This window comes from Nocardia sp. CA-084685, assembly GCF_050955785.1.
In the GTDB taxonomy this organism is placed as follows: domain Bacteria; phylum Actinomycetota; class Actinomycetes; order Mycobacteriales; family Mycobacteriaceae; genus Nocardia.
Genome location: NZ_CP192094.1, coordinates 3,667,333 through 3,898,018, shown reverse-complemented (window position 1 = coordinate 3,898,018; position 230,686 = coordinate 3,667,333). Strand labels below are relative to the sequence as shown.

Genomic DNA, 230,686 nt, shown 5'->3' with positions numbered 1-230,686 from the left:
CCCGTGCGTGATCAGCAGCGGCACCGCATCCGGCTCGGGCGACCGGACATGGAAGAAATGGATGATCTGCCCATCGATCTCGGTCGTGAACTGGTCATACGCATTGAGCTTCGCCTCCTGCGCCCGCCAATCGAACCCGTCACGCCAATACTCGGCCAGCTCCCGCAGGTAATCGGGCGCAATGCCACGCCCCCAATCGGATTCCGTGCCGGGCACCGAATGGGGCAACCGCGCGCTCGCGAGCCGCGCGCGCAACTCGTCGAGCTCGGCCTGCGGAATGTCGATCCGGAAGGGGCGGATAGTCGTTGTGTTCGTCATGAGAACCACTCTCGACCCCATTGCGGAAGACTTACTTCCGCATTACAGAGTTTCTAGCAAGATTCGTTGAGATTCGTTTCTACCGCTCTACCAGTAGCAGTAGCTCGTCCATACAACTCAGCATTCGGCCGGATTCTGCTGAAGATATGGAGTAAATATGGACCTCTAACAGACGAGAAGCGTCTTCACACCCCTTTGGCTGTTGAGGGCAAGTTGATCACGCACCCCTCACGCGTCATCTCGCGTTCCTCAGCAAGTTCTAGACTCGCCGCGGGCGCATAGCACCTTGACCTAGGTGATGGACTCATATAATTTAATGCGCATATATAAATATCCATCTAGCTACTCACGACGCATCCGCGCGACCGGCTCCGGCGAGAGCCAGCCGGGCGGTGCGCGGTGCACCGCGACCGGTCACACGAAAATCGAGATGCACCGCCTGCAGGTCACCCCGCCCCGCACCGAGCCCCACGCCTCGAGCTGACGTGCAAGAGCAGGATCTGCTTGGTGTGCCGGGGGCCTCAATGCCCGTTCGTCGCGCCGAGGACGGCGAGTCGAACCCTGTTGGTGGCACCGGTTTTCGTCATCAGATTGCCGATGTGGGTTTTGACGGTGGTGACCCCGAGGTGCAGACGGTCGGCGATCTCCGAATTCGACAGGCCCGCCGCGACCAGCGCAAGTACTTCGGCTTCACCCGCAGCCACTGGCCGTGACTCCTCCTCCTGGAGGAGAGCATCCTCCCTCAGGCCAGGTCTACCGCTGCCTTACGAACTGCATCCTGGCTTCGATTCTCGGTTGGCAACCGGTAGGTGACCTCGGAGGTCGGGATGGCCCCCACGCTGAGCACCGGAACGATCACCAAAATCCAGGTCGACGGCAAAGGTCGCACAGGCCACCCGAACGGCGGTACCGCGGAACCCTGGCGATCATTTGTCCACGCATGGTTCGAGGTGCCCGCGTGCGACGCAACTCCCCGACCGGCTCCATCCCGTGGTGGATGGCCATCCTCCCGGCGGCCGCATTGTGGGCCTCCGGGCGGATTCGGCTGAGTCCGGTAACAGCGACGGTAGAGCCATGACACACGATGAGATCGAACCTGGGCCGACAAACCGGCCCCCAGCCGACGCCGAACCCTTGGGATCGCGGCCGCCTCCGGGCTGGCGATCCGCGCGACCGCCGGATTGGCCGGAGGCATTGCACTGGGGGCGGATTCGAATCCGCCGCGGTTTCAGCCCATCGGATTGCGGCGGTTCGAGAACAAGGTGGTGTTGATCACCGGGGCGACTTCCGGGATCGGGCGGCTGCGGCGCGATTATTCGCGGCCGAGGGTGGACGAGTCGCGCGTTCTGCGGCCGGCGAGTTGATCGCGGGCAGGCTGTGGAACAGGAGATTCGGGCGGCCGGTGGCGAGGCGACCTACTTTCGAGCTGATGCGCTGATCGAGGATGAGGTGCGCGGGTTCGTCGATGCCGCGGTGCGGACCTACGGTGGATTGAATGTCGCGTTCAACAATGCCGGGATCACCTGACCGCATGCCTCGTCTGCCCTGCATTCAGCCAAGATCGCACCTCGCGCAGGTACTGCCACTCTGCGGGGAGTTCTGACCCTTCAACTGCCAGCCGAAAACAGCGCCAGCGCGTTCATAGTGCGGTCACGCATCGGCCGCTTAGCCGATCGTGACAGCCACCTGGATAGCGTCGATCTCGACAAGGTCATGCGTAACTCCGCACCGGTCGAATTCACAGATGTGGGCGCGGCCGGAGGCCGTGGCGCCGCCGAATCAGAACGGCTTGACAGCTGTCAGATATCGCGTGTTGTCGAACATTTCCGCCAGTGGCTCCGCGACCGGTGCCACGGGACGGTTGTAGCGTTCGGCCAGTTCCTGCAGGCGCAGGGATGAGGTGGTCCAGCCGTGGGCGGCGAGCGATTCAGCCGGATCGGCGCGTTCGTCGGTGTAGAACAGTGACGCGAGGTCGACCTTGCCGAACGGAGTGTCTTTCAAGTGTTCCGACTCCTGCTCGGCGATGCGGGCGATATCGACACCCTTGCCGACGGTCTCCGCCGCCACCGTGCTACCGGGCACCGAAAGCTGACCGATCCGTGCGAACAAGGCATCCTGTGCGGCGCCTGGCAGGTATGGCAGCAGCCCCTCCGCCGACCATGCGGTGGGCGAGGTCGGATCGAACCCCGCCTCGACAAGCGCCGCGGGCCAGTCGCCTCGCAGATCGACGGCCACCTCGCGCCGGTCCGATCGCGGCACGGCGCCGGATTCGGTGAGCACCTGACGTTTGAACTCCAGCACCTTGGGCTGGTCGATCTCGAATACAACCGCGCCCGTCGGCCAATCCAGCCGGTAGGCCCTGGCATCCAGCCCAGCAGCCAGAATCACCGCCTGGGTCACTGCGTCCGCCGCCATGGACAGGAAGAATTCGTCGAAGAACCTACTTCGATATCCGATGAATCCAGAGGTGAACGGGATCTGCGCCCACAGCGTCGGATCGTTGATCAGTCGGTTCATATCCGAATCGCCGGATGCCACCACGAACTGTGCGGCGTACTCGTCATGGACGAGGGCATCGGGCCGTTTCGTCTCGATAGCCCGTGCGGCCGCGACGCCGAGCGCGGTCATGCCGACGCTGCTCACAATGTCCCAGGTATCGCCTTCGCTACGCATAATGCTGTCCCCTCGAAGTGTCCTGATTGCCATGGCTGACAAGTCGGAATCCGGGATTACGCTCGAGCGAGGAAGCAGGAGCCCTCTTGTTCGGCGTGGCAAATATGCTGCTGTCGATGGGTGGAGCTGGTTACGAACTTGATCATACGACCCCGTCTCAGGAGCACGGCCACCGCCTGCTACGGGGTGGTCGGCAGGGATAGCGAAATCAGCCGGTCGGATGCACGGCCAGCCTCATCCCGGCGATGCCGCGAGGCCTGTCGGTCAATGCGGTCGCGATGGCGCGGAACGCTGCCGAAGTGGTCGATTCCGGATCGGTGATCACCATCGGTATGCCCTGATCTCCCGTGGCGCATACGTTGGGGTCGAACGGGATCTGGCCGAGTAGCGGGCAATTCACACCGAGGATCGCGGTGAGCTGCTCGCTGACCAGCGCGCCGCCCCCAGAGCCGAAGAGCGCCTGCCGAGAACCGTCGGGCCCATCGAACCAGGACATGTTCTCGACCACCCCGGCAACCCGCTGTTTCGTTTGGGCCGCGACGGCACCAGCCCGTTCCGCGATACGGGCGGCTGTCTGCTGGGGTGTCGTGACGACGAGCAACTCTGCCGTCGGCAGCATCTGGGCCAGCGAGATCGCGATATCGCCGGTGCCAGGCGGCAGGTCGACCAGCAGGACGTCGAGATCACCCCAATAGACATCGACGAGGAACTGCCGCAACGCGCGGTGCAGCATCGGACCGCGCCAGACAACCGGCTCGTTGTCCTCGACGAACATGCCGATCGAAATGACCTTGATGCCGTGCACGGCGGGTGGCATCAACATTCGGTCCACCGCCGTGGGGCGCGCATCGACACCCATCATGGCGGGAATCGAATGGCCGTGGATATCGGCGTCGAGAATACCGACGCGCAACCCACCTGCCGCCATGGCAGCGGCGAGATTCACAGTGACACTGGATTTTCCGACACCGCCCTTACCCGATACGACGCAGTAGACACGCGTGAACGAGCCAGGCTGCGCAAAGGGGATCACCGGCTCGTCACCACCGCGAATCCGCCGGCGCAGCGCGGTGCGTTGCTCGTCGGTCATGACACCGAATTCGACTGTCACGGAACTGGTTCCAGGAATCTCGAGCACCGCCTCCCGGATATCTCGGACGATACGCTCGCGCAGTGGACAGGCCGCCACGGTGAGCAGAATTCCGACACTGACATGATTCGCGGCGTCGACAGCGATCGATGCGACCATATCCAGTTCGGTAATCGGGCGGTGGATTTCGGGATCCTCGACGAGGCTCAATGCCTGCCGAATCCGCTCTTCTGTCAACGGTTGTGTGGCAGTCATCGACATGGATGATCCGGCTTTCTCGAGAAGGGGAGATCAGGCGAAGCTGGCGCGCAGCATGTCCGCGCGTTCGACGACCTTGACGCGCTCGCGGCCCTCCGGCTCGCCGAGGGCGCGCTCATGCGCGTCGAGGCGGTACCAGCCCTGCCAGGTGGTGAAGGGGATGCCCTTGCCCGTCAAGAAATCGATGACCGCCTCCGGCGCGGAATCCTTTGCGCCCGAGAGCCTCTCGCGGTCGTCGAGCAGGCAGGCCACGGTCTCGTTGGCGTCGCCCTTGGTGTGACCGATCAATCCGACCGGACCGCGCTTGATCCATCCGGTGACGTAAACACCGGGCATGAAACGCGCGGCGCCGTCTGCGCCTTCGTCGACCAGCACCCGGCCCGCCTCGTTCGGGACCACACCCGCGTGATCGTCGAACGGCAGCTTCGCGACGCTTTGCGACAGATAGCCGACTGCCCGATACACCGCGCCCACTGGCCAGTCCCGAAAACTACCGGTGCCCTTGACATTGCCGGTGCCGTCGAGCTGGGTGCGCTCGGTGCGCAGGCCGACGACCTTGCCGTCCTCGCCGAGGATCTCGGCGGGCGATTCGAAGAAGTGCAGGAACAGCCTGTGCGGGCGGTTGCCGACATCGCGGATAGCCCACTGCTCCAGGGTGTTGGCGATCATGTCGACCTGCTTGGAGTGCCGCCGCGCGGCCTCGGAGCCCTCGTCATAGTCGATGTCCTCGGGATCGACGATGACCTCGATGGTCGGGGAATGGTCGAGTTCGCGCAGCTCGAGCGGGGTGAACTTGGCCTGCGCCGGGCCGCGGCGGCCGAAGACGTGCACCTCGACGGCCTTATTGGCCTGCAGGCCGTTGTAAACGTTCGGCGGGATCTCGGTGGGCAGCAGTTCGTCACCGGTCTTGGCCAGCACGCGCGCCACGTCGAGTGCGACATTACCGACGCCGAGGACCGCGACCTTCTCCGCCTCCAGCGGCCAGGTGCGCGGCACGTCCGGGTGGCCGTCATACCAGGAGACGAAGTCCGCGGCGCCGTAGCTGCCCTCCAGGTCGATGCCGGGGATAGGCAGTGCGCGGTCGGCGTTGGCGCCGGTGGAGAAGATGACCGCGTCATAGAACGTGCGCAGATCATCGAGGGTGATGTCGGTACCGTAGTCGATATTGCCGAGCAAGCGGACCTGCGGCTTGTCCAGCACCTTGTGCAGGGCGGTGATGATGCCCTTGATGCGCGGATGGTCCGGCGCGACGCCGTAGCGGATCAATCCGAACGGCGCGGGCATGCGCTCGTACAGGTCGATGCTCACCTCGGCATCGGACTTCATCAACGCGTCGGCGGCGTAGATACCGGCCGGGCCCGCGCCTACGATCGCCACGCGCAGTGGGTATTTCGGCACACTCATGGCTGATATGCCTCCACGAATGCCGTATCCGCCCCGACCGCACCCAATTTCGCCGCACTGCCAGGCGATCCGAGCGCGATATCGCGCCCCGGCAGCGGTTCGGTGAAAAATCGCTCGTTCTCGGCCACGAACTGCTGTTGCCCGGCAGGGATATCGTCATCGAGGTAGATGGCCTCGACCGGACATACCGGTTCGCAGGCACCGCAATCCACACATTCGGTCGGATGGATATAGGCCATCCGACCGCCGGTGTAGATGCAGTCGACCGGGCACTCCTCCACACAGGCCCGATCCATGACGTCCACGCAGGCGGCGCCGACTACGAAGGTCATGACGCCTCCTCAGCCGATGCGGCCGCGAGCTCGGTGTCTTCGCCGAGTGCGGCCAGGATTTCGTAGCGGCGCCGCGCGAATTCGGGTTCGAATCGAGCGCCCGGCGCGCGGGGATTGTCGATCGTGATGATGCGCTGGATCCGGGCGGGGCGAGTGGTCAGCAGGACGATCCGATCCGCGAGCAGCAAAGCCTCGTCGACGTCGTGGGTGACGAACAGGACAGTCGTCTTGTGCCGCTGCCACACCGAGATCAGTAACCGTTGCATATCGGCGCGGGTCTGCGCATCCAACGCACCGAAGGGTTCGTCCATGAGCAGTACGCGCGGTTGTGCGGCCAGGGTGCGGGCCAGCTGCACACGCTGGCGCATACCACCGGACAGGGCGCCGGGCAGGTGGTCACCGAAGTCGTTGAGCCCCACCTGATTCAACAATTCCAATGCCTCCGGTCGACGCCGACCGCGCGGCACCCCACGCAGCCGCAACGCGAATTCGACATTCTTACGAGCGGTGCGCCATGGCAACAGTGCGTCTTCCTGAAAGACCATCGCGCATTGCGCGCCGGTACCCACTGCACCGCCGTCCACTTCGGCGGTGCCACCGATCGGTGTCAGCAATCCGGCCATGGCACGCAGGATGGTTGATTTACCGCATCCCGACGGACCGAGCAGTACCACGATCTCGCCTGGGTCGACATCGAGATCCACTTCGGCAGCGAGACTCTCGCCGTATGCTATGCGCAGCTGGCGCATCCGGACGGCCGCTCCCGCGCTCATCGCACTGCCCTCGGCAACCAACGGTTGACCCGCCGACCGACTACTTCGACGAGCCAGGCCGTGGCCCAGCCCAGCACTCCGATCGACAGCATTCCGACCACGACCCCCGGATAGTCGAGCAGGCCGTAGGACTGCCAGGTGAAATAGCCGATACCGAACTGTCCGGAAATCATTTCGGCACTGATCACGCAGATCCACGCGACGCCCATCGCCACCGAAAGCCCCGAGAAGATGCCGGGTAGCGCGCCGGGCAAGGCGATCTGGAACAGGATCTCCCAACGTCGCGCGCCGAGCGTGCGAGCGGCTTCTTCCCACACCTTCGGCAGGGCGTGCATGGCATGGATGGTGCTGACCGCTACCGGGAAGAATGCCGCGAAGAAGGTGATGAAGACGATGCCCTGCTCCCCCGTCGGGAACAGCAGAATAGCCAAGGGCACCAACGCGATTGCCGGTATCGGCCGGAATACCTCCAGTATCGGTCGCACCAGTGCGCTGACCATGTATGAGCGACCGATCGCCATACCGACGAGCACACCGCCTACCGTCGCCAGCCCGAAGCCGATCAGAATTCGGCGGATGCTGGAGACGATATTGCTGTAGTAGGAATGGGTGCCCAGCTGAGTTCGGAACGAGTCCAGAACCTCCGCGGGCGTGGGTATCTTGTCGAAGCGCAGCCAGAACACCACCTGGTTCGCCGTGAGCAGATACCACAGCAAAACCAGCGCGCCCAGCGGTACCGCAGTGAGCAGTGCCGTGCGCAGTCGGCCCGGCAGCACTACCCGGACGGGCCGTCCGGTCGATCGGTGGGTGGTCGCCCCCGTTTCGGTAGACGTTGCCGGGATCGCGGCAACCGGTTCGGCGGATACCGTCATATCGAACCTCCTGATCTCGTGTCGGATGTCTAGCGGGCCAGCAATGCCGCTGCGTAGTCGATTACGGCTGCGCCAGGATGGCCGCCCGCATAGGCCTGGGCGTCGGCCTTGACCGCGAACGGTTTCAGCCGCTCGTCGGGTGCGGCCGCGGGATCACTCACCCAGGTGGCGGTGGCCGCGAAGATCCGCATCCCAGACGAGGTATCCGTGACATAGCCGACCCGGGCCGAGCCGCCGTGCTGGGCGATCAGGCGAAGCAAGCAGGTCGGGGTCTTGGCCACCGAGGTGGTGTCGGCACCTTCGAACCACACCTCAGCAGCGGTTGCCGCATTGTCGACGGCGCCCCCACAGACCGAGTCGGTACCGGTCAATCTGCTCGGGGCGCTAGTCGAGGCACGCTGGGTCTGGTAGTCGGATCCATACAGCGCCCGAACGTATTTGTCGTTGACGAACTCGCCGAGATCCAGATCAGCCAGCGCACCGAGCCCCTTCAAGAAGGGCAGCAATTTGCCGAGCGCATCGACCTGCTGGGGCTTGATGGTCGGATCGAAACTCACCAGGCCATTGGGGCCGTTGTACAAGTACACGACTTCCGCCGGTATTCCGGTGATCTCGGCGACCCGCTTCGCGGCGGCCAGCGGATTCTGATTCAGATAATCGGTGGTCTCGCGTTGCGCGGCGAGGAATGCCGCGACGATATCCGGGTTCGCCTCGTCGAATCGCTTATTCGCCACAACCGCGTGGAAGGTCGGAATGTTGGCGCTACCACCGTCATAGAGCAATCTGGCCTTACCGTCGAAGACGAGCTTCTGCGGCCACGGCACGAACTGCGCCAGCGCCGACACCTGATCGCCCTGCAGTGCCGAAGCCCCGACGGCCGGGTCCTGGCCGAGCAGTTTCACATCGTCCAGGGTGAGCCCGATACCGGATAGGCCGGTGGCGAGCATGCCGTGTGCGGCGGAGCCGACGCTGGTTGAAACGACCTTGCCGCGCAGATCCGCCAGGGTCGCCGCGGGTGAATCCAACGGAACCACTACCTGATTCAGTGATCCACGCAGGTTGTAGCCGGTGACCGCGATCAATTCGGACTTCACATCGGCGTGATCGCGCGTCTTCGACCCGTTGACCAGGATCGGGGCATCGCCCATCGACCCGATATCGACCTGGCCCGCCAGCATCTGCGCGGTCAGCGGGGGCCCGGCGGCGAAGTCCTTCCATTCGACCTTGTACGTCACACCTTTCGACTTGCCGAGTTCGGCCAGCTTGGCCTCGAACGTGCCGCGATCACGCAACAGCGTGCCCGCGGTGACGGTATTGATGGTCTTGGATTGATAGCCGATATTCACAGTGATCGTTTTGCCGTCGCCGCCAGCGCCGCATCCGGCAACGACGGTGGCCGCGGTCGCGGCGCCGAGCAGCAGCGCGAGCCGGCCTCGAAAGGTCGTGCGTGGTGTCCTCATCGTGGTGCTCCTTCGCCCGCGATCAGCGCAGCAAGTAGGGGATGTTGACGGTCACGGCGCCGACCGGACAGCGGGCCGCGCACGGGCCGCAGTACCAGCACTCGTCGACGTGCATATACGCCTTGCCGGAATCCGGGTGGATCGCGAGCGAATCCAGTGGGCACATATCGACACACAGGGTGCAGCCGTCGATGCATTTCTGTTCATCGACGGTGACCGGAACGTCGATTCGGGAGTTGACCAGGGCCATCAGATTTCCTTCCGAGAGTTGGCGATGCCGATGCGAGCGAAGGCGCGGACATCGGCGTCCGGGTCCTCCAATGCGGATTGCAGGGCGGCGGTGACCTCGGGACGTTCGGCGATCCGTTCGGCGAGTGCGCGCACAGCCGCCTTGCGGACGTCGAGGTTGTCGTCGGCGACCGCCGAAATCAGGTGAGGTGCGGCGTAATCGGCGTCGACAACCGCCAGTGCGTTCGCCGCGCCCTGGCGGACCTGCCAGGCCGGATCGGTGATCGCGGTCGCGGCGACCGCTGCCGCCTCCGCACTGCATCCGGTTTCGGCCAGTCCGGACAGCCCGGCGGCCCGCACGAGCGGATCGTCGTCAGTGGCCAGTCCGACGAGCGTCGCCGATCCCCGTGGATCGCCCACCGCGGCAACGCCTTTGGCGACCGCGATGCGCACGAGCGGATCGGGGTCGGCGGCCGCTGCGTCGAGTTCGGCCAGTGCATCCACCGAGGTGAGCCCGCTGACCACTGTGCGGCGCACCTCGGCATTCGGATCGGCGAGCAAGCCGAACAGTTCGGCGGCGTCGACCCGACGGTGTCGCCACAGTGCGCCGATCGCCGCGGAGCGTACGGCGGGTTCGGCCGCCGATACACAGCGTCGCAGTGTCGCATCGAATTCCACGCCGGGAACCAGCACCTCGAGCAGTTCGGTGAGCAGACCGATGGCGGCGTGCCGCACGGTGACATCGACATCGGCCAGACCCGCCGCGATCATCGGCGTGGCCGCCGCCCACTCCTCGGTGGTCTCGCTGAGCACCGACAGCGCCGTGCGGCGGACCTCCGGATCCGGGTCGACCAGAAATGGTCGAAGTTCGGTGAGCTCGGGACACTCATCGGCCAGATCCATCAACTGGAGCAGGCGGGCACTCATCGGGCACCCCATGCGCCGACCAACTCCGGTGCTGCCGCATCGGGCACGCCGTCGGGCCGGACGAATCCGGGTACCGGCACGATGTACGGGGCGACCGGCCGCGTAGTGAACTCCATCGCCCCTGATTCACCGCGAAACAGGTTGAGGTGACAGAACCATTCGGCATCGTCGCGCTCCGGCCGATCGGAGCGCAGATGGTAGAGCCCCCAGCGGCTCTCGGTGCGCCGCAGTGACGCACGCGCGGCCATCTCGGCGCAATCCCGGATGAACGTCACCTCCGCACAACGCATCAGCTCATGCGGGGTGTGCGCGCCCATCCGCTCGATATCGGCGTGCATCCGCTCGAATGCCTCCAGCCCGAGCGTCAGGTAGCGCTGCGTTTTCGGTGGTTGCAGATAATCGTTCACGAAGCGGCGCAGTTTGTATTCCACCTGCTGCTGCGGCGGACCGTCCGGGTTGGTCAGCGGCCGATAGATCAGTGCGTGCGCGGCCGAGATCTGATCCTCGGGCAGTTCGGGATGTGCCGCGCCGCTGGCGTAGTCACTCGCACTGCGACCGGCGATATCGCCGTAGACGAACGCGCCGATCATGTAGTTGTGCGGGACCAGCGCCATATCGCCTGCCGCGTAGAGTCCGGGCACGGTGGTCGCGGCATATTCGTCGACCCAGACCCCGGATGCGGAATGCCCACTGCACAAGCCGATTTCGGAGATGTGCATTTCGATATCCCGCGTCCGGTAGTCGGTACCGCGTCCGGCGTGGAAGGTGCCGCGGGTCGGCCGCTCGGTGGTGTGCAGGATCCCCTCGATCTGCTCGATCGTCGCATCCGGCAGATGGCTGAGCTTCAGATAGATCGGCCCCCGAGCGCTGTCGAGTTCCCGCTTGACCTCCGCCATCATCTGCCCGGACCAGTAGTCGCAGTCGACGAACCGGTTGCCATCGGCGTTGACCTGGTAGCCGCCGAACGGATTGGCGACATAGGCGCAGGCCGGACCGTTGTAATCCTTGATCAGCGGGTTGATCTGGAAACATTCGATACCCGACAGTTCCGCGCCCGCGTGGTAGGCCATCGCATAGCCGTCACCGGCGTTCGTCGGATTCTCGTAGGTACCGTAGAGATAACCGCTGGCGGGCAGACCGAGCCGACCGCACGCCCCGGTCGCCAGGATGACCGCGCCGGCCGAGATCGTCACGAATTCACCGGTGCGCGTATCGAATCCGACCGCGCCGACCGCCCGTCCACCGACGGTCAACACCCGCACCGGCATGACCCGGTTGTTGATCGTCACTTTCGCTCGAACATCGCGGGCGCGCAGCGTGCGATAGAGCACCTTCTTCACATCGCGCCCCTCCGGCATAGGCAGCACATAACTGCCGGACCGGTGCACCTTGCGCACCGCGTACTCGCCGTGCTCATCCTTCTCGAACTTGACCCCATAGCTCTCCAGCCGCCGCACCATGTCGAAGCCGCGCGTCGCGGTCTGATAGACGGTGCGCTGGTTGACAATTCCGTCATTGGCCACCGTGATATCGGCGACGTAATCCTCGGGGCTCGCCTTGCCGGGAACGACGGCGTTGTTCACCCCGTCCATTCCCATGGCGAGCGCGCCGGAATGCCGCACATGCGCTTTCTCCAGCAACAGGACATTCGCGCCGTGCTCGGCCGCGGTGAGTGCGGCCATCGTTCCCGCGGTGCCGCCGCCGACGATGAGTACATCGCAGCTCAGTTCCCTGCGCTGCGCAACCGGTGGGATATCCATTGGCATCGGAGATCAGCCCCTTTCGTTCGGTTCGGCCACACCGCGATTCGGTGTGACCGGAATGCGATGCAGTCGGCCCGACAGCGAGAACCGGTCCCCGCGATAGCGGACGTACTCCAGGTCGATGGGCCTGCCGGAGTCGGTGTAGGTGAGCCGTTCCAGGAACAGCAGCGGCGAACCCGCGCGGACCTCCAGGAGACCGGCGACCGTCGGATCCGCGGCTACCGCCTCGATCGAAACCGCCGCCGAACCCAGCGGTAGGCCGAGTTCGGCCTCCACCAGACCGAATACATCGGAGCCGGTCAGATCCATCGTCAGCAGCGGCGCGCCGACATCGGCGGTGAGGTAGCTGGCGTCCAACGACAGCGGGGTGCCGTCGAGGTACCGGACTCGCTCCAGCGCGACCACCGGTGTCGCCGGTTCGAGCTCGAGCCGCTCGGCCACTATGGGTGTCGCGGGGACGACCTCCGCCAACAGCACCCGGTTGACGACCCGATCCGTGCCGGTCTCGAAGGTCTCGGCAAGACCACGCAGCCGGTCCAGCCCCTGAACCGCCTTATCGGATACGACGAAGGTGCCCGCCCCGGGAACCCGGTCGACCAGACCCTCATCGCGCAGCAATGCCAGCGCATCACGCACAATATTGCGGCTGGCATCGAAGTCGGCGGCCAATTGCGCCTCCGACGGCAGTGGCCGATTGCCGTAGATACCACTGCGGATACGTGCCCGCAGGATGTCCCGGATCCGGCGAGCCGGCGCCGAGCGCCTACCGGTGCTCGGATCCGGGGCGCCCGCCCTTGCCGGATTTCCCGAATGCGTTCTGCCTGTCATGCGGCAAATGCTGCGAACCGTTCGTTACGTGCGACGTTTCCCGCAATTACCGAATGGTTACGCCAGTTATCGGCACCGGCGCAGGGCCGCTACCTGGGCAAATTCCTGCGACGGCCGGAGTATCACCAGTTGGATGCGCGATGGGCTTCCAACTCCGCTGCATATTTCACCAAAATCTCGGCGGGGCCCGACGGTGGCAGTTGATGCCGCCAGATGGCCCGAAACTTTCTGGTCAAGGCCACCGGGGTCGACAAGCGCACCTCGATGAGGGCGCCCGCCGCCAGGGCCGATGCGGCGATCAGCTTGCTCACCACCGCGGGCGCCACACCGCTGCATGCGGCCGAGATGATCGCCACCGCGGAACCGAGTTCGGCGGCGGGCAGCGCCGGCTGGCATTCGGCGCTCAGGATTTCCCAGACGGCTTCCCTGGTGCCCGATCCCGATTCACGCCACAGCAAGGCAGTTGTCGCAAGCTCCCGTAGGGCGACCGGTTTGCGACGGGTCGCCCACGCATGCGTCGGCCCGACGACCACCACCAATTCATCCGCGCCGAGCACCCGGCTGCCGAGGTCACGCGGTTGATGCGGACCCTCGACGAACCCCAGATCGGCCTCGGCGCTACGGACCATAGCCTCCACCTGGCGGGTGTTGTCCACCGCAAGGGAAACTGCCACATCCGGGCAGGTAGCTCGTAAGGCATCGAGCCACTGCGGCATCCGATGGTCGGCGATGGTTTTCGAGGCGGCGACTCGCAGCCGGGACACGTCAGCGGCATGTAATGCGGTCACCCCATCGACAAATGAACGTGCGGCCTCGAGCACCGGCAGCGCGTGGCCGACCACGACCCGCCCCGCGTCGGTCAGTTCCGAGCCGGTCGGGCCGCGCTCCAGCAGACACAATCGCAGCCTGCGCTCGAGCGCGCTGATCCGCATACTCGCGGCGGGTTGGGTAATGCCGTGCCGACGTGCGGCCGCGCCGAGGCTGCCGAGCTCCGCGACGGAGACCAGCAAATCGAGTACGTCCAGATCGGGCGTTCCGGGCGGCAGGGTCATGAGGTCCGATTATGGGCGGGCGCGCCGCATGCGGCACTCGGAGCGATTCGCTGCCGCCAGCGCACCCGGTCGCTCATCAGCGCTGCTGATGAGGTCCACCCACCCCGATGGCTACCGGCGAAGCAACTCGCTCACGATCGTGAAGGCGTGACGTCGCTACGCCGAAATCTTCCGGGGATCCTGCTCGCGGCCGTTGTCGCCACTGCGGCAACCATCCTCGGCAACGCGCTGCCGATGGTGGGCGTACCTGTCATCGCACTACTCGGCGGCGCGGCGATCGGCGCGCTGGCCCGCCGATCGGTCGAGGAGGCAGGGATATTCGCGCCCGGCCTGGCACTCACCCGCAAACGCCTGCTCGGCGCCGCAATCGTGCTGCTCGGCCTCGGGCTGCCCTTCGGCTCGGTACTGACAGTTGGACGGCAGACAGCGGTGGTGCTGATCGGAACGATCGTCGTCGGCGCGGTGGCCGCGGTCATCATCGGCAGAATGCTTGCGCTGGAACAGGAATCGGCGATTCTGGTGGCGGTCGGGACTACGATCTGCGGTGCCTCCGCCATCGCCGCCGCCACCGCGGTCATCAAGCCGGATAAGGACCGGGTCGCCTACGCCCTCGGCACGATCTTCGTGTTCAATGTCGTTGCAGTACTGGTGTATCCACCGCTGGGGCACCTGTTCGGTCTATCCCAGGAGGCATTCGGACTCTGGGCCGGTACCGCCATCAACGACACCTCCTCGGTGCTCGCGGCGGGCGTGATATTCGGCCCTGCGGCAGCGCATTTCGCGGTGATCGTCAAACTCGTCCGCAGCCTGATGATCGTTCCGATGTGTCTCGGCCTACAGCTGGCTCGCCGAAAGGCCGGCGAAACTATGAAAACCCCACTGTGGCGGACCTTCCCGCTGTTCGTCGCCCTCTTCCTGATCGCATCCCTGATCGCCGGGCTCGGTGCGGTGCCCGCGTCCTGGTCGGCACCGCTCGGACACCTCAGCGCGTGGCTCATCGCCGCCGTACTCGCCGCCATCGGGACTGCCCTTACCTGGCAACATGTCCGCATCGCCGGACCACGCCCGCTCCTTTTCGGCGGAGCAATCGCCCTCATCTTGGCCGTGACCAGCCTGGCACTTCAGACCACTACCGGCTGGCGCTGATATTCGCCGCATTCGTCGTGACGTATGCCCGGTACCAGTGGCCGACGCACTTTGTTGCGACATTGGCGAATGCGGAAGGTTTTGTTCCGCGATTGCTGGGATCATCGACGGATGTTGGAGACTTCGGCGCGGTTGTTGCGGTTGTTGTCGTTGCTACAGATGCATCGGGATTGGACTGGGCCCGCGTTGGCCGAGCGGCTCGGGGTTTCGACGCGGACTATTCGTACGGATGTCGAGCGGTTGCGCAGGCTGGGGTATCCGGTGGATGCGACGTCGGGGGTGGCGGGTGGGTATCGGCTGGGGGCCGGGTCTTCGCTGCCGCCATTGCTTTTGGATGATGAGGAGGCCGTGGCGGTGGCGGTGGGGTTGGCGACCGCGGCGAACGGGGCGGTGACCGGGATCGAAGAGACTTCGGTGCGGGCGCTGGCGAAGCTGGAGCAGGTGCTGCCGTCGCGGTTACGGCATCGGGTGCGGGCGCTGACCGCCGCCACCGTGCATGTGCCGGATGCGGGACAGTCGAATGTGGACGCGGGAGTGCTCACCACCGTCGCTGGGGCGATCCGGGCGAGCGAGCGGCTGCGGTTCGATTACGAAACCCATTCGGACGCAATCGAACAACGACCGCCCTCGCGGCGTGAGGTGGAGCCGCATCGGCTCGCGCATTGGAATGGCCGCTGGTATCTGGTGGCGTGGGATGTCGGGCGCGCGGACTGGCGCACCTTCCGTGTCGACCGGATGACGCCACGGACACCGAACGGTGCACGCTTCACCCCGCGCAGCGTCCCCGAAACCGAAGTGGCCGAGCGGATACAGCGCGGCGTCGGTGCGGCGACGTGGCGCTACCGCGCCAAGGTGCGGGTGGCGGCTCCGGCTACCGCTGTGCGTACCCGGCTACCGGCCGCCGTGACAGTCGAACCCGATGGTCCGAATCACTGTGTGATCCAGGTCGGTTCGGACACGCCACATACGCTGACGTTGTATCTCGGACTACTCGATGTCGATTTCGAAGTCCTGGACGCACCCGAACTCGCCTCGCACCTGCGCACAACTGCCGAGCGGTTTCGCAAAGCGGCGGGTGGAAATTGACATGCGATGTGTCCCGAATTTCGGTGAGCGGCAACCCCGGCCGGACAAATTCTCCGGATTGCCCGGCCGGGAGTACCCGCTCGAGGCTTAATCAAACAGCTCGATTTACCTCACTATTGATTGGCACCTGCGATACCGCCGATGATTCCGCCGATGACACATCCGGGCAGGAATCCGACGATAAAGAAGAGCAATCCGATCAGCGCGCCGACGGCGCATCCGATCAACACACCCGCGACCGTGGTGCCCGCATCACCGATGAACTGCAGCGGGGCCGATTGCGGCGCCGGAGCATTGACCGGCGTCAGCGTCAATGTCGTTGCCGCGGCATCGACTTCGGGAGTGACCTGCACCTGCTGACCCGCCACTGTCTGCAGTGTGGTCGGCACGGTGGCGACCACGGACCCGTCGGGCGCGAGTACCGTGATGCCCGCATCGGGCGTCAGGACGAACTTGCCCGAGGCCAGTGTGATGGTCGCATCGGAGCGGTCCGTCGCCACCGCCGCGGTGTATTGGATGCCGTGGTCCACGCCGTTGAGGACTGTTTCCGACGATACTTCGGGTGAGCCGTAGGCGGTGGCCGCGGTGATGCCTGTCGCGGCAACGGTCAAAACCGTTGTCGCTACCAACTTTTTGATCTTCATTGTGTTTCCAATCATCCAGCCGATTCGATCGATGTTTCCGAGAAACGGACATCGGACATCAATCATCATGCGCTCTCGACACACTCGGCGTCGCGGAAATCATGAAATCGAAATATGTTGCAAGATCAAATAATTGGAAATACCCAAGGAACTGGGGTATTGCTTTTTCAGCTATTCCAGTTCACCCTCGGTCTCCAGGTAGATCTGCCGCAATCGGTCCAGTGTTGCCTGCTCCGGATGCTCCCACAACTCCCGTTGCGCCGCCTCCAGCAGCCGCTCGGCAATGCCGTGCAGCGCCCACGGGTTGGACTGTTCCATGAACTTGCGGTTCACGTCATCGAAAACGTAACTCTCCGACAGCTTCTCGTACATCCAGTCGGCCACTACATTGGTGGTGGCGTCGTAGCCGAACAGATAGTCGACGGTGGCCGCCATTTCGAAGGCGCCCTTGTAGCCGTGGCGGCGCATCGCCTCTAGCCAGCGCGGATTCACCACTCGGGCACGGAAGACGCGCGAGGTCTCCTCCGAGAGCGTGCGGGTGCGTACGGCATCGGGACGAGTGCTGTCGCCGATGTAGGCCTGCGGATTCTTACCGGTCAGCGCGCGCACGGTGGCGACCATGCCGCCGTGGTACTGGAAGTAATCGTCGGAGTCGGCGATATCGTGTTCGCGGGTGTCGGTGTTCTTGGCGGCCACCGTGATCCGTCGATATGCGGTGCGCATATCGTCGGCGGCGGGTACGCCGTCGAGGTCGCGACCGTAGGCGAAGCCGCCCCACGCCGTGTACACCTGCGCGAGGTCGTCGTCGGTTCGCCAACTCTTGGAGTCGATCAGTTGCAGTAGGCCCGCGCCGTAGGTGCCGGGTTTGGAGCCGAAGATGCGGGTGGTGGCGCGGCGCTCGTCGCCGTGTTCGGCGAGGTCGTTCTGGGCATGGGCGCGAACGTAATTCGACTCGGCGGGCTCATCGAGGTCGGCGACCAGGCGGACCGCGTCGTCGAGCAGTGCGAGCACATGCGGGAACGCGTCGCGGAAGAAACCGCTGATGCGGACCGTGACGTCGATGCGCGGGCGGCCGAGTTCGGCCAACGATATCACCTCGAGAGTGCTGACGCGGCGGCTCGCCTCATCCCAGACCGGGCGGACACCCAGCAGCGCAAGAACTTCGGCGATGTCATCGCCGGAGGTGCGCATAGCGGAGGTGCCCCACACCGACAGCCCGACCGAGCGCGGATATTCACCGTGATCGGCCTTGTACCGATCGAGCAGGGAATCCGCCATGGCCTGCCCGGTCTCCCAGGCCAGTCGTGACGGGACCGCCTTCGGATCGACCGAGTAGAAATTCCGACCGGTCGGCAGCACATTGATCAGCCCGCGCAATGGCGATCCACTCGGCCCGGCAGGAATGAAACCGCCATTGAGCGCGTGCAGGATTCGGTCGATCTCGATACCGGTCTGGCGCAGTCGGGGTACGACTTCGGTCGCAGCGAAGCGCAGCACGGTTCGCACCGCGAGGAACGTCGGGTCGGTCGCAGGTGCGGTCAATGAGTCGACAATTCCGTCGACGGCGTCCGCGGACCAGTCGGCGGCTTGCAGTGCGGCGAGCAGCCCACGTGCCTGGGTTTCCACCGCATCGACCCGTTCGCGCACCTCGGTTCCGGATTCATTCAGCCCCAAGGCTTCCCGCAGACCTGGCACATTCCGCTCACCACCCCACAATTGCCGCGCGCGCAGCATGGCGAGGACCAAGTCGAGTTCGGTCTCCCCCGCTGGCGCCTGCCCGAGGATGTGCAGACCGTCGCGGATCTGCACATCCTTGATCTCGCACAGCCAGCCATCGACGTGCAGCAGCATATCGTCGAAGACATCCTCGTCCGGCCGTTCGGCCAGGCCCAGGTCGTGGTCCATTTCGGCCGCACGCATGAGTGTCCAGATCTGCTGGCGGATGGCGGGCAGTTTGGCCGGGTCGAGGGTGGAAATATTGGCGTGTTCGTCGAGCAACTGCTCCAAACGCGAGATATCGCCATAGCTTTCGGCACGGGCCATGGGCGGGATGAGATGGTCGACAAGGGTGGCGTGCGCGCGGCGCTTGGCCTGGGTGCCCTCGCCCGGATCGTTGACCAGGAACGGGTAGATCAGCGGCAACTCACCGAGCGCGGCGTCGGTGCCGCAGGAGGCGGACATGCCGAGGGTTTTGCCGGGTAACCATTCCAGGTTGCCGTGCTTGCCGAGGTGCACCATGGCGTCGGCGGCGAATCCCTCGGGCGCGGAGATCCATCGGTAGGCCGCGAGGTAGTGGTGACTGGGCGGCAGATCCGGGTCGTGGTAGATGGCAACCGGGTTCTCGCCGAAGCCGCGCGGCGGCTGTACCATCAGCACGATATTGCCGAAACGCAATGCGGCGATGACGATTTCGCCCCTCGGGTCGGCGGAGCGGTCCACGTAGAGTTCACCGGGCGGCGGTCCCCACGCCTCGATGACCGCTTCACGCAGATCCTCGGGGAGGGTGCCGAACCAGCTGCTGTATTGGTCGGCACTGATGCGGATCGGATTGCCTTCGAGCTGTTCGGCGGTGAGCCAGTCCGGATCCTGACCGCCCGCGGCGATCAGGGCGTGGATCAGCGCGTCTCCGTCGCGTTCGGCGAGGCCAGGGACCTCGTTCTCGTCGCCGAGATCGTAGCCGGCCGCGGACATCTCGGTGAGGAGCCGGATCGCGCTGGCGGGAGTGTCCAGGCCGACGGCGTTGCCGATGCGCGCATGCTTGGTCGGATAGGCCGACATCATGATGGCGATGCGGCGCCGTTCGGCCGGGATGTGGCGCAGCCGTGCGTGCCGGACCGCGATGCCGGCGACCCGGGCCGCGCGCTCGGGATCGGGCACGTAGGTGGACAGGCCGTCGGCGTCGAATTCCTTGAAGGAGAACGGAACCGTGATGATACGGCCGTCGAACTCCGGGACGGCGACCTGGGTGGCGACGTCGAGCGGGGAGAGCCCGTCGTCGTTGGCCTCCCATTGGGCGCGGCCGCTGGTGAGGCACAGGCCCTGCAGGATCGGCACATCCAATTCGGCGAGGGCCGCGACATCCCAAGCCTCGTCATCACCGCCGGCCGATGCATTGGCGGGCTTCGTGCCGCCCGCGGCGAGCACGGTTACCACGAGTGCGTCTGCGGTGCGCAATGTGTCGAGGAGTTCCGGCTCGGCTGTGCGCAGGGACGCGCAGTACAGCGGCAAGGCTTTCGCACCCGCGTTTTCGATTGCCATGCAGAGGGCTTCGATGTAGGCGGTGTTTCCGGCGAGATGCTGTGCGCGGTAATAGATTACAGCCACAGTCGGGGAATGCTCGGCCGTTGCGCTCGGTGTGCGCTCCAACTCGCCCCAACTCGGCAGTTGTACGGGCGGTTCGAAACCGTGTCCGGTGAGCAGCACTGTATCCGAGAGGAAATTGTGCAGCTGACGGAGGTTTTCCGCACCACCGGCCGCGAGGTAGTTGTGCGCGTCGGCGGCCACACCGCCGGGCACCGTCGAGCATTCCATCAGCTCTGCGTCGGGTGCGATCTCACCGCCGAGCGCCACCATCGGCACTGCGCTGGCGCGCACGGCCGCGAGCCCGTCCTCCCAGGCGCGCTTGCCACCCAGGATCCGCACGAGCACCAGATCGACGCCGTCGAGCAGCGCGGGCAGGTCCTCGAGCAACAGTCGAGCCGGATTTCCCCACCGATATCCCGCACCGCTCGCACGCGCGCTCAACAGATCGGTGTCGGACGTCGACAGCAGCAAAATCACAGGTGGCAGCCTTCCTCGGGTGACGCGCCCATCGGTTACGGTGCTCGCCGGAGAGGGTCTGGCTTTCGACAGTGGCGCGACCGCACCGGAGTTCCACCGGTTTCCTCATCACCCGCCGAGCAACCAGATGCTAGCCCGCCGCTGCGCGCTGCTCGTCGACGGTCAGCTACTCGGCGTTCAGGTCAGGTCGGCGTTTCCGTCGATCACCTTCAGGCGGTAGTGGAATTTGTCGACCCGCCAGCCCGCGGCGCTGCGCTCGGCACCGATGCTGTAGCTGCCGACGAAGGTGCGCGTCTTGCCATGGGACGCATCGTTTTTCACGTGTACCGCGATGGCGTCGGCGTGGATTTCGGCGTGGTCGCCCTGCAGGTCGACCAGGTAGTTGCCCGCCTGATGATGGACACCGTCGAGGTCGGCCAGGCCCGTGCGCCAATCGCCGACGATATCGGTCGCAGGTCGCACCGCCACCCCGCCGCCGAAGCCACCATCGAAGTCGACCTTCGGGGTGAACACCTCCGCGAGCAGGTCATCCCAGCGCTTCTGATCTGTGTAGACGAACATCCTCGTGACAACATCGATGATCGCGAGTCGGTCGGCAACGGTGGAGATTTCACTCATTCCGCCAACCTTAATGGTGGGGCGAGGGCGACGCCGACTGGTCGGTCGCTATCGTCCGGATGCGCCCGAGCGTCAGTGCAAGGCATCGGAGATCGGTACTGTCTTGGCGGTGAGCTGCCAGGCTCGGATGTCTTCTCGTGCGGCCAGCGCCTCTCCCACTGATCAAAGCGCGCTCGGGCGGTGACGCCTCCCCAGGACGATGCGACGGTCACAGCCGAGCGGACATAGCGCCGATTGCGCGGCATTCGCGATTCGACGGTCTCGGTGGACTCGACAGTCTCGGTGGACTCGGTGGACTCGGTGGACTCGGTGGACAAGCGTCACTGCCGTCGCTGGATTTCACGACTGACCCCGCCGGCGGGCACGCGCCACAGCCGTCGCCGGACTTCGCGACTGACCCCGTCGGCGAGCACGCGCCACAGCCGTCACTGGTTACGCGGCCGCAGGGTCGTAGGCTGGATGGGTCATGACGCGTACAAATCCCGATTCCTGTCCCGGTGTGCTGCGGCTGCATCAGGCGGCCGATGGGCCGTTGGCTCGGATTCGGCTGCCTGGTGGGCGGCTGGAACCGGGGCAGTTGCAGGTTTTGGCCGAGGCCGCCGTCGAGCTCGGCGATGGGAATATCGAGCTGACCTCGCGGGGCAATGTGCAATTGCGACAGGTGCGTGATGCGGCTGCGTTGAGCGAGCGGTTGGCCGGCGCTGGGCTGTTGCCGAGCGAGACGCATGAGCGGGTGCGCAATATCGTCGCGTCGCCGCTGTCGGGACGGGTCGGTGGCTGGGCGGATGTACATGCGCTCGTTCCGGCGCTGGACACGGGATTGCGCGCCGCGCCGCGGCTGGCCGAACTGCCCGGCCGCGTGTTGTTCACCCTCGACGACGGTCGCGGCGACATCAGCGGCCTCGGCGGTGATATCGGCGTACACGCCACGGACGCCGACGAATTCGCACTCGTGCTGGCCGGTGGTGATTCCGGCATCCGAGTATCCGCGGCCGACGCGGTCCAGCTGATGCTGGCCGCGGCGCTCGCCTTCCTCGACCTCGGTTCGGGTCAATGGCGGCTGCACGAAGTCGATGACGGTGTGCGGCGAGTGATCGAAATCCTCGGCTTGTCCCCCGGCACCGAACGTCTGGAATTCGATGCCTCCCATGATATTCCGATCGGATGGCTCGACCAGGACAACGGTCTGGTCAGCCTCGGCGCGGCCGTTCGCCTCGGCTCCCTACCCGCCCGCATCGCCGAATTCATCGCCGCCATCGAACGCCCGATCTTCATCACCCCCTGGCGCAGCCTGGTGGTCACCGATCTAGCGGAATGGCCCGCCGAACAGGTCGTCCGCGTACTGGCCCCCATGGGCCTGATCTTCGACGCCAACTCCCCTTGGCTCCAGGTCAGCGCCTGCGCAGGCCGACCCGGCTGCGCAAAAGCGCTCACCGATGTCCGCGCGGACGCCACTGCCGCGGTCGAATCCGGCCGGGTACTGGCCCCTGACGACCGGCCCGCCGCGGAGAGCGATTCCAGCGGGGCAGCAGATCTCGGTGCGACCATCGAAGTTCACAGCGCTGACGACGTCACGGTCTCGGGCCGCCAACATTGGTCCGGCTGTGAACGTCGCTGCGGCCGCCCCCGCGGCCCGGTCACCGATATCGTCGCCACCGAAAACGGTTACCGCATCGGCTGACATCGGCCCAGCGAGCGACCGCAGGAAGTTCGGGCCCACCATATCGGGCCGCCGTCCGCAGGCCGACCATCCGGCGCCGCCTTGGTTCGGTACCGGCTGAAATCCATGCCGCAAGCGGACCGATCAAGGACACCGCGCGAACGATGCCAGCACACCGTGTCGCGTATCGCGCATGGCAAGTGGACCGAGCGTTTGCCGCAAATAGCCCAGGCGATCTGGCTCTCGGGCACGGCCCGTGGCACGGTGAGGGCAGCGGTTGACTCGTGGGAGGAGTGTTCCGATGACGGTCGGGCGGCTGGGTGACGCGGAGATCGACGCGATGTCGGCGCAGGAGCGGCGAGAGTTGATTCGGCGATTGCAGTTGCCGCCGGAGCGGGTATTGCCGCGGCCGGAGGTGGTGCGGATTCATCGGCGGGTGCGGTTGACGCTGATGGTGGGTGGGTCCATCGCGTTGATTCCGTGGATCGTGTATCTCGCGGTGTCGCTGCCGCCCGATTATCAGGCGCGTAATTGGACGCTGACCTGGGTCGGGTTCGACATCCTGCTGGTCATCATGATGGCGACGACCGCCTATCTCGGCTGGCAACGCAAGCAGCAGCTGATGCTGCCCGCATTCGGTACCGGCCTGTTGTTGCTCGTGGATGCCTGGTTCGACATCACGACCGCCAACTCACGCGATGTCTGGTTCTCCATCGTGATCGCCTGCGTCGGGGAAATCCCCCTCGCCCTGCTACAGATCAGCGGCGCACTCCTGCTGTTCGAATTCGTCGCCGAAGTCCATCCGTTGGCCGAACCGGGCGTCAGCGGTTGGCGCACCGAACTGCCGTTCTAACAGCGATGCTCGCGATTATGAAGCGACCGCGGTCGGCGCACTCCGTGGATCCTCGTGAATCTCCAACGTGCAGCACTTCACCCCACCACCGGCCTTCAACAACTCCGACAGATCGACGCCCACCGGGTTGTACCCCTGCGCACGCAACTCCGAAGCCAGGTTGTCGGCGCGGCTGCTGATGAAGACATTCAGCCCATCGGAGACGCCGTTCAGTCCGAGAACCACCGCATCATCAACGGTGGCGAGGATGGCATCCGGATAGAGCTCGGCCAGTATCGCCTGACTCGCAGCACTGAAGGCGGGCGCGAAGTACGCGACATTCATGTCATCGAGGACCATCAGCGCTGTATCCAGGTGATAGAAGCGCGGATCGACCAGTTCGAGCGAAACCACCGGCAGATCGAAGTACCGCTGGACCTCACGGTGTGCCGCAATCGAACTCCGGAATCCGGTCGCGGCCAGCATGCGCTCACCAACCAGCAGGAAGTCACCTTCGCCCTCATTGATTTCCTGCGCCCCGATCAACTCCACCAGCCCCAGCTGCGCGAACCAGCGGTGATACGCGGGACCTTCCGCGGCCCGCTCGGCATGGGTGAACCGCGCCGACATCGCCCGATCACCCACGATCAACCCGCTATTCGCGGCGAAAACCATATCGGGCAGACCGGGCTCCCCGGGTACCACATCGATGCGATGGCCGTAATGCTCGAATGTCGCGCGCAGTGTCTCCCACTGTGACAGCGCCAGCGCACGATCGACGGGTTGCTGCGGATTCATCCACGGATTAATCGAGTAGCAGACATCGAAATGATCCGGACGGCACATCACGAACTCCCGTGGCGATGGCTGCCGCACGGGCTCGAAACGGAGGGTGGCTACAGAGGTCAACGTGTCTCCCGGAGGTAGGCGCGGAGCATTCCACTGACACGAAGGTAATTCGCCTAGTATTGCGCCAGAAACAACGATTCATTGCGCATGACCGGGACAATCCAGCGAATCATTGCGCCGATCGGGAGTGGGTGTGGCGTGGATAACATCGACCGGCAGATCCTGGCGCATCTGCTCAAGTCGGCGCGCGCCTCCTTCCAGGAGATCGGCGCGAAGGTCGGATTGTCCGCGCCCGCGGTGAAGCGGCGCGTCGACAAGATGGTCGCCAGCCGCCAGATCACCGGCTTTACCGCACTGGTCAACCCGGCCGCACTCGGTTGGACCACCGAGGCCTACGTCGAGGTCTACTACCGCGACAACATCACACCCGCCGAACTGCGCCGCAGCCTCGAACCGATCCCCCAGGTAGTCGGCGTCTGGACCATCGCAGGCGAAGCCGACGCCCTGGTCCACGTCATGGCGACCGACATGGCCGAAATCGAATCCACCGTAGAACGCATCCGCGAAAACACCCGAGTAGGCCGCACTCGCAGCTCCATAGTCATGTCCCGAATCCTCGAACGTCCCCGCACCTGATCCGCCGAGAACGCATCCACGCAGACCCTCTCGACGTTTCCGCCACCATCGCATTCTCGACCCGCAGCGGGGGTGGGGAGGAAGGGCTCATATGGTGGGGGGCATGTCCGCTGTTTACGTCACTGATGGGGCCGAGATCTATCGGCGGTCGTTTGCGATGATTCGGGCGGAGGCGGATCTGAGTGGGTTTCCGCCGGATGTGGCGCAGGTTGTGGTGCGGATGATTCATGGCTGCGGGCAGGTGGATCTGGCGGGGGACGTGGCGTTTTCGCCTGGTGTGGTGGCGGCGGCGCGAAGCGGGCTGCGCGCGGGGGCTCCTATTCTTTGTGATGCGCAGATGGTCGCGTCCGGTGTGACGCGCAAGCGGTTGCCTGCCGACAATGATGTGATCTGCACCCTCGGCGATTCGCGGGTGCCGGAACTGGCTGCGGCAATGGGCAATACGCGGTCGGCCGCGGCGCTGGAGTTGTGGCGTGATCGCCTCGAGGGCGCGGTAGTCGCCATCGGGAACGCACCGACGGCGCTGTTCCATCTGCTCGACATGATCGAAGCGGGTGCGCCGCGACCCGCTGCCATCCTGGGCATCCCGGTCGGCTTCGTCGGGGCTGCCGAATCCAAGGACGCGCTGATCGAATTCGGCGGGATCGAATATCTGACGGTGCGTGGGCGGCGCGGTGGCAGCGCCATTACCGCGTCGGCACTGAATGCGATTGCGAGCGAACAGGAATGAGCAGCGGCAAGTTGTGGGGTGTCGGACTCGGCCCCGGAGATCCGGAGCTGGTGACGGTGAAGGCGGCGCGGGTGATCGCCGAAGCCGATGTCATCGCCTTCCACAGCGCACGCCATGGCCGCAGCATCTCGCGCGGCATCGCCGCGCCGTACATGCGCGCTGGCCAACTCGAAGAACACCTGATCTACCCGGTGACCACCGAGACGACCGACCACCCCGGCGGCTATCAGGGCGCCATCGACGAGTTCTATGAGCAGGCCGCCGAACGCCTGGCCACGCACCTGGTGGCAGGCCGGTCCGTCGCGCTGCTCGCCGCGGGCGATCCGCTGTTCTACAGCTCGTACATGCACATGCACCGTCGATTGGCCGACCGGTTCGAAGCCGAGATCATCCCCGGCATCACCTCGGTGAGCGCGGCCGCGGCTGCCCTCGGCACCCCGCTCGTCGAAGGAGAGCAGGTGCTGACCGTCCTGCCGGGCACCATGCCCACCGACGAACTCACCCGCCGCCTCCGCGACACCGACGCCGCCGCCATCATGAAACTCGGCCGCACCTATCCTGGTGTGCGCCGAGCACTCTCGGATTCCGGCCGCCTCGCCGACGCCTACTACATCGAACGCGCGAGCAGCGCCCGCGAGCGTGTGCTCGCCGCCGATGAGGTCGATGACGCGGACGTGCCGTACTTCTCGATCACCCTCGTTCCCGGCCCCCAACCGACAACCACACTGCCCCTTGCGAATTCGGTGCAAGTTCGACAGTCTGCCGTCGGCACGACGGCCACCCCGATCGCGAACGCCTGGTCGAACGGAACCATCGACGCCAGCAACGAATCGGCGGCGGACCGCACCGTCGTCCCCGTACCGCAGCAGACGTCTCCACTGTCCCTTCCGAACCCGGTGCGAAATCAGCATTCCTCCGTCGATCCGGCGACCACCCCGGTCACGAACGCCGGATCAATCGGAATCAGCGCGGAATCCGCGGCAGACGTGCGCCTCGCGAATCCAGAACCGGATCCGCACCGCTCGGTACAACAGGCCGACGCCGAACTAGCCCGCGTGGATACCAGAGACGCCGTCGGCCCCGGCGAAGTCGTAGTCGTCGGGCTCGGCCCCGGCTCACCCGACTGGACCACGCCCGAAGTCGAACGAGCACTCGCCGAGGCCACCGATCTGGTCGGCTACACGACCTACATCAATCGGGTGCCGTCACGGCCCGGGCAGCGCAGGCACGCCAGCGACAACCGGGTGGAATCCGAACGTGCCGCCATGGCATTGGATCTCGCGAAGCACGGGGCCAAGGTCGTTGTCGTCTCCTCGGGTGACCCCGGGGTTTTCGCGATGGCGGCCGCGGTACTCGAGGAATCCGCCGATCCGCACTGGCAAGGGGTGCCGGTGCGAGTACTGCCCGGGCTCACCGCGGCCAATGCCGTGGCCAGCCGGGTCGGCGCGCCGCTCGGCCATGATTACGCGATGATCTCGCTCTCGGATCGGCTCAAGCCGTGGGAGGTTGTCGCGCAACGACTTTCGGCGGTAGCCGCGGCCGATATGGCGATCGCGATCTACAACCCGGCCTCCAGTCAACGCACCTGGCAGGTCGCCGCGATGCGTGAGGTGCTGCTCGAACATCGCAAGCCCGATACGCCGGTGGTGCTCGCTCGCGATGTCGGCGGACCCACCGAATCCGTCCGTGTGGTCACTCTCGCCGAATTGGATCCGGCCGAGGTCGATATGCGCACACTGCTGATCATCGGCGCCTCCACCACCGCCGTCATCGAGTCCGACCATGGCATCAGGGTCTACACCTCGCGCCGCTACCAACGCTGATTCCGATTCTGCAGGAACCGTGCATATTTCGACACAGGTTCGGCCACGCTGAAGGCATGAACAACAGCGGGCCGGACGGACCGCGACAACCGGAAAGGCAATTCCAATGCGCACACTGAAGCTCCAGGTCCAGACCACCATCGACGGCTACATGTCCGGGCCGCACGGCGAGATGGACTGGATGACTTTCCAGTGGTCCGATGACCTCGCCGCGCGCATCACCGCCATCACCGCCGAATTCGACACCATCGTGCTCGGCCGGAAACTCGCCGAGGGGTTCATCCCGCATTGGGCCTCGAAGCCAGAACACGAGCCCCAGGCGGCCATCGACAAGATGAACAACACGCCCAAGGTCGTGATCTCCGACAGCCTCACCGAATCGCCCTGGGAGAACACCGTCGTCGCGGGCGGTGATCTCGCCGAGACCATCAACAATCTCAAGTCCCAGCCGGGTGGCGACATCATCGTCTACGGCGGTGCCACCCTCGTCGCGAATCTGATCGCCGAGGGCCTCATCGATGACCTGCACCTGTTCGTCAGCCCGACCGCGATCGGCGCGGGCCTGCCGGTCTTCCGCGGCACCACCCGACTCGACCTGGTCTCCGCCGCTGGATTCGAGTGCGGCGTGACCGAGCTGCACTACCGGCCGAAGAGCGCCTGACCGCAGCATCGTCGGGGATGTCGATCGGCATCCCCGCCGAGACCAGCGCCACCACAGCCGCACGGGCCGTGCCGTGAATTCGTTTCCGCCCCAGGCAATCGCGAACATCGCGACCGCGACACCCCACCAATGCCGCACACTCTGCCGAAGTCCCGGCAACCCGGTGTCGATCGCGAGCAGCGTGGCCGCTATAGGCCTCGCATTTCCCACTGGTGCACGCCGGACATATGCGCGACGAGCGCGATGGCGAATCCGCCCGCATCGCCGATTTCGATCAGATCGGCTAGTCGCATGTGCTGTTCGATAATGCGGGCGGTATCGGTCGAACCACGGTGCAGTGCGGCGCTGTTCATGCGACGCTGCCGCTCCCGCAGCGAGTCGTAGAACCCGGTGAATAACGGATTGTCCGCAGCGACGACGTAGGTGCGGTGAAAATCCCTGTCCGCCACCGCGCAGCGCTCGAATTCCGCGGCAGCGGCGAGCTCGCGCTGGCGGTCCAACGAGGCGTGCAGTTCGGTGATCAGCGCGGAACGCTGCCGCGCTACCACCGCATGGACCGCCCCGGTCTCCACGACATAGCGAGCATGGACGACGTGTTCGGCCTCGGTGGCCGGAATCGGCACCACCAGCGCGCCCCGCTTGGGATACAGCCGCATCCAGCCCTCCACCTCGAGTCGCAAGAATGCCTTCCGCACCGGGGTCCGCGACATACCGAGATCGGCTGCGATCTCGCCCTCACTGATCAGCTCACCGCCCGGCAATGCGCCGGTCAGGAGGCGTTCCTTGGCCTCGCGATAGGCGAGTTCAGCAGATGAATACGTCTTATATACAAGTTGCATCTAAGCGACACCCCGCGGCAGCCCTCCACCGATCGCCAGTGAAGTCGTATAACATTCCACTATGGAACGTTGAGATCGAAGGGAGCAGTCCGTTGGCGAACACCTCGACGCAACGCAAAACACTGAATTCCACGGCGGCCTCGCTGCTCGGATTTCTGCACGACGGTCCCATGTCGGGTTGGGATCTGGTGGCGCAGGCCCAGGACCGGATCGGCGACTTCTGGACCATTACCCAAAGCCAGGTCTATCGGGAACTGGCCGCCATGGACGCGGCCGGACTCGTCGATAAGGGTGAGACCGGGGCGCGCGACCGCACCCCCTATCAGATCACCGACGCCGGTCGGGAAGCATTCCTCGAATGGATCGCCCGCGACCCGGGCGCGGAAACCATTCGGGTGCCACTGCTACTGACCCTATCCTTCGGCAAGCACGTCGATCCCGATCACCTCGATCGAATCATCGCCACCAACAAGGACATTCACCAGCAACGCCTCGACCGCTATCTCAACGACGACCACACCGACATGTCTCCCTATCAACGCGCCACTCTCGAATTCGGCATCGGCTACGAGCGCACAGTTCTCGCCTGGTTCGACCGTCTGCCCGACATACTCGGCCGCTGAATCAGCGAGATGCGATATCCCGCAACCACCTCCACGCCGCGTCCACGGATTCCACGACCACCGCACCGGGCGGCAGCGCGGGACGGTCGACGACGACCACGGGAAGGCCCGCGGTGCGAGCGGCATCGAGCTTGGCGGCGGTCTGATCGCCGCCACTGTCCTTGGTGACCAGCACATCGATCCGGTGTTTCCTCAGCAAACGCTGCTCATCCGCCGGTGCGAAAGGCCCACGCGCGAGCAGCAATTCGTGGTGCGGCGGCAGCGCCCCGGTGGGTGGATCAATGGCGCGGATCAGAAACCACTGCTTTGTCAGGCCTGCGAAGGCCGCGACACCTTGGCGGCCGATCGTGAGGAAGACGCGCTCGCCCAGCTCGGCGACCTCCCGCACCGCCGCGTCGAGGTCGGGCACCCGGATCCACCGATCACCGGGCTGTTCGGACCATCCCGGCCGCCGCACATGCAGTATCGGCAGACCGAGATCCGTTGCGGCACTATGCGCGTTCGCACTGATCGTGCCCGCGAACGGATGTGTGGCATTGATGACGACAGCGATCTCATTATTCGCCAACCACTTCCGCAGCCCCACGACACCACCGAAGCCGCCGATCCGAACCGGCCCCTCCGGCAGCAATGGGTCGCGAACACGACCGGCGAGCGAGGAGACGATATCGAATCCTCGTTCGCCGGAAGCGATGTGGGCGATTTCCCTGGCTTCCCGGGTGCCGCCCAGAATCAGAGTGCTCAGGGCTGCCCGCTGAAGTAGGCGATGCCCGCATTGATCAGGTTCGGACCGCCCGCGATGAGCAGGCCGATCAGCGCACCCACCGGCAGACCGATACCGAAGAAGAAGAATCCGATGATGGCGCCGATCAGCGCACCGAGCGAGGCGCGCTGCAGTTCGCTGAAGAACCACTCCTGCGAGGAGATGGCCTCGGCACTGATCGCCGCGATCGGCTCGACCTGCGGTGTCAGCGTCAGCTTCTGCCCTGCGGGGTCGATGGTGGCCGCGATCGGGATCAACTGCGCGCCAACCTGCGCCTTCAGCGGAATCGAGGTGACGACGGCACCTTCGGTGTTCTTCACAGTGACGTAGTTCTGATCGGCATCGAGACTGAAAGCGCCGCCGGTGACGGCCGCGACAATCGACTTGTCGACCAGCTGCACCGCGTAGTTCACACCATGGTCCTCGCCCTGCACGGCTGGCGCGGCCTGGTTCTGCACGGCCGGCGCGGGTGCGGCGGGAGCGGCGCCGGAGGTACCCGCCGCGATACCGGTGGCGGCCACGGTCATCAACGCGGTGGCAGCGAACTTCTTGTACTTCATAAATCTCCCCAACAGGACAGGGATCCGGCGATAGCGTCCGGATCTCGGGCACCGACCCTACCGCCGGCCTCACCCGCGAAGCGATATTTTCAGACCGATCCGCGTTTCACAACGGCCCACTGGGTGACGGGCAGTTGCGGCCGCCAGGTGGTGAACTTGCCGAGGGCTTCGGCCCGGTAAATCTGAAACTTCCGCAGTTCACCGCCGTGCGCGGCGGCCCAAGTCAATAGCAGTGCTTCGGATTCCGCCGTCACGGCATTCGCCACCAATCGACCACCCTGGCGTAGACGCGACCAGCATGTCTCGAGTACGCCATCTTGAGTGAGCCCGCCACCGATAAATATTGCGTCCGGAGGCAAAGATTCGGTAGATTTTCCGATGTCGGTGCGTATATCTCCAAACACATCGATGCAGGGAACACCAAGGGCGGCGGCGTTGTCGGCGATCTGCCGCCGCCGGTGTTCGAGTCGCTCGAAGCTCACCGCTCGACAGCCAGGATGGGTGCGGCACCATTCGATCGCGATACTGCCCGAACCCCCGCCGACATCCCACAGCAATTCCCCGGGCGCGGGCGCCAGCGCGGCCAGTGTCAACGCTCTGACCTCGGATTTGGTGAGTTGACCGTCACCGCCGAAGAGCTCGTCCGGCAGGCCGGGTACACGCGTCGCACGCAGGTGTTTCGGATCGGCGACGCAGTCGATGGCGACGATATTGAGCGGATCACCGCAAGCAAGCTCCCACCCTGCCGCGCGATCGCGCACTACCCGTTCGTGCGGGCCGCCCAACTGCTCGAGCACGGTCAACGTCGACTCCCCGAAACCATTGTTCCGTAACAGCTCCGCGACCTGTCCCGGTGTGCGCTCGTCCGCGCTCAGCACCAACACCCGACGCCCGTCCGCCAACTCGGGCAATACGGTCTCCACCGGCCTTCCCACCGCGCTCACCACCGGAGTTTCCGCCAACGCCCAGCCCAGCCGCGCACATGCCAGCGATGCCGATGATGCCTGCGGATATACCCGCAGGTGGTCCGCCCCGAACAGCCGCGCCAATGTCACCCCGATGCCGTAGAACATCGGATCCCCGCTGGCCAGCACACATATCTGCCGATCGGTGTGATCGGCGAACAGACCGCGCAGTGCGGGGACCAATGGTGAAGGCCACGCCCGCCGCGTCACCATGACGTCCCGTGGAATCAGTTCGAGTTGCCGCACCGAACCGAATACCACCTCGGCATCCGAGACCGCTTTGCGCGCAGCCTCGCCGAGCCCGCTCCACCCGTCGGCGCCGATACCGACCACTGTGATCGGCGATCCGCTCCACTCTGCCGTCACCGCGGCATCCGACGCCAGATGGGTTGGGGCAGTAGACGGATAGCGAAGATGACCGGACGCAGGATGCCGGGAACCCAGACCCGACCGGCACGGCGGCGCAGACCGCGCACGACCGCATCGGCCACCTGGTCGGGGGTGCTGGACATCGGCGCCGGGTCCATGCCGTCGGTCATCCGGCCGATCACGAACCCACAGCGCAGCAGCAGCAGGTGAACACCGCTGCCGTGCAACGCATCCGCGAGCCCGCTGGCGAATCCGTCCAGACCTGCCTTCGCCGAACCGTAGACGTAATTGGCCCGACGCACGCGCGCACCCGCGAACGAGCTGAATACGACGAGCTGTCCGCTGCCCTGTGCGCGAAGCTGATTCGCCAGAATGGTGAGCACGCTGATCTGCGCGACGTAGTCGGTATGCACCACCGCGATCGCATGTGCGGGATCGCGTTCGGCCCGCGCCTGATCCCCGAGTACGCCGAATGCGACCACCGCGACCCCGATGCGCCCGTATTCGGCCGCGATCTTCTCCAGCAGCGCGGGATGACTCGCCGTATCGTCCGCATCGAACTCGACGGTATGCACTGCCGTCGCCCCGGCCGCCGCAACCGCCGCACCCTCCTGCGTCAACTCTGCACTGCGCCGCGCCGCCAGTATCACCACTCGCCCTGGAGCCAGCCGCCGCGCCACCGCGAGCCCGATTTCACTGCGGCCCCCGAGTACCAGCACCGACCCCTCGGCAATTCCACGCGATCCCATGCCGCCAGTCTCGCACCCCGCCCCGATATCCCGATCGGCCAGGTCAGACGATCTCGAGCTGATAGGAGGCCTCGACCCAGAAGCCGCCCGGCTCGTATTCTCCACCGAAGGTGAGGATGTAGTCACCGCGGAGCAAGTCGTCCAGCCTGCACCACAGTCCCCAGGCCGTCGCCTTGAAACGGCCGGTCACCGGGAACGGGCCGCCAGCTGCCGCGTTGACCCGGAATGCGGCGCGGTTGGTCACTTCCAGCAGCGGCAATTCGACGCCATTGAGCTCAGCGTGACCGCTCGCCGTCGGAGCCACCGGCGGCCGACTGCCGAATGGGAAGAACGACCTTTCGACCTTCTGGAACATATTGAAGACGGGAAAGAAGATCGGCCGACCGAATGGCACAGAGCAGCTTCGGCTGACCTTGCCACCGAAAGTTCCGGCGAGGAACCAGACATCGCCGGGCTGACTTTCAGCCGCGCACGCTCCAGTCTCGTCGCAGACCGGATTCTTGGCGATCGGAATCGACATGGCCCACTGCCACCATCGAGCGGCCAACTGGACATTCGTGCTCTGCATCCTGAACCCCTCGATCGTCGATCTCGGCGTCAGAATATCCGAGCGCGCACCGAACATCGAACTGACCAGTTCGTACCGAAGGTGTCCACTCGGTATGTGCCGGTGCCGCGTGGCCCCCATACCGCTACGGTCAGGGGATGCCGACCAGCACCACACAGCTGTCCACTGCCGCACTCGAATTCGTCACCGAGCGCCACCTCGCGACCTTGACAACCCTGCGCGCCGACGGCACACCGCATGTGGTCGCCGTGGGTTTCACCTGGGATGCGGAACCCGGGATCGCACGAGTGATCACCAACGACGGCTCGGTGAAGGTGCGCAATGTGCGGCGCTCCGGTTACGCGGCAGTGAGCCAGGTGGACGGTATCCGTTGGATCACCTTGGAAGGCCCGGCCACAGTGCTCGACGATCCGGTCGACGTCGCGGAAGCCGTCGACCGTTATGCGGGCCGCTACCGAGTCCCCCGCGAGAACCCGACCCGCGTCGTGATCGCCATCCAAGTCCAGCGCGTACTCTCCAGCAGCACCCTCGCGGACACTTCGGCCTGAACCCACCGGCAACCACCTCTGGGACCCGAAGTCATTGCGCCCCAGGCTACTTCGCCGACTCTCGGCGCCGTCGCCGAGCAGGCGCGAACTCATCGAGTCGGCGAAGCTTCTACACGCTCGCCACAAGCAACACGCTGTACTTCGCCCGGACCCCACCCACTTCAGAGCACCGTCAACCCATGCGGCCGCTGGTTCATCGACTCGCAGCCGTCCTCGGTCACCACGACGATGTCCTCGATGCGTGCGCCCCAATCGCCGCGGAAATAGATCCCGGGTTCGATGCTGAAGGCCATGCCGGGTTCCAGCACCAGGCTGTTGCCTTCGACGATATAGGGCTCCTCATGGACCGAGAGGCCGATGCCGTGGCCGGTGCGGTGGACGAAGGCGGGGCCTAAACCAGCTTCGGCCAACAGGTTTCGGGCCGCGGCGTCGACCGATTCGGCGGTGACACCTGGACGGACGGCGGAGACAGCGGCAGCTTGGGCGCGCTCCAGTTCCCCGAATTGCGTGGCCACTGTCGGGTTGGGTGCTCCGAGGACGTAGGTGCGGGTCGAGTCCGAGTAGTAGCCGGGGTCGACCGGACCGCCGATATCGATCACCACCACATCTCCGGCTTCGATGCGGCGATCGGAGACGCCGTGGTGCGGGTCGGCACCGTGTGCTCCGCTACCGACGATGACGAACGCAGCCTCGGTATGTCCCTCCTCGACAATGGCCGCCGCGATATCCGCGCCGACCTCGGCCTCGGTGCGCCCGACCTGTAGGAATTCCCCCATCCGCGCATGCACCCGATCGATGGCCGCACCCGCGCGACGCAGCGCCTCGATTTCGGCCTGGTCCTTGATCATGCGCAGTTCCCGCAGCACCGGCGTGGCCGAAGTGGGCAGTCCACTGACGGATTCGGCCAACGGCAGCAGATGCAATGCGGGCATGACATCGGTGACCGCGACCCGGGAGCCGACATGCAGAGACGACTTCACGAGCTGATACGGATCGACGCCGTCGACCCAGTCCAGTACCTGCAGACCGAGTTCCCCCGCCGCCGAACCTTCCAGTGACGCCAACTCGAGCTTCGGAATAACAACCGACGGGGTGGCACCATCCGATGTGATCACCAGACAGGTCAGTCGCTCGAAGGACTCTGCCGCCGAGCCGATGAGATACCGCAGGTCCGGACCCGGCGTGATCAATAGTGCGTCCAGATGAGCGGCGCGCATCAATTGCACCGCCCGTTCGAGTCGATCACCGTAGACATCCGCCGCGAATCGGGACTCCGTGTGCGAGCTCATACCGCCCGACGTTACCCGTCCCCGACATTCACCCGAATACGAATACCGATCACCCGAGGTTGTCATTGCGGACAGGTAGCCTCAGCGGCGTGAACACTGCGACTTCCGGTGAGCCCCTGCTGTTGCTCGATGGCGCGAGCCTGTGGTTCCGCGCGTTCCACGCGATTCCGGAGAAGATCACCGCGTCCGACGGCCGACCGGTGAACGCGCTGCGCGGCTTCACCGATATGGTCGCCTCACTCATCACCAAGCACACGCCGAGCCGGTTGGTCGTCTGCCTGGACCTGGAATGGCGCCCCGCATTCCGGGTGGCGCTGGTGCCGACCTACAAGACCCACCGCCTCGACACCGCCGCCGATGCCGCACTCGGCGCCGAGGACGTGCCCGATACCCTGACCCCGCAGGTCGAGATGATCCTCGATGTGCTCGCCGCGGCGGGCCTCGCTACCGGCGGCGCGGTCGGACTCGAGGCCGACGACGTGCTCGGCACGCTGGCCACCCGCGAGCGCTCCGATCCGGTGGTGGTCGTCAGCGGCGACCGTGACCTGCTCCAACTCGTCCGCGACGATCCGGCGCCGCCGGTGCGCGTGCTCTATGCCGGGCGCGGCCTCGCCAAGGCCGAATTGTTCGGCCCGGCGGAGGTGTCCGCCAAATACGGTGTGCCACTGGAGAATGCGGGCCTGGCTTATGCGGATATGGCGACCCTGCGCGGCGACTCTTCCGATGGACTGCCCGGCGTCGCCGGTATCGGTGAGAAGTCCGCTGCGATGCTCATCTCCCGCTTCGGATCCCTCGACGCGCTCACCGCGGCGGTCGACGACCCCGCCGCCGATCTGGCGCAGGGCATTCGCGCCAAACTCCGCGCCGCCGAGACATACCTGAAGGCCGCCGCCCCGGTCACCCGCGTGGTCTGCGACGCCGATGTGGAACTGTCCTGCCCCGATACTCTCCCCAGGACCCCCGTCGACCCGGACCGCCTCCGCGAACTGGCCGCCGCCTACAACGCGGAGAGCCCCATCACCCGCCTCATCACGGCACTGGCCGCGGCGCGTACGGCGTAACCGCGGGCCACGCACAGGAACGGGGACCTCACATACCCGGTAGTGGCCTCGCAGAGGTTGTGCAGCGTGGGCGAGGTACTCACAACCTGTGCGCCAGTACTGCCTGTCCGTTTCGAGCCCTCCGGCCGCGCAATCGGCGTGAGCCGGGACGAGGTACTCGGCATTGTCTGCTCCACTCGGCAGTCTGGCCCACCCTCGAGCACAAGCCGGGCCTACCCGGACGCAAACTTGGCCAACCCGAGCGCATCTCGGCCTACCGAGCGCAGCTTGTACCCCGAGTGCGTCTTGGCCTACGCAGGGCAGAAAACGGGCGCGTGGCCACATCTATGTACTCGCCACCTACGACGAGCAGCGGGGCCGCCCCACCGACACCCGCTCGCCAACCTCGACCGATGAACCCTCAGTTCGGGCGGCCGACCTCGTAGGTGCCGTCGTCCTTGGTGATCTTGACTGTGACCTTCTTCTGCTCACCGCTGACCTTCAGGTCACAGGTGAAGGTCGCGTCGACCTTGACCTGCTGGCCGGAGGGGCAGGAGACATCGGCGACGTCCTGGATCCCGTAGGAATCCGAGAGCACCTTCTTGACGCCGTCCTGCACGGCGGCCTGGTCGAGCTCGTCCTTGCCGGTCAGCACGAGTACCAGCACGACAATGGCGCCGATGACGGCAACCGCGAGCACACCGAGGCCGATGAACAGGCCCTTGCTCTTGCCGCCGCTGCTCGGCTGCGGGGTCTGCTGCTGCCACGGTTGCTGCTGGCCCTGCTGCCAGGGCTGTTGTCCCTGCTGTGCCGACCAGTCCTGCTGGGTCGGCTGCTGCTGCCCCCACTGCGGCTGATTCGGCTGACTGGGCTGGGGCTGGCCCCACTGCGGCTGGCTCGGCTGACTGGGCTGGGGCTGGCCCCACTGCGGCTGACTGGGCTGGCTCTGCGGATTCGGCTGACCCCACGGCTGCTGCGCGTTCGGATCGCCCCACTGCTGGGTCGGCTGCGACTGTGGGGTACCACCCCACTGCTGGGTCGGTCCGGCTGCACCGGGTGCCTGCTGTCCGCGCCACTGCTGGGTGGGCTCGTTGCGTCCCTCCCCGGGACCAGGGGCGTCGTTCGGTCCGTACGGGCCGCTCATCTGGTTGCCTCCACTCGCATCGTTATACACACGGTAGCCCCCCGCGTGAGACTCGTCGCACAACAGGACCGACCCGGTATGAGGTGCGATCCTGTCCGACTCCTCCGCCACGGTCGGTACGCGAAGAAATCAAATCACAATCGAATCGGCTACGCGGCGTCCACGGCTACGACACCCCGTCGGATCGCGCGCACGGCCTTGGCTGCGGTCCCCGCGACCTCGACATCGTCGGCGGTTCCCTGGATCTGATCGAGCAGATCGATCACCTGTCGGCACCACCGCACGAAATCGCCAGCCGACAGCGGCGCGTTCTGATCACCGCTGGCCAGCAACGACTCGGCCAACCCATCGCCGCGCGCCCATTTGTAAACACCTGTCACGAAACCGAGATCCGGTTCGCGGGTGGGCGGCAGCTTGTGCCGTGCCTCATCCGAGCGCAACTCGCTCCACACGCCGACGGTCGCGCCGACCGCACGGCGCACCGGCTCGGTTGGGCCGCTGGCACCGAGATAGCCGCCCTCCTGGCGGGATTCGTACACCAGAATGGACACCACCGCCGCCAATTCGGCCGGGCCCAGCCCGCGCCACAGCCCCTGTCGCAGACATTCGGCGACCAGCAGATCGCTTTCGGCGTAGATCCTGGCCAGCCGACGACCGTCGGCAGTCACCTCGCCCGCGTCCACGAACCCACGCTCCTGGAGCAGGCCGAGGATCCGATCGAAGGTGCGCGCCAACGAATTGGTAGTCGCGGCAACCTTCTGGCGCATCGTCTCGGTCTCGCGCAGCAGCCGGTTGTAGCGCTCGCCGACCCGGCTCATCTGTTCGCGATCGGGCCGGGTGTGCGCCGGATGCGAACGCAGACTACGCCGCAAAGTCGATAGCTCGCGGTCCTCGCCCGCCTTCGAACGATCGCCTCGCCGCGACCGACCCGGCGCGGAGATACCGGTGCTGCGCAATGCCGAGGCCAGATCGCGCCGAGTCCGTGCCGTGCGGTGATCGATCTTGCGCGGCAGCCGCATATGGCCGAGGGTCTTGGCGGGTACCGGGAAATCGGCGACCGACACCCGTCCCGCCCATTTGTCCTCGGTCAGCACCAGCGGACGCGGATCCCCCGGCGTGGCATCCGGCTCCAAAATCACCGCGAGCCCCGCCCGACGCCCCGACGGAATGGCCACCACATCGCCGCGCCGCAGGGATACCAGCGCGTCGACCGCGGCCCCGCGCCGATCGGCCCGACCTTGCTGTTCGATCTGCCGTTCGCGCTGCTTGATCCGCTCGCGCAGGGAAATGTATTCCAGGAAGCCGCCGTCCTCGCCGCCGAGTTGATCGCGCAACTTGCGCAGCTGCCCCTCGTTGCGCTCGATCCCGCGCACCAATCCCACTACCGATCGGTCGGCCTGGAACTGCGCGAAGGACCGCTCCAGCAGCGCCCGCGACTCGTCCGCGCCCATCCGATCGATCAGATTGATCGACATGTTGTAGCCCGGCCGGAACGAACTGCGCAGCGGATAGGTTCGGGTGGATGCCAGACCGGCGACCGCACTGGTGTCGACCTCGGGCTGCCACAGCACCACCGCATGGCCCTCGACATCGATTCCGCGCCGTCCGGCCCGACCAGTGAGCTGTGTGTACTCCCCCGGCGTCAGCTCCGCGTGCGACTCACCGTTGTATTTGACCAGCCGTTCGAGCACTACCGTCCGCGCGGGCATATTGATGCCCAATGCCAGTGTCTCCGTGGCGAATACGGCCCGCACCAAGCCGCGCACGAACAGTTCCTCGACGGTATGCCGGAAGGCGGGCAACATGCCCGCGTGATGCGCGGCCAGGCCCCGGCGCAGCGCCTCGCGCCACTCCCAGTAGCCGAGCACCTCGAGATCACCTTTGGGCAGATCCCCGGTGTGCTTCTCGATGATCGCATCGATCTCTTCGGCCTCGTCCGCACGGCTGAGATCCAGTCGAGAACGCAGGCATTGGACAAGTGCGCCATCGCATCCGGCCCGGCTGAAGATGAAGGTGATCGCGGGCAGCAGCCCTTCCTCATCGAGTTTGGCCAGCACCTCCGGCCGGGGCAACGGCCGGAAGTTGCGGTTCCCACCGCGACCGCGCGGTCCGCCACCCCACCCGTTCATCCGGTCCGCTGCCTCGCGGTGGCGGATATAGCGCACCAGATCCTCGTCGACGAGTACCTTCTGCTCGCTGGAATTGGTATCGAACAGATCGAACATCCGCCGCCCGACCATAACGTGCTGCCACAGTGGCACCGGGCGCGTCTCGTCGACGACCACCGCCGTATCGCCGCGCACGGTCTCCATCCACGCGCCGAATTCCTCGGCATTGCTGACCGTCGCGGACAGGCTGACCAGCCGCACATCCGGTGACAGATGCAGGATGACCTCCTCCCAGACCGCGCCGCGGAAGCGGTCGGCGAGGTAGTGCACCTCGTCCATCACCACATACGACAGTCCGCGCAGCGCGTCCGAGGAGGCGTAGAGCATATTGCGCAGCACCTCGGTGGTCATCACGACCACCGGCGCGTCCGGGTTGATCGACTGGTCACCGGTGAGCAGGCCGACCTGGTCGCGTCCGTGCCGCTCGGTCAGATCGGCGAACTTCTGGTTCGACAGCGCCTTGATCGGCGTGGTGTAGAAACACTTTCCGCCCGCCGCCAATGCGAGGTGCACCGCGAATTCGCCGACGACGGTCTTACCCGCGCCGGTGGGAGCACAGACCAGCACGCTGTGCCCGCCCTCGAGGGCTTTGCAGGCATTGCGCTGGAAGGGATCCAACCCGAAAGTCAGCTCGGCGGAGAACTTTGCCAGCTCGCCCGCCTGCGACTGGTGATACGTCACGCTCAGAGGGTATCGGAGTAGTCCGACACTGGGGGATGGTCGCCGGCGGAGCCGGCGGGGTGGGTAGGCATAGCTCGCGCCGATTTCTCCGGGGGGTCCATGATCGAATCGGCCGGGTTGATCGGATCGGGGCCGGAGATCGTGGAGGCGTCCTCATCCGAGAGTGCCGCCAATTCCTCGGCCTCCCGACGCGCGCGCCGCTTGTCGTTGATCCGGGAGAACTGGATGGCGACCTCGAACAGCACCGTCAGGGCCAGCGCCAATGCCAGCATGGAGAAAGGATCCTGCGGGGTCACGATCGCGGCGAAGACGAAGAGCCCGAAGACAATTCCGCGCCGCCACTTGGCGAGCTTGTCGTAGTGCAGCACCCCGACCAGATTCAATCCGACTACCAGCAGCGGAATTTCGAAGCTGACACCGAAGATAACGAGCAGCTGGATGATGAAGCTGAAGTATTGCGAACCGCTCAGCGCGGTGATCTGCGCGTTGTTGCCGATGTTCAGCAGGAAGCTCAACGCATGCGCGACAACCCAATACGCGAGTACGGCGCCGGTCACGAACAGCGCGCTGCCGGAGGTGACGAATCCGACCGCGTACTTGCGTTCCTTCGCGTACAGACCGGGTGTGATGAAGGCCCAGATCTGAGACAGCCACACCGGGGCGGCCAATACCACGCCGGCGGTCATGCCGACCTTCAGTCGCAGCATGAACTGTTCGAAGGGCGCGGTCGCGAGCAGGCGGCAAGCGCCATCGGTGGTGAGCACGGCCCGCGACGAGGCGGGTAGCGAACAGTACGGTCCCGTGAGCAGTGAACCCAGGCTTTCGATGCCGAAGACCGTGTGCGCGTACCAGAAGAAGCCGAACAGCGTGGTGACGACGACCGCGGCGATCGAGACCAGCAGCCGACGGCGCAGCTCCTGCAGATGCTCGACCAACGACATGGTGCCGTCGGGATTCGTCCTGCGCTTACTGCGCCGGGGATCGAACGGGATTCGCATGGTGGTGTGTTGGCCCCTGAGGTCGACGGTGCCCGCGGCGGTCGGCGGGCAACAGCACTGCGCTCGGAGCGAGTTCGCTACTCACCCCGGCGGCAAAAGCTGGGCTCAGAGCGACTTCGGCTGGGCCTGGGGCTCGGCCTGCGGCTGCGCGACCGTCGGCTGGACAGCCGAAGCCTGCGGAAGTTCGGCGGCCGGTTGCTGGGCCGGTGCCGTACTTGCCTGCGCGTTGCTCTCGCTCTGCATCTGGCTGACTTCGCTCTTGAAGATGCGCAGCGAGCGGCCCAGGCTGCGGGCGGCATCGGGCATACGCTTCGCGCCGAAGAACATCACGAAGACCGCGGCGATGATCAGCCAGTGCCAGATGCTCAGACTGCCCATGATTAAACCTCCAAAGAATGTGGTAGCTCCGATGCTACCGGACTATGACATGCGAGAACGCCCGCCTCCATCTGCGTTCAACCGCACCTATACGACACGAAGTTCGCGGGCCGAGGCGTTCAAGATCGCCGCGCGGCCGTTCGCAGTTGCTCCAACAGTTCCGGTCCGGTCCAGTCGCGGCCATCGCCGTTTTCGGCGGCCACGATCAGCTCGATGAGTCGCTGATTGACCGGTGTCGGCAGTCCCACCATCGCACCGAGACCGACGATCTCCCCGCACAACCAGGAGATTTCGGTCTTTCGACCGAGTGCGAGGTCATCGGCCATGGACGAGCGCGCCTGCGGATCGATCGCCAGCACCGTCGCGGCGACCCGGCGGAAGATTCCGTCCGGAACGGTCAGCAACCGGGCCATCCATTCCGGCGGCAGCGGCGTCAGCCGGGCGGGGCGAATTCGCGCTCTGTTCATCGCGGCCAGCGCCTCGCGCTGGGTGAGTGCCAGGCAACGCCGGAAGTCGCGGTCGGACAGTTCCTCGCGCAATGGCAGACCGGATAGCGCATTGATCGGATTGTTGAGGTTGAGCAGCAGCTTCGCCCATTGCACCGGCAGCAGGTCCGGATACCGCCGCAGTGCCAGACCGGCCAGCGCGAAGACCTCGGTGAACTGCGCCAGGGCCGGATCGTCCTGCACCGCGAGTCCGCCCTCGGTGCCGCGGTGAAAGCGCCCGTCGGGATGATGCACGACGTTGAACATCACCATGCCCGCCAGCACCACGCAGGTGGGCAGGATTTCGCGGATCACCTTGTCGTTGCCGATCCCGTTCTGCAGGCTCAGCACCACGGTGCCGGGACGTATCTTGCCGTCGAGATCGCGCACGGCCGTCGCGGTCGCTGCCGACTTCACCGTCACCAGCACCAGATCGGCGGATCCGACATCCTCCGGCGTGGTCGACACCCGCACCGCATCCCCCGCTACCTCGACGTCACCGCCGTCGAGGTCGGTGAGCCGCAGCCCGGACGCGCTGATCTCGTCCAGCACCCGCTGGCGACCGACGAAAGTGACGTCGGCGCCGGCGGCCGCCAGCTTTCCGCCGACAAAGGAGCCGATGCTCCCGGCCCCCAGGACCAGCACCCGGGCGGGTGCCATCACCTCACTCACGCCGTTCCAGCCTCCGTGCGATTCATCTGGTCTCCAGCAAACCGGCCGCTTCGTAGGCGGCCAGTGCGGCGTTCGAGCGTGCACGCACCGCGGTGATCAATTCGGGTGGTCCGAGCACCGTGACACCGGAGCCGAAGCCGAGCAGCAGCCGCGCCATCCAGTCCATCGTCGCGAACCGCATGGTCGCCTCGATGCTGCCGTCCGGGTGCACGGCCATCCGATGCATCGGGTATTGATCGAGCACCCAACCGTAATCGCCACGAATACGCAAGCGCGCCAACGGAACCGCGGGATCGTCCTGGAACAGGTCGAGTGCGGCGGCCTCCTCGGTCGCGTGGCTCGGCGGTCGAGCGGGCTCGTCGAGTTCGGTGGCCACCTCGATCCGATCGAAGCGGAACAGGCGCACACCTTCGGCCTGGCGGCACCAGCCCTGCAGGTAACTGTTGTTGTCCACCAGGACAATACGAATGGGATCGACGACACGCTCGGACACGACATCGCGACTCGCCGAGTAGTAGACCAACCGCAGCACGCGCTGGCGGGCCAGCGCGGAACGCACCGTCGAAACCGCCGGTGCCTCGGTGGGCAGATGCTCGCGGGCGTCGTCGACGGCCTTGCCGCCGACGATGGCCGATTCCAGTTTGGCGATCGCCGCGTATGCCGCGGTCGGATCGACCATGCCCGGCATATCCACGATCGAGCGCAGCGCCACCAGCAAGGCCGTCGCCTCGGTGGAGGTCAGCCGCAGCGGCCGGTCGATGCCCGCCGAGAAGGTGACCTCGATGCTCTCCTCGGAGAACGACAGATCGATCAGATCGCCCGGCCCGTAACCGGGTAAGCCACACATCCACAACTGGTTGAGATCGCTCATCAGCTGCTTGGTGGTCACGCCGAGATCGGCGGCGGCCTCGGCGGCACTGATTCCTGGGTTCGCGATGAAGTACGGAATCATATTGAGCAGCCGAGAGAGCCGAACCGAAAGCCGACTGCGCTCGGATGTGCCTATTGGTCGCTCGCTGCGCTCGCTCATGCCGTGACCTCCGTGTGGTCGAAGACCGAACGCAACCGCGCCACCACATCCGCGCGCAGTTCCTCCGGTGCGAGCACCACGGCATCGGGACCGAGTCCGGTGATCAAGCGCGCCAACCAATCTCGGGATCGGATAGGCAATTCGACGACCACGCCACGGCGTTCACCTATCGTGCGTTCCTCCAGCACGGGTCCGAGGCGGCGGATCTCGCGGCCGTGGCCTTCGGCCACCCACACCGTAGCGGTGCCGGTCACCGGTGCGCTGCCCGTGACAGTGCCGACGATCTCACGCAGGTCCACACCCTCGGGTTTACCGACCGAATTGGGTGGGCCGTATGCGGTCACATCGTCGCCGATGCGCGATAGCCGGAAGCTGCGGACCGCGTCCCGATTCCGGTCGTGTCCGACCAGATACCAGCGGCCATTGTGTGTGACCACACCCCAGGGCTCCACATCACGCATGACATACGGCTCGTTGATCGCACCCCGATGTTCGAACCGCACCGCCTGACCGGCGTCGATCGCCGCGAGCAGCTTGCCGAGCACCGCATCGGAGCCGCGGGTGCGGGCCGGGACCGCGGGCACCGAGGCCACCGCGGCATCGGTTTCGACGTGGATTCCGGCCGCACGCAACTTCAACAGCGCGCCCTCGGCCGCGGCCGCCAGCTCCGGCGACTCCCACATCTGCACCGCGACCGCGACCGCCGCCGCTTCCTCACTGGTCAGATCGATATCGGGTAGTTCGTAGGCGTCTCGGTTGATCCGATACCCCTCCACCGTCGAAAACCGGCTGACCTGTCCGACCTCCAAGGGAATCCCCAGGTCACGCAGCTCGTTCTTATCGCGCTCGAACATTCGACTGAACGCCTCGTCGCTGGCCGAATCCTCGTACCCCGCGACGCTGTCCCGAATCCGCTCCGCGGTCAGGAATTGCCGGGTCGACAACAGCGCGATGACCAGATTCATCAGCCGCTCGACCTTGGATATCGCCACTCGACACAGGGTAATCGGCACCCCGGCGCGCCCGCGCGTCGGCGCGCGATTCACCGCATTCCGGTTGGTGCACCGCCATCATGGAGTCATGATCATCGCGTTCTCCGTGACACCGCTTGGTGAGGGTGTCGACGTCGGCCGAGCCGTCGCCGCAGCCGTCCGCATCGTGCGAGCCAGTGGCCTGCCCAATCGCACCGATGCCATGTTCACCACGATCGAGGGCGAATGGGACGAGGTCATGGCCGTGGTCAAGGACGCCACGGATGCCGTACTCGCGGCCGCGCCTCGCTGCAGCCTGGTCCTGAAGGCAGATATCCGCCCTGGTGTCACCAACGCCATGACCTCGAAGGTCGAGACCGTCGAGCGCTATCTCGCCGAGAACTGAACGTCAGCCCACACTCACCGTCGTCCTCACAGACCTTTCAGCCTCCGCGCAGAAAACACAACCTGTGCGAGGTGCCCCCTAAGTCTGCGAGGACACAGGCGCGGCCTACCCATCGACTGCCTCGCCGCCGAGCGCTCACGGAAAGCAATTCTGCCTTCGTCCACACAGACCTTCGGCATCCCTCGCAGAAGCCGCAACCTATGCGACGCGCTCACTGGATCTGCGAGGACACAGGCGACGGCGACGCGCTCGCCTCGATTGCTGCTCACCCTCGGACGGACGAAGCGCTTACATCGAGGCGATCAGCCGATCCACTCGCTCATCGACGGAGCGGAACGGGTCTTTGCACAGGACCGTGCGCTGGGCTTGGTCGTTGAGCTTGAGGTGCACCCAGTCGACAGTGAAGTCTCGGCCCGCCTCCTGGGCGGCGGTGATGAAATCGCCGCGCAGTTTGGCGCGGGTGGTCTGCGGCGGGGTGTCCACGGCGGTGTCGACGGCCTCGTCCTCGGTGACACGCTTGGCCAGCCCCTTGCGCTGCAGCAGGTCGAAGACGCCGCGGCCGCGCTTGATGTCGTGGTAGGCCAGATCGAGTTGAGCGATCTTGGGATCGGACAGCTCCATCCCGTAGCGATCCTGGTAGCGCTGGAAGAGCTTGCGCTTGATCACCCAGTCGACCTCGGTGTCGACCTTGGCGAAGTCCTGCGCCTCGACCGCGTCCAGGGTGCGGCCCCACAGGTCGACGACCTGGTCGATATTGGGGTCGCGGTCGCGGTTGCGCAGGTGCTCGACGGCGCGGGCGTAGTACTCGCGCTGGATGTCGAGCGCACTGGCCTGGCGTCCACCGGCGAGCCGGACCGGACGACGGCCGGTCAGGTCGTGGCTGACCTCGCGAATGGCGCGGATCGGGTTGTCCAGGGCGAAATCGCGGAACGAGACGCCCGCCTCGATCATCTCCAACACCAGCGCTGCCGTGCCGACCTTGAGCATGGTGGTGGTCTCGGACATATTCGAGTCGCCGACGATCACGTGTAGACGCCGGTACTTCTCGGCATCGGCATGCGGCTCGTCGCGGGTGTTGATGATGGGGCGCGAGCGGGTGGTCGCCGAGGAGACGCCCTCCCAGATGTGCTCGGCACGCTGGGACAGGCAGAACGTGGCCGCCTTCGGCGTCTGCAGCACCTTTCCCGCACCGCAGATCAGCTGACGGGTGACCAGGAACGGCAGCAGCACATCCGAGATCCGGGAGAACTCACCGGCCCGGACCACGAGGAAGTTCTCGTGGCAACCGTAAGAGTTGCCCGCGGAGTCGGTGTTGTTCTTGAACAGGTAGATATCGCCGCCGATGCCTTCCTCCGCGAGGCGCTGTTCGGCGTCGATCAGCAACTCCTCCAGCACGCGCTCACCAGCCCGGTCATGCGTGACCAGCTGCGCCAAGTTGTCGCACTCTGCGGTGGCGTACTCCGGATGCGACCCGACATCGAGGTAGAGCCGAGCACCGTTGCGGAGGAACACGTTAGAGCTACGGCCCCAGGAAACTACCCGGCGGAACAAATACCGGGCCACCTCGTCAGGGCTGAGCCGACGGTGTCCGTGGAAGGTGCACGTCACACCGAATTCGGTCTCGATCCCCATGATTCGTCGCTGCACACTATCGACATTACAGCCATGTCATGTACTCGCGTGGGGCTGCGGACAACCGCGGTGCATACGTCTTCACAACGATTTCGCATGTGAGCGAAATGTTCGGCGGAAAACTACCGGCCCAAACGAAGGCCCTCCCGAAAAACGGGAGGGCGTTCGCAGCCGAACTACCGTGGTGGATTACTCCGAGTCGGGAGCATCCTCCGACTTCGCCTCGGCGGGCGCCGCCTCGGCCTTGGTCGCCGACTTACCGCCGTTGAGCAGCTGGTCCAGGGCCACGCCCGCCACCCGACGGAACGCCCGCCGCGGTCGCGCCTGTTCTAGGGTGGCGACCTCGAGCGAACCCACCCCGAGCACCCGCTTGTCCTTGTCCGCGGCACCCTCGGGCACCCCGGCCTTCAGGGCCTTGACGGCTACATCGACGGCACCGGCCAGGTCTAGTCCGGGCTGGTAGGAGCTCTTCAACGCGGTCAGGATCGGCTCGGTCGTGCCGCCCATCACCACGTATTCGCGCTCATCCACTATCGAGCCGTCGAAGGTGATCCGGTACAGCACCGATTCCGGTGACTGTTCCGGATAGCCGACCTCGGCCACGCAGATCTCCACCTCATAGGGCTTGAGCTGATCGGTGAAGATCGTGCCGAGGGTCTGCGCGTAGGCGTTGGCCAGGCCGCGACCGCTGACATCGCGGCGGTCGTACTGGTAGCCCTTCAGATCGGCCTGCAGGATGCCGCCGCGGCGCAGTGCCTCGAATTCGTTGTACTTGCCGACGGCCGCGAACCCGACACGGTCGTACAGCTCGCTCACCTTGTGCAGCGTCGCGGACGGATTCTCCGCGACGAACAGCACACCCTTGTCGTAGGTCAGCACGATCACACTGCGACCGCGGGCGATGCCCTTGCGCGCGAGTTCGGTCTTGTCGCGCATGATCTGTTCGGCCGATGCGTAATACGGCAGTGTCATGCTGAGGCACTCCCCTCTTCCGCGGCCTCGCGATCGGCGACGATCGCCCGCGTGATCTCCTCCAACCGTGATTCGGTCACCTCGACAGCGCCCTCGTCGTTGATGACGATCGCCGTCGGGTAGATGCCGCGCACCAGATCCGGTCCACCGGTGGCGGTATCGTCGTCGGCCGCGTCGAAGAGCGATTCGACGGCGATCCGCAATGCGCGGTCCTCATCGATTCCCTTGGCGTACAGCTTCTTCAACGACGACTTCGCGAACATCGAGCCCGAACCGACCGCGGTGTAACCGAACCGCTCCTCACTGCGCCCACCAACCACGTCGTAGGACACGATGCGACCGGCCTTGTCCAAATCGGTGGCGTGCTGGTCATAGCCGACCAGCACCGGGACCACCGCCAGACCCTGCAGCGCGGCAGGGAGGTTGTCGCGCACCATCTTCGACAGCTTGTTGGCCTTGCCGTCGAAGGTCAGCGAGACACCCTCGATCTTCTCGTAGTACTCCAACTCGACGGCGAACAATCGCACCATCTCGATGGCCATGCCCGCGGTGCCCGCGATACCGGCCGCCGAATAGGTGTCGGTGATGTACACCTTCTCGATATCCCTGCTGGCCAACAGGTTTCCCTGGGTGGCCCGCCGGTCACCTGCGATCAGCACACCACCGCGGAACGAGACCGCCACGATGGTGGTTCCGTGCGGAGCCAGCTGTTTCGCGGCGGTGCCACCGGAGGCAGTGTCACCCGAGATCGGGGTGGCACCGTCGATCACACCGAATCTATTGCCAGGCAACAGTTCCGGTGCGTACATGCGCAGGTGCTCGGTGAATGACGAGAGGGCGTGCCCCGGGTGGAGACGCAAGGGGTCACCTGCTGTCACTGGCCGCCCTTCTGCACATAGGCGCGAACGAAGTCTTCCGCGTTCTCCTCGAGCACATCATCGATCTCGTCGAGCAGGTCGTCGGTATCCTCCGCCAGTTTTTCGCGGCGCTCCTGACCGGAGGCATCAACGCCCTCCGGACCCTCGTCCTCGTCGCCGCCCCCGGCGCGCTTGGTCTGCTCTTGTGCCATGGCAGCCGACCTCCTCTGTCCTCATCATGACCAGGGCTCCATTCTGAGCACGACCCTGATCATGAGCAATGTCCGTGCCCGTACATCAACACTACCCAGCCATTCTGACAACGTGCTCGGTTATTGGCCGCGCAGGCACGGCGTGTTCGCGACTGTGTTCGATTTGCCGCGCCTTCGGCGCGGCGGGTTCGCGGCCCCCTGGTGTCTCGCGGCTGACCCTTCGAGCGACCTGCAAGCAGTCGCTAGCGGCGCCATCGAGACTGGCGACTTCGTCGCATGCGCTTCGACGGCTCGGACCCGAGACGGGCCGCGAACTCCTCGCTCGTAAGACTCGCTCCGTCGCGGTTGCGATCGCGATAACTGTTGCTACCTGGGCGTATTCGCCGACCTGGGCTAGGTGGTCAGCTGTTCGACCAACTCCGCGGCGGTATTCACACCGTCGAGCAGCTTGCCGACGTGGGCCCTGGTGCCGCGACGGGGTTCCAGGGTCGGGATGCGCACGAGTGAATCGCCGCCCAGGTCGAAGATCACAGAATCCCAGCTGGCCGCCGCGATATCGGCACCGAATCGACGCAGACATTCGCCGCGGAAGTACGCACGAGTGTCGGTCGGCGGCTTGGTCATCGCATCGAGCACCTGCTGCTCGTTGATCAGGCGTTTCATCGAACCGCGGGCGACCAGGCGGTTGTAGAGGCCCTTGTCCAGGCGGACATCGGAGTACTGCAGGTCCATCAGGTGCAGCTTGGGCGCGGCCCAGCTCAGACCCTCACGCTTGCGCATCCCCTCGAGCAGGCGCAGCTTGGCGGGCCAGTCCAGCAGGTTGGCGCATTCCATCGGATCGCGCTCCAGCAGATCCAGCACGTTGGCCCAGTTCTCCAGGATGTCCTTGACGCGCGCGTCGTCGTTGCCGCTGCGGGCCACGAACTTCTCCACCCGGTCCAGGTAGATGCGCTGCAGCGCCAAGCCGGTGAGTTCGCGACCGTCGGTGAGCGCCACCGTGGCGCGCAGGGTCGGATCATGGCTGATCTGGTGGACGGCGGTGACTGGGCGGGCCAGCTGCAGATCCGACAGATCCTCACCCGCCTCGATCAGGTCCAGCACCAGCGCGGTGGTGCCGACCTTGAGGTAGGTCGATATTTCGGCGAGGTTGGCATCGCCGATGATGACGTGCAGTCGGCGGTATTTGTCAGCATCGGCGTGCGGTTCGTCGCGAGTGTTGATGATGCCACGCTTGAGCGTGGTTTCCAGGCCGACCTCGACCTCGATGTAGTCGGCGCGCTGGGACAGCTGGAATCCGGCGTGATCACCGGACTGGCCGATGCCGACCCGGCCGGAACCGCAGATGACCTGGCGCGAGACGAAGAAGGGGGTCAGTCCGACGATGATCTGGTTGAACGGGGTGTCGCGGCTCATGAGGTAGTTCTCATGGGTGCCGTAGGAGGCGCCCTTGCCGTCGACGTTGTTCTTGTACAGCTGCAGCCGCGGCGCACCTGGCACGCTCGACGCGTGCCGCCCGGCCGCTTCCATGACCCGTTCGCCCGCTTTGTCCCAGATGACCGCATCCAGCGGATCGGTGACCTCCGGCGCGGAATATTCCGGATGGGCGTGGTCGACGTAGAGCCGGGCGCCGTTGGTAAGGATCATATTGGCCGCGCCGACCTCGTCGGCGTCGATCACCGGGGCCGGGCCGTTCATCCGGCTCAGGTCGAAGCCGCGGGCGTCGCGCAGCGGCGATTCCACCTCGTAGTCCCAGCGCGTGCGCTTCGCGCGCGGCACCCCCTCCGCTGCGGCATAGGCGAGAACCGCTTGGGTGGAAGTGAGAATCGGGTTGGCCGACGGCTCGGTGGGTGTGGAGATACCGTATTCGACCTCGATACCGATGATGCGCTGCATACCCTCGAGCCTAGGCGACGCGTGGCCGCCGTCGGTCGCGACCGGCGGCATCGGCGATCTCGGATGACATCGATGTCATACCGACGGTGGTACTTCCGGAGGATACGGGCAGGCCATGGCGGCCGGGATAGTCGGACCATGACCGATTCGATCGCCGAAATCGCGGGGCGGTACCGCAAGTCGGACGAGCCAAGCACCATCACCCAGTCGAAGACTCCGACGCGGTTGGTCGCCCTGGACGTGCTGCGCGGCATCGCGATCCTCGGCACACTCGGCACCAATATCTGGATTCTCACCCATCCCGAGGGCCTGGTCGGGTACATCGACGAGGTTGGCAGCCCGGCGACCGGCTGGATGTGGTCGGAGCGGGTGCTCCAGCAACTGGCGCAGGGGAAATTCCTCGGGCTGCTCACCATTATGTTCGGCATCGGCCTAGCCATCCAGCAGGGCTCGGCGGCGCGGGCGGATCGACGGTGGCCGGGCAGCTATCCGTGGCGGGCGGGGCTGCTGTTCCTCGACGGTGTGCTGAATTTTCTGTTCATCGCGGAATTCGATGTGCTGACGGGTTATGCGGTCACCGGATTGGTCGTCGCCTTCATTCTCGCGATAAGTGAACGAACACAACGTCGTTGGCTCGCGATAGCGGCCGGATTCCATCTCGCCATGCTGACGCTCATCGGCATCGCGATGGCCGTTGCGAACCAGCAGGATTCGACGCCGCGTCAGCCGCTGGATCCGAATCCTTATGCGAACGGATCGTTCTGGGATCTTGTGCTCTTCCGACTCGATAATGCGGGCATGTTCCGCTTTGAACCGATTTTCGTCTTCCCGATGTCGATCGCGCTGTTCCTCGCCGGCGCGCAGTTGTTCCGGGCCGGGCTGTTCCGACCGGAAGGGGAGCGGATCCGCCGTCGGCTCATGATCATCGGATTCGCTGTCGCCGCCCCGATCGATCTTGCGGTCGGCGTGCTCGAGGGCGGTGATCTGGTTTTGTTCACCAGGTACGGCACGGCCCCGGTCGTCGCCTTCGGTCTGCTCGCGCTGGTCGCGGAGTTCTACCTGCGTCGTCCGCGGGTCGGATTCATCGGCAGGCGACTCACCGAGGTCGGGCGGATGGCGCTGAGCTGCTACATCCTGCAGAATCTGGTCGCTTCGGTGCTGTGCTACGGGTGGGGTTTCGGACTTGCGGCGCGCGTCTCCCCTGACGCTCGGGTGCCGTTCACGGTCGGTGTCTATTTGCTGGTCGCGCTGATCATCGTGACCATCGCGCACCTGTGGTTGCGCCGGTTCGAACGCGGTCCGGTCGAGTGGGTGTGGAATCGCAGCTACCGCGCACTGGCCCGCGAACGCTGAGTCACCGCCGCGCTGGCGTACATCGGCGCAGTTCAACCCCCGAAACAGCCGCGAACGCGACCAGCATCGGCCGAGTGCCGCCGACGGGAACACGAGTAGGGAACTACTCGTGTTCTTTTCGCGTCGATGCCGGATGCTGACGCGATGTCACTGAACTGCGTCGACGTATCGATTTCGGATGCACAGGAGGTGCGTAGTGTCGGAACCGGCTCGAGCAATGAGTAAGGACCACGCGTTCGCCGAACTCAAACGTCTCGCGAACGACGACCTGATCCGCTTCGACGGGCCCGCGTCACCGGCCCTGGTCGGATTCGCAGGTTTCGACCCGCGGACCGGCCAGCCACTACCGGGCAGCCTCGCCGGGGTAGTTATCCGCCACGGCGGCACTCCGGCGCCACCGCAACACCTCGATCCGCGAAATGCACTGGCGCTGGTGCGGTTCTGCCGGTTCCTTTCCGCGAATTTCGGTGTCACCGAGCTGCATACCCTCGGAATCGACGGCCGCGGAACGCATTCCGACGACTGCCACGGCCAGGGCCGCGCCGTGGATTTCGCCGGTGTCACGATGCCGGTCGGCGATGTATCGCGCCGGATCACCGTGGCAGGGCACTGGGGCACCGTCGAGACCGCGGTGACGCCCGGTGGAACGTGGCCGCCCGGCACCGGTCCTCGGGTGCGTTACCGACTCGACGAACCCGATGCGAGCCCACTCGGTGACCCGGACGGAGATCTGTTCGTCGCCGACTTCTTCCGCAGCGTCTATGATTTCGCGGCGGGCGAATGGCAGGACTGCTCGGACAGTCCCGATCCCACGACTGCCATCTCCGGTATCGGCGATCCGAGTTTCATTCTGCATCCCGACCATCCCGATGACCATCCGCTCCCGGCCGCGACCGGCCGCGCGGCCCATATCGATCACGTCCACTTCCAGATCGGCAAGTCCGGGACCGAGTAGGTGGACTAGCGTCGTCGGTGTGACGCTCGCCGATCGATATCCATTGCTACACAAGCCGACCCGCTGGGAATGGGGCGGTCTGGATGTGCGGTTCTCCACCGATCTGCCACCCGATGAACTCGTCACCAATATCCACGTCATCTGCTTCGTCGGCACAGAAATCGTGCTGTGCCGCGACGATCGCGATATCTGGATCGTGCCCGGCGGCACCAGGGATGCGGGCGAAACGATCGACGCCTGCGTGCGCCGCGAACTCATGGAGGAGGCCGGGGCGCGCCCGGTCGGGGCGGTGCGGCCATTCGGCGCGCATCACACCACCACCGATCGCCCTGCGCCGCATTACCCTTGGCAGCCGCACCCACACAAGGCGTGGCTGTGGTGCACGGCGGATGTGGTGCTCGAATCCGAGCCGACCAATCCCGAAGATGCGGAGAATATTCTCGAGGTCCGCGCCTTCGCACCCGAGGAAGCAATGCGCCTGTCACGCACCGATGGCGATCACATGGCCGAATTGCTCGCCCTCGCAATCGAATTCCACCGAAACTGGAGTCGAAAGCGTATGGAACCCCGATAAGCAGTCGCGGCGATGGTGTGGGTCTTCATGCCGTTGCTCCCCGCCGATGTGCGGAGTGGTTGATGCGGTGATCTATTGGGAGCTTATGGTTTCCGTGCGGCTGAGCAGATCTTTGACGACAGTGTCGCGTTCCAGCGGAACACCGAGACTGCGCGCATTCCCCTCGAAAAGCGCGAGCACCGATTCGGTCAGGATGCCCTCGACCTGATCGCAGGTCAGCGTTGTCGCGGCAGCAGAGCGCCAGTTGTTCACGAATCCGTCGACGAAGCCGATGTGCGGTCGAAACCGGCTGTCACCGTGTGGAATTCGGGCGGCCGCCGGAGTTGGTACCTGGACGGACACGGGGTGAATCGGGCCGCCGCCTGGCCGGGTTCCGGCATCTCCTACCGGCGCGCTATGCGCCGACCGGATCCCGGCCACTACGACCTGACTGTGCCAGCGGATCGTGAACCGACACACGAGTATTCGGGTCCGGCGCTACTCGACGCCCCTGGCGCGGAGGTTCCGGTCGAGGTCACCCTCAGTGGGCATGTTGAGCCGATCGATGGCCGCTACCACTGGTACGGACGCGTCGCCCCGAGTGATGGCTACGAGTTACCCGATCCCGGACGCGCCGAAGTGCTCCTCACGCTGCCCGGCGGCGAGCCGACCGCGGGTCGCCTCCAGGAGCGCGACCCCTGGGGCGACCTCCGGATCGTCGGTATCGGGACCCCGCCCTACCCACTAGCCACTGTCTGAGTCGCGGGCCCGCAGCAGCCACGCGCGCAACGCCTCGGTGACCTCGTCGGGGCGTTCTTCCATGGGAAGTGGTTGCATGAGCTCGGAGTAGGGCTGACTCACGCCCCATCCAGTCCGCCTGGCAGGACGCCCACTGTTTTGCTACCTGGCGAACAACCAGAAGAAAAGCGCGTAGGCGCGGCTGTTCACGGTCTGCGGTATCGCGGACGGGCGTCGCGCCGCCGGAACCGGGTATCCCGCATACGGCCAGGTAGAACGCAACCGCCACCCCGGTGAGGATCTGGCCACCGGCGTAGTCGACAACCCGGAAGGAGGTGCTTGTGTCCAACCCGTTGACCGCATTGACCCAAGCTGGAGTGTCGATCTGGCTCGACGACCTCAGCCGAGGGCGGCTGACCGACGACAGCCTGGCTCGCCTGGTGCGCGACCAGCATGTGACCGGGGTGACGACCAACCCGGCCATCTTCGCCAAGGCCATCACCGGCAGTGACACCTACACCGACCAAATACGGCGCCTGGCGCTGCGCCGTGTCGATCTCGACACGGCATTACGGGAGCTGGCCACCTACGACGTGCGCTGGGCGTGTGATGTGTTGCGCCCGGTCTACGACGCCACCCACGGGGTGGACGGGCGGGTATCGATCGAGGTCGACCCACGGCTGGCACACGACACCGACCGCACTGTCGCCGAAGCTCATGCACTGTGGTGGCTGGTGGACCGGCCCAACCTGTTCGTCAAGATCCCCGCCGCCAAGCAAGGATTACCCGCGATCACCGCCTGCCTGGCCGAGGGCATCGACATCAACGTCACCTTGATGTTCTCGCTGCACCGCTACCGACAAGTGATCGAGGCGTTCCTGGATGGGCTCGAACTCGCCCACGCGAACGGCCGTGACATCGCGCGAATCCATTCGGTGGCATCGTTTTTCGTATCCCGCGTGGACATCGCGGTCGACCAGCGGCTCGACAAGCTCGGCACCGATCAGGCCGCGGCCCTGCGTGGCGCCGCCGCGATCGCCAACGCGCGGCTGGCGTATCAGCTCCACGAGCAGTACCTCGACGGTGACCGCTGGCGGGCACTGGCACGCGCGGGAGCACGCCCGCAACGCCCCTTGTGGGCATCGACCGGGGTGAAGGATCCCCGCTACGACGACACCCGCTACGTCACCGAGCTCGTCGCGCCCGGCGTGGTCAACACCATGCCCGAAACCACCCTGCACGCGGTCGCCGACCACGGCCATATCCCCCGCGACAGCATCCACGGCACCTACCCGCAGGCCCGGCAGGTGCTCGACGAGCTGGCCGTGCTCGGCATCGACTACGACGAGATCGTCACCACCCTGGAAGACGACGGGGTCGCCAAGTTCGACGCCAGCTGGGACCACCTCGCCACTGAATTGTCGACCACCCTGACCGCGTCGCTGCAGTGACCGCCATGCCCCGACTGCTACGCCCGCCACGGCATCGCCCGAGCGCCACACGACCGCGCCGTGATCGACCCGGCTGATCAGATCGGCCTCGCGGAACACCCAACCCAACAGCCGCGACACCCCTACCCGACACCGATATGGAGCGCGATCCCATGCCCGAACACCTCAGTGTCGAACCCGTGATCGACCACGAATACCGTGTCCGCATCGACGACCACGGCGACTTCATAGAGTCCCAATTCGTCGTCGACGCCGACGTCCTGGCCGAACTCGGCTTCGACCCCGCCGACGAACAACGCATCGTCGAACACACCGCCCGATTCCTCGCCGACCACCAACCCGTCATCGACTTCCCTACCCTGGTTTACCTCGACGAAGTCGCCGCCGCCTACCGCGACTATCCCGACGACCTACGCCGCAGACTCGGATGACACCGACCAGCGAGATCAACCATTCATCGGAACCGATGGTCGATAACCTCGCGTGGAAGCTGCTCCGGGCTCGGGTAGGCGATCAGCACTCGGCAACCGTCGGGGTCGACGCCGTCGACGAAACTGATCCCGTTCGCAGTGTTGGTGTACGTGGCGGAATAGCACGCGCGCAGTCGGTTTTCGATTCGGTCCAGTTCTGTTTTACTGTCGGTGGACCAGATGATTTGTGTGATGCCCAAGTCGCCGATTTTGCGCATGACAGACGTTTCGCTCACCCGTAGGTAGAGCTGGAAACCGTCGGGGGTTAAAAGCAGCGCGGCGTCGGACTCTTGAATCGCGACACGGCATTCGAACACGGCGCAGTAAAAGCGCACCGAACGATCTAGATTCGTCACTTCCATCAAACGCGAAGCGGCCCGGACGGTACCCATCTGTTCCCCTTTCGCACACCCCGCCCGATCCCCACGTTACCGGCCGCCGCACCGCGAATTCCTGCTCGACGACATCAAGTGTCCACGCCTGCTCGACACGGGGGCAACTGATGACGCGTGCGCTCGATCAGTCGAGTTGTCGTGCGAATGGACGCGAGTCCGACTCGAATTTCCTGCCCGCGCAGGAGTGAGCCCGCGGTCCACGCGTCGCACCGAGCGCGCCAGCCTAGAACCGTGCGTGGTGGCTGCGGCTGCCGAACTATCACCCCACGAAATGCTCCGGTGCGATGTTTGTGTCGACCAAGCTCTAATAGAAGCCCTAATACCCCACCGCGGTTGGCGCAATATCGAACAACGTCAGGTTGATAATTGTTTCTGTAGACCGAGTTGTGCAGACCTGCTCGAGGGTGGGTGGTCGGAACCGGATCCGGCGCGGAGTGCGGCAATCGCCCCTGGTGAGGATGTGCAGAACTAGGCTCGCAAGCGAGCACGGGGCGCGGCACGGGAAATCTCGTCTCGTCGATGCGACGCGGGTCGCCGACGCTGGCACGCGCTGGTGTTCATCCCGATGGAGCGTTCGACGAATCCGATTTCGTTGTCCGCGAACTTCTGTCGGCCGCCTGATCGCACTGCACCTTCGGTTCGACACAGGAGCAGCTCATGGTGACATTGGACCGGTTGGCGAACGTACTGGGTGGCTATGGGATCCGCCTGCGGTTGTGTTCGGTTCCCCGGTCCACCCTCTTGCGCAGTGTGGTGATCCACGGGGCAGATCAGGACCCCACAGAAGTGGGTGATGTGCTGCTGGGGATCGGGGCACGCTCAGTGTCGGAGGTCGTGAACTGGGCGGAGTCGGCGCGGGCTGTTGTCGCGCTCCTCCGTGCGGGTGAGCAGACCGCGGACGAGCCGGAGATCGATGGCGTGGCGGTGATGGTGGTCGATCCCGCGGTGGCCTGGAGTGAGGTGGCCGCGGTGGTCTACGGGTTGGTTCTGGAAGGACGCGAGACCGAGGCCGGTCGCGGCCCGACCGATTTGTTCGCCTTGGCCGACAATCTGGCCGACGCGGTCGGGGGTGCGGTGACGATCGAGGACCGCCGGTCTCGAGTGCTGGCGTATTCGAAGCCGCGGCATCACCTCGACCCCGCACGGGTCGAGACGATCCTGAGCCGGGAAATGCCGCAGTGGTTGCGGGACTTGTGCGACGCGCGCGGTGTCTTCGCACATTTGGCGGTCTCGGATGAACCATTGTTCGTTTCCGCGCAGACAGAGCGTGGTTTGACGGGGCGGATGGTCGTGGCCGTGCGCGTGGGCCGGCAATTGCTCGGCTCGGTATGGGTGTCGTGCCCGGCACCGTTACACGGGGCTCGACGGATCGCGTTGGCCGACGGCGCGCACACGGTGGCCCTGCATCTGTTGCGTTCACGGGCCAGCGCGGACCTGGAACGTCGGGTGGAATCCGAACTGGTGATCAGTTTGCTGGAGGGCGCCGCGGACTCGGCGACGGTGGCCAGCAGGCTGGGGTTGGCGCCGGAGACTTTGCGGGCGATCGCGCTGCGCACACGGTTGGCCGACGAGCAGCACGCCGCGCTGCTGCAGGTCTTCGAGCGAGCGACAACCGGATTCGGCTGGTCTCGTTCGAGCCGCAGCGCCTTGGTCGGCGACACCATCTACACCGTGCTGCCCGCCGATCAGGCGGCGACCGCACGACGCTGGATTACCGAACTACAGGCGGCATTACCCGCCCAGATGACGGTTCTGGCTGGGATCAGCGGTGTGGCCCGGGCCACCGAATTGGCGTTGGCACGCCGAGAGGCCGAGGAATGCCTGGCGCTGCACGAGGCCCGCTCAGCGGATGCGGTGCCCCCCGCCTATGACGAGTCGTGGGACGAGATCCTGCTGCAACGGTTGCGCACCGCGGGGCTTTCTGGACGCATCCCCGCACGGGGGCCGGTGTCGGCGTTGCGACGCCACGACCGCGCGAACTCTACTCACTATGTGGCGACGCTGCGTGCCTGGTTGCAGGCCCAGGGCGACCCAGCCTGGGCGGGCGCGCAACTGGGCGTACACGAGAACACCGTCCGTAACCGGCTGCGCAAGATGGCCGAGGTGGCCGACCTCGGGTTGGACGACCCCGGTAAACGACTCGCCATGATGATCGAACTCGCCGTCACCGACAACGACTGACCCTGCTGTGCCACCGCTACAAATCTCGACGCCTCGATTGTGGGATCAGCGCAACCGATTGCCCAGACAGCCAGCCATTATGGAGTTGACAAGAACGCCGCAGGTGGCAGGAGCGACATGGTGAGCATCGATCGGCCCGAGAACCGACCATAGCCCGCCATTGCCGTGAGACTCAGCCACGGACCTCAGGTGCCGCGCGAAATCCAATCCGATTCGGCACGAGCACCGCGATAGCCGTGGATCCCGCGACTCAGACCCGGCCCGACTTCAGGGCCTGCGCGTTGTCAGGGGCGGCACCGCCGCCATGGCCCGCCCCTGACGACAGTCTCCAACCCCGTCTCATAAGGAAGGACACAAACACATGACCACCACCGCAACTGTCTGGATGACATCTCGAGCCCGTGATCGGCTCGAGACCGAATTGCAGGAACTGCTCGCGCGACGCCACATCGAATTGCCCACTGAGGACAGTGACGACTACGCACGCAACCAGGCTCTGCAGTCCGCGCGCCAGGAGCGTATCCGCAGGATCCACCACCTGCTCAGCAACGCCCTCATTGGTCAGAACCCGCCCGACGACGGTATCGCCGAGCCCGGCATGGTCTTGACCGTCCGCTACGACGACACCGACCAGGTCGAGACGTTCCTGCTCGCGGTACGCGAAGCCGAAGACAACGAAATGGAGGTCTACTCCATGCAATCGCCACTGGGCAGCGCCATCACCGGCGCGCGACCGGGCGAACGCCGGATCTACCACACACCCAGCGGCGCGATCATGGCGGTGACGCTGCTACACGCGGTCCCCTACGCGCTGACAGACCCAGCCCCCGGAAAACACGGGAACAGTTCAGCGAAGGATCTGCCCTCTCGTGCCCAAACGACAACTAGCTGAATAGAGTTGAACGGAATGAAGAACATGCGGGTACGCGAGGTCATGCAACGACCGATCATCGCCGCGCGGCACAACAACACGGCACGTGAGGCGGCGCTGATGCTCGCCGAACTGGGCTACGCGGCATTGCCCGTGCTCGACCAGGACGATCGCCTCATCGGAGTAATCACCAGCGGTGACCTCTTGCGAGCCGGCGAACTCAATGACCCGGTCAGTGCGGTGATGACCACACCAGCGGTGTCGGTGCCCGACAACGCGGCACTGGCAGAGGTCATGGGCAGGCTGGTAACGCACGGACTACGCAGTCTGCCGGTCGTCGATGCCGACGGCCGCGTGATCGGCATGTTCAGCCGCGGCGACGCGTTGCGCATCATGCTCACCCCCGATGACGCACTCGCCGCCGATGCCCAAAACCTCCTCGATCAATACACCGGCGCACGGCGCTGGCATGTCACCGTCGATGAAGGCGACGCCACCATCTCCGGCCGGTTCGCCGACGAATCCGAACGGCGAATCACCGTCGCCCTCACCCGCACAGTGCCCGGGATCCGCACCGTGACCATCGCGACCACACCGGCCGCCGCGGCCGCAGCCGTGCACTAATCCGCAACCGCAACAGTCCGAATCCAACCTTGACGCAAACGACGCACCGCCACATCGATGGATTCAGGACTGCGGCGCCGAACCTGGACAGACTGTGGCCACCGCACGAGATGCGCCAGATTATCGGCACACCTGGTCACCTCCGCGAAACCGCTGTTCGTCGAACAATGCTTGGTCTGACAACAGTGACGCGGTATGCGGATTCTCCCGATTTTCCCCCAAAAATCGATCTCAGCGTATGACGTGCTCCTCATAGCTTCGGCGAGCACCACTGGCCTCCGATCCTATTCGCGCGCGAATGATAAAGGTAGACAACAATTTTAATCGCTCGACAATCAAGTGGCCGGGCGCAGCAGCCAGGCGCGCAACGCCTCGGTGACCTCGTCGGGGCGTTCTTCCATAATGAAGTGGTTGCCGCCATCGATGCGGACCAGCGTGGCGTAGGGAATCGATTCGGCCAGTTCTTGGGCGGTGCGCAACGGGATGGCGGGGTCGCGGTCACCCCAGATGACGGTCGTCGGGCAACTGATGGCACTCAGTCCGGCAGCCAGTTCCGGGCGGATCCGGACGCGATAGCCGGACCAGAAGTGCGCGTTCCAACGGCGACCCGCCGCGGTCTCCAGCACGGCGAGGTATCGGCGCAGTTGTTCGCCGTCGAAGGATCCGTTGCGCACGTACGGGGCGAGACCGACCCGATGCACCCATCGGATCGCCCGTGCGGTGAGCAGCGGGCGCAGCGGTGCGATCCGCGCCAGCACGGTCAGCAAGCCGAACAATAGGTAATAGGGCGGTGTGAAAATGCCCTGGGCCCGCGAATTCAGGATCGCGAAGCGGCGCACTCGTTCCGGATGACGCTGCAGAAACCCCAATCCGAGGAACCCACCGTAGTCATGACAGGCCAGATCGACGCGCTCGAGCCCGAGCGCATCCAACATGCGGCCGATGCGCTCGACCTCGCTGTCATAGTCACAACTCAGCGCCATGTCCCGATCGGAAGCACCCCAGCCGAGCCAGTCCGGGGCGATGACCCGCCGCGATAACGCGAGCGGACCGATCTGGTGTCGCCATGCGGCATGGCTCTCCGGCCAGCCGTGCAGCAACACCAGCGGATCACCTTGCCCGACATCGACATAACGCAGCCGCGCGCCGTCGACCGTCACCTCCCGCAGCTCGTAGGTCGATTCCGCCTGCCCATCCAGCTTCATCCCTGATCTCCCTTCACCTCCTGCGACTTTCTGTATCGTCGCGGATATGGCGCGGTCGGCACTTCCAGAAACGTGCGCTCCCGAAACGGCGGCCACCTCCGCCCGGCTCTGGCTGCGGCTCGGTCACGCCATCTATATCGGGCCCGGGATGGCCCTCGGCGCGCATTCCACCGCGATCGCCGGTCTCGGGGTCGGACTCGATGGCCCGTTCCGGGTCCGGGTCGCGGACGCTGCCGATATCACCGCCCGCAGCTTCCTGTTCCGCGCCCGCGTCACGCACCACATCCTGGACACCGATGTGCCCAAGCTCTTCTGCTTCTTCGACCCGACCTCGGAGAATATGGCCCGCTGCCTCGGCGGCATGCGCCGCACCGTCAATGGCTACAGCGCCGACCACCGCCACGAGGCCGAGTTGATCGAGATGTGCGCCGATCCGGCACCGGATATCGACCGTCTCCTCGAGCTCGCCAGCATCCCGGTCCCGACCATCCGCGATCCCCGCATCGCCGCCGTCGCCACGGCCATCCGCGCCGACCCTGCCCAGCAGCAGCGCGCTGCGGAAAAGGCAAGTGCCGCAGGGTTATCGACTTCCTACTTCCTGCGAACCTTCGCCGAACAGACCGGCACCAGCTTCCGCCGTTACGTGCAATGGGCCCGAATGCTGCGCGCCGGTAGGGCCTATGCCGCGGGCCACGATCTCACCCGGGCTGCCGTGGACGCTGGTTTCGCCTCCCCTTCACATTTCAGCGATACCTTCCGCGCAATGTTCGGTCTGACCCCTTCCGCCTTCCTCACCATCAATGGCGAACTCCACATCGACTGATCTATACGTCGAAGTAGAGATCGAATTCGTAGGGGTGCGGGCGGACATTGATTTCGGAGATCTCGGTATCGCGCTCGAGGCGGATCCAGGTTTCGAGCAGATCGTCGGTGAAGACATTGCCTTCGGTCAGATAGTCGTTATCGGCTTCCAGTCGGTCGATCACACTTTCCAAGCTGGGTGGGGTTTGGGTGACCTCGGCGGACTCCTCCGGAGTGAGCTCGTAGAGGTCCTTGTCGATGGGGACGGGGGGTTCGATCTTGCGGCGGATGCCGTCCAGACCGGCCATCATCATGGCGGCGAATGCCAGGTACGGATTGCCCGAGGAGTCCGGGCAGCGAAATTCCAGACGCTTGGCTTTCGGATTCGCGCCGGTGACCGGAATGCGCACGGCCGCTGAGCGATTGCGCTGACTGTAGACCAGATTGACCGGGGCTTCGAAGCCGGGCACCAGGCGCCTGTACGAGTTCACGGTCGGATTGGTGAATGCCAGCAACGATGACGCGTGCCGCAGCAGTCCGCCGATGTAATGCCGGGCCAGATCGGACAGACCCGCATATCCGGCTTCGTCGTAGAACAGCGGTGCGCCGTTCAACCACAGGGATTGGTGCACGTGCATGCCGGAGCCGTTGTCACCGAACAGCGGTTTGGGCATGAAGGTGACGGTTTTACCCTCGGCCCACGCGGTGTTCTTGACGATGTACTTGTACAGCTGCAGATCATCGGCCGCGGCGAGCAGCGTATTGAATTTGTAGTTGATCTCGGCCTGGCCCGCCGTCCCGACCTCGTGGTGGCCCTTCTCCAATACGAATCCGGCGTTCTGCAGATTCGTGCACATCCGATCGCGCACGTCGACGTCCGCGTCGTACGGCGCCACCGGGAAGTAGCCGCCCTTCGCGCGCACCTTGTACCCGCGGTTGAGCGTGCCGTCCGGATTGTATTTCGCACCGGTGTTCCAGTCGGCAGAAGACGAGTCCACCTCGTAGAAGGCGCCGTTCATCTTGGTGTCGTAGCGCACCGCGTCGAAGATGTAGAACTCCGCCTCCGGCCCGAAGTAGGCGGTATCGGCGATGCCGGTGCTCTTCAGATAGTCCTCGGCTTTGCGCGCGACATTGCGCGGATCCCGGCTATAGGCCTCGTACGTATGCGGATCGTGCACGAAGCAGTTCAAATTCAGCGTCTTCGCGGCACGGAAAGGATCCAATTGTGCGGTGCGCAGATCCGGAAGTAACAACATATCCGATTCGTGAATCGACTGGAACCCGCGCACCGACGAGCCGTCGAAGGCGATCCCGTTATCGACCAGATCCGCGCCGAATGCGCCGGCCGGGATCGAGAAGTGTTGCTGCACACCGGGGACGTCGCAGAATCGAATATCGACGTATTCGACTTCCTGGGCGCCGATGTATTCCAGAATACCGTCGGTGGTGGCAGTCAAGGCTGCTCGCTTGTCCAACACGGCTTGCTCCTCGCTTGGCGGCGCAGGTCTATCCGCGGCTGGCGAGGCGACCTTTTCCTGACAATCGGACCCCGTCCATGGGTCACGGCCGTTCCTGCTCGCCGAGTCTCACGATACGACTCGGACATCAATGGCGGACCCGAATCCGGGCGAGAAGCGGACCGCTACACCGCACTGATCTGCCTCGATCCTGACCTGGCGCTGGCCTTCGCCCAGCACAACCGGCTCACCGCGACCACCATCGCCGAATTCGCCGAGAATCCGGAGATCTTGTCCGCAATCGAGCAAGGTGTGACCGCCGCCAATGGCAAACTCTCCCAGGAGGAGCAGATCAAGAACTACATCGTTCTACCCGAGGTGTGGGAGCCCGGAAGCGATGTTCTGACCGCGACCGGCAAACTCGAACGCACCCCGATCGCCGCCCGCTACACCGACACAATCGAGAGTTTGTATTCGTAAGTCCGGGACGGAGAAGTGCAATGACACCAACGCGGACCCGGGTTGTCGAAGATCTCCATCGAAGAGCCGCATCGCTGGTCGATGGGTTCTACGGCAGCCTGCCGCCGTATCCGCGGATACCGCAGTCACTGGTGGCGACCGATTTCGCGCGCGGCACGAAACTGAATGTCGACCTGTTCTTCGAGTATCTACGTCGTGGCACCGAACCTTGCGAAGAGGACACCAGGGAACTCGTCGAGCTGGCCATCGATCGGCTCCGCGACGGTACGCCACTGCCGGAGGTGCTGGACCGATATCGGCTCGGCTCGGCGTTCATCTGGGAGCGGCTGCGCGAATCGGCCACTCCTGCCGAGCAGGAACTGCTGCTCGACGCCGCACTCACGCTGCTGAAGTACATCACGCTGGTCATGACGCGCATCGCGGGCGCGGCCACCCAGCGCTCACACGATCCGCGCTGGGAACTGCTCGAACGCCGTCGCGGCATCGCCGACGCACTGCTCACCGGGCGCGATCCGGTCGAGTGGGCCAACGATCCGGTTATTCCGGTCGCCGACGCCTTCCTCGTCGCGGTATTCCGGCTGTGCGGCACCCGCGGCGGGTACGCCTCGGCGCTGCGGCACCGGGTCGAGGCAATTCCGGGCGTCTTCCTGCGGCTGGACGCGGGCGGGTGGACCGCACTGATCCCGCTGCAACCCGGCGATGACGGTACGGCCGCGATCACCGGTCTCATGGCGCGACTGCCGGCACATCAGCCCGATCTGGCACCGCCCTACTGGGTCGGGGTCGGTACATCGGCAAACAAGGCGCAGATCCCGACGATCTTCGCCGAGACGCGGGTACTGGCCGAACTGGGACGGTGCCTGAATCGTCGCGAAATACTGTGCCGTAGAACAGATTTGCAGTTCGAGTACACGGTGGCGGTCAGCGATGCGGCCCGGCCGGGGCTGGCGTCGGTGCTCGCGGCACTCGATACACAGCCGATGCTGGCGGAGACTCTCGAGGTGTTCGTCGACAGCGGATTCAACCAGCTGGCGACGGCGCGTCAGCTCAACGTGCATCGAAATACGGTGACCTATCGCCTGTCCCGCGTACACGAACTCACCGGCCTCGACCCGCATCGGCCCGCCGATGCCATGACCCTGTCCGCGGCCAGACTGGCCCGCCGCCTCGAATCCGCCGCCTTCGCCCCTTAATCGATCGGACTCGGGCATTCTGGCAAACACCACATCGCGTCGCCGTTACCCTGACAGCGGCCGTGCGGCCGGGATAGTCTCCGTGAGGGATCCGATTCGGGATTCGTAGTCACCCGGGAGCATCCGATGATGAAGGCTCTGGTTACCGGCGGGGCATCCACCTCGCCCCGATCCGTGCACTATGTCTCCGGGTCTCCCGGTGAATTGCGTTGGGAAGGCACCGCATTGCTGCGCGCAGGCGTACTCGCCTTCGGCGGCAGTATCGGCCCCACCGCATTGCACGCCCATCACGCCGTCCAGGTGGTCGCCGCATGTACGCCGGTGGTCGTGGTGGACGCGAGCGGGACTCGGCATCGCGGCACCCATGTCATCGTGCCCGCCGACGCACCCCATCGCATTACCACCGGCGCAGAGCGTGGCACCGCGATCTATCTCGACCCAGAATCCGTCGCGGGCGCTGCCGCCGACCGCAGAGCCCATACCTATGGGTGGGCCGACTGCGAACATTCCCTGCCCATCGATCCGAAGCGCGAACCACTCGCCGAATTGGTTGCCGAGGTCGTCGATGATCTCGAACGCGACAATTCACAGAGCATGAAGGACGAGCGCCACGACGCGGTCAGCGAGGTGCTGCGATTGCTGCCGTCCATCGTCGGTGACGGACCGATCCGCGGCGCTGATGTCGCGCGCCGGGTCGGTATTTCCGCGACCCGCCTCACCCATCTGTTCACCGGACAGGTCGGAATTCCCTTGCGGCCCTATATCCTCTGGCTCCGACTACATGTGGCGATCACCCGCGTCCGCTCCGGCGACGATCTCACCGCCGCCGCGCACGCCGCCGGTTTCGCCGATAGCTCCCACCTGACCCGCACCTGCCGTCGCACCTTCGGACTGCCGCCGTCGGCCCTGAGCCGCCGCGTCGATTGGGATCTCGGCGACGCCCCGTAGGTCCAGCCGAATCGTTCAAGTCATTGGGGCACTACCCACTCCTGTGGCGCTTCCACGCGGTGCACCACAGCGTCGAACGCTGCTACGGCCTCTAACTCGAACGGGCCCGCGTGGAAGGCGCCGCACTACGGTCGTTGGCCAATTCCGCCCGACTGCCCGAGGAACACCCGGCACTGCTGCTACGCACCGTGCAGGTCGCGACCACCCCGGGCAGAAAGGTGGTGCTCGACCCACGCGAACGCGCCTGACAGATAGGAACTCGCGAGCGGCGACTCAGTTCGGGTGCCCGCGGTTCTCCAGCGCGACCGCCAGTAGGCGGCGGCATGCTCGTGCACGGTCTGATGTTCCTGAAACCGGAAGAGGTCGCCCTGGTCACCGATTCGATTCGCCGGCTCGCCATCGCAGGCGTCTTCGGTTTCATCGGCAACTATTGGCTGCACCGAAAACTCGAGGATGACCTGCGAGCATTCCAACGCACGCTGTCCGGCAACTCCGGCGGAACAAACGCTGACACGGTGCCGATGGCCTAGAACAGTGCCGCGACGAACAGGCCGCCGCTCGGGAGGAGCGAAAGTATGCCGGTTTCGGGTGTGGTCGGCGGCCACGTGAGCCGAACGGATGATACCTGCGGCGCAGAGCGACGTCGTCGACGCCCGGCACCCGCGGGGGCCCGAAACCTCGCCCGGTAATGCCATAACGCCGTCATGCCAGCGTGCCCGGCGAGCGCGTCCTCGGCGCAGAGTCGCGCCTTGTCGGATCGAAGCTCCACTGCGAGATCGGGTCCACCGCAGTTTATTACGCGCCGCCCACGAAGAAATCAACCGAATTGATCATGTAATTCACGACCGAAATGAAGATCAAATTAAAGATCAAATTGCTTCACCCCGGCAAAATGTTCTGTTTGCCAATTATTAACCGTGACAATTCGCACATTCGGAAAACTGGATTTGCAGATCTCGTCTTCATAACATTTGTGGTGTGCGCCGTGATGGCGTCGTTATCCGTCTGAGAAAAGGAAGCACCGTAGATGTTCTCTCGCAAGGCCCTTGTCGCCGCCACCACCGTCTCCGCCGCCGCCCTGTTCTTCGGCCCGGTCGCGATGGCCTCTGCCGCCCCCGCCGCCCCCGGCGGCTCCTCGAGTGCGGCCTCGGGCTCGGCTGACAGCGGCTCGGCCTCGGGCTCGGCCGGCTCATCCACCGGTTCGGCCGGCTCGTCCTCCGGTTCCGCCATGCTCGACTCCGGCAGTTCGGCCCTCGACGGCGGCACCTCCGCCATCCTCAACATCATCGATTCGATCACTGGCGTCCGTGACCTGACCCAGCCCAAGCCCGCCTCCTGATTCGGGTCTCGGTAGATCACCGCTTCGTCCGTGCCGCCTCTCGATGGCCGGATTTCTTTGTGCCGCTACCCCGCACATCGGCCATTGCGTGCTATTGCAGTGAATTTGCCGTAATAGACTGCTCATTCACCGTGTCGAGTAGCCTAAGGCTGATGCAATCGCAGGATTCCGGTTGCCTGCCAATGAGATAGCTCTCCGCGCTGCGCATCCGGGGCCTGCATTGAACACCGGGTTTCGTGCCGTTCGGAGAACTCGCCGTACGGCACGAAAATTCCCGGGAGAGTTCGAAACGCTGCCGCACGTGACTACCTCAGTCGGCATGAGGCCTGGTCGCGAACACCTCGTGTATTTCGGTTCCGATCAAACGCGGATCCTGCTGGGTTTGCACCGACATACCGTGCTGATCGAATAGTTCGCGGACTTCTTGCAGGCGGCCGTCGAGGTCGTGGACCTCGGCGACGACAGCGTGCATACGTCGCCAGTCCGCATCGGTGATGCCGTGCAAGACATCCAACTCAGCCCGCTCGACATCGACTTTGAGCAGGCCGATCTCCCTGTCGCGGCAGTATTCGTCGAGTATCGCCGAGACGGTGGTGACCTCGACCTCCAAGGGCTCGCCATCATGCAGCCCATTCGTGATGAGCGCGATGGCCTTGTCGTCCAGGCCGCAATTGCGCAGATAAGTCCGGGTGGCTTGGTCGTCCGCCTCGCGGTCGGCGAAGAAACCGGAGTTCGCCGTTGCGCGAGGGTACCAGGTGAACGGCCGGACGCCGGGCGTCGCGCTGACCGCGATTCGCAGGGAAATCCCGCCCGGGACATACGCGGCGATGTTGCGGTCCAAGCAGCGAAAGGTCATCGGCACGGGCTCGACGGCGATGACCTGGATGCCGGGGCAGGCGTCGGCGAACATCATCGCGGTCAGGCCGATGTTCGCGCCGATATCCAGGGCGATATCGCCGGGCCGAAGACGTTCGGCGGCGCGTCGGTAGAATCCGCGTCTCGAGGTCGTCTCGCCCCACAACATGCGGGCCTCGGCCGGGCTGGTGCAGGTCACCGTTCTGCCGTCATCGAGATGCAGTTGCTGCAAAGTGGTCAGCATTTTTCCATGAACCTTTCCAGGACAGGGCCGATGGTGGCCAGCGCATGCGGATGACTCAGCTCGAGGTGGCGGGCGTCGATAACGACGTTGTGCACCGCGCCGCTGACGTAGGGCCGCCACGTGTGGACCAGCCCGCCGTGGTCCGCGTGGTCTTTTCCAGCGGTGAAGAACACCAGGTCGCCGTCGAACAGCCGTGGCCGGTGCGCGGCGGAGATATCGCTCGCGGTCCGGAAGCTCTCCATCACCCGCTCGGTCTGCTCGGCACTGAACAGGCCGGTCGCGACCACTTGGTCGCGGATGATGTTCCAGGCCTGTTCATGGCTACTCGCCCGCAGCTCGTCGTCGATGCCGAACAGCTCCCGCCAGCCGCCGAGCAGATCGGCCATCAGCTGTCCCGGTGCGGGCTGGTCGTTCGGCGCCGATTGCGGCGGTGCCTCGGCGGCGCAGTCGAGCAGGGCCAGCATGCCGACCTGGTCGCCGTCGCGTTGCAACCGGACCGCCATGGCGTGCGCGATCTGCCCGCCCAACGACCAGCCGAGCAGGTGATACGGACCCGTGGGTTGTACGCGGCGAATCTCGGCCACATAGCGGTCGGCCAGTTCATCGACCGACCGCGCATCCGGTTCGCCGGACACGACGTGCGGATCCTGCAACCCGAACACCGGGCGATCCGGATGCAGATGTTCGACGAGGCCGCCGTAGAACCACGCCAGACCGCCCGCCGGGTGCACGGCGAAAACCGCCGGTCCGGATCCACTCCCACGCAGCGCCAGCAGCACCTTCAGCCCCGAGTCGCCGTCCGCGTCGTCGGCCCGGCGCGCCAGAGATTCCGGCGTCGCATCCTCGAACATCCAGGGCAATTCGATCGTCACACCGCGAGCGCTCAACTCGGTCACCGCCATGGTGGCCAGCAGCGAATTGCCGCCCAAATCGAAGAACCCATCGGTTACCCCTACCCGCGACGCTCCCAGGACCTGGGCGTACACCTCGGTGAGCACCTTCTCGGTGTGCGTGCGCGGCGCGACGAACCGCTGGACCGATCCTTCGAAATCGGGCGCTGGCAATGCTTTCCGATCCAGCTTCCCGTTGACCGTCAGCGGCAGATCGGGCAGGACCATGACTACCGACGGCACCATATAACTGGTCAGCACTTCGGCGGCGACCGCGCGGACCTGGCCCGGATCGATTCGCTGCCCGTCGCCGCCCACAACGTAGCCGATCAGCTGATCCACCTCGCGCTCGTGACGGTGCACCGCCACAGCGGCCCGCGACACCGTAGGATGCCGCAGCAGCGCCGCCTCCACCTCGCCCAGTTCGATTCGGTACCCACGCAACTGCACCTGCGCATCGGCCCGGCCGAGGTAGGTCAATTCGAGCCGCCCATCGGCGATCTCGAGCCAGCGCCCGACGTCGCCGGTGCGATACAACCGGCCGCCGTGCGGATCGAATGGGTTCGCCACGAAACGGCTCGCCGTCAACGCGGGCGCTCGCAGGTAGCCGCGCGCGAGTTGCCCTCCGGCGATATAGATTTCGCCACGAACACCGATCGGCACGGACCGCAGCCGGTCGTCGAGCACATATACCCGTAGTCCCGGCAGCCCGGCGCCGATCCCGGACGCGTCCGCGCCGTCGACCTCGGCGAAGGTCACGTGCACGGTCGTCTCGGTGATCCCGTACATGTTGATCAATCGCGGCGACCCGGGCTGGTGTGCGGCGAACCAGCCGGTCAACCGCTTCGCATCCAATGCCTCGCCACCGAAGACGACATACCGCAGCACGAGATCGCCACAGCCGCAGCCGGATTCGCGGTATCGACGCTCGGCGTCCACGAATCCATAAAACGCCGAAGGCGTTTGGCTCAACACCGTGACCCGCTCGCGCGCCACCAGTTCCACCAACGCCTCCGGCGACCGGGAGGTGGTGTCGTCGACGACGACCACCCGGCCGCCGCTCAGCAGCGCGCCCCACATCTCCCACACCGCGAAATCGAAGGCGTAGGAATGGAACAGCGTCCACACGTCGTCGGGGCGCAGATCGAATCGCTCGGTGGCGTGGGTGAACAAGGTGACGGCTTCGCGGTGGCTGATGGCCACGCCCTTCGGCGTACCGGTCGACCCCGAGGTGTAGATCACATAGGCGAGGTTGTCCGGCTGTGCGGCCGCGGGTAACGCGCGGTCCGAGACCACGTCTGGGGTCTGTTCGATCAGGACCGTCGGTGCCGCGTATTCCGGTATGTCCGTTGCCAACTCGGCCGAAGTCAACACCGCGGCCGGACGCGCGTCATCGAGGATGAACCGCAAACGCTGCGCAGGGTTGGCCATATCCAGCGGCAGATATCCCGCACCCGCGCGAACCACCGCGAGCAGCCCCACGACCAGATCGACCGAACGCGGCAACGCCACGGCCACCAGGGTTTCCGGGCCAACACCGTGCTCGGTGAGCCGAACGGCCAGCCGGGTCGCGCGCCGATCCAATTCCGCATAACTCACCTGCGACACGCCGTCTGTGGCCGCGATCGCATCGGGCTGGGCCGAGACCCGGGCGGTGAAGAGCTCGGCCAGAGTGACTTCCGCGACCGCGCCGCCGTCCGCTCCCGCGGCCGCCAGCACCGCCTGCCGCTGGTCGGGATCCACGATGTCGATATCGCCAACGGCAACAGCCGGATTCACCGTCGCCTGCTCCAGGATTCGGCTGAACGCGCGCGCGAAACGAGACATCGTCTGCTCGATGAACAGATCGGCGGCGAAGGTCAAGCGTCCGGCCATGCCGCTCGGTGCGCCGCCAGCATCGAACTGTTCGACGAGTTTCACGTTCAGATCCGCGCGGGCCTGATCGAAGCCTGCTTCGATCGGCTCGACGGTGAGCCCCGCCAGCTCCAACGCGGCCGCGCTGAGATCCTGGACGTCGAGGGTCACCTGATACAGCGGCATATGCGCGGTCGACCGGCGCGGATTCACCACCTCCACAACCTGCTCGAACGGCACATCGGCGTGCGCGAACGCGGCCAGATCCGTTTCGCGGGTGGCGGCGAGCAACTCGTCGAACGGCTGTCGAGACGACACCCGCGACCGCAACACCAGCGTGTTGACGAACATGCCGATCAGATCGTCGAGTTCGCGATCGCCACGACCGGCCATCGGGGTACCGACCGCCACATCGTCCACACCGGCCAGCCGTGCCAACAGTACGTTCAACGCGGTATGCAGAACCATGAACACCGTGGCGTTGGCCGTGCGGGCGAGTGCGTCGATGCGGGTATGCAACTCGGCGGACAGCTCGAAATCGACCGTGCGGGCGCGCATGGACGCCACTGGCGGCCGCGGCAGATCGGTCGGCAGCTCGAGCAGTTCGGGCAGCCCGGCGAGGGTGTCGGTCCAGAATCCCAGCTGCTGCGAGAGCAGCGAATCCGGATCGTGCTCGTCACCGAGCACCTCGCGCTGCCACAACGCATAGTCGGCGTACTGGATCCGCAACGGTGGCCAGTTCGGTTGCCTCCCTTGCTGACTCGCCTCGTAAGCCACCGCCACATCCCGTGCGAGCGGCATCATCGACTGCCCGTCGGCGCAGATGTGGTGCACGCAGATCACCAGCACATGATCGCGTTCGTCGAGGGCGAGCAATTCGGCTCGTACCGGCGGTGCCTGGGTCACATCGAACCCCGCGGAGACCACCGCCGCCGCCCGCGCGAGCACCTGCTGTTCATCGACCCGGATCGGGGTCAGCGCCGGCGCCACCTCAGCGGCATCGACGATGACCTGGCCGGGCATTCCGTTGATCATCGGGAACAGGGTGCGCAGCGACTCATGCCGGTCGATGACCAACGCGCACGCCTGCCGTAGCGCATCGATGTCGAGTTCGCCGCGCAGCCGGATCACCAGCGGAATGTTGTAGCCGCCGACCGAGGTGTCGAACTGGTTGAGGAACCACATCCGCTGTTGGGCCGGGGACAGCGGCACGTGCGCCGGGCGGGTGCGCGGTGTCGGCGGCACCGCGAGCTGGCGCTCGGCCGTGCTGAGATGCACGGCCAGGTCGGCGACGGTCGGTGCGTCGAACAGGTCTCTGATACCGACGATCACCCCGAGTGCCGTGCGCAATCGCGCGACCGCCCGCGTCGCCGACAGCGAATTGCCACCGAGGTCGAAGAAGCTATCCGTCGCGCCCACCGCGCCGATACCCAGGACTTCGCCGAAAACATCCGCGATGCGCTGTTCGGTCTCGGTGCGGGGGGCGATCCGTTCCCGTTCGTCCGGGAATTGCGGTGCGGGCAGTGCCGCCCGATCGAGCTTGCCGGTCCCGCTGAGCGGGAGTTCGGTCAGCGGCACGAGCAGGTCGGGCACCATGTGCGCTGGCAGGTGCCGCCGGGCCGCGGCCTTTACGGCGCTCGGATCGATGCGGCCGTCGCCGACCAGATAGCCGACGAGCCGGTCGGCGCCGCTCACATCGGTGCGCGGCACGACCACCGCGTGGTCGACGCCGGGATATTCGGACAGTACGGCTTCGATTTCGCCGAGTTCGATGCGTTGACCGCGGATCTTGACCTGGAAATCGCGGCGGCCGAGATACTCCACGGCGTGGTCGGTGTGCCAGCGGGCCAGATCGCCGGTGCGGTACATGCGCGCGCCCGGCGCGCCGAACGGATTCGCCACGAAGGACCCGGCGGTGGCACCGGGCCGGTTCAGATACCCGCGGGCCAGCTGGCTGCCCGCGAGGTACAACTCGCCCACCACCCCGACCGGCACCGGCCGCAGCCACCGATCGAGGACGACGGCCTCGACACCGCGAATCGGTCCACCGATCGTCACCACATCGCCGGGAAGCAACGCATCGCTGATCCCGGCCAGAATCGTGGTTTCGGTCGGTCCGTATCCGTTCAACAACCGCCTGCCCGGCGCCCACACCGTGACCAATTCCGGTGTCACCGCCTCGCCGCCGGCCACCAGCACGCGCAACGAATCCATCCCGGCCGGCACCATGGTGGCCAGCACACTGGGGGTCAGGAATGCATGCGAAACCTGTTGCGTGCGAATAAGTTCCGCCAACTCGTCCCCGGCGAACGCATCCGGTTCCGCGACTACCAGCAATGCGCCGCTGGTGTGCGCAAGCAGAACTTCCAGGAACATCACATCGAAACCGGTACCTGCGGCGTGCAGCACACGCGACCGGGTGTCCACCCCGAAGCGGTCACGCACGACCGCAGCGAAATTCGCCAGCCCGGCGTGGGTGACCTCGACACCCTTCGGAAGCCCGGTGGACCCCGAGGTGTAGATCACATATGCCGCGTCTTGGATCCGTGGCGTCCGCAAGCGCTCGGTATCGGTGACCGCCGCTGCGGACTTCGCCGCGATGGCCGCCTCGGTGTCCGAATCGTCGAGGACCAGCGGGCGCACCGCGTCGGGAAGCAGATCCCGGAACGCCGTGACAGTGAGCGCGACCCGCACGCGGGCGTCTGCGACCATATGTGCCACGCGCTCTGCCGGATTGCGCGGATCGATCGGCAGGAACGCCGCACCCGTTTTGGTCACCGCCCACAGGCCCACCACGAACTCCGCCGACCGGCCCAGCGCCAGCGCGACCTGATCACCGGGGCCGACACCCCACTCGATCAACTGCCGCGCCACCTGGTTCGACCGGGCGTCCAACTCGGCGTAGGACATCGTGCACCGACCCGAAAGCAGCGCTGCCGCATCGGGATTCACGCCCAGGCCCGCAGCGAACAACTCGGCCGCGAGCTGTGGCGCGCCGGGACTGCCGCCCGTTGCGGGCACCAACTCCCGTCGCTCGGTCACCGACAACAGATCCACCGAATCCAGCCGCGCGTGCGGATCGGGCGTGATCGCGCGCAGCACGGTGTCGAGTCGGGTGGCGAGACCGGATGCCGTCTCGTCATCGACGTAATCCGGCTGATAGCGCAGGCGCACGTGCAGCGTGTCGGTGTGGTGGGCCTGCACGGTGATCGGGTAGTGCGCGGCATCGCGGCCGTCCGCCGCGATCACCCGCATCCCGTCGATGTCGGCGTCGGCCAATCCGCTGCTGTCGACGGGGTAGGACTCGAAGACGACGAGGGTGTCGAACAGAGCGACGGCGTCCACGGCCGCCAAGATCTGCGGCAGTTCGAGGTAGTGGTGGTCCAGCAGCCGGGTGTTGTCGGCCTGCAGTCGCGTCAGCGTTTCCGTGATGGTCCGGTCCCGGCGGACGTCGGCGGCGACCGGAATCGTGTTGATGAACAGACCGATCATCGACTCGACCCCGGGCACGTCGGCGGGACGGCCGGATACCGTACTGCCGAACACCACGGTGTCGGTGCCGAGCAGATTGCTCAGCACCACCGCCCAGGCGAACTGCACCATCGTCGCCATCGTGACCGAGTGGGTGCGGGCGAAGTCCGCCAACTCCGCTGTCGTATCGCGATCGAGATCAATCGTCACATCGATAGGAATGGTCGCGGATGTCTCGGTGCGCGCACCGGCGATCAGTGTCGGCTCGCTGACTTGGCGTAGCGCGTCTCGCCACACCTCGACGCTCGCGGTGCGGTCACGTCGCGCGAGCCATTCCAGATAGTCGCGGTAGGACGCGGCAGCGGGCAGCAACTGCGGCTGTGCGTCCGCGGCGTACAACGCGATGAGCTCACGCCACAGCAGCGGCAACGACCAGCCGTCGAGCAGCAGGTGATGCGCGGTCACCAGCAGCCGGAACTCGTGCGGGCGCACCGTGATCAGCAGGAACCGCAGCAGTGGTGGATGGGCCGGATCGAATCCGGTCGCCCGCTCCGCGTCGATCACCTCGTTCAGATCCGGTGTGTCGCCGGACAGCGTGATGCTGCGCCACGGCACCGCGGTATCGGTTGGAATCACTTGTACTGCAACGCCTTCGGCAGTGCGAGTGAAGGCGGCCCGCAGGTTGGGGTGGCGGGCGAGCAGGGCCCGCGCGGCGCGCTCGAGCCGGTTCTCGTCGATCGTGCCGGTCAGGGTGAGCGCCGACTGCGCGAGGTAGACGTCGAGTCCGCCCGCGGCGATCTCGGCGTGGAACAGGAGACCCGCCTGCAGCGGTGCCAATGGCCACACTTCGCTCAGCGGCGCGTACCGGTCGGCGAATTCGTCCAGATCTCGCTGGGTGAGGTCGACGAGCGGAACGTCGGCCCGCGACAGTCCCCAATCATCGGCCGTACGGGCCGCGATCGCGGTCAGGGCATCGACCCATTCGTCGGTGAGTTCGGCAACGTCGTCGTGATCGAGCAGCCGCGAGGCGTAGCCGACATAGGCCGATAGCCGCGGTCCGGCCGCGGCATCGACGATGTTCACGTCGATCGTGAGCACCGCGGCCGCGGGCATGTCCGGATCGAAGGCGGCCCGGCGGTCGAAGCGTTCGTCGGTGGGTGCCCACGGCAGATCCGACAGTGTCGCGAGGTCGACGCCCACCCGGCCGAGATAGTTGACACTGATCTGCGGTTCGGGCAGCGCGGCGAGCCGGTCGGCCGTGGCGGGGTTCAGATAGCGCAGCAGACCGTAGCCGATGCCCTTGTCCGGGATGGCGCGCAGCTGATCCTTGACCGATTTCACCGCCGCGCGCAGATCCGCTGGATCGATGCCGCTCAGCTCGAGCACAGCCGGATAGCGTGTGGTGAACCAGCCGACGGTGCGCGAGAGGTCGGCGCCTGCGGCGATCTGTTCCTCGCGGCCGTGCCCTTCCAGCAGGACCTTCATGCCCGCGTGCGTGTCGCCGCGACGCCTGCGCCAGCGCGTCAGCGCGACGGCGAGCCCGGCCAGCAGCACATCATCGAAGCTGCCACGCATGGCGTGGGGCACCGCGTCGAGCAATGCCGAGGTCACCTCCACCGGGAGCGACACGGTCAGCTCGCGCACAGTCGCCTGGGTGTCCCGTGCGGGATCCAGCTCCGCACGCCCGAGCAGCGGATCCGGTGCCGAACCGATCCGCTGCCAAAACTCGACTTCCCCGGCGCGCTCGGCCGCCGCGGTGATCAAGGCGTGCGCCCACCGACGCATGGAGGTGCCCGATGCGGGAAGCTCGACCGCCCGGCCCCGGGTGATCTGCTGCCAGGCAGTCACGAAGTCCGGCAGCAGGATTCGCCACGACACCGCATCGACGGCCACGTGATGGATCACGATCAGTGCCCGGCCCTCGGCATCCACACCGGATTCGGGCAGTAGGCACACGACGTGCACCAGCCTGTCCGCAGCCGGATCGAGCCGGTCGTACGCGGCGGCGGACGCCGCTTCCACCAAGGCGGTGAAACCGGCGCTGCCCGGCGCCTCGTCGGCGCCGAAACTCCGCACAGAGACCGAACCGGTGGCGTCGGCGGCGCTCGGGGGGAACACCTCCCAGCGTTGCCCGTCGAGCCGCGACCGCAGCACATCGTGGTGTTCGATGATCGCCCGCACGGTCGAGACCACGTCCTCGACGCGCGCGTCACGCGGCAGACGCACCAGCATCGACTGCGCGAACCGAGCCGGCGCCCCTAGTCGCTCGACGAACCAGGACACGATCGGCGTCCACGGAATATCGCCCACACCACCGCCGGGCAGCTCGACCAGAGTCGCCCGTTCGGCGGCCCGAGCGACCTGCGCGAGCCCGCGAACCGTCTTGTGCTCGAAGATGTCGCGGGCCGTCACGGTGATCCCCGCGGACTTCAGGCGCGCGGCCAGCTGGATCGACATGATGGAGTCGCCGCCAAGCGCGAAGAAGGAGGTCGTCGCGCCCACTGTGGTGACGCACAGGACGTCGGCGAAGGCAGCGGCGATGGAGCGTTCCAGGTCGGTCGACGCGGCGACCGCGGCGTCTTCGGTGGTCTCGAAAACCGGCTCGGGCAATGCTTCTCGATCCACCTTGCCGGACGAGGTGAGCGGCAGGTGATCGAGTACCGTGATCGTCGCCGGCACCATGTGCGCGGGCAGGGCGGTAGCCACGTGATCGAGCACCGCGCTCGGTTCGACGACCGTTGCGGGTTCGGCCGTGATGTACGCGGCGAGCACCGGGTGACCGCTGGGGCCTCGGCGACTCACGGTTACCACGGTGGCGACCGCCGGATGGGTCAGCAGCGCAGCGTCGATCTCGCCCAGTTCGACGCGCTGGCCGCGAATCTTGATCTGGAAATCGAGGCGGCCGACGTACTGCAGCGTGCCCTGGGCGGTCCAGCGGACGATATCGCCGGTGCGGTACATCCGCGAACCCGGCGCACCGTATGGGTTGGCCACGAACGAACGTGCCGTTGTTCCAGGACGATTCAGATAACCGCGGGCCAGCGCGGCCCCGGAGAAATACAGTTCCCCGGGCACTCCGATCGGCACCGGCCGCAGCCGCGCGTCCAGTGCCACCGCCTCGGCACCGCGAATCGGTCCGCCGATGGTGAGCACCTGCCCCGGCTGCACGGGGTCGCTGATCGTGATCACGATCGTCGTCTCGGTCGGGCCGTAGACGTGGTGCAGCCGCCGCCCGACCGCCCAGGCGGCGATCAGATCCTGCGCCACCTTTTCACCGCCGACCGCCAGCGTCCGCACCGAATCCAACTCACCGGGCGACATCGTCGCCAGCACACTCGGTGTCAGGAACGCATGTGTCACCCGATGGGTCCGGATCAGTTCGGTCATGGCCGCGCCGCCGAGCACCTCCGGTGGCGACACCACCAATGCCGCTCCGGCCGCATGCGCCATCAAGGCTTCGAGCAGTACCGCGTCGAATGCGGGTGCCGCGGCTTGCAGCACGCGCGAGGTCGGTTCAACCCGATAGCGCTCACGCTGCTCGGCCGCGAACGCCGCCAGCCCTTCGTGGGTGACCACCACGCCCTTCGGCGTGCCGGTCGAACCCGACGTGTAGATCACATATGCCGCATCCCGAATCCGAAGGGCGCGAGGACGATTCGCGTCCGACACGGAGTGGCTGGGACGCGCGGCGATCTGGGCGACTGTGTCCGGGTCGTCGAGCACCAGCCAGCGGACGCCGTCCGAGACGGACGGCCGCGCGGCCGCGACCGTGACGCCGATATCGGCACCGGAATCGTCCAGCAGATATGCGATCCGCTCCGGCGGATAACGCAGGTCCACCGGCACGAACGTGGCCCCGGTCTTCATGATCGCCCACATGGCGACGTGATAGTCGGCCGAGCGCGGCACGACCAGCGCGGCGCACATCCCCGGCCCCGCGCCCCAGGAAAGCAGCTGCGCGGCAAGCTGATTGGCGCGGCGGTCGAGCTCGCCGTAGCTGAGGGTGCGGGTGCCGTCGATGAGGGCGATCGCCTCGGGGGTCGTTGCCACGGCCGAGCTCAGCAGATCGGGCAGCAGACGCGGCACGGGGGCGTCGCCGCCGCGCGCCGGAATCAGCCGTTCGGCCTCCGCCACACCGATCAGTGAGATATCACCTATCGGCTGGGTCGGATCGGCCACAACCGCATCGAGCACCCGGAGGAACCGCTCGGCCAGCCCTGCCGCCGACGATTCCACGAAAAGATCTGTCGCATAGATAATTTCGCCCTCGATCCCGGCGGTCCGAGCACCGTCGAGATGTTCGGTAAGCAACACCATGAGGTCTGTCTTGGCTTGGGCGGCACCAGGATCGAGCAGTTCGACATCGACGTCGGACAGCTCGAACGGGGCAGCGGCGCTGTTCTGCAATCCGAACAGCACCTGATACAGCGGCGTATACGCTGTCGACCGGGGCCGGTCGAGCACGTCGACCAATCGTTCGTAGGGTAGATCCGCATGCGCGAGCGCCTCGAGGTCGATGCCGCGGACCTCGGCCACGAGTTGCCGGAACGACCGATCGTCGCGGATCGGCGTGCGCAGCACCACCGTGTTGACGAACATGCCGACGAGATCCTCCAGCGCCGGGCTGCCCCGGCCCGCGACCGGCGTACCGACCGACACGTCGTCGGTATGTGCGGTGCGCGCCAGCACGATCGCGAGCGCGGCGTGCAGCACCACGAAGACGGTGACACCCTCGCGACGGGCCAGCCGCACGACCCCGTCGTGCAGCCGCTGCGGGATGTCGAAGCGAACGGTGCCGCCGACCATCGACATGGTCGCGGGCCGAGGGTGGTCGGTCGGCAGGTCGAGCAGCTCCGGGGCGTCGGCGAGAGCGTCGGTCCAATAGGGGATCTGCCGCGCGATCACCGACGACGGATCGTCCTCGGCGCCGAGGACCTCCCGCTGCCACATCGCATAGTCGGCGTACTGGACGCGCAGCGGTTTCCATTGCGGCGCTGCACCTTTCACTCGGGCGCGATACGCGGCGAATATGTCGCGCGCCAACGGCGCCATCGATGCGCCATCGGCGGCGATGTGATGGACGACCAGTGCCAGCACATGCTCGTCGGGACCGGTGCGATACAGCCGTACTCGCAGGGGCACCGCGCGCGCGACATCGAAGCCGGTCTCGACGGTCTGCCATATCCGCTCGGCCAGCACGGTCTCGTCGGCGACCGGCTCCGGATCCAGACCAGAGCCGTCGACCACGTTCGTCACATCCCGCACGACCTGACACGGCTCGCCGCCGACTATTGGATACACCGTCCGCAACGGCTCGTGCCGAGCGACCACATCGCCGAATGCCGCCCGCAGCGCCTCGATGTCCAGCGCGCCGGTCAACCGGGCCGTGAAACTGATGTTGTAGGCCGCTGAGGCGGTGTCGAACTGGTTGATGAACCACAACCGGCGTTGCGCCATAGCCAGTGGGATCGTCGCCGGGCGCGGCCGCGGCGCGAGCGGGATCAACGCCGTCCGCGTCCGCTGCGCCAGCCGTGCCGCCAAACCGATGACGGTCGGTTCCTCGAAAATATCGCGGATGCCGACTTCTACACCGAGCGCCGTCTCGGCCCGTGCGGCGATCCGAACGGCCGACAGGGAATCCACACCGATGTCGAAAAGGTTCGCCCGCACGCTCACTCGCTCGCTACCGGTGACCGCGGCGACGATATCGGCCAGTGCCGCTTCGCGTTCGGTGCGGGCCGGGACGAATTCCGCTGCGTCGTCGAATGTCGGCGCCGGCAAGGCGGCGCGGTCGAGTTTGCCGTTCGAGCTGAGCGGCATGGCATCGAGCATCTCGACGTGAGCCGGCACCAGATACGACGGCAGCACGTGCGAAAGCTGCTCGCGGATCGTGGGCCCGTCGGTCACCGCTGCGGGCACGAGCGTCACGTAGGCGATGATCTGTCCGGAAGTCGCGACGGCGACTGCACGAGCCACCTCCGGCAGCGCGCACGCCGCCGCTTCGATATCGCCCGGCTCCACCCGCTGACCGCGCACCTTCACCTGGAAATCGCTGCGGCCCCGGTATTCCAGCTCACCATTGCGCGTCCAGCGCACCAGGTCACCCGTGCGATACATGCGCTCCCCGTGCGCCCCGAACGGGTGCGCGAGGAAGGCGGCGCAGGTGAGGTCGGCCCGAGCGTGATACCCGCGCGCCACCTGCACACCCGAGACGTACAGATCGCCGACGACACCGACGGGCGCCGGTTGCAGCCGTTTGTCGAGCACGTAAACCCGCATGCCCGCCACGGGCGCGCCGATCGGGACCGTCGCCGGGGTCCGCGCACCCGGCAGGCAACGCGCGGCCGTGACCACCTCCGCCTCCGCCGGGCCGTACCAGTTCAGCACCTCGGCCTCCGGGAACACGCGTACCGCGGCATCGACGGTGTGCTGCGCCAGCGCCTCTCCTGCGACGAAAATTCTTCGGATGGAAGGTAATTCGGTATAGTCTTCGGCTTCGAGCAGGACGTCGAGCATCGACGGCACGAAGTGCACCGTGCTGACGTCGTGGTTCGCGATCAGACCGGCGAGGTAGGCCGGGTCCCGGTGCCCTCCGGGTTCGGCCACCACGATTTGCGCGCCGACTTGCAACGGCCAGAACAACTCCCACACGGCGATGTCGAAGGTGATCGGCGTTTTGTGCAGCACCGTATCGGAGACGGTGTGCGGCCACTGCTGCTGCGCCCACGCCAATTGACTCATGGTCGCGGCGTGCGTCAGGGACACGCCTTTGGGAACGCCGGTGGAGCCGGAGGTGAACAGCACATAGGCCACGTTCTCCGGGCGCAGCGGCGCGCACCGTTCCGCATCGGTGATCGGGGCGCCGGACAGTTCGGCCATCTCCAGTCGATCGAGGCGAACGCGGTCGAATCCCGCTGGCAGGCCAGCGTCGTCCACCGAGGTGGTGAGCACCAGCAGCGGACGTGCCGCGCCGAGCACGCCGGCGATGCGCGCACTCGGTTGGTCCGGGTCGATCGGCAGGAAGGTAGCACCCGCCTCGACCACCGAATACAGTGCGGTGACGAGCTCGATCGAGCGCCGAATACTGACCGCCACAATGGTTTCCGGTCGTGCGCCGCGGGAGATGAGCCACCTGGCCAACCGGTTGACACGTGCGGCGAACTCCCGGTAGGTCAGCGCCTCGCCGTCCGGAACCCGAATCGCCGGGGCATCCGGGGTGCGTTCGACCTGGTTGGCAAAGGCGTCCACCAGCGTGCGACCCGCCGATACGGGGCCGCCGGTATCGTTCCAGCGGTCGAACACCAGCTGCCGCTCGCCGTCATCGAGTAGATCGATGTCGCCGATCGGCGAATCGGCGTCGATCGTGAGACCGTCGAGCAGGCGCACGAACCGATCGGCGAAACGCCGCGCGCTGTCGGCATCGAACAGGTCGGTGGCGTAGGTCAGGCGCAGCGTCATGCCGGTCGGCTCGTTGTCGGGCCCATGCTCCTCGGTCATCATGAGCAGCAGGTCGTAGATCGCGGCACTGTCACCCGGGTCGATGGTCTCGATGGTGAGCCCAGGAAGTTCCACGTGCGCCCGCATCATGTTCTGGTAGGCGAGCATCACCTGGAACAACGGCGCGTGTGCCGTCGACCGTGCCGGATTCAGCGCCTCCACCAACTGCTCGAACGGCACGGTGGCATGGTCGAAGGCCTCGATGTCGTTGTGGCGCACCGCATCCAGCAGGTCGGCGCAAGTCTGTTCGAGCGTGATACGGGTGCGCAGTACTAAGGTGTTGACGAACATCCCGACGAGGTGGTCGAGCGCCCGATGTCCGCGACCAGCGTGCGGCACGCCGATCGTGATGTCGTCGCTGCCAGAAAGCCGCGACAGCAGCACCGCGAGTGCGGTGTGCACGACCATGAATGTCGTGGCCCTGGCTCGCTGGGCCAATGCCTCCACCCGGCCCTGCAGCTCGGCTGAAATCTCGACCTGCAGCACCGCGCCGTGGTGGGTCTGCTCGACCGGACGCGGCCGATCGGTCGGCAGCTCGAGCAGTTCGGGGATCCCTGCCAGTCGCGTTCGCCAGTAGGCGATATCGCGGGACACGGGCGAGTCGGGGTCGGCGGGCGAGCCGAGTACCTCGCGCTGCCACAGAGCGTAATCGGCGAATTGGACGGTGAGCGGCGCCCAATCCGGAAGGTTTCCACTGGTCCGTGCCCGATAGGCGGTCACGATATCGGCGGCGAGCGGTGCCACCGAATAGCCGTCGCAACTGATGTGGTGCACGGCCACCGCGACCACCCAGACCGTATCCGATAGCTGATACAGCGCTCCCCGCAGCGGCACGCCCTTCGAAACATCGAATCCGGTGGTCGACAACGCCGCCAGCCGGGGGGCCAACTCACGCTCCTCGATCCGCTGCGGAGTGAGATCCACGCCCGCGACGACATCGGCCGCGGCCAACACCACCTGTGTGGGCGTGCCGTCGACGGCCGGATACATGGTCCGCAAGCTCTCGTGCCGGGCGACGACGTCTCCGACGGCCACTGCGAGCGCTTCGATGTCGAGCCGGCCATCGAGCCGAATCGCCAGCGGCACTACGTAACCCGGTGCCTGGAAATCGAATTGGTTGATGAACCACATCCGGGCCTGGGCTGTCGACAAGGGCAGGTGCTGCGGCCTCGGCTGCGACGTCGGGGCGGGCAGCGCGGGCACCCCACGTAGTTGTGCGATGCGTTCGGCCAACTCGGCGACGGTGGGGGCCTCGAAAATCATCCGCACCGGCACGGTCGCATCCACGACGGCCCCGATCCGGCTCAGCGCGCGCGTGGCCACCAGCGAATTCCCACCCAGGTCGAAGAAGTCGTCGTCCGCGCCGACGGCGGGCAGGCCGAGCAGCTCGGCGAAGACCCCGGCCACGGCCTGCTCCACTAGCGAGCGCGGTGCCCGGTAACCGGGCTCGTGGTCGCTCGGCTCCGGTTCGGGCAGGGCCCGATAGTCGACCTTGCCGTTGGCCGTCAGTGGCACGGCGTCGATCCGGACGATCGCCGACGGCACCATGTAGGCCGGCAATCTCTCCAGCAGAAAACGTCGAATCTGCTTGGTGTCCAAGGCTTCCTGGGTGACAACATAGGCGACCAGTCGTTGCTCGTCACGGCCGGGGTGCACTCGGGCGACGGCCGCGCTCACCTGGGTGTGCCCGAGCAGGGCGGCCTCGATATCGCCCAGTTCGATGCGCAGTCCGCGAATCTTCACCTGGTCGTCGGCGCGGCCGACATAACGCAGGCTGCCGTCCTTGCCCCAGTGAACCAGATCGCCGGTACGGTATAGGCGGGTTGCGTGCGCGCGGTCGAACGGGTCCGCGACGAACGTCGCCGCCGTCAGACCCGGCCGGTGGTGGTACCCGCGGGCCAGCTGGACGCCGCCCAGATACAGCTCGCCGGTCACTCCCGTCGGAACCGGGTGCAGTCGCGAATCCAGCACGTGCACAATCACATTCGGCACGGGAACGCCGATCGGCACGGCGGCCCCGTCCACCCCGTCGACGTGGTACGCGGTGACACTGACCGCGGCCTCGGTCGGCCCGTACAGGTTGTCGATGCCCGCGTTGCTGACATCCCGCAATCGCCTGACGGTTTCGGCCGGCAGTGTTTCGCCGATGCACAGCACCCGCCGCAGATCCGGGAATTCGCGGCCGATGGCCGTCTCCTGGAACACCGACAGCAGCGACGGCACGAAATCGACTGTGGTCACGTGATGTTCGGCGATCAGCCGGGCGACCGCATCCGGATCGCCGCTACCGTTGGTACCCGCGACAACCAACTTCGCGCCGGATACCAAGGGGCAGAACAACTCCCAGACCGAAAGATCGAACGTGACCGGTGTGCGCAAGAGCATGACATCGTCGCCGAGGTGGTAGTGCTCACGCAGCCAGCGCAGCTGATTGACCACTGCGGCATGCGATATCGCCACTCCCTTCGGCACCCCGGTCGAACCGGAGGTATAGATGACATAGGCCAGATTTTCCGGATGCAGCGGCCCGAGCCGATCGGCGTCGGTCACCGGCGCTGGATCCTCGTGTTCGGCGTCGAGATCCGCGAGCGTCCATACCGGAACGCGGTCGGGCAGATTCGCGTCGTCGCCGGGACGGGTGAGCACCACCCTCGGCCGCGCAGCAGTCAGCACGGCGCGCACGCGATCGCGTGGATGGTCCTGGTCCAGGGGCAGATACGCCGCGCCGGCCGCGTGGATGGCATACAGCGTGATCAGCAGGTCGACCGAGCGCCGCATTGCCACGCCCACAACGATTTCCGGGCCCACCCCCCGTCCGATCAACGCGCGGGCAAGCGCGTTGACCCGTGCCGCGAATTCCCGGTAACTGAGCCGCGCGCCGTCTTCGGCGTCGAGTACGGCGGTGCGATCCGGCGTCGCCGCGGCCTGGACGGCGAACAGGTCCGCGACGGTCGTCGACGGCAGTGGGGTCGTCCCCCCGGTCTCCCGCACGACCAGCTCGCATGCTTCCTGCATGGTCAGCAGATCGACATCGCCTACCGCTCGGGCAGGATCGACGACCATCGCCCGCAGCAGCAGCACGAATCGTTCGAACATGGAGGTGATCGTTGCCTCATCGAAAAGATCTGTCGCATAACCGAATTCGACGGCCATCTCGCCCGATTCACCATCACGGCCCGCGGTGTCGACGAGATTGAGATGCAGATCGTATTTGGCCACGCTCGGATCGGCGGCTCGCGCCGACACGGTCAGGCCCTCGAATTCCACGGTGGGAATCTCGATGTTGTGGAACGAGAATCCGACCTGTGTCAACGGCGCATGTGCCGTCGTGCGGGGCGGATTCAGCACCTCGACGATCCGCTCGAACGGAATGTCGGCGTGGTCGAAGGCGGCCAGATCCCTCGCCCGCACCTGCTCCAGGATCTGCAGGAAGGACGCGCCGGGCTCGATGCGGGTGCGCAGCACCAACGTGTTGACGAACATGCCGATCAGGCGCTCGAGTCCCGGTTCGCCGCGTCCGGCGATCGGTGTGCCGACGGCGATGTCGCCGGTTCCAGAAAGCCGGGCCAGCAGTGCGGCATACGCGGTGTGCAGCACCATGAAGACTGTCACGTCGCGGCGGCGGGCCAGCGCGACGATGTCGCGGCCGAGGTCGGCGGGCAGCATCGCCGACATCGTCGCACCGCGGAACGACTGCCGGGCCGGGCGCGGCCGATCGGTGGGCAGGTCGAGCACTTCGGGCAGATCTGCCAGTGCCGTTCGCCAATACTCGATCTGGGTGGCGGCCGGAGAATTCTGCTCGTTCTCGGCGCCGAGCCATTTCCGTTGCCACAGCGCGTAATCGACGTACTGCACGGGTAGCGGCGGCCACTGCGGCGCCTGCTGCCGCATGCGGGCGTTGTAGGCGGTCACCAGGTCCGCGGCCAGCGGTGCGAGCGAGGACCCGTCGAAGCTGATGTGATGGACGATGAGGACCAGAGTGTGCTGCTCGCGGGCGCTGCGCAGCAACGTGATTCGCAGCGGGATCTCGCGGGTGACGTCGAATCCGGCCGCGGCAGCCGCGGCGAGGTGGGCCTCGACGTCATCGACCCCCACCTCGATCGGCTCCAGCGTGGGCATCCCCTCCCGCACCGGCACGATCAGCTGATGTGGTCCACTGTCGCTGTCCGGATAGACGGTGCGCAGCGCTTCGTGGCGGTCGAGCACATCGGCGATCGTCGCGCGCAGCGCGGCCACGTCGAGTGGTCCCGACATGCCCACGACCAGTGCGATGTTGTACAGCGCCGAACTCGTGTCGAACTGATTGAGGAACCACATCCGGGCCTGGGCGGGCGAGAGCGGAATCCGTGCCGGCCGCTCCTGCGCAACCAGCGGTTCCCGCGCGGGCGCCTCGATCGCATTCAGAGTCTGCGCGAATGCCGCGAGGGTGGGCGCATCGAAGACGGTGTGCAGCGGAACATCGACGCCGAATACGGCGCTCAGCCGCGCCGCCAGCCGCGTGGCCGACAGGGAGTTGCCGCCGAGGTCGAAGAAGTTGTCCAGGACGCCGACGCGATCGAGGCCGAGCACAGCGGCGCACACATCGGCGACGATCTGCTCGGCCGCGTCGCGCGGCGCGACGAATTCGGTCTCGGTGGTGAACACCGGCGCGGGCAATGCCGCGCGGTCGACCTTGCCCACCGAGGTCAGCGGCAGCGCGTCGAGCACTGTCACCGCGTCCGGAACCATATGCGACGGCAGGTGTTGCGCGGCGTGGGCCCGCAGCTCCGCGGCGTCGACGGCATCGATCGTCGGCGTGACGTAGGCGGCCAGTCTCGGCCCGCTCTCCGTGGCCACACTGACCGCCACCGCCGCCGCCACGGTCGGATACCCGGCGAGAACGGCTTCGATTTCGCCGAGTTCGATGCGCTGGCCGCGGATCTTCACCTGGAAGTCGGTGCGCCCGAGGTATTCCAACGTGTGCTCGGGCGTCCAGCGGGCGAGGTCGCCGGTTCGGTACATTCGGGCACCGGGCTTACCGAACGGATCGGCCACGAACGCCGACGCGGTCTCCGCGGGCCGAGCGAGGTAGCCGCGAGCGAGGTGAATGCCGCAGATGTACAGCTGTCCCGTGACCCCGACCGGCACCGGCTGCAGATTCTCGTCCAATACCAAGGCCGTGACACCGCGGATCGGGCCACCGATCGTGACGCGGGTATCGGCGCGCAGCGAATCGCTGATCGCGACCATGATCGTGGTCTCGGTCGGCCCGTACCCATTGAACAACCGACGGCCCGGACTCCACACCGCGGCCGTTTGCGCCGAAACCGCCTCGCCGCCGGCCACCAGATCCTGCAAGGAGTCCGCACCATCGGGCGACATGGTCGCGAGCACGCTGGGCGTGATAAATGCATGCGTAACCCGTTGCGTACGAATCAATTCCGCCAACCTGTCCCCGGCGAAGACATCCGGTGGCGACACCACAAGCGCGGCACCGTTGGGATGTGCCATGAGCAGTTCCAGAACCAGTGCGTCGAAGCCAGGGGCCGCCACCTGCAACACCCGCGCGGAACTGTCGATCCGATAGCGTTCTCGTTGTTCGGCGGCGAAATTCGCCAAGCCCGCGTGCGTCACAGTGACGCCCTTCGGCTCACCCGTCGACCCCGAGGTGTACACCACATACGCCGCGTTCGAGAACCGGCAGGGCCGGATCCGATCGGTATCGGTCACCGCGGCCGGGGATCGTGCGGCGATGCAGATCTCACTGCCCGGATCGTCCAGCAGCAACCGCGGTACCGAAGGCGGCAGCAGGTCTTGGGCGGCTTCGGCCGTCAGCACCACCTGCGCCTGCGCGACCATGAGCGCGACCCGATCGGCGGGATTGCGCGGATCCACCGGGACGAAAGCCGCACCCGCCTTCGCCGTCGCCCACATCCCGACCACGAGTTCCACGGACCGCCCCAGCAGCAGCGCGACCTGGTCGTCCGGACCTATTTCCCACTCGATCAACAACCGAGCGAGCTGATTCGACCGGACATCCAACTCCCCGAACGTCAACGTGCGTTCCGCGGACACGATCGCTACGGCGTCCGGATTCTCGACCGTCAGCAACTCCGCCAGCACTCGCGGCTGCTCGGCAGCGCCACCTGACGCGGGCACCAGCGCGGCTCGCTCACGCGCCGACAGCACATCGACCGCACCCAGGCGCTCGTGCGGATTCAACACGACCGACGCGAGGATCCGATTCAGCCGCCCGGCGATATCCTCGACCGTCGTCCGATCGAACAGGTCCGTGGCGTAGTTGATCCGCAGGCCGAGATCGCCTGTGGCGCTGGTGTTCTCGGCGACAGTGACGATGAGATCGACCTTCGCCGGTTGCGGCCCCGGTTCCAGGACCTCCACGGAGAGCTCGGACAGCGCCAGGCTCGGGCGGTCCATGTTCTCGAAGGCGAGGTACACCGGGCACAGTGGGTCGTGCGCCGCCGACGGCATCGCATCGACCGCCTCCACGACACGTTCGTACGGCAGGTCACTGTGGGCGAAGGCATCGATATCGATGTCTTTGACCCGGGTCAGAAACTCGGCGAACGATTCGTCGCCGCGCAGCTGGGTACGCAACAGCACCGTGTTGACGAACATGCCGATCAGCGGTTTCAGCGCGCGCTCGCCGCGGCCTGCGACCGGCGTCCCGATAGTAATGTCGGGCGAGCCCGACAGCCGGGCGAGCAAGGTGGCCACCGCAGCGTGCACAACCATGAAGTTGGTGACATTCGCCGCGCGCGCCAGCCGCTCGATCCCGGCGCGTATCTCGGCCGGGATCACGGTGTGGACGACGTCGGCGAGCATGGATCGGCGAACCGGGCGCCGACGATCGGCGGGCAGTTCGAGTGGTCGTGCCATTCCTGCCAATTGTGTTGTCCAATATCGCAATTGGCGTGCCGCGAGCGAGTCGGGAGCATTGTCGTCGCCGAGCAGGTCGCGGTGCCAGATGCTGTAGTCGGCGTACTGCAGGCTCAGTGGTTGCCAGTCCGGCACACGTCCCTGCGACCTGGCTCGGTAGGCCGCGGCGAAATCGGCCGCGAGCGGTGGCAGCGACGATCCGTCGCAGCAGATGTGATGCAGGACGACAACCAAGGTGTGTCGTAGATGGTCGGCGGACGCGAACAGCGCGACCCGGATCGGCGGACGTCGGCGTACATCGGTGCCGGTCGAGGCCAACTCGCGGATTCGATGTTCGAGCTCGTCGGGATCGGTGGGTCGCGGGGTCGGGTCGAGATCGGCGGCGACCTGCTCGGCAGGCAGAATCACCTGCGTCCCTTGACCATTCACGGCCGGATACACGGTGCGCAAGGATTCGTGTCGTTGGAGCAGGTCGGTCAGCGCCGAACGCAGCGCCGTGTCGTCGAGCTGTCCGGTCAGCTGCAGTACCAGCGGAATGTTGTAGGCCGCCGAGGTCGGATCCACCTGATTGATCAGCCAGATCCGGTTCTGTGCCGGTGCCAGCGGGATGGGCTCGACACGTGGCTGTGCCTGCAGGGCAGGGCGGCTGTAGTGCTGCCCGGCGGCGATATGGGCGGCGAGTCGGGCGACGGTCGGCTTGCCGAACAGGTCGCGCACCGCCACCTCGCAGCGGGTCAGCTCGGTGATCCGCACCGCGGCGCTGGTCGCGGTGAGCGAATTACCGCCCAGTTCGAAAAAGTCGTCCAACACACCGATCCGCTCGACACCGAGAACCTCGGCGAAGACGTCGGCGATGGTCTCCTCGACGACGGTGCTCGGCGCGACATACGCCGCGACCGCATCGATGACCGGCTCGGGCAGCGCCCGATAATCCACTTTGCCGTTGACGGTCAATGGCAACGCCGGCAAAACGACGATATGCGCCGGGACCATATACGCCGGCAACAGCGACCCGACGTGCGCGCGCAGCGCCTCGGGTTCGCAGACCGCGTCGTCGGCGGGCCCGACGTACGCGACCAGCCGGGCCGCTTGCGTCCCGGCCAGGTGCACGATGACCGCCGCCGCCGCGACCGTGCCATGGCTCAGCAGCGCGCTGCGGATCTCGTCCAGCTCGATCCGGAAGCCGCGTAGCTGCACCTGCTGGTCGGCGCGACCGCGATACTCCAACTCGCCCTTGGCGTTTCGGCGAGCGACATCGCCGCTGCGATACAGCCGCTCGCCCGAGCGGCCGAACGGATCGGCGACGAAGCGTCCCGCGGTCAATCCGGGACGGTCGAGGTAGCCGCGGGCGAGTTGGCCACCCGCGACGTAGATCTGGCCCCATGCCCCCAGCGGCACCGGGCGCAAGTGCTCATCGAGGATGTAGACCCGCAATCCCGGCAGCGGCCGCCCGATCGTGCTCGGCGCCCCCGGCGCGGCGATGTCCGGCGTCAGCTCCAGATAGGTGACGAAGACGGTTGTCTCGGTGATGCCGTAGCTGTTGGCCAGCACGGGCAGGTTCGGATTGTGCCGGTACCAGGCCGCCAAACCAGCCGGATCGAGCGCTTCGCCGGAGAGAACGACCAGCCGCAGCCCAAGCTCACCGTCGGGCTCGCCCGCATCCGCATAGCGCGCACGCGCGGTCACGAATTGCTCGAAAGCCGAGGGTGTTTGGCTGAAGACACTCACCCCCTCGCGCGCCACCAGCCGCACCACGTCGTCGGGCGAACGCGTGGTCGGGCCGTCCACCACGACCACGCGACCGCCGGTAACCAGCGCGCCGAAGATCTCCCATACCGAATAGTCGAACGCGAACGAATGGAACAACGTCCAGACGTCGTCGGTGCGGATTCCGATGTCGGCACAGGCGTTCATCAGGTAGGTGGCCACCGCGCGGTGGGTAATCGGCACGCCTTTCGGCCGTCCCGTCGATCCGGAGGTGTAGATAACGTAGGCGATGTTGTCGGGGCGCAGCGGGCGGATGCGATCGGCATCGGCAATCGCAGGCGCGGTCTCGGCTTCCCGTTCGTCGTCGAACAGCACCACTCGCCCCGGATCGGCGGGCACTCGATCGAGCAGATCTCGTCTTGTCACGACCGCGACCGGATCCGCGTCGTGCAGCACATAGCCGAGTCGATCGACCGGATGCGCCAGATCCAGCGGCAGATATCCGGCACCCGACTTCAACACGGCCAGCGCCACGACGATCAGATCGGCCGCACGCGGCATCGCGATGGCCACCAGCGATTCCGGCCCCGCGCCGCGGGCGATGAGCGTGCGGGCGAACCGGTTCGAACGCTCGTCCAGCTCGCGGTAGGTCAGGGCGGTCGTGCCCGCGGTAACGGCGATCGCGGACGGAGTGGCCGCGGCCTGCCGGGTCAGCATATCGACGAGCGTGGCGGCGGTCGCCACGCCGTCGCGGCCAGCGAGTTCACCGAGGATGCGCTGCTGCTCTGCGGGGTCGCCGAGCGGGATGTCGACCACGGGGGTATCGACGGGCGCGGTGATCATGCGCTGCAGGAAGTCGACGAATCGACTGGTGTGCAGGTCGAGTTCGTCCTGACTGTAAAGATTGGCATTGCCGTGCAGTTCGATGAGCAGCGGCGCGTCGACCCCGGAGCGGTACAGGTTCAGCTGCAGATCGTCCAGGGCTCCAGAGGTCAAGGCGCGGTAGCGGCCCACCGCCGAACCGAGGCGAATCTCGGAATCGAAGAACAGGATGTTGACGATCGGACCGAATGAGGTCGCGGCCGGGTCCAACGCCTCGGAATCGCGGCGCAGATCCTCGAACCGGTAGAGCTGATGCCGCATCGCCAGGACGAGCTCGGACACCGACGCGCGAATCAGACCTTCCACGGTGGTCGTCGCGTCCACGGCGAATCGGATCGGCACCATATTCGCCAACATCGCGGCGGCGTTGCGCAGACGCATCGTCACCCGTCCGGTCACCGGCAGCGACAAGACGACGTCGTCGGTGTCGGTCATGCGGGCGAGGAACGCGGCGAAGGCGGCCCCGAGCACCTGGGCGGGCGAGGCGTCCAGATCCTCGGCGAAACGGTCGAGCCCGGCGGTCAGCGCCGACGGCAGCCGCCGACCGGCGAAGCGGTCGTCCTCGCTCCATTTCGCGGTGCGACCGGACAGACTCGTCTTCGGCGGCAGATCGGCGACCTTGGCGAGCCAGTACGCCCTATCCTTGCCGAATCGGGGACCTGTGCGATACTCCTGCTCCACCGTGATGATGTCGGCCAGCCGGGCAGCCACCAGCCGGGCGGGCGGCCTGTCCTCCAGCAGCGCGTTGTAGTGCTCGGCCACCCGCTTCAAGGCATTGAACGCGCCAAAACCATCGATCACCAGGTGATGGGCGCGTGCGTACCATAGATACCGGTCCTCGCCGAGCCGGATCAGTTTCGTCGCGGCGAGCCGGTCGCGTGCCAGATCGGTCGCCTTGGTGTTGTAGTCCCGGCGCATCCATTCCATCGCCGCCGCGTACGGATCGTCTTCGGCGCTGAGATCCAACAACGGTTCTTCGTAGGCGATGCTGCGATCGACGAACTGGTAAGGATGACCGCCGGATTCGACCACACGGACCACGAGCGACTCGGTCTCGTGGCCGGCAACGTTGACCGCCTTGGTGAACACGGCGTAGTCGATCGGTCCCTGGATCTCGACGTAGTGCGCGATATTGACGTTCGGGCCGCCCGGAAGGTTGTTCGCGAGCCACATTCCGTACTGCGCCCTCGTAAGCGGAATCAGATCCGGATCTCGGTCGGCATTTGTGGCTGAATTCGAACTCATCGTCTAACCCCTCCTAGAATTCCGGACACGAGAACAGCGCCCAACAAAAATCCTGCCCGTGCCCGGCATTTCCCGAACATGCATTGCGACTTACGGATGCACCTACATATGCACCTCATCTACGTTGCGAATGGCAGCACAAAAAACCGGCCGCTCCCCGATGGATACAGCCTTGCATCGGCGCCCGTCAAAGGTACTGCGACCCCCTGTCCCCCGACCCTATCGAACAACAAATTTGCCGTGACGGCGGCGCGGCTATATACCACTGCAGCGAGTTTCGGTCCGGAAACCCATGCACGAGCGGGTCATTGCACACGCGACCGAACGTGTCATACCACGTACGCTATGTCCGGATTCGGACGAGATTTGTCTGGTCGGATCGTCCGATTCCCGTGCCCCACCTCGGTTCGGGACGTCACCCCAAAGTTGGCCCGAGCCCGGGCGACTGCCGCTTCGAACATTATTCTGCCCCTTCGTCGGTCGAAAAGACAACATGCTCACAACATCTCCGCGCCGATACCGACGTAGGAGACTGCTGCGGCCGCGGTATATGGAAACCCGCTGCACCGTACCCATTTAATGCTACTGAATACCGGCTTTCATGTCTCGCACTCGACGCGAATCGATCAGCCCGACGAATACCCGCCGAGCGCCACTACGATCGAGCGCGAAGCCGGTGAAATCGCGATGATGTAATTCGGCTGTCGCTTACAGTGAGACGGCGGTCCAGTGCGGCCCCGCGGGTAGCTCCCTTCGGGTGCCCTGGGAGCACGTCCAACTGCCGGTCGGCGATCTGGCACCACGTCCAGTGTCGAAGTGCCCAGGTCCCGGGACTATTACGGCTTCGGTGTCGAGCTGGCGGGCTTGGGCCTGCACCCTCGCCAGCAGCGGCCGTGCGGTAGCGGGTCGTTGGATCACCATCGCGGAGTATTGCTGCACAAGGGACTGGGAAAAGTAAACTTCAGCAGCCCAACGCTCGGGAGCACTAGCCATTGCGGAAATCGGACGAGCCCGTCAACTATATATGCGATACGCAACAGCAGTGCATTTGGACAACGACAACAATCAACGCAACAAATTCAACAGATTGCACGCCCGACTCGTTGATCCGCACTACGCATGAAGTTCGGGGATCTAGTTCGAGAATCGCCATGCATCGGCCCCGCTACTTGAAGTCATCGGCGGTGGCACAGGTTTCTTTCCATGAGGAATTTGAGGTTCGCGTGAAAACCAGTCCCAATTCGAGGCAGCGAAGAACTTCTGGTCCGAGCGTCGAAGATGTCTGGTCGCGATCGGCGCCGCCCTCCTGGTCGCCGTAAGGACGAGAGCCACACCACCCGCCCGCACAGCGAGTGTGAGCAGTCCGCTAGGCACCGCGGGACGATCGGCTTCGTCGACGATTATCGACTTGGATGGAGTCAGATCGGTTAAAGCTACGATGCAGCGTCTCGTCCTCGACGGCGGCGGGCCCGGGACAATTCACCGGCATTGACCGGAGAAGAACGCATGAAATCAAGTTCGCCTGAACAAGACTTCGACCCTCAGATGAAAATTCGCTCGCAAGATTGTGACGTGAATCTGTTTTAGCCATCTGCGACTATCCCAAAGAGTGCAAGCTTCGGTGCGTGCTCCGGCGGTGCCCGGCCCACGCGAGCGCGCATGAATAACCTCTTGTCCACGCGAACGAGGTTTCAGCGTCGAGAAAAACTGCTAATCCGGATGCGTCGTTACAAGAGCCCGATTTGGTTCGGCGTTCGAAGCCGACTCCCGGGTGGGTCGGCGCCTCGAGCACCGCACGTGGGATCCCTCGGGATTGCAGCCGTGAGGACGTCTCAGCCTTCTGCCAACTCCTCCGCCGCCTCACGACCCGCTACGCCGGTCCGCTGCAGAAAGTCGGCGATCACTTCGAGCTCGGCGACAGAATAACGAGTACACAATCTATCCATCCGGTTGTTCATCCCGGAGAACAACTCGAACAATTCGGAATTCCGTTCGCGCACACTACGCAACGTGACCGCACGACGGTCCGAGGATTCTGGATCCCGCTCGCGCACGATCCACCCGCCCTTCTCCAAGCGATCCAAGATCCCCGTCATCGTCGCAGGATGCAACCCGGCACGACGTGCCAGCGCCGTGGGTGACAGCGGGCCATCTCGGTTTATCAGATCCAGGCACGTCCAATCGACATCCTTGAGCTCAACCCGGCCACCGAACCTCCGATTGAGCAGCGACAACTGAATATTCAAGTCACGCAACGCTTCCCGCACGTCTGCGGTCAACCTCCGCCGGCTCCGCGTCGAAGCCCGCCCCGTTACCGAACCCACTTGTCCCACCTCGCCCACATTTATACGGCTTACATATCATACGGAGCCCTGAAGCAGCCGTGTAAGACGGCTCACCGACGCGGACGAACGGTAGGCGAATTCGCATCTCAGACCCGCATGACAGAAAGAGCGCAACGCGCCGCCCCGCGGTGTCACCGGCGAATCCCTCGATTGACGGGCCGCCGCCACCACAGCCGCGACGGCACACCAACGATCGTTCAGCGAGTCGAGCCGGCCGCCTGAAGCAGGAAAGCGTTGTCTTGCTGGTTGTTTCAGCTCGCTGGTTCAGCTCGCGAGGTCCAGGGTGTCGAATTGGTGGGCAGACCAGATGCGTCGTGAGATCTCTTCGGGGTAGGGCTGGGTGATCGGTTCAGCCTGGTAAACGCGGGTGGTTCGTGTCTGCGGATCGTAGGTTGCCCACCTGGGTTTGCCGGTGGTCGCGAAGTTCACCCAGTCGGTGCGCATGTGCTGGGCTATGTGGGTGATTTCGTTCGCGGCGTTCGGGTGGGCGGAGCGGTGGGCGCGTACCTCGTCGGGGCTGAGAGTACCGAACAGGAGCAGCAAGTCCAGGCAGTGTGAGGCGCCCTGTTCGGTGTTGAAGCTCCAGGCCAGTTCGTAGAGCCACACGGGTCCACCGCCGGCGTGCGCGGCGTCGGCCAGATGCAGGCTCGGCATCCGGAACAGCCAGTCGGTGTTGAGAAGTTCGAATCGTTGGCTGCGTGTGGCATCCGGGTAGGCGGTGCGGTAGAGCCTGTCGCCGTCCGCGCCCGGTCCGAGGTGGTCGAATGCCGCAGTCATGCGAGCCGGGCTCGGTTCGCTGCCGGGCCGGGAGGTGTAGAGCCGGAACTCGTCACGGGTGTGACCGACGAGCAGGTCCACCTCACGCGCGGCACCGCCAGCCACCGCACTCCACGGTGCGCACGGAAGCGCGTCGCCGTCGACGACAGGCGAGAACGGGGTCGGTGTGAGCGCCATCGGGCCCCAGACATCCACGAACTCTGGCATTTTCGTGATCACCGCAGTGGTCGCGTCGGTCAGGGCGCGCGGTGGGAGACGGACAAGGTCGGAGATCGTGGCCTGGACGCCGAGCTCGGCGGCGATCGTGGTCGAGATCGCGGCGGCGAGCTGTGGGGTGAAGTAGGTGCCGGGCATGCTCTGGCTGATCGCCCGTCGAAACAGTCCGGCCGCCCTCGGCATGACGAGCAGTGCGGCGATGGCTGCGCCGCCGGCGGATTGGCCGAAAACGGTGACGTTGGCCGGGTCGCCGCCGAATGCGGCGATGTTGTCCTGGACCCAGTGCAGGGCGGCGATCTGGTCGAGGATGCCGCGGTTGTCCGGGGCACCGGTGATGCGGGCGAACCCGTCGACGCCGACGCGATAGTTCATGCTGACCACCACCACACCCGCCCCAGCGAGTATCGCACCGTCGCAGTGCGGGTTGGCCGTGTTGTTTTCCAGGTATGTGCCGCCCTGGATCCACACCATCACCGGCAGCTTCGCGGCACCGAGGTCGGGTGACCAAACGTTGAGGGTCAAACAGTCCTCAGAGCCATCGTCGGTGCTGCCGGACGCCGACGACATCACCGACCCAGCATTGCTCGCTTGAGGAACCCGCGGACCGAACTCCCGTGCGTCGCGAACACCGTCCCACCGCAGGGCGCGAACTGGGGCTGCGAACCGTCGTGGGCCGACCGGCGGCTCCGCGTAGCGGATGCCCCGGAAGACCGCGACAGGGCCTTCCCACCTGCCACGCACGACTCCGGCAGCGGTGCGGATTTCATGTTCGATGTCCACGCGATGCTCGCTTTCCTGCGGTATTAGATGTGACGCGCTCTGTAGCCGATTACGGTGCTTCGGGCCGATGAGATCATCGCCGCCCGTAAGGTTTCGATGGCGTGTCGGCGAGCAGCCAAGATCAAAAGAAAGGTCAGGGCTTCGATCGTGGGTCGGGGGCGATGCGGAGCAGTTGCTTGCCGAGGTTGCGGCCTTCGAAGAGGCCGCGCAGCATGGCTGGCGCGAGTTCGAGGCCGTCCTGGACATCTTCGGCGTACACGATGTGGCCTTGGGTCATCCATTCGTTCAGTCGGCCGAATGCCTCTGGGAATCGGTCGAGGTAGTCCAGAAAGATGAATCCCTCCATCCGCGCCCGCTCGAGTCCGAGCTGCATGTAGTTGCGCGGTCCAGGAGGCGGTTCGCCCGCCTCGTAGCCGGAAGAGATGCTGCCGCAGACCACGATTCGGGCTCGTTCGGCGATATTCGCCAGTCCGGCGTCAAGGATGGCGCCACCGACGTTGTCGAAGAACACGTGGATACCTTCGGGAGCCAGTTCGCGCAACCTCGCCGCAACGTTGTCGGCTTTGTAGTCGATGCACGCATCGAACCGGGCGATCTCGGTGACCCAGGTGCATTTGGCGGCACCGCCCGCGATCCCGATCACCCTGCATCCCAGCGCTTTCGCGATCTGGCCCGCGATGGATCCTGTCGCGCCGGCGGCTCCGGAAACCAGCACGGTATCCCCGGCCGAGGGCCTACCGATCTCGATCATACCGAAGTAGGCGGTCAGCCCGGTCGCGCCGAAGATGCCGAGCATCGCCTTGGGATCAACGCCTGACGGAACGACATTCAGTCCCAGCAGCCCCTGGCCCGAGGCGATCGTGTAGTCCTGCCATCCGACCATCCCGCAAACCCAGTCTCCCACTGCGTAGTCGGCGTTGTGGGAGACCACCACCTGCCCGACACCACTGGCCCGCATCACCGCACCGAGCGGTACCGGATCCATGTAGTTCGGGCCGTCATTGAGCCAGCCCCGCTGAGTCGGATCGAAAGCCAGCCAGACCACCCTGACGAGAGCCTCACCCGGGCCGGGGGTGGGGATCGAGCCATTCCTGAGCTCGAAGCTGCTGTTGTCGACCATGCCCGCCGGTCGTTTGACAAGAATCCACTGGCGATTCACCCAGCGAAGCTAACCGGCCTATGCGATCACTGTCATTCGAATTTCCTGGACCTCGAACCGGGGGCTCAGCCTGCGGACACCGCTACCGGCGCGCGATCCGCGCCAGAGTGGACTTCCCGACCGATCTGTGGAATCTGAAAAGTCAAGCGGGTCACGGTTATTCTTGGCCGACTCCGACGATCGGCAACTGGATGGCGCCCACAGCGTTGAACTGACGAGGCGTCGGTCCCGCTGGGCTGGGAACATCGGCACGGCGTTGCAGCAACTGGTCGAGGGCGGCTCGGCCGTCTTCGACCGCCGTTTGTTCATCGTCGGTGAGCGCGATGCTGACCAGCATGCGTTGCCGGGTTCGGTTTCGCTTGCAGGAGTCGGCTTTCGCTGGATTCCTTGGAGTGTAGAAGTCGCAGCGGGCGCAGGCCACGCGGTGCGGGCGTTGTTCGAAGAAGGTGTTGGTGCAGAATCCGTGGCCGAGGTCGTAGTGCTGCCAGGGTTCCCCGGCGGTGACGGCTCCGTTGGTGACGGCGTCGCGGTCGATGAGGACTTCGATGGTGCGACGTTGCGGCCGGATCCACCTGGATGTATCGAAGGTAGCGATCACTTTGCTGATCTGGGACTCTTGCGCTGGTTGGCATTGAAGCGCGCCTTCTTCTGACGATTCCCGCACGTGTTCATGTCACACCATTTGCGGGTGCGACTTTGGCTGGTGTCGAAGAAGGCGGCTCGGCAGGTTGGCGACGCGCACAAGGCCAATTTTCCGTCTCGTTCGCCTGCGATGATGCTGATCGCGTCGGCGGCGATCACGCCTAGGGCATCTTCTACGCAGGTAGCCGAGCTGAGTCGCCATTGACGATTGCCCTCGGGCGTCAGGATAGCCGCGGCCCCACTCTGAATACTGCAGTCATTGATGACTTGGACAGCAGACGCAGGGAGAGCGTCTTGGCTCGCGGCCGCCGTCGCGGCGGCGTGAATTGATTCCCTCAGTCCCCGAGCGAGTTCCAGCTGGGCGGTGGTGCAGGACTGCACGGCAAGGCCGTTCACTGCCAGCCAGTCGACGAGTCGCTGCGGCGTGGGAATGCGCTCCACAGGATCGCCATGACGCTCCGACAGCGTCCCCGTGAAACTAGTCGCTAGCACGGTGCCGAGGCGAAAGTCAGGGAACCCAGCAGGCATGGAACCACCTTAGCTGGTTGCGGGCTGACGCAGAGGCGTGTTAGAACCGTCTTAGCCGGTTCACGAAAGGTCGTAACCCGGTTCCGCGATGACCAGGAGGTCCCATGCCCGCACTCCTCAATCCGGTTTTCACACCCGACCCCATCGACGTGCAAGCATTCGAAGCCCACGCGCCTGACGCTGACCTCGACGATCTGCGCGCGCGATTAGCCGCGGCACGGCTACCGGAGGTCGAGACGGTCTATCGCGCCGCGCCCGGCCCTCGCCGATGGGAACAGGGCGTTCCTCTCGCCGACCTCGTCGAGGTCGTGAACTACTGGCGCACCGGGTACAACTGGCGGTCATTCGAAGAGCGCCTCAACCGTATCGGCCAGTTCCGCACGACCATTGATGATCTGGGAATCCACTTCCTGCACCGCCGATCCGCGCGCGCAGATGCCACTCCGCTGGTCTTGACGCACGGCTGGCCAGACAGCATCGCTCGGTTCATCGATGTAGTAGACGAGCTGGCAGATCCGAAAGATGCAGACGCGCCAGCGTTCCACGTCGTGGTTCCATCGCTACCGGGCTTTGGTTACAGCGACAAGCCGGCCACCACCGGGTGGGGAACCGAAAAGATCGCGGCCGCATGGGTGGAACTGATGGGAAGGCTCGGCTACCGCAAGTTCGCGGCCCACGGCGGCGACTGGGGAGGCAATATCACCACGGTTCTCGGCGGCAGGTTCCCGGCGCACGTTCTCGGCATCCACACAACGTTCGCGGAGGGACCGCCCGGGTTGACAACGGACGGGTTGACGGCGGCCGAGCGCAAGTGGACCGAGGAAACCCGGGACTTCTGGCGCCACCGCGCGGCGTACGCGAAGCAGCAGGCGACCCGACCGCAGACCATCGGTTACTCGCTCGTCGACTCACCGGTCGGGCTTCTCGCCTGGATTCTCGACAAGTTCGCTGAGTGGACAGATACCGAAGATAGCCCGTTCGAGACGATTTCCAGAGACAGCATTCTGGACAACATCACCCTGTACTGGCTGACGCGGACCGGCGCATCCTCAGCCCGCATCTACTACGAAAGCCACAACGCGCTCGACCCCGAACTTCGGGTCGACGTCCCGACGGCAATCAGCATGTATCCCCGCGACGTAGAGAAGTGTCCGCGCCCTTGGGCGCAGGAGCGGTACCGACAGATCGTCCGATGGAGGTCGCCCGAAACCGGGGGACATTTCCCGTCGCTGGAGGTTCCCGAGTATTTCGTCAAGGACCTGCAAGAAGGCCTCGCGGCAGTGCTGGCCGCTAATCGGTGAACGCGGCTGGGTGCCGAGACTCGGAATCAGTCCGAGGATCTGAGGATGCAGATCGGCGAAATTTTGTCGCATCCGGTGCAAACACCAGCCCGAATCGACGCGGGTCAGAAGTGACGAAATACGTTGGGCGATCGAGTAATACGAGCTTCACAACACATAATCGGGGTTACGGACTCTCTTGTTTGGTTTCCTCCACGATCCAGGCCGCGATCTGAGAGCGTGAGGTGAAGCCGAGTTTGGTCAGGATGTGTTCGACGTGGCCTTCGGCGGTGCGCTGCGAGATCACGAGTTTGGCGGCGATCTGCTTGTTGCTGAGTCCCTGGGCGATGAGGTCGGCGACCTGCAGCTCACGCTTGGTCAATTTCGTGGATGCGCGCGCGGAATCGGCGACCTGTTCCCCGAGCGCGTACGCCACAGCGGCGCCGATCCCCATCGCCTGACCGTGGCGGAAGGCCGCGTCGAATGCGCGGGTGCCGAGGGTGCGATGCGTTGTCTGCTCACAGTTTTCGTGAAAGCGCGCCATGTCCGGGAAGACAGCTCCAACACTGCTACCCACGAGCCAGCTTCCTTGCGCGGCTCCCAGCAGCACGGCCGCGCGCTCGACGTCGCCCTGGTCGGCGACAGTCCAGGCCAGCGCCTCGAGACTGAATGCGGTAAGCACCGGGCTACTCGGCCGACGGTTGACTCGCAGCGCTTCCTCGAGCAGCTTTTGGGCTTTGTCCCGCTCGCCTTGCTGCCATGCGGCCACGCCCAATCCGCGTAGCGCAGCCGAACGATAGAGCAGTTCGCCCTGCGCTTCGGTGATCGAAAATACCCGGCGGTAATGCTCGGTTGCTCGAGTCATGTCGCCGCGAAGCTCATATGCCCAGCCGAGGATGGTCAGGGTACCGATGTAGAGAGCGCCCGTCCTTTCCCAGCTGAGTGTCTCGATGTCATGTTCGAGGGAGGACGCTACGTTGACCGTTTCGCCGCTAGCGAGTGCGAGAACGGCGGTCGCATAGGCGATCTGCGCCTGAATCGCGGGGGCGGGGGCCTGTTCCGCAAGCACTCGTGCCTGCTCCAGCAGGGCGGCCGCAGACTGGACATCTCCCTGCGGCGCGGCCAGTTGGCAGCCGACGCAGAACGCCTTGATGCGGTCGAGTACCGGTTGCGCGGCGGGGTGGGCGAGAACGCGGTCGATCCACGATCGGCCTTCCCCATACTGACCGGATAAGCTCCAGAAATCGTAGAGTGCCGCTGTAGTGCGCAGCCCTGCTTCAGCGGCTTCCTGCGTGTTCTCGGACAGGCAGGATTCGAGCGCTTCGCGCAGGTTGGGTAGTTCGTGTTCGAGGCGGATGATCCAGTCGAGCTGCCGGTCGCTGATCCACCCGGCTTCCGCGTCCAACGCCAACTGCCGATACCAGTCGCGGTGGCGTCGGCGCAGCTCAGTGTCTTCGCCGGACTCTCGTAGTTTTTCCCGGCCGTAGCCGCGAACTGTCTCGAGCATCCGGAAACGCACGGCGGTATCGGATTCCTCCCGGATCAGGATGGACTTGTCGACGAGGGAGGAAACCACATCCAGCGGCGTATCCGGTGCTAGGTCTGTGCCGCATATCTGCTCAACGGCGTCGAGTTCGAAGCTGCCGGCGAACACCGACATCCGGGCCCACAGCCGCTGTTCGGTCCCAGTGCACAACTCGTAGCTCCAGTCGATACTCCATCGCAGCGTCTGTTGCCGTGTCGGGGCTGTGCGACTGCCGCGGGTGAGCAGCGCGTACCGATCGGTAAGCCGGGCCAGGATCTGCTGCGGTGACATCATGCGCATCCGGGCCGCGGCCAGCTCGATCGCCAGCGGCAACCCGTCCAGGTGGGCGCAGATCCCGGTGACGGCGGCCTTGTTGTCCTCATCGAGTTCGAAGCCCGGCACCGCTGCCGCGGCGCGGTCTACGAACAACCTCACCGCGTCGAAACCGGGCAGCCCGGCCAGGGTCGGTTCCCGGTCGGGGTCGGGGACCGACAGTGGTGGCACCCGCAGCAACGCTTCCCCAGCGATGTTCAGTGGTTCGCGGCTAGTGGCGAGGATCCGCAACTCCGGACACGTGCGCAGCAACGTCTCGGTCAGCTTGGCCACGGCATCCACGATCTGCTCGCAGTTGTCCACCACGAGCAGTGTTTCTCGCGAACTCAGGAAGCCGATCAGAACCTCGAGCAACGGGCTGGCCGACTCGTTGCGCACACCGAGGGTGGCCGCCACCACGTCGACCAGCAGCGCGGGGTCGGACACTTCGGCCAACTCGATCAACCACACACCGTCGGCGAAACCACGTCGCGCACTGGCCGCGGCCCGCAGCGCCAGCCGCGTCTTGCCGACACCCCCGGTCCCGGTCAACGTCACTAGCCGCGCGTTCGACAGCAGATTCTTCAGCGCCGATACCTCGGTGCGCCGGTCGATGAAACTGGTCAACTCGAGGGGCAGATTGCCACTGTAGTCCCGAGTAGCCGCCGTCGGCTTGCGCGCTACCCGCATCGGTGGCTTCTGGTCGGAATCGGCGAGATTCGGTTCGCCCCGCACCGCCATCTCGCCCACCGCGAACCCGTGGCGCTGCTGCAGTTGCCGAAATGTCTGCCCCAGCGCCGCCGCCGACGGCCGCTCCCTGCCGTCGCGGCTCATCGCTGTCGCCACCACCGCCGACACGTCCTCGGGGAGGCCGTTCTCCCGCAGGTCGGGCACCGGCTGGGTGGTGATCCGGATAAACTGCGCGACCATCTTCTCACCGCTACGACGCTCGAACGCAGCATGCCCGGTCAATGCACAGAACAGGGTGGCGCCCAGCCCATAGACATCCGCGGCCGGGGTCGGCTCGCCCCCCTCGAGCACCTCCGGCGCGGTGAACGCCGGCGATCCGGTCACAATGCTCGCAGTCGTCTGGAACCCACCGGTGATGTGCGCGATACCGAAATCGGTCAACGCTGGTTCACCGTACTCGGTGAGCAGAATGTTTCCCGGCTTCACGTCCCGATGCACGATACCGAGACGATGTGCGCTCTCCAGCGCACCAGCGATCTTCACCCCGATCTGCAGGACCTTCTCCAAAGGAAGCGGACCATGCTCGCGGATCCACGCATCCAGCGAATCCAGCGGGTGGTACGGCATCACCAGATATGGCTGCCCGCTGGTGGTGGTACCGGTTTCCAGCACGGTGACGATGTTGGGATGCCCGGTCAACCGGCCCATCGCGCGCTGCTCCCGGACAAACCGCGCCTGATTGTCTTCGTCCAATTCCGAGGTCAGAACCTTTACCGCGACCGTCCGGTCCAGCGATGCCTGCGTGCAGCGATACACCACACCGAAACCCCCGCGCCCGATCTCCACGGCGTCCTCGAAACCCGCAGCAGCCAACTCCGCCGTGACAGGCTTCATCGCCTCACCGCGCGTCCGCAGCGGATCGTCATCGGTCATCGGCCGGGTGTGATCCGACCAGCATCTCTCCGGACACCAGGCAACATGCACTCACCTTTCGCCAATGCCAGCGTATCGCCGGAGAACATCGACGGAGGAATATCGGACTGGCGGCGCGTTGAGCGCGACACCGACCGCCACCAGCGGAGACGGCTACCCGCCTTGCCGTCGGCCCGCGGCGGCGCGCCGGACAATTCCATGCGCCGATCGCCGCCGAAAACGACGCAAACCGATCCCCTGGCGGTGCAGGGTGCCGAACCGAGTTCTGGCGACTGACCGTCTCGGGCACTCACGCGGGCCGCTTGCTCCACTCGATCTCCACGGTGGTGCGACCACTCGGGCCGAGGTCTCGCACAGCACCTACACGTCGAGAAGTTCTGTGGTGCCGGAATGATCGCGCCGAGTGGGCCGCGGCAGCCCGCTCGCGATCGACATGGATCTGCTGGCGGTCGCCGGTCGCGACAGCGAAGGCGCCGATCCCGAGAACAAGTCATTGAGGTCGGGCAGGTGGCAGCCACCACCGGTAGCGACACGGAATTGGATTCGCCGATCGTCCGCGCCCACGTCGAAGCGGCATGTCGACGATCCGGTGTCCTGGATTTGGAAGTCCCGATATGGCGGTTCAGGACTGACTGATCCGGTTACACCCGGGTCGACCGCGTGGCGGTTGCCGAAACCTCTTGCTTACTCGGACAAAAGGTTTCGGCTGCGGCAGGTTGTCAAGCCGGACGCGCCTGCAGATAGTCCGTCGCAGACATGACCTTCAGCGCCTGGCGCACACCGAGTGGCGCCCACCCAGCCGAACCGTCGTGCGCCACCACCGGATCGACGAGCAGCACGACCGTCCCCTTGCTCTCGAGTTCGAAACCGCCTGCGGCCGTGACGTTCTTGACCCAGTCCGTATCGCGGCCATACGTCAGCGCGATCCGGTAGACACCGTCGTTTTCGAACGCCCACACCGGAGTTCTATACGGCCGCCCGGATTTTCGTCCCTTGTGGACGACCATGCTCATCGGGGGCACTTTGCCGGCCAATCGGCCGAGGATCGGGTTCGTCACGTGCCGGTTCAATTTCGCCAGTGTGCGCGGAAGCACCATCTGGGGCGGTCCTCTCTCAGGGTGGCGTGCGGAGATCAGGTTACTCTCGAGCGGTGTTCGCGCACCCTGAGTCGGAGATGATCGCGGTCTATGACAAGGCGGGCCGCGAAATCGGCGCGGCCGACCGTGCCACCGTCTATCGCGACGGCATCTGGCATGCCAGTGCGGGGGTACTCGTCCGCTCCGGCGACGGCGAACGCGTCTATGTGCACCGTCGCACCGATACCAAGATGGTCTTCGCCGGTATGCACGACTGCCTGGCCGGTGGTGTCGTCGATCCCGGCGAGACCCCAGCACAGACGGCCGTCCGCGAACTCGCCGAGGAACTTGGCATCGTCCTGCCCGCCGACGCGGCACCGCTCCCCCTGCGGGCCCGCACATCCTGGGACGGCGCATGGCAGGGCGCACCGATGCGCTGTCATCTGTTCGCCTATGAACTCCGCTACGACGGACCCATCCGGCACCAACCCGAGGAGATCGTGGACGGCTGGTGGTGGACCGATGCCGAACTGCGCGCACATCTGGCCGACCCGTCCTGGCCGTTCGTCCCCGATACCCGCATCCTCACCGACCACCTGCTGGCCTGAACGCCATCGGCCCATCAGGTCGGGGACCTGATGGGCCGACGAGCCTGCGTTCTGTCAGGCGGCGCTACCGCTCATAGCACCCATGACCTGGGTGAAGAGGTTCGCGACGACTTCGAGGAGCTCCATGTACATTCCCTTGCTGGACCCGATATGAAATTTGCATTCTGCACGAGTTAGGTGTCCAGCAGGTAAGAGGGCCGTGAAAACGGGCGACTAACCCGAGGACGCCACCGAGCCAGCCCAGGCCGCGAAAGCGCCCGGATTTCGGGTCTGCAGCAGCACCCGGCCGGGCCCCGTGAAGTCGAATACAAAGCCCTCGCCCGACTTCAGCGACTGGATGGAGCGCCCGGATACCGCGCGCCGAATGGTGAAGTTCATGGCCAAGTCGTAGGCCACTACATGGCCGGTATCGATGGTGATCGGCTCGCCCGGCTGCAGATCGATCACATCGATCGCGCCGAAGACACCGACGACAACCTCACCCTCGCCGTGTGCGCGCAGCCCGAAGCCGCCCTCGCCACCGAACAGGTTCGCCAAACCGCCCCATTTGCCCTCGACCTGCACGCCATGCGAGTTCGCGATCCAACCGCCGCGGCTGATGAAGAACGGCCGATCAGGGGTGATCTGCAGATTCAGCATGTCGCCGGGAAGCGCGGGCGCCACATCCACCCACCCGCCTTGCGGTGGAGCGGTGAAGGTCGAGACAAAGAATGATTCGCCCGCCAGCACCGAACGCTTCAGCCCGGCGAGAATGCCCCCTTCGGCCTTGGCCTGCAACGAAACTCCCGCCGAATGCGCGACCATAGCGCCGCTCTCGACCCGCATCGGCTCACCGCCGGCCAGGAAGCACCGCGCGACCGCGGAGGCCGGACTATGACGCAGTTGTACCTTCATAAATGCCGACCCTACCGGCTATTTCGGCTACGAAGGGTCCAGCGATTCCAGGGTCTTCGCATCACGCGCGACAACCGCACCACCGTCGGGTGTGAGCACGATCGGTCGCTGAATCAGCTTCGGATTCGCCGCCAATGCTTCGATCCAGCGCTCCCGGTCGGCCTCGGTGCGTCCCCAGCCGGATATGCCCAGGTCCTTGGCGACCTGTTCACCGGTGCGGGTGATATCCCATGGCTCGGCGCCGAGGCGCTTCAACACGGCCCGCAATTCCGCCGCGGTTGGCGGATTGTCGAGGTAGCGCCGGACCGTGTACTCGACGCCCACCTCGTCCAGGTGCGTGGTGGCATTGCGGCTCTTGCTGCACTGCGGGTTGTGCCAGATCTCGGTTTGCCCAGATGTCATGGTCGCAGCGTACCGACAGGTGCATCCGGGTCGGCCACACGTGGGACCAGAGGTGGCGCAAGCCGGTGCGCTTCCACACGGTGACGTGCCGGGTGTTGGCCGGGTAGCCGATTCGGCTGTCCACCTTGGCAACTGGTTCGATGTGGTCGAAATCCCAGTGCTCGCCCGCCAGCCAGCCGGTGCTTCACCCCACGTATTCGTCGGCGACCTCCAACACCTCGTCGACGATCTCCAGTCCCGTTCGCAGTTCGTCGGCCGAGGTGGTCAGCGGCGGTGCGATCTGGAAGCGGTTACCCGCATTGAACGGCCACAGCCCGCGTTCCTTTGCGGCAGCGGTCACCCGGTTCATCGGTTCGGCGGCGGGACCGGCGGCCGCGAACGGGATCAGCGGCTCGCGGGTGTCTGGATCGCGCACCAACTCCAGTGCCCAGAAGAAGCCCATACCGCGCGCCTCGCCGACACTCGGGTGCCGAGATGCCAACTCCGCCAAGCCTTTTCCGAGAACATCCGCGCCGACTGTGCGCACGTGGTCGAGTATGCCGTCGCGTTCGAAAACATTGATCGAGGCGATGCCCGCGGCACAGGCGAGGGGGTGTCCGGCATAGGTGAGTCCGCCGGGATACACCGTATTGTCATAGCGCTGCGCGATCCGTTCCGCCATCAGCACACCGCCGAGCGGAACATAACCGGAGTTGACGCCCTTGGCGAAGGTGATGATATCGGGTGCGACATCGAAGGCCTGGACCGCGAACCACGCACCGACCCGACCGAATCCGACCATCACTTCGTCGGCGATGTAAACGATGCCGAATTCGTCGCACAGTTCCCGGACACCGGCGAGATAGCCCGGCGGCGGCACGAGCACGCCGTTGGTGCCGACCACCGTCTCCAGAATCAGACCCGCAATGTGTTGCGGCCCTTCCAATTCGATCACTTGGCGCAGGTGTCGCAACGCAGCCGTTGTCTCTTCCGCTGGAGTGCTCGAGCCCCACGGGGATCGGTAGGGATACGGCCCGAAGAAGCGGACGACGTCGACATTGGTCGGTTCCGCGCCCCAGCGTCGCGGCTCACCGGTCAGCCCGATCGCGACACCGGTGCCGCCGTGATATGAGCGGTAAGCAGCGAGCATTTTCGTGCGGCCGGTGTAGCTGCGAGCAAGCCGCACCGCATGTTCGACGGCCTCCGCGCCGCCGGTGGTGAACAGAATCCGATTCAGCTCCCCCGGTGCGCGTTCCACGATCAACCGGGCCAGTTCGCTGCGCTCCTCGTTGCCGACGGTCGGCGAGATCGTCGCGAGCTTCTGTACCTGATCGATAATGGCCGCGACGATATCCGGATGTTGGTGTCCGATATTGACATTCACCAGTTGGGAGGAGAAGTCGAGGTAGCGTTTGCCGCTCTCCTCCCAGAACCACGATCCCGAGGCGCCGACGATCGGCACCGGGTTCAGCGTCGCCTGGGCACTCCAGGGATAGAAGACGTGATCTGACCCGCTCATGCGGCGAATTCCCCCTTCGAATCTGGATAGAACAGCACCTTGGCACCATAGCCCGATTGCGGCGCCTACGCGGCCAGGTACTCATTGCGTCCGGTCGATACGCATCGGCAGATCACGGGCCTGGAAGCTGAGTGATCGCCTCGGCTGGCGTATCAGCGGCGGGATCGGCGCCGACGAGGCGGCAGTTGACGACTGTGTGGCGCTTTCGGCCCGCTTTGGACGGCCCGAGTGATCGAGGCGATCGGCGGGGCTGTTCCGGTGGGTGCGGTGGCCTACGGCGCGGAAGCCATCGACCAAGTGCACGCGATCTTCGCCTAGCGTTGCGCGGACCCCATCCGCTGGTACGCAGGTTGCGCACCCAACTGCCCGAGCGGCGCCAGTGGATGTACCCGCTGATCCCATGAACACGCGCTCGAGGCGAGTCCACCTCGATCGGGTCAGAAGAAGGGATCGACCATCTACTTACCGCCTTCGGTCAGCGTCACCTGTTGCGGAACGAATCCTGTTCCGGTGACATCGATTCCACCGGATTTCAGTAGATCCAGCGCCTTGGTGACGTATTCATTCGTGAACGCGCCCGCATCGGGATCTTGCTTCAGCACCGTGACGCCCTCCTGGTTCTTGGTCTCCTCGGCGATCTTCACGGTGCGGTCCCATGCGGACTTGTCGATCATGCCGATCCCGTTGGGCGAGGGCCAGATCAGCTTGTTCACCTCGTTGATCTGCCACTGCTGGTGGCTGGCACCGAGTGTGCTGCCAGCAGCGACGGTGATATCGCGGCATTTGTCGACATTGTCGCGGCAGAATGCCCAGCCCTTCAGCGAGGCCGCGATGAATTTGACGGTCTGTTCCTGGTATTTCACATCCGTCAGCTTCGCCGAATTCGCCCAGATCGCGTCCTGCAGCATGGCCACGCCCTCGTCGTTCCAGTCGATGGTGGCGAAATCGTCCGCGCTGTAGAGCTTTCCGGTGGCCGGGTTCTTCGTCTCCAGCAGCTGGGCGTATTCGTTGTAGGACATGGCCTGGGCGGCGGTGATGTCCTTGGCGAGGAAGGCGTTCATATCGAACTGCTGCTGGACCAGCTTGACATCCTTGGACGGATCGATGCCCGCCTTGGTCATACCTGCGAACAGCTCGAATTCATTGCCGTAGCCCCAGTTTCCGACGGTCTTATCGCGCAGTGCGGCCGGTCCGGTGATGTTGTCGGACTTGAACGACACCTGCTTGGTACCCGAGCGCTGGAATACCTGTGCCACATCCGTGATACCCGCCCCGGCCTCCCGGGATGCCAGCGCCTTGGGCACCCAGGCGATCGCGTAATCGGCCTGCCCCTGCGCAAGTACCGTCTGCGGCACGATATCCGTTCCGCCATCGAGGATTTCGACGGAAAGGCCCTGCTCCTTATAGAAGCCCTGATCCACGGCGGCCAGATAACCCGCGAACTGCCCCTGCTTGAACCACTGCAACTGCAGACGGACCTTGGTCAGGCCATCGGCGGTGGTTGCGGAACCGTTGTCGGTGGTGCTGCAGCCGGTCAGCGCGGCCGCCGCCAACGCCGCCAGCGCGAGACAAGCGCGTAAACGTCCTGTGGCAGTTCTCATTTCGATCTCCCAAAAATATCGCGGATCAGGATGGTCCGGGGTCGGCGGGTCAGTTGTTCGAGGATCATGACGACGGCGAGGAAGAGCAGACCGACGATCATGGCGCCGACCACATACGCCCAGGCGCGCGGATAGGCGGTATTCGCCGCGGCGGAGGTGATTCGGCTGCCCAGGCCGTTCTGCAGACCGCCGAAGTATTCGGCGATAATGGCCGCGATCACCGCGCCCGGCGCCGCGATGCGTAGTCCGGTGAACAGGTAGGGCAGTGCCGCGGGCAGCCGCACCGTGCGGGTGATCTGCCAACCGCCGGCCGCGTACGAGGTCATCAGATCGGCATGCACCTGTGGCACTTGCCGCAGGCCACGGGCGGTGCTGACGAACATCGGGAAGAACACCACGATGGCCACGACCATGCGGCGCGGGGTCTCGGTGGTGGTCGAATACATCGAATTCAGCAGCGGGGCGAGCGCGACGATCGGCACGGCGGCGGCCGCGGCGGCCAGCGGTGTCAACAGTCCCTCGACCAGCCGGAACCGCACCGCGACCATGGCCGCCACAATGCCGAGGACCGCACCGGCCAGCAGGCCGATGAGGGCATTCGTACCGGTCGCGGTGGCGGCATCGACAATGCGGTCGAAGTTCTCGGTGAACTGTTTCGCGATCGCGGACGGCGCCGGAAGCAGGAACGACGGCACGCCCGCGGCGACGGTCAGCACCTGCCACAGCGCCAGTCCGACGACGCCGAATACCACCGGTGGTAGCCACGTCTTCATCGCATGTCCTGTCCGGCCACGATGATGTCGACGGTCTCGTGACCGCCGCGCAGTGCGGTGCGGACGGCGGCGACGGCCTCGAAAAACGCCTCGCTGGAGCGGATATCGTCGCCATTGACGCCCGCCTCGCGGCCCCAGCCTCCGGTCGGCACGATCTCGGTGATGCGGCCGGGCCGCGGCGACATGACCACGACGCGGTCGGACAGGAATACCGCCTCCGGAATGGAGTGCGTCACGAAAACCACTGCGGCACCGGTCTCCGCGGCAATGCGCAGCAGTTCGCCCTGCATGCGTTCGCGGGTCATCTCGTCCAGCGCGCCGAACGGTTCGTCCATGAGCAGCAGCGAGGGCTTGCGAGCCAGTGCTCTGGCGATGGCTACCCGCTGCTGCATGCCGCCGGATAGTTCCGCCGGATAGCGGTCGGCGAATTCGGTGAGTCCGGCCATCCGCAGAAGTTCCGCACTGCGAGCGCGTCTTTCGGCCTTCGCAACCTTGTGCAACTCGAGCGGCAATTCGACATTGGCCTGTACGGTGCGCCAGTCCAGGAGTCCCGCTTGCTGGAAGGCGATGCCGTAGTTCTGATCGATTCTGGCCTGCCGGGCGGACTTGCCGTGCACGGTCACGGTGCCGTTGCTCGGCCGTTCCAGATCCGCGATAATGCGCAGCAGGGTGGATTTACCGCAGCCCGACGGACCGATCAGCGAGACGAACTCCCCCGCAAGGACTTTCAATGAGACACCAGTGAGGGCGGTCACCGAACCGGCGTCGAAAATCTTGCCGATATCGGTGAGTTCGACCGCCGCAACGTCTTCGGCCTTCGCCGCGACGGGACCCGGATCAGGTGCCTGAATCTGCTCGTCGGCCGCATCGCTGCCCGTGGTGGCCGCTTCCACTTTCCCGGTCAACGGGTACCTCCTGAAGAACCGCGTGCCCCGGCGGGACGGCTGTAACGACGTAGTGCCACTTCGATCAGGCCGACGACGGACGTAACCGCGACGCCGAGCAGTGCTGCGGCGAGAACGGCCGCGTAAAGCCGGGCCGCATCGCCGGTGGCCTGTTGAGAGAAGACGATTATTTGACGGCCGATGCCACCCGCGGTGCCGGTCGAGATCTCCGCGACCACCGCGCCGATCACCGATGCCGCGGCCGCCAAACGCAGGGCGGGCAGAAAGTGCGGCACTGCGGCCGGAAACCGCAAGTGCACCAATGTCTCCCACCAATTCGCGGAGTAGCTGTGCAGTAATTCCACCGACGCCTTGGACGGCGCCTGCAGTCCGCGCAACATCCCGACCGCGATCGGGAAGAAGGCCAGATACGATGCGATGACCGCGATACTCATCCACGGCCGCCACGGTTCACCGGCAATGACGATCCTGCCGCCCCAACCGGCTACCAGGGGTGCCAGTGCGATCAGCGGAACTGTCTGCGAGACAATGATATAGGGCAGCAAACCGCGCTCGATGAACGCGAACCGCTGCATCGTCACCCCGAGTGCGACGCCGACCACGGTGCCGATCGTCAAGGCCAATAGTGCGAGCCCGAAGGTGAATCCGGCTGTGCGCAATAGTGTTCCACCAACCGTGCCCGGGCCGTCCTTATCGCCGAGCACGGTAATGACCGACCAGACATGGGGCAGCGCAGCGTCACTCGTGCGCGGGAGAACTCGGGTATCGCCGATACTCACCCCACGCTCGGGCACGAAATACTTCACCAGCTCCCACACCGCGACCACCAGCGCCAATACACCGAGCGCGTAGCCGACCTGCCGCGCGCGCAACGCGCCCGCTCTCATTGATGACCCGCTGACACCCGAACCGGCTCCGCGAGCTGCCGCTTGCCCAGCTCCGAACAGATCGCCGCGAGCTCGAACGCCGCCGAGGCGATCACTGCGCTCCCGCCGTCGCTGTGACCGGATGCGCCAACCTGGGCAGCACCGACTCCCCGTACGCGTCCAATGTGGCGGTCTTGGCGTCATGCTGGAGATAGACCGCGAACTGGTCGACGCCCAACTTCTCCAGCTCGTGCAACCGGGCCAACTGCTCATCCGGCGTTCCGATTACACAGAAGCGGTCCACGATGGCGTCCGGCACGAATTCGGCATGCGTATTGCCCGCGCGTCCGTGCTCGTTGTAGTCGTAGCCTTGGCGGCCTGCGATGTAATCGGTGAGAGCGGCCGGAATGTCGCCGTCGCTACCGTATTTCGCGACGATATCGGCGACGTGATTGCCGACCATGCCGCCGAACCAGCGGCACTGCTCCCGGGCATGCGCGGTCGCGGCATCGGACCCGTCGGTGACGTAGGCCGGTGCCGCTACACAGATTTTCACCGATCCAGGCGCGCGTCCCGCCTTCTCGGCGGCCGCCCGCACCCGGGCAATCGTCCACGCCGCGATATCCGGGTCGGCGAGTTGCAGAATGAATCCGTCGGCGACCTCACCGGTCAGATCGAGTGCACGTGGTCCGTACCCGGCCACCCATACCTCGAGCCGCGAGGCGCTCGCCCACGGAAAGCGCACCACGGTGTCGCCGATGCGGGCGCTGCGACCGTTGCCGAGTTCCCTGATCACCTCGATGGATTCGCGCAATGTCGCCAAGGTCGTCGGCTTGGCGCCCAGGGTGCGCACCGCGGAGTCACCGCGGCCGATCCCACAGACCGTGCGATTGCCGAACATATCGTTGAGCGTCGCGAAGGTGGACGCGGTCACCGTCCAGTCCCTGGTGGCCGGATTGGTGACCATCGGGCCGACGATCACCTTGCGGGTGGCGGCCAGAATCTGGCTGTGGATGACGTAGGGCTCCTGCCACAGCAGGTGTGAGTCGAAGGTCCATACATGCGAAAAGCCATGTGTCTCCGCCTGTCTGGCCAGTTCGACCACCCGCGATGCGGGAGGTGTGCATTGCAGCACCACACCGATATCCATGCGGCACTCTCCAATCAGATCAGATCAGGTTCTGCGACAGTTCGCGGGCGATGAACCGACCGTGACCGGCACTGCCCAGATACGCACCGCCGTCGACGATCACGCGGCCGCGCGAGAGCACCGTGTCGACGTGTCCGTCGATCTCGAAGCCCTCCCAGGCCGAGTGATCCATATTCATGTGGTGCGTCTTGCCGAAACCGATGCTGGTATGCCCGCTCGGGTCATAGATGACGATGTCGGCGTCGGCGCCCGGACTGATGACGCCCTTGCGCGGATACATGCCGAACATGCGTGCCGGGGTGGTGCAACAGACCTCGACCCAGCGCTCCAGTGATATCAGCCCGTTCTTGACGCCCTGGAACATCAGATCCATCCGATGTTCGACACCGCCGATCCCATTGGGAATCTTGCTGAAATCGCCGAGCCCCAACTCTTTCTGATCTTTCATGCAGAACGGGCAGTGGTCGGTACTGACCGAGGTGACATCACCGGTGCGGATATAACGCCACAGCTCGTCCTGATGCCCCTGCGCCTTCGACCGCAGTGGCGTCGAGCACACCCACTTCGCGCCCTCGAAACCCGGTGCGCCCAAATGCTCTTCGAGCGACAGGTACAGATACTGCGGACAGGTTTCACCGAAGACGTTCTGCCCATTGCCCCGCGCGGCGGCGATTTGCTCCATCGCCTGTTTGGCCGAGACGTGCACGATATACAGCGGCGCATTCGTCAACTGGGCCAACATGATCGCGCGATGAGTGGCCTCCTCCTCCATCTGCCACGGCCGGGTGACACCGTGGTAGTACGGTGAGGTCTCACCGCGCGCCAGCGCCTGCTCGACCAGCACATCGATGGCGATGCCGTTCTCCGCGTGCATCATCAGCAGCGCACCCAAATCGCCCGCCGATTGCATGGCCCGCAGAATTTGACCGTCGTCGGAGTAGAAGACACCCGGATAGGCCATGAACAACTTGAAACTGGTGACACCCTCGGCCACCAATTCGCTCATTCCCTTGAGGGATTCGTCGTTCACCTCACCGATGATCTGGTGGAAGCCGTAGTCGATCGCGCAGTTGCCCGCGGCCTTCTCGTGCCACAGAGCGAGGGTGTCCTGCACTCGCTCCCCCGGCTTCTGCACCGCGAAATCGACAATGGTCGTGGTGCCGCCCCAGGCGGCCGCGCGGGTGCCGGTCTCGAAGGTATCCGATGCCTCGGTGCCGCCGAAGGGCAGCTGCATATGGGTGTGGCCGTCCACGCCGCCGGGAATCACATATTTGCCGGACGCGTCGATGACCACATCGGCGGATTCGGCGAGATCCGCACCCAATGCGGTGGCGCCGGGTTGCAGAACGGCGACAATGGTCTCGCCGTCGACGAGCACATCGAGCAGTTGCGATCCGGTGGCCGAGACCACCGTGCCGCCGTGAATGAATGTCTTCGTCATATCGATATCACCAGCCTCAGGGAGCCACCATTGGTCCGTAGGCGTCGGGGCGGCGATCGCGATAGAACGCCCAGCGGTCGCGCACCACCTTGATCAGATCCATATCGAGGTCACGGATCACCAGTTCGGGATCGGTGTCCGAGGCGACGTCCCCGACGAATTTACCTTCCGGATCCACGAAATAGCTGGTTCCGTAGAAATCGTCATCGCCGTATTCTTCGATGCCGACCCGGTTGATGGCACCGATGTAGTATTCGTTGGCGACCGCGGAGGCGGGTTGCTCCAGTTTCCACAGGTAGCCGGATAGGCCGCGTGATGTCGCGGAGGGGTTGAAGACGATTTCCGCGCCCGCCAGGCCGAGGGCGCGCCAGCCCTCCGGGAAATGCCGGTCGTAACAGATGTAGACGCCGACCTTGCCCACCGCGGTATCAAAGACCGGCCAGCCCACATTTCCGGGCCGGAAGTAGAACTTCTCCCAGAATCCGTTGACATGCGGAATATGGTGTTTGCGGTATTTGCCGAGATAGCTGCCGTCCGCGTCGATGACCGCCGCGGTGTTGTAGAGCAGACCGGGCTGTTCCTGCTCGTATACCGGCAAGATCATCACCAAGCCCAATTCCTTTGCCAGGGCGGCGAATCGATCCGTCGTCGGACCCGGCACCGATTCCGCGTAGTCGTAGAACTTCGTATCCTGCAACTGGCAGAAGTATGGGCCGTAGAACAACTCCTGGAAGCAGATCACCTTGGCGCCCTGTGCGGCGGCCTGGTGTGCGTAGTCCTCGTGCGCTTTGATCATGGACTCTTTATCACCCGTCCAGTTCGTTTGGACGAGCGCCGCTCGAACGATTCCCATGCTTTGTTATACTTCACCGAGATCCAATTCGGTTGTGTTACAAGATTGCGGAAACAGTTTCGTAGCCGTAAACCTTGGGGCCGGTCCTCGTTCCGGCGCTGTGCCCGACGCAGAATGACGCTGTGAACTTCGATCCGACGACCGCGCCGCGGGTGCCCGCGGACGACCCGCGAGACGCCGCGCCCGCACCCGCCGCGGCCCGGTCCGGGCTGTTCAACGCGGATCTCGAAGATCGAACTCCGGCCGGAATCGCGGCCGCGGTCAGTCGGCGGATTCGTTCCGGAGCGATCGAACCCGGATCACGGCTGCCGACCGTGCGTGAAGTCGCCCGCGAGTTGCGAGTGTCCCCCGCTACCGTCAACCAGGCTTGGCGCGCGCTGGCCGCCACCGGCGCGATCGTGGCGCGGGGACGCGCCGGAACCTTCGTCGGCGAGCACACCACCGTCCGCGCCACCGCGCCGACCGGCCGCTATCAGCGCCTGCACCCACCGTCGGACAGCGCCTTCCGCATCGATCTATCCCGGGGCACCCCTGATCCGCGGCTCCTACCGGATCTGGTCGCCGTCTTGCGCACGGTCACCGAGCAGGGACGCGGCAATGATCTCGCGGCGGACTATCTCGGCGAGGCCGTGCTGCCGGAACTGGCCGCCAAGGTGCGCACCGATTGGCCCTTTCGCGCCGAGCGGATCGCGGTCGTCGACGGGGCACTGGACGCCATCGATCGACTGCTCGCCGCGCATGTGCGGCTCGGCGATGCGGTGGCCGTCGAAGATCCCTGCTTCCCACCATTTCTCGACCTGCTCGCCCGGATCGGTGCTCGGCCTATTCCGGTCCGTATGGATGAATCCGGTTTACTGCCAGACGATCTCGAGCGGGCGCGTGGTGTGGCAGCGCTGATCCTGCAACCGCGCGCACAGAATCCGACGGGCGTCTCGCTGACCGCTGCACGCATCCGCGAACTGACCGAGATCCTCACCGGCACAGACACTCTCGTCATCGAGGACGACCACTCCGCTGGCATCGCCGCCACCACGCTGCGATCCCTCGGCTCACGACTGCCGAGCCGAACGGTACATATCCGCTCCTACTCCAAATCCCACGGCGCGGACCTGCGCCTCGCGGTGGTCGGCGGCCCCGCCGAGGTGCTCGATCCGATGATCGAGCGGCGCATGCTCGGCCCCGGCTGGACCAGCCGACTGCTGCAGCGCCTGCTGCTCACCATGCTCGACAGCGACGAGGCCGTGCGCACCGTCGCCGCCGCACGCACCGAATACCGCAGGCGTTCAACCGAACTCCGCCGCGCACTGGTTCGCAGAGGTGTCTCCGTAGCCCGTGGTGATGGCATCAACCTGTGGCTCCCGGTCGCCGACGAAAACGCGGCCATGATCTCGCTGGCAGCCGCCGGCATCAAGGCCGCACCCGGCCGTCCCTTCGAAGTCGAGGACCACCCGCTCGGCGACCACCTGCGCATCACCGTCGCCGCGATAGCCCCCGGCGAGCTGGACTGGGTCGCCACCGAGCTCGCCACCGCGACCACCGCGGCGCCCACGTACCGTCGCGTTCGTCGTGCTTAGGATCCAGGCTCGATATCGAAGCTGGTAGAGCCGTCGTCACCGGCCGGGATAATGGGCACGATCACCGAGGACGGATGCTCGGCATCTTTGTAGATCGTCTGTGTCGCGGGCTGCGTGCGGGCACTGTCACCGAAGGGTTCGCCGATATTCGGGTTCGGCGCGTACTGCGGATAGTCACTACTGCTGATCGCTACTCGGATTCGATCGCCCGCCTTGAACTGGTAGCTGGTCGGCCAGATCTTGATCGTGAACCGATAAGGCTGGCCCGGCACCAAAAGGGACGGATCCGATAACGAATCCCGGAACGCGGCGCGGATAATGCCATTGTTGAGGTTGACGGCGGATCCATCGGGTGCGACGACCTCGAGCCGCGCGACGAAGTCGGTATCCGGCGCGGTGGACGACGCCCACAGCTTCACGGTAATCGGGCCGGTCACCTCGGTATCGATGTGGAGCGGATCGGTGGTGTAGGTGAGCACATCCGAACGCTGCTCGACCACGGTCTGGTCGAATGGTCCCTGCGGGCCCGATCCGACCGAACAGCACGAATGTCCGCCGGTACTCGGTGCGGGTGCGGCCGGGTCGTAGACATATCGGTCGACCGCCGCTGGTCCGCCGGGCGCGTGATCGACGAGTTTGCCGACCCGACCGGCAACACCGTTGGCGCCGCTGTCGGCGAAAAAGTATTCCTTCCATTGTGTTTGCGGTAGTGGCCAATTCGTTGCCGACTTCCATCGATTGGCACCCATGAGGTAATAGTCCACACGGGGTTTACCCGTCACGCCGTTATCCGCGCCTCTCAGAAAGTGCGCGAACCAAGCCAGCATCAACTCGTTGATCGGGCTGTCGCCGACCGTGCCGAGTTGCTCGAGCCGGGGCGCGATCATCGAGGTCGGCCGTCCCCAGCCCAGGTGGTCCCAGGGGCCGATGACCAATCGCTGATTCTGCCGTGCCGGTGCGGCGCCACGCTCGACCATTCCGGTGAAATTCTCGATGCCGCCCGCGAGGAACGCGTCGTACCAGCCCTCGATATCGAGGACCGGCACCCGCACATTCGGATAGCGGTCGCGGATGCTCCACTGCTTCCAGTAGTCGTCGCGTGTCGAGTGGCGGATCCAGTCGAAGTACCACGACGCGACGACCGGATTATTCGGCTGCAGTGGTGGAAAATCTTTGTAGGGGCGGTAATTCAGCCACGAGGTGATGTTCTGCAGATCTGTGCGCAGTTGGTTGGCGGTGGCCTTGTCGTCGCGTCGTTCGGCGGATTCGGCGCCGATGGTGCCCATGGCCCATGGTTCGACGAAACCGAGCCGGAACGCGCCGCCCTCGTAGGTCCAGCCGTCGTAATAGTCGGAGGCGGTATTCGCGGGCACGATCGTGGTCAGGTGCGGCGGCGTCTCGATGGCGGCCAGCCATTGTGTGGCACCGACATATGACGAGCCGTACATGCCGACCTTGCCATTCGAACCGGGCAGTCGCGCGGCCCATTCCACGGTGTCGTAGCCGTCGCGGGTGTCATTGCCGAATTCGCTGAATGTGCCGTCGGAGCTGCCGATTCCGCGAATGTCCTGGATGACCACGAGGAAGCAGTGCGAGGCGAACCAGTCGGGTGTGCGATAGCGCGAAGGCTGGATCTGCGCGGCGGCCTTGCCGTACTGGGTGCGCATCAGGATCACCGGCACCGGGTCGCTGGTCTGCGGGCGGTACACATCGGCGCGTAGCACCGTGCCGTCGCGCATCGTCGCCGGGACGTCGGCCTGCTTGTCGACCGCGCATGTGCCACGGTCATCGTTGGGTGGCCAGGCACCGGTTTGTGAGTTCGATGTCGTCACGGCGCTGGCCGTACATCCGCCCACTAGTGCGCCGACACACACCACCGCGGTACACCAGCGAAATACGTATCCCGACAAGCTGATACACCTCCCGTGGAGGCGATGTCACCGACAGAGTCGGTGTGTGCCGAGCCGTTAGCCGATCAGATGCGCCTCCGTCGCAGCCATGCTAACCGACCACTCGCCGCACATCGGCGATTTCCATTGCCACACAGTCGCAATGCGTATCTCGTTCCGCTGGAAGCGTCGAGATGGAATGATCCGCTCAGCATCACCCGATGCGATACACAACAGAAGGAGACCTCGACCGGTGAGCAGCGAAGTGCAGGCACGGCAATTCGACCACCATCAGCCCATCGGGCAGCCTCGCAGAGTCGGGACTGCCCTGCTACGCGGCCTCGGTGTACTCGCCGTCGGCACCACCCTCGCGATTTTCGCTCCAGGCGGGGTCTCGGCGGATCCAGGCGCCCCGGTCGCCGGATGTGTGGCCCCCGATTCGGCCAAGCCCGAGAGCAAGCAGTGGGCCAGCGAGCCCGCGATGGCGATCGACACGGGTGCGAAGTACACCGCACAGCTGGAAACCACCTGCGGCACAGTCAATATCGCCCTGGAGGCTGCCCGCGCGCCGCGCACGGTGAACTCCTTCGTATTCCTGGCCGGGCAGAAGTATTTCGACCACACCCAGTGCCACCGCTTGACCACCGCGGGCATCTTCGTCCTGCAGTGCGGTGATCCCACCGCGACCGGCACCGGCGGTCCGGGCTACCAGTTCCCGAACGAGAACCTGGACGGCGCCACCTATCCGGCCGGCACGGTCGCCATGGCCAATGCGGGTCCCGACACCAACGGCAGCCAGTTCTTCCTGGTCTACAAGGATTCACAGCTGCCGCCGAACTACACCCCGTTCGGCAAGATCACCGACGGTCTCGACGTTGTGCAGCGGGTCGCCAACGCGGGCGCCGCGGACGGCGAGGACGGTCGCCCGAACGCCGCTGTCGTCCTGAATTCGGTGACCACCGCTCAGGGCTGATCGACATAAGCTGGTGGCGGTGTCGTCCATGGCGACACCGCCACCTCCGCTCAGCCGAGCGTGGCGACGACGTACGCGGCGGCCTCGGCGATGAGGGCCTGGTTGTACTCGGCGTCCCTGGTGAACTTGCTGGACATGATCGCGATGACAAGCGGAGCAGCATTCGGCGGCCACACGACCGCTATGTCGTTGAGCGTGCCGTAGTCGCCCGTCCCGGTCTTGTCGGCGACGGTCCAATCCGGTGGTAGCCCGGCTCGAATGCGCTTGGCGCCAGCGCCGGTGGCATTTCGTTCGAGGAGACCACGCAGAAAGGCGCGCTTATCGTCCGGTAGAGCGTCGCCGAGCACGATCTTCTGATAGTCCGTGCCGAGCGCCCTTGGCGAGGTGGTGTCGCGGGGATCACCGGGCGTGGCTTCGGTGATCGCCGGTTCGATTCGATCCATTCGGGTGATCGTGTCGCCGAGGCTGCGCGCGTAGGCCGTGAGTTCGCCCGGTCCGCCGATATCGCGGAGCAACAGATTGCCCGCGGTGCCGTCGCTGTAGCGGACGGCGGCGTCGCACAGCTCGCGGATCGTCATGCCCGATGCCACGTGTTGCGGGGTGATCGGGGCATTCCGCAACAGATCGGCCTCCGTGTAGGTGACAGGATCGTCCAAGTGCGACAACGGATTACGCTGCAGAACCGCTGCCGCGGCCAACCCCTTGAAGGTCGAGCAGAACGCAAAACGCTCATCCGCGCGATAGGTGATAGTCGTGCCCGTTCCGGTGGCCAACGCGTACACACCGAGACGTGCGGCGAACTTTCGCTCCAACTCGGTCAGGTGAACGTGGTGATTCTCGGTGGGGGCGACGGAAGCGGAAGGTGACGCACCTTCGCCGGTCGCGCATCCAGCCAGCGGCAGCAACGCCGCCGCGGCGAATAACGAACGGCGGTTTATACCCGAGTGTGTCAGCGTCATCGCCTTCCTTCTGCTGCTGCCGGGGCGGTCAGGCCGCTACCGCGGTCATCCCATCAATACCCGAAATTCCCGCGTGGGCACCAGTTACACGTCGCGAGACTTGACTTGGAGTGCACTCCAGGTCCTAGCGTTGGAGTGCAAAATCGTCTAGTACCAGGGGATCACTTCATGGAACTCGGTTTTCACCTACCGATCTTCGATATCGACGGCGGCACCACCGCCATTGCCGGTGAGCTGGCCAGGGTCGGCGCCGCGGCGGAGGCGTCCGGGGCGACCTGGCTGTCGTTCATGGACCACTACTTCCAGATCGAGCCGACCGGCCTCCCGGCCGAGGCGAATATGCTGGAGGGCTACACCACCCTCGGCTATCTGGCCGCGCACACCTCACGCATCAACCTCGGCCTGCTCGTCACCGGTGTGACCTACCGACATCCCGGCCTGCTCGCCAAGATCGTCACCACCGTCGATGTCCTGTCGGGCGGACGCGCGGTGCTCGGCCTCGGCGCCGCCTGGTTCGAGCGTGAACATCGCGGGCTCGGCGTGCAGTTCCCTCCGATCGCCGAGCGGTTCGAGCGACTGGAGGAGACGCTGCGCATCTGTCAGCAGATGTGGGACCCGCAGAACAACGGCCCCTTCGACGGCAAGCACTACCAACTGGCCGAAACGCTGTGCTCGCCGCAGCCGATCAACCGGCCCAAGGTGCTCATCGGCGGTGGCGGCGAACGCAAGACACTGCGGTTGGTCGCCCAATACGGCGACGCCTGCAATCTCTTCGGTTCCGCCCCCGAGGATGTCGGCCACAAAATCGACGTCCTGCGCCGCCATTGCGACGACGTCGGGCGCGATTTCGACGATATCCGCATCACCATCATGGCCAACAATCCGCGCCCGAATCCGGACAATCGCGACGAATTCGTCCGCCAGATGGCCGATTACGCCAAGCTCGGCGTGCACACCGTGATCATTATCCCGACCACCGGGTCCCCGGCGGCATGGATCGAGGGCATGGCGCCGGCGGTACCCCAACTCGCCGAACTCGGTTAGTGCGCTTACAGCACATGCTCTTTCGCAGTGTTTGGTTGCGAAAGGGCACGTGCGGCACGCGGCCCTGAACACCGGGGCCCTCGACCACGGTCCTCCTAGGCCAACTGAGCACTTCCGGAACCCGATCCCGGCTCCAGAGCTGCCCCACCGACCATCTGGGCGGCGTCGAAGCCTCCCGGCCCCAATCGACTCCGTTCCTGGGCGGTCTGTTCGCTACCGAACAGCACTGTGGGACAATGGATTCAATCCGGCATACCGTTCTAGAAGTACACCGCTTGGTCAGTCGAGGCGCAGCAGGTCGGGCCACACCTGCGACCAGGGCTGACGTGGGGTGCAGCGCCAGATGGTGACATTGCGAGTGACATCCGGGTAGCCGAGGCGTGCGTCGACGCGGCCGATCGGGGTCAAGTCGCCACAGGTGGCATGCATTTCGTCCTCGGCATTGCCGACCCATAGCACCGTTGTCGCGGAATCCGATGGCGTGCCGAAGTATCCGAAGCCGCGGTTGGGGCTATAGACGGCTGGTAGGCCGTAGCGACTCCGGTCCACATCCAAAGCGGCTGCCTGCCAGTAGGAATCGGTGACGATCACCGCGTTCGCGCGCTCGGCCGGTGGGAGGGCATGGTAGGCGTCGGCGGTCGCCTCGCGAAGTTCCGGCCAGCCGAATTTGCCGTACAGGCCGATTTCGAGCCCGGCCTCGGACTGACTGTCGACCGGATCGATGGAAGACTCGGATTGCCACGGCATGGTGACTACCGCGATCGCCACCGAAATCGCGACCAGCGGAACGGCCGCGTAGATTCGCCATCGTCCGGTGTACTCGGTCCAGCGCACCGCACCCGCCGCCATGATCGCCGCATAGCAACCAGCCGCATAGTAGGGGCGACCGTTGGTCGCGATGAACGCCACGGCCAGCAGCAGTGGCAGCGGTGCGAGGAATCGGTACGGCCGCAACGTCTCCGAGCGGAACAGCGCCCAGATTCCCACGACCAACAGGACCCCGCCGAACAATCCTGCCGCGATCAGCGCCAGCGGTAGCCAGGTGTAGCGGCCACCGATCGTTGCCTGCTCCGCCGCGACGACCGCACCCAATCGCAGCTGCGGCCAGTCGTGCTCGGCCTGCCAGATCAGCGTCGGAACCATCACCAGGACAACCAACATCGCGCCCACCCATAGCGCCGGCCGCCGCAGCAACTCGCGCGGACCGTAGATCGCGACCCCAACGGCGACCGCGATCCAGAAGAACGGGATCAGCCACTTCACCTGCATATCCAGCGCCGTGACCAGCGCGGCCCACAACAGCAGGCTGTCCCGGCGAGTGCGCACCCAGCGGATCACCAGCCAGCTGGCTACCACCCACAGTGCGGTATCAATCGTATTGGTGGCCAACTGAGTTCCCTGCACAAGCAGGAACGGCGAGGTCGCATACGCTGCCGCACTCAGCGCCTGCGCGGTCCGCGAACCGCCGAACTCCCTGGCGATCTGGGCAGTGATCAGTACTGCGGCAACGGTCACCAGTGCGGCCGGAATCCGCAGTGCTACCAGTGATCCCGGTGCCAGCACGTCCATCAGCCGGGCAATCGCGGGCAACACTGGCCCCTGATCGGCGTAGCCGAATCCGAGGCGGCGTCCAGCCGACAGGAAATACAGCTCGTCACCGAAATATCCGTACCGTCCCAGCGATACGAACAGCATGGTTGCCGCCACCACGGCGATCGCGCCGACACCGAGCCACGCGAATGGCGCTGCCTTGGCGTTATCCTCCTGCCGTACTTCACTTTCCACTACGGTGGTCATCGCGTCCCCCCTTCCGAGTCGCCACATCGAATAGTCGGCACACATGCGCCGAGTACGTCGTCATATCGAAGTCCTTCTCCCGAATCGCACGCCCGGCCGCACCATCGATGGCATCGCGAATCGACTTGGCCATGACCGCAGGATCGAATTCGCCGAATTCGCCGGTGCGCTGCCCTTCCCGCATGATGTCGATGAGCGGTTGGATGATCTCCTGTTCCCCTTCCGCCGAGGCGAACCGCGGCTTACCCGCCGCATCACGCAGATTCAGCACCACATCGGTCAGCGCCGCGACATACTTCTTGTTCGCATCAATGAATCCCAGATTCGCCCCGATATAGGCGAGCAGCTGATTCCGGGCCCCGTCCGCCGCCATCACCGCGGGCGCGATGTGCTCGCCACCGGACACGTACAGCTGGATCACCAGCTGCTCCATCAACTCGTCCTTCCCGGCGAAGTGATACGAAATGACGCCCTTGGAGATCCCCGCGTGTTTGGCGATCCGCGCCAGCGAAGCCCGCCCGTACCCCTCCTCCGAAATCACCTCCACCGCCGAAGCAATGATCTGCCGCCGCCGCGCCTCCTCGATGAACGATCGCTGCCGACCACCCGACTCGTTTTCTGGCCGCATGGCCAAATTTTAACCCGCCCGCCCAAACCCGCACATCAACCCAAAGGACGACCCCGAGCTACCCCACGAGGATGACCCCGAAAACGCCGAAGGACCACGCCCCCGGATGGAAGCGCGGCCCTTCGGTCCGAAACCTACAGGTACTGGCTCGTGTTCGACTCTGTATCGATAACAGCTGGCACTGGCATTCTTGCCGGTGAATTCGATGCAGCCGGATGCGTACGATCCACTCGCCCGAACCAGCCGAAAGCCGCGCCCCCGCTGGAAGCACGGCCCTCGGAGTCAACCGAACTACAGGTACTGGCCCGTGTTCGACTCGGTGTCGATGGCACGGCTGGCACTGGCGTTCTTGCCGGTGAATTCGATGCAGCCGGATGCGTACGATCCACTCGCCCGAACCAGCCGAAAGCCGCGCCCCCGCTGGAAGCACGGCCCTCGGAGTCAACCGAACTACAGGTACTGGCCCGTGTTCGACTCGGTGTCGATGGCACGGCTGGCACTGGCGTTCTTGCCGGTGACCAAGGTGCGGATGTACACGATCCGTTCGCCCTTCTTACCCGAAATGCGGGCCCAGTCATCGGGATTCGTGGTGTTGGGCAGGTCCTCGTTTTCGGAGAACTCGTCCACGATCGAATCGTAGAGATGCTGGATGCGCAGGCCGGGATTGCCGGTGTCGAGGACGGCCTTGATGGCGTACTTCTTGGAGCGGTCCACGATGTTCTGGATCATGGCGCCGGAGTTGAAGTCCTTGAAGTACAGGACTTCCTTGTCACCGTTGGCGTAGGTGACCTCCAGGAAGCGATTGTCTTCGCTCTCGGCGTACATCCGGTCGACGACCCGTTCGATCATCGCGCGGATGCACAGACCCTTGTCGCCGCCGAACTCTTCGAGATCGTCGGCGTGCAGCGGCAGGTGCTCGGTCAGGTACTTCGAGAAGATGTCCTGGGCCGATTCCGCGTCGGGGCGTTCGATCTTGATCTTCACATCGAGACGCCCCGGCCGCAGGATCGCGGGGTCGATCATGTCCTCGCGGTTGGAGGCACCGATCACGATGACATTCTCGAGACCCTCCACACCGTCGATCTCCGAGAGCAACTGCGGCACGACCGTGGTCTCCACATCGGAGGACACACCCGAACCACGGGTGCGGAAGATCGAATCCATCTCGTCGAAGAACACGATCACCGGCGTACCCTCGGACGCCTTCTCCCGCGCGCGCTGGAAGATGATCCGGATGTGGCGCTCGGTCTCACCTACGAACTTGTTCAGCAGTTCGGGGCCCTTGATGTTCAGGAAGAACGACTTGGCTTCCTTGGCATCCTCACCGCGCGCCTCGGCGATCTTCTTCGCCAGCGAGTTGGCAACGGCCTTGGCGATCAACGTCTTACCGCAGCCGGGCGGACCGTAGAGCAGCACACCCTTGGGCGGGCGCAGCGCGTATTCGCGGAACAGATCCTTGTGCAGGAACGGCAATTCGACCGCATCGCGGATCTGCTCGATCTGCCGACCGAGGCCACCGATATCGCCGTAGTCGACATCGGGGACTTCCTCGAGTACCAGATCCTCGACCTCTGCCTTGGGGATCCGCTCGAAGGCGAAACCGGCCTTGGTGTCCACGAGCAGCGAATCACCCGGCCGCAGCTTACGGATCGGCGAATCGGGATCGTCGAGATCGTCGACCTCGGCGACTTTGGCCAGCGGACCGGCCAACCACACCACGCGCTCCTCGTCGGCATGTCCGACGACCAGCGCCCGACGTCCGTCGTCGAGGATCTCGCGCAAAGTGCCGATCTCACCGACGGCATCGAAGATCCCGGCTTCGACGACCGTGAGTGCCTCGTTGAGGCGGACGGTCTGACCGTATTCGAGGGTCGAGGTGTCGATATTGGGTGAACACGTCAAGCGCATCTTGCGGCCCGAAGTGAACACATCGACCGTCTGGTCCTCGTACACGCCGATCAGAATTCCGTACCCGCTGGGTGGCTGACCCAGCCGATCTACCTCCTCACGCAAGGCCACCAGCTGTTGGCGCGCTTCCTTGAGGGTGTCCATCAGCTTGGTGTTGCGAATGGTCAGCGAATCGATGCGGGCTTCCAATTCCCGTGCGCGATCCGGCGAATCGGCGAGTTGCCTGCGGAGTGCAGCCGCTTCGGCGCGTACCGCCTCGAGCTCTCTCCAGGCCGCCGAATCCGAATTCTCGATGGGGCTCATGTGCTGCTCCTCCCAGTCCCGGTCTATTAACGCTACCGGGCGCGAACCGTTCTCGCTTTCCGACATGGTTTCGTCGTGATCACATCTGGGGTGCGGTCGGCGGCGGATGCACCATGTTAGCCTGCCCTAACCAGGCAACGGCGACCCGCTTCGCCACCCGAACCGAAAGGTTGCTGAGGATGCTCCTTCCCGCCAGGACGCTGCGCATGTCCATGGTTATCATCGCGGCGGCGATGGCCGCCACCGTCGGTCTGACCGGCTGTGGCTCCGACGATAAGCCCGATGCCAAGGCCACGACTACCATTTCCGCCGCCGCGACGACCAGCGCCGCAGGTCACGGCGACCACGGCAGCGCCGCCGCACCCACCGTCGAGACGCTCACCGCGGTCCTGGATTCCCTTTCCGACCCGGCGAAACCCACCTCCGAGAAGACCAAGCTGATCGTCAACGGCGAAAAGCGCACCGCCAATATCGACCAGATGAACCAGGCGCTCGGCGGCTACGGCAAGCTCACCTACGCGGTCGCCGATATCACCACCAGCGGCAATTCCGCGACCGCCCAGGTGACCATCACCTCACCGCACGGCACAGCTCCCGCCATGCCGCTGACCTGGGAATATGTCGACGGCGCCTGGAAGCTCTCGGATGCCAGCGGCTGTCTGATGCTCGGTTTCGCACAGGCGCCATGCGTTCCGGCCTGATTCAGCCCTTCGACGGTCGACGCTGCGGCTTCGGGGTCACCGTGCCCTCGGCGAGACGACGGGCGCTGACCAAGAAGGCGGTGTGGCCCTGCATGCGATGTTCGGGCCGCACCGCCAGACCCACCACATGCCAGCCGCGCACCACCGATTCCCATGAGCGCGGCTCGGTCCAGCACTCCTGCTCACGCAGCGCCTCGACCACCTTCGACAATTGTGTGACGGTCGCCACATAGACGATCAGCACGCCGCCGGGGACGAGCGCCTTGGACACAGCGGGTAATGCATCCCATGGCGCGAGCATGTCCAGGACCACGCGGTCGACCGGCGCACCGTCGTAGTCGGCGACATCCGCGACAGTGATCGACCAGTTGTCCGGGCGCTCGCCGAAGAAGGTCTCCACATTGCGGATCGCGTGTTCGGCGTGGTCCTCGCGGATCTCGTAGGAGACCACTTGGCCCTGCGGGCCGACCGCTCGCAACAGCGAGCACGTCAACGCACCCGAACCCGCGCCGGCCTCCAGCACTCGCGCGCCGGGGAACACATCGCCCTCGTGCACGATCTGGGCGGCATCCTTGGGATAGATGACCGCAGCGCCGCGCGGCATGGAAAGCACGTAATCGATCAGCAACGGCCGCAATGCCAAATACGGTGTGCCATTGGTGGATTGCACGACACTGCCCTCATCGGCCCCGATCAGGTTGTCGTGTTTGATACCGCCGCGATGCGTGTGGAATTCCTTACCCGGTTCCAGCACCACGGTGTAGAGGCGCCCCTTGGCATCGGTCAGCTGTACCCGGTCCCCGATGGTGAATGGCCCGGTCCGTCTGGCCGTCATGTATCTCCGTTCGCTGGTCGTCGCTGTTATCCGCACTGTGCCGCACCGGCGTGTCGGTGCGCCCGGATAGCCTGCCAGGTATGCATCCGCCGGTTACCACGCCCCCTGCCGACACCGTGCGGGCGACCGCGCCCGATCGTCCGCGTCCGGCGCTCTCGCCTTCGCGGGCAATGGATTTCAAGCAGTGCCCGCTGAAGTACCGGTTGCGCGCGATCGATCGACTTCCGGAGCCACCGACGCGGATCGCGGTGCGCGGCACGGTGGTGCACGCGGTGCTGGAGGATCTGTATGGCCTGCCTGCCGGGGAACGCCGGTTCGAACGCGCTGCCGGGCTCGTCGAGCCCGCATGGGCCCGAGTGCTGGCCGATAGACCCGAGGTCGCCGAAGTGGTCGCAGCGGACGGACTGGCGGGCTTTCTCGGCGAAGTGCGCGCGTTCGTCGAGACGTACTACCGACTGGAGGATCCGACCCGGTTCGATCCTGAGTCCTGTGAGTCGCGCGTAGAGGTCGAACTCGACGACGGTGCGCTCTTGCGTGGGTTCGTCGACCGGATCGATGTCGCGCCGACCGGTGAGCTGCGCGTCGTCGACTACAAGACCGGCCGGGCTCCCGGACTCGCCCAGGAGACCAAGGCGCTGTTCCAGCTCAAGTTCTATGCCCTGGTCGTGCTGCGCACCCGCGGCATCCTGCCCACCCAATTGCGACTGATCTACCTGGCCGACGAGCAGATCCTCACCTATGCCCCCGACGAGGACGAACTGCTGCGCTTCGAGCGCACACTGTCGGCTCTGTGGCAGGCCATTCTGGCAGCGGGGCGGACCGGCGAGTTCCCGCCGAGCACCAGTTGGCTGTGCGGGCATTGCAGCTACAAGAGTCTGTGTCCCGCATTCGGCGGCACACCACCGGTCTATCCCGGCTGGCCGGACAGTGGCACCGGGGAATCGCCGGACGAAACCTTCGCCGACGCGGTCGCCGACTGAGCTCAGCCGCCGAACAGATTCAGATCGAGTCCGTGTGAACCGAGTGCGGCGATGACGCCGATGAGCACGAGCACCCCCACGGCATCACCGATCATGATGAGCAGATTCCGAATCCACCACCACGAACCGACCGACTCGACACTCGATTTCACTGGGTTCTCCCCTGTCCTTGGGTCCCGAACGGCCCTGCCCGTCCGAGGTCTTCCCTAGTTGTTTCGCCCAACACGCCCCCAGTGTTCACAGCCGAGCATGAAGTTTTCGTGTGAGTTCGTCGCGAACAAACCGCACACGGTAGCCGTGCTCACTCACCCGGCCGACTACGCAAGCTCCGTCGGCTGCCATCCCCTGCGATGCTCGCCGGGGCGACCGGCGAGCACCGAAACGGCCGGTTGCCGGTGCGGATCTATGCGGTGAAGTTGTGGAACAGCAGCACAGACAGACCCAAGCCGACGGCCAGATTGAAGACCGCCGCGGATCCGAAGACCACGACCGGACGCCAGCCCGCCGCACGCAGGCCGCCCAGCGAGAACTCCAGACCGATGGAGACGAACGCGAGGATCAGGAACCAGGTCCGCAGATCGTTGACGATCGCTATATGCGCCGCGCCGGTCTTCTTGTCCACCGATTGCAGATACAGCGTGCCGATGACGGAGGCGGCGACGAAGCCGATCACGAACTTCGGGAACCGCTCCCAGAACTGGCGCGGCGAGGGCCGGGACGCACCGGGAATGCGCTCGACCCGGATCGTGAAGTAGGCGGTCAGCGCGATGGCGACAATGCCGATGAGCGCATTCTGCGTGGTCTTCACGATGGTGGCGATCTGCAGCGCCTTCTCCCCGGCGATCGCACCGGAGGCGGCAACCGCCGCGGTCGTATCGATATTGCCGCCGATCCACGCGCCCGCGGCCGCATCGGAGAGATCGAAAACATCTGCGAGCCAAGGCAATACGAAGATCGACGGGAGCGCGAAGATGATCACAAGCGATGCCGCGTACGCGATCTGCTCGCGTTTGGCCTGCACCGCGCCCGCGGCCGCGATGGCAGCGCTGACACCGCAGATCGATACGGCCGATGACAGCAGGGCACGCAGCTTATCGTCGAGGCCGAGTCGACCGCCCAGCCACCAGGTGAAAGCGAAGACCGCGGTGATCAGCAGCAGCGCCTGCACGATCGACGGGCCCGCCGCGGTTACCAGGATCTTCAGATTGATCGATGCGCCTAGCAGCACCACACCGGTCTTGATGAAGAATTCGGTGCGGAAACCGGCCGAAAGCCGTTCCCGAAGATCGAGTTTCGCGAGTACGACATTGCCGATCAGGCCGATGGCAATGGCGTAGACCGGGAATTCGATCGACTTGGCGACCCGGTTGAACGGTGTACCGACCGCCCACTGCGGCACATGGGTGTCGAAGTAGCGGGTCAGCGCGCCGAGCAGGATGACCACCGCGACCCCGGCTCCGATCTCGGCTACCGTGGGACGTGCGATCGCCTGCAGTGCAGCGGTTTCGGATCCGACCGCGGTTTGCTCGACCGCCTCCCCGCTGGACGCCGCGAATTCGGTTTCCGCGGGCACGGCATCGGCGCTCACGGCGGTCGTCTCGGTCCTGGATTCGCGCTCCGACATCACGGCACCAACCAATCCGGGATGGCGCCGACCAGGACCAGGGCGATGAGAACCAGGCCGACGATGGCGGACAGCCAGTCCTCATTCCATGCGAATGTGCTGCCCGAAGATTTCGCGGGCGATGTCTGCGACACAGTGGTACTCCTTGCATTTCCTCATCGAGGCCGCAACGTACCAATCAACCGCAGGTCAGCGCACCGATTGCAATCTGGATGAATCGATCACCCGCACAAAACAACTCGGCCCCGCCGAGCGACGGGGCCGAGTGATCGAAATCGGGTCAGAACGCGCGGCAGGACCGGATATCGAACGCCAGGATCGCCTTCGCGCCGAGCTCGGCAAGCTGGTCCATCACCTCATTACCCTGCTTACGCGGCACCATGGCGCGGATGGCGACCCAGTTCGGATCGGCCAGTGGCGACACCGTCGGCGACTCCAGACCGGGCGTGATCTCGACCGCCTCGTCCAGAAGTTCCTTCGGGCAGTCGTAGTCCAACATGATGTACTGCTGACCGAATACGACGCCCTGGATGCGGGCGATGAGCTGATTGCGGGCCCGTTCGTTCTGATCGGAGCCGGTGCGTTCGATGAGCACGCCCTCCGAATCGCACAGGGTCTCGCCGAAGGCGACCAGATTGTGCTGGCGCAGTGTGCGGCCGGAACCGACCACATCGGCGATGGCCTCGGCCACCCCGAGTTGGATGGAGATCTCGACCGCGCCGTCGAGGCGGATCACCTCGGCCTCGATCCCGTGGCGCTGCAGATCGCGCAGGACCAGATTCGGGTACGAGGTGGCGATGCGCTTGTCGTAGAGGTCCTCGACCTTCCATTCGCGCCCGGCAGGGGCGGCGTAGCGGAAGGTGGAGCGGCCGAAGCCGAGGGCGAGCCGTTCCTGAACCGGCGCACCGGAATCCAACGCCAGGTCGCGGCCGGTGATGCCGAGGTCGAGCTCGCCGGAGCCGACATAGATGGCGATGTCCTTGGGCCGCAGGAAGAAGAACTCGACCTGGTTCGCCGGATCGAGGACGGTCAGGTCGCGGGAATCGGTGCGCTTGCGGTAACCGGCCTCGGCGAGGATCGAGGTGGCCGATTCGGAAAGTGCGCCTTTATTGGGGACTGCGACGCGCAGCATGGGGAGGGTCCTTTCGAGGAGGAGAACTGAGAATCGACGCGGCGGCGTGAGCGACGGCCCCGAAGGCGGTTGTGGAGCCCAACCACGCAGATGACCGCGAGTGCCGCAATTTCAACACCGCCGTCACAGATGTCGGTACACGTCTTCCAACTTCAGCCCACGGCCGACCATCAGCACCTGGACCCAGTACAGCAGTTGCGAAATCTCCTCGGCGAGCGCCTCATCGCCCTCGTGCTCGGCGGCCAACCAGATCTCACCGGCCTCCTCGAGCACCTTCTTACCCTGAAAATGCACGCCCGCGTCCAATGCCGCCACGGTCCCGGACCCCTCAGGGCGGGTGACCGCACGATCTTGCAGCTCGGCGAACAGGGTTTCGAAGTTCTTCACGATGAGCCATTGTTTCAGACCGGTATGCGGACCCGTTGCTCCGGCCCGGCACCGCCGGATCGAGCGGACTCTTCGCCACCCCTTGTGGCGGCCACAAGGGGTGCGAGGAGCCGCGTCAGGCCGCTGTGAGGAGGGCCTCCAGGTCGGCTACGGCGGTTCGCAGGTGATCGGCGAAGGCGTACATCTCGCCGGCGACCGGTTCGGGGGTGGCCAGGTAGATGTTCCAGCGGTCCGGCAGCAGGACGTAGGCGATGCCGATGCACTTCTGGCTGGTGGAGCCGAAACCGAAGTAGCGGATATTGACCGACGGAGCCGAGCTGGTGCTCAGGTAGTCGTCGCGCATGATCGTCCAGCCGGGGCTGGTATACAGCGGGATCGGCTCGGTGACGCCGAGTTCGGTGCCGCGCCGCCGCTGAATCCACTCGAGTTCCCACAGATGCTGTTCGGGCGCGTCACCCGCCTGACACTGCTTGGCGCGTTCGACATGCGCGCTCGCGGCGAGCCGCGCCGCAGCGAGCCGGTCTGCCGGTGCGACCGCCGGATCCTGCATCGCGTCGACGAAGGCCACCATCTCCGGTGTCACCACCCGCATGGCCTCGGTTCGACCGTTGCGGTACTGCCTGGTGGCAATGGATTCGTAGGTGGCACCGGTCAATCCCTTGCTGCGCCGGTGCGCCAGCTGGTAGCTCAGCTGTGCGAACGCGTCCGGTGAGATGCCGAGCTGTTTGGCGCGAGTGGTGCCGAAATCGAAAGATACTGTCGCGGTGGCATTCTCGGCCGCATACCGGGAGAACGCCGCGCCAGCCGCCGCGATATCGGCGCGCTGCGCCTGATCGAGGACGAATTCGATCGGCTCGACCGGGGGCAACCCCTGCGGCTGCGCCCCGGCCCGTGCGGCGTGCTCGGCAGCCGGAGTCTGCAGCAGCGTGTCGACGAAGGACAGGATGGTGGTCCCGTCCAAACCGCAGTGCTCGACATTGATGCCAGCCTGACCATCGGCGAAGACGATGAACGACACCGACTTGTCGAACCAACGGTTGGCGCTGTCACCGTGCAGCAGCTGATCGCAGGCGTGCAATTCATCGCGCGGCGGGAAATCCTCCAGGCACAGGGCGAACAGCGCGGTCTCGATGGTGTCCAACGCCGCGGCATTGGCGGGATCGGCCAGCAATCCCTGTCTACTGATGGCCCATTCGGCCCGCGACTTGGTGGTGAGATGGCCGACGGCGGTATCGGTGCGGGCCGAGCGCGCACCGGCCTTGAGCACCGCGCGCAGCCCGTCGGCAAGATCCTCCAGCGAGTAGGGCACACCATCCGGGCCGATCACATCCATCCGGAACATGCTGCCGTGGAAGAACACCACGATATGCCTGGCGGCCGACGGTCCCGGCCATTCGTCGCTGTAGGGCACGCGCACGGAATCCTGTGTCTCCCCCGGAATCCGGGTTTCGGAGAACAGGTATTTGTTCTGCCACATCGACAATTTCTGTCCGCGCTGGGTGACCGGCGCAATCGCCTCGTTATCGAGCGCCAGCTTGTAATCGACCGCGGCCGTGATTATTCCGGCCGCCCGCTCCACCTGCGCGGCCACGGTGGACGCGGCCAGTGCGGTGTCCTCACGGAACAGGAAGAAGAAGTTGGCATTCAAGGCGATGCGATCGCGACGGCCCAGATAGCGCGACGGCCAGAACAGATCCAGCCAGCTCCCGACACCGGGAGTGGCATCGTATTCGGCCAGTGCCGCGTGCAGCCTTCGGCCCGGACCGTCGGGTCGAAGCAGGTCGGCGACCGCGGCCTCGGTGGTGGCGAATTCGTCGGCGGTCAGCAGTGGCGCACACCACTGCAGCAACCGCTCGCCGCTTTCCTCCAGCGTCGGCAGGGGCACCCGTGGCAGGTGGTCGTCGGCGGCGAAGGTGCGTTCGGTCAATGCGGGTCCTTGGGGTCGGCGTGTTTCGGTAACGGTCGCGAGATGTACAGGTTGGCGAGCAGCCAACCTGTGCTTTCTTGGCCAGCGGTGTCGATTCCGTTGGCGGCCAAGGCGTTCAGCACCTGGGTGCGTTCATTATCGGATGCGAACTTGCGTTGTTCGAACACCCCGGGGGCTCGCTCGGTGCGGTAGCCGAGCGCGGCCAGTTCCGCGGCGATCGGTTCGAAGCTGAACATGCGTAGTACGAAGTGTGCCATCCACGGCCGACGACGCGGGTGCGCCGTCGCCACCCGTGCCAGCGTCTTCTCGGTGACGTATCCGACGCAGCCGGTCGAGATGACGATATCCGCGCTCGCCAGGGTACGACGCTGTGCCTCGGTCGGGTCGGTGGCCTCGAGATCCGCATGCACCGTGTCGTGCAGGAAACCGGCTTCCTGGGCGTAGGCCAGCGCCGGGCGTGCGGCATCCATGCCGATGAAGCGGACGCCGGGGAGTTGGTCGCGGGTGCCAAGGCGGGCCCTGTCGCGGGCGATGAGTGCGGCGTGGTCGGCGTCCTCGGCGCCGCCGTAGTGCTCGGCGAGTTCGCTCACGGTGGTGTCGAAGCGCAGCAGGGCCGCGTTGACGCCGTAGGAGCAACCGATATCGAGCACGGTCGGGGTGTCCACCCGCGCGGAGGCGCGGTATTCCCGAATCTGCTGCTGGAAGTACGGTTTCGCCAGTTCCGGTATGCGGTAATCCAATTCGGCCATCCGGGCGTAGTAATCGCGCGGATCGGGGCGGTCGTAGATATCGTCGAAGGAAGCTTTTCCGGTCGTATGCAACGGCACTGGCATGTCGTCCCTCTCAGTCGAGCAACCGATCGCCACGGACGGCGTCGGCCGCGGCGGCTAGGTGATCGGGCAGCACCCGCCCGAACAGTTGGCGGGTGCGTTCCACGGTGCCGATGACACCGGGCCGATCGGTATAGGCGAAGATCGCCGAATGCCGTGCCGTGCCGCCCTCGACCGGTGAAACCCGGTGCAGCGAGAAGCGGCCCTGGAACAATTGCAGATCGCCGGGCCGCAGATCGAGGTGCCGGATCAGCTGCGCACCGGATCCGGTGAGCACATCCCGCACATCGTCGAGGTTCTCGGCGTGGGGTGAGCGAATATTCGGGCAGTACTCGAAGATTCCGCCGGTCTGCGCCGGCTGGGTCAACATGCTGACGGTGAATTCATTGGTGTCGAAATGCCACGGATGCGCCATTCCGGGTGCCACCACATTCAGGCACAATCCGGCCAAAGGGTCTGCGAATTCGTGCAATTCGGTCAATCCGAAACAATCCGCGACAAAGCGCTGGAACACCGTACTGGTGTAGAGCCGATGGATCATGGCCTCGGCGGGGATGCGGTCGCGCGGGACGAAAGCATTGCCGCGTTCCAGCACAATCCTGCCCGGGTGATCTTGTGGCAGTTCGGTATTCAGCGGGATGTTGTAGGCGTTGACCCGTTCGACCTCGTAGTGCGCATCCGGGGCCATCGCCTCGCCCTCGGCGCGCAGAGTCGCGATCAATTCCGGACGGATGAACTCGCGCAGTACGGTGCAGCCACTTTCGGCCAGTTCCGCGCGTGCCCGCGCCACCGCTTCCCCCCGCGCCGCGCCGGTCGGATCCCCCAGCGGATACCGTGCCGTATCGACGATCTCGTCCAGGACATCCGTCGCTGCCATGGCGTCATTTTGGTAGAGCAATCGGCGACACGCCCGGGATTCGACAAAGTTGCCGGTGACTACGGTCACACGTATCAACTGCACCCACTTGCGTTGCGGCACAGTAACTCTCAGTATGTCGAGGTCGGGAGTGTCGGCTCACAGACAGCGGGACCCGTGATCATGATCCGTCCCGAAAGCGCCCCCGCTCGGGCGCGCGGTTCAACCTCTGACGCGTAGCGCGTCTTCCAGATCCCGCAGGGTCAGTCCCACCAATGAATCACGGAATACCCGCCCAGGCGCCGCCGAAACCCGTATCTCACACGGGATCACGATGACCGCACAGCCCGCGGCAGCGGCGGCGGCCGCACCGGTCGGCGAATCCTCCAGCGCCACACAGTCTCGCGGGTGCACGCCGAGCAGTTCGGCAGCGCGCAGATAGATCTCGGGCGCGGGCTTACCGTGCGCGACTTCGTCACCGCAGACCGAAACGTCGAAGAAATCGCGGCCGAGGGTATCCAATCCGAATTCCGTAAGCGACCGCTTGGTATTGGTGACCAACGCAGTCGCGAGACCCGCGGTGCGTACCAACGCGAGCGCATCCTTCGCGCCGGGCCGCCATGGGATCGGGCCCGCCATCAATTCGGTCACCCGCCGCTCGATGAATTCACCGGCGGCTCGCAACGCATCCGGTGTCCGCTCGATACCCAAACCGTCGAAAATGAGCCGAAGGGCATTCGGTCCGGACGCACCGATCAAGGCATGCCGAAGTTCATCGGTCATCTCGTGGCCGTGTGCGCGAGCCAGTTCGCGCACGGCGACATCCCACAACTTCTCCGAATCGAGCAGCGTGCCGTCCATATCCCACAGCACCCCGGCAAGTCGCGGGATCAACCGCGCCTCGCTGGCGCTCGGCTGCGCCGCCGACGATACGGCTGTGTCAGTGGTTGGCTCGCTCACGTCCCGATTCGTCTCTCTTTCCTAAACGCCCGAAGCGGCGATCAGCAATCGCCCGTTGTCCGACATGACCTGGATCCACCGATTCTCCGAGGAGGTCGAACCGTTCTTCAGGTTATAGGTAAGCGAAACGACCGCCCGGTTCTCGCCGTTCGGTGTGACGCCACCCACGCTCACCGAACGAACGGTGGACCAGAACTGCGAGTAGGAGCCGAAGCCACCGGTCTGAGCCTGGTATGACGGCGTCAGCTCGGACCAGCCCCCTTGCACGTTGCCCGGCAGCATCCCGTAGTAGCCGTAGATGAATTGCGAGATCCGATCCGCGGTGGCCGGACCGACCGGGGCAGTGGTGATGGTCGGCGGTGCGGTGGTCGACGGCTTGGCAGACGTCGGCGGCACCGTGGTGCTGGGCTGGGTGGTCGGCGCGGCTGTGGTCGCAGGCGCCTGCTGCTCCGGCTGACCGGGTTGGATCGCGATCGACGACTCCGGACCGGTCGCCGAGCCGGTTGGCGCGGGTGTGGGTGTCGTCGACCCGACCGCCGAACCACCCTTGTCGTCGTGGTTCAGCGACGACACGATAATCGCGACCAGCACGAGCACCGCGACCGCGGCGGCCGCGGCCACCGCGATCAGACGGCCACGACTCTGCTCGCCATCGCCGCCACCGCCGGGCAGGGTGCCGCCCGACTTGGGTGGTGCGGGCGGCGGCGCGACGGTGACGGGCGGTGCGGCGGGCCCCGCGAGTGGGACGACCTGCGTCGCATCTTCCGCCGCAGGAGCCGAGTTGTTCAGAACCGTGGTCGCATCCGCGCCGGGTGCGGGCATCACCTTGGTCACCGTGGGCGTGCTCACCAGCGCCGGCGTCCGGCCCGCCGCAACGGCTTCCAGCGCCTCCTTGGCCTCGCGCATATTCGGGCGGCCATCGATCGAGGCGGCCAGCAGCCGCATCAACACCGGACCGAGTTCTCCGGCGCGCCGCGGCGGCGGGATCTGTGCCCGCGCCGCGGCGTGCAGGACCGCGAGCGCGTTATCGCCCTCACCGAAGGGCGGACTGCCCTCGACCGCCGCATACAGCGTGGAACCGAGCGCGAAGACATCCGAGGCCGGTTCCGGATTCTCGCCGCGCGCCACCTCCGGCGCGAGATAGGCCGGGGTGCCCGCCAGGAATCCGGTCGCGGTGACCGTCACATCGCCCACAGCGCGGGAGATGCCGAAATCGGTGATCTTCACTGTGCCGTCGTCCCCGACGAGCAGATTCGCCGGTTTCACGTCCCGATGCATGATGCCCGCATCGTGCGCGGCGGCCAGCGCGCCCGCGGCCTGGGCGCCGATGCGGGCCACCTCGGTCGGTGCGAGGGTCCGCTTGCCCGCCAGTTTCGCGGCCAGACTCGGCGCGTTCATGTATTCCATGACCAGCCATGGCTGGCCGTCTTCCTCGGCGACATCGAAGACGGTGATCGCGTTGGGATGGTGCAGTCGCGCCGCGATGCGGCCCTCGCGCATGGCCCGCAGCTTGGCCTCCATGGCCTGGGACCGGGACAAACCGGGCGCGAGCAGCAGCTGCTTCACCGCGACGGTGCGGCGCAGCCGGACGTCGGTCGCCCGCCACACCACGCCCATGGCACCGGTGCCGATCGGATCCGTCAGCCGATACCGTCCAGCGATCAACCGGTCCGCCGTCATGGTGTTGTGCCCCTCCTGCTTTACCGCCGAGCCAATTCCGCACTCCGCGCGTAAGCGGAAATCTTCGAAAATGCTACGCGCCGAAGTCCTTTGCACCCGAATTGCCGAAGGACGCTCGCATCCGCCGACTGCCTCGGATGCAGTTGCAACAGTTCAGACTTTGTCACACCTGACCGACATCCATCCACTGTCGCGCGAACCCGAACGCGATGGCGCAGGTCAGAGGCGCGCAGCCGAACGGATACACCCGCGCGTCGCAAGCCCTCGTGTCGTCTCGGTAGCAATTTGTCTCACATATCACGAGGTAATCAAGGCCCGCACCGGAGACGGAAACGCACCGATCGAACCGATTCCGATGCGGTGAGAATCACAACGCCCGGACCGGGCGGATGACGAATCCCGCCCGGAAACAGACCAGTCGGCCCTCAGGCGTTGAAGTACTTGGCCTCCGGATGCAGCAGTACGAACGCATCGGTCGACTGTTCCGGATGCAGCTGCAGCTCCTCGGACAGTACGACGCCGATGCGGTCGGCCTCGAGCAGATCAACCAGTTTCGCGCGGTCCTCCAGCTCCGGGCAGGCGCCGTAACCGAAGGAGTAGCGCGCACCGCGGTAGCCGAGTTTGAAGTACTCCTGCACATCCGAGGGGTCGGAATCGGCGATCGAATGTCCTTCCAGCACCAACTCTTCGCGGACCCGACGATGCCAGTATTCGGCAAGCGCCTCGGTGAGCTGGACACCGATGCCGTGCACCTCGAGGTAGTCGCGATAGTTGTCGGCCGCGAACAGCTCGTTGGCGAAATCGGCGATCGGCTGGCCCATGGTGACCAGCTGGAACGGCAGCACATCGACCTGACCGGTTTCGCGTGCGCGTTCGCGCGAGCGAATGAAGTCGGCGATGCACAGGAACCGGTCGCGCTGCTGGCGCGGGAAGGTGAACCGGTACCGTTGCGGCGCCTCCGGATCGGGCTGGGTCAGCACGATCACGTCATCGCCTTCGGAGACCGCGGGAAAGTACCCATAGACCAGGGCCGCATGCTGCAGCACGCCTTCGGTGGACAGCCGATCCAGCCAGTACCGCAGTCGCGGCCGCCCCTCGGTCTCCACCAACTCCTCATAGCTCGGGCCCTCACCGCCGCGCTGACCGCGCAGACCCCACTGACCAAGGAAAAGCGCGCGCTCGTCGAGCAGCCCCGAATACTCGTGCAGCGAAACGCCTTTCACCACCCGGGTGCCCCAGAACGGCGGCACCGCGACCGGCAGATCAGCGGCCACATCGGAGCGCTCCGGCACCTCGATCGGCACCTCGGCCGCCTTGCGCTGTTCGGCGATTCGCTTGGAGCGCTCGTGCCGCGCCTTGCGCTCGGCCGCCTTCTCGCGTTCGGCGATCGCCTCCGGGCTGTCCGGATCGAGGCCGCCGCCGCGCCTGCGGGTCATGATGTCGTCCATCAGCCGCAGACCCTCGAAGGCGTCGCGGGCGTAGTGCACATCGCCGTGGTAGACCTCGGTGAGATCGTTCTCGACGTAGGCGCGGGTGAGCGCCGCACCGCCGAGCAACACCGGGAACTGGTCGGCGACGCCTTTGGCGTTGAGCTCCTCGAGATTCTCCTTCATCACCACGGTCGACTTCACCAGCAGACCGGACATGCCGATCACATCGGCCTTCTTGTCGACGGCGGCGTCGAGAATGGTCGCGATCGGCTGTTTGATGCCGAGGTTGACCACCTCGTAGCCGTTATTGGACAGGATGATGTCGACCAGATTCTTGCCGATATCGTGCACGTCGCCCTTGACAGTGGCCAGCACGATGCGCCCCTTACCGCTGTCGTCGGTGGCCTCCATATGTGGCTCGAGGTAGGCGACCGCCGCCTTCATCACCTCGGCCGACTGGAGCACGAACGGCAACTGCATCTGGCCGGAGCCGAACAGCTCACCGACCGTCTTCATGCCCGACAGCAGCGTTTCGTTGATGATCTGCAGCGGCGGCACCTCGGTCATTGCGGCATCGAGATCGGCCTCCATCCCGGCCTTCTCACCGTCGACGATCCGGCGCTCCAGCCGCTCGAACAGCGGCAGCGCCGCCAATTCCTCCGCGCGCGAGGCCCGCGACGAGGAGGCCGAGACCCCCTCGAACAGCGACATGAGCTTCTGCAGCGGGTCGTAATCATCGCGGCGTCGGTCGTAGACCAGATCCAGCGCGGTCTCGCGCTGTTCCTCGGGAATGCGGGCGATCGGCAGGATCTTGGAGGCGTGCACAATCGCCGAATCCAGACCGGCCTGGACGCATTCATGCATGAATACCGAATTCAGAACCTGGCGTGCGGCGGGATTGAGGCCGAAGGAGATATTCGACAGACCGAGGGTGGTCTGCACCTCGGGATGCTTCTGCTTGAGCAGCCGGATGGCCTCGATGGTTTCGGCGCCGTCGCGCCGGGACTCCTCTTGGCCGGTGCCGAGGGTGAAGGTCAGCGTATCGATGATGATGTCGCTTTCGCGCAGACCCCAGTTGCCGGTGATATCGGCAATGAGCCGCTCGGCGATCTCCACCTTCTTCTCGGCGGTGCGGGCCTGGCCCTCCTCGTCGATGGTCAGCGCGACCACCGCGGCGCCGTGTTCGGCGACCAGCTTCATTGTCTGCTGGAACCGGGATTCCGGACCGTCACCGTCCTCGTAATTCACCGAGTTGACCGCGCAGCGACCACCGAGATGTTCCAAACCCGCCTGCAGGACCGGGGTTTCGGTGGAATCGAGCATGATCGGCAGGGTCGAGGCGGTCGCCAGCCGCGACGCCAGTGCCGCCATATCCGTCGTGCCGTCGCGTCCGACGTAGTCGACGCACAGATCGAGCATATGCGCGCCGTCGCGGGTCTGATCCTTGGCGATATCGAGGCATTTCTGCCAGTCCTCGGCCAGCATGGCGTCGCGGAATGCCTTGGAACCATTGGCATTCGTGCGCTCGCCGATCATCAGGACCGAGGCATCCTGTTCGAACGGCACCGCGGTGTACATGCTCGATACGCTCGGCTCGTGCACCGGTTCGCGGCGTGCGTCCAGCGGCGGCAGCGTCGGTTCCACCTCGCGTACCGCGGCGGTGACCTGACGAATATGCTCGGGCGTCGTACCACAGCAGCCGCCGACCAGTGCGAGCCCGAATTCGGATACGAAGCCGCGCAATGCGATCGCCAGCTCTTCGGGAGTCAGCGGGTATTCCGCGCCGTTCGCGCCGAGCACCGGCAGACCGGCATTCGGCATGACCGACACCGGAACCGTCGCGTGCCGGGACAGGTGGCGCAGATGTTCGCTCATCTCGGCCGGGCCGGTGGCGCAGTTCAGGCCGATCATGTCGATGCCGAGTGGCTCCAGCGCGGTGAGCGCCGCGCCGATCTCACTGCCGACCAGCATGGTGCCGGTGGTCTCCACCGTGACGTGGGTGATGATCGGAATGCGCCTACCCAGCTCGACCATCGCGCGCTGACTTCCGGTCACCGCGGCCTTGACCTGCAACAGGTCCTGGCAGGTCTCGATCAGGATGGCATCCGCACCGGCCTCGAGCATGCCGAGGGCGGCCTCGGTGTAGGCATCGCGCAGCGCGGTGTAGGGAGCATGACCCAGCGTCGGCAGCTTGGTGCCCGGTCCCATCGAACCCAGCACATACCGCGGGGTGCCGTCCGCGCTCGGGCCCATCTCGTCGGCGACCTCACGCGCCAGGCGCGTGCCGCGCTCGGAAAGATCGCGAATCCGGTCGGCGATATCGTAGTCGGCGAGGTTCGGCAGATTGCAGCCGAAGGTATTGGTCTCGACCGCATCGGCACCGGCTTCGAAGTACGCGCGATGGATATTGCGCAGCACATCCGGGCGGGTGTCGTTGAGGATTTCGTTGCAGCCCTCCAGACCACGGAAGTCGTCCAGGGTCAGTTCGGCCGCCTGCAACATCGTGCCCATCGCTCCGTCGCCGATCACGACACGCCGACGGAGCGTATCGAGAAGGGTGGTATCGAAGGCGGCTGAGCTGGACGCAGACATGCGATCAAGCGTAGTGGGCCGCTACGACAGGCCGAACCACCCTATCGGTGTCGGGCGCCACACCTGCCCAGACAGATGAACCGACGATGCCGCGCCGACTGCGCAAATTCAACGCCGCGTCCTCACACGCCGTAGGCTGACCGGGGTGAACTCCAGTGAATCTCCGGTGTCACCCGAGCCGGAACTGCCGACATTGCGGGAACCTGTGCTGGTCGCCGCCTTCGAAGGCTGGAACGACGCGGGTGATGCGGCAAGCGGTGCCGTCGAGCATCTGGAACTGATCTGGGATGCCGAGCCGCTGGCCGAACTCGACTCCGAGGACTACTACGACTACCAGGTCAATCGGCCGACGGTACGTCAGGTCGACGGTGTAACCAGGGAAATCCAGTGGCCCTCCACCATGCTCTCGGTCTGCTCGCCGCCGGGCAGCGATCGCGATGTGGTGCTGCTGCGCGGTATCGAACCCAATATGCGCTGGCGCAGCTTCTGCGCGGACCTGCTCGAGTTCATCGAACAACTCGGCGTGCAGACCGTCGTCATACTCGGCGCACTGCTCGCCGATACCCCGCACACCCGCCCGGTGCCGGTCACCGGCTCTGCCTATAGCAAGGAAGCCGCCGAGCGGTTCAGTTTGGAGCAGACCCGCTACGAGGGGCCGACCGGTATCACCGGGGTGCTGCAGGATCAGTGCGTCAAGGCGGGCGTACCCGCCGTCTCGTTCTGGGCGGCGGTCCCGCATTACGTCTCCCAGCCGCCGAATCCGAAGGCGACCATCGCGCTGCTGCACCGCGTCGAGGATGTGCTCGATATCGAGGTGCCCCTCGGCGAACTGCCCAAACAGGCCGAGGACTGGGAGACCGCTGTCAATGAGATGACCGTCGGTGACGACGAGATCAGCGAGTATGTGCGCTCGCTCGAGGAACGCGGCGACGCGGCCGTCGATCTCAACGACGCGATGGCCAAGATCGATGGCGACGCGATCGCAGCCGAATTCGAAAAGTACCTGCGCAGGCGGGGTCCGGGCAGCTTCGGGCTGTAATCGGTTCGCACCGTTGCGGTTCGAGGTCGGACAATTCACCGGAAGTTCGCCATGGGGCCACACGCGGGTACGGAAAAGCTTGCCATCTAGACTTCCCGGGTGACTATTCACCGGATCGTCGCGCACCTTCGCAATTTCGACGACCGGATCGCCGTCCTCTGCTCTCGATCTCCATCGGCGGCCGTCACAGCAGCGGAATCGGTGCCGGATGGTTTGGAGCGGATCACCTATGCGCAGCTGGCGGCACGTGTCGAGGAGTACGCGCGGCAGCTCGGAGCGAACCGGCGTCTCGTCGCGCTCGCCGGGCGCAACGATATCGACTCGCTCGTCGCGTATCTGGGCGCGCTGAGCGCGGGCTGTGTGGTTCTGCTCACAGCGGAGATCACCAGTGAATTGCTGGGTACCTACGATCCCGATGTCGTGATCGATGCGGGTCCGCCCGATATTCGGCGGGCCCGCTCCGCACATCGTCTCCATCCGGAGTTGGCGCTACTGCTGAGCACTTCGGGTTCGACCGGCTCCCCGAAGCTGGTGCGACTGTCCGCGGCCAACTTGCTGTCGAATGCGAACGCGATTGCCGACTACCTGACCATCGACGCCGATGATCGCGCCGCGACAACGCTGCCGATGTTCTATTGCTACGGGCTGTCGGTCGTGCACAGCCATCTGCTGCGCGGCGCGAGCCTGCTGCTCACCGACAGGTCGGTCCTCGACGACGAATTCTGGGTCCAGTTCCGTCGCTGCGGCGCAACATCTTTCGCGGCGGTGCCGTACACGATCGATCTGCTCGAGCGCATCGGCTTCGCCGAGATGACACTGCCGAGCCTGCGCTACATCACCCAGGCGGGCGGCCGCCTCGCGGCCGAGCGGGTCCGCGACTACGCCGAGCGGGGCAAACGGGCGGGCTGGGACTTCGTCGTCATGTACGGCCAGACCGAGGCCACCGCGCGAATGGCATTTCTGCCACCGGAATTGGCCGCCCAACACCCCGACTGCATCGGCAAGCCTATTCCCGGCGGCCGATTCACCCTCGAGACGGTGCCGGATACCGATGATGAGGAACTGGTCTATCACGGGCCCAATGTGATGCTCGGCTACGCTGACGCCCCAAGCGATCTCACGCTCGGCCGTACGGTCGAATCGCTGCGCACCGGTGATCTGGCCCGGCGCACACCCGAGGGCCTGTATCAGATAGTCGGCAGGCGCAGCCGGTTCGCCAAGATCTTCGGCCTGCGCATCGACCTGCAGCGGCTCGAATCCGGTTTGGCCGCTGCCGGCTTCACGGCCTGCTGCACCGAAAGCGACGACCAGTTGGTCGTCGCTGCCGAATATCCCGCGCAAGCACTCGCCGCGACCGCCGCCGAACTGTCCGGTCTGCCCGCCGCGGCTATTCGCGCGTGCGCGGTCGACGAAGTACCGCGCCTGCCCAATGGCAAGCCCGACTATCCAGCGATCCGCCGACTCGCCGCGCCCGAAACCGATCTGCCGCCACGGGATATCCGCTCGCTCTACGCCATCGCCCTCGGCATCGATCCCGCCCGGATCCGACCCGACAGCACTTTCGTCGATCTCGGCGGCAATTCGCTGACCTACATCACCACCTCGACCCGGCTCGAGCGCGCACTCGGCCGACTGCCCGCGAACTGGCCGGACCTGACCGTCGCCGAACTCGAGCGAGTTCCCGATGGCCACAGGGCATTCGGTCGCACGGTGGACACCCCGACCGTATTGCGCGCCGCCGGGATCGTGCTGATCGCGGGCTCCCATATCGGCATGTTCGTGCTCTGGGGCGCGGCGCATATCCTGCTCGGCGTCGCCGGGTTCAACTTCGCCCGCTTCGCGGTCACCATGACTCCGCGCGCCGAAAGATTGCGGCACGCGCTGTACACGGTGGCGCTCATCGCGATCCCGACCGCAGCCTGGGTGGCCCTCACGCTGCTGTTCACCGACTATTACAGCTGGCAGAACGTGTTGCTGCTCAATAAGTTTCTCGGACCGCGCGACAGCGATACCGCGGGGCACCTGTGGTTCATCGAGGTGCTCGTACTGTTCATGGTCGTGTCCGCGCTGTTGGTGCGGGTGCCGTTCATCGATACTGTGCAGCGGCGCGAGCCGTTCTGGTTCGCCATGGGGCTGGTCGGTCTCACCATGGTCTTCCGGGTCTGGTCGTTCGGGGTCTACCCGGCCAAGGATGTGCCCTTCTCGCCACTGGCCTGCTGGTTCTTCGCACTCGGTTGGGCGGCCGCGAAGGCTACGGCGATCTGGCAGCGGCTGCTGGTCAGCGCGGTGCTGCTCATCTCGGTGCCCGGCTACTTCGGCGTTCCCGATCGGGAGCGGCTGGTGATGTCCGGGCTGCTGCTGTTGATCTGGCTGCCCGCGGTTCGTGTACCTGCCCTGGTCGCCGGAGTCGCCGCGCTGCTGGCCGACAGTTCGTTATTCGTGTATCTGCTGCACTGGCAGGTCTATCCGCCATTCGGGCAACACCATGTCGCGGCGCTGCTCGCATCCCTGGCGGCCGGTGCGGTCGCGACCTGGCTGGTGGCGAACCTGCGGCGCAGATCAGTCCTGGTGCACAGCTTCTTCGTCAAGGGCCTCGCCTGGAAGCGCGCAGCTCTCGATGGTCCACACCTGCGCCGCCGCGTCCCGGGCCAGCTTCGCGAGGAGAATGTCTCGCGGAATCGTCTGGCCGGCAAAGTGATCGAGTGACGGCACTACCACATGGTGCGCGTCCGCCCGCTTGAGCTCCTGGGTCAGCTCGGCGAATGCCGTGCCGTCACCGGAAGTCGATTCATGGAATGTTGCGGCGAAGCAGAGCCCTTCCTCGCGTGCGAGGCTACTCATCGCATCCTCCAGCTCTGCACTGTGGCCATCGGCCAGATCGTCACGCAAGTATCCATAGATCAACGCGTCCACCCGAACCTCCGTTGGATTGGGGATAATCGCTGTTCTCTTATGTGGATCACCCCCGTCGCCGAGGGGCACTGCGTACTTGCAAGAGCAGATGTCCGTACATCCGGAGCGTGGCAAATCTTCCGCGCCCATATCCATCATGTCGGACGCAAAACTGCGAGTGCAGGTGTCAACCCAGTGACATCTGTATGCCCTATCCGGGCCACTGAGCGTTAACTGATGAGATACTACAGACGTGGCCGCTGGAGACGATCGACCCGTCTGGGCTGTCCGAATGCGCTCCGAACGCGATGCGCGGGGGTGGTCACAAGCAGACGCCGTCCGTGTGATGCGCGCGAAGTCTTCGCACAACCTGCCGACGGACAGTACCCTGCTGCGTAATTGGCGACGCTGGGAGTCGGGTGAGTCGCGTCCGGATGATTTCTATGCCCCCATCATCGCGGCCGCATTCGATACGGTGACGGCCGCGTTCTTCCCCAAAAATCGCCCGAACCGCGACGATGAGCTGCTCTCGGCGACCGGGATGGACACCCTCGAATTCATTGGCAGGCTGCGGATGTCCGATGTTTCCACGGCCACGCTCGATGCCATCCGGATCACCGCGGAGCGGCTGTGCTGCGAATATCCGTTCGCCGATCCGCACGATCTGCATACCGAGGGCACATCCTGGTTGCGCCGCATCACCTCACTGCTGGATGGCCGACTGACGCTGGCACAGCATCGAGAAATTCTCGTACTGGCCGGTTGGGTTGCGCTGCTGGTCGGTTGCGTGGACTATGACCTCGGTCGGCGCACCACCGCGGAAGCCACTCGCCGCGCCGCCTATTCGCTCGGCCAGGAAGCCGAGAACGTCGAGATCACCGGCTGGAGTGCGGAAATGGCGGCCTGGTTCGCGCTGACCCAGGGCAACTATCGGGGTGCGATCGAGGCGGTCGATCCGGCGTTGGCGATCAGCGGCGAACTCGGCGTCGGTGTCCAGTTGTGCGCACAACGTGCGAAGGCCTGGGCCCGCCTTGGTGATCGGCGTGAGGTGGAGGCGTCGCTGGATCAGGGGCGAGCTATTCTCGAGCGCCTCGACCATCCGACCAATCTGGACAACCATTTCGTGGTCGATCCGCAGAAGTTCGACTTCTATGCCATGGACTGCTGCCGGGTCGCGGGTGAGGATTCGCTCGCGGAATCGTATGCGCGCGAGGTCATCCGCCACTCGACGCGCGCCGACGGCACGATACGCAATCCCATGCGGGTATCGGAGGCACACCTCACCCTCGCGGTAGTCGCGGTGCGCAATCGCGATCTGGAACTCGCACTGGACGAGGGCATGCGTGCCTTCACGGGCAAGCGCAGGTCACTGCCGTCGCTCATGTGGATCGCGGGCGAAGCGGCGCGCGAAATCATCGAGCGCTATCCGGGCGATCCCCGTACCCGGATGTATCTGGATCAGTTGCGGACCTTGTCCTGCGAGTGATCATTTCGGCGTACGTTTGACTCATCGCCAGCGGTAAGGGGTGGGCGATGAATCGGGTTCGCGTCATTGTGCGTCGCGATGCGGACGAATCGCTACGCACCACGGTGTTAGAGGCGGGTGCGCCCATCGGTGAACGAGCAGCGCCACTGCCTGATCTGGTGGCGTGCGCGTGGGATGCCATAGGTGGTCAACCGGAGACGGTGCGTCGAACAGTCATTCAGATCGGTACCGCCCTGCGTGACGCACTGTTCGAACCGCGCACGATCCGGCAGCTGACGCGGCTGGTCGACGGCTCGGCTGCCGACGTGGTCTTCGATGTCGACGACGATACGATGCTGCTCCCCTACGAGATGCTGGCGCTCGCCGACGATATGCCCCTGGCCACTCGGCCGACCGTAGCCATCTCCCGCAGGCGTACGGGTATCGGGCAGCCCGCCCCGATACTGGCACCGGGACCGTTGAAGATCCTCGCCGCGGTCGCCGCACCGACCGAGACCCGCACGGCCAATACGGCATTGGATGTGGAAGCGGAGATGCAGGCGATCCTCGACGCGGTCTCGAAGGTGCCGACCGCGGGTGGCGGCGGCGTGCGCATTCTGGAAGTCGCTTCGCTGCAGCAGATCACCGCGGCGCTGCGGGCCGAGGAGTTCCATGTGCTGCATCTGAGTGCGCACGGGTCGGCGACGAATTTGGAATTGGAGGATGAGGACGGCGATCCGGATGTGATCGAGGCCGCGGACCTCATTGCCGCACTGCGTGCTTCGGAGCGGGCGCTGCCATTGGTGGTGTTGTCCAGTTGCGGCGGTGTCGACGGTGGGCCTGCCGGATTGGCGCGCACGCTGATCAACGGGGGTGTCGAGCGGGTGCTGGTCATGCAGACGCGGGTTTCGGACCGGTATGCCACGCTGTTGGCCACATCGTTCTACGCCATGCTTTCCGCGCATCCGACCGAGTCGGTCGCCTTCGCGTTGGGGCAGGCGCGCTGTGCCCTGGAGCAGCAGCGGCTCGCCGATGGCGCTGCGGTTCCACCCGAATGGTTCGTACCGACGCTGCTGACCGGTGTCGCGGATCGACCGCTGTGGCATCCAACGGCACCACCGCGGCCGCTCGGGCGCCGGACGCAAGCACCGAGCGGTGCGACGGTGCGCGAGTTGCCGGTCGGATATCTGATCGGCCGTCGCGGGCCGGTGCGCGATATCGTCCGCATGCTCGCGTCGACGCGTGGGCGACCGGGTGTGGTGATCACCGGGATGGGCGGGCTCGGGAAGACGGCGGTGGCTGGTCGCGTGGCGGCGCGCATGCGCGAGCGCGGCTGGCATATCGCCGAGCATGTTGGGCAATGGAATCCATCCGCGCTGTGCGGCGCGGTCCGTGCGGCGATCGAAGACGACCCGGCATTGCGCACGGTATCCAATGCCCTCGCCCGCGATAGCGGGGAGCAGGCACTGAAGCATGTCCACCGGTTGTTGGCGGGTAGCCGAGTGTTATTGCTGTTCGACGATTTCGAGCAGAATCTGACTCGGCCCGGCGGTGCGCAATTCCTGGATCCCGGTTTCGCCGAGCAGTTTTCGCTGTTGTGCCGGTCTGCCGGGACGGGGCGATTGCTGGTCACCTGTCGTTATCCGGTTTCCGGTGGTCTGACCGAGGTCGGTGTAACTCCGCTGACTCCTGCCGAGTTGAAGCGAATGTTCTTGCGGCTGCCGCAGATCAGCGGTTTGCGGGCGGAGGAGCAGCGGCTGGTCGCACGGACGATCGGTGGGCACCCGCGGCTCATCGAATTCGTCGACGCGCTATTGCGTGGTGGCGACGGAACATTACGTCCGGTCGGTGAGCGGTTGCGCCGGTTGGCCGGCGAGCACGCGGTCGATCTCGACCAGGACCGGACACTGAGCGAAAGTCTCGACACCGCGGTGGTGCTCGGCACTCGCGACATCCTTGTCGACGCACTGCTCGATCTGCTCGATGCTTCCGAACGCGAACTGCTGCTGCAGATTTCATTGTCTCGGACACCGTTGCGCGATCTGGACATCTCCCATGCCCGCTTCAGTGCCGACGCGACACGAGACCAGCGCCGCGAGGTGATGGCGGCCATCGAAGCGTTGCTCAGGCTGACGCTGGTGACCACCGACGATGACCGATATCTCGTGCACCCGTGGGTCGCTCAGGCTCTCGATAGCCACCAGGGCACTGATCGGATTTGCCGTCACAACCGAGCCCATGCGATGCGGATGGCGCGAATCGCAGCCGGTTTCCGGGATTTCGACGACTACAGCGAGGCATGTGGACACCTACTCGCCGCGGGCCGGTACGCCGAACTCACCGAACTCGCCATCCCCTTCTGCCGCGAGTTGGATCAACTGCAGGTTGCCGCCCTGCTCGGCGAGATCATGCCGACCCTGCCGACCGACACTTCCGGCTATCTCGAACTCGGCGAGCGCGAGGTACGCGCACTGCGCCGGACCGGAAACCTGCGTGCCGCAACCGATCGTCAATGCGCGCTGGTCGAGGTGCTGCGGGCGCGGGTCCAATCGACGGCGGGCAGCGCCGGTGCCCGCCGCGCACTGGTCATCGGCCTGGACACCCTCGGCGAACTCGCCATGTCGGCCGGAGATCTCGGCACGGCGCGCGAGCATTACAGCCGATCCCTGCGCACCGCACGACATCTGACGAATACCGACCCGCACAACGTGGATATGCAACAGGTCCTCAGCCGGGCACTGGAAAGCCTCGGCGATATCGCCGTGCGCACCGGCGATCTGACGGCTGCTCTTGCCCACCACACCGAGGCGCTGGCCATCCGGCGCTCCCTCGCCGATAACGACCGCGCCCGCGTCGACCTGCGGCGTGACCTCGCCAATGCCTGCACCCGACTCGGTGACCTGGCCGTACTCACCGCCGATCTCGACGGCGCACAGTACCTCTACACCGAATCGCTCACCCTGCACGGCGCCCTCATCGAATCCGGCCCCGACGCCGCCGAATCCCGGCGCGGCCTGGCGATCGCACACGGCAAACTCGGCGATCTCGCCATGCGCACGGGGCACGGCGAGACCGCGAGCAGGCACTATTTCGAAAAGCTGCGCATCAGTACCGAACTCTCACTGGCTGATCCGGGCGATACCGAAATCACCCGCGACGTCGCCATTGCCATGCAGCAGATCGGCGACACCTCATTGCTCTACGAAACCCCCGAGGAAGCGTGCACCTTCTTCACCGAATCCCTCGCCATCCACCGCGAACTCGCCGAGAAGGACCCTGGCAATGCCGAATACCGACGCGATCTGGCCATCGCGCTCAACCGAGCCGGCGATGTGGCACTGCGACTCGGCGAACTCACCACGGCCGCCAACCACTACACCCAAGCCTTGGCCATCCACCGCGGATTCGCCGACACCGACCCGGGCAATGCCCGAAATCAGCGCGACCTCAGCATTTCCCATGACAAACTCGGCGACTTGGCCATCCACACCGGCGATTATCTGGCCGCCGACCACCACTACACCCAATCCGTCACCCTCGCGCAGCAGCTTGCCGCCGCCGACCCGACCAATACCGAAAAGCAGCGCGACCTGAGCATCTCCCATTACCAGCTCGCCAAGGTCGCCGTCGCGACCGGAGCGTTCGCCCTCGCGTTCCGTCACAACACCGAGGCACTGACCATCGCCCGCCGGTTGGCCACTGCCGATCCGCAAAATCTGCAACTGCATCGCGATGTCGCTCTGATTCTCTGGGCCATCGGGGACGCCGCCGAACGCGAGCACGACTACGACTGCGCCGTCGAGGTCTACCGCGAGGCGCTCGCGATCGCCCATGACGTCCTCGAAACCGATCCGACCAGCCCCCGTGCCCTGCGCGATATGGAATTCGCGTTGAGCAATCTGGGCCGTGTGCTCGACGTCGTCGACCCGCACCCACCGGGGTCGACGCGCTTCGACGCCCTATTCGAACAGGGAAAGATACTGCTGCGGCGCCTGCGACCGCCAGCGTAATTGCGCAGGTGGCGCATATCTCTGTACCACTATGCGCGGTGTCCGCTGTAAAGTCTGCTGTATGACGGTGCGCCTGAATATCTCGATGGACGACGATCTCGCGGCCCGTCTCCGTGCGGCATCCGAGGACAAGCTGAGCGACTACATCTCCAAGGCCGTGCGCAGGCAGTTGCTCGAGGATGAGCTCCGGGCATTGCCCGATAGCACCGGAACCGAATGGGCGAAGGACGCCGAGCAGACCGCCGAACAAGTATTGTTCGGCCGTGCCAGCTGAACCCACGCACCAAGGCCAGATTTGGAATCTCGTCAGCCGGATCTCCGGGCGCCGCGCGACGGTGGTGATCGTGGATTCCGATGTGGTGATTCGGCAACGGCCGATGTTGGTCGCCGCGCCGGTGCGCGAGGCCCGCGAGGTGCCGTCGCGCCATCAATTGCTCACCGTCGCAATGCCGGAGAGTTCGCAGGTGATCGCGCTGTACGACATCGCCATCGTGCCGAAGGACAGTCTCACCGAGCAGGTCGGTGAGCTCACCTCGGAGTTGCTCGAGCAGGTCAAGATCGGGCTGCGGGCTCGGTTCGACCTGTGAGCCACCAGGTGGCGAACAGCGGCAAACCGGACGCGGCCACGCCGAATGGGGGTCGCTCTCGACACCCGCGACCGGCCCGCTACTACCCTGTTCCCGGTGACCGACTCCGTTGACGGCCTGCCGTATGCCGCGCCCGCGCTATGGGATGAGCGGTTGCGGCTGTTCTCCTTCGCCACGGCCGAGAAGCGGGCGGAGTATCTGTGGGTGCTGCGGGCATTCGACAGTGCGCGGGCGGCGTATGTGGTGTTGCTGCACGCCGATGATGTCGCGACCTGGATCGAACGCAGTGCGCCCGATGCACCGCAGCTGACCGGCGCGGAGATCGGGCCGCTGTTGGATCAGCTGCATCAGTGGGGTGTAGTCGAGCGCAGCTATGACGGCACGCGCGCCGCGACGCTCGCGGAATATCGGAATCGGCACTACGTCTACCAACTCACACAGGCCGGATTCAAGGCATATCGCGCGGTCGCGGGGGTGCTCGAGGCGCGACTGGACGAGGCGGCGCTGTCACGTCTGGTCCTGCCCGAACTGCTCGCGGATCTCAATACTCTCGCCGAAGCGAATAAGGCCGGCGATGCCGAGCGCGTCTACCGGACGCTGCGCCGTCTGGATGCCGCACTCTCCGATATGGCGGCACGGGCCGCGCATTTCTACCTCTCGCTCGGCGATATGGTCCGCACCACCGAGATCACACCGGAGTCGTTCCTGGCGCACAAGGACGCGTTGCTCGCCCATATGCGCGAATTCAGCATGGATCTGGCTCGCTTCGCGCCGCGCTTGGCCGCCGCGATCGGCGAGATCGAGGAGACCGACGTCGAGGAACTCATCGAGCGCGCGGCGCGCTGTGACGAGCGGGTACTCCTGAGTCCGGCCGAGCGGCAAGCGGATTGGCGGGCGCGCTGGCAGGGGCTGCGGACCTGGTTCGTGGCGACGGCCTCCGATATTCCCGGTGAATCCTCCGGCACCGAGGCGGATCGGCTGCGGGAGGCGACCATGAGTGCCATTGCCGCCGTGCTGTCGCTGCTGCGGCGGGTCACCGATTCACGCAAGGGCGGAGTGAGTCGCGAATCAGCGCTGCGCCATCTCGCGGGCTGGTTCACCGCCGCACCGACCACCGAGAGCGCGCATGCGCTCTTCGACGCCGTCTTCGGTCTCGGTAGGCCGCGCCATATTTCGCTGGAACATCCGGATGCGGATCTGATTCCCGCGATCCGCTCCTGGTGGGAGGCACCGCCATTGGAGATCTCACGCACCCTCGCCGAGACGGGCAGGCCGCCGCAAGCCGGTGCCCCCGCCCGAATTCAACGCAATGACGCCGGAATTCGCCGACTCCGCGAAGCGCAGCTCGATGCGCAGCGCGCCCGCGCCGAGGCCGCCAAATCCTTGGCCGCAGCCTCGGTGCACGAGCGCGTCCTCGACGAACGCGAGACCGAGGTGCTGCTGCGCCTGCTCGACGCGGCGTCCACGGCCTGGGTTCCGGTGAGCGGCCGCATCGACGGCACCACCGGCTCCGAGAGCGGCGTCACCCTCACCGTCTCCGAACATCCGGGTCCGACGGTGATCCGTACCGCGCGTGGCCTGCTGCATTTGAACAACCGTCGCCTCGAGGTGAAGCAGTCGAACCGCGGGCGGCGCGGATGATCAACGCCCGCCGCATCGACTCGCTCGCACTCGACAACTATCAGCGCGCCGCCCGGGTGATCCTGGCCAATCACCTGATCACCCGGACCTATCCGGACCGGATCGCACTGCCGCTGATCCGTCGCTGGGCCACCGAACTCCGCGAGGATCTGGCCGAATTGTTCGGCTACCGGCTCGAGGTCACCGAAACGACTGCCCGGGTTTTTCCGGTCATCGATCGGCTCGATTCCGGCAAACCGGCCCGCTCCGTCACCGATCGTGTCTTCGATCGCCGCCGCTACGCCTACCTGGCCTTGGCGCTGGCTGCGCTGGGCCGTGCGGGCGATCAGATCACATTGTCGGAGTTGGCCGATCAGGTCGCCGCCTATACCGGCCGGGTCGACGGGCTCGAACTTTCCCCCGATCGCGCCGCCGATCGCGATGCCTTCGTCGATGCCGTCGGATGGCTCGCACATCGGGGGGCGCTCACCCTGGCCGATGGCGATGCGGGTGGCTGGGCCGCCGATCCGGAGGCGGGTGAAGCGCTCTACGACATCGACCGGCCGGTGGTTTTCGCGCTGTTTCGACCGCCACGCGCGCTGCAGCATTTGCACAGTGTTCGTGGTTTGTTGACAGAGGACGCGCTGGCGCACGGTCCGGCGGCGAACGCCCAAGTCGCCGATGCGGCTCGGCGGGTGCGGCGCAGTCTCGTGGAGCGTCCGGTGGTGTACGCCGAGGATCTGAACTATGACGAGCGTCCACTGTTGCTGCAGGATCGGGTCGTCGCGGATGTCGAATTGTTCACCGGATTGCGAGCAGAACGCCGTGCGGAGGGCGTCGCCCTGATCGATGTCTCCGGACGTCTCTCCGATGTCCGTTTCCCGGGCACCGGGACATTGGCGCAGGTTGCGCTGTTGCTGGTGGGTGAGATCGCCGATCGTGTACTCGATATCGACAATCCGGTGCCGGTGCGTCCCGGTGCACCCGATCCGGCGGTCGCGCTGGCCGAACACCTCGACGGTGCCATCCCGGAGTCCACCGTATTCGTTCCGCTCGCCGATCTCCCGTCGACCGACCCCGAAGCGGTGGAAGAGGTTTCGGATCCCGATGCCGCGGCGATGGCCCATGCGCGCGCGACGTATCCGTTCGTCGAAGCGAGCTGGGTCCGCGAGACCGTACAGGCGCTGACCGACCGCTACGGTGTCACCTTCGCGGCCCAGTGGCAGGCCGATGTCCCCGGTCTGGCCAGGGAGGTTACCGCCCTGCTCGAGCGGCTGCGGCTGGTCCAGGTGGTGGCGGACGGTCTGATCATTCTGCCCGCACTGGCCCGCTATCGCGGCGCGGTCGTCACCGTCCGCACCAAGCGGGCCGCCGAACTGTTCGTCACCGCCTCCGACACCCGCGAGGCCGATAGCGTTGGTACGGAAGGGATTTAAACCATGTCGCTCATCCATGGCGGAGTGCGGTTCGTCCCGACGCGCGCCGGCATCATCAACCTGTGGGATTACCGCGACCAGGAATACTGCTTCGCCGACGGCAGGCTGGTGCTGCGCGGGCCCAACGGTTCCGGTAAGACCAAAGCGCTCGAGGTGCTGTTCCCATTCGTGCTCGACGGCCGGATCGAACCGCGCAGGCTCAATCCGTTCGCCGGTGAAGAGCGCACGATGAAGTCGAACCTGTTGTACCGCAAGCAGGAATCCGCGTATTCGTATGTGTGGATGGAGTTCGCGCGCGGTAAATGGGACGATCCCGAGGTCGTCACCATCGGCATCGGTATGCGCGCCACCCGCTCCTCGGACAAGGTGACGCGCTGGTACTTCGTCGCCGACGGTCGCGCAGGCGTGGACTTTTCGCTCATCGGCCCGGACGACCGGCCGCTGACGCGCAAGCAATTGGCCGAACAGATCGGCACCGATGCCATCGTCGATCGACCGGTCGAATACCGCACTGCGATCGACGCGCGCATGTTCGGTCTCGGCACCCAGCGCTACGACCAACTGATCAATCTCATTCTCACGCTGCGCCGCCCCCAGCTCGCGAAAAACCTTGATCCGCGTGGACTTTCACAGGCGCTGACCGATGGTCTGCGCCCGCTCGACGAACAGCTGATCCTGGACGCGGCGCGTTCGTTCAGCGATATGGAGGAGGTCGGGCGCACCCTGGAGGGGCTGGTCCACGCCGATACGGCCACCAGGTCTTTTGTCGGTGTGTACCGGAAATATCTTGCGGTACAGGCGAAGACCGATGTGGATCAGGTGCGGACCCGTCTCGATGCGGTGTCCCACGCCAGCACGGCGCTGTTTGCCGCCACCGCACTGCGCGAACGTCGCGAGGCCGAACGCACGGCCGCCGAGGCGCGTGCCGACGATGCCGACCGCGCCTACGAACAAGCGCTCTCCGACCGGGAAACCTTGCAGCGTTCCAGCGCCTACGAGGGCAAACAGCAGCTCGATGATCTCGCCGACGCGGTTCGCCGCCTGGAGACCTCGGCGGGTGTGCACAAAGACAAGGCGCTCAAGGCCAGGCAAGCCCTCGATCAGCGCGCACAGGAAGCCGAACGCGCCAAGGCGGCGGTACAGACCGCGGCGGCCGCACTGGCCCGCGGCGAGGACGAGTTGCGTGCCGCGGCAGAAGAGGCCGGAATTACCTGGGCCGGATTGGCCGACCAGGCGCGTGGCGATCAGCTCACCGCCGCGGTTCGCGGACATGCCGAGGAGCGCGACGCCGACGTGCGCGCGGTCCGCAAGGCGCTCGGTCTGACGGATTCCGCCACAGCCGAACGCAATCGGGCCGAGCAGCTCGCCGAACGCGCCAGGGCGCTGCGCGAATCGGCCGCAGCCGAGGTCTCGGCCGCCGAGGCAGCCGTTGCGCTGGCGCGCACCGAAGCCAGTGGCGCTCTGCGCACCTGGTGGGACGCGCATCGGGAGGTGTACTCCCCCATTCGGAAAGGCCTCTTCGATGCGCTCGATGCCGCATTGGCGACCGCGGGCTCCGATGACGCCGCCGGTGTCGCCGAGGTCTTGGCCGAACGCGCCGAACCGCTACTCGAGGACATCCGCACCCGCCGTCAGGAAGCACGCGCCGCCGCCGCGCTGGCCGGTGACCGCCTCGTCGACCTCAATGCCGAACGCGATGAGGTCGCGGCCCAACGTGACGAGGCCCCACCGGTTCCCGCCGCTCGTGCGCGAAATGCGCAGGGCCGTCCGGGTGCGCCGCTGTGGCGACTGGTCCGCTTCGCCGATTCCGTGACACCAGCGCAAGCCGCGGGCATCGAGGCCGCCCTGCACGCTGCCGACCTGCTCGACAGTTGGGTCTGCGCGGAATCCGAACGCCCGGAATACACTTCCGACCAGTTCCTGGTTCCATTGCCTGCCGATGCCCGGCCATCCGGCCGCACACTCGCCGATGTCCTTGTCGTGGAAGATGATTCGGCCGAACTTACGGTGCCGAAACAGGTCGTCGCCGATGTGCTCGCCTCCATTGCCCTGTACGACAAGGACTGCGACCTCGGCACCGAAGTCGGTGTGAGCACCACCGGCGGATTCCGCCAAGGCGTCCAGCTCGGGCGCCATCACAAACCCGATGCCGAATTCATCGGAGCCACCGCCCGCGCCAAGCGCCGGGAAATCCGGCTCGCCGAGCTGGCCGCGGCAATCGAGTCCGCCGAGCAGACGCAGCGGCAAGCCCTGGCCGAGGAGTCCGCGGCGAACGCCGAACTCGCGCGAATCTCCGTCGCTGCCAAGGCATTACCGCGCCCCTCGACCGTCACCGCAGCCCTGCGCGCGGTTTCGGAAGCCGCGGGCATGATGCGCTCGCGCTCCGAGGCGCTGGCCCAAGCCGAACGCGACCTCGACCAGGCGGTGGCCGAGGCATCGGCGGTCGAGAAGAAGCTGCGCTCGGTCGCCCAGGCGCATCGCACTCCGCGCGCCGCCCGCGAGATCGACGCCCTCGCCGCGGCCATCCGCCATTTCGAGAACACCGGAACCGGGCTACTGCGCCTGCGCGCCGACCACGAACGGGAGCGCGAACGCGAACGCGAAGCTTCCGACCGCTTCGACGAGGCCCGCGATCTGGCCGAGGCCTTCGCCGAAGAGGCCGAGGCCGCCAACGCGGGCTACCAGGAGCAGTTGCGCAAACTCGACACCTTGCGTGAGGCACTCGGCGCGGGTGCCGCCGATATCGATCGCGAACTCGAACAGGCGCGCACGAAGATCGAGGCGACCCGAGCCGAGCAGAAGGCTGCTCGCAAGGCCGCCAATGAGGCGATCGAGGCGATCGGTGACGCGGAGGCGGCCTACCGCACCGCACACGAGTCGCTCGGTACCGCGCTCACCGAGGTGCTGGCCGATGTGAAAGCCCTCGCGCCCTACGCCCAGCCGGATCTGCTCACCCTGCTCGGCGCACCCGCCGACAGCCGCTGGCCGAGCAGCGATGCCGCTTGGTCGACCCCGGAACAACTGCTCTATCGCATTTCGGCGGCCGGGCCGGAGACCGAACCCCAGGTGTTGCCGGAGGAAGTGGGCGAACTCTTCGACAACCTCACCGCCGCAACGTCTTCCGTGCGGGCTGGCGAGGCGGCCCGAAAATCCACCCGCAGTGCGGTGACCTCCGCGTTGCAGGAATTCGATGCCGCACTTGCCGCTTCCGGCCGCGATTACCGACTGCACTGGGATGCCGCGGACGGCCTGACCGTCGTGCAAGTACAGGACGACAACGGGCTGTCCGCGCTGGCGGATTTCGCCACTCGCATCGACGCCGCCCGCCGCGATCAGGAATTGCTGCTCACCGACGCCGAACGCCGGATACTGGAGGACGCGCTGCTCAGCGGCCTAGCGCAGCAGATCTACGAACGAACCAGCGACGCGCGCGATCTCATCGCCCGCATGGGTGCGGAAATGAAGCAGCGCCGCATGTCCTCGGGCAATACCATCGGCGTGCACTGGGTGCTGTCCGATTCGCTCTCGGATGCGGCCCGGGCCATGTGCAAGCTGTTGGATCGCGACGCCTCCTCCCTCGGTGCCGATGATCTGGCGGCCATCCGCGCCCACTTCGCCGCGGAGATCCGGACCGCCCGCGCCGCGCATCCGGAACGTTCCTACCCCGAAATCCTCGGCGCGACATTGGATTACCGGACCTGGCGGGTGTTTTCCTTCACTCTCATCTCCGCCGACGGCAGCGAGGACAAGCTGACCGTGGCCAGGCACAGTGCGCTCTCCGGCGGTGAACAGTCGGTCTCACTGCATCTGCCACTGTTCGCGGCCGCGCACGTCATGCTCGACTCCGCCGATCCGCAAGCACCGCGTTTGCTCGCGCTGGACGAGGCATTCGCCGGTGTCGACGACAACGGGCGCAGCGAATTGCTCGGTCTGAGTGTACAATTCGACCTCGACCTGTTCATGACCGGCTACGACCTGTGGATCACCTACCCGCACGTCCCCGGCTGCGCCCATTACGATCTCGCGCATTCGGCCGCCGAGAACACCGTCAGCGCGACGCTGCTGGTGTGGGACAGCGGCGATCTACTGGCCGAACACGATGGAACCGATCTCACCGCCGCCCTCGGTTCCCCCAACCGCCGCCGCGTCCCGAATTCGATCGAGGGCGGGCTGGCACTGGACAATATGCCGGGCAGCCCGGCCCCCGTCGGCTGATTGTGAATCCTGACTTAGGACACAGTTCGATCTTGTGGCCGGTGGCGGCGCGGTGACCTGCGCTGTTGCTGTCGGGTTGGTGAAAATGTGCGCACTAAGTCGATCTCGTTCGTAGGGTTTCGGGGTGGCGTACGTGCGCACGGTGAAGACCGCCTCGGGGGCGACCGCGGTACAGATCGTGTGGTCCTCGCGGCGAGGGTCGCGCGATATCGAGCATGTCGGGTCGGCTCACGGGCAGAAGGAGCTCGAAGCGTTGCAGGCTGCGGCGTGCCAGCGTCTGGCGGGCGGGCAGGCCGAGTTCGATCTCGGCCTCGGATCGGCCGAAATACCCAGTGCGACATTGGAAATCGTTAGTTCACGGGCGGGCCATTTGTGGGATGGGTTGTGCCGGGCCTACCAGGTTCTGGGCTTGGATGACGCCGCCGGTGGTGATGAGGTTTTCCGGGATTTGGTGCTGGCGCGGGTCATCGAGCCGACTTCCAAGGCCGACTCGCTGCGGGTCCTGTCCGAGACCGGCATCGAGTCGATGTCGTATCGGACGCTGACTCGGCGGCTACCGGAATTCGCGAAAGATAACTTCCGTCAAGGGATTTCGGCTGCATGCGCTCGCCACGCCGGGCTAGGTCCGGCCACTTTGGTGCTCTACGACGTCAGCACCCTGTACTTCGAAACCGATGCCGGCGACGGGTTCCGCGAGCCCGGGTTCTCCAAGGAACGCCGCCTGGAACCGCAGATCACGATCGGCCTGCTCACCGACGCCACCGGATTCCCGTTGATGGTGTCGGCGTTCGAAGGCAACAAAGCCGAGACCGCCACGATGCTGCCGGTGATCAACGCGTTCAAGACCGCGCACCGGCTCACCGATGTCACCGTCGTCGCCGACGCGGGCATGATCTCCGAAGCCAACCAGACCGCCATCCAAGCCGCCGGCCTCACGTTCATCCTCGGCACCAAAATCCCCCGCCTACCGTCGGTGATCGACGAATGGCGCCGCAAACACCCCGGCCAGCAGATCCCCGACGGACAGGTGTTCACCCAGCCTTGGCCTGCCAGCAGCAGCGAGAAAGCCCGCGGCATCCCCGACCGGGTCATCTACTACCAATACCGCGCCGACCGCGCGCGGCGCAGCCTGCGCGGCATCGACGAGCAGATCGCCAAAGCGCAACGCGCCGTGGACGGCAAGGCACCGGTCAAACGCAACCGGTTCATCAAACTCGCCGGGGCCACCAAGACCGTCGACCGCGCGTTGGAGACCAAGACCCGGGCACTGGCCGGGATCAAGGGCTACACCACCAACCTCACCAGCGCCACCCCGGAGTTCGTTATCGGCGCCTACCACCAGCTCTGGCACGTGGAGAAGAGTTTCCGCATGTCAAAGCATGATTTGGCGGCTCGCCCGATCTACCACCACAAACGCGAATCCATCGAAGCACACCTGAACATCGTGTTCGCCGCGCTAGCCGTCAGCCACTGGATCGAGCACCGAACCAGTTGGAGCATAAGGAAATTCGTCCAGACCGCCCGCCGCTACCGCACCATCGAGATCCGCGCCGGGAACCAAACCCTCACCGCCGCAGACCCTCTACCCGCCGACCTCGCCGAAATCCTCAGCCAGATCCACGAACACGACGGCCTCGGTGGATTTGCGCACTAATTTGGCCGAAGTCAGGGCGGGCTGGCACTGGACAATATGCCGGGCAGCCCGGCCCCCGTCGGCTGATTGTGAATGGATAGCAGTGTCTTCGAGCGCCACCCCGCCCCACCGCAAGGTCGCCATCGCCACCTTGGTCGGCACCACCCTCGAGTGGTACGACTTCATGCTCTACGGCACGGCATCCGCGCTGATCTTCAGTAAGCAGCGCCGGCTCGACCTCGGCAGCCGTGACCTGCTACATCGTCGCCGTCTGCGCGTTGAGCACGATCAGCACGGCGGTACTCATCCGGACGCTACCGAACCGGACAGTTGAGGGGCCCGCCGACACTCAGGCACCCGTGCCGGTCGGCTGAACAGTTCTGGACCAACGCCATCCATCAGCGACCGGCGATTTCCGCGGGTAGTGCTCAACCACGGCGGATGGGCACCGACAGCGACCAACCGAGCCCGGAAGTCCGACGATCCGGACCCGAGGTCGCGGGACTCGTACGGGTCAGCTGAACGGCTACAGCCCGAAGGAGCCGCTCGACCACGGTGGAAGTGGGATCGACGGCAGCGCCGGGAGGACGGGCGGGATCGGCGAAGAGGGGGCAGGGGCGGCACCGCCCTCGCTGGCATCCGCGCGCAGCGCCGGACACGCTCCACCCGGGCCGGTAGCCAGTTCGAAATGCCACCATTCGTTCTGATAGATCCGACACAGGCCCCAGCGGTTTCCATTCGCCTCCAGCCACTGCGCCCCCGCCCGCGGTCCCACGTCGATGGCGCGGCCCTGCACATGCGTCGACTCATTGGGCGGCAGCACCCACCGCCGCGCCTGGTCGGGACTGCCGTAGGTCCGCACTCCCTCGTCCCACAGCGCCTGCTGCTCGGCGGGCGTGCGGTAGCCGGAGTTGATGTACAGCGCGACCCCTTCGGCATGCGCCTGGTTCTCGGCCTGCGTGTACGCCGCGGCAAGCATCGGCTCCAGTCCCTCGGTCCCGCTGGCCTGGGCCACCTGCACGACCGGCGCGGCCGTGGCGGTGGGCATGGACAGCCCGGCCGCGGTGATCACCGAGAACAGCGTGGCCGATACGCCCAGCAGGGTCCGGGTACGACGCGTGATCGACATGTCAGCGATAGTAACGGCCGCGCGGCCGCGGACCCCGCATCTACTCCCCTACGGCCCACATCGCACTGTCGATCACCGCTAGCAACATACCGGCGAACATGAGGACATCAGCCTGTCCGAACGGACGTTATTCACATAGCTTTCCACATACTCACAGCACAATAGATCACCAATGTCCGAAACATCCTGTGCCACGCCCGTTTTGTCGCAGCGGAAATGTCCCTGTCCACAATGTATTCCAGTGCTGTGGAGCACGATCAACAAACCCCAGCAACTCTTGAGAAACCCGGAACCTACCGCGCCTTCACAAGTTTCATGACCTCGCCGCAATCCCCACCGTCGACGAACTCGAGCCACACCCGGTCACCCGTACGCAGTGGCGAATCGGACTCGATCACCGCATCGCGTACCACGAACTGCTCGCACGACTCGGTTGTCACAACCCCGAAGCCGCCGTCCCGATCGGCAACCCAATGCCCCACGATCGCCCACATTCGACCAACCCTATTGCACCGCAAGCCCTTCCGCCTCGATGCAGAAGCAGCCGATACATAGCAAGTGGCTATCACACACAAGTCATTGCCTGTGCGCGATAGCCACTTGCTATGCGTGGTGCTGCTGCGGTATGTGGTGGTGATCGGCTGAGCGTCAGGGGCGCACGGGGGCCGACCCGCGAATCGCTTCGGCCGCTTCACGATTGCGGTCGATGCGCTCGATGATCTCTTGACCGTGCGCCCGCGCGTAGGCGATAGCGACCTTGATCTTGCGGGAATGCAGATCCGATTGCTGGCTCAGAACAGCGATACGCCGTTCCACCGGACCGTCCAGTTCCTGTAGGCGCGCAACGACTTCCCACACCTCCGGACCCGCAGCCAAAGCCGCGCGGCGGTCGCAGATGGGGCCGCGGAAAACTATTCCGGGATGGTCGAGCTGATCGAAACCCTCCCGGATCAGGCGATCGAGTAGTGCGGTGGAACTGGTTCCCTCACGAGCGGCGCGTTCGACCAACCGACGGCTGGCGGATTCCGAGATACGAAACGACGTACTCATTGCCCTCCTCGACCTCCATCGACACCGGTGCAACGACGTCCCCCTGATCAAGAGTGCCTCGCGTCGGCGGATTGTTACCCCGGCGAACGGGGTGACATTTCGGTGTCCGGACACATGCCCTGATGGCTGCGTTCGAGCGACCCGCAAGCGATCACCAGCGGCGGAATGCCAGGTCAGAGAACCGTTCAGACGCGTTCCTTCGAACGGGTACGCACCCGCAACGCAATCGGCTTCTGCGTTTCCGCGAAGAAGTCGTTGCCCTTATCGTCCACGACGATGAATGCCGGAAAATCTTCGACCTCGATCTTCCAGACCGCCTCCATGCCCAGCTCCGGATACTCCAGAACCTCGACGGATTTGATGCAATCCAATGCCAGTCGCGCCGCGGGCCCGCCGATGGAACCGAGGTAGAAACCACCGTGTTCCTTGCACGCCTTGGTCACCTGCGCCGAGCGATTGCCCTTGGCCAACATGACGAACGAACCCCCCGCGGCCTGGAACTGATCGACATAGGAGTCCATCCGACCCGCGGTGGTCGGACCGAAGGAACCGGAGGCGTAACCCTCGGGCGTCTTCGCCGGTCCCGCGTAGTACACCGCCATCTCGCGCAGGTATTCCGGCATCGGCTCGCCCGCGTCGAGACGCTCCTTGATCTTGGCGTGCGCGATATCGCGGGCGACAACCAGCGGACCGGTGAGCGAAAGCCGGGTCTTCACCGGGTATTTCGACAGTTCGGCGCGAATCTCCGACATCGGCCGGTTCAGGTCGACCTCGACCACGTCGCCGCCGAGGATGGAATCGGTCTGCTCGGGCAGGTAGTGCGCGGGCTCGCGCTCGAGCTGCTCCAGGAACACACCCTCCGGCGTGATCTTGGCAAGCGCCTGCCGGTCCGCCGAGCAGGACACCGCGATGGCAACCGGGCAGCTGGCGCCGTGCCGGGGCAGACGCACCACGCGCACGTCGTGGCAGAAGTACTTACCGCCGAATTGCGCACCGATACCGAAGGACTGGGTCAGCTTGAAGACCTCTTCCTCGAGCTCCAGATCCCGGAAGGCATGCGCCGCGAGCGAACCCTCGGTGGGCAAGCTGTCCAGGTAGTGCGCGGAGGCGTATTTGGCCGTCTTCAACGCGAATTCCGCACTGGTGCCACCGATTACGACCGCGAGGTGGTAGGGCGGGCAGGCAGCGGTGCCGAGCGAGCGAATCTTCTCGTCGAGGAACTCCAGCATGCGCGTGGGATTCAGCACGGCCTTGGTCTCCTGGTACAGGAACGACTTGTTCGCCGAACCGCCACCCTTGGCCATGAACAGGAACTTGTAGGACGGATGCGCGGGATCGCCCGCCGTCGAGTACAACTCGATCTGCGCGGGCAGATTGGTGCCGGTGTTCTTCTCCTCCCACATGGTGATGGGGGCGAGCTGCGAGTAGCGCAGATTCAGCTTGGTGTAGGCGTCGAATACGCCGCGGCTGATCCATTCGGCGTCATCGACACCGGTGAGCACACCCTCGGACTTCTTACCCATCACGATCGCGGTGCCGGTGTCCTGACACATCGGCAGGATGCCACCCGCGGAAATGTTGACGTTCTTGAGCAGGTCCAGCGCGACGAAGCGGTCATTACCGCTGGCCTCGGGATCATCGATGATCCGGCGCAGCTGCGAAAGATGCGCCGGCCGCAGGTAATGGCTGATGTCGTGCATCGCCTCGGCGGTGAGTAGGCGCAATGCCTCGGGTTCGACCTGCAGGAAGGTGCGGCCGTTGTGTTCGAAGGTGCTGACACCCTCGGTGGTGATCAACCGGTACGGGGTGTCCTCGGCGCCGATCGGCAGCAGATCTGAATAGCGGAAATCCGGCGCGGTCACGGACGCACTCCTTATTCGGTCTCAGGGCTGACGCACAGCCGGAGCCTCGGGAAGGTCTTCGGCAAACTGGTCACGAGCACAAGGAGCGTATCCAGTAATAAGAGGTCGACTGTTGCTTAGGCAACCCTCACTCGGTACATCCCACGAAAAGGTTGCACGTTCAACCCCACCAGTGCTACCTCTCAGATCTGGCAGTTGTCGCGCGACAGCACGCGGCGGGACATTTCAATGACATGTCAGAGTTTGGAGCGCTCTCGTGACCGATCCCCACTGGCTCGATGACGTCGAAATGCGCGCATGGGTGGGGTATGTGCGCACCAGGGACCTCATCGCCGCCGCGGTCGGACGCGACTCATCTCGCGAATCGAACCTCACCTATGTCGAATACTCGGTGCTGGCCTACCTGGCCGACGCACCGGATCATCGACTCACCTTCGCCGATCTCGCCGCCCAACTCGAATGGTCGCAGAGCAGACTGTCGCATCAGATCACTCGGATGGAGAAACGCACCCTGGTCGCCAGGGAACCGATTCCGGACGACGCCCGCCGCACCGCCGCGCGGCTGACCCCGCGCGGCGCCGACGTGCTGGCCACGGCCGCGCCCGCACATGTGCAGAGCGTGCGCAGACATATGGTCGACGTGCTCGACCGCCAGCAATTGGCCGCCCTCGCCGATATCTACGACACGCTGCTCGCCCATCATCGAAAAGTCGCGGCCACCGAATAATCCGCCAGGTCAAGCCGATTGCACGGCCGGGTCCGGCAGCCCCAATGCCCGCTCGAACCCGTCCGGCACCACCAGATCGCTCCGATCGAGCTCGCCGACGCGGGTCTTGCGAAGTCCCAGCAGCGCCGAATCAATACCACCGCGCAGGATGTCGAGCACATTCTCGACACCGGCCTGCCCGTTCGCGGCGAGCCCCCACAGGTAGGCCCGCCCGATCATGACCGCGCGGGCGCCGAGCGCCACCGCCTTCACCACATCGCTGCCGCGCCGGATGCCGCCGTCGAGCACCACCTCGATCTGCGATCCGACCGCATCGGCCACCACGGGCAACGCCCGAATCGCGGCGGGCGTGCCGTCCAGATTGTTTCCGCCGTGATTGGACACCGAAATCGCCGCAACACCCGCATCGACCGCGCGCAGCGCATCGTCGACGCGCATCACGCCCTTGAGCATGACCGGCCCGTCCCACTGTTCGCAGATCCACGCCACATCCGCCCAATCCGGCGCTGGCGTCCCCATCCACTCCCCGTAGGCGCCGAAGAAACCTGGCGCCGGACCGTCGCCGACAGCCATATTCGGCGCGGTGAGATCCGGAATGCGGCCGGAGCGAACATAAGTCGCGAGCCAGCGCGGCCGCGCCAGGGTCTGCGGTGCGAATGTCAACATGGTCTTGAAGTCCAGCTTCTCCGGGATCACCGGGCTGCCCCAGTCGCGCCCGTGCGAGAAGGACCAGTCCAGGGTCAGGATAAGACCGACCGCGCCTGCCGCCTTGGCACGCGACATCCGCTGCAGGATCTCATCTTTCGAACCACACCAGTACAGCTGGAAGAATGTCGCCGGATTCGCCGCGATGACTTCCTCGATGGGCTTGCTCGCGAAGGAACTGAGCCCCATCGCAATCCCACGAGCTGCCGCCGCACGCGCCACGGCCACCTCACCATCCGGATGTACCGCCTGCACGCCGGTGGGTGAGATCAGCACCGGCATCGAGAGCTGCTGTCCCAATACGGTTGTCGACTGGTCGCGGTCGCCGATCGGACCCGCGCAATGCGGTGCGAAGCCGAGTTCGGTGAATGCCTGCTGATTTTCATCGATGGTCTGCCCGCGCTCGGATCCTGCGATGAGTGCGCCGTACACCGACCGCGGCAGTCGTTTCTTTGCCCGCCGCTGCGCCTCGGCAACGGTTTCGAACCAGGTGTTCACGAGAGGGATCCTTTCGGGGAAGCCACCGGCCACCACAGCCGGATCTGTTCATGCAGGTCAGTGGTCAATTGGGTGAGCAGTGCGGTGCCTTCATCGGCGTTCGCGCCCGTCGGGTCGCCGAGCACGCCGTTGGCGCTGACCGCGCGCACTCCCCCGGCGCGCAGCAGGGGTAGGAGTTCGGCGAGCGGCCTCGTATCACCGGCGACGGCGTGTTCGGTGCGCACCGTCTCCGGCCGCAGCGCCAACTGCATCGAGGTCTCGGCGCGGCCCGCGTGCGGATCACCCGGGTAGCGCGGCATGAATACCCGCACGTCCCGGGATTCGGTACGCAGCAACGCCTCGGCTTTGCGCAGCGGTTCGAGATTGCCGCCGTGCCCGTTGACGAGCACGATGCGGTCGAAAGTATCGGTGGCCGAGCGGCACAACTCGACGATCAGCAATTCCAGCGCGGCCTGCCCGATCGACAGCGTGCCCGCGAAACCCGCGTGCTCGCCGCTGGCTCCGTACGGCATCGCCGGCGCGACAAGCACATCCGACCGCAACCCGGCCAGCCGCGCGCACAATGCCACCGCGATATCGGTATCGGTGGACAAGGGCAGATGCGGTCCGTGCTGTTCGGTCGCCCCGACCGGCACGGCGAGAATCGCGCCCGCAGCCGCGCGCGACCCGACCTCCGGCCAGGTCAATCGCGCGGCCACAGTGTGTTCCGCGACACGTTCCACCATGCCGAGAGATTATCGTCAGTGACTGACATAATCAAGATCCGGCGATCGACGCCCATAATCAACAGCCGTGACCGATGCCAAGGTGCGGGGCCGCCCACGCGGCACAACCAAGCGCGAACTCGAATTGATCGCCATGCGACTGTTCACCGAACAGGGCTTCGCCGAAACCACCGTCGAGCAGATCGCCGCCGCCGCGGGTATCAGCGGACGCACCTTTTTCCGTTACTTCCCTACCAAGGCGGAGGTGCTCTGGTACCAGTTCGACGCCGAGGTCGAGGCACTGCGCGCGGCCTTCGCGACGGTGCCGGACGAGGTACCGATGATGACTGCGGTACGCCGAGTTGTGGTGAACGCCAACCGATATCGCGCCGAAGACGTGCCCGAGCTACGCGTTCGCATGCAACTCGTGGGCGGCGATCCGGCACTGGCCGCCACCGCGGGCGCGCACTACGACGCCTGGGAACGGGCCGTCAGCGCCTTCGCCGCACGCCGCCTCGGCGTGCCGGAGGACAACCTGGTCGCGATGGCGGTCGGGCGCACCACCCTGGCCGCGGCGCGCGCCGCCTTCGATGCCTGGCTGACCCGCGCAGACACCGACCTCACGGTCTATCTCGACCAAGCGCTGGCGGCCCTGGCGCGTGGATTCGCACCGCCTTCCGAGGATTCGGATCTACCATCGAGCTAACGGCAGGTTTCACCGGCGACCGGGATGGGGTATGACTAGGCTCGGTATCGGCACGCAGCCGTATGCATGACTATCCCGACAATCCCGTCGAAAGGGGCTGGAATTTCCATGTCCGAGGTGTCCATGAGCCTTTCGGCGGATTCCCTGCCCGTAGGACCGGTCGACAACCTGCTTCCGCAGCTGGTCGAACACCTGCGGCAGAACCGAACCGGGCTGCGTGAAGAGTGGGCGAGGCGCATCACCGAGGCCCAGCTGCTGACCGCGATGACCCCGGAGGAAATCTTCTCCGAAGCGACCTCCATGTACGACAACTACGTCGAGGTGCTGGTAACCGGTAGCGTCGAGGCGCTGCAGGCCTACGCCCGCGATCTGTCCGAGCGCATTATTCCGAGAGGCGTCGAAACCGACGAGGTCCTCGGCATCGTGCTGCTGCTGCGCGACGTACTGGCCCGCTCGCTGTTCGAGAAGTACCAGGCCGATTTCGAAATGCTCAACGCCGTACTCGACGCGTACGAGCCCGCCGCGAACCGCATCGCGAGCACCGTGGCCATCTCGTTCGTGCAGGAGCGCGAGCGCGTCATCCGCCAGCAGCAGGAAGCCATTCGCGAGCTGTCCACCCCGGTGCTCCAGGTGCGTGAGCAGCTGCTCATCCTCCCGATCATCGGTGTGCTCGATTCGCAACGCGCCCGCCAGCTCACCGAACAGCTACTGCGTGCCATCCGCGCCAATCGCGCGAAGGTGGTCGTCATCGACATCACCGGTGTGCCCGCGATCGACTCCACGGTGGCCAACCACCTGGTCCAGACTGTCGACGCATCCGGCCTGATGGGCGCCAATGTGATCATCACCGGCCTGTCCTCCGAGATCGCCCTCACCCTGGTGACCATCGGCCTGGACCTGTCCAAGATGAACGCGGTCGGTGACCTCCAGGGAGGTATCGAAGAGGCCGAACGCTTACTCGGCTATGAGGTGACCCGCGTCACGGATCGAATGCTCACCGAGCGCGATGGGCGCTGATCGGGCCCCCTATGCCGGTTCCGATCCTCAAACAAGGTACCTATCTAATCGCGTCGGTCCAGTCAGCCTTGACCGACGCCGATACCGAGCGTCTGCAGGACGACCTGATGAAACAGGTCAGCAGATACCGCGCACACGGGATCATCGTGGACGTCACCGCGATCGATGTGATGGATTCGTTCGCGGCCAGATCGCTGCGTACCATCGCGCACATGACCCAGCTCCGCGGTGCCGAAACGGTCATCGTCGGATTACAGCCCGAAGTCGCGTTCGCCATGGTGCAGCTGGGCCTCACCTTCGAGGATATGCACACCGCCCTCGACCTGGAAGAGGGCTTGGCGTGGCTGAACCGCATGACTCCGGCCCGCCGCCAGCGAGATGGTCGTGACAGTGGCCGCTGAGAACTTGGTGATTGCGGTCAGGGTGTCGGGTGACATCGTGATCGCACGTCAAGCCGGACGTGAGCTGGCGGCCAAGCTCGGATTTTCTCTGACAGATATGACCATGATCTCGACGGCGATCTCCGAGATCGCCCGCAACATAACCAGTTACGCGGGCAGTGGTGAAATTCGTTTGCTGGTCGATGACCGGGAGGGTCGCCAGGCGCTGGTCGTCCAGGCCGAAGACCAGGGCCCCGGCATCCTCGATATCGCCCGCGCACTCGACGACGGGTACTCCACCGGCCGCGGTCTCGGGCTCGGCCTGCCCGGCGCACGCCGGCTGATGGACCGGCTCACCGTTGATTCGGCGCCTGGTCGCGGCACGTTGGTGGAGATGTGGAAGTGGGTACCCAACGGTGCATGAGGACGGGATCATCGGCCGGATCGAATGGGCGGTGGCCGGCCGTGCCCTGCCCGGTCAGCGGGTCTCCGGTGATCGCGGTGTGGTCCTCGACGCGGGCGGCGGCGCGGTGCTCTTCGCCGTACTCGACGGACTCGGCCACGGCTCGGCGGCCGCGGACGCCGCCGATCGCGCAGCGCAGGTGCTCTCGGAGAACCGCGCCGAACCGCTGGACGTGCTGATGGTGCTATGTCATCGGGCCATGGCCGACACCCGAGGCGCGGCGGTGTCTCTGGCGCTGTTCGGCACATCCGATACGGTGCACTGGCTCGGCGTCGGCAATGTCGATTGCCGGATTCTGACCGCGGGTCCGGTCGGGCTCACCATGCGCGCGACGGTCCTGATGACCGGCGGCATCGTCGGCTATCGACTACCCCAGAACCTACCAGTGCAGACCGTCCCGGTGCGTCCTGGCGATCTGCTGTTGATGTCGACCGACGGCATCGTCACCGAAGCCGCCGACAGCGGCATCGATCCGTCCAAATCCACCGCTGAGATCACCGCCGAAATCCTGGCCAGGCATGCCAAGGACACCGACGACGCATTGGTGCTCGCGGCCCGCCACCGGGGCGGCGTACTGGAGGCACCAGCGTGAACGGTGGCATGAAATGAGCGCGGCATTGGCCGCATTTCTCGACGCTTACTCGGATGCGCTACGGCGGCATCTGAACTCACCGTCGCAGGCGAGTCTCGGCGAGGGTTACGAACTCGGCCGCCGCGCCCTCGTCGAGGGCATCAGCCTGCTCGACCTCACCGAAAACCATTACCGCGTGGTGCAAGCCGCGGAATCCAGCACTGCGGAAGCCGAGGAATCCCCCAAACACGCCGAGACCGCCCTCGAATTCCTGCTGCAGACCCTCGCCGCGCTGGACATCGCCACCCGCGGCTATATCGACGGCACCCGCCGCGCCGAACAACAGCGTTCGCGCATCGATGATCTGGCGGGGCGCGATGCCTTCCGCACCGCCCTGGTGGAGTCGCTGCAGGACGGATTCTTCGTCGCCGATGCGCGCGGCACCATCATCGAGGTCAACTCCGCCTTCGGCGCGCTGACCGGCTATGGCGCATCGGAACTTCCGTTCCCGCTGCCGCATCCGTGGTCGACGCCGGAAGGTCCGCGCTATCCCGATCTCGGTAGCGAGGCACAGCGGTTCGTGATTCCGGTCAAACACCGCGACGGCCGCACGGTCTGGCTCGCGGTGAGCACCAGCGCGATGGTCGAACCGGAGAAGTACGAGCAAATCTTCGTCGGCACCATCCGCGATGTCACCGCCGAACACGATGCGCAGGCCCGCGATCAGGCCGCGTCACGACTGGCCACCGCGGTCGGCGCGGCGACGAGTGTGGTCGAGGTGCTCGCCGTCGGGCTGGACGAACTGCGACGCACCGTCGGCGCGGAAACCGCGGTGGTGATGGTGTGGCCCAATCGCAATACCGGGCCGGAGACGTATGTTTCGGGGGCCGAGGGTGATCCGGAGGGCTCGGTGCTCGACGCCCGCGCGCGGGCGCTACTGGATCGGGCTCGCCGCCGTCCGGCGCGCAGTCTGTTCGCCATTCCGGAGGGCACCGAGAGTTCCGAGGGCATCGTCGCCCCGCTCGGCGAGACCGGTGATGCGGCACTGTGGCTGCGCTTCGCCGCGCCGCGCGCCATCAGCGCCGCCGACTGGACGTTGTTCTCGCTGCTCATCGGCCATCTGAGTCTGGCGGTGCAGCGGGCGCGCAACTTCGATCAGGCGCGCTCGACCTCGCTGACGCTGCAGCGTGCCATGCTCGGTCCGATCGAACTGCCGCCGCGCTTCTCGGTGCATTACGAGCCCGCGCTGCCGCCGCTGGAGATCGGCGGCGACTGGTACGACGTGGTGCCACTGCGCGACGGCACCATCGGCGTCGTGGTCGGCGACTGTGTCGGGCGCGGTCTGTCGGCGGCCGTGGTGATGGGCCAATTGCGTACGGCCGCAAGGGCTCTGCTGCTACGTGGCGCGGGCCCGGCACAGCTGCTCGCGGAACTCGATACCGTTGCGGGCCGGATTCCCGGCGCGATGTGCACGACGGTCTGCGCGGCCGTTCTCGATCCGGTGCGCGGGTTGGTCCGCTACAGCAGTGCCGGACATATGCCGCCGATTCTCGCCGATGTCGGTCAGCCGGGTCGACTGCTCGAGGGCGGCCGTGCGGTACCGCTGGCAACCTTCGATACGCCACGACGGCCTGAAGCAACCACAGCGCTCACACCGGGTTCGACGCTGGTGTTGTTCACCGACGGCTTGGTCGAACAGCGCGGCGTCGATATCGATGACAGTTTCGCGAAGATTTCGGGGGTGCTCGCCGATACCGCGGGCAAGCTGCCGCGTGAGGTCGCCGATGCCGTGCTCTCCCGACTACGTCCGGCGGCGGGCTACGACGATGACGTCGCCATGGTCGTGTACCGGCAACCCCCGGCACCGCTGCGGCTCGAGATCCCCGCCAATCCGGATCAGCTCTCGGCGATGCGCAAGCGGCTCAAGGCGTGGCTCGCGGCGGCCGCGGTGCCGCACGACCTCGCCTCCGACCTCATCGCCGCGGCGAACGAGGCGTGTAGCAACAGCATGGAGCACGCCTATCGCAATGGCGGCGGACCGGTCACCCGCGCGATCAACTCCACGGCCGAACTGCTCGGCCGTGCCACCAGCGCTGCGGCGGCCACCACCGCTCCCGGATTCGTCGAACTGACCGCCGAATGTGATACCCAAAAGGTCGTCATTCTGGTCGCCGACACCGGAACGTGGAAACCACGCTCCGCCGATCCAGGGCCGCGCGGGCGCGGCATCGACATGATGCGGGCACTGACGGAAGAATTGGAGATAGACCACAGCGGGGTGGGCACCCGCGTCCGCATGTCGGTAACGTTGCCCGCGATCAAATCCCCCGTAGCGAACCCGCTGCGTGGCACGAACCGCCAGATTTCTGGCTGAGGAATGCGGCGCGAGAGGCGGGTTCATGGCAGATTGTGATGATGTGACAAACAACTCCGGAGACGCGTATCCCCTGGCGGACACGATGACCACCACAGTCGAGGCACACGATGGCGCGACCGTGCTCACGGTTTCCGGCGAGGTCGATCTGGCGACCGCGCCAGCGCTGGAGAACACCATCGAGGCCATCCTCACCGGCAAACCGGCGGTCCTGATCATCGACCTGACCGGTGTGAGCTTCCTCGCCTCAGCGGGTATGGCGACCCTGGTCGCGGCGCATCAGCGTGCGGGCGATACGACGACCATTGTGGTGGTCGCGGACGGTCCGGCCACCAGTCGGCAGCTCAAGATGACGAGCCTCGATCAGGTGTTCGCACTGCACACAACCTTGGCCGCGGCGCTGGCCTCACTCCGGTAGCGCCCCGACTTCGACCCGAACCCTTTCCGATCACCCGACCACCACGGAGCGAGTCTTACGAGCGACGTTCACGGCCCGTCTCGAGGCCGAGCTGTCGAAGCGCATGCGACAAAGTCGCCAGTCTCGACCGCTCGGCCTCCAGACGCTAGGGGGCCGCGAACACGTAGCGCCGCAGGCGCTGCAAATCAGCAGAGTTCGCGCAGTTGCTCGATCAGCTTGACCCGCTCGGCCGAGGTCGCGGCCATCGGCACCACATTCAGCACCGTGACACCCGCCGCACGGAATGCGGCGATCCGTTCCTTCACGAATCCGGCCGGGCCGACCAGCGAGATATCGCGAACCAGATCGTCCGGGACCACTTTGACGGCCTCTTCCTTCTTGCCCGCCAGATACAGCTCCTGGATCCGGTCCGCTTCGGCACCGTAGCCGTACTTGGTGGCCAACGTGTGGTAGAAGTTCTTGCCCTTGGCGCCCATGCCGCCGATGTAGAGCGCCAGATGCGGTTTCACGAATTCCAATAGCGGCGTGACATTCTCACCGATGGCCAGTGCGGGACCCGCGTAGACGTCGAGTTCGCCGAGGCTCGGATCGCGCTTGGCCAGACCAGCATCCAGCGATTCGCCCCAGATCTGCTTGGCCTTCTCCGGTACGAAGAAGATCGGCTGCCAACCCTCGGCGATCTCCGCGGCCAGCTCCACATTCTTCGGGCCGAGCGCGGCCAGCAACACCGGAATGCGTTCGCGCACCGGATGGTTGATCAGCTTGAGCGGTTTGCCCAGGCCGGTGCCCTGATCGGCGGGCAGCGGGATCTGGTAATACTTGCCCTGGTACTCCAGCCGCTCGCGACGCCACACCTTGCGGCAGATCTCCACCAATTCCCTGGTGCGTCCAATGGGCGCGTCGTAGGGAACGCCGTGGAAGCCCTCGATCACCTGCGGGCCCGACGCGCCGAGGCCGAGCACATAGCGGCCGTCGGAGACGAAGTCCAACCCGGCGGCGGTCATGGCGGTCAGGCTCGGCGTGCGGGTGTAGATCTGCAGGATGCCCGAGGCCAGCTGCAGCCGGGTAGTCTTGGCCGCCAGATATCCGAGCGCGCTCACCGCGTCGAACGAGTAGGCCTCGGGCACGAACACGATGTCGAGTCCAGCTCTTTCGAGGTCGGCCACCTCGGCGGCCGCCTCTTTGAAGCCGCCCGAGTAGTTGATGCTCAATCCGATCCGCATAGCACTCAACATAACCGCAGCTACGCACCGGCCGCGCACCGGCCACCCCGGTGCGAGCGGTAGCGTATTCGCCGTAGTTCTCCACTATCGTCGCAGGAAAACGAAAGGCCACCCGACGTGTCGCAGCCCGCCTTCGCTGAGGCCACTCTCGCGCAGTACCTGACCGACCTGGCCGCGAAGGTGCCGGCACCAGGCGGCGGTGCCGTCGCCGCACTGCACGCCGCACAGGGCGCCGCGCTGGTCGCGATGGTCGCGCGCTACACCACCCGGGCCAAGGATGCCGAACACCGGCCGGTCATCGACCGGATCATCGAGGCGGCCGATGCGGCCCGCGAGCGCGCGCTGGCGCTGGCCGATGCCGATGCGGCGGCGTTCACCGCCGTCGGCAACGCCTACAAGTTGCCAAAGGATTCCCCGGAGCAGGTCGCCGCGCGCAGCGATGCCATTACCGCCGCGCTGCTCGAGGCTGCCAGGGTGCCCGCCGCGGTCGTCGACGAGGCCGATGAGGTGCTCTCACTCGCCACCGAACTGCTGTCGATCGGCAATCCCAATGTGGTCACCGATATCGGCGCCGCCGCCGATGCGGCGCGGGCCGCGGCCACCAGTTCGCAGCTCAATATAGAAATAAACGTCCGCTCACTCAGCGCCGAACAGGGCGATAAGTTCGCGGCAGTTCTGATCCGCATCGACGAGATCACTGCTCGTGCGGACGCGTTGCACGCGGAGGTATTGCATGCAGTACGCAGCTGAATTCGACCAACCGGTCGGATCGTTTGCCCGGTTTTATGCCGGGTATGTCGCCCCTATACGAAAAACCTGTGGACTTGGACGGCCGTTATAGAACCGGTACGTCGAGTTGATCATGAAGTCCTAGACTGGATTTCTGCGTCCCACACCAGCGTGAAGGGGTGGACCATGCGGAGCGCACTCAGATACCTATTCCTCGCGACCACGATCGTCGCCTTGGCGGCCTTCGGGTCCGGAACGGCATTCGCCACGACGATCCTCGAACCGAGCGCCGATGTCGTCGCGACGATTACCCCGTCGGCAGGCCGGGAAGTCGGCATCGCGGCACCGGTGACGATTCGATTCGCCGATTCGGTCGCCAACCGCGACCGAGCTGAACGACTGGTCGATATCCGAGCCACCGAGCCACTGCCGGGAGCCTTCTCCTGGGCGAGTGATCGTGAATTGACTTGGACGCCAACACGTTTCCTGCCTGCGCGAGCGCCGATCTCGGTGCAGGTCGGTAACACTCGCACCGAGTTCCGCACCAATGCGGGCGTGGTGGCCGACGCCGATATGTCGGCGCATACCTTCACCGTGAGCGTCGCCGGCGCGGTCGCACGGTCGGTGCCCGCGTCCATGGGCAAGCCCGGCTACGAGACACCGACAGGTACCTTCCCGATACTGGAAAAGTTCCGTTCGGTCGTCTTCGACTCGCGCACCATCGGGATACCGCTGAGCTCCCCCGAGGGCTACGTCATCAACGGCGAGTACGCCGAACGCCTCACGTGGGGCGGCGTTTTCGTGCACTCCGCACCATGGTCGGTGGATTCGCAGGGCCATGCCAATGTCAGCCACGGCTGCATCAATCTGGCTCCGGACGACGCCGCCTGGTACTACCAGACCGTCGGCGTCGGCGATCCGGTTACCGTGCACTGGTGACCCGTAAACAATCCGTTTTTCCTTCGCGACACCTTCCCTCAATTTCGTCACGGGCAGCAAACCTGGCAGTATCCTGCCGGGGTTGATACAACTGCGGGACACACGTGATCGTATGACCTGATGAAGGTGGGGCGATGGATCGACCGGATATGACCTCGCGGGCGAATTCGGGCCCGCAGCCGGGCGCTGAGCCACAACAACCGCTCGGTGCGCCGAGGGCATACCGGACTCCGACACCGCCGAACCCGTTCCACCGGATCGGCTCCACCGAGGACGATGCGCCGACCGGTCCGATTCCGCGGATCCCGGTCGACGGCACACCCATTGACACCGGTCCACTACGGCTCGTTCCGATCGACAGCGCCGCAACGCCATCCGGGCCGCTGTCCCGAGTGCCGGTCGACCGGGCGCCGACGAATACCGATCCGTTCCGGCGCATTCGCGGCCAACAAGTTCCCGGCGGCCAAGCTCCGAATCCCCAGGGCCCGAGGCAAACCGGACCGATACCGCGGATTCCGGTCCAGGACGTTCCTGAGCGTCAGGCACCGGTTCCAAACATCTCGATACACCAGGCGCCGACCGTGCAGGACAGTGAGCAGCAATCGCTGACATTGCCGGATCCGATCCGTCAGGCACCCATCACCGCAAACCCGAACCCTCCCGCGCCTGGCGTACCGCGTCCGCTCGCCCCGCAAGATCCCCATTGGCACACGCCTGTTCCTCAGCAGCCGCCCATGCGGGCTCCGCTCCAGCGAGATCCGATGCCCCAGAATCCGATTCACTCGGGGCCTCGCCACGCCGAAGCCACTCGACACGATTCGAACGATGACGCACCGGGAACCTACGAGCAGAACCTGATTCAGGTAGACGACAGCGAATTCACGCGGCAGGAACTCGACTATCGAGGTGAGTGGTCCGAGTGGGTCGAGGAAGTTCCCGAGGAACCGAAACCCTCTGCGCCGGATTACTTCCGGCACGAGGAGGCCTTGGCGGCCATGATCGACCGTTCCGGGCGGAATCGGTCGAAGCGCCGGTGGGTGCCCGTGCTGGTCGGATCGGTCGCGGCGGCCGGACTGCTCGTGGTGGCGTTCGTGCAAGTTCGCCCGGATCCGCACCCGGCGACGGTGGCCTCGTCCACACTCAGCCAGGTCGCGGTCTCCGGACCCACCCCCGCCACCGAGTGCCCGGCCGAGCGCGTCGGGGGCACCATCACCGGCAACGGTGCGGGCGGAATGGATTCCGGACCGGGCGTCATCTTCGCGTTCCAATACGCGTACTACGTCACCCGCTCCGGTGTGGCGACCCGAGAGTTCGTGGCGCCCAACGCATCCGTCTCCCCCGCCGGGACAATTCAACAGGGCATCGATGGCATTCCGGCCGGTACCACCCACTGCATCAGCATTACGCCGGGGACGTCCGTCGGGCAGTATCTGGTGCAGGTGACCGAGCATCGGCCCGATTCGACATCGATCACCTACAAACCCCAGGTCGTCACGACGGCGCGCGTGGGCAACCAGACACTCATCACCGGAATCGGCGCGGCCTGACGGTCACACCGGCGAATTCCATGGCACCAGTACGATTTTCCCGCGGACGCGCCCGGATTCGCTCAGGTGATGAGCCTTGACCACCTCGGCCATCGGCAGCACCTGATCGACCTCGACATGCAACCGGCCCGTCTCGAACAGGGCGGTCAGCTCGCGTAGATCGCGGCCGGACGGATCGACATACAGCCGCTCGTACCGCGGATCGCTGTCGGCATCATTGCCCTGCGCGTCGATCAGGCGACCGTCCGCGGCGAGCACCGGCAGCGAACGCGATCCGTAGTCACCGCCGACGAGATCGAAGACGACATCGATATCACCCACGATCCCCGCGAAATCGCTTGTCGTGTAATCGATCAACTCATCCGCTCCGATACCCCGCAGGAATTCGTGATTGGCGGCGCGGGCCGTGCCGATCACATACGCGCCACGGTCCTTGGCGATCTGCACGGCGAAATGTCCGACACCACCGGCGGCCGCATGCACCAGCACGCGTTGTCCGGCAACGACTTCGGTAAGCCCCTGCCATGCGGTCAGCGCTGCGGTCGGCACGGCGGCCGCATGGATGTGATCCAGGATCGTCGGTTTCGGTGCGAGGAAATCCGCCTGCGCCACAACGTATTCCGCATAGCCGCCGGACCGACTGAGCACCATGCCGTAAACCTCGTCACCGACCCGGAATCGCTCGACACCGGTGCCGACCGCATCGACGATCCCGGAAACATCGAAGCCGAGGGTGAACGGCGGATCCCCGAGTTTGCGCACCAGTCCGGACCGCAGCTTCCAGTCCGCCGCATTCATACCGGTGGCGGCGACCCGCACCAGCACCTCGCCAGGTCCGGCGCTCGGCCGATCGACCTCGACGATTTCCAGAACCTCGGGACCACCGAATCTTTGTTGCGTGATTGCGAGCATGCCACCGATTCTGCGGTCCCCTAGTATCCAAGGGAAAGAAGGCACTTCAATGATCCCGAGGTACCCAATGGATACCGTTGTCGACTGGTCCGGTTCCGATAACCTGGTCAAGAGCTACCTGACCAATTGCCCGGCCCGCGAAGTGCTGACGGTGCTCGCCGACAAATGGGTGCTCCTGGTCCTCGGCGTGCTGCGCACGGCGGGCGGGCCGGTGCGATTCAACGATCTGCGGCGTCGGCTCGACGGCATCACCCAGAAGATGCTCACCCGCACTCTGCGCAACCTGGAGCGCGACGGGCTGGTCCGCCGTGCGGTCTACCCCACCGTTCCACCGCGGGTGGAGTACTCGCTGACCGAATTGGGTGCCAGCCTCGGGGAGCTCAGTCATGCGATGGGGGTCTGGTCGGTGCGGCACCACAGCGAAATCCACTCCGCCCGTGAGAAATTCGACAACCGCGCCGAACCCGAACCCATCTGAACACCTCAGGCCGCGCGGAGGAGGTCGCCGCCCGACGCCAGCGCCGCATAGCGACCATCGGCGTCCATGAGCTCGCGATGGGTGCCGCGTTCGATGATGTGACCGCGGTCGAGTACGACGATCTGGTCGGCGTCGCGGATGGTGGAGAGCCGATGCGCGATGGTGATGGTCGTGCGACCTTCGGATAGCGCGTCGATGGCCGCCTGCACCTCCTGTTCGGTCCGGTTGTCCAGTGCGCTGGTGGCCTCGTCGAGTACCAGGATCGGCGGATTGCGCAGGATCACGCGCGCCACCGCCAAACGCTGCTTCTCACCGCCGGAGAACCGATAGCCGCGTTCGCCGACCAGCGAGTCGTACCCGTCCGGCAGACTCGCGATGTGGTCGTGGATCTGTGCGGCCCGCGTCGCGGCATATAGCTGCTCATCGGTCGCATCGGGTTTGGCGAAGCGCAGATTGTCCGCGACCGAGGCGTGGAACAGATAGGTTTCCTGGGAGACCACACCGACGGCTGCGGCCAGATCGGCAAACGTCAAGTCCCGCACGTCGATTCCGTCGATCTGCACCCGTCCGGAGGTCGCATCGTAGAGTCGAGCCACCAGATAGCCGAGTGTGGTTTTGCCCGAACCGGTTTCGCCGACGATGGCCAGGCTGGACCCGGCGGGCACAGTGATGTCGATGTCCTGCAATACATCCCGTGTCCCGGATCCGTAGGTGAAGCCCACATGCTCGAAGCGAACCTCACCTTGCACGCCCGGATCGGGCACCGGCACCGGCGTTATCGGTTCCTCGATATCCGGCTTCAAGTCCAAGTATTCGAAGATCCGGCCGAACAGCGACATGGAACTCTGCACCTCCACACCGGTGTACAACAACTGCACCATCGGCCGCAGCAGGCTCGTCTGCAAGGTCGTGAAGGCGACCAGGGTGCCGATCGACACCAGCGGATGTCCCGCCGCCACGGTCAATCCCGCCGCCCAGTAGACGATCGCGGGCATGGCCGCCATGACGATCTGAATCGTCGACTGCCGCCACCGTCCCGCCATGCCGGACCGGATCTCCAGGTCCACCAGTCCGCGCGACTCCTGCGCGAAATCGTCGACCAGCGCGGGTGAGCGGCCCATCGTGCGACCGAGCAGAATGCCGCTCACCGAGAGCGATTCCTCCACGATCGCCGACATGCCCGCCAATTTCTGTTGCCGCTGTGCGGTGATCTTCCTACGTTCGTCGCCGACGCGGCGGCTGATCCAGACGAAGAACGGCAGCATGATCAGCGAGACCACGGTGAGCCGCCAGTCCAGGGCGATCATGGCGATCACCGAGGCGGTCACGGTGGTGAAGTTCGAGACCAGTGAGGTCGCGGTCGAAGTGACGGTGGATTGCATCCCGCCGATATCGTTGGCGATCCGCGACTGCACCTCACCGGTGCGGGTAGTCGTGAAGAACGACAACGGCATTCGCTGCAACTGCGCATATACCGCGGCGCGCAGATCGTGCATGACCTGTTGACCGACGGCGGTGGAAATGTAGGTCTGGAGCACGCCGAAGACGCTCGTGAGTGCGGCGACCGCGACCATGCCCGCCGCCAGCGCGGTCAGCAGACCGGTGCGGCCGTGCGGCAGGGCGTCATCGAGGATGCCGCGCAACATGAACGGCGACGCCAGCGAGACCAGTGACGATAGACCGACGAGCGCGGCGACCAATGCCAAGCGCGTGCGATAGGGACGAAACAGCCGGACGATCCGGCGAAGTTGATGTGGGGGCCGCATAGGCGCCTCCCTTCCGAGGACTACTGCATGAAACTGAGCATGACTCATAATTGTTCCCAAAACAATGAGTTATGCTCAACAAATGGACAACGCGCTCGATCCCGACCTCCCCGAGCTGTTCCTACGCACGGCCAAACGCATCCGCCGCAACCAGGTCGCCAGACTTGCCCCGCTGGGCATTACCCCAGGTCAGGCCCGTGCGCTCCGCATTATCGGCCATCACGACGAGCCCCTGCGGATGGCCGCGCTCGCCGATCACCTCGGCATCGTGCCGCGCTCGGCCACCACCGTCGTCGATGCGCTCGACGCCGCGGACTTGGTCTCGCGCGCGCCGGACCCGACCAACCGCCGCTCCACCCTGGTGACGCTGACCGACTCCGGCCGAACCACGCTCTCGCAGATGGCCGCGGCCCGCCGCGCCGCCGCCGAAGAGGTCTTTGCCAGCCTGAGCGGCGAGCAGCGGACAATGCTTCGTGACTTGCTTGCCGCACTCGATGCGCAGGCATCGGTCGGCCCGTCCACTGGGACGAACATCTCGTTGACTTCCCCGCCGCGCCGGAGCTGAATTGGGACATGCTGGACGTGCCCGCCGGTCCGATTGTGAAGGTGCAGACCGGCATTGCCGCCGAAGCGCGTACCTGTTTTCTGTTGCGCGGGGTGTTCGACGCCGCCGAGTGCGCCGAAATCATCGATACGGCCACCGATTCGGGCTTCGCGCCGACCGGCGCGCACTATCCGGCGTCCTATCGCAACAATGACCGGTTGGTCCGCGATGACCCGGTGCTGGCGGATGCGCTGTTCAGCAGGATCGCCGAATACCTTCCGCCGCGGCTGCATATCGATGGCGCCGACTGGCGGCTGGTCGGGCTCAACGAGCGGTTCCGTTACTGCCGCTACCGCGGCGGCCAATCCTTCGCCCCCCATCGCGATGGCGCGCATGCCCGCAGCGCGACCGTCGTCTCCCAGCTGACGTGCATGATCTATCTCAACGACAGCACCGAGTTCGACGGCGGGCACACTCGCTTCTACGCCAGCGGCGAACCGGGTGCCGCCTCGCTCGGGGTGGTTCGGCCCGAGACCGGCGCCATCGTGGTTTTCGATCATGCGCTCTGGCACGACGGCGAGCCGGTGACCGGCGGCACCAAGTGGGTGATGCGCACCGATGTGCTCTACGAGCGGGAGCAAACCATCGCCTCGCCGGAGGGAATCCTGCGCGGACACGATGGGTACGTGTGGAGTGTCGTGGCCCGCGCGGACGGCACGCTTGTGAGCGCCTCGCGCGACCGCACCATCCGGATCTGGGAGCCGACCGGTGCTGGCTATGCCCAGCGGCGCACGCTGCGCGGTCACGATAGTTCGGTGACCGCCCTGCTCGCGCACCCGAACGGCGAGCTGTGGAGCGGCTCGCGCGACGGTGCCGTCCGCCGCTGGCGTTCGTGGGAACCACATACGGTCGGACATCACCGCGGCGCGGTGCTGTGCGCGAACGCCTTGCCCGACGGGCAAGTCGTCACCGGCGGTGCGGACGGGCGGGTTCGATGGTGGCGTGCGGATGGGTCGGAAGGCGTGCTCGACGTCGGTGGCTGGGTGTGGGCCGTCGTTTCCGATGGCGCGCAATTGGTTATCGCTTCGGAGGACGGCACGATCGCGGTCCGGGATGCGGACGGCAGTCTCGTTGGGAGTGTGCGGGCGCCCGCCCCTGTACGCGCGCTGGCTGTTACGCCATCGGGCACGGTGATAAGTGGTGACGTCGAAGGCTGGTTGCGCGTCTGGAACCTGCCTCGGCCGCTTCCCGACCAAGCACGCCCTTTTGCGTCGAATCCGACTGCGGCGCACGAGCAGACATTGCCCTCGGACTCGGCGACACCCACCGACCGGATACCGCATTCCACGATATCCGAGCTGAGCGCGCAACCGGCGCACACAGGTGCCATCTGCGCGGTGACGCCGCTGCCCGACGGACTGGTGGCCACCGGCGGCGAGGACGGTGCCGTACGAATCTGGTACGCACCCGATCTCACCGAACTCGAGGTGTTCCACCACGACGATTTCGTCCGCAGCCTCGCCGCGCTCCCCGACGGGCGTTTAGCGAGCGCCTCATACGACGGAACCGTGCGCCTCTGGCGGGTTCGGGCGTAGCCCATAGTGGGCCAGGCATTACCTTGTCCCGCTATGGCGTGGATGTCGCGGGGACGGTAGTTGCGGCGGCCCGGTGGTTGGCCCGTTTGCCTGCGGAGGTTGCGTGCGCAATGCATCGGCGCTGTGCGGGGGTCTGTTGCAGCGGATCGACGGGTTGCGCGGGCCGAAGTCGTTGGTGCGGTGGTTGTTCAGGCGGGGTGCGTGTTCTCGGCGGCGGTTACCACGTGGCGCATGAGAAGGGCGGTGGTCACCGGGCCTATGCCTCCGGGGACGGGGCTGAGGGCGAAGGCTTTGCCGCGGACGGTCTCCGCGTCTACGTCGCCGACGATTTTGCCGTCGGGGGCTTCGTTGGTGCCTACGTCGATGACGGTGGCGCCCTCGCGGATGTGTTTGCCGGTGACCAGGCCGATGCGGCCGGCGGCGGCTACCACGATATCGGCGGCGGAGGTTACTGCGGGGAGGTCGGTGGTTCGGGAATGGCAGATGGTGACGGTGGCGTTTTCGGCCAGCAGAAGTTGAGCAAGGGGCTTGCCGACGATATTGGAGCGGCCGACGACCGCGACATGCCGACCGGCGAGCGGGATTTCGTGATGCTTCAGTAGTTCGACGACAGCCTCGGAGGTGGCGGGGACGAAGCCGTCGAGACCGGAGGCGAGCAAGCCGAGCGAGAGCGGGCTGACGCCGTCGACGTCCTTGGTGGCGGCGATCGCGGAGCTGACATCGTCGAGGGCGACACCGGCAGGCAGCGGCGTCTGCAGCATGATCGCGTCGATGGCGCTGTCCGCGCTGCGGGCAGTGAGTTCGTCGCTTATCCGCTCGATGCTCGCGTCAGCGCCGAGTTCGATGGTGTCGCAAGCGATTCCGAGACGTTCGGCGGCCTTGCGCAGCGAGTTCACGTACCACGCGCTGGCCGGATCGTCATTGGCCACGATCAGGGCCAGGCGCGGCGCGGTTCCGCTCGCGGTGAGCGCGGCGGCGCGCTGCTCGGTGTCGGCGTTGATGGCGGCGGCGAGTTCCTTGCCGGACAGCGAAACGGTATCCACGTTGTCACACCTTATCGGCTGCACCATGCGGCTGGTTCCGCTGGTCTTCTCGCGCGCCGCTCGGTTCGCTCGAATGCCGGAATCAACGGATAGCAATTACCGGGTTAACTGCATTACCAGTCGTATCGTGATAGTGCCCCATCTCAGCTAACTATCAGCTGACTTACCGAAAGCCCCGTTTCACGACGTGGAAGGTGTCGACTGTAGTGAAAATCGCGAGGCATTGGAAACTATGGGTCGCGACCGCGTTCGCGGCCGCGACCATCACCGGACTATCCAGCGCACCCGCCATCGCGGTGCCGGAAACCGACGCCCTATACAACTCCGCCCAGCGCGCCTTCACCGACGGCGACGACGCCGCCGGGCGCGCCGAACTCCGACAGCTCATCGCCGCCGACCCGGCCGACGCCGAGGCCCTTTCGCTGCAGGCGATCTGGTCGCATTACGCCAATGACCTGCCCGCCATGGCCGATGCGCTGGCCCGCCTCGCCGCGGTCGACCCGGCAATGGCCCAGGGCACCAACAATGTGCTCGGCGCGATCGGCGCTGCCCTCGGCACCCTGCCGAATCCGCTGCCCGCGCTCGTCGGACCGCAGACCGGAATCGTGGTGCTCGGCTATGGCCTGCTTCCCGACGGCTCGCTGCGTCCCGAACTGGTGAACCGGTTGACCGCAGCCTGGTTGCAGGCGGTCGCGACACCACTTTCACCGATCGTCGTCACCGGTGGCAATCCACAGAACGGCATCACCGAGGCCGAGGCCATGCGGGCCTGGTTGGTCGGCATGGGACTGCCCGCATCCCGGATCAATGTCGAGAGCCGGGCCGGATCGACGGTGCAGAACGCACTTTTCAGCACCGATATGCTGCGGGATATCGGCGCGAGCAGCGCGGTCGTGGTCACCTCGCCGAACCACATCCGGCGCGCGGTCGCCGATTTCATTGTCGCGGGCACCCGGGTGATCGGGGCGACGACCTCACTCGAGCAGCTGGTATCGCAGTTGCCGCCACCCACCAGGCAGGCGCAGCGCGGCATCTATCTGGACGCTACGCGGACATTCCAGCTCGCCACCTCGCGCTGAGCGATACGGGTACGAGCGTGCGCTTTCGGCTCCGAAATGTCAGAAACGGCGCAAAAGTGCACGCTCGGCCCCCAGCGCACCGGCAAACACGGCACGATATTCCGATGACGCCAACCGGAGATGTGGTCGCGCAACTGCGCGCCGCGGGCTGTGTTTTCGCCGAGGACGAGGCGCGGTTGCTCATCGCCGCCGCGACGGAGACCGGTGCCGATCTCGCGGAGTTGGTCGCGCAACGAGTGTCGGGTACACCGCTGGAATACCTGCTGGGCTGGACCGAATTCCACGGCATGCGAGTCGCGGTCGTCCCAGGTGTGTTCGTCCCGCGCCAACGCACCGCCTTCCTCGTCGACGAGGCCGCCGACCTCGCCCGCGCCATGCCGACGCACCCTATCGTCGTCGATATATGTTGCGGCTCAGGCGCATTGGGTCTGGCACTGGCCAAAACCCTGGTCGCCGAAGGGCGCCCGATCGAGCTCGCCGCCACCGATATCGAACCTACGGCGGTCGAATGCGCCCGCCGCAATCTCACGCCGATCGGCGCACCTGTCTACGAAGGCGACCTTTTCGAGCCGCTCCCCCGTGAATTGTGCGGGCGCATCAATATCCTGCTCGCCAACACCCCGTACGTGCCATCGGAGATGATCTCCAGGATGCCGCCGGAGGCACGCGATCATGAACCGCGCACCGCCCTCGACGGCGGACCCGATGGCCTGGATATCTTCCGCCGTGTCGTCGCGGCCGCCCGCACCTGGCTCGCGCCGGGCGGCCACCTGCTCGTTGAATCCACCGAAGCTCAGGCCATGCCCTCGATCAGCATCCTCACCGCGCACGGCTTCACCGGCCGCATCGCCGAATCAGATCTGCTCTACTCCACCGTCGTGATCGGCACCAAGCCCGATGCGTGATGCGGATTACTACCCAACACCGATGAACCGGACACGACCAGCTGAGGCCGCTACTTCTTACGCCCGGTGAACTCGTCCATCGAGTGGTACACACCAACCGAATTCAGGAACAGATCGCGCAGCTTGATCGGCAGCAGACCGGAGATCGCCTTGTTGAGCCGGGAGGTCCACGGCAGGATCACAAGTGGAGTACCCGCCTTCATTTCGCGCCACGAGGTATCGACCACATCATCTTGTTCCAGGATCGGCGTGAACAGGAAACCCTTTGCGCCATCGAACATTCCGGTGTTGATATAGGTCGGACAGACCGTGGTGACCCGCACGTGGTCGTGACCCGCCTGTTCCAACTCGATACGCACCGAGTCCGACCAGCCCAGCGCCGCCCACTTCGAGGCCGCGTACACGCTCATGCGCGGATTGGAAACCAGACCCGCCGAGGACGCGATGGTCATGACCCGCGCCGCACCCGTGCCACGCACCATCGCTGGCAGGAATTCGAGCGTAATGTACATCGGCGCAAGGGAATTGATCGCCATCGTCTTATCGATATCGGCGCGATCGGCGGTCTCCCAGAAGTAACTGTTGCCGCGCACGATGCCCGCATTGTTGATCAGGATATCGATATCGCCCGCGTCGGCGCGCACGGCGGCCGCTGCCTCGCTGATAGCGTCGTGAGCGGATACGTCGACCACATAGTGATGAATAGCGACGCCGTGACCGGATAATTCGACCGCGATCTCCTTCAGCGCGGATTCGTTGATATCCCACAGCACCACCGCGGAGGCACCCTCGCGCACCGCACGCTCGGCGAACCGCTTGCCAAGGCCCATCGCCGCGCCCGTGACCAGGACCTTCTTATCGGCTACCGTGTCCAGTTTCATTCGTCCTCATCCTGATTTCTTCGTGAACAGCTTCTGGCGCAGTTATTTTCGACGGCGCGGTTACTTTTGATGGCGCAACTATTTTTGACGCAGCGCCTTCATGACACCGAAGAACAGCGTCATCGTCTTCGCCCACAGTTCCTCGGACATGCCGGGCAGCGGCGCGATGGGGAGCATCCGCTGCACCGCGATCGTCTGGGTGTCGATGTACTTCAACAAGCCCTCTGGCCCGTGCCGACGCCCGGTACCCGAAATGCCGAGTCCACCGGATGGCGCGTCCGCACTCCCCCATGCGGCGATGAAGCCCTCGTTCACATTCACCGAACCCGCGTTGATGCGCGCGGCTACCTTGCGACCTCGATCGACATCCTTGGTCCAGACGCTCGCATTGAGCCCGTATGCGGTGTCATTGGCCTGCTCGACCGCCTCGTCGTCGCTGCCGACCCGATATATCGACACAACGGGCCCGAAGGTCTCCTCGCGGTACACCGTCATTCCGGGACGCACTCCGGTCAGCACGGTCGGCTCGTAGAAGTACGGTCCGAGATCGGGACGAGCCTTGCCGCCCGTGAGCACCTGCGCACCCTTCGCGACGGCATCGTCGACATGCGCACCGACGGTGTCCAATTGGCGCTGGAACGTCAAAGACCCCATATCACTGCGGTAATCGAGCGCACCACCCAATTCGATCGCCCGCACATGTTCGATGAATTCGCCGACGAACCGGTCATAGACCTTGTCGTGCACATAGATTCGCTCCATCGACTCGCACAGTTGCCCCGCCGAGGCGAAGCAGGCCCGAATCGCGATCTTGGCCGCTCGGGACACATCCGCATCGGCCAGCACCAGCAGCGGATTCTTACCGCCGAGTTCGAGTGAATAGCCGATGAGCCGCTCACCGGCCTGCTGTGCGATGGTTCGGCCGGTCGCACTGGACCCGGTGTAGTCGACATAGTCGGCGCGCGCGATCACCTCACCGCCGATCACCGAACCACGGCCGAGCACCGCCTGCCAGAGCCCGCGCGGCAGCCCGGCGCGCTCGGCGGCATCAATGGCCCACAGCGCGGTCAGCGCGGTCTGGTTATCCGGGCGCGCGACCACGGCATTTCCGGCGACCAATGCGGGCAGGGCGTCGGAGACGGCCAGGGCCAGGGGATAGTTCCACGGGGAAATCACCGCGACCACGCCCTTGGGCCGATGCCGCACATCGACCTGGGTCAATACCGGCAGCACACCGCGCGGCTTGCGGGTGGCCAACAGCTTGTTGGCAACCGACGCGTAGTACCTGGCATTGACGGCCACATCGCCGACCTCGTCGAAGGCGTGCGCGCGCGACTTGCCGGTCTCGGTCTGCACGATATCGAGGATGGTGTCCTGTTCGGCCAGCACGATGTCGTGGAATTTCCGCAGCACCGCGACCCGCTCACGGACCGAGCGCCGCGCCCATTCGCGCTGTGCGGTGCGCGCGGTCGCGAAGGCGGTCTCGATATCGCCGGTCGAGGACTGGGGCAGATCGGCGATCTTGCGTCCGGTCGCGGGCGCGAACATCTCCACCGCGGGAACTCCACCCGCGATCGCACGATCTAGCAGGGGTTGCACCAGGGCCGCGGGCAGGGCCGTCGGTTCGGTCAGCTGGCGGGCGGTCGTCATTGTCGGCCCTCTCCTGGGTCGGGCGCCTGTGCTGGACGAGGCGGTAAGCCGGGTTCAGCTATTTCCTGAACACTGGTGTTAGATTAATGCCAGTGCCGCACCTCGTGTCAAGCTGTCGGTGTGGGACACATACGGGTCAGGCTTCGAGTTGTGAGGCATCACCATGTCCACTGACATTCCCCAGACGAATGGCGCGGTCCGCCGGGGCCGACCACCGCAGACCCAGGAGCAGGCCGAGGAGGTCCGCGCTCGCATCGTGCTCGCCACCGCGACGGTATTCACCCGCGGCGGCTCGCGCGGACTCAGCGTCGCCCAGATCATCGAACAGGCCGGACTGGCCCGCCCCACCTTCTACCGCTATTTCGGCAATGCCACCGAACCGCTGCACGTCGTATTGGAGGCATCCAACGACGGCCTGGTCGACGGCATCCGCACGGCACTGACCGGTCCGGACGAGCCGGTCGAACTCGGCATTCGTCTCATCGACGCCTACCTCGGCTGGGCCCGCGGGCACGGTGCGATGCTGCGCCCGCTGTTCGCCGAACTGCACGATCCGGCCTCGCCGGTATCGGCCTATCGCGAACGGGCACTGGACGATATCCGCGCATTGGTGCGCGAAACGTTCACGGAATTGGGCCGCCCGGTCCCCTCACCGCTGGATCTCGATGCCGCCCTGCATGTTTGCGAGTATGTGGTCTATCGCATTTCGGCGGGTACCGAGCCCGGCGCCGAGCCGGACGCGGAAACCGTTGCCGCTGGACGGCTCACCATGATCCGCGTGCTGCTCACCACGCTCGGCACCCGCGCCGATCTCGAATACGCGATGACACTGCCGGCCATCTTCCCGGCCGCACGGTGAACCTACAGATCGAGTTCGAGTTCGCCGCCGCGAGAACGCGATACGCAGGTGAGCATCGCATTGTTGCGCTCGCCGGGCATTAGCGCCCGGTCCCGGTGCTCGACATCCCCGGCGAGCACACTCGCCCGGCACGTCCCGCAGAAACCCTGCTGGCAGGAGTAGGCGACGCCGGGCACCGCCCGCCGGATCGCGGTCAGCGCGGATTCGTCGGCCGCGACATCGACCTCGGTTCCGCTGCGGCGCAACCGAATACGGAATGGCGCGCCGTCACTGACGGGTACCGCCGAGAAGCGCTCGGTATGCAGCGAAGCCGTCGGATCATGTAACAGCAGCACCTTGCGCGCGGCTTCCGCCAATGCCGGTGGTCCGCAGACATATACCGCGGCACCGGTCGGCGTCTGTTCGAAGATCATCCGCGGATCCGGTACCCCGTACTCGTCGTCCGGTCGCACCACCACATCACCACCGGTGAAGTGGGCGAGCTCGTACAGGAACGGCATCCGCGCCCGCGAGCGACCGAAATACATCAGCCGCCATGGTATTCCGGCACGTTCGGTGGCGGTGACCATCGGCAGGATCGGCGTGATCCCGATTCCGCCAGCCACGAAGAGATACTCCGGTGCGTCGATGAGCGGGAACGCATTGCGCGGTCCCCGCACCCACAGTCGGTCCCCGACGCGCAGCTGCTCGTGGATCTCGCGAGAACCACCATCGCCATCGGCGATGTAGCGCACCGCGATTCGGTAGCAGCTGCGATCCTCCGGATCACTGTTCAGCGAATACTGCCGCTGCCGACCCGAGGGCAGGAATACATCGATATGGGCGCCCGGCGTCCAGGCGGGCAGGTCCGCGCCGCCTGAATCGCACAGGGTCAGGCTGACCACCTCGTCGGCCTCGACCTCGATTCCGATGATCGCCAGCTCGAAATCGAAACCGGTGCGCCGCACCGGCTGTGGTCGCGAAAGCAGCTGCGCCGCTTTCCCTTCGGTGAATACCCGCTTGTAGGTGTCCACCGCCGACGCGATCATCCGTAGCCCGGTCCCCGGCCGGAACTGCTCCTCCACGGCGGTCATGACTGCGCCTCGCTGGAGCTCGGCTGCGTCACGCCCGCCTGGGCGACTGTGTTTATGGTTCCCTCGCTGCGCTCGGTCACTGCGTTTGCCCGTGCCGCCGGCGACTGCGCGAGGTAGCGCAGTGCGTTATCCATCGGACCGAGTTGGGAGGGATGGAATCCCGGCCGCAGGTACCGCGGAATCTCGGTCAAGAAAGTCGTGAAGTTCGGCACCACGCCACGCAATGACGCGCTGGCCATCTGTAGCGGCCACCACCGGCCCTTATTCGGCGACGGGTCCTGCTGGAACAGGTAGGCGCCCGAAGTCACGAACAACGCGAGCAATCCCGAACTGGCGATCAGCGCCTGACGTGCCTTGCGGGCATAGCCGCCGTCGAGATGCATGTACGCGTCGTAGACGACGCTGCGGTGCTCGACCTCCTCGGCACCGTGCCAGCGGACCAGATCCAGCATTGCCGGATGCATCCCCTTTTCCGCCAATTTGTCATTGGTGAGCAGCCATTCGCCGATGACCGCGGTGTAGTGCTCCATCCCCGCGAACAGAGCGAGTCGCTCACACAGCCATTCGCGTTTGGCTCGGCCGGACAGGCCGTGGTCACCGAGCAGCCGATCGATCAGCCAGGAGACGCGATCCACCATCGGGCCGACCTCGAGTCCGAGGCGTTCCAGTTGGTGGCGGGCTTTTTCGTGCGAACCGGCGTGCATCGTCTCCTGACCGATGAAGCCGCGGACCTCTTCTCGCAACCGCTCGTCATCGATCAGCGGTAACGCCTCGGCCAGTGCCTGCGCCATGGCCCGCTCGCCCTCGGGGAGCACCAGGTGCATCACATTGATGATGTGGGTGGCCATGACTTCGCCGGGGATGTAGTGCATCGGCACCGAATCGAAATCGAAGCTGACGTCCCGCGCGTTGATGGCATGAGCCTGATCGGCGTAAGCAGTGCCCATCTGATGGTCCTCACGTCTGGTCCCTGGCAGATCAGGGTATTGCCGACATCAGACGCTGTCAACATCAGACGCTGTCAACATCAAATGCTGTCAACATCACATGATGTCAACTTCCTGGCTATGGGAGGATCGAGCCATGAACGACGCCGTTTCCGATGGATCGATACCGGGTATGCGCCGCTGGCGCGGCACGCCCCCGGCCGACCGAATCGCCGCGCGCCGCGAACAGCTCGTAGAGGCCGCCATCGAGTTGATGGCCACGATCGGAGCATCCGATATCTCCATGCGCGGGGTCTGCCGGCAGGCCGGCCTCACCGAACGCTACTTCTACGAGAGCTTCCCCAATCTGGATAAACTGCTCACCGCGGCATTGGAAACCGTCGTTCTCGGTGCGCAGGAACGCCTGCTCGCGGCGCTGGCCACCGCGCCGCCCGAACCCGAGAAACTATTTCGTCATGCCATTTCGGCGTTCACGGATTATCTGATCGAGGATCGCCGCCGCGGCCAGATCATGTTCGTGGAATCGCAGGCCACCCGGGTACTCGGCGACCGGGGCAATGAGCTCATCGAATTGTTCACCGCCCCGATCGCGTTCACGATCGGGTTGGGTGACGATGGGCCGCAGACCCCGCCGGATCAGTACGAGAACAGTCTCAACTCGAACGCCATCTTCGGCGCGATGGCGTATATGTACCGCCCGTGGCTGGACGGAACGATCGATATTCCGCGCGAACGGTTCGACGATCACGCGACCAGCGTGTTACGCCATATCGCGGCCGCGCGGTCGTCCGAGCCGCAGGAGACGCACTGACCTGCTATTACCCCTGCGTGGATACCGGATCCCGATCCCGCGCCCGCTCGAACACCATCGCATTATCAGTGATTTTGCCGTGGCGCAGTGTGAATAGATCACGCAGGTAATTCATGCGTAGGCGCCACGGCGCCTTGGTGCCCTGGATCGGGAATTGGCTCGCGGCGCGCTGGACATAGCCCGGATTGAAATTCAGGAATAGCGACGCAGCGTCGACGGACGGATCGCGCACCGGTGTGCAACGGGCATATCCGTTGTCGTACACGTGGCGCAGTAGCCGAACGACATACTCGCATACCAGATCCGCCTTCAGCGTCCATGAAGCGTTGGTATATCCGATGACGTACGCGAAATTCGGCACATCCGACAGCATCATGGCCTTATAGGCCATATGTTCCGAGAGTCGCACCGGCCGTCCGTCGACCGCGAGTTCCATCCCGCCGAAGGCGAGCAGATTCAAACCCGTTGCGGTAATTATGATGTCGGCATCGAGGGTAGCGCCGGAGGCCAAGGCCAGACCCGTCTCGGTGAACGTCTCGACCTTATCGGTCACGATATCCAGCCGGCCTTTGCGGATGGCGCGGAAGAAGTCGCCGTTGGGAGCCAAGCACAGTCGCTGATCCCAGGGGCTGTAGGTCGGGGTGAAGTGCGTATCGATGTCATAGCCCGCGGGCAGCCAGCGCTGCTGCCAGCCCTTGATCCGCTTGCGCATGGATTGCGGATACCGTTGGCTCAGTTGGTAGATCGCGGTGGCCAGCGCCACATTCTTGGCCCTGGCCACCGTGTAGGCGGCGCGGGTCGGTAGGAATTTGCGTGCCTTGACGGCGAGGTCGTCGCGGGCGGGTGCGGAGATGATGTAGCTCGGTGAGCGTTGCAGCATCGTCACGTGCGCGCCCTGGTCGGTCAGTGCCGGTCCCAGTGTCACCGCGGTCGCGCCGCTGCCGATCAGCACGACGTGCTTGCCCGCGACATCCAGCTCGCGCGGCCAGTGCTGCGGGTGGATGATCGGCCCGGCGAAACGCTCGGTACCCGCGAAAACCGGGGTGTAGCCCTCGTCGTAGCGGTAGTAACCGGAGCAGCAGAACAGGAATCCCGCTGTGAGCGTTACGGTTTCGCCGGAATCGGTCCGTTCGGCGCGCACCGTCCACCGGTTTTCCTGTGACGACCATTCGGCACCGACGACTCGATGATTGAAGCGGATATTGCGGTCGATTCCGCTCTCGGCGGCGGTGGCGCGCACATAGTCGAGGATGTCCGCCCCGTCGGCGATCGACTTGTCGCCCAGCCACGGACGGAAACGGTAGCCGAGGGTGTACATATCGGAATCAGAGCGAATTCCCGGATAACGGAACAGATCCCAGGTACCGCCGATCCTGTCGCGGCTCTCCAGAATCGCATAGCTCTTCTCCGGAAAGGCCCGCCGTAGGTGATACGCCGCGCCTATACCGGACAGTCCGGCACCGACGATGAGCACATCGACGTGCTCGCCAGCGACCCTCATCGATCTCTTCCTCCGATATTCGGCGGCGCGATTCGCACCGACTTCAGCTCCAGCCTATCCGTTGCGGTTCAGTCGAGGCCCATGCGCCGAAGCTCGATACACGCGCCGTTACGTATCGCAACGGCCCGGGCTCCGGGGGCCCCGGAATCGGCGGCGGCGCCCGACCGCGCCGGATGTGGTTCGGCTCGATGACATGGGGCCGGATCTGTCCGTTTCGGCGAAATGCCCGAGGTCACTGATCTGTGTTTCGATGGAACCGTTTCGTCGGCGTGTGCGTCTCTATGATCAGACGGGACCAGTGGAAGGGGCGACCGCATGGCTGTTGAGAGCTCATTCGGCGGGTATATCGAGGATGCGAAGACCGGGGCGCTGCAGGTGCGGATGGAACCACAGGCGTTTCTGGATATCGACGCGGCCTGCCAGAGCCTCATCGACGAGCTCACGGTCGCGCACGACGATGCCCGGTCGCTCAGCGAGAAAGAGTCCTGGGGCCTGGGCGAGAACAATCCCCGGCTCACTTCCGCCGTCGAACTGGTCGAGTTGTTCCGGGAGAAGGCCTTCGGCGGTCCGAACAATGCATACGACACCATCGGCGACTACATAACGGTCGCCACCGAGATCCAGAACCTGTTCAAGACCATCCGTGACACCTACGAGCAGACCGACGCCGAGTTCGCCCGTGAGCTTCGAGCGATCCGCGTCTGAGCCTGCCATTGCGCAATCGGCGGCTTACCGCTGTCGGCGGCCGCGCTGGCACTTCTCACCGCATGCACAAGTAACAGGTCCGCAGGCGCACCGCCTCGAGGTAGTCGTCCGTGCCGCGGACCTACTGTTCGGTGATGCGCCGGAAAACTGAAACTACCTGCGGCGCAGCAGAACACCGCGAATGAAGGCGGCTTGGCCGGCGTGCTGGATATCGTCGTCCACGACACTGATCAACCGCACGCCGAGGGTAACCGGCGGATCCCAGCGGGTATCGACGATCCGGGGCAGATCGGCATCGGTGAGTCCGGAGACATAGTCGATCGTCTGGGCGTGTACCGCGTCGTAGTAGCCCAACAGCAGCTCGGCGGAAACCCCGCCGAGTTCGGCGACCTCCGCGGCGCGGTGTCCATAACCGGTTGCCTCGTCGGCGAACGGCAGGTCGAACCGCTTGGCCCAGCCCGCCGCGGTCCACACCTGTTCCAGTTCCGCCACCTCCGCGACGTGGTCGTCCTGCACCCGGGTCAGATGCCAGATCAGCCAGGCGATGGAGTTGGCGCCCGGATCGATCCGGGCGGCCAGCTCGTCCTGTCCGAGCCCCTCGACCGCGCCGTGCACATTCTCCCGCACTCGTCCGAAGGCATCGACCAACAACTCAGCGCTCGTCATGACCTCATGCAAGCACACAGCCGCCGCCGATATTCCCGATCGTGCCGTTATCCGCCCAGCGGCAGCAGCAGGTCGACCGATTCGAGGTCGAGCAGGGCTCGTTTGGCGGGCAGTCCACCCGCATAGCCGGTCAGGGATCCGTCGGCCCCGACCACGCGATGGCACGGGAGCAGGATCAGCAGTCGGTTCCGAGACAGCGCGCCGCCGACCTTGCGAGCGTCGACTGCGGTGCGGCCGAGTTGGCGGGTCAGAGCACCATAGGTGGTTGTCCGGCCGTATCCGGTGGTCGCCTCGAGTATCCGAAGGACCTCTCGATCGAATGCGCGCATATCCGTCAGATCCATCGGTACCGTGAACTGCTGGCGTTCGCCGGTGAGGTATTCGTCGATCTGATCTGAGGCGATCTCCAGATGCTCACGCGCCGTGACGTTTTCGCCCGACGACCCGATCGGCGGAGCGTCGGTGAATGCGACCAGGGTGACACCGGTCTGGTTCGCTTCGATCAGCAGGTTGCCCAGCGTCGAGCCGTGCACCAGTCGTGCGATGGCGGTATCGGACATGATGTTGCTCCCTTCTTTCGAGACTTCATCAGGTAGACGCTGCCCGGCGCATGAACGTGAGATCACCTGCCGTGGTGAACTTTCCATGCCGCGTATGCGGCAGGCAGACAGACCGCGCACGGTCGGTAACCGGCGGCGATGGCGGTTTGTTCGTCGGCGAAGAAGACGCGGTGGGCGCGGTAGTGGCCGCGCGCCAAGGCGCGCAAGGCCGACGGGCAGTCGAGGCGGCCATAGAGTTTGCCGCGCCGGTGACCGCCGAATCGGCCCGGAGTAGGACTGGGATACGGGCGACCATCGACGTCGGTCAGGATGTACATCTCATTCGGCGTCGTGCAGGACCAGGCCAAGGGTGTGTCGGTGGCCGCTGCGAATTCGACTGACACCGTGGCGGATCGGGGCACGAGACCAACCACGCGCCGATGGGGTCGGCCGGTCCCTGGTGGTGAAGACGAGCGCGTGGCCCTGTTCCAGGATGGTGACCGTCGGCTTGGATTGAGCGCGGGGGCGCTGCTCGACCAGGAGAAATTCTCCGCCGGTGTGGTCGATGCCGGGGCGGTCCAGGCCGATGACGACCTGCAGCGGAAAGACGAGCTCACCGTAGAGGTCTCGGTGCAGGGCGTTCCAGTCACCTGCGGTGTAGCGCAACAGGATTGGCGTTGGTTTCGTTTGCCCCGCGGCGTGACAGGCGTCGAGCCAAGCGTCGAATTCGTCGGGCCACGGCGTCGGGTCGCCGAGTCGCTCTGCCCAAGTACGGGCGATGGGCAGCAATCTGCGATAGAAAGCCCTGCGCAACCGCATGATCGGCGCGGGGACCGGATCGGCGAAGTAACGGTAGGTGCCCTGACCGAATCGGTAGCGTGCCATATCGATCGTCGACCGGAAGCGGCCCAGATCCTCCCACATGGCGCTGAATTCGGCGCATTCGTTCGGCGTCAGCAGCGGCCCGGTCTGGGCGCAGCCGTAGGCGTCGATCTCCTCGGTCAGCGCGCTCCACCGCTGCGCTTCGACTCGTTCTTCCAGTGCGGCAAGGGTTTTCATCACCTCTCCTGTCACGCGGCTTCGAGCGTGAGCAGGGTGGTCTTCGCGGTGACTCCGCCGACGTACTGGCCGATCGAACCGTCACTGCGCACCACCCGGTGGCACGGGATGACCACCGGTAGCGGATTGTGCGCACAGGCTGAGCCGACCGCGCGCACCGCACGCGGACTTCCGACGGCCGCGGCGACATCGGCGTAGCTCTCGCGATGTCCGTAGCCGATATCGCTCAGATGCTCGATCACCTGGCGCCGGAATCCGACGGTCAACCGGAGATCGAGCGGCAGATCGAATTGTGTTCGCGCACCGGCGAAGTACTCCTCGATCTGACCTGCCGCGGCATCGAGGCGGCGCGGGGCAGCCAGGATGCGCGGGCTGATGCGCTCGGCGAGCGTGGCGAGTACGGTTTCGTGATTCTCGTTGGGGTAGGCGACCCGCACCAAACCCGCGGGGGTGGCCGCGAGCAGCAAGGCGCCGACGGGCGTGTCCAGCGTGCGATAGGCGACGTCGAGCAGGCCCGCGGCTTGGGCGTCGGCGGCCAACCGGCGACGCAATTGGGACAGGATCTCGGCGGAGTTCGCGTCCAGGCCGTCGAAGAGGCCGTCCGGATCCCGGTCGATAGTGGCCATCATGTTCGATCCTTCGGGTAGAGCTTGCGCAATGTTTTGAGGCCGTCGGCGGCGGCGCGCCGGGCGGCATCGGTCGAATTGCCCAGCAGCTGAGCGATTTCGGCGTGCGGTAGACCTGCCAGGTAGCGGTAGGCCACCGCTCGACGCTGTGTGGGCGGCAGCGAGGCGAGTGCGTTCCATAGATCAGGGTCGTAATCGGCCGGGTCGGCAGCGGGTGCCGTGCGTTCGGGCAGGGTTTCGGCGGGAACGGGTGCGCGAGTCAGGGCGCGCCCCACATCGATCGCGCGCCGATGCGCGATGGTGACCAGCCATGCCTCGATATTCGTCTTCGGGTCGAGGTCGGGATAGGCGCGCAGGGCGGACAGAAAGGTCTCCGACCACGCATCGGCGGCATCTGTCGGACCGAGCACCGCCCGGCACACGCGCAGCACCATCGGGCCGTACTCGGCCACCACATCCTCGAACGGAGGCAATCTCACGTTAGGTAGACGTCCCGAGCTCGGAAAACGTGAGAATCCCAGGTCAATGCGACTCCGGAGTGCGCGACAGGCCGCTGGCACGCAGAACTCGGCGGTCGATCGCGGCGCGGATGGAGTCGTCGGTGCCGATGATGCGCACGTGGCGACGGGCCCGGGTAATGGCCGTGTACAGCAGTTCCCTGGTGAGCAGGGTGGATTCCGGCTCGGGCAGGACGACCGAGACGGTGTCGTATTGGCTGCCCTGGCTGCGGTGGATGGTCATGGCGAAGACGGTGACCACAGCCGGGAATTGGGTCGGGTGCACCAGGTAGGGTTCGCTGCCGCGCTGCAGGGCCGCGCGCAGCGAACCGTCGGGCAGGCGCACGATGACACCGGTATCGCCGTTGTAGATGCGCGCCTCGTGGTCGTTGGCGGTGACCAGCAGGGGCTGGCCCGGGTACCACGGAGCCTGATGCGAATCCGGCCCCGCGCCAGCGGCCGCGGCCCACTCACCGGCCATGCGGTCCCAGCGTTCGACGCCGAACGGACCTTGGCGATGCGCACACAGGAGGCGGTGGGATTCGAGGGCGGTCAGTGCGGCCGCGGCATCGCCGTCGAGTGCGGCCGCGGTGACCTCGCGGGCGGCCCGCACGACGTCGGCGCGCACCGGCGCGGTGTCCTCCGGCGTGCAGAGCGAGATTTCATCACCGCCCGCGCGCAATAACGCGAGTGCGGTGTCGGCGTCACCAGCGCGGACCGCGACGGCGAGTTCGGCGATCTTGCCGCCGAATCGGCGGCCACGGGTCAGCCGGACGATGCCGCCGCGCAACCGCATTCGCTCGAGATCGGTCAACGCCTCCGGATTACCTGCGGCCGCAACTGGTTCGGCACCGAGTACCTGCTCGAGCACCGGATTCGGTTCGCCGACAACAGGTCCGGCGACGAGATCAGCGAGTACCGCACCGGCGTCGACCGAGGCTAGCTGATCCGGATCGCCGACGAGCACCAGGCGGGTATCGGGCCGCAGTGCGGCCAGCAGGCTGCTCATCATGGTCAGCGACACCATGGAGGTCTCGTCGACCACGATCACGTCATAGGGCAGTCGGTTGAATGCGTGATACCGGAACCGGGTAGCCCGGCCGCGCTGCCAGCCGAGCAGGCGATGCAGGGTGGCCGCGGTGAGCTCCGGCAGCGCGAGCGATTCCGCCTGTTCGCGCACCGCTTCCTGCAATCGTGCGGCCGCTTTGCCGGTGGGGGCGGCCATGGCGATGCGCAGTGCGGGCAGCTTCGGATGCGCCTTCTGATGCGCGTCGAGCAGGGCCAGGATGCGGGCGATGGTGTGGGTCTTGCCGGTACCCGGCCCGCCCGCCACCACCGTGGTCCAGTGCGTCGCCGCGAGTGCGGCGGCGATCCGCTGACGGTCGGGGGCCGCACCGACCGGGGCGTCGAAGAGTCGGTCGAGTTCGCGGCGCACGATGGCCGGATCGACCTTCGGATGATGTCCGGAGCGCTCGGTGAGCACCCGGCGGATCGTCTGTTCCTGCTGGTAGTAGCGGTCCAGATAGAGCAATGGCCCGGTGGCTCGCACGTCGACCAGGCGCAACGGCTGCAAGGGTCCAGCCGGTCCGCCGCATACCAATGGACTGACTCGCAGCGCGGCGACCACGGCATCGATATCCGGCCACGGCAACGTCGCGGGATCGATATCCGAACGCGCATCCCAGGTTTCGTCGGCATCGACACCGATTTCGCGCATGCGGTGCAGTTCCAGGCAGACCGAGCCGGAGCGCACCGCTCGCACGGCCAGGGCCGCCGCGAACAGCACCTCCTCCGAGGATTCGCGCCCCATCCGCCCCAGTCGGAGGGCAACGTGGACGTCGGCGGCGGAGAGCACTCCCGCCTCGTTGAATATGCGCAGCAGCCCGGTTCCCCGCTGCGCCAGCTGAATCGACGTCATCGGCGGACCTGCGCCGTCGACGCGAGATGACTGTCGAAGATGGTGCGGTTACGGTTACCACAGTGGGTGTGCGGGCGACCGTCGGTCATCGGGCAGCCTCCCCCGCCAGCAGATCGGACAGGGCGACGATCAGCGCGGCCGGTGGATTCCAGTCGAAAACACCACAGCCCGACGGAGTGTCGGGACCGATCATGCCGCGCACGAACAGGTAGCGGGCACCGCCGAGGTGGCGCGCCGGGTCGTAACCGGGCAGCCGCCAGCGCAGGTAGCGGTGCAGGGCGACCGCGTAGAGCAGGGCCTGGAGCGGGTAGTGCGAGCGCAGCATCTCGGCGGCCATGCGGTCGTGGGTGTAGTGGTCGACGGTCAGATCGCCGGTGCCGAGGCGGTTGGTCTTGTAGTCGACGATCACGAAGTGTGGCTGCGCACTCGGGTTTTCGGTGATGCGCAGTACGGCATCGATACTGCCGGTGAGGTAGCCACGCAGTGGGGTATCGTCCAGGGACGCGAGTTGGTCGGCGTAGCCGGACAAGGAGTCGTCCGCCGGGAGATGGGTCCGCAGCAGTTCGGCGATCCGGCGCAGCGTGACCGTATGCGCACCGGGGATATCCCCGCCGGCGAGCGGGAGCTCGAAGTCTAGTTCGTTGAGCCGGTCGCGGGTGGAAATGTCAGCGAGACAACCGAATCCGAGGGGCGTGTGCAGTACGGCGAGTAGGGCGGCGCCGAGTACCACCGGATCCGCCTCGGCCATCAGCTCTTCGGTGGCCGCGCGGCAGCGGGTGTGCACCTCGGTGGCCAGATCCGGTGCGTCGGTATCGATTCGCTCGAGCACACCGTGCACCAGCGTGCCGAATTCGGCGCCGTAGGGCAGCGCGTTCATCAGGGACGGCGCCGCACCGGCGATCGTGGGTTCGGTTTCGACGAGAAGCGGCGTGCCGGGTTCATCGGATGGACCGCGGTCGTCCTCCGGTTCGGCCTCCGGGACAGCGGCATCGTGTGCACCGGCGGTCAGTGCCGAATAGGAGGTGCGACGCCACTGCAGGTCCATTGTGCGGGCGAACCGCGCCGCGGCGATGGCTCCGGTCGGGAGTTCGGTACGCACACGGCGGATCTCGACCGTATCGGTGTGCTCGACACCTTCCACCGAAATGGCCTCGGGCGCTGCGGCGGCCCAAGCCGAAAGCATCGACACCGCAACAGCATCCGCCGGGACTGCCGCCTTGCTCGGTACCAGATCCCCGCCGTCGGGGCGGCCGAGGACCATTCGATGCAACGGCGCGTTGGCGGTGGTGATCGCGGGCGCCCACCAGGCGACGATCTGACACATCGCGCGGGTGAGCGCGACGTACAGCAGGCGCAGTTCCTCACCCGCCTCCTCGTTTTCACTGCGCAGCTTGCGCTCGCCGTACCCAGGGGCGTCCTGGCCGCCGACATCGAGTACGCGGGCGCCGTCATCGGTGTGGAACAGCAGAGTCTGCGGGTACGGGTTCTTCGCGTTGTCCCACGCGAATGGCAGGTAGACGACGGGGAATTCGAGTCCCTTGCTGGCGTGCACGGTCGCGATCTGCACGGCCGCCGCATCGCGATCGAGGCGACGGCTGCGGTCGGCGACCGATCCGGAAGCGGGGTCGCGCACGCGGTCGGCGAGCCAGCGGGTCAGCGCGGTGAGGCCCAGACCTTCGGTCAATGCGACCTGATCCAGCAGTTGCGCGATGTGCCGCAGATCGGTCAGCTCGCGTTCACCGTTCTCGACCGAGAGCAGGCGTTGGGCCAGATCGGCTTCGGCGGAGATCTTTTCGAAAACCGCCGCGAAACCCGCGCGGGCGAACACCCTGGCAGCTTCCCGCAGTTGGGCGGAGATGCGACCAACCAGATCCGCACCGCCGCTATCGATGTCGACCGCCGTCACGCCGAGTAGCGGTGTGCAGGCGGCAAGGCGGACACGATCGGAGCGATGCGGCTGTTCGAGCGCACGCAGTAACCAGAGCCAGTCCGTCGCACTGCTGGTGGCGAAGACGCTGGTGCCACCGGCGAGTACCGAGGCGACTCCGACCCGATCCAAAGCGGTTCGCACCACGTCGATTTGGGACCGAGTCCGCACCAATACCGCGATATCACCCGGCCCGATCGGTCGCGGTCCGCTCTTCGCCTCGAACAGCACACCGGATTCGAGCAACCGCACGATATCTGCCGCGAGATCCTCGGCGACCTTCGACCGCATGCGCCCGACCGCTGGGAATCCCGATTTGTTCAACGGCCCGGCTCCGGTGCGCGGCAGACACCGCATGCGCAGCGGCGTCGTCAGGTTCGGGGGGCCGGACAGTCGCGACCAGCCACGAGTCGCGGTGACCGGATAAACCGTGATCTCCTTGTGCCCCAACGCCGCACCGCCTTGCAGATGATCCAGTGCGGCGAGCAGACCCGCATCACTACGCCAGTTGTCGGTGAGTTCCATGCGGGTGTCGGCGTGCGCGACGGCATCGAGGTAGCTGAGCACCTCCGCGCCGCGGAAGGCGTAGATGGCCTGCTTCGGATCACCGACGAGCACCAGGGTCGAATGTCCGTGGAAGGCCAGCCGCAAGATGTCCCACTGCAGCGGGTCGGTGTCCTGGAATTCGTCGACCAGGGCGACCCGGTACCGCTCGCGGATGCGGCCACAGGCCCGCTGGCCGTGCTCCGGATCGGCGAGTACATCGTGCAGCAGCACCAGCAGATCGTCGAAATCACGAAGTCCGGCAAGGCGTTTACGGCGCTCGGTTTCCTTACGCACCGCGGCAGCGAAGGCCACCCGCTCCCCCGCCGAGCCCTCCCCCTTCGGCACCAATACGGCGTGCCGATCCTGCACCGCCGCCAGCGCCAGCGTATGCGCCTCCTTCAGCGAAAACGGCGGCTCCGCACGGGCATACCGATTCAGGTACAGATCATCGGCGACCGTGCCGACCAGATCATCGATCGTCTCGACCAACCGCGATCCGGGATCATGTTCGCCCGCCAGACCGAGCTCGTCCAGCATTCGCTGACAGAAACTGTGGGTCGTCGCGATGGTCCCGGCATCGAAATCCGAGAGCGCGGTGAGCAATCGTCGCCGACGCAACAGCACCTCGGCCGAATCCGTCTGCGCCAGTAGCCGAATCAGCTCATCGGCGTGGGCCCGAGCCGTCTCCGGATCGGCCAGTGCCGCCGCCACCGCGACGAACCGGTCCCGCGTTCGTTCCCGCAGTTCCTGTGTGGCCGCCCGACTGAACGTCACCAGCAACAGCTGCGAAATGTCGATCCCGATCTCGGCGACATACCGCACCGCCAATCCGACAATCGCATGCGTCTTACCGGTACCGGCGCTCGCCTCGAGCACGGTGGTTGCGGTCGGCAGTGGCCCGTTGGGATCGAAGCGGTCGGCATCGAGCGAGGGCGTGACGAATGCGGTGTCCTCCAGGGTCATCCCCGCCGCCCCTTTCCGTGCCCGGCAAATCCGATACTCGCCTCCACCGTCCACCCGACGCCCGCCCGTATCCGGGAGGCGCGCCGAGCGATGTGCCGTTCCCTTCGACGAGTACGCATCATGGCTGACCCTGATTCTCGGCGGCCAATAGCGGTGCCCACATGCGACGAGCCAGCGACCCGAACCGGGTGGTTTCCCCTGGCTCGCCCGCGGGCGCGGGCGCGGCCATAAGGTGTTCCAGGCGAGGAGCGGGTCCCCAGATGTAGCGCAGGTGACGGTCGGTGTGGTCACCGAACGGACCGGGACCGTTGGGCCCACCATTGAATTCGCGTTCGGCGGCGCTCACCGCTTCGTCGGCACTCGAGCCGCGGAAGCGACGTTCGGCGTAAACGGCGGTGGCGCAGGGAGCAACCGGCAGCGGTTCGGTCAGCCCGGCATCACGCAGCCGCACCAGCTCACGCAGGATCGACAGTGCGGCAGGCGGTTCCGGAGCCGTGAGCTCGCAACGCCATGCGGGACGGCCGAATTGTCCACGTCCGGTGGTGACCGCGCGCCACGAGCGGTCCTCGGTCACCGCCAAGCCCAGCAACGAAACCCACGCGGCGATGCGGTGTTTCGGAGCGAGCCGAGAGAACGTGGTTCGAACCAGCGATTCGCCGCGCACCTCGGGTACTGTGCCGGTGAGCCGACGGCCATTGCCGAGATCCACCGCGATATCGACCGCCCGCGGCGCACCCTGGTACTCCGGCAGCGCCGCGCGCACGAGCTTGTCCACCGTCGACTCGACTTCGTCGAGCACCGCACCACCGAAGCCGAACGGCGGCAATGTCCCGCGCCGCCACTCCGCCGCGCGCAGCGTCGATGGATCCGCGCCGGTGAGCCGCGCGGACAGCAGTCGTTCGCCCAGCTCCCATTTGGCGAGGCCGTCGAGTTCGATGGGCAACCGGTCGGCAATATCGTCTTCGTGTTCGGGAACGCGTAGTCCGAGGCGCTGCCACAGAAATGCGCGCACCGGGTGTTCGACGAACGAAATCAGGTCGGCCAGTGCGACATCCGCGGGTTCGAGCGGGGGCAGCGGTTCGGGCAGGAATGCGGGCCGCGGCTGTGCGGGTTGTCCCGCGGCCCGCGCTCCCGCGAAGGCGACGGTATCGAAGCTGAACGGGCGCTCGGCCACGAAATTGCGACGGTCGAAGCCCTGCAATGGATGTCGGGTCACCACCGCGTCCATACCTACCGCGCCGACGTGTGCGCGCAGTGCATCGAGCAGTTCGGCGACCGGGATGGCGGGCGGACGATGCGCACCGGTCACCGGATCGGCCCCGGTGTGGAAGATCAGCAGTCGTTCCGTGGCCGCGAGCACCGCATCCAGCAGCAGTTGGCGGTCCTCGCTGCGCGCATCCCGTTCGCCGAGCAGCGGATTGCGGGCCAGCACGTCATCGCCGTCCACGCCGCTGGTGCGCGGGAAGATCTCGTCGTCGAGACCGAGCAACACCACCACGCGATGCGGTACCGAACGCATCGGCACCATCGTGCACACCGTCAGTTCGCCGGTCCGGAAATTCGCCCTTGTCGGTCGTGCCGCCAACCGGCTCGACAGCAGCACACCGATATCCGCCAGCCGCAATGGCACATCACCCGCGTGTTCGGTGGCGGCCGCCAGCTCACGGCGTGCCTCGGTGCGCACCCACGCCTGACTGTCGGGCACATCGGTGAGCAGTTCGAGGCAGCGCCCGAGCACCGCCGCCCAGTCCTGCGCCGGACGCGGTCCGCGCAGGTCACGCAGGCAGACCGCGAGTCGGTCGATGAATTCCGCGAACCGGCCAGCCAGATCGACATCGTTGCTGTCCACATCGTCCAGCGGCAGCGCGAGATCCAGCCAGTCCTCGCAAGATTCGTCCGCGGTGACACCGAGCAGGATGCGGTCGACCGCGCTGTTGAGCGTGTTCTGCGCGAAGTCGGCAAGCCCGAATGCCTGTCGCTGGCGCTGGCCGATTCCCCAGCGCGCACCGGATTCGGCCGCCCATTCGCGCAATCGCTCGATATCGTCGTCATCGAATCCGCAACGGCGACGGACCGTTTCGGACGCCGCCAGATCCAGCACCTGGGTCACCGTCACTCGCCCGTCGGCGAGTTCGAGCAATACCGCGATCACCGCGAGCATCGGATTGGTCACCCCGCGCCCCCGATCGGCGAGCCGCACCCGCAGCAGATGCGCCGGATGCGCCGAATCCCCCACCGACTCCACCGATCCCACCATTTTCTGCCCGAACCCCGCCCGCACCAGCGGCGCATACGCCTCCACCTCGGGACACATGATCAACACATCCCGCGGTTCCAGCGTGTGATCGGCCGCGAACAAGCCGAGCAGACATTCGCGCAACACTTCGACCTGTCGTGCCGGCCCATGACACGAATGCACCTGCACGGTCCGGTCATCGAAGCTCGCCGGTTCGGGCGGCCATACATCGTCCCGAATCCCGGACTGCAGGGCCGCCAACAGTGTCCTACCCGAATCCTCCTGGATGCCCGAGTGATTCCATCCGATAGCCGCATGGTGCTGGTCCACCGCACCGACCAGCCGCTGCTGCAGCTCCCGCACATCCCTGCCGAGGCCCGCGAGCAATGGATGCCGCACCACCGTCGCACTGACATCGTCGGCCCGCGCCACCGCGGCGGGCAGCCCACTCAACTGCGCCCACATCACTGGACTGGGGTGCGCGAGCCACAGATGCACATCCCGCCGCTGCGCCAGCGCCGACAACACCGCGAGTTGATCGCTCGGCAATCGCGTCACCCCGAACAATGACAAACGCGCAGGCAGATCCACCAGATCCGGCGCGTCCCGCAACCGCGCGCAGGCCGCGTCCAACCGCTCGGCCGGACTCGGCACCCCGACTTCGGCCCGCAACCGCCGCCACAATTCCGGTTGCCACAGCAAATCATCCGGCACCGCCCGCCCGGCACCGTCGGTATCCGAACCCGCTGCCCACTCCTGTATGAGCCCAGGTCGCTGCGCCGCGTAACTGTCGAACAGCGCCGTCAGATGCGCGGCAGTCGCATACCGCCGACCGACCCGATGTCCGGCGGGTTCCCCGGACCCGAGATGCCGCGCGAGCACCGCACTCCACGGTTCGCCCAGCGATGCATCGATCACCCGCAGCAAGGTCCATACGACCTGCTCCGACGCCCACGGATCCGTCTCGGGCCGCACCCCACTCGCCGCCGCTGATACTTCGGCGACCAACGCACCGGGAGACGGGAATTGGATATTCGCGGCAACACCGTCCGAGCCACCCGCCACGCCGAGTACGGTCGACAACCGCTGTGTCAACCAGCGCTCCACCCCCTTCGCGGGCACCGCGACCACCTCGGCCGCGAAGGCGTCCGGCAAAGGTTCAGCAAGCAATGCGGCCAACGCCAGCGCCAACGCATCGGCGCGCTCGGCGCGATGTATGTGCAGCGGCATCCGCGCCCTCTCATCGGTTGGTCCGGTATGTCCGCACCGCGCGTCAAGTCGACTATCCGCACGGCTCGGCGCTTCCGCACGTTTATACGCCCAGCGACCAGCACGCAACCTACCGACCCCATGCCCGCAGGAGTGAAATAAGCCACACGGGAACGATTTACTTCGTCGTGTCACGTCGGATCGCGGCCGTCCATGTGCAACAGTGCTCAACCGGGGAGGAACGGGATAGCTGCACGAAAGGCTGGTTCGCGTTCATGATGGCGATGGTGATTCCCCTGATGCCGAGAGGCGGGTTCACGGTCCGCCGGGTCGGTGACAGATGGGAGCTGGTCAACTCGCACTCCTACGGTCGCACCGTCGTCCTACACTCCTGGCCGCGCGATCAGCATGCCGAGGCCTTCGCCCACTGCTACCGCCTCAACGGTCGCACCGTCGAGGAATTGCACGCCGCATTCCGCTAGCGCGAAAGACGCTGCGGTACAAGCACAACGCCGTCTACCACAGCGTCGGGCAGAGCTCAAGACGTGCGTCCGGCCCGCCGATGTGCGATCGTGTTGCCTCGTGCGTCACGCCTCTGTCTCTGTCCTCGCCGCTGCGGCGATCCTGGTCCCCACTACCACCGCGCTGATTCCGTCGGCCTATGCTGCGCCTCCGGCGCATACACAGGGCTGCATCGCCGGATTCGATTGCGATATGAGCAGCCGAATCGCCGCTGTCGACGCGTATTTGAAGAGTCGCCCCGGCGTAACCGGTTACGTGGTCCGCGATCGTGTGAGCGGTGGGGTGTACGCGAACGAGAATGCGGAGAACTCGGTCTGGACCGCCTCCACCATCAAACTGGCGATCGCGGCCGATCTGCTCAACCGCGCGCGGGCCGGCGTGATCGGCCTCGGTCCCGAGGACCGCGGCCTGATGGAATCGATGCTGGCCACCTCCAATGACCAGGCCGCCGATATCCTCTGGAACAAGTACGCCGGCATCGATCGGATGGCCTACAACAACGCCTTCCGCGCCAGCGGCATGGTGAACCTGGTTCCGCAGCCGACGAATACCGCGATGTTCCCGGACTGGTCGTTCCAGAAGTGCACCCCCGCCGATCTGGATCGGCTGATGGACTCGATCTTCAACAATATGCACCCCGACGACCGGAACTACCTGTTCGACCGCATGCGCTCGGTCGACAGCAACCAGCACTGGGGTGTGTGGGGTGCGGGTGCCGCGATGCGGCCCGGGCTCAAGAACGGCTGGTCCGAAGAGCAGGGCGGCTGGGTGGTGAACTCGGTCGGCTTCGCCGGACCCGGCGAGCGGTACACGCTGGCCATCATGAGCTCGCTCGGCGGCGACGGCGGCTACACCGAAGGCGCCGCGACCGACACCAAGGTCGCCGAACTGCTGTTCAGCGGTCGCTGAGCTGATCGGTGTCGAACGACCCGCAAGCGATCGCTAGCGGCGCCGCAATAGCACGGGCGCGCCATCCCGGGGGAAGGGAATCGTCGTGAACCCCCACGGCATTCGGTAATCCCCCGGGAGTTCCCACTCGTAATCACGCACCAGCGCGGCAATGATCGTCTTCACCTCGAAGGTTCCGAAGTGCATCCCGATGCACTTGTGCGCACCCGCGCCGAAGGGCACCCACGCGAGTCGATGCGATTTGTCCTCGCGCCGGGCTTCACCGAAGCGTTCCGGATCGAACAACTCCGGTCGGGTCCACAGCTCCGGCAGGAAATGATTGACGGTATACGCGCAGTCGATCGGCGTGCCTGCCGGAATGTAGTGCCCGAGGATTTCGGTGTCGCGTACCGCCCGCCGCGGCAGTCCCGGCACCGGCGGCATCAAGCGCAGACTCTCCTTCAGCACCAGATCCAGGTCACGCATCCGGTCCAGATCGGCGATTGTCGCTGCGGCGCCGCCGATTTCGGCATCGACCGCACGCACCTCCGCGCGCACCCTCCGCTGCCATTCGGGATGTTTACCGAGGTAGTAGGCCACGGCGGTGGCGGTGGTCGTGGTGGTGTCGTGCGCGGCCATGATCAGGAAGATCATGTGGTTGACCACATCCGTGTCACTGAACGCGGCGCCGTCCTCCGTGCGCGCATGACACAGTCCGGAGAAGAAATCCGCCGACTCGATCTGGCGCTTGCGCGGCAGCATCTCGGTGAAGTACTGCTCGAGCACCTTGCGTCCGCGCAGCCCGGCACGCCAATTGCCGCCTGGCACCGGATGTCGAATAACCGACAGCCCGGCATGGGTACAATCGATGAACGCATCGATGAGCTTGCGGCGCTGCGCCCCGACATCGACGGCCATGAAGGTCTCGCCCGCGATCTCCAGGGTCAGTTCCTTGATCGTCGGGTAGAGCCGGACAGTGCCGCCGTTGCGCGGCACCCACCGATCGATGGCGGCCCGCGCTACCGGCGTCAATGTCGCAAGATGCGCCTCCAGCCGCTCCCTGGTGAATGCCTGCTGCATGATCCGGCGATGGAACATGTGCTCGTCGAATTCCAGTAGCAGCAGTCCGCGCCGGAAGAACGGGCCGATGAAGTAGTCCCAGCCCTGGCCGAAATCGCGACGCCGCTTCCCGAGCACCTCATCGATCGCCTCCGGACCGCAGACCAGCACCCGATCCACGCCGAGCGACGAATTCAGCGATACCGGACCGTAGCGGCGATACCGCTGCATCATTTCCGCCGGACCCCAGCGCAGATAGTGCAGACCCCGGCCGAAATACGGAAGTCCGGCATCGCCCGTTACCGCGGTCGCGCTGCTGCCGTTCGGCGGTGAGGCCAGCACGTGTGGACGTTCGGGAACTCGGCGCAGCAGTCGATCGATCAGGTGGTCGTCCGGGATGTCGATGAGCGACACATTCTCGGATTCGGGCCGCACGCTGGGCTTTCCATTCCCGCTGCGGATGTGTAGGACACGGCCCCCGCCGACCATGACAAACCTCCCTGAACGACAGGATCTATCGTATTCTCTTTTTCACATTCGTTCGCTCGAAAAGAATCGGCACATCAGCAACCGGGATCTCGCCGTGACGGCCAGGACAGCGCCGACTACCGTAAGTCGGGTCAACAACGTTCGAGGGGCCGCACCCCAGGTTTGAGGAGCACCGACGATGAGCACTCAGTCTGTCGAGGAGAACCATCGCCACCGGGTGGTGGTGATCGGCTCCGGATTCGGCGGCTTGTTCGGTACCAAGCACCTCAAGCATGCCGACGTCGACGTCACCTTGATCTCCAAGACCTCGACCCACCTGTTCCAGCCGCTGCTCTACCAGGTCGCCACCGGCATCCTGTCGGTCGGCGAGATCGCCCCCGCGACCCGGCTGGTGTTGCGCAAGCAGAAGAACGCCCAGGTACTGCTCGGCGATGTCATCGATATCGATCTCGAGCACAAGACGGTCACCTCGCAGCTGCTCAACCAGAACACCGTCACCCCGTTCGACAGTCTGATCGTGGCGACCGGCGCGCAGCAGTCCTACTTCGGAAACGACCAGTTCGCCACCTATGCCCCCGGCATGAAGACCATCGATGACGCGCTGGAGCTACGCGCGCGCATCCTTGGCTCATTCGAAGGCGCCGAACTGGCCACCACTCAGGAACTGCGGGACCGCCTGCTCACTTTCGTGGTGATCGGTGCCGGACCTACCGGTGTCGAATTGGCCGGTCAGATCGCCGAACTGGCCGATCGCACCCTGGAGGGCACCTTCCACAACATCGATCCGCGCGATGCCAGGGTGATCCTGGTCGAGGGCGCGGGTGCGGTGCTGGGCCCGATGGGTCCGAAGCTGGGCGGTAAGGCCAAGCGGCGGCTGGAGAAGATGGGTGTCGAGATCCAGCTCAACGCCATGGTCACCGATGTCGACGCGCACGGGGTCACGGTGAAGGATGCCGACGGCACGGTGCGCCGGATCGAATCCTCGTGCAAGGTGTGGTCGGCCGGTGTGCAGGCCAGCCCGCTGGGCAAGATGCTCGCCGAACGCTCCGACGGCACCGAGACCGACCGCGCCGGACGCGTGATCGTCGAACCGGATCTGACCATCAAGGGCCACCCGAATGTGTTCGTTGTCGGCGACCTGATGTCGGTGCCGAATGTGCCCGGTCAGGCACAGGGCGCGATCCAGGGGGCGACCTATGCGGCCAAGCAGATCAAGGCCGGACTCAAAGGCCAAGCGCCGCAGGACCGCAAGCCGTTCAAGTACTTCAACAAGGGCAGCATGGCGACGGTGTCGCGGTTCAGCGCGGTCTGCCAGGTCGGCAAGCTGGAGTTCGGCGGATTCATCGCCTGGCTGGCCTGGCTCGCGCTGCACCTGTACTACCTGGTCGGCTACCGCAGCCGGATCATCACCGTCATCCAGTGGTTCGTGACCTTCCTCGGCCGCACCCGCGGGCAGATGGCGGCCACCGAGCAGTGGGTCTTCGCCCGGCTCGCGGTGGAGGCGGTACAGGCCGATCAGCAGGAGGCCGACGACCTCGCGGCCGCGCTGGGCGCACCACCCGCGGAGAACGGGAAAGCCGGGCTCACTGAGAAGGCTGCCGACCGCAAGGTGGGCTGATTCGCTGTCCGGCCCGCTCGCGCACCGAATCCTGTGCCAGTGCTACCGGATACTCGAACGGGTTCATCCGGACAGTGCTGAATACGGACAGCGACTCAAGGCAGCTAATAGTTAGCGAATTCATGCCGGGACGTTGCCACATCGTAATCTCCACCCATCCGAGCGCGCCTCGAATCCGAATGTCGGATGACATTTCTCCGGATGGAAGGCGATGTATGGGGACAGGTAAGCACAGAGCTCCTAACCCGCAGCGGCAGAAGATGGGGACGATGGTCGCGGCGGGCGCAGTACCGCTCGTTCTGGCGCTGGTAGGCACCGGCACCGCTAATGCCGAGCCCGCACAGTCGAATACGGTGGCCCAGCCGGAGCAGAAGCCGCAGTGGCCCGCGGCCGACGCCCCCAACGCGATGCCGTACGAGGGTCTGCAGATCCCCGACGACACCAAGAGCTCGCTGCAGTGGTCGCGTCCCGCGCCGGATAAGAAGTACCTCGCCCCCGTCGGCGTGCTGCACGCGCCCGGCGCCGTGGCACCGGTGCCGCCGATCGCCCCGCCACCTGGCAGGTTCCGCTTCGGTGACGTCGTCGTCGACGCACCCGAATGGATCAACCAGGAACAGGCGATCCAGATCAACGACAGCTCGGCGATCGCCGAGGCGAATCTGGCGACATTCCTCGATTCGATCGGCATGGAGCGCAGTCGTTCCGACCGGATCGCCGGACAAACCATCGGCACCGCCGCGATGGGTGCGGCGGCGGGGGCGGGGGCGGCAGTCCCGGTCGCGGCGACTTCCGCGCTGGTCGGCGGGGCGCTGGGTCTGGTATTCGGACTTCCGTTCATGCCGGTGGGCATGGTCGCGGGTCCGATGCTCGGTGCGAGCTTCGGTGCGGCCGTGATCACAGTCCCCGCGGCCGCCATCGGGGCGGCGGCCGGTGCGGCCGTCGGCGCGGTCAATGCGTTCAACGCGCCCTCACGGGTCGTCGGCGACTGATCGAGCACCGAACCGGGGTGGGAACCTGACGACGTTGTCGGGTCCCCACCTCTGTTCATTCCCCCGCCTGGCGCATCGCTACACCGTGTCGGTCTAGTCAAACGCCCGCTGTGATGGATGACACATTCCGGGGCGAATCGGGAGCTATCGCGTGCTGACTAGCAGAGGTCCCGTTCGTGTGGACAGGGTCCCGCCCAAAGCGAGCGGTAGGCGGGCGGCGACCAGGCCGTCCGTTTCCGCTGGTCGGTCGTCCGGATAGACGAGTTCGCTGTCCAATGCCCGTGGTGCGGTGAGATTGTCATCGGTGGCACTACCCGCGCCGAGTTCGAGTCGATGTCGCAGCAGTGGCAGGTCACCGATATCGGCGCAGAGGTCACCGCGCCAACCGCCGCCGTCCTCGCCGGTGCGCCCGATCTGCACGCGTTCGCGCAACCGTAGCCGGGCATCAGCTGTCAATCGCACCTCGGTGACCGCGTGGTGGTGCGCGCCGCCCGCCACGATGGTCGGCTCCAGATCGAAATCCAGCTCGCCCGCGACGTCGAAAAGCCAGTGCGCCAACGATAATGGCGTCCGGGTGCTCGGTAGCGCGATGGTTGCCGCGACCGAGCGCACCACCAGCCGTGCCCCGGGGCCCACCACGATCCGGATCTCGAGGTCATCGCCACCGAGCGGGGTGGCCGCGGTGCCGATCAGATGGACGGTGTCCGGACCGGTGCGACGGGCCGCGAGGCCGCCGCTCGCGTGGATCTCGGGCAGCGTGCCGACTGCGGCGACAATGCGAACCTCAGTGCGCAACAGCGGATTCGGCGGCGGATTTGTCCTGTTCCGCGATTGCCTGCAGTTGCTCGCGCACCCACGCCAGCACCGCGGTGGCGGCCGGATCCTCGGTCAGCGAGATCATCGCCGTGCGACGGCCCTCGCGTACCTTCGCGGCATCGCGTTCCATAACGTCGAGGTCGGCACCGACCAGCGGGGCAAGGTCGGTCTTATTGATCACCAGCAGATCCGAGAACGTCACGCCTGGGCCGCCCTTACGCGGCACCTTATCGCCGCCCGCGACATCGATGACGAAGATCTGTACGTCGATGAGGCCGGAGGAGAAGGTGGCGGTGAGGTTGTCGCCGCCGGATTCGACCAGGATCAGGTCCAGCGGCGGGTTGGCCGCGATCAGATCGTCGATGGCATCGAGGTTCGCGGTGATGTCGTCGCGAATGGCGGTATGCGGGCAGCCACCGGTCTGCACGGCGGTGATCCGCTCATCCGGCAGCACCGCGTGCCGACGCAGGAAATCGGCGTCCTCGGTGGTGTAGATGTCATTGGTCAGCACCGCGAGCGAGAGTTCGTCACGCAACTGCCGGCACAGGGCAGCCACCAGGGCGGTCTTGCCCGAACCGACCGGTCCGCCGATTCCGATGCGCAGCGCATCGCCGCGCGTGCGTTCTCGCTTGGGCCGGTCGTGCGAGTGATCGTGCGGCTCGCCATCGATCAGGTGGGGTGGCATATCGGTGCTCCTTTCCGCTTCCATCCTTGCCGATCGCGCGCCTAGGACGCGAACAGGGGCATATCGCGGACGAGGTGTCGGTGGGCGAGTACGTCCTGTAGTGGGTCCGAGAGCGCGGCGAGTCCGGTCGCGGCCGCCGCGGCGGTCCGGTCGCAGAGTTCGCCGAGACGGATCGTGCAGGCGGCGACTGCGGCAGGATCCAACGCCAGTAACCGCTGTGCCGCGGTCGCCGCGCCGGTCATGGTCGTGTAAACGACGACCGCGGCGGCCTGCTCGGGACTCGCGCCACAGACCTGCCCGGCGACACCGAAGGCGGTCGACAGATGCGGCCGCACACCGAGAACCGCCCAATCCTCCCCGGGCCAAACCTGTTTCGCCAACCGCACCAGGCCACGTCCCTGTGCCCGCGACGCCGCCCGCGCGGCCGGGGCCGGTGTCCGCGCATCGGCTTCGGCCTCGGCCCGCTGCGCGGTCAACTGTCCGGCACACACCGCCGCCGCCAACGATGCCGACACCAGTCCGGATGTCTGGATCCGCCGCCGCAGATACAGTTCGACGGTCGCTACATCCCGCACCAGCACGGATGCCACCGCCTCCTCCACTCCCCCGGAATGCACATGTCCCCCGATCGGCAGGCGCGAGTCCGCCAAAGCGAACAATGTCGCCAACCCCGCCGTCCCCGCATCCGATCCGTGCACCCGTCGATCCTATGCGTGACACGGTCGGGCTCCCTCACCCCGACCGGGCCACACATGATCTTCGGACCGGGGCGGGGTCGGGATGACGCCTGCCACCGCTGGGGTCTGGAAACATGGACGCGATGGGGTTCGATGAGAGCATCATGCGCGTCATCTCGGTCCGGCGCACGGACGCGATGACGCAGGTGATCCAGGGCATCGGCGATGCCGGAATGCGCATCGAGGTGCTCGAGATCGGCGCGCTGGCAGGGGTATTTGCCGTGGTCGCGACGCGGAGCTGGCGGGTCGGCGGTATCGCGGCGGCGAGTCTATTGCTGGGCGATTTCATCGCACATTGGCTGAAGCAGGTGGTCAGGCGGGCACGGCCGGCTGGAGATCTGACCTTGTGGCCCGAAATCCATAGCTGGGCAATGCCTTCCACCCATGCTGCGGCCACCTCGGCACTGGCGATGGGCATATTCCTGGCGGTGGAGTGGCGCTCGCCCCCTATTCGCCACGCGGCGGGCACCGCGCTCGTCGTGGCGGTGGTGTTCATCGGTGGGTGCATGGTGTACCTCGGTGCGCACTGGCCGACCGATGTACTGGCAGGTTGGCTGCTCGGCGTGGGCGTCGGCGGTGCCGTCGCGTGGACGACCGGCAAGTTGCGCCCGAACCGCGATACCGCCAACGACTTACCGTCCGACACGCCCGGAGTGCGATGAGTTTTGGTGGGCTGCGCGGTCTATCTACCTGAGGCCGTATCCGGTCTCGTGGTTATGAGGAGGGCCGATGACGGATAAGGAACCAACGGGACAGCGACGATTGGCGGAGCATCCGACTGTCAAGCGGATGACCGAAATGGCACGCACGACACCGGATCCGGTGCTGAATGCGGCGCGGCTGCGTGAGCTGTGCCTCGCGGCCGGAGCCGACGATGTGGGCTTCGTACCGGTGGACGATCCGAGGGTGGCGGTCGAACTCGAGCATGCACGCGAAATCCTGCCCTCGGCCCGCACATTCGTGGCCTTCTGCGTCCGGATGAACCGGGACAACCTGCGCAGCACCATGCGCAGCCTTGCCAATACCGAATTCAATCACGCCGACGACGAGACCAATGAAGTGTCACGCCGAATTACCAGGGCCCTGCAGGATGCCGGGTACCGTGCCGTCTACCCCGCGCCCGGATATCCGATGGAGGTCGACAAGTTTCCGGGTCGGATTTGGGTGATCGCACACAAGGTAGTGGCCGAGGCTGCCGGGTTGGGCGTTATGGGCATCCACCGCAACGTGATTCACCCGAAGTTCGGCAATTTCATCCTGCTGGGCACGGTGGTCACCGATGCCGTGATCGATGAGCCCAGCGCCGCACTGGATTTCAATCCGTGTCTGGAATGCAAGCTGTGCGTATCGGCCTGTCCGGTCGGCGCGATCACCAATGACGGCGGGTTCGATTTCCAGGCCTGCTATACCCACAACTACCGCGAGTTCATGGGCGGCTTCACCGATTGGGCCGAAACCGTCGCCGACAGCGATAGCGCCACCGAATACCGCGAGCGGGTCACCACCGGCGAATCGTTCTCGATGTGGCAGAGCCTGTCGTTCAAACCCAACTACAAGGCGGGATACTGCATGGCCGTCTGCCCGGCCGGGGAGGATGTGATCGGCGCCTACCTCGACGATCGCAAGACGCACCTCGACGATGTCGTGCGTCCGTTGCAGAACAAGGACGAACCCGTCTATGTCTTGCCGGGATCAGCCGCGGAAGAACATGTCACGCGCCGGTTCCCGAACAAGACGCCGAAGGCGGTGACCAACGGTTTCCCGGACGAGGTCAACCTCCTGCTCGATCAGATCGGCCCGCGTCCGCGCCGGACACGGGGCGTATAACGATCAGCGAGGAACGCACGTTCCATGAAGCGCTGCGCCCCTCCTCGGGTCAAATTGGACCACGCCTGGACTCCTGGCGACCACCAGGGCGCGATCTTGCGCGGCTTGGCGGCCACAGCGTGACAGACCAGATCGGAGGCTTCGTCGATGGTGAGCCCGGGAACGCGGCTGAAGTCCGTCGGCGCGCTCATCCTCGTGTGTACGAGCGGCATGTAGATGGCGGTCATCGTCACCTTGTCGGCGGCGATCTCCGCTGCGGCACTGCGCAACCAGACATCGAAAGCGGATTTGGAAGCGCCGTACGCGGCCCACCGCGGGGCGGGCGGCATGAGCACGCCCCAGGTCGAAATATTGACGATATGGCCCTGTTTGCGTTCGCGCATACCCGGCAGCAAGGTGAGCAGCAGCCGGACCGGCCCGAGATAGTTCACATCAATGGTGCGCGTGAAATCGTGGAATCGGCCGTAGGATTCGTCGATCGAGCGGCGAATCGACTTGCCCGCGTTATTGATCAGCACATCGATATGGCCGTGTTCAGCCAGTAGATTGCGCCCGAGATTTTCGACGGCATCCATATCGGTGATATCCGTCGGGTACACGTGTGCGGTGCCGCCCTCGGCGGTGATCTCGGCCGCGACCTGCTCCAGCGCATCGACGGAGCGCGCAACCAGCAGCACGATCCCCCCAGCCGCGGCAATTTTGCGCGCGCTCGCCCTGCCGATGCCGTGCGACGCACCGGTCACCAGCACGATCCGGCCCTCGACCGCCCCCCGCAGCGATTTCTGGCGCGGCCGTGCGGTCGGGTACAGCAACCGGGAGGCCACTCGCTCGGCGAGCGGGCGGCCGTTTTTCGAAGCGGGAGTGTCGCTCACCCTCTCGACTGTATGCGCCGACCCGCCCTATTCGCGATCATTTGCCGAGGTCCGCAGGAGTTCGGGCAGGTCCTGTCGGGGCAGATACGCCGCGATCCGCAATCCGTCTTCGGCGCGGCGCACCAGGAAGTCGCTGTAGACGTCGAGGGACCGCTCGCCGAGCGACAGCGCCCAACGGGCCGACGTCAGCCAGCAGTGTCCGCCCAGTTCGAAGGTGGTTTGCTCGACCAGTCTGGTGCGCGGCGTCGACCCCGCATCGAACTGGTCAGCACGCGCCTGCGCCGCGGCCACGAATTCCTCCCGGCTCACACAGCGACTCGATGTCGGCGTGGTCACCAGGATCATCGGCTCGAAAAGGCTTGGCAGTGCGGCGAAATCCGATGCCGCGACGATCTCGTCGTAGCTGCGGATGAAACCCTCGATCGAGGTGATGTCATGCGAAATCATGACATCTAATTATATCGCGATTCGCATCCGAACTCCGGGAGGCGCGCCGGTCAGCGCCGCGGTGCGAATGCGGCGACGGCCGCCATCACCACCAAGAGCGCCGCACCGACCGAGGTCGCCACATGCATTCCGGAGACAAAGGATTCGCGCGCGGCATCGATCAGCGCGGAATTGTCACTCGCATGCTGGATGGTCTCGCCGAGCGTTGCCGCATAGTCGCCGCCCGACCGGAAGACCAGTGCCGCAACCGAACCCAGCAGCGCGAGACCAAGGGCATTGCCCAATTCGAAACTCGTCTCGGAGATTCCGACCGCCGATCCGGCCCGCTCCGGCGGCACCGAGGACACCGCCACATCCGACACCAGCGTGAACGCCAAGCCGTAGCCGATGCCCGCAATCGTGGATCCCGCGAGATACCAGGCGATCCCGCCGTCTACGCCGACACCGATCAACATCACATTGCCGATCGCCGATGCCAGCAGCGCCAGCACGAAGGTGGGACGCACCCCGAGCTTATGCCCGACCCGCGCACCGCCCATCGAGCACACGAAGACCGCGATCGCCATCGGAACCCCGAGCAGCGCGGCCGCCAGCGGGTCACGGCCGGTCACCGATTGCAGGTAGACGCTGGTCAGATAGCTCATTGCGGCCAGCGACATCATGCCGACCAAGCTGCAGCCGATGGCGACCGAGAACTGCGCCCGCCGGAACAGGCGCAGATCCAGCAGTGGTTCGACCAGCTGCCGCTGCCGCCGCACGAACACCGCGAGCAGCACCGCACCGATGATTCCGATCACGAGCGGTTCGATATCGAACCCTTCGGCAGCGATCTGCTTCACCGCGTACACCACCGGCAGAATGCCGCCGATCGACAGCAGCACACTCGGAATATCCAACGGACCCACCACACCGGCGCGATGCTCAGGCAGTACGAACGGACCGAAGGCGAGCAGGATCAGCAGCACCGGAATATTGATGAGGAATACCGAGCCCCACCAGAAGTGGTGCAGCAGCAGCCCACCGAGGATCGGGCCGACCGCGGACCCGCCCGCGAAGAATGCGGTCCACACACCGATCGCGGCGGCGCGTTCGCGGGCGTTCGGGAACAGGCTGGAGATCAGCGCCAGACTCGACGGCAGCAGGGTCGCACCGCCCAGACCCATCAGCGCCCGAGCGATGATCAACACCGCGGCGCTCGGCGCGAAAGCGGCCATGATCGAGGCGATACCGAACACCGACGCACCGGCGAGCAGAATATTGCGCCGCCCGATCCGGTCGCCGAGGTTGCCCATGGTGATCAGCAGGCCCGCGATGAGGAAGCCGTAGATATCGAGAATCCACAGTTGCTGCGCGGCCGACGGGTCGAGATCGAGGGTGAGCGTCGGCATGGCCAGGAACAGCACCGAGATGTCCATCGACACCAGCAGCACCGGCAGTAGCAATACCGCGAGACCGAGCCGAGCATGCCGTGAACTGGTCGGCGCCGCCTGTGCGACCTCCACCTGTGTCATGTCGTCTCCTCTCCCGTGTCGCGTACAGCGTACGCATCAATCCGGGTACAGTGTACGCATGCGGTCCGAAAACCGGAAGCGAGTCATGGGATGACCGAGTCGAAGCTCACGCGAGCGGCCATTGTCGACACCGCGATCGCCCTTGCCGACGAGGCGGGGCTGGACGGGTTGTCCATGCGACATATCGCCGAGCAACTGGGTGTCGGCGCCATGTCGCTGTACCGGCACGTCGCGAACAAGGACGAATTGCTCGCGCTGATGACCGACGAGATATCGGCCCGCAATCCGTATCCGTCACCGGAGGGCATGAACTGGACTTGGCGCGACCGCGTGCGCATCGCCGCCGAAATCGACTGGGCGCTCTACCAGAAGCATCCGTGGGTGCTGCTCACCTTCGCGATGCCCCGCTACAGCTTCGGCCCGCAGGGGCTGGCCTGTTTCGCATGGCTGGTCGAGGGGCTGCGCGAGCTGAATGTCTCTACTCGCGAGGCGTCCACCATGGCCTTCGCGGTGTGGAACTACATCTCCGGTGCCACGCTGCCGCATATCAGCGGTGCGCTGGTCGCGCGCAAGGGCATGAATCCGGAGGGCTCGAACGGCCTGCGGGCACTGTTGGAAGGAAAATCACAACTTCCCATTCCGCCCGCGCTGGCAGATCTGAACGGCAGTGGCGTCAGCGATCTGACCTCGGAGGATCTGCTGTATATCGGATTGTCCGCGCTCTGCGACGGATTCGAGGCACGGTGCGCGAAGTCCACCACCGCTTGACCTGAACGGCGCTTCAGGTTGCACGGTGGGTTGGTTCGCCGACGAGTAGGAGCCACTGTGCACGCCATCCGCCTTCATGACTTCGGACCAGCCGAACATCTGCGCTACGAAACGGTTTCCGATCCGGTGCCCGGGCCGGGGCAGGTGCTGATCCGGGTCGCGGCGGCGGGCGTGCATTTCATCGATACGGCGCTACGCAGCGGTGCGCCCGGCCCCTTTCCGCTGCCCACGCTGCCGACCATCCCGGGTCGCGAGGTGGCTGGGACCGTAGATCGAATCGGGCCGGATGTCGATGGGGTCTGGCTCGATAAGCGGGTCGTCGCGCACCTCGGTCCCGTACCGGGCGGCTATGCCGAGTTGGCCGTGACGGAAACCGCTCGGCTGCACGAGATTCCGGCCGATCTCGATCCGGCGGAGGCGGTCGCGATCGTCGGCACCGGGCGAACGACCATGGGGATCTTATTGTTCACCGAACTCGGTCCGGACAGCGTGGTGGTGGTAACCGCCGCCGCGGGCGGCATCGGGACACTGCTGGTTCAGTATGCGAAGAATCTCGGGGCGACGGTGGTCGGGCTGGCCGGTGGGCCCGCGAAAGTCGAACTCGTGCGACGCAATGGCGCGGATATCGCGATCGATTACTTACGACCCGACTGGCCGGATCAGGTACGTGCCGAGCTCGCCGACCGCAGGGCCACTGTGTTGTTCGATGGCGTCGGCGGCGAAATAAGCCGCGCCGCGGTCGATCTGCTGGGTAAGGGCGGTCAGCATCTGATCTACGGCGCGGCCGACGGTGCACCGCTATCGCTTTTGGAGGAGGAATTGACCACCCGCGGCATCACGTCCGAGATGGTCGTCGGACCGCGCCTGCTCCAGCGCGTCGAAGGCGACCTGCGCCCACTCGAGGACAAGGCCATGGCCGAGGCCGCAGCCGGTCGACTACGGCCCGCGGTCCAGCGTTTCGCGCTTGCCGAGGCGGCCGAGGCGCACCGCGCACTGGAGACGCGCGGCACCGTCGGCAAGGTGGTGCTGATCGTGCCGCCACTGCGCACCGGATAGCAGCTCCCAGCGGCTGTGTTCAGTCGAGAACCTCACCGTTGACCACGGCATAAGCGAAACCGTCCCACCCCTTGCTACCCACGGTCTGTACGACGGTGGCGTCGAGGCTGGGTTCGGCGGCGAGCAACTCGACCAGATCGCGGCTGGCCTGAACCGCCGGCTCGTCCGAATGCTCGTCGGCGACAGCACCATTGCGCACGACATTGTCGACGATGATCACCGATCCCGGCCGGGTCAGACGCAGCGCCCAGAGCACGTAGTTCGAATTGTTGACCTTGTCGGCATCGATGAACACCAGATCGAACGGCTCCGGATCCTCTTCCGCCAGCACCGGCAGACTGTCCAGCGCCGCACCCACTCGGATCTCGACCCGATCCCCGACCTCGGCCCGATCCAGATTCTCCCGTGCCACCCGCGCGTGCCGCGGCTCGAATTCCAGGGTGATGACCTGGCCGTCCTTCCCCACCGCCCGCGCCAACCAGATCGTGCTGTACCCGCCGAGCGTGCCGATCTCGAGTACCCGCCGCGCCCCGATCGACCGCGCGATCAAATGCAGAAACTTTCCCTGCGCCGGCGATACGTCGATGGCGGGCAGTCCCGCCGCCGCATTGGCGGCTATCGCCGTCGCGGTCGAATCCTCGGCTCCCACCAGAGAGTCCACGATGTAGCTGTCCACGTCGGCCCACTCGAACGTCGTCATGCCATGAAGTCTGCCACCGGAGGTAGCGGTACCGCCGGAACCACTGCCGCCTCGGGTCGCGATCGACGGCATGTTTCCGCATCGGCTCGACCTGTTCGAGCATCCACCCATCAGCAGCCCACCGAGGAAGTTGAACGGGCAGAATTCGGCCAGTGTGACGCTCTTGACCAGATCCGAGCCGATACTCGCGAGCGCTGTGACGTGGGCGGCGGCGAGCCGGTGCTCGGCAACCAGCTGTTCCCCGCCGATCAGAACAGGAAGTAGCGCTGGGCCATGGGTAACTCGGTTGCGGGCTGCTCGGTCCAGACTTCGCCGTCGATGCGCACGGTGAAGGTATCCGGATCGACCTCGATCCGTGGCATGGCGTCATTGTTCGGCATATCCGCCTTGGTCACGCGACGAACGTTCTTGACGGGAGCCAGTTTTCGGCGCAGACCCAAGCGTTCGGCGAGGCCGTCATCGATGGCCTGCTCGGATACGAAGTGCAGCGAGGTCGCGGCGGCCGCCAGTGGCGCGGCGCCGAACATGGGTCGCGGCAGCACCGGCTGCGGGGTCGGGATGGAGGCGTTGGCATCACCCATGGCGGCCCAGGCGATCGCGCCGCCCTTGAGCACGGCATGTGGGCGAACACCGAAGAACGCCGGATCCCACAGCACGAGGTCGGCGAGCTTGCCGACCTCCACGGAACCGATTTCGTGATCGAGTCCGTGGGCAATGGCAGGACAGATGGTGTATTTCGCGATATAGCGCCGTACGCGGACGTTATCGGCGGCGCCGTCACCGGCCAGCGCGCCGCGGCGGCGCTTCATGACGTGCGCGGTCTGCCAGGTACGCATGACCACCTCGCCGATGCGGCCCATGGCCTGCGAGTCGCTGCCGATCATGGAAATCGCGCCCAGATCGTGCAGCAGATCCTCGGCGGCGATGGTGGAGGGCCGAATTCGACTCTCCGCGAAGGCGAGATCCTCCGGGATGGACGCGCTGAGATGGTGGCACACCATGAGCATGTCCAGGTGCTCGTCCAAAGTGTTGACCGTATGCGGACGGGTCGGGTTGGTCGAGCTGGGCAGCACATTGAGATGCGCTGCGACGGTGATGATGTCGGGTGCGTGCCCGCCGCCCGCACCCTCGGTGTGATACGCGTGGATGCCGCGGCCTGCGATGGCGCCGAGCGTGTCCTCGACGAATCCCGCCTCGTTCAAGGTGTCCGAGTGCAATGCCACCTGCACGCCCGCCGCATCGGCGACAGTCAGGCACGCGTCAATCGCGGCGGGTGTGGAACCCCAGTCCTCGTGCAGCTTGAAACCCGCTGCGCCACCACGCAATTGCTCCCACATGGATTCGGCGCTGACGGTATTGCCCTTGCCGAGCAACACGACATTCAGCGGCCATGCGTCGGTGGCCTCCAACATCCGGGCCAGATGCCAGGAGCCGGGCGTCACGGTTGTCGCCTTGCTGCCCTCGGCCGGACCGGTGCCGCCGCCGATCAATGTGGTGATGCCGCCGCCGAGCGCCTCGTCCATCAACTGCGGACAGATGAAATGCACGTGACAGTCGATCGCTCCCGCGGTGAGGATGCGGCCGTTGCCCGCGATGATCTCGGTATTCGGGCCGACGACGAGATCCGGATGTACCCGGTTCATCGTGTCCGGATTGCCCGCCTTGCCGATCGCGCTGATGCGGCCGTCGCGTATTCCGACGTCGGCCTTGATGATTCCCCAGTGATCGATGATGACCACGCCGGTGATCACGGTGTCGGGGGTGCCGTCGGCTCTGGTGGCGCGGGCTTGGCCCATGGATTCGCGCAGCACCTTGCCGCCGCCGAAGACGGCCTCGTCGCCCGCGAGTCCCGGCCCGCCACTGCGGTCTTCGGTGATCTCGATGAGCAGATCGGTGTCCGCCAGGCGAATTCGGTCGCCGGTGGTCGGACCGAACAGTTCGGCGTAGCGCGCACGGCTCAGCTCACTCATGACGCACCATCCAAATGTCCGGGGGGATTCAGGCTGATGCCGTGGACCTCTCGGCTGCCGCCGAGCGGAACCAGTGAAACCCGTTGGCCTAGGCCGGGTTCGAAGCGCACCGCGGTACCGGCGGGAATATCGAGCCGACGTCCGTGCGCGACCTCCCGATCGAACCGCAGTGCGGCATTGGCCTGCGGAAAATGCACATGGCTGCCGACCTGCACCGGACGGTCACCGGTATTCACGACATCGAGCTCGATGCGGTCCGCGCCCGCATTCAACTCGATAGTGCCCTCGACGCAGAAGTATTCACCCGGAATCATTCGCCGCCCTAGCCGATCGGCTGGTGGACGGTAACCAGCTTGGTGCCATCCGGAAAGGTGGCCTCGACCTGTACGTCGTGGATCATCTCCGGCACACCCTCCATCACATCGGCACGCGTGAGCACTGTTCGCCCCGAAGACATCAGCTCCGCGACGGTGCGTCCGTCGCGCGCACCCTCGAGCACATGATCGGTGATCAGTGCGATCGCCTCCGGATGGTTCAGCCTGAGCCCGCGCGCCTGCCTGCGCCGGGCCAGTTCGGCCGCGTAGCTCAGCAGCAGCCGTTCCTGCTCGTGCGGCGACAGTCGCATCCGGGCTCCTCAGCGTTCGTGGATCAGGGTGACGGTAATTCTGGCACGCCCGTTCCGGGACCGCCGATCAATCCCGGGCGGGCAGATTCTGCAGCCGCACCTGGCCGCGCGCCACCGTACGACCTTCGTCATCGGTCAGCACGACCTGCCACAGCTGCTGCAGGCGGCCGCGGTGCAGCGGCGTCGCCTCGCCGAAGACGTTGCCCTCGCGGACCGAACGCAGAAAGTCGGTGTTGTTGTTCACCCCGACTACGGTGCCCTTATTGTCCTGGGCGTTGTACCAGACGCCGCCGCCCACACTGGCCAGCGTTTCGACGACGGTGCAGTACACACCACCGTTGACAATGCCCGCCAGCTGCAGCAACTGCGGTCCCGCGGTCAGTTGACCGCGCACCCGATCCGGCGTGACCTCGGTGAATTCGAGGCCGATCAGGTCGGTGAAGGTGTTCTTGCTGAGCTCGGTCATCAGCTCAGGCGTCACGTCGGCCAGCGACTGGATCTGGGCAACTTCCTGCTGTGTCATGCATTCACCTTGACACAAGACATCCCGACCCCCGCACGACGGCTACGTCCCGGTGTTCGCTCGGCGAGACAGAGCGGCGGGCTCCACACGCAGATGGAGCCCGCCGCGGCAGTGGATCGGGGGTTCACGGCAGCCCTCCGGAACACTCTGCCGATCCCAACGCCGAAATCAGTATAGGTCAGGCTTACCTAAGTGGGCAACTTTTGTCGAACCGCACGCCGCTCGCGGTGACGTATTCGATCAAGGCTATGCGGACCCCAGAAACTTTCCGCCGGAACCCATTCCACGCTCGACGAGTGCGGACTCGATCGACGGCCACCTATCGAGCCGGGCAACCCACGACGCGGCGCACGGGCAAACCACGTTCTTCCAGCACCGACAGCAACCCCTCGCCCCGGCGTGCACCGACCAGTGAATCCGTCCGCGCCAGATCCGGCACGTAAGTGGCCGCTCCGACAATGGATTCGCCGACCAGTGACCAGAATCGACGCTCACCGAGCTCGGCACACCCCGCCAATGTCCGCTGAATCAACCGCAACGACGGCTCACACCGATGCGCGAGCCAGACATACATGGCCTGCTCACACGGCAATGTCACCACGCCAGCCGCCCCGGCCAGCCGATCGCCGTCGAGCACGCGAATCGTGGTATCCGCCAAGCCCGCCCAGTCGATGCCGCCGTCGTTGTCGGTGTGCAGCCACAGATTCTCGAGACCCGGGTCCCAGACCCGCCCCTCGGCCACCAGCAGCGCGACCACCCGGCCGATCACCGCGTGGATCAATGCGGTGGCCACCACCTCGGCGGCAGTGTCGGCGCTGATCATCTCCGCGGCGTGCCGCCGGTACATCACTTCGATCCGCCCCTCGCGCAACCCGTCGGCCAGCCGCCACCAACGTCGTTTGCCCTGCTCGGACATGGCGGCCACCGCATACACCCGCGGATGTTCGGGTTGCAGCGAGCGCAACCGCGCACAGGCCCTGCCGAATGCCGCCTGGGACTGGCGAGGCATGTAGGTCGTGACTGGCTCGGACATCGAACCTCCTCGGGTCGGCTCCGTAATGGGTCGGATCGGAAAGATAGGTTAGGCTTACCAGACCTAACAATCGGGTACCAGATATCGAGTCAGGAGTAGTTCGTCGCCGTGACGGCATCAAGCACCATCGCGCCGGTGGCGCGACGAACGAATACGGCGCGCCGTCGTCGGCTCGGACTCGTCGCGCTGACCGCACTGCTCCTCGTCGCCACCGTGGCCAGCATCGCCATCGGCACCCGATCGCTGTCTCCAGGCACCGTCTACGATGCCGTGCACAATGCCCTTACCTGCCCGGGCGGGCCGTTCACCTGCCCCGCGGGGTCGACCGCTGAGCAGATCGTGCGCGGACTTCGGTTGCCGCGCACCGCACTTGGATTGGCCACCGGGATCGCACTGGGAATCGCGGGTGCACTGATCCAGGGCTACACCCGCAACCCACTCGCCGACGCGGGCCTACTCGGCTTGAATGCGGGCGCGGCCTTCCTTGCGGCACTGAGCGTTTACCTGTTCGCCCTGACCGCACCCGAGCAGTACATCTGGTTCGCCTTCGCGGGGGCGCTGATCGCGGGGCTGGTGGTGTTCGGTGTATCCGCGATCGGTGGCGGCAAGGCGAGTCCGCTCAGCCTGGTACTGGCCGGTGCCGCGGTGACCGCATTCCTGCAGGCGATGACGAACGCCATTGTGCTCATGGATAACGCGGCACTGGACACCTACCGATTCTGGGTGGTCGGCACGGTGAACGGCCGTGATGCCGAGGTGTTCTGGCAGGTGTTGCCGTTCTTGGCGATCGGCGTGGTGCTAGCGGTGACGGCTGCGCCCGGCCTGAATGTGCTGAGCCTCGGTGACGAGGTCGCACGCGGACTCGGCGTGCATATCGGACGCAGTCGCGCGCTCGGCCTGGCCGCGATTGTGTTGCTGTGTGGTGCCGCGACGGCGGCGGTCGGCCCGATCGCGTTCATCGGATTGATAGTGCCGCATATCGCAAGGGTTTTCACCGGTCCCGACTATCGCTGGCTGATCCCGTACTCCGGACTGCTCGGTGCATTGCTGTTGCTCGTCGCCGATGCGGTCGGGCGAATTGTGGCGCGACCGGGCGAATTACAGGTCGGCGTGATGATCTCGGCTCTGGGTGCCCCCTTCTTCATTCTGCTCGTTCGTCGCAAGAAGCTGGTGAGCCTGTGAGGGCGATGGCACGGCGATCGTCACGAACGAATTCGCCTAACGCCGAGGAGCGTTCATGAGCGAACGAATCATGGACGAAACCTCCCCGGACTACACCGCGGCCGAACCCAACCCCACTCCGGCCGCAACAGCACCTTCAGGCCGGATCCGGCCCGCACTGCGTTTCGGTCCGGTGTCGATCGTGCTGCGACCCACCATCGCGCTGATAGTTCTGGCGCTCGCCGCGACCGTGCTCACGCTGTTCTGCCTCGATATCGCCTTCGGCGACACCCACATTCCGATCGGCCGGGTCCTGGATGTGCTCAGCGGCGGCGGCACGCGGTCCCAGCGCTTCATCGTGTTGGAGTCCCGATTGCCACGCGCGCTCACCGCCGCGGTCGTCGGTGCGGCACTCGGCATCGCGGGCGCGATCACCCAATCGATCCTGCACAACCCGCTCGCCGCACCGGATATGCTCGGCATCACCACCGGCTCGAGCCTCGGCGCGGTCGCGGTGCTGGTCGGAACCGGCGGCGCGACGACGGGACTCGCCGCGAGCGTGGGCGCGCCACTGGCGGCGCTGACCGGCGGTCTGCTCACCGCGATCGTGATCTACCTGCTCGCCTGGGGTCGCAGCGTGACCGGCGACCGCGGCGTCACGCCGATGCGACTGGTGCTGATCGGCATTGGTGTGAACGCGGTGTTGTTGTCGGGCATCAGCTTCCTGCTCACCCGCGCCAGCCTGCAGGACGCCGCCCGTGCCCAACTCTGGCTCAATGGCCCACTCAACAGCGTGGACCGGACCGAACTCGTCCCGGCTGCCCTGGCACTTGCCGTTGTCGTCGTGGTCGCGGTCGGCTCCGCCAGAACCCTTGCCGCACTGCGTCTCGGCACCGATACCACCCGGATGCTGGGCGTACGGATCCAGACCCAGCAGACCCTATTGATCGGCGCGGCTGTGGTGGCCGCGTCCGTCGCGACCGCGGCCGTCGGTCCGGTCACTTTTGTGGCGCTCGCCGCACCACAGATCGCGCGCCGCCTGCTGCGAACTCCTGGCGAACCGCTCATCGGCTCGGCGCTCATCGGTGCCATCCTGATACTCGGCGCGGATGTCGGCTCGCGCACGCTGTTTCCGGTCGATCTGCCGGTGGGTGTCGTGACCGCCGCCTTCGGCGGACCGTTCCTGCTCTACCTGCTCGTGCGTATGAATCGGAAGGCGACCCTGTCATGACCAGCGATACGCGGCTTTCCGCACAGGAAGTCACCCTCGGCTACGGCGACCGCGTCATCGTCGACCGACTCGATATCGATATCGCACCCGGCGTCGTCACCACCGTCATCGGCCCCAACGGCTGCGGCAAGTCGACCATGCTGCGCTCACTCGGCCGCCTGCTGCGTCCGCGTCAGGGCCGAATCCTCTTGGACGGCAAGGCGATTTCGACGATGAAGACCAAGGACGT

188 protein-coding genes and 2 pseudogenes (2 of these 190 running past the window's edge) are annotated in these 230,686 nt (G+C 65.6%); 77 read left to right on the top strand and 113 right to left on the bottom strand.

The window, feature by feature from the left end; all coding sequences use genetic code 11:
- A protein-coding gene (locus tag ACQP2U_RS17720; protein WP_433715664.1) for an epoxide hydrolase family protein crosses the window boundary here: on the bottom strand, positions 1–318 show its 5' end (the start). It extends 849 nt beyond the left edge of the window; 318 of the gene's 1,167 nt are visible here — the first part of the coding sequence; the start codon lies at positions 316–318; its stop codon lies beyond the left edge, outside the window.
- A 521-nt stretch (positions 319–839) separates the two neighbouring features.
- Positions 840–1,010: pseudogene (locus ACQP2U_RS17715) on the bottom strand (response regulator transcription factor); the annotation flags it as partial.
- A 685-nt stretch (positions 1,011–1,695) separates the two neighbouring features.
- Here ACQP2U_RS17715 and ACQP2U_RS17710 point away from each other — a divergent pair.
- Positions 1,696–1,845 carry a hypothetical protein gene (locus ACQP2U_RS17710; RefSeq protein ID WP_433715663.1) on the top strand — a complete coding sequence of 50 codons (150 nt, stop codon included), beginning with the start codon at positions 1,696–1,698 and terminating at the stop codon, positions 1,843–1,845.
- A gap of 252 nt (positions 1,846–2,097) precedes the next feature.
- On the opposite strand, the gene ACQP2U_RS17705 is transcribed toward ACQP2U_RS17710, so the two are convergent.
- From ACQP2U_RS17705 to ACQP2U_RS17655, 11 genes and pseudogenes are all read right to left on the bottom strand, one after another.
- Positions 2,098–2,991, bottom strand: coding sequence for a class I SAM-dependent methyltransferase (locus tag ACQP2U_RS17705; RefSeq protein WP_433715662.1), 894 nt, complete (start codon positions 2,989–2,991; stop codon positions 2,098–2,100).
- A gap of 208 nt (positions 2,992–3,199) precedes the next feature.
- A complete protein-coding gene (locus tag ACQP2U_RS17700; protein ID WP_433715661.1) occupies positions 3,200–4,342 on the bottom strand; it encodes an Mrp/NBP35 family ATP-binding protein in 1,143 nt (380 codons plus the stop codon).
- A gap of 30 nt (positions 4,343–4,372) precedes the next feature.
- The gene (locus tag ACQP2U_RS17695) at positions 4,373–5,743 is read right to left on the bottom strand and encodes an FAD-dependent oxidoreductase (protein ID WP_433715660.1); all 1,371 of its coding nucleotides are present in this window, start codon (positions 5,741–5,743) and stop codon (positions 4,373–4,375) included.
- Positions 5,740–6,075, bottom strand: coding sequence for a ferredoxin (gene fdxA, locus ACQP2U_RS17690; protein WP_433715659.1), 336 nt, complete (start codon positions 6,073–6,075; stop codon positions 5,740–5,742). Before fdxA ends, ACQP2U_RS17695 begins: the two co-directional genes overlap by 4 nt.
- The gene (locus ACQP2U_RS17685) at positions 6,072–6,848 is read right to left on the bottom strand and encodes an ABC transporter ATP-binding protein (RefSeq protein WP_433715658.1); all 777 of its coding nucleotides are present in this window, start codon (positions 6,846–6,848) and stop codon (positions 6,072–6,074) included. The genes fdxA and ACQP2U_RS17685 overlap by 4 nt, the downstream gene beginning before the upstream one ends.
- The gene (locus ACQP2U_RS17680; RefSeq protein ID WP_433715657.1) at positions 6,845–7,720 is read right to left on the bottom strand and encodes an ABC transporter permease; all 876 of its coding nucleotides are present in this window, start codon (positions 7,718–7,720) and stop codon (positions 6,845–6,847) included. The genes ACQP2U_RS17685 and ACQP2U_RS17680 overlap by 4 nt, the downstream gene beginning before the upstream one ends.
- 29 nt (positions 7,721–7,749) lie before the next feature.
- Entirely contained in the window at positions 7,750–9,180 is a 1,431-nt protein-coding gene (locus ACQP2U_RS17675; protein WP_433715656.1) for an ABC transporter substrate-binding protein, read from the bottom strand.
- A gap of 22 nt (positions 9,181–9,202) precedes the next feature.
- The gene (locus ACQP2U_RS17670; protein WP_327098653.1) at positions 9,203–9,430 is read right to left on the bottom strand and encodes a 4Fe-4S dicluster domain-containing protein; all 228 of its coding nucleotides are present in this window, start codon (positions 9,428–9,430) and stop codon (positions 9,203–9,205) included.
- Positions 9,430–12,095: pseudogene (locus tag ACQP2U_RS17665) on the bottom strand (fumarate reductase/succinate dehydrogenase flavoprotein subunit). The gene ACQP2U_RS17670 and the pseudogene ACQP2U_RS17665 overlap by 1 nt, the downstream one beginning before the upstream one ends.
- A gap of 12 nt (positions 12,096–12,107) precedes the next feature.
- The gene (locus ACQP2U_RS17660; protein WP_433715655.1) at positions 12,108–12,926 is read right to left on the bottom strand and encodes a GntR family transcriptional regulator; all 819 of its coding nucleotides are present in this window, start codon (positions 12,924–12,926) and stop codon (positions 12,108–12,110) included.
- 122 nt (positions 12,927–13,048) lie between these two features.
- The gene (locus ACQP2U_RS17655; RefSeq protein ID WP_433715654.1) at positions 13,049–13,978 is read right to left on the bottom strand and encodes a LysR substrate-binding domain-containing protein; all 930 of its coding nucleotides are present in this window, start codon (positions 13,976–13,978) and stop codon (positions 13,049–13,051) included.
- Positions 13,979–14,125: 147 nt separating this feature from the next.
- Here ACQP2U_RS17655 and ACQP2U_RS17650 point away from each other — a divergent pair, with 147 nt between their 5' ends.
- Together ACQP2U_RS17650 and ACQP2U_RS17645 are read left to right on the top strand one after the other, a co-directional pair.
- Positions 14,126–15,124 (top strand): YeiH family protein, encoded by a 999-nt coding sequence (locus tag ACQP2U_RS17650; protein WP_433715653.1) that lies wholly within the window; start codon positions 14,126–14,128, stop codon positions 15,122–15,124.
- Between the two features lie 111 nt (positions 15,125–15,235).
- Complete coding sequence (locus ACQP2U_RS17645; protein ID WP_433715652.1) at positions 15,236–16,210, top strand: helix-turn-helix transcriptional regulator; 975 nt, start codon at positions 15,236–15,238, stop codon at positions 16,208–16,210.
- 113 nt (positions 16,211–16,323) lie between these two features.
- Here ACQP2U_RS17645 and ACQP2U_RS17640 read toward each other — a convergent pair whose 3' ends face one another.
- From ACQP2U_RS17640 to ACQP2U_RS17630, 3 genes are all read right to left on the bottom strand, one after another.
- A complete protein-coding gene (locus ACQP2U_RS17640) occupies positions 16,324–16,854 on the bottom strand; it encodes a hypothetical protein (protein ID WP_433715651.1) in 531 nt (176 codons plus the stop codon).
- A 171-nt stretch (positions 16,855–17,025) separates the two neighbouring features.
- Positions 17,026–20,634, bottom strand: a complete 3,609-nt coding sequence (gene cobN, locus ACQP2U_RS17635; RefSeq protein WP_433715650.1) for a cobaltochelatase subunit CobN — start codon at positions 20,632–20,634, stop codon at positions 17,026–17,028.
- A gap of 177 nt (positions 20,635–20,811) precedes the next feature.
- Positions 20,812–21,252: a nuclear transport factor 2 family protein gene (locus tag ACQP2U_RS17630; RefSeq protein ID WP_433715649.1), complete on the bottom strand. Its 441-nt coding sequence runs from the start codon at positions 21,250–21,252 to the stop codon at positions 20,812–20,814.
- Between the two features lie 466 nt (positions 21,253–21,718).
- Here ACQP2U_RS17630 and cobG point away from each other — a divergent pair, with 466 nt between their 5' ends.
- Together cobG and ACQP2U_RS17620 are read left to right on the top strand one after the other, a co-directional pair.
- Positions 21,719–22,933, top strand: a complete 1,215-nt coding sequence (cobG, locus tag ACQP2U_RS17625) for a precorrin-3B synthase (protein WP_433715648.1) — start codon at positions 21,719–21,721, stop codon at positions 22,931–22,933.
- 280 nt (positions 22,934–23,213) lie between these two features.
- Positions 23,214–23,765 carry a hypothetical protein gene (locus ACQP2U_RS17620; RefSeq protein ID WP_433715647.1) on the top strand — a complete coding sequence of 184 codons (552 nt, stop codon included), beginning with the start codon at positions 23,214–23,216 and terminating at the stop codon, positions 23,763–23,765.
- A gap of 15 nt (positions 23,766–23,780) precedes the next feature.
- Here ACQP2U_RS17620 and ddaH read toward each other — a convergent pair whose 3' ends face one another.
- Positions 23,781–24,653 (bottom strand): dimethylargininase, encoded by an 873-nt coding sequence (ddaH, locus tag ACQP2U_RS17615; protein WP_433715646.1) that lies wholly within the window; start codon positions 24,651–24,653, stop codon positions 23,781–23,783.
- Between the two features lie 138 nt (positions 24,654–24,791).
- Between ddaH and ACQP2U_RS17610 the strand changes: the two genes are divergently transcribed.
- The 4 genes from ACQP2U_RS17610 (at position 24,792) to ACQP2U_RS17595 (ending at position 28,443) form a co-directional block, all read left to right on the top strand.
- A complete protein-coding gene (locus ACQP2U_RS17610; protein ID WP_397038543.1) occupies positions 24,792–25,229 on the top strand; it encodes an Lrp/AsnC family transcriptional regulator in 438 nt (145 codons plus the stop codon).
- Between the two features lie 103 nt (positions 25,230–25,332).
- Complete coding sequence (locus tag ACQP2U_RS17605) at positions 25,333–25,959, top strand: precorrin-8X methylmutase (RefSeq protein ID WP_397038544.1); 627 nt, start codon at positions 25,333–25,335, stop codon at positions 25,957–25,959.
- Positions 25,956–27,782, top strand: a complete 1,827-nt coding sequence (gene cobJ / locus ACQP2U_RS17600) for a precorrin-3B C(17)-methyltransferase (RefSeq protein ID WP_433715645.1) — start codon at positions 25,956–25,958, stop codon at positions 27,780–27,782. The genes ACQP2U_RS17605 and cobJ overlap by 4 nt, the downstream gene beginning before the upstream one ends.
- Positions 27,783–27,888: 106 nt before the next feature.
- Positions 27,889–28,443: a dihydrofolate reductase family protein gene (locus ACQP2U_RS17595; protein ID WP_433715644.1), complete on the top strand. Its 555-nt coding sequence runs from the start codon at positions 27,889–27,891 to the stop codon at positions 28,441–28,443.
- A 188-nt stretch (positions 28,444–28,631) separates the two neighbouring features.
- Here ACQP2U_RS17595 and ACQP2U_RS17590 read toward each other — a convergent pair whose 3' ends face one another.
- The gene (locus ACQP2U_RS17590) at positions 28,632–29,282 is read right to left on the bottom strand and encodes a GntR family transcriptional regulator (protein ID WP_433715643.1); all 651 of its coding nucleotides are present in this window, start codon (positions 29,280–29,282) and stop codon (positions 28,632–28,634) included.
- 92 nt (positions 29,283–29,374) lie between these two features.
- Between ACQP2U_RS17590 and ACQP2U_RS17585 the strand changes: the two genes are divergently transcribed.
- On the top strand, positions 29,375–29,905 hold the full coding sequence (locus ACQP2U_RS17585) for a PadR family transcriptional regulator (protein WP_433715642.1): 531 nt from the start codon (positions 29,375–29,377) through the stop codon (positions 29,903–29,905).
- Between the two features lies 1 nt (position 29,906).
- On the opposite strand, the gene ACQP2U_RS17580 is transcribed toward ACQP2U_RS17585, so the two are convergent.
- The 5 genes from ACQP2U_RS17580 to ACQP2U_RS17560 form a co-directional block, all read right to left on the bottom strand.
- A complete protein-coding gene (locus tag ACQP2U_RS17580; protein WP_433716505.1) occupies positions 29,907–30,650 on the bottom strand; it encodes a cobalt-precorrin-6A reductase in 744 nt (247 codons plus the stop codon).
- Positions 30,647–31,228, bottom strand: a complete 582-nt coding sequence (locus ACQP2U_RS17575) for a hypothetical protein (protein WP_433715641.1) — start codon at positions 31,226–31,228, stop codon at positions 30,647–30,649. Before ACQP2U_RS17575 ends, ACQP2U_RS17580 begins: the two co-directional genes overlap by 4 nt.
- Before the next feature lie 89 nt (positions 31,229–31,317).
- The gene (cbiE, locus tag ACQP2U_RS17570; RefSeq protein ID WP_433716504.1) at positions 31,318–32,577 is read right to left on the bottom strand and encodes a precorrin-6y C5,15-methyltransferase (decarboxylating) subunit CbiE; all 1,260 of its coding nucleotides are present in this window, start codon (positions 32,575–32,577) and stop codon (positions 31,318–31,320) included.
- Complete coding sequence (locus ACQP2U_RS17565) at positions 32,556–33,311, bottom strand: SDR family NAD(P)-dependent oxidoreductase (protein WP_433715640.1); 756 nt, start codon at positions 33,309–33,311, stop codon at positions 32,556–32,558. Before ACQP2U_RS17565 ends, cbiE begins: the two co-directional genes overlap by 22 nt.
- A gap of 43 nt (positions 33,312–33,354) precedes the next feature.
- On the bottom strand, positions 33,355–33,879 hold the full coding sequence (locus ACQP2U_RS17560) for a hypothetical protein (protein WP_397038555.1): 525 nt from the start codon (positions 33,877–33,879) through the stop codon (positions 33,355–33,357).
- Positions 33,880–34,016: 137 nt separating this feature from the next.
- Here ACQP2U_RS17560 and ACQP2U_RS17555 point away from each other — a divergent pair, with 137 nt between their 5' ends.
- Entirely contained in the window at positions 34,017–34,427 is a 411-nt protein-coding gene (locus tag ACQP2U_RS17555) for a PPOX class F420-dependent oxidoreductase (RefSeq protein ID WP_433715639.1), read from the top strand.
- 161 nt (positions 34,428–34,588) lie between these two features.
- On the opposite strand, the gene ACQP2U_RS17550 is transcribed toward ACQP2U_RS17555, so the two are convergent.
- A complete protein-coding gene (locus ACQP2U_RS17550; protein WP_397038558.1) occupies positions 34,589–35,716 on the bottom strand; it encodes a M24 family metallopeptidase in 1,128 nt (375 codons plus the stop codon).
- Positions 35,717–35,805: 89 nt separating this feature from the next.
- Here ACQP2U_RS17550 and ACQP2U_RS17545 point away from each other — a divergent pair, with 89 nt between their 5' ends.
- A complete protein-coding gene (locus tag ACQP2U_RS17545; RefSeq protein WP_433715638.1) occupies positions 35,806–36,777 on the top strand; it encodes a 5'-3' exonuclease in 972 nt (323 codons plus the stop codon).
- A 400-nt stretch (positions 36,778–37,177) separates the two neighbouring features.
- On the opposite strand, the gene ACQP2U_RS17540 is transcribed toward ACQP2U_RS17545, so the two are convergent.
- The 7 genes from ACQP2U_RS17540 to ACQP2U_RS17510 form a co-directional block, all read right to left on the bottom strand.
- Positions 37,178–37,900: a DUF4333 domain-containing protein gene (locus ACQP2U_RS17540; protein WP_433715637.1), complete on the bottom strand. Its 723-nt coding sequence runs from the start codon at positions 37,898–37,900 to the stop codon at positions 37,178–37,180.
- A 149-nt stretch (positions 37,901–38,049) separates the two neighbouring features.
- The gene (locus ACQP2U_RS17535) at positions 38,050–40,755 is read right to left on the bottom strand and encodes a DEAD/DEAH box helicase (RefSeq protein ID WP_433716503.1); all 2,706 of its coding nucleotides are present in this window, start codon (positions 40,753–40,755) and stop codon (positions 38,050–38,052) included.
- Complete coding sequence (tatC, locus tag ACQP2U_RS17530; protein ID WP_433715636.1) at positions 40,752–41,747, bottom strand: twin-arginine translocase subunit TatC; 996 nt, start codon at positions 41,745–41,747, stop codon at positions 40,752–40,754. Before tatC ends, ACQP2U_RS17535 begins: the two co-directional genes overlap by 4 nt.
- Before the next feature lie 105 nt (positions 41,748–41,852).
- Positions 41,853–42,125 (bottom strand): Sec-independent protein translocase subunit TatA, encoded by a 273-nt coding sequence (gene tatA, locus ACQP2U_RS17525; protein WP_397038565.1) that lies wholly within the window; start codon positions 42,123–42,125, stop codon positions 41,853–41,855.
- A 119-nt stretch (positions 42,126–42,244) separates the two neighbouring features.
- Positions 42,245–43,270, bottom strand: coding sequence for a 2-dehydropantoate 2-reductase (locus ACQP2U_RS17520; RefSeq protein ID WP_433716502.1), 1,026 nt, complete (start codon positions 43,268–43,270; stop codon positions 42,245–42,247).
- A gap of 34 nt (positions 43,271–43,304) precedes the next feature.
- Positions 43,305–44,312 carry a helix-turn-helix transcriptional regulator gene (locus ACQP2U_RS17515; protein ID WP_433715635.1) on the bottom strand — a complete coding sequence of 336 codons (1,008 nt, stop codon included), beginning with the start codon at positions 44,310–44,312 and terminating at the stop codon, positions 43,305–43,307.
- Positions 44,309–45,304: a helix-turn-helix transcriptional regulator gene (locus tag ACQP2U_RS17510; protein ID WP_433715634.1), complete on the bottom strand. Its 996-nt coding sequence runs from the start codon at positions 45,302–45,304 to the stop codon at positions 44,309–44,311. Before ACQP2U_RS17510 ends, ACQP2U_RS17515 begins: the two co-directional genes overlap by 4 nt.
- 88 nt (positions 45,305–45,392) lie before the next feature.
- Here ACQP2U_RS17510 and ACQP2U_RS17505 point away from each other — a divergent pair, with 88 nt between their 5' ends.
- Positions 45,393–45,689 (top strand): MTH1187 family thiamine-binding protein, encoded by a 297-nt coding sequence (locus tag ACQP2U_RS17505; RefSeq protein WP_433715633.1) that lies wholly within the window; start codon positions 45,393–45,395, stop codon positions 45,687–45,689.
- 288 nt (positions 45,690–45,977) lie between these two features.
- Here the strand turns inward: ACQP2U_RS17505 and pafA are convergent, their stop codons facing one another.
- The 5 genes from pafA to dop all read right to left on the bottom strand — a co-directional run bounded on the left by pafA (position 45,978) and on the right by dop (position 51,255).
- The gene (gene pafA, locus ACQP2U_RS17500) at positions 45,978–47,336 is read right to left on the bottom strand and encodes a Pup--protein ligase (protein ID WP_397038572.1); all 1,359 of its coding nucleotides are present in this window, start codon (positions 47,334–47,336) and stop codon (positions 45,978–45,980) included.
- A 174-nt stretch (positions 47,337–47,510) separates the two neighbouring features.
- Entirely contained in the window at positions 47,511–48,293 is a 783-nt protein-coding gene (gene prcA, locus ACQP2U_RS17495; protein ID WP_433715632.1) for a proteasome subunit alpha, read from the bottom strand.
- Entirely contained in the window at positions 48,290–49,171 is an 882-nt protein-coding gene (gene prcB / locus ACQP2U_RS17490; RefSeq protein WP_433715631.1) for a proteasome subunit beta, read from the bottom strand. Before prcB ends, prcA begins: the two co-directional genes overlap by 4 nt.
- Complete coding sequence (locus ACQP2U_RS17485) at positions 49,168–49,362, bottom strand: ubiquitin-like protein Pup (protein ID WP_397038576.1); 195 nt, start codon at positions 49,360–49,362, stop codon at positions 49,168–49,170. The genes prcB and ACQP2U_RS17485 overlap by 4 nt, the downstream gene beginning before the upstream one ends.
- Positions 49,363–49,755: 393 nt before the next feature.
- Positions 49,756–51,255, bottom strand: a complete 1,500-nt coding sequence (gene dop, locus ACQP2U_RS17480) for a depupylase/deamidase Dop (protein WP_433715630.1) — start codon at positions 51,253–51,255, stop codon at positions 49,756–49,758.
- 138 nt (positions 51,256–51,393) lie between these two features.
- On the opposite strand from dop, the gene ACQP2U_RS17475 reads away from it, so the two are divergent.
- The 3 genes from ACQP2U_RS17475 (at position 51,394) to ACQP2U_RS17465 (ending at position 54,137) form a co-directional block, all read left to right on the top strand.
- Complete coding sequence (locus tag ACQP2U_RS17475; protein ID WP_433715629.1) at positions 51,394–52,608, top strand: DUF418 domain-containing protein; 1,215 nt, start codon at positions 51,394–51,396, stop codon at positions 52,606–52,608.
- Positions 52,609–52,825: 217 nt separating this feature from the next.
- On the top strand, positions 52,826–53,563 hold the full coding sequence (locus tag ACQP2U_RS17470; protein WP_433715628.1) for a hypothetical protein: 738 nt from the start codon (positions 52,826–52,828) through the stop codon (positions 53,561–53,563).
- A gap of 19 nt (positions 53,564–53,582) precedes the next feature.
- Complete coding sequence (locus ACQP2U_RS17465) at positions 53,583–54,137, top strand: NUDIX hydrolase (RefSeq protein ID WP_433715627.1); 555 nt, start codon at positions 53,583–53,585, stop codon at positions 54,135–54,137.
- 72 nt (positions 54,138–54,209) lie between these two features.
- On the opposite strand, the gene ACQP2U_RS17460 is transcribed toward ACQP2U_RS17465, so the two are convergent.
- Positions 54,210–54,479, bottom strand: a complete 270-nt coding sequence (locus ACQP2U_RS17460; protein ID WP_433715626.1) for a hypothetical protein — start codon at positions 54,477–54,479, stop codon at positions 54,210–54,212.
- A gap of 3 nt (positions 54,480–54,482) precedes the next feature.
- Here ACQP2U_RS17460 and ACQP2U_RS17455 point away from each other — a divergent pair, with 3 nt between their 5' ends.
- The 3 genes from ACQP2U_RS17455 (at position 54,483) to ACQP2U_RS17445 (ending at position 56,736) form a co-directional block, all read left to right on the top strand.
- A complete protein-coding gene (locus ACQP2U_RS17455) occupies positions 54,483–54,875 on the top strand; it encodes a DUF4873 domain-containing protein (protein WP_433715625.1) in 393 nt (130 codons plus the stop codon).
- 314 nt (positions 54,876–55,189) lie between these two features.
- On the top strand, positions 55,190–56,305 hold the full coding sequence (tal, locus tag ACQP2U_RS17450) for a transaldolase (protein ID WP_433715624.1): 1,116 nt from the start codon (positions 55,190–55,192) through the stop codon (positions 56,303–56,305).
- Between the two features lie 152 nt (positions 56,306–56,457).
- A complete protein-coding gene (locus tag ACQP2U_RS17445; protein ID WP_433715623.1) occupies positions 56,458–56,736 on the top strand; it encodes a hypothetical protein in 279 nt (92 codons plus the stop codon).
- A 23-nt stretch (positions 56,737–56,759) separates the two neighbouring features.
- Here ACQP2U_RS17445 and ACQP2U_RS17440 read toward each other — a convergent pair whose 3' ends face one another.
- Positions 56,760–57,167 carry a VOC family protein gene (locus tag ACQP2U_RS17440; protein WP_433715622.1) on the bottom strand — a complete coding sequence of 136 codons (408 nt, stop codon included), beginning with the start codon at positions 57,165–57,167 and terminating at the stop codon, positions 56,760–56,762.
- 660 nt (positions 57,168–57,827) lie between these two features.
- Between ACQP2U_RS17440 and ACQP2U_RS17435 the strand changes: the two genes are divergently transcribed.
- The 3 genes from ACQP2U_RS17435 (at position 57,828) to ACQP2U_RS17425 (ending at position 60,846) form a co-directional block, all read left to right on the top strand.
- Positions 57,828–59,351 carry a PucR family transcriptional regulator gene (locus ACQP2U_RS17435; protein ID WP_433715621.1) on the top strand — a complete coding sequence of 508 codons (1,524 nt, stop codon included), beginning with the start codon at positions 57,828–57,830 and terminating at the stop codon, positions 59,349–59,351.
- 361 nt (positions 59,352–59,712) lie between these two features.
- Positions 59,713–60,243, top strand: a complete 531-nt coding sequence (locus ACQP2U_RS17430) for a GreA/GreB family elongation factor (RefSeq protein WP_433715620.1) — start codon at positions 59,713–59,715, stop codon at positions 60,241–60,243.
- Positions 60,244–60,258: 15 nt separating this feature from the next.
- Complete coding sequence (locus ACQP2U_RS17425; protein ID WP_433715619.1) at positions 60,259–60,846, top strand: CBS domain-containing protein; 588 nt, start codon at positions 60,259–60,261, stop codon at positions 60,844–60,846.
- Positions 60,847–61,181: 335 nt separating this feature from the next.
- On the opposite strand, the gene ACQP2U_RS17420 is transcribed toward ACQP2U_RS17425, so the two are convergent.
- A complete protein-coding gene (locus ACQP2U_RS17420) occupies positions 61,182–62,051 on the bottom strand; it encodes an alpha/beta fold hydrolase (RefSeq protein WP_433715618.1) in 870 nt (289 codons plus the stop codon).
- A 46-nt stretch (positions 62,052–62,097) separates the two neighbouring features.
- Between ACQP2U_RS17420 and ACQP2U_RS17415 the strand changes: the two genes are divergently transcribed.
- Positions 62,098–62,874 carry a helix-turn-helix domain-containing protein gene (locus tag ACQP2U_RS17415; RefSeq protein ID WP_433715617.1) on the top strand — a complete coding sequence of 259 codons (777 nt, stop codon included), beginning with the start codon at positions 62,098–62,100 and terminating at the stop codon, positions 62,872–62,874.
- Position 62,875: 1 nt separating this feature from the next.
- On the opposite strand, the gene glnA is transcribed toward ACQP2U_RS17415, so the two are convergent.
- The gene (gene glnA, locus ACQP2U_RS17410) at positions 62,876–64,309 is read right to left on the bottom strand and encodes a type I glutamate--ammonia ligase (protein ID WP_433716501.1); all 1,434 of its coding nucleotides are present in this window, start codon (positions 64,307–64,309) and stop codon (positions 62,876–62,878) included.
- Between the two features lie 24 nt (positions 64,310–64,333).
- On the opposite strand from glnA, the gene ACQP2U_RS17405 reads away from it, so the two are divergent.
- The 5 genes from ACQP2U_RS17405 to ACQP2U_RS17385 all read left to right on the top strand — a co-directional run bounded on the left by ACQP2U_RS17405 (position 64,334) and on the right by ACQP2U_RS17385 (position 68,269).
- Positions 64,334–64,789 (top strand): hypothetical protein, encoded by a 456-nt coding sequence (locus tag ACQP2U_RS17405; RefSeq protein WP_433715616.1) that lies wholly within the window; start codon positions 64,334–64,336, stop codon positions 64,787–64,789.
- Between the two features lie 20 nt (positions 64,790–64,809).
- Positions 64,810–65,982, top strand: a complete 1,173-nt coding sequence (locus ACQP2U_RS17400) for a PucR family transcriptional regulator (protein WP_433715615.1) — start codon at positions 64,810–64,812, stop codon at positions 65,980–65,982.
- Between the two features lie 126 nt (positions 65,983–66,108).
- Positions 66,109–66,930, top strand: a complete 822-nt coding sequence (locus ACQP2U_RS17395) for a helix-turn-helix domain-containing protein (protein WP_433715614.1) — start codon at positions 66,109–66,111, stop codon at positions 66,928–66,930.
- A gap of 323 nt (positions 66,931–67,253) precedes the next feature.
- On the top strand, positions 67,254–67,460 hold the full coding sequence (locus tag ACQP2U_RS17390; protein WP_433715613.1) for a hypothetical protein: 207 nt from the start codon (positions 67,254–67,256) through the stop codon (positions 67,458–67,460).
- A 497-nt stretch (positions 67,461–67,957) separates the two neighbouring features.
- A complete protein-coding gene (locus ACQP2U_RS17385) occupies positions 67,958–68,269 on the top strand; it encodes a hypothetical protein (RefSeq protein ID WP_433715612.1) in 312 nt (103 codons plus the stop codon).
- A 310-nt stretch (positions 68,270–68,579) separates the two neighbouring features.
- Here ACQP2U_RS17385 and ACQP2U_RS17380 read toward each other — a convergent pair whose 3' ends face one another.
- From ACQP2U_RS17380 to ACQP2U_RS17350, 7 genes are all read right to left on the bottom strand, one after another.
- Positions 68,580–69,368, bottom strand: a complete 789-nt coding sequence (locus tag ACQP2U_RS17380; RefSeq protein WP_433715611.1) for an FkbM family methyltransferase — start codon at positions 69,366–69,368, stop codon at positions 68,580–68,582.
- Positions 69,362–93,793 (bottom strand): non-ribosomal peptide synthase/polyketide synthase, encoded by a 24,432-nt coding sequence (locus ACQP2U_RS17375; RefSeq protein WP_433715610.1) that lies wholly within the window; start codon positions 93,791–93,793, stop codon positions 69,362–69,364. The genes ACQP2U_RS17380 and ACQP2U_RS17375 overlap by 7 nt, the downstream gene beginning before the upstream one ends.
- 1,832 nt (positions 93,794–95,625) lie before the next feature.
- Positions 95,626–96,060: a MarR family transcriptional regulator gene (locus ACQP2U_RS17370; protein ID WP_433716500.1), complete on the bottom strand. Its 435-nt coding sequence runs from the start codon at positions 96,058–96,060 to the stop codon at positions 95,626–95,628.
- A 342-nt stretch (positions 96,061–96,402) separates the two neighbouring features.
- Complete coding sequence (locus tag ACQP2U_RS17365) at positions 96,403–98,157, bottom strand: carboxylesterase/lipase family protein (RefSeq protein WP_433715609.1); 1,755 nt, start codon at positions 98,155–98,157, stop codon at positions 96,403–96,405.
- On the bottom strand, positions 98,045–99,070 hold the full coding sequence (locus ACQP2U_RS17360) for an NADP-dependent oxidoreductase (RefSeq protein ID WP_433715608.1): 1,026 nt from the start codon (positions 99,068–99,070) through the stop codon (positions 98,045–98,047). Before ACQP2U_RS17360 ends, ACQP2U_RS17365 begins: the two co-directional genes overlap by 113 nt.
- 157 nt (positions 99,071–99,227) lie before the next feature.
- The gene (locus ACQP2U_RS17355) at positions 99,228–99,668 is read right to left on the bottom strand and encodes a hypothetical protein (protein ID WP_433715607.1); all 441 of its coding nucleotides are present in this window, start codon (positions 99,666–99,668) and stop codon (positions 99,228–99,230) included.
- A complete protein-coding gene (locus ACQP2U_RS17350; protein WP_433715606.1) occupies positions 99,665–100,240 on the bottom strand; it encodes a CGNR zinc finger domain-containing protein in 576 nt (191 codons plus the stop codon). The genes ACQP2U_RS17355 and ACQP2U_RS17350 overlap by 4 nt, the downstream gene beginning before the upstream one ends.
- Before the next feature lie 104 nt (positions 100,241–100,344).
- Between ACQP2U_RS17350 and ACQP2U_RS17345 the strand changes: the two genes are divergently transcribed.
- Positions 100,345–101,541: an epoxide hydrolase family protein gene (locus tag ACQP2U_RS17345; RefSeq protein ID WP_433715605.1), complete on the top strand. Its 1,197-nt coding sequence runs from the start codon at positions 100,345–100,347 to the stop codon at positions 101,539–101,541.
- Positions 101,542–101,707: 166 nt separating this feature from the next.
- Here the strand turns inward: ACQP2U_RS17345 and ACQP2U_RS17340 are convergent, their stop codons facing one another.
- Together ACQP2U_RS17340 and ACQP2U_RS17335 are read right to left on the bottom strand one after the other, a co-directional pair.
- Complete coding sequence (locus tag ACQP2U_RS17340; RefSeq protein WP_433715604.1) at positions 101,708–104,980, bottom strand: protein kinase domain-containing protein; 3,273 nt, start codon at positions 104,978–104,980, stop codon at positions 101,708–101,710.
- Positions 104,981–105,699: 719 nt separating this feature from the next.
- A complete protein-coding gene (locus ACQP2U_RS17335) occupies positions 105,700–106,077 on the bottom strand; it encodes a nitroreductase family deazaflavin-dependent oxidoreductase (protein WP_433715603.1) in 378 nt (125 codons plus the stop codon).
- A 77-nt stretch (positions 106,078–106,154) separates the two neighbouring features.
- Here ACQP2U_RS17335 and ACQP2U_RS17330 point away from each other — a divergent pair, with 77 nt between their 5' ends.
- Complete coding sequence (locus ACQP2U_RS17330) at positions 106,155–106,664, top strand: NUDIX hydrolase (protein ID WP_433716499.1); 510 nt, start codon at positions 106,155–106,157, stop codon at positions 106,662–106,664.
- A gap of 213 nt (positions 106,665–106,877) precedes the next feature.
- On the opposite strand, the gene ACQP2U_RS17325 is transcribed toward ACQP2U_RS17330, so the two are convergent.
- The 3 genes from ACQP2U_RS17325 to ACQP2U_RS17315 form a co-directional block, all read right to left on the bottom strand.
- On the bottom strand, positions 106,878–107,558 hold the full coding sequence (locus tag ACQP2U_RS17325) for a TIGR00266 family protein (RefSeq protein ID WP_397034920.1): 681 nt from the start codon (positions 107,556–107,558) through the stop codon (positions 106,878–106,880).
- A 27-nt stretch (positions 107,559–107,585) separates the two neighbouring features.
- On the bottom strand, positions 107,586–107,960 hold the full coding sequence (locus ACQP2U_RS17320) for an arsenate reductase family protein (protein ID WP_433715602.1): 375 nt from the start codon (positions 107,958–107,960) through the stop codon (positions 107,586–107,588).
- 184 nt (positions 107,961–108,144) lie between these two features.
- Positions 108,145–109,458 (bottom strand): aspartate aminotransferase family protein, encoded by a 1,314-nt coding sequence (locus ACQP2U_RS17315; protein WP_433715601.1) that lies wholly within the window; start codon positions 109,456–109,458, stop codon positions 108,145–108,147.
- Positions 109,459–109,650: 192 nt separating this feature from the next.
- Between ACQP2U_RS17315 and ACQP2U_RS17310 the strand changes: the two genes are divergently transcribed.
- Positions 109,651–109,776: a DUF6506 family protein gene (locus ACQP2U_RS17310; RefSeq protein ID WP_433716498.1), complete on the top strand. Its 126-nt coding sequence runs from the start codon at positions 109,651–109,653 to the stop codon at positions 109,774–109,776.
- Between the two features lie 140 nt (positions 109,777–109,916).
- Here ACQP2U_RS17310 and ACQP2U_RS17305 read toward each other — a convergent pair whose 3' ends face one another.
- The 7 genes from ACQP2U_RS17305 to ACQP2U_RS17275 form a co-directional block, all read right to left on the bottom strand.
- Positions 109,917–111,059, bottom strand: coding sequence for an ABC transporter substrate-binding protein (locus tag ACQP2U_RS17305; protein WP_433715600.1), 1,143 nt, complete (start codon positions 111,057–111,059; stop codon positions 109,917–109,919).
- Positions 111,056–111,832 (bottom strand): ABC transporter permease, encoded by a 777-nt coding sequence (locus tag ACQP2U_RS17300; protein WP_433715599.1) that lies wholly within the window; start codon positions 111,830–111,832, stop codon positions 111,056–111,058. Before ACQP2U_RS17300 ends, ACQP2U_RS17305 begins: the two co-directional genes overlap by 4 nt.
- Complete coding sequence (locus tag ACQP2U_RS17295) at positions 111,829–112,737, bottom strand: ABC transporter ATP-binding protein (RefSeq protein ID WP_433715598.1); 909 nt, start codon at positions 112,735–112,737, stop codon at positions 111,829–111,831. Before ACQP2U_RS17295 ends, ACQP2U_RS17300 begins: the two co-directional genes overlap by 4 nt.
- Entirely contained in the window at positions 112,734–113,624 is an 891-nt protein-coding gene (locus ACQP2U_RS17290) for an ABC transporter permease (protein ID WP_433715597.1), read from the bottom strand. The genes ACQP2U_RS17295 and ACQP2U_RS17290 overlap by 4 nt, the downstream gene beginning before the upstream one ends.
- A 91-nt stretch (positions 113,625–113,715) precedes the next feature.
- A complete protein-coding gene (locus ACQP2U_RS17285) occupies positions 113,716–114,753 on the bottom strand; it encodes a TIGR03842 family LLM class F420-dependent oxidoreductase (protein ID WP_433715596.1) in 1,038 nt (345 codons plus the stop codon).
- 19 nt (positions 114,754–114,772) lie between these two features.
- On the bottom strand, positions 114,773–116,194 hold the full coding sequence (gene hydA, locus ACQP2U_RS17280) for a dihydropyrimidinase (protein ID WP_433715595.1): 1,422 nt from the start codon (positions 116,192–116,194) through the stop codon (positions 114,773–114,775).
- Positions 116,195–116,210: 16 nt separating this feature from the next.
- The gene (locus ACQP2U_RS17275) at positions 116,211–117,047 is read right to left on the bottom strand and encodes a nitrilase-related carbon-nitrogen hydrolase (RefSeq protein WP_433715594.1); all 837 of its coding nucleotides are present in this window, start codon (positions 117,045–117,047) and stop codon (positions 116,211–116,213) included.
- Between the two features lie 122 nt (positions 117,048–117,169).
- Between ACQP2U_RS17275 and ACQP2U_RS17270 the strand changes: the two genes are divergently transcribed.
- Entirely contained in the window at positions 117,170–118,621 is a 1,452-nt protein-coding gene (locus tag ACQP2U_RS17270) for an aminotransferase class I/II-fold pyridoxal phosphate-dependent enzyme (protein WP_433715593.1), read from the top strand.
- On the opposite strand, the gene ACQP2U_RS17265 is transcribed toward ACQP2U_RS17270, so the two are convergent.
- Complete coding sequence (locus ACQP2U_RS17265; RefSeq protein WP_433716497.1) at positions 118,618–120,477, bottom strand: CocE/NonD family hydrolase; 1,860 nt, start codon at positions 120,475–120,477, stop codon at positions 118,618–118,620. The genes ACQP2U_RS17270 and ACQP2U_RS17265 overlap by 4 nt on opposite strands.
- A gap of 286 nt (positions 120,478–120,763) precedes the next feature.
- On the opposite strand from ACQP2U_RS17265, the gene ACQP2U_RS17260 reads away from it, so the two are divergent.
- Complete coding sequence (locus ACQP2U_RS17260; RefSeq protein WP_433715592.1) at positions 120,764–121,483, top strand: peptidylprolyl isomerase; 720 nt, start codon at positions 120,764–120,766, stop codon at positions 121,481–121,483.
- Positions 121,484–121,533: 50 nt separating this feature from the next.
- Here the strand turns inward: ACQP2U_RS17260 and bla are convergent, their stop codons facing one another.
- On the bottom strand, positions 121,534–122,436 hold the full coding sequence (bla, locus tag ACQP2U_RS17255; protein WP_433716496.1) for a class A beta-lactamase: 903 nt from the start codon (positions 122,434–122,436) through the stop codon (positions 121,534–121,536).
- 174 nt (positions 122,437–122,610) lie between these two features.
- Between bla and ACQP2U_RS17250 the strand changes: the two genes are divergently transcribed.
- Positions 122,611–123,486 (top strand): LLM class F420-dependent oxidoreductase, encoded by an 876-nt coding sequence (locus tag ACQP2U_RS17250; protein WP_433715591.1) that lies wholly within the window; start codon positions 122,611–122,613, stop codon positions 123,484–123,486.
- Positions 123,487–123,765: 279 nt separating this feature from the next.
- Here the strand turns inward: ACQP2U_RS17250 and ACQP2U_RS17245 are convergent, their stop codons facing one another.
- From ACQP2U_RS17245 to arc, 3 genes are all read right to left on the bottom strand, one after another.
- On the bottom strand, positions 123,766–125,283 hold the full coding sequence (locus ACQP2U_RS17245; RefSeq protein ID WP_433715590.1) for an ArnT family glycosyltransferase: 1,518 nt from the start codon (positions 125,281–125,283) through the stop codon (positions 123,766–123,768).
- Positions 125,261–125,911, bottom strand: coding sequence for a TetR/AcrR family transcriptional regulator (locus ACQP2U_RS17240; protein WP_433715589.1), 651 nt, complete (start codon positions 125,909–125,911; stop codon positions 125,261–125,263). The genes ACQP2U_RS17245 and ACQP2U_RS17240 overlap by 23 nt, the downstream gene beginning before the upstream one ends.
- A gap of 450 nt (positions 125,912–126,361) precedes the next feature.
- Complete coding sequence (arc, locus tag ACQP2U_RS17235) at positions 126,362–128,122, bottom strand: proteasome ATPase (RefSeq protein WP_433715588.1); 1,761 nt, start codon at positions 128,120–128,122, stop codon at positions 126,362–126,364.
- A 206-nt stretch (positions 128,123–128,328) separates the two neighbouring features.
- On the opposite strand from arc, the gene ACQP2U_RS17230 reads away from it, so the two are divergent.
- Positions 128,329–128,823: a hypothetical protein gene (locus ACQP2U_RS17230; protein ID WP_433715587.1), complete on the top strand. Its 495-nt coding sequence runs from the start codon at positions 128,329–128,331 to the stop codon at positions 128,821–128,823.
- 1 nt (position 128,824) lies between these two features.
- Here the strand turns inward: ACQP2U_RS17230 and ACQP2U_RS17225 are convergent, their stop codons facing one another.
- Complete coding sequence (locus ACQP2U_RS17225; RefSeq protein ID WP_433715586.1) at positions 128,825–129,658, bottom strand: tRNA (adenine-N1)-methyltransferase; 834 nt, start codon at positions 129,656–129,658, stop codon at positions 128,825–128,827.
- 80 nt (positions 129,659–129,738) lie between these two features.
- Here ACQP2U_RS17225 and ACQP2U_RS17220 point away from each other — a divergent pair, with 80 nt between their 5' ends.
- On the top strand, positions 129,739–130,638 hold the full coding sequence (locus ACQP2U_RS17220) for a RecB family exonuclease (protein ID WP_433715585.1): 900 nt from the start codon (positions 129,739–129,741) through the stop codon (positions 130,636–130,638).
- A 2-nt stretch (positions 130,639–130,640) separates the two neighbouring features.
- Here ACQP2U_RS17220 and ACQP2U_RS17215 read toward each other — a convergent pair whose 3' ends face one another.
- The 11 genes from ACQP2U_RS17215 to metH form a co-directional block, all read right to left on the bottom strand.
- A complete protein-coding gene (locus ACQP2U_RS17215; RefSeq protein ID WP_397034899.1) occupies positions 130,641–130,790 on the bottom strand; it encodes a hypothetical protein in 150 nt (49 codons plus the stop codon).
- Positions 130,791–131,041: 251 nt separating this feature from the next.
- Positions 131,042–132,262 carry a YeiH family protein gene (locus tag ACQP2U_RS17210; RefSeq protein ID WP_433715584.1) on the bottom strand — a complete coding sequence of 407 codons (1,221 nt, stop codon included), beginning with the start codon at positions 132,260–132,262 and terminating at the stop codon, positions 131,042–131,044.
- Positions 132,262–132,396: a hypothetical protein gene (locus ACQP2U_RS17205; RefSeq protein ID WP_433715583.1), complete on the bottom strand. Its 135-nt coding sequence runs from the start codon at positions 132,394–132,396 to the stop codon at positions 132,262–132,264. The genes ACQP2U_RS17210 and ACQP2U_RS17205 overlap by 1 nt, the downstream gene beginning before the upstream one ends.
- 146 nt (positions 132,397–132,542) lie before the next feature.
- Entirely contained in the window at positions 132,543–133,394 is an 852-nt protein-coding gene (hisG, locus tag ACQP2U_RS17200) for an ATP phosphoribosyltransferase (RefSeq protein WP_433715582.1), read from the bottom strand.
- Between the two features lie 123 nt (positions 133,395–133,517).
- Positions 133,518–133,799: a phosphoribosyl-ATP diphosphatase gene (locus ACQP2U_RS17195; RefSeq protein WP_354960458.1), complete on the bottom strand. Its 282-nt coding sequence runs from the start codon at positions 133,797–133,799 to the stop codon at positions 133,518–133,520.
- 97 nt (positions 133,800–133,896) lie between these two features.
- Complete coding sequence (locus tag ACQP2U_RS17190) at positions 133,897–135,708, bottom strand: choline/carnitine O-acyltransferase (protein ID WP_433715581.1); 1,812 nt, start codon at positions 135,706–135,708, stop codon at positions 133,897–133,899.
- On the bottom strand, positions 135,705–136,541 hold the full coding sequence (locus ACQP2U_RS17185; protein ID WP_433715580.1) for a class I SAM-dependent methyltransferase: 837 nt from the start codon (positions 136,539–136,541) through the stop codon (positions 135,705–135,707). The genes ACQP2U_RS17190 and ACQP2U_RS17185 overlap by 4 nt, the downstream gene beginning before the upstream one ends.
- A 10-nt stretch (positions 136,542–136,551) precedes the next feature.
- Entirely contained in the window at positions 136,552–137,415 is an 864-nt protein-coding gene (locus tag ACQP2U_RS17180; protein ID WP_433715579.1) for a HalD/BesD family halogenase, read from the bottom strand.
- Between the two features lie 201 nt (positions 137,416–137,616).
- Positions 137,617–138,288, bottom strand: coding sequence for an HAD family hydrolase (locus ACQP2U_RS17175; protein WP_433716495.1), 672 nt, complete (start codon positions 138,286–138,288; stop codon positions 137,617–137,619).
- Positions 138,289–138,375: 87 nt separating this feature from the next.
- A complete protein-coding gene (locus ACQP2U_RS17170; protein WP_433715578.1) occupies positions 138,376–140,034 on the bottom strand; it encodes a serine/threonine-protein kinase in 1,659 nt (552 codons plus the stop codon).
- Between the two features lie 425 nt (positions 140,035–140,459).
- Positions 140,460–144,056, bottom strand: coding sequence for a methionine synthase (gene metH, locus ACQP2U_RS17165; protein ID WP_433715577.1), 3,597 nt, complete (start codon positions 144,054–144,056; stop codon positions 140,460–140,462).
- 136 nt (positions 144,057–144,192) lie between these two features.
- On the opposite strand from metH, the gene ACQP2U_RS17160 reads away from it, so the two are divergent.
- The 11 genes from ACQP2U_RS17160 to ACQP2U_RS17110 all read left to right on the top strand — a co-directional run bounded on the left by ACQP2U_RS17160 (position 144,193) and on the right by ACQP2U_RS17110 (position 163,287).
- Positions 144,193–145,095, top strand: coding sequence for a PAC2 family protein (locus tag ACQP2U_RS17160; protein WP_387293241.1), 903 nt, complete (start codon positions 144,193–144,195; stop codon positions 145,093–145,095).
- Between the two features lie 99 nt (positions 145,096–145,194).
- Positions 145,195–147,801, top strand: coding sequence for an AMP-binding protein (locus tag ACQP2U_RS17155; protein ID WP_433715576.1), 2,607 nt, complete (start codon positions 145,195–145,197; stop codon positions 147,799–147,801).
- 532 nt (positions 147,802–148,333) lie between these two features.
- Positions 148,334–149,473, top strand: coding sequence for an XRE family transcriptional regulator (locus tag ACQP2U_RS17150; RefSeq protein WP_433715575.1), 1,140 nt, complete (start codon positions 148,334–148,336; stop codon positions 149,471–149,473).
- A gap of 47 nt (positions 149,474–149,520) precedes the next feature.
- Positions 149,521–153,462 (top strand): CHAT domain-containing protein, encoded by a 3,942-nt coding sequence (locus ACQP2U_RS17145; RefSeq protein WP_433715574.1) that lies wholly within the window; start codon positions 149,521–149,523, stop codon positions 153,460–153,462.
- Positions 153,463–153,523: 61 nt separating this feature from the next.
- A complete protein-coding gene (locus tag ACQP2U_RS17140; protein WP_364347675.1) occupies positions 153,524–153,736 on the top strand; it encodes a hypothetical protein in 213 nt (70 codons plus the stop codon).
- Positions 153,726–154,049 (top strand): type II toxin-antitoxin system PemK/MazF family toxin, encoded by a 324-nt coding sequence (locus tag ACQP2U_RS17135; RefSeq protein ID WP_397034887.1) that lies wholly within the window; start codon positions 153,726–153,728, stop codon positions 154,047–154,049. The genes ACQP2U_RS17140 and ACQP2U_RS17135 overlap by 11 nt, the downstream gene beginning before the upstream one ends.
- 153 nt (positions 154,050–154,202) lie before the next feature.
- Positions 154,203–155,690: a TIGR02677 family protein gene (locus ACQP2U_RS17130; RefSeq protein WP_433716494.1), complete on the top strand. Its 1,488-nt coding sequence runs from the start codon at positions 154,203–154,205 to the stop codon at positions 155,688–155,690.
- On the top strand, positions 155,690–157,105 hold the full coding sequence (locus ACQP2U_RS17125; protein ID WP_433716493.1) for a TIGR02678 family protein: 1,416 nt from the start codon (positions 155,690–155,692) through the stop codon (positions 157,103–157,105). Before ACQP2U_RS17130 ends, ACQP2U_RS17125 begins: the two co-directional genes overlap by 1 nt.
- Before the next feature lie 3 nt (positions 157,106–157,108).
- Entirely contained in the window at positions 157,109–161,320 is a 4,212-nt protein-coding gene (locus tag ACQP2U_RS17120; protein ID WP_433715573.1) for a TIGR02680 family protein, read from the top strand.
- A gap of 124 nt (positions 161,321–161,444) precedes the next feature.
- Positions 161,445–162,974, top strand: a complete 1,530-nt coding sequence (locus ACQP2U_RS17115) for an IS1634 family transposase (RefSeq protein WP_433715572.1) — start codon at positions 161,445–161,447, stop codon at positions 162,972–162,974.
- 82 nt (positions 162,975–163,056) lie between these two features.
- Positions 163,057–163,287: a hypothetical protein gene (locus ACQP2U_RS17110; protein ID WP_433716831.1), complete on the top strand. Its 231-nt coding sequence runs from the start codon at positions 163,057–163,059 to the stop codon at positions 163,285–163,287.
- A gap of 192 nt (positions 163,288–163,479) precedes the next feature.
- Here ACQP2U_RS17110 and ACQP2U_RS17105 read toward each other — a convergent pair whose 3' ends face one another.
- The 4 genes from ACQP2U_RS17105 to ACQP2U_RS17090 form a co-directional block, all read right to left on the bottom strand.
- Positions 163,480–164,082: a M15 family metallopeptidase gene (locus ACQP2U_RS17105; RefSeq protein ID WP_433715571.1), complete on the bottom strand. Its 603-nt coding sequence runs from the start codon at positions 164,080–164,082 to the stop codon at positions 163,480–163,482.
- Positions 164,083–164,375: 293 nt separating this feature from the next.
- Positions 164,376–164,576, bottom strand: a complete 201-nt coding sequence (locus tag ACQP2U_RS17100; RefSeq protein WP_397034883.1) for a hypothetical protein — start codon at positions 164,574–164,576, stop codon at positions 164,376–164,378.
- A 154-nt stretch (positions 164,577–164,730) separates the two neighbouring features.
- The gene (locus tag ACQP2U_RS17095) at positions 164,731–165,132 is read right to left on the bottom strand and encodes a hypothetical protein (RefSeq protein ID WP_397034882.1); all 402 of its coding nucleotides are present in this window, start codon (positions 165,130–165,132) and stop codon (positions 164,731–164,733) included.
- Between the two features lie 185 nt (positions 165,133–165,317).
- Positions 165,318–166,994, bottom strand: a complete 1,677-nt coding sequence (locus ACQP2U_RS17090) for a fumarate hydratase (protein ID WP_433715570.1) — start codon at positions 166,992–166,994, stop codon at positions 165,318–165,320.
- 256 nt (positions 166,995–167,250) lie between these two features.
- On the opposite strand from ACQP2U_RS17090, the gene ACQP2U_RS17085 reads away from it, so the two are divergent.
- Positions 167,251–167,721 (top strand): MarR family winged helix-turn-helix transcriptional regulator, encoded by a 471-nt coding sequence (locus ACQP2U_RS17085; RefSeq protein WP_397034880.1) that lies wholly within the window; start codon positions 167,251–167,253, stop codon positions 167,719–167,721.
- A 9-nt stretch (positions 167,722–167,730) separates the two neighbouring features.
- Here the strand turns inward: ACQP2U_RS17085 and mftD are convergent, their stop codons facing one another.
- Together mftD and mftE are read right to left on the bottom strand one after the other, a co-directional pair.
- Positions 167,731–168,924, bottom strand: a complete 1,194-nt coding sequence (gene mftD, locus ACQP2U_RS17080; protein WP_433715569.1) for a pre-mycofactocin synthase MftD — start codon at positions 168,922–168,924, stop codon at positions 167,731–167,733.
- On the bottom strand, positions 168,921–169,649 hold the full coding sequence (gene mftE, locus ACQP2U_RS17075; protein ID WP_433715568.1) for a mycofactocin biosynthesis peptidyl-dipeptidase MftE: 729 nt from the start codon (positions 169,647–169,649) through the stop codon (positions 168,921–168,923). The genes mftD and mftE overlap by 4 nt, the downstream gene beginning before the upstream one ends.
- 67 nt (positions 169,650–169,716) lie before the next feature.
- Between mftE and mftR the strand changes: the two genes are divergently transcribed.
- The 7 genes from mftR to ACQP2U_RS17040 all read left to right on the top strand — a co-directional run bounded on the left by mftR (position 169,717) and on the right by ACQP2U_RS17040 (position 175,557).
- Positions 169,717–170,334 carry a mycofactocin system transcriptional regulator gene (gene mftR / locus ACQP2U_RS17070; protein WP_433715567.1) on the top strand — a complete coding sequence of 206 codons (618 nt, stop codon included), beginning with the start codon at positions 169,717–169,719 and terminating at the stop codon, positions 170,332–170,334.
- Positions 170,335–170,442: 108 nt separating this feature from the next.
- Positions 170,443–171,351: an STAS domain-containing protein gene (locus tag ACQP2U_RS17065; protein WP_040691747.1), complete on the top strand. Its 909-nt coding sequence runs from the start codon at positions 170,443–170,445 to the stop codon at positions 171,349–171,351.
- An 11-nt stretch (positions 171,352–171,362) separates the two neighbouring features.
- Complete coding sequence (locus ACQP2U_RS17060) at positions 171,363–171,752, top strand: STAS domain-containing protein (protein ID WP_040691749.1); 390 nt, start codon at positions 171,363–171,365, stop codon at positions 171,750–171,752.
- The gene (locus ACQP2U_RS17055) at positions 171,730–172,155 is read left to right on the top strand and encodes an ATP-binding protein (RefSeq protein WP_040691752.1); all 426 of its coding nucleotides are present in this window, start codon (positions 171,730–171,732) and stop codon (positions 172,153–172,155) included. Before ACQP2U_RS17060 ends, ACQP2U_RS17055 begins: the two co-directional genes overlap by 23 nt.
- A complete protein-coding gene (locus tag ACQP2U_RS17050) occupies positions 172,148–172,786 on the top strand; it encodes a SpoIIE family protein phosphatase (RefSeq protein WP_397034876.1) in 639 nt (212 codons plus the stop codon). Before ACQP2U_RS17055 ends, ACQP2U_RS17050 begins: the two co-directional genes overlap by 8 nt.
- Before the next feature lie 13 nt (positions 172,787–172,799).
- Complete coding sequence (locus ACQP2U_RS17045; RefSeq protein WP_433715566.1) at positions 172,800–175,139, top strand: SpoIIE family protein phosphatase; 2,340 nt, start codon at positions 172,800–172,802, stop codon at positions 175,137–175,139.
- Between the two features lie 85 nt (positions 175,140–175,224).
- Positions 175,225–175,557: an STAS domain-containing protein gene (locus tag ACQP2U_RS17040; RefSeq protein ID WP_397034874.1), complete on the top strand. Its 333-nt coding sequence runs from the start codon at positions 175,225–175,227 to the stop codon at positions 175,555–175,557.
- A gap of 185 nt (positions 175,558–175,742) precedes the next feature.
- On the opposite strand, the gene ACQP2U_RS17035 is transcribed toward ACQP2U_RS17040, so the two are convergent.
- Complete coding sequence (locus tag ACQP2U_RS17035; protein WP_433715565.1) at positions 175,743–176,780, bottom strand: LLM class F420-dependent oxidoreductase; 1,038 nt, start codon at positions 176,778–176,780, stop codon at positions 175,743–175,745.
- Between the two features lie 117 nt (positions 176,781–176,897).
- On the opposite strand from ACQP2U_RS17035, the gene ACQP2U_RS17030 reads away from it, so the two are divergent.
- The 3 genes from ACQP2U_RS17030 (at position 176,898) to ACQP2U_RS17020 (ending at position 179,995) form a co-directional block, all read left to right on the top strand.
- Entirely contained in the window at positions 176,898–177,530 is a 633-nt protein-coding gene (locus ACQP2U_RS17030) for a cyclodeaminase/cyclohydrolase family protein (protein ID WP_433715564.1), read from the top strand.
- A 165-nt stretch (positions 177,531–177,695) separates the two neighbouring features.
- Positions 177,696–178,448: a L,D-transpeptidase gene (locus tag ACQP2U_RS17025; RefSeq protein ID WP_433715563.1), complete on the top strand. Its 753-nt coding sequence runs from the start codon at positions 177,696–177,698 to the stop codon at positions 178,446–178,448.
- Positions 178,449–178,582: 134 nt separating this feature from the next.
- Complete coding sequence (locus ACQP2U_RS17020) at positions 178,583–179,995, top strand: hypothetical protein (RefSeq protein WP_433715562.1); 1,413 nt, start codon at positions 178,583–178,585, stop codon at positions 179,993–179,995.
- A 3-nt stretch (positions 179,996–179,998) separates the two neighbouring features.
- On the opposite strand, the gene ACQP2U_RS17015 is transcribed toward ACQP2U_RS17020, so the two are convergent.
- On the bottom strand, positions 179,999–180,907 hold the full coding sequence (locus tag ACQP2U_RS17015; RefSeq protein WP_433715561.1) for an NADP-dependent oxidoreductase: 909 nt from the start codon (positions 180,905–180,907) through the stop codon (positions 179,999–180,001).
- Between the two features lie 67 nt (positions 180,908–180,974).
- Here ACQP2U_RS17015 and ACQP2U_RS17010 point away from each other — a divergent pair, with 67 nt between their 5' ends.
- Complete coding sequence (locus ACQP2U_RS17010; protein WP_397034868.1) at positions 180,975–181,385, top strand: winged helix-turn-helix transcriptional regulator; 411 nt, start codon at positions 180,975–180,977, stop codon at positions 181,383–181,385.
- A gap of 5 nt (positions 181,386–181,390) precedes the next feature.
- On the opposite strand, the gene ACQP2U_RS17005 is transcribed toward ACQP2U_RS17010, so the two are convergent.
- On the bottom strand, positions 181,391–183,151 hold the full coding sequence (locus ACQP2U_RS17005) for an ABC transporter ATP-binding protein (protein ID WP_433715560.1): 1,761 nt from the start codon (positions 183,149–183,151) through the stop codon (positions 181,391–181,393).
- An 82-nt stretch (positions 183,152–183,233) separates the two neighbouring features.
- Between ACQP2U_RS17005 and ACQP2U_RS17000 the strand changes: the two genes are divergently transcribed.
- Both ACQP2U_RS17000 and ACQP2U_RS16995 read left to right on the top strand, forming a co-directional pair.
- On the top strand, positions 183,234–183,716 hold the full coding sequence (locus ACQP2U_RS17000; RefSeq protein WP_433715559.1) for a MarR family winged helix-turn-helix transcriptional regulator: 483 nt from the start codon (positions 183,234–183,236) through the stop codon (positions 183,714–183,716).
- Between the two features lie 8 nt (positions 183,717–183,724).
- Positions 183,725–185,290 carry a 2OG-Fe(II) oxygenase gene (locus tag ACQP2U_RS16995; protein WP_433715558.1) on the top strand — a complete coding sequence of 522 codons (1,566 nt, stop codon included), beginning with the start codon at positions 183,725–183,727 and terminating at the stop codon, positions 185,288–185,290.
- A gap of 188 nt (positions 185,291–185,478) precedes the next feature.
- Here the strand turns inward: ACQP2U_RS16995 and ACQP2U_RS16990 are convergent, their stop codons facing one another.
- Positions 185,479–186,333: a bifunctional 5,10-methylenetetrahydrofolate dehydrogenase/5,10-methenyltetrahydrofolate cyclohydrolase gene (locus ACQP2U_RS16990; RefSeq protein ID WP_433715557.1), complete on the bottom strand. Its 855-nt coding sequence runs from the start codon at positions 186,331–186,333 to the stop codon at positions 185,479–185,481.
- A 206-nt stretch (positions 186,334–186,539) separates the two neighbouring features.
- Between ACQP2U_RS16990 and ACQP2U_RS16985 the strand changes: the two genes are divergently transcribed.
- Together ACQP2U_RS16985 and ACQP2U_RS16980 are read left to right on the top strand one after the other, a co-directional pair.
- Complete coding sequence (locus ACQP2U_RS16985) at positions 186,540–187,412, top strand: ElyC/SanA/YdcF family protein (protein WP_433715556.1); 873 nt, start codon at positions 186,540–186,542, stop codon at positions 187,410–187,412.
- Positions 187,413–187,516: 104 nt separating this feature from the next.
- Positions 187,517–188,317: a putative protein N(5)-glutamine methyltransferase gene (locus tag ACQP2U_RS16980; RefSeq protein WP_433715555.1), complete on the top strand. Its 801-nt coding sequence runs from the start codon at positions 187,517–187,519 to the stop codon at positions 188,315–188,317.
- A gap of 50 nt (positions 188,318–188,367) precedes the next feature.
- Here the strand turns inward: ACQP2U_RS16980 and ACQP2U_RS16975 are convergent, their stop codons facing one another.
- Together ACQP2U_RS16975 and ACQP2U_RS16970 are read right to left on the bottom strand one after the other, a co-directional pair.
- Positions 188,368–189,198: an SDR family NAD(P)-dependent oxidoreductase gene (locus tag ACQP2U_RS16975; RefSeq protein ID WP_433715554.1), complete on the bottom strand. Its 831-nt coding sequence runs from the start codon at positions 189,196–189,198 to the stop codon at positions 188,368–188,370.
- 78 nt (positions 189,199–189,276) lie between these two features.
- Complete coding sequence (locus tag ACQP2U_RS16970) at positions 189,277–190,848, bottom strand: succinic semialdehyde dehydrogenase (protein WP_433715553.1); 1,572 nt, start codon at positions 190,846–190,848, stop codon at positions 189,277–189,279.
- A 163-nt stretch (positions 190,849–191,011) separates the two neighbouring features.
- Between ACQP2U_RS16970 and ACQP2U_RS16965 the strand changes: the two genes are divergently transcribed.
- Complete coding sequence (locus ACQP2U_RS16965; protein ID WP_433715552.1) at positions 191,012–191,707, top strand: TetR/AcrR family transcriptional regulator; 696 nt, start codon at positions 191,012–191,014, stop codon at positions 191,705–191,707.
- Between the two features lie 2 nt (positions 191,708–191,709).
- Here ACQP2U_RS16965 and ACQP2U_RS16960 read toward each other — a convergent pair whose 3' ends face one another.
- Entirely contained in the window at positions 191,710–192,780 is a 1,071-nt protein-coding gene (locus tag ACQP2U_RS16960) for a PDR/VanB family oxidoreductase (RefSeq protein WP_433715551.1), read from the bottom strand.
- Entirely contained in the window at positions 192,777–193,727 is a 951-nt protein-coding gene (locus tag ACQP2U_RS16955; protein WP_433715550.1) for a metal-dependent hydrolase, read from the bottom strand. The genes ACQP2U_RS16960 and ACQP2U_RS16955 overlap by 4 nt, the downstream gene beginning before the upstream one ends.
- Before the next feature lie 136 nt (positions 193,728–193,863).
- Here ACQP2U_RS16955 and ACQP2U_RS16950 point away from each other — a divergent pair, with 136 nt between their 5' ends.
- The gene (locus ACQP2U_RS16950) at positions 193,864–194,538 is read left to right on the top strand and encodes a TetR/AcrR family transcriptional regulator (RefSeq protein WP_397034856.1); all 675 of its coding nucleotides are present in this window, start codon (positions 193,864–193,866) and stop codon (positions 194,536–194,538) included.
- 7 nt (positions 194,539–194,545) lie between these two features.
- Here ACQP2U_RS16950 and ACQP2U_RS16945 read toward each other — a convergent pair whose 3' ends face one another.
- A complete protein-coding gene (locus ACQP2U_RS16945; protein WP_433715549.1) occupies positions 194,546–196,039 on the bottom strand; it encodes a flavin-containing monooxygenase in 1,494 nt (497 codons plus the stop codon).
- Positions 196,040–196,354: 315 nt separating this feature from the next.
- Between ACQP2U_RS16945 and ACQP2U_RS16940 the strand changes: the two genes are divergently transcribed.
- Positions 196,355–196,744 carry a hypothetical protein gene (locus ACQP2U_RS16940; protein WP_433715548.1) on the top strand — a complete coding sequence of 130 codons (390 nt, stop codon included), beginning with the start codon at positions 196,355–196,357 and terminating at the stop codon, positions 196,742–196,744.
- A gap of 153 nt (positions 196,745–196,897) precedes the next feature.
- Here ACQP2U_RS16940 and ACQP2U_RS16935 read toward each other — a convergent pair whose 3' ends face one another.
- From ACQP2U_RS16935 to recC, 9 genes are all read right to left on the bottom strand, one after another.
- On the bottom strand, positions 196,898–197,410 hold the full coding sequence (locus ACQP2U_RS16935) for a mycothiol transferase (protein ID WP_433715547.1): 513 nt from the start codon (positions 197,408–197,410) through the stop codon (positions 196,898–196,900).
- 47 nt (positions 197,411–197,457) lie between these two features.
- Entirely contained in the window at positions 197,458–197,970 is a 513-nt protein-coding gene (locus ACQP2U_RS16930; protein ID WP_433715546.1) for a methylated-DNA--[protein]-cysteine S-methyltransferase, read from the bottom strand.
- Positions 197,971–198,032: 62 nt separating this feature from the next.
- Positions 198,033–198,287 (bottom strand): Ada metal-binding domain-containing protein, encoded by a 255-nt coding sequence (locus tag ACQP2U_RS16925; protein WP_433715545.1) that lies wholly within the window; start codon positions 198,285–198,287, stop codon positions 198,033–198,035.
- A 1-nt stretch (position 198,288) separates the two neighbouring features.
- Positions 198,289–199,008 (bottom strand): 2OG-Fe(II) oxygenase, encoded by a 720-nt coding sequence (locus tag ACQP2U_RS16920; RefSeq protein ID WP_433715544.1) that lies wholly within the window; start codon positions 199,006–199,008, stop codon positions 198,289–198,291.
- Positions 199,009–199,019: 11 nt separating this feature from the next.
- Entirely contained in the window at positions 199,020–199,634 is a 615-nt protein-coding gene (locus tag ACQP2U_RS16915; RefSeq protein WP_433716492.1) for a methylated-DNA--[protein]-cysteine S-methyltransferase, read from the bottom strand.
- Positions 199,634–200,113 (bottom strand): RNA polymerase sigma factor, encoded by a 480-nt coding sequence (locus ACQP2U_RS16910; protein WP_433715543.1) that lies wholly within the window; start codon positions 200,111–200,113, stop codon positions 199,634–199,636. The genes ACQP2U_RS16915 and ACQP2U_RS16910 overlap by 1 nt, the downstream gene beginning before the upstream one ends.
- A 43-nt stretch (positions 200,114–200,156) precedes the next feature.
- Positions 200,157–202,049, bottom strand: a complete 1,893-nt coding sequence (recD, locus tag ACQP2U_RS16905; protein ID WP_433715542.1) for an exodeoxyribonuclease V subunit alpha — start codon at positions 202,047–202,049, stop codon at positions 200,157–200,159.
- A gap of 85 nt (positions 202,050–202,134) precedes the next feature.
- Complete coding sequence (locus ACQP2U_RS16900) at positions 202,135–205,485, bottom strand: UvrD-helicase domain-containing protein (RefSeq protein ID WP_433715541.1); 3,351 nt, start codon at positions 205,483–205,485, stop codon at positions 202,135–202,137.
- Positions 205,486–205,603: 118 nt separating this feature from the next.
- Positions 205,604–208,951 carry an exodeoxyribonuclease V subunit gamma gene (gene recC, locus ACQP2U_RS16895; protein WP_433715540.1) on the bottom strand — a complete coding sequence of 1,116 codons (3,348 nt, stop codon included), beginning with the start codon at positions 208,949–208,951 and terminating at the stop codon, positions 205,604–205,606.
- Positions 208,952–209,229: 278 nt separating this feature from the next.
- On the opposite strand from recC, the gene ACQP2U_RS16890 reads away from it, so the two are divergent.
- Positions 209,230–209,412 carry a hypothetical protein gene (locus ACQP2U_RS16890; RefSeq protein ID WP_433715539.1) on the top strand — a complete coding sequence of 61 codons (183 nt, stop codon included), beginning with the start codon at positions 209,230–209,232 and terminating at the stop codon, positions 209,410–209,412.
- Positions 209,413–209,644: 232 nt separating this feature from the next.
- Complete coding sequence (locus tag ACQP2U_RS16885; protein WP_433715538.1) at positions 209,645–210,361, top strand: tat pathway signal sequence; 717 nt, start codon at positions 209,645–209,647, stop codon at positions 210,359–210,361.
- A 33-nt stretch (positions 210,362–210,394) separates the two neighbouring features.
- Here the strand turns inward: ACQP2U_RS16885 and ACQP2U_RS16880 are convergent, their stop codons facing one another.
- Positions 210,395–211,834, bottom strand: coding sequence for a cytochrome P450 (locus tag ACQP2U_RS16880; RefSeq protein ID WP_433715537.1), 1,440 nt, complete (start codon positions 211,832–211,834; stop codon positions 210,395–210,397).
- 232 nt (positions 211,835–212,066) lie between these two features.
- Here ACQP2U_RS16880 and ACQP2U_RS16875 point away from each other — a divergent pair, with 232 nt between their 5' ends.
- The gene (locus ACQP2U_RS16875; RefSeq protein WP_433715536.1) at positions 212,067–213,506 is read left to right on the top strand and encodes an NAD(P)/FAD-dependent oxidoreductase; all 1,440 of its coding nucleotides are present in this window, start codon (positions 212,067–212,069) and stop codon (positions 213,504–213,506) included.
- A 215-nt stretch (positions 213,507–213,721) separates the two neighbouring features.
- Positions 213,722–214,495, top strand: coding sequence for a hypothetical protein (locus ACQP2U_RS16870; RefSeq protein WP_433715535.1), 774 nt, complete (start codon positions 213,722–213,724; stop codon positions 214,493–214,495).
- Between the two features lie 144 nt (positions 214,496–214,639).
- Here the strand turns inward: ACQP2U_RS16870 and ACQP2U_RS16865 are convergent, their stop codons facing one another.
- The 3 genes from ACQP2U_RS16865 to ACQP2U_RS16855 are packed head-to-tail and all read right to left on the bottom strand — an operon-like array spanning position 214,640 to position 216,694.
- A complete protein-coding gene (locus ACQP2U_RS16865; protein ID WP_433715534.1) occupies positions 214,640–215,290 on the bottom strand; it encodes an urease accessory protein UreD in 651 nt (216 codons plus the stop codon).
- Complete coding sequence (gene ureG / locus ACQP2U_RS16860; RefSeq protein WP_433715533.1) at positions 215,280–215,996, bottom strand: urease accessory protein UreG; 717 nt, start codon at positions 215,994–215,996, stop codon at positions 215,280–215,282. Before ureG ends, ACQP2U_RS16865 begins: the two co-directional genes overlap by 11 nt.
- Before the next feature lie 41 nt (positions 215,997–216,037).
- On the bottom strand, positions 216,038–216,694 hold the full coding sequence (locus ACQP2U_RS16855; protein WP_433715532.1) for an urease accessory protein UreF: 657 nt from the start codon (positions 216,692–216,694) through the stop codon (positions 216,038–216,040).
- Positions 216,695–216,816: 122 nt separating this feature from the next.
- Between ACQP2U_RS16855 and ACQP2U_RS16850 the strand changes: the two genes are divergently transcribed.
- The gene (locus ACQP2U_RS16850; RefSeq protein WP_433715531.1) at positions 216,817–217,395 is read left to right on the top strand and encodes a phosphatase PAP2 family protein; all 579 of its coding nucleotides are present in this window, start codon (positions 216,817–216,819) and stop codon (positions 217,393–217,395) included.
- A 67-nt stretch (positions 217,396–217,462) separates the two neighbouring features.
- Positions 217,463–218,560, top strand: coding sequence for an epoxyqueuosine reductase (locus tag ACQP2U_RS16845; protein WP_433715530.1), 1,098 nt, complete (start codon positions 217,463–217,465; stop codon positions 218,558–218,560).
- Here ACQP2U_RS16845 and ACQP2U_RS16840 read toward each other — a convergent pair.
- Genes ACQP2U_RS16840 through ACQP2U_RS16830 form a run of 3 tightly spaced genes read right to left on the bottom strand, consistent with a single transcriptional unit; the run spans position 218,521 to position 221,390 of the window.
- A complete protein-coding gene (locus ACQP2U_RS16840; RefSeq protein WP_433715529.1) occupies positions 218,521–219,432 on the bottom strand; it encodes an SDR family NAD(P)-dependent oxidoreductase in 912 nt (303 codons plus the stop codon). The two genes, ACQP2U_RS16845 and ACQP2U_RS16840, sit on opposite strands and share 40 nt — an antisense overlap.
- A 27-nt stretch (positions 219,433–219,459) precedes the next feature.
- Positions 219,460–219,879 (bottom strand): hypothetical protein, encoded by a 420-nt coding sequence (locus tag ACQP2U_RS16835; RefSeq protein WP_433715528.1) that lies wholly within the window; start codon positions 219,877–219,879, stop codon positions 219,460–219,462.
- 50 nt (positions 219,880–219,929) lie between these two features.
- A complete protein-coding gene (locus ACQP2U_RS16830) occupies positions 219,930–221,390 on the bottom strand; it encodes an MFS transporter (RefSeq protein WP_433715527.1) in 1,461 nt (486 codons plus the stop codon).
- Between the two features lie 90 nt (positions 221,391–221,480).
- Here ACQP2U_RS16830 and ACQP2U_RS16825 point away from each other — a divergent pair, with 90 nt between their 5' ends.
- Positions 221,481–222,158 carry a TetR/AcrR family transcriptional regulator gene (locus tag ACQP2U_RS16825; protein WP_397034835.1) on the top strand — a complete coding sequence of 226 codons (678 nt, stop codon included), beginning with the start codon at positions 221,481–221,483 and terminating at the stop codon, positions 222,156–222,158.
- A 57-nt stretch (positions 222,159–222,215) separates the two neighbouring features.
- Complete coding sequence (locus ACQP2U_RS16820) at positions 222,216–223,214, top strand: zinc-binding dehydrogenase (RefSeq protein ID WP_433715526.1); 999 nt, start codon at positions 222,216–222,218, stop codon at positions 223,212–223,214.
- A 19-nt stretch (positions 223,215–223,233) separates the two neighbouring features.
- Here ACQP2U_RS16820 and ACQP2U_RS16815 read toward each other — a convergent pair whose 3' ends face one another.
- The 6 genes from ACQP2U_RS16815 to ACQP2U_RS16790 form a co-directional block, all read right to left on the bottom strand.
- Positions 223,234–223,914, bottom strand: a complete 681-nt coding sequence (locus ACQP2U_RS16815) for an O-methyltransferase (RefSeq protein WP_433715525.1) — start codon at positions 223,912–223,914, stop codon at positions 223,234–223,236.
- A gap of 248 nt (positions 223,915–224,162) precedes the next feature.
- The gene (locus ACQP2U_RS16810; protein ID WP_433715524.1) at positions 224,163–225,884 is read right to left on the bottom strand and encodes an urease subunit alpha; all 1,722 of its coding nucleotides are present in this window, start codon (positions 225,882–225,884) and stop codon (positions 224,163–224,165) included.
- Complete coding sequence (locus ACQP2U_RS16805) at positions 225,881–226,198, bottom strand: urease subunit beta (protein ID WP_397034831.1); 318 nt, start codon at positions 226,196–226,198, stop codon at positions 225,881–225,883. The genes ACQP2U_RS16810 and ACQP2U_RS16805 overlap by 4 nt, the downstream gene beginning before the upstream one ends.
- An 8-nt stretch (positions 226,199–226,206) precedes the next feature.
- Positions 226,207–226,509: an urease subunit gamma gene (locus tag ACQP2U_RS16800; protein WP_433715523.1), complete on the bottom strand. Its 303-nt coding sequence runs from the start codon at positions 226,507–226,509 to the stop codon at positions 226,207–226,209.
- Positions 226,510–226,576: 67 nt separating this feature from the next.
- On the bottom strand, positions 226,577–226,975 hold the full coding sequence (locus ACQP2U_RS16795; RefSeq protein ID WP_397034954.1) for a PaaI family thioesterase: 399 nt from the start codon (positions 226,973–226,975) through the stop codon (positions 226,577–226,579).
- A gap of 376 nt (positions 226,976–227,351) precedes the next feature.
- On the bottom strand, positions 227,352–228,065 hold the full coding sequence (locus ACQP2U_RS16790) for a hypothetical protein (protein ID WP_433715522.1): 714 nt from the start codon (positions 228,063–228,065) through the stop codon (positions 227,352–227,354).
- 108 nt (positions 228,066–228,173) lie between these two features.
- Here ACQP2U_RS16790 and ACQP2U_RS16785 point away from each other — a divergent pair, with 108 nt between their 5' ends.
- The 3 genes in view from ACQP2U_RS16785 to ACQP2U_RS16775 are tightly spaced (at most 55 nt apart) and all read left to right on the top strand, a layout consistent with a single transcriptional unit that may run on beyond the window.
- Positions 228,174–229,247: a FecCD family ABC transporter permease gene (locus ACQP2U_RS16785; protein WP_433715521.1), complete on the top strand. Its 1,074-nt coding sequence runs from the start codon at positions 228,174–228,176 to the stop codon at positions 229,245–229,247.
- Between the two features lie 55 nt (positions 229,248–229,302).
- Complete coding sequence (locus tag ACQP2U_RS16780; protein WP_433715520.1) at positions 229,303–230,457, top strand: FecCD family ABC transporter permease; 1,155 nt, start codon at positions 229,303–229,305, stop codon at positions 230,455–230,457.
- On the top strand, positions 230,454–230,686 hold the start of the coding sequence (locus ACQP2U_RS16775; protein WP_433715519.1) for an ABC transporter ATP-binding protein. Its footprint extends 583 nt past the window's final position; the window shows 233 of its 816 coding nt (coding positions 1–233); the start codon lies at positions 230,454–230,456; its stop codon lies off the right edge, out of view. Before ACQP2U_RS16780 ends, ACQP2U_RS16775 begins: the two co-directional genes overlap by 4 nt.

What these genes read in the sequence shown, in the direction of transcription:
- ACQP2U_RS17705 (WP_433715662.1), bottom strand. Translation starts at nt 2,991, where the DNA reads ATGCGTAGCGAAGGCGATACCTGGGACATTGTGAGCAGCGTCGGCATG.
- ACQP2U_RS17700 (WP_433715661.1), bottom strand. Translation starts at nt 4,342, where the DNA reads ATGTCGATGACTGCCACACAACCGTTGACAGAAGAGCGGATTCGGCAG.
- ACQP2U_RS17695 (WP_433715660.1), bottom strand. Translation starts at nt 5,743, where the DNA reads ATGAGTGTGCCGAAATACCCACTGCGCGTGGCGATCGTAGGCGCGGGC.
- fdxA (WP_433715659.1), bottom strand. Translation starts at nt 6,075, where the DNA reads ATGACCTTCGTAGTCGGCGCCGCCTGCGTGGACGTCATGGATCGGGCC.
- ACQP2U_RS17685 (WP_433715658.1), bottom strand. Translation starts at nt 6,848, where the DNA reads ATGAGCGCGGGAGCGGCCGTCCGGATGCGCCAGCTGCGCATAGCATAC.
- ACQP2U_RS17680 (WP_433715657.1), bottom strand. Translation starts at nt 7,720, where the DNA reads ATGACGGTATCCGCCGAACCGGTTGCCGCGATCCCGGCAACGTCTACC.
- ACQP2U_RS17675 (WP_433715656.1), bottom strand. Translation starts at nt 9,180, where the DNA reads ATGAGGACACCACGCACGACCTTTCGAGGCCGGCTCGCGCTGCTGCTC.
- ACQP2U_RS17670 (WP_327098653.1), bottom strand. Translation starts at nt 9,430, where the DNA reads ATGGCCCTGGTCAACTCCCGAATCGACGTTCCGGTCACCGTCGATGAA.
- ACQP2U_RS17660 (WP_433715655.1), bottom strand. Translation starts at nt 12,926, where the DNA reads ATGACAGGCAGAACGCATTCGGGAAATCCGGCAAGGGCGGGCGCCCCG.
- ACQP2U_RS17655 (WP_433715654.1), bottom strand. Translation starts at nt 13,978, where the DNA reads ATGACCCTGCCGCCCGGAACGCCCGATCTGGACGTACTCGATTTGCTG.
- ACQP2U_RS17645 (WP_433715652.1), top strand. Translation starts at nt 15,236, where the DNA reads ATGTTGGAGACTTCGGCGCGGTTGTTGCGGTTGTTGTCGTTGCTACAG.
- ACQP2U_RS17640 (WP_433715651.1), bottom strand. Translation starts at nt 16,854, where the DNA reads ATGAAGATCAAAAAGTTGGTAGCGACAACGGTTTTGACCGTTGCCGCG.
- ACQP2U_RS17630 (WP_433715649.1), bottom strand. Translation starts at nt 21,252, where the DNA reads ATGAGTGAAATCTCCACCGTTGCCGACCGACTCGCGATCATCGATGTT.
- cobG (WP_433715648.1), top strand. Translation starts at nt 21,719, where the DNA reads ATGACGCGTACAAATCCCGATTCCTGTCCCGGTGTGCTGCGGCTGCAT.
- ACQP2U_RS17620 (WP_433715647.1), top strand. Translation starts at nt 23,214, where the DNA reads ATGACGGTCGGGCGGCTGGGTGACGCGGAGATCGACGCGATGTCGGCG.
- ACQP2U_RS17605 (WP_397038544.1), top strand. Translation starts at nt 25,333, where the DNA reads ATGTCCGCTGTTTACGTCACTGATGGGGCCGAGATCTATCGGCGGTCG.
- cobJ (WP_433715645.1), top strand. Translation starts at nt 25,956, where the DNA reads ATGAGCAGCGGCAAGTTGTGGGGTGTCGGACTCGGCCCCGGAGATCCG.
- ACQP2U_RS17595 (WP_433715644.1), top strand. Translation starts at nt 27,889, where the DNA reads ATGCGCACACTGAAGCTCCAGGTCCAGACCACCATCGACGGCTACATG.
- ACQP2U_RS17590 (WP_433715643.1), bottom strand. Translation starts at nt 29,282, where the DNA reads ATGCAACTTGTATATAAGACGTATTCATCTGCTGAACTCGCCTATCGC.
- ACQP2U_RS17575 (WP_433715641.1), bottom strand. Translation starts at nt 31,228, where the DNA reads ATGAAGTACAAGAAGTTCGCTGCCACCGCGTTGATGACCGTGGCCGCC.
- ACQP2U_RS17565 (WP_433715640.1), bottom strand. Translation starts at nt 33,311, where the DNA reads ATGGGATCGCGTGGAATTGCCGAGGGGTCGGTGCTGGTACTCGGGGGC.
- ACQP2U_RS17560 (WP_397038555.1), bottom strand. Translation starts at nt 33,879, where the DNA reads ATGCAGAGCACGAATGTCCAGTTGGCCGCTCGATGGTGGCAGTGGGCC.
- ACQP2U_RS17555 (WP_433715639.1), top strand. Translation starts at nt 34,017, where the DNA reads ATGCCGACCAGCACCACACAGCTGTCCACTGCCGCACTCGAATTCGTC.
- ACQP2U_RS17550 (WP_397038558.1), bottom strand. Translation starts at nt 35,716, where the DNA reads ATGAGCTCGCACACGGAGTCCCGATTCGCGGCGGATGTCTACGGTGAT.
- ACQP2U_RS17540 (WP_433715637.1), bottom strand. Translation starts at nt 37,900, where the DNA reads ATGAGCGGCCCGTACGGACCGAACGACGCCCCTGGTCCCGGGGAGGGA.
- tatC (WP_433715636.1), bottom strand. Translation starts at nt 41,747, where the DNA reads ATGCGAATCCCGTTCGATCCCCGGCGCAGTAAGCGCAGGACGAATCCC.
- tatA (WP_397038565.1), bottom strand. Translation starts at nt 42,125, where the DNA reads ATGGGCAGTCTGAGCATCTGGCACTGGCTGATCATCGCCGCGGTCTTC.
- ACQP2U_RS17520 (WP_433716502.1), bottom strand. Translation starts at nt 43,270, where the DNA reads ATGGCACCCGCCCGGGTGCTGGTCCTGGGGGCCGGGAGCATCGGCTCC.
- ACQP2U_RS17515 (WP_433715635.1), bottom strand. Translation starts at nt 44,312, where the DNA reads ATGAGCGAGCGCAGCGAGCGACCAATAGGCACATCCGAGCGCAGTCGG.
- ACQP2U_RS17505 (WP_433715633.1), top strand. Translation starts at nt 45,393, where the DNA reads ATGATCATCGCGTTCTCCGTGACACCGCTTGGTGAGGGTGTCGACGTC.
- prcA (WP_433715632.1), bottom strand. Translation starts at nt 48,293, where the DNA reads ATGACACTGCCGTATTACGCATCGGCCGAACAGATCATGCGCGACAAG.
- ACQP2U_RS17485 (WP_397038576.1), bottom strand. Translation starts at nt 49,362, where the DNA reads ATGGCACAAGAGCAGACCAAGCGCGCCGGGGGCGGCGACGAGGACGAG.
- dop (WP_433715630.1), bottom strand. Translation starts at nt 51,255, where the DNA reads ATGCAGCGCATCATCGGTATCGAGGTCGAATACGGTATCTCCACACCC.
- ACQP2U_RS17475 (WP_433715629.1), top strand. Translation starts at nt 51,394, where the DNA reads ATGACCGATTCGATCGCCGAAATCGCGGGGCGGTACCGCAAGTCGGAC.
- ACQP2U_RS17470 (WP_433715628.1), top strand. Translation starts at nt 52,826, where the DNA reads ATGAGTAAGGACCACGCGTTCGCCGAACTCAAACGTCTCGCGAACGAC.
- ACQP2U_RS17445 (WP_433715623.1), top strand. Translation starts at nt 56,458, where the DNA reads ATGCCCGAACACCTCAGTGTCGAACCCGTGATCGACCACGAATACCGT.
- ACQP2U_RS17440 (WP_433715622.1), bottom strand. Translation starts at nt 57,167, where the DNA reads ATGGGTACCGTCCGGGCCGCTTCGCGTTTGATGGAAGTGACGAATCTA.
- ACQP2U_RS17435 (WP_433715621.1), top strand. Translation starts at nt 57,828, where the DNA reads ATGGTGACATTGGACCGGTTGGCGAACGTACTGGGTGGCTATGGGATC.
- ACQP2U_RS17430 (WP_433715620.1), top strand. Translation starts at nt 59,713, where the DNA reads ATGACCACCACCGCAACTGTCTGGATGACATCTCGAGCCCGTGATCGG.
- ACQP2U_RS17425 (WP_433715619.1), top strand. Translation starts at nt 60,259, where the DNA reads ATGAAGAACATGCGGGTACGCGAGGTCATGCAACGACCGATCATCGCC.
- ACQP2U_RS17420 (WP_433715618.1), bottom strand. Translation starts at nt 62,051, where the DNA reads ATGAAGCTGGATGGGCAGGCGGAATCGACCTACGAGCTGCGGGAGGTG.
- ACQP2U_RS17415 (WP_433715617.1), top strand. Translation starts at nt 62,098, where the DNA reads ATGGCGCGGTCGGCACTTCCAGAAACGTGCGCTCCCGAAACGGCGGCC.
- ACQP2U_RS17400 (WP_433715615.1), top strand. Translation starts at nt 64,810, where the DNA reads ATGACACCAACGCGGACCCGGGTTGTCGAAGATCTCCATCGAAGAGCC.
- ACQP2U_RS17395 (WP_433715614.1), top strand. Translation starts at nt 66,109, where the DNA reads ATGATGAAGGCTCTGGTTACCGGCGGGGCATCCACCTCGCCCCGATCC.
- ACQP2U_RS17390 (WP_433715613.1), top strand. Translation starts at nt 67,254, where the DNA reads ATGCTCGTGCACGGTCTGATGTTCCTGAAACCGGAAGAGGTCGCCCTG.
- ACQP2U_RS17385 (WP_433715612.1), top strand. Translation starts at nt 67,958, where the DNA reads ATGTTCTCTCGCAAGGCCCTTGTCGCCGCCACCACCGTCTCCGCCGCC.
- ACQP2U_RS17380 (WP_433715611.1), bottom strand. Translation starts at nt 69,368, where the DNA reads ATGCTGACCACTTTGCAGCAACTGCATCTCGATGACGGCAGAACGGTG.
- ACQP2U_RS17375 (WP_433715610.1), bottom strand. Translation starts at nt 93,793, where the DNA reads ATGAGTTCGAATTCAGCCACAAATGCCGACCGAGATCCGGATCTGATT.
- ACQP2U_RS17365 (WP_433715609.1), bottom strand. Translation starts at nt 98,157, where the DNA reads ATGTCCAGGACGGCCTCGAACTCGCGCCAGCCATGCTGCGCGGCCTCT.
- ACQP2U_RS17350 (WP_433715606.1), bottom strand. Translation starts at nt 100,240, where the DNA reads ATGCCTGCTGGGTTCCCTGACTTTCGCCTCGGCACCGTGCTAGCGACT.
- ACQP2U_RS17345 (WP_433715605.1), top strand. Translation starts at nt 100,345, where the DNA reads ATGCCCGCACTCCTCAATCCGGTTTTCACACCCGACCCCATCGACGTG.
- ACQP2U_RS17340 (WP_433715604.1), bottom strand. Translation starts at nt 104,980, where the DNA reads ATGACCGATGACGATCCGCTGCGGACGCGCGGTGAGGCGATGAAGCCT.
- ACQP2U_RS17335 (WP_433715603.1), bottom strand. Translation starts at nt 106,077, where the DNA reads ATGGTGCTTCCGCGCACACTGGCGAAATTGAACCGGCACGTGACGAAC.
- ACQP2U_RS17330 (WP_433716499.1), top strand. Translation starts at nt 106,155, where the DNA reads ATGATCGCGGTCTATGACAAGGCGGGCCGCGAAATCGGCGCGGCCGAC.
- ACQP2U_RS17325 (WP_397034920.1), bottom strand. Translation starts at nt 107,558, where the DNA reads ATGAAGGTACAACTGCGTCATAGTCCGGCCTCCGCGGTCGCGCGGTGC.
- ACQP2U_RS17320 (WP_433715602.1), bottom strand. Translation starts at nt 107,960, where the DNA reads ATGACATCTGGGCAAACCGAGATCTGGCACAACCCGCAGTGCAGCAAG.
- ACQP2U_RS17315 (WP_433715601.1), bottom strand. Translation starts at nt 109,458, where the DNA reads ATGAGCGGGTCAGATCACGTCTTCTATCCCTGGAGTGCCCAGGCGACG.
- ACQP2U_RS17305 (WP_433715600.1), bottom strand. Translation starts at nt 111,059, where the DNA reads ATGAGAACTGCCACAGGACGTTTACGCGCTTGTCTCGCGCTGGCGGCG.
- ACQP2U_RS17300 (WP_433715599.1), bottom strand. Translation starts at nt 111,832, where the DNA reads ATGAAGACGTGGCTACCACCGGTGGTATTCGGCGTCGTCGGACTGGCG.
- ACQP2U_RS17290 (WP_433715597.1), bottom strand. Translation starts at nt 113,624, where the DNA reads ATGAGAGCGGGCGCGTTGCGCGCGCGGCAGGTCGGCTACGCGCTCGGT.
- ACQP2U_RS17285 (WP_433715596.1), bottom strand. Translation starts at nt 114,753, where the DNA reads ATGGATATCGGTGTGGTGCTGCAATGCACACCTCCCGCATCGCGGGTG.
- hydA (WP_433715595.1), bottom strand. Translation starts at nt 116,194, where the DNA reads ATGACGAAGACATTCATTCACGGCGGCACGGTGGTCTCGGCCACCGGA.
- ACQP2U_RS17275 (WP_433715594.1), bottom strand. Translation starts at nt 117,047, where the DNA reads ATGGGAATCGTTCGAGCGGCGCTCGTCCAAACGAACTGGACGGGTGAT.
- ACQP2U_RS17250 (WP_433715591.1), top strand. Translation starts at nt 122,611, where the DNA reads ATGGAACTCGGTTTTCACCTACCGATCTTCGATATCGACGGCGGCACC.
- ACQP2U_RS17245 (WP_433715590.1), bottom strand. Translation starts at nt 125,283, where the DNA reads ATGACCACCGTAGTGGAAAGTGAAGTACGGCAGGAGGATAACGCCAAG.
- ACQP2U_RS17240 (WP_433715589.1), bottom strand. Translation starts at nt 125,911, where the DNA reads ATGCGGCCAGAAAACGAGTCGGGTGGTCGGCAGCGATCGTTCATCGAG.
- arc (WP_433715588.1), bottom strand. Translation starts at nt 128,122, where the DNA reads ATGAGCCCCATCGAGAATTCGGATTCGGCGGCCTGGAGAGAGCTCGAG.
- ACQP2U_RS17230 (WP_433715587.1), top strand. Translation starts at nt 128,329, where the DNA reads ATGTCCATGGTTATCATCGCGGCGGCGATGGCCGCCACCGTCGGTCTG.
- ACQP2U_RS17225 (WP_433715586.1), bottom strand. Translation starts at nt 129,658, where the DNA reads ATGACGGCCAGACGGACCGGGCCATTCACCATCGGGGACCGGGTACAG.
- ACQP2U_RS17220 (WP_433715585.1), top strand. Translation starts at nt 129,739, where the DNA reads ATGCATCCGCCGGTTACCACGCCCCCTGCCGACACCGTGCGGGCGACC.
- ACQP2U_RS17210 (WP_433715584.1), bottom strand. Translation starts at nt 132,262, where the DNA reads ATGTCGGAGCGCGAATCCAGGACCGAGACGACCGCCGTGAGCGCCGAT.
- hisG (WP_433715582.1), bottom strand. Translation starts at nt 133,394, where the DNA reads ATGCTGCGCGTCGCAGTCCCCAATAAAGGCGCACTTTCCGAATCGGCC.
- ACQP2U_RS17185 (WP_433715580.1), bottom strand. Translation starts at nt 136,541, where the DNA reads ATGCCAGTGCCGTTGCATACGACCGGAAAAGCTTCCTTCGACGATATC.
- ACQP2U_RS17180 (WP_433715579.1), bottom strand. Translation starts at nt 137,415, where the DNA reads ATGGCAGCGACGGATGTCCTGGACGAGATCGTCGATACGGCACGGTAT.
- ACQP2U_RS17170 (WP_433715578.1), bottom strand. Translation starts at nt 140,034, where the DNA reads ATGACGGCGGACCGGTTGATCGCTGGACGGTATCGGCTGACGGATCCG.
- metH (WP_433715577.1), bottom strand. Translation starts at nt 144,056, where the DNA reads ATGTCTGCGTCCAGCTCAGCCGCCTTCGATACCACCCTTCTCGATACG.
- ACQP2U_RS17150 (WP_433715575.1), top strand. Translation starts at nt 148,334, where the DNA reads ATGCGCGCGAAGTCTTCGCACAACCTGCCGACGGACAGTACCCTGCTG.
- ACQP2U_RS17145 (WP_433715574.1), top strand. Translation starts at nt 149,521, where the DNA reads ATGAATCGGGTTCGCGTCATTGTGCGTCGCGATGCGGACGAATCGCTA.
- ACQP2U_RS17140 (WP_364347675.1), top strand. Translation starts at nt 153,524, where the DNA reads ATGACGGTGCGCCTGAATATCTCGATGGACGACGATCTCGCGGCCCGT.
- ACQP2U_RS17120 (WP_433715573.1), top strand. Translation starts at nt 157,109, where the DNA reads ATGTCGCTCATCCATGGCGGAGTGCGGTTCGTCCCGACGCGCGCCGGC.
- ACQP2U_RS17105 (WP_433715571.1), bottom strand. Translation starts at nt 164,082, where the DNA reads ATGTCGATCACGCGTCGTACCCGGACCCTGCTGGGCGTATCGGCCACG.
- ACQP2U_RS17100 (WP_397034883.1), bottom strand. Translation starts at nt 164,576, where the DNA reads ATGTGGGCGATCGTGGGGCATTGGGTTGCCGATCGGGACGGCGGCTTC.
- ACQP2U_RS17095 (WP_397034882.1), bottom strand. Translation starts at nt 165,132, where the DNA reads ATGAGTACGTCGTTTCGTATCTCGGAATCCGCCAGCCGTCGGTTGGTC.
- mftE (WP_433715568.1), bottom strand. Translation starts at nt 169,649, where the DNA reads ATGGTGGAACGTGTCGCGGAACACACTGTGGCCGCGCGATTGACCTGG.
- ACQP2U_RS17065 (WP_040691747.1), top strand. Translation starts at nt 170,443, where the DNA reads ATGTCCGAGGTGTCCATGAGCCTTTCGGCGGATTCCCTGCCCGTAGGA.
- ACQP2U_RS17060 (WP_040691749.1), top strand. Translation starts at nt 171,363, where the DNA reads ATGCCGGTTCCGATCCTCAAACAAGGTACCTATCTAATCGCGTCGGTC.
- ACQP2U_RS17055 (WP_040691752.1), top strand. Translation starts at nt 171,730, where the DNA reads ATGGTCGTGACAGTGGCCGCTGAGAACTTGGTGATTGCGGTCAGGGTG.
- ACQP2U_RS17045 (WP_433715566.1), top strand. Translation starts at nt 172,800, where the DNA reads ATGAGCGCGGCATTGGCCGCATTTCTCGACGCTTACTCGGATGCGCTA.
- ACQP2U_RS17040 (WP_397034874.1), top strand. Translation starts at nt 175,225, where the DNA reads ATGACCACCACAGTCGAGGCACACGATGGCGCGACCGTGCTCACGGTT.
- ACQP2U_RS17035 (WP_433715565.1), bottom strand. Translation starts at nt 176,780, where the DNA reads ATGCGGATCGGATTGAGCATCAACTACTCGGGCGGCTTCAAAGAGGCG.
- ACQP2U_RS17025 (WP_433715563.1), top strand. Translation starts at nt 177,696, where the DNA reads ATGCGGAGCGCACTCAGATACCTATTCCTCGCGACCACGATCGTCGCC.
- ACQP2U_RS17020 (WP_433715562.1), top strand. Translation starts at nt 178,583, where the DNA reads ATGGATCGACCGGATATGACCTCGCGGGCGAATTCGGGCCCGCAGCCG.
- ACQP2U_RS17015 (WP_433715561.1), bottom strand. Translation starts at nt 180,907, where the DNA reads ATGCTCGCAATCACGCAACAAAGATTCGGTGGTCCCGAGGTTCTGGAA.
- ACQP2U_RS17010 (WP_397034868.1), top strand. Translation starts at nt 180,975, where the DNA reads ATGGATACCGTTGTCGACTGGTCCGGTTCCGATAACCTGGTCAAGAGC.
- ACQP2U_RS17005 (WP_433715560.1), bottom strand. Translation starts at nt 183,151, where the DNA reads ATGCGGCCCCCACATCAACTTCGCCGGATCGTCCGGCTGTTTCGTCCC.
- ACQP2U_RS17000 (WP_433715559.1), top strand. Translation starts at nt 183,234, where the DNA reads ATGGACAACGCGCTCGATCCCGACCTCCCCGAGCTGTTCCTACGCACG.
- ACQP2U_RS16995 (WP_433715558.1), top strand. Translation starts at nt 183,725, where the DNA reads ATGCTGGACGTGCCCGCCGGTCCGATTGTGAAGGTGCAGACCGGCATT.
- ACQP2U_RS16980 (WP_433715555.1), top strand. Translation starts at nt 187,517, where the DNA reads ATGACGCCAACCGGAGATGTGGTCGCGCAACTGCGCGCCGCGGGCTGT.
- ACQP2U_RS16975 (WP_433715554.1), bottom strand. Translation starts at nt 189,198, where the DNA reads ATGAAACTGGACACGGTAGCCGATAAGAAGGTCCTGGTCACGGGCGCG.
- ACQP2U_RS16970 (WP_433715553.1), bottom strand. Translation starts at nt 190,848, where the DNA reads ATGACGACCGCCCGCCAGCTGACCGAACCGACGGCCCTGCCCGCGGCC.
- ACQP2U_RS16965 (WP_433715552.1), top strand. Translation starts at nt 191,012, where the DNA reads ATGTCCACTGACATTCCCCAGACGAATGGCGCGGTCCGCCGGGGCCGA.
- ACQP2U_RS16960 (WP_433715551.1), bottom strand. Translation starts at nt 192,780, where the DNA reads ATGACCGCCGTGGAGGAGCAGTTCCGGCCGGGGACCGGGCTACGGATG.
- ACQP2U_RS16955 (WP_433715550.1), bottom strand. Translation starts at nt 193,727, where the DNA reads ATGGGCACTGCTTACGCCGATCAGGCTCATGCCATCAACGCGCGGGAC.
- ACQP2U_RS16950 (WP_397034856.1), top strand. Translation starts at nt 193,864, where the DNA reads ATGAACGACGCCGTTTCCGATGGATCGATACCGGGTATGCGCCGCTGG.
- ACQP2U_RS16945 (WP_433715549.1), bottom strand. Translation starts at nt 196,039, where the DNA reads ATGAGGGTCGCTGGCGAGCACGTCGATGTGCTCATCGTCGGTGCCGGA.
- ACQP2U_RS16940 (WP_433715548.1), top strand. Translation starts at nt 196,355, where the DNA reads ATGGCTGTTGAGAGCTCATTCGGCGGGTATATCGAGGATGCGAAGACC.
- ACQP2U_RS16935 (WP_433715547.1), bottom strand. Translation starts at nt 197,410, where the DNA reads ATGACGAGCGCTGAGTTGTTGGTCGATGCCTTCGGACGAGTGCGGGAG.
- ACQP2U_RS16930 (WP_433715546.1), bottom strand. Translation starts at nt 197,970, where the DNA reads ATGTCCGATACCGCCATCGCACGACTGGTGCACGGCTCGACGCTGGGC.
- ACQP2U_RS16925 (WP_433715545.1), bottom strand. Translation starts at nt 198,287, where the DNA reads ATGTACATCCTGACCGACGTCGATGGTCGCCCGTATCCCAGTCCTACT.
- ACQP2U_RS16920 (WP_433715544.1), bottom strand. Translation starts at nt 199,008, where the DNA reads ATGAAAACCCTTGCCGCACTGGAAGAACGAGTCGAAGCGCAGCGGTGG.
- ACQP2U_RS16915 (WP_433716492.1), bottom strand. Translation starts at nt 199,634, where the DNA reads ATGGCCACTATCGACCGGGATCCGGACGGCCTCTTCGACGGCCTGGAC.
- recD (WP_433715542.1), bottom strand. Translation starts at nt 202,049, where the DNA reads ATGACGTCGATTCAGCTGGCGCAGCGGGGAACCGGGCTGCTGCGCATA.
- ACQP2U_RS16900 (WP_433715541.1), bottom strand. Translation starts at nt 205,485, where the DNA reads ATGACCCTGGAGGACACCGCATTCGTCACGCCCTCGCTCGATGCCGAC.
- recC (WP_433715540.1), bottom strand. Translation starts at nt 208,951, where the DNA reads ATGCCGCTGCACATACATCGCGCCGAGCGCGCCGATGCGTTGGCGCTG.
- ACQP2U_RS16890 (WP_433715539.1), top strand. Translation starts at nt 209,230, where the DNA reads ATGCCGAGAGGCGGGTTCACGGTCCGCCGGGTCGGTGACAGATGGGAG.
- ACQP2U_RS16885 (WP_433715538.1), top strand. Translation starts at nt 209,645, where the DNA reads ATGAGCAGCCGAATCGCCGCTGTCGACGCGTATTTGAAGAGTCGCCCC.
- ACQP2U_RS16875 (WP_433715536.1), top strand. Translation starts at nt 212,067, where the DNA reads ATGAGCACTCAGTCTGTCGAGGAGAACCATCGCCACCGGGTGGTGGTG.
- ACQP2U_RS16870 (WP_433715535.1), top strand. Translation starts at nt 213,722, where the DNA reads ATGGGGACAGGTAAGCACAGAGCTCCTAACCCGCAGCGGCAGAAGATG.
- ureG (WP_433715533.1), bottom strand. Translation starts at nt 215,996, where the DNA reads ATGCCACCCCACCTGATCGATGGCGAGCCGCACGATCACTCGCACGAC.
- ACQP2U_RS16850 (WP_433715531.1), top strand. Translation starts at nt 216,817, where the DNA reads ATGGGGTTCGATGAGAGCATCATGCGCGTCATCTCGGTCCGGCGCACG.
- ACQP2U_RS16845 (WP_433715530.1), top strand. Translation starts at nt 217,463, where the DNA reads ATGACGGATAAGGAACCAACGGGACAGCGACGATTGGCGGAGCATCCG.
- ACQP2U_RS16835 (WP_433715528.1), bottom strand. Translation starts at nt 219,879, where the DNA reads ATGATTTCGCATGACATCACCTCGATCGAGGGTTTCATCCGCAGCTAC.
- ACQP2U_RS16830 (WP_433715527.1), bottom strand. Translation starts at nt 221,390, where the DNA reads ATGACACAGGTGGAGGTCGCACAGGCGGCGCCGACCAGTTCACGGCAT.
- ACQP2U_RS16825 (WP_397034835.1), top strand. Translation starts at nt 221,481, where the DNA reads ATGACCGAGTCGAAGCTCACGCGAGCGGCCATTGTCGACACCGCGATC.
- ACQP2U_RS16815 (WP_433715525.1), bottom strand. Translation starts at nt 223,914, where the DNA reads ATGACGACGTTCGAGTGGGCCGACGTGGACAGCTACATCGTGGACTCT.
- ACQP2U_RS16810 (WP_433715524.1), bottom strand. Translation starts at nt 225,884, where the DNA reads ATGAGTGAGCTGAGCCGTGCGCGCTACGCCGAACTGTTCGGTCCGACC.
- ACQP2U_RS16805 (WP_397034831.1), bottom strand. Translation starts at nt 226,198, where the DNA reads ATGATTCCGGGTGAATACTTCTGCGTCGAGGGCACTATCGAGTTGAAT.
- ACQP2U_RS16800 (WP_433715523.1), bottom strand. Translation starts at nt 226,509, where the DNA reads ATGCGACTGTCGCCGCACGAGCAGGAACGGCTGCTGCTGAGCTACGCG.
- ACQP2U_RS16795 (WP_397034954.1), bottom strand. Translation starts at nt 226,975, where the DNA reads ATGACCGAGCTCAGCAAGAACACCTTCACCGACCTGATCGGCCTCGAA.
- ACQP2U_RS16790 (WP_433715522.1), bottom strand. Translation starts at nt 228,065, where the DNA reads ATGTCCGAGCCAGTCACGACCTACATGCCTCGCCAGTCCCAGGCGGCA.
- ACQP2U_RS16780 (WP_433715520.1), top strand. Translation starts at nt 229,303, where the DNA reads ATGAGCGAACGAATCATGGACGAAACCTCCCCGGACTACACCGCGGCC.